The organism is Streptomyces vilmorinianum (assembly GCF_005517195.1).
Taxonomy (GTDB): domain Bacteria; phylum Actinomycetota; class Actinomycetes; order Streptomycetales; family Streptomycetaceae; genus Streptomyces; species Streptomyces vilmorinianum.
This window is the reverse complement of sequence record NZ_CP040244.1, coordinates 2,371,247-2,595,182: the sequence shown is the minus strand read 5'-3', so window position 1 is coordinate 2,595,182 and position 223,936 is coordinate 2,371,247. Positions and strand designations below refer to the sequence as shown.

The following is a 223,936-nucleotide window of genomic DNA, read 5'->3' as shown; positions in this document are numbered from 1 at the left end:
CGCGCAGCGAGACGACGACGCGTCGGACGGGTCCGGTGGGGTGCTCGCGGACGTAGCGGGCGGAGACGAGTACCTCGCGGCCGCCGGGCAGGAGCAGATTGCGCTCGGGCTGGCCCCGGCGGGTGGCGAGGCCGCCGTACGGGTCGGTGAGGGTCCACCAGCGCCGGCCCTTGAGGTCCTCCAGGGGCAGCGCCTGCTCCAGGGGGAGGCCGAGGGCCTGGGCGGGGGGCACGGAGGTGATGCGGCCGGCGGCGGCGTTGAAGCAGACGACGCGTCCCGCGGCGTCGGCGACGACGAGACCGTCGGGCAGCTCGTCGGGGTGGACGCCGAGGTGGTCCGGCGCCGGGGAGGCGGGTTCCCCCGACTCCTCCGGGGCGCCCGGCCCGGCACTCCGTGCGTGTGCGGGACTGTCCGTGCCGACCGTCATCCCCGTTCCCCACCCCTCCGTGTAGCGCAGTGGGCCCCCGAGCCCGCCACCCTACTAGGTGAACGTGGCGGCGTGGACCCCCTCAGGCGGAGGTTCGGGGGCGCTGGGCGCGCGCCGAGGCGTAGAGGCACACGGCGGCGGCGGTCGCGAGGTTGAGACTCTCGGCCTTGCCGTGGATGGGGACCCGTACGACCGCGTCGGCGAGCGCGCGGGTCTCCTCGGGCAGCCCCCAGGCCTCGTTGCCGAAGACCCAGGCGGTGGGCCCGCCCATGGTGCCGGCGTCCAGCTCGTCGTCCAGGTCGTCGTCACCGGCCCCGTCGGCGGCCAGGATCCGTACCCCGGCGCTCTTCAGACCGGCGACGGCCTTCTCGACCGGGACGCCCACGGCGACCGGGAGGTGGAAGAGGGAGCCGACGGAGGCGCGGACGGACTTGGGGTTGTACAGGTCGACGGAGGCGTCGGTGAGGACGACGGCGTCGGCCCCGGCGGCGTCGGCGCAGCGCAGGACGGTGCCGGCGTTCCCGGGGTCGCGTACGTGGGCGAGGACGGCGACCAGCTTCGGCTTGGCCGCGAGGATCTCCTCGAAGGGCGAGTCGAGGAAGCGGCAGACGCCGACGAGGCCCTGCGGTGTGACGGTCTGGGAGACCTCGGCGAGGACGGCGTCGGAGGCCAGATGGACGCGGGCTCCGGCGGCGCGGGCGGCGTCGACGATCCCGGCGTACCGCTCGGCGGCCTCGACGGTGCTGAAGAGCTCGACGAGGGTGGGCTCACCCGTGCTGCCGCGGTGCTCGACGGCTTCGCGGACGGCCTGCGGGCCCTCGGCGATGAAGAGGCGGTCCTTGCCCCGGAAGTTGCGCTTGGCGAGCCGCCTGGCGGCGACGACGCGCGGCGAACGCGGGGAGATCAGCTCGGGGGTACCCATGGGGTCGGTGGCTCTTTTCGGGGGTCCGGGCGGATGGGGTCCTGCGTGCTCCGAACGCGACCGGACCCGCAGGCCCGAAGGCCTGCGGGTCCGGTGCAGAAGATCTGCGGCCTGGAAGATCAGGCAGCGGCCTTCGGGGCGTTGACGTCGGCCGGGAGGGCCTTCTGCGCGACCTCGACCAGCGCGGCGAACGCGTTGGCGTCGTTGACGGCCAGCTCCGCGAGGATCTTGCGGTCCACCTCGATGTTGGCGGCCTTCAGACCCTGGATGAGGCGGTTGTACGTCATGCCGTTCAGGCGGGCAGCGGCGTTGATGCGCTGGATCCACAGCTGACGGAAGTCGCCCTTGCGCTTCTTGCGGTCGTTGTAGTTGTAGACCAGCGAGTGGGTGACCTGCTCCTTGGCCTTGCGGTACAGGCGCGAGCGCTGACCACGGTAGCCGGAAGCCTGCTCGAGAATCGCCCGGCGCTTCTTGTGGGCGTTGACTGCCCGCTTGACGCGTGCCACTTCTTAACTCCTTGTAGCGGGGTCGTGGGTGTCGTCACACGACCCGGAAATCGGATGGGTCCCGGTCTTGGCCGGAAGCCCTCGTCGCCGAGGGCCGGGGATCAGATCAGATGCCCAGCATCTTCTTGATCTTGGCCGAGTCGCCCGGGGCCATCTCGGCGTTGCCGGTGAGGCGACGCGTCAGCTTGGACGACTTGTGCTCGAGCAGGTGGCGCTTGCCGGCGCGCTCCCGCAGGATCTTGCCGGAGCCGGTGACCTTGAAGCGCTTCTTGGCACCGGAGTGCGTCTTGTTCTTCGGCATGGCGCCGTTCTCTCCTCGTCAGTGGCGCTCCCCCCGGTGCGGGCACCGGGCATCCGGGAGCGTCAGTTTCGTTTGGTGGTTCCGGGCGAGGCCCGGGGCTGCCTGGGTGGCAGCCCCTGGGATCACGCCTCGGGGTTCTCGGCCTCGGCAGGAGCCTGGGCCGAAGCCTCCTCGGCCGGAGCCTCGGCGGTCTCGTCGGACGAGACGCCCTGACGCTCCGCCTTGCGCGCGGCCTGGGCCTCGCGCGCCTCGGCCATGGCCTCGGTCTTCTTCTTGTGCGGGCCGAGAACCATGATCATGTTCCGGCCGTCCTGCTTCGGGTTGGACTCGATGAAGCCAAGCTCCTCGACGTCCGAAGCCAGCCGCTGCAGCAGCCGGAAGCCAAGCTCGGGGCGGGACTGCTCACGACCACGGAACATGATCGTGATCTTGACCTTGTCACCCTGCTTGAGGAACCGGACGACGTGACCCTTCTTGGTGTCGTAGTCGTGCGGGTCGATCTTCGGCCGGAGCTTCATCTCCTTGATGACCGTGTGCGCCTGGTTCTTGCGCGCCTCACGGGCCTTCATGGCCGACTCGTACTTGAACTTCCCGTAGTCCATGAGCTTGCACACGGGCGGACGGGCGTTCGCCGCCACCTCGACCAGGTCGAGGTCGTACTCCTGTGCAAGCTCCAGGGCCTTGGCAAGCGGAACAATCCCGACCTGCTCGCCGCTGGGACCGACAAGTCGCACCTCGGGAACGCGAATCCTGTCGTTGATGCGGGGCTCGGCGCTGATGGATCCTCCTCGGTAGCACCACGCGACCGCCTGGCGGACGGACACGTATGTCTGTTTCAGTAAGACCAACCGCGCCGGTACATGAAAAATGCCCCGGACGGGACACAGGCGGGGCTCCACGGAAATACCGGAGCACCGCCGCGGTCAACCGCGGGGCGCACATCGGGTGGCTCCATCGTCCGTACGGAACGATGGGCGCCACCTGACCGGTGACCCGCCGCCCGCGAGGGCGGCCAGGTGGGAGATCGGAGCCTCCACTTGTGGGCCGGGCACACACGTGTCCGGCCGGTCGTTACACAAGGTTAGCACCGACTGGCGGGCTTCGCTAACCGAAGGACCGCGCGCGAGGCGTGGGCGGTCCCGGCATATCGTGTGGGGCATGAGCGAGACGCCCCACAACGAGTCCCCCGACTTCGACGACATGACCCGTGACATCGCGGAGGTCCCCGCGGTCGAGGTCATCGTGACCGTCGCGGTGAACCTGATGAGCGCCGCCGCGGTGAAGCTCGGCCTCACCGAGGACGGCGAGAAGCACAAGGACCTCGACGAGGCGCGCAAGCTGGTCCACGCGCTGGCCGGCCTCCTCGACGCCGGCGCGACGGAGATCAGCTCCTTCCACGCGGCGCCGCTGCGGGACGGCCTGAAGTCCCTGCAGCTGGCCTTCCGCGAGGCGTCGATCGTCCCGGACGAGCCGGGCCAGGGGCCGGGCGAGAAGTACACGGGACCGGTGTACGGCTAGGACCCCAGCGCCCCGTCGGGGGTACGGGGGTCCTCCCCGACTACTCCTTCACGTAGAAGGGCTCGCCCGGAGGCGTGGCCGTGGCCGGCAGGAGTGCCAGGTCGAGGCCGCGCACCAGGCGGGCCCTCAGTGTTTCGTCGGCGGCCAGGGACGTCGCCACGCGCTGCGCCGCCTCCACGGGAGCCGCGTCAGGCGCCAGGACGAGCGCGAGGGTGCCGTCGGCGCTGCCGGGGCCGAGGTGGGCCCGCAGGACCGCGGGCTCGGCCGCGACCGCGGTCCGTACGGCCTCCCGTACCGCCGGGTCCTCCAGCGGGTCCGCGCTGGTGCGGCCCTCCGCGAGGGCCAGCAGCGCCGGGCCGGTCAGCTGGTACGGCACCGGGCCGGCCAGGTCGAGGACGACCGTGTCCGCCTTCTCGTGCGCGGCGGCCTGCAGCGCCTGGTGCAGGGGGACGGCGACGGGCCGGGCCGCCGGGTCCCAGAGCGCGAGCGAGGCGATCGAGGTGAACGCCGGCAGGGCGCGCCGGTCGCCCGCGGTGAGCGTGGGCACGGCCATGTCGCTGGTCTTCTCGCGGCGCAGCCCGGTCTCGGGGTCCTCCTCGACCTCGCCGAGGACGGCGACCACGGGGACCAGCAACCGCGCGTCCCGCAGGGCCTCGAGGACCGGGCCGTGCGCGGTTCTGTCCTCCGCCCAGGCCGCGAGGGCCGCGGCGAGCCGCGGGTCGGCGGTGCCGTCGTCGTCGGAGAAACCGGGGTCAGGGATGTTCTTGAGCGCCACGCACCGAGCCTAACCGCGCCCACGGGCTCGTCTACCGGCGGGTGGCCGCCTCCCCGCAGCCGGTCGCACCCGTCGTCAGCGGGAGCGACACCGCGGGGATCGGGCTCGTGGAGTGGAGCGCGCGGCGCGCGGCGGTCAGCGTGGTGGGCGCGGTCCTGGGGCGCGGCTGCCGCGCCAGAGGACGACCGCGGCGGCCAGCAGTACGGCGCCGAGGCCGCCCGCGGCGGGGGCCAGGAGACCGATCGGCTTGCTGTCGTCCGGAGCGGGCCGCGGTCCGGCGCCGAAGTAGCGGCCGCCGTAGCCGGCGGCGGCGGTCCTGGGTTCGGCTCCCTTGATCCGGGCGCCTGCCTTGATGGCGGCGGCCGGGTCGACGGTGCCGTACCCCTTGTCGTCGCTGCGGCCGTTCTTGGGCCGGTTGCGGGCGGTGTCGATGAGGAGCTGCTTGACCTGGGCGGGGGTCAGGTCGGGGTGCGCGGCGCGGACGAGGGCGACGGCGCCGGAGACGAAGGCGGCGGCGGCGCTGGTGCCCCAGCCCTCGTAGTAGCGGCGGTCCGGGTTGGCCATGACGATGTCGACGCCGGGGGCGCTGACGGTGGCGTACCAGCGGCTGGTGGAGAAGGAGGCGCGGGTGCCGAAGCGGTCGACGGCGGTGACGGCGACGACGCCGGGGTAGGCGGCGGGGTACGAGATGTGGTCGCCCTTCTCGCCGCCGTTGCCGGCCGAGGCGACGACGGAGACGCCCTTGGAGAGGGCGTACTGGACGGCGGCGTCCTCCCCCGCGTCGGGGTGGGCGGACTTGGAGTCGTCGCCGAGGGAGAGGTTGATGACGTCGGCGCCCTGGTCGGTGGCCCAGCGGATGCCTTCGGCGAGGGCGGTGCCGCGGGTCTTGCGGGCCTTGTCGCGGGACTTGTCGGTGCCTTCGAGGATGACCCGGACGGGCAGGATCTTCGCCTCCGGGGCGATGCCGAGGACTCCGTCCTCGCGGCCGAAGCCGTGGCCGTGTCCGGCGATGATGCCGGCCATGGCGGTGCCGTGAACGGCCCAGGAGCTCTCACCGCGCTCGGCGCCGAAGCCGACGAGGTCCCTGCCGGGGAGGACGGAGCCGACGAGGTCGGGGTGGTCGTCGTCGACGCCGGTGTCGAGGACGGCGACGGTGATGCCCTCGCCCTCGGTGGTGCGCCAGGCCTGGGTGGTGTGCAGGGCTTCGAGGCCCCACTGGCGGGCGCGGATGGTGTCGGCGTACGCGGGCGTGGTGGTGGCGGGGAGGACGGCGAAGGCGGCTGCGAGGAGAGCCACGGCGCCGGTACGAGTGCGGGTACGGGTACGGCGGGTCACTCGGGGTCCTTCGCTGCCTCGGTGACGGTTGCGCGCAGTCCGCGTTCGATGCGGTCGGCGACGCCCTTGGCCTCGTGGCCGAGGCCGGCCTGGGCGGGGGCGCTGGTCTGTCCGGCGGCCATGGCCTGCTCGGCGGGCTCGGGCCGGGTGACGGGGCGGCCGTCGGCGAAGCCGGAGACGGAGGTGAGGACGACGGGGAGGTCGGTGAGGGCCCGCGTCCACCAGCTGGCGCGCTGGGCGGCTCCGAAGCGGGCGGCCACGGTGCCGGGGGCGGAGAGCGCCGGGGGCGCGTCGGCGCCGATCGCGGCGGAGGACCGCACGGCGAGCTCGCGCGTCGCGGTGGGATCGGCCTGGGTGAAGACGAGCCCGACCGTGATCACGCTGGTGGCGGTGGCGTCGGTGTAGGTGGCCCGCAGGACGCGCTCGCAGCCGAGAGGTTGCAGGGCCGTGAGCAGGCTCTTGGGCAGGACGGTCGCCGAGCAGGGTGCGTCGGGCGCGACCACGACCCGCGTCCAGGTGCGGTCGGCGGCGCCGGGGCCCGTGCCCGGGCCCGCGAGGGTGCGGGGGAAGAGGGTGTCGACGGGGACGCTGTGCCAGAGGGTCCTGGCCTCGGCGTACCCCTCGGGCTCCGTGGGCCCGCCCGCGTCGGTGGCCGCGAGCACGGCTCCGGCGACGGCACCGCCGACGAGACCGAGGCCCAGGACGAGGCAGACTCCGGCCGCCACGACCCGGCCGACGCGGCGCTCACGGATGGGCCGCAGACGGGTGGTGGTCTCGACGAGGGTCTCGGGCGGTGCGGTGGAGGTCCGGTGGGCGTAGGCACCGTAGGTCCCGTACGACTGCTCGGGCCGCGGCGGGGCGAGCGGCGCCGGCGGGGCGGGGGGTGCGGAGGGCACGGGCGGTGCGGACGGCACGGGCGGTGCGGACGGCACAGGCGGCAGCGGCCGGGCCGGCCGGGACGCGGGGATGGGCGGAACCGGACGGGCGGGAGCGGGGGCGTCACCGCGGGCGGGCCGGAGGCGGGTGGTCCGCTCGACGGCGGGCTCGCTGTCCTGGACGGGCCGCAGCCGGGCGGTCGTCTCGACGGCGGGAACCTCGGCCGCCGCACCGGCCGCACCGGCCGTGCCGGCGGGAGCTGCCGTGCCGGCGGGCGTCTCCGTGTCGGCCGCCGGCGGGAGCAGGTCGCTGATGCGGGAGGTGGGCCGGGAGGCCGGGCGGTGCGCGTCAGTGCTCATACGCGTCCCCCTGGTCGTCCCGTTGTGCTGTCTGCCCCGGCAATGCCCGCCACTCTACGGGCTGTTCCCCACAGCATGGGAACTCAGGGGCTACCCACCCGTAAACCCGTCTGGCAAGCTCGGGCCATGACTCCCCGTGCCGCCGACCGGGCCCGGTACGACCGGGCCACCGCCCATCTCGACGCACCTGTCGCCCTCGTCGATCTGGAGGCGTTCGACGCCAACGCCGACGATCTCGTACGCCGGGCCGGCGGCAAGCCGATCAGGGTGGCGAGCAAGTCCGTGCGGTGCCGCGCGCTTCTGGAGCGGGTTCTCGCGCGCGAGGGGTTCGCGGGGATCATGTCGTTCACGCTCGACGAGTCGCTGTGGCTGGCCCGGGCCGGGTTCGAGGACGTGCTGCTCGCCTACCCGTCCGCCGACCGCTCGGCGTTCGGCGAGCTGGCCAACGACCCCAAGCTCGCCGCCGCGGTGACGGTGATGGTCGACGACCCGGCGCAGCTGGACCTCGTCGACGGGGCCCGCGCGGGCGGGGCGGAGGAGATCCGGGTCTGTCTGGAGCTGGACACCTCGCTGCGGCTGCTCGGCGGCCGGGTGCGGATCGGCGCGCTGCGCTCTCCGCTGCGCGAGCCCGCCCAGCTCGCCGAGCTGGCCCGCTCGATCGCCCGCCGGCCCGGCTTCCGGCTCGTCGGGATCATGGCGTACGAGGGGCATGTCGCCGGGGTCGGGGACGCGGTCGACGGGCGGCCTCTGCGGTCCCGGGCGATCCGGCTCATGCAGTCGGCCGCCCGCAAGGAGCTCGCGGCCCGGCGCGCGGCCGTGGTCCGCGCGGTACGAGCGGTGGCCCCGGACCTGGAGTTCGTCAACGGCGGCGGTACGGGCAGTGTGCAGCACACCGCGGCCGAGGACGCGGTCACCGAGATCGCCGCCGGTTCGGGGCTCTACGTGCCGCGGCTCTTCGACAACTACACGTCCTTCACCGGACGCCCCGCGGCCCTCTTCGCCCAGCCCGTCGTGCGCCGCCCGGGCGTCGGGGTGGTGACCGTGCTCGGCGGCGGCTACCCCGCCTCAGGCGCCGCCGGCCCGGACCGGCTGCCCGTCCCGTACCTGCCGGAGGGGCTGCGCTACGACCCGCAGGAGGGTCCGGGCGAGGTGCAGACGCCGCTGCTCGGCTCCGCCGCCGACGATCTCCTCATCGGGGACAAGGTGTGGTTCCGGCACGCGAAGGCGGGCGAGCTGTGCGAGCGGTTCGACAGCCTTCAGCTGGTGGAGGGCGACCGGATCACGGCGACCGTTCCGACGTACCGGGGCGAGGGCCGCACGTTCCTGTGACCGGAACGACGGCGATGGGGGTCAGGCCCCGGGGGTGAGCGAGCTGCCCACTCCCCCGTTCGTCTCGCTGCCGATGGGGAGGATCCCCCGGGTGATCTCGTCCATCTCGGCGAGCGGCGGTCCGTCCGGTCCCGCGTCGAAGGCGAAGCGCACGATGACCGGGGACTCGCTGCCCGTCGGGGAGGGGAAGACGAGCGACTGGACGTAGCCGCCGGGGCCCTTGCCGGTGGTGACCTGCCAGCGGACCAGGTAGCCCGTGCGGCCGGCGACGGCGGCCGCACGGGAGGCGATCACCTTGTGGGAGGTGATGCCGCCGTACAGACGGTTGTCGAGGTAGTCCTCCTCGTAGGCGGCTTCGGCGGCCCGGGCGATGTCCTCCTTGGCGAGCGCCTCGGGGGTGGTGGCGTCCGTGCCCGATGCCGTACGGGAGGTGATCGTGCCGTGCCGGCAGTCGCGGTGGGTCGCGCCGGGGCACCGATAGGTGCCGGTGGTCGTGACGGTCGGCCACTCGCCCGCGTGGAACTCCGGCCTCTCCCAGCCCTCGATGATGGGCAGGGTGATGCCGTTGAGCTGGTCGACGACCTTCGTGGGGTCCTCGGCGGGCGCGCTGCTGGTGGTGGCGGACGGCGAGGTCGGCGCCGCGGTGGCGCTCGTCGTCCCGGCCGGACCCGCCGTGCCGCGCTCCTCGTCCTCGTCGTCGCCGAGGACGACCACGGCCGCGACGACCGCCGCGGCGGCGACGGTCACCGCGATGCCCGCGAGGGCGAGGGCCCGGCCCCGCCCGGGGCGTACCGGAGGAGCCGCCTGCAGGACCGTCGCGGGCACCGTCGCCTGACGGGTGTGCGCGGTCCAGGTCGTTCCGTCCCACCAGCGTTCGACGGTGGGCGTGGCGGGGTCCGGGTACCAACCGGGAGGGGTCGTCATGCTCATCCCGCAAGCCTAGAGGGCGGGTTCAGGAGCCGAACACGGAGTCCTGCTGGTCGGGGACGACGCTGCCGTCGGCGCGCCGGACGGGCTGCGCCGTGCCGTCGCTGCCGGTGTATCCGGTGGTGGAGCACGGATAGGGGCTCGTCCTCCGCTTCTTCGGCTCGATGAACATCGGGTTCACGATCCATCGGCCGTCGCTGTTGTCGTAGGCCCGGCACATGAGTTCGTTCTTGTTGCGGTTGAGGACGAGCCGCAGGCCGGTCGCGTCGCGCAGGAAGGAGATGTCGGTGTCGGAGTCGCCGGCCGCGAAGACCTGGCGCCGGGCGGCCGGCTGGACCTGCTCGGCGGCGGGGCCGAGGACGCCGAGGATCTCCTGGTTGATCCAGCAGCGCTTGCCGTCGATGTACGTGATCATCGCGTCCTCGCCGTCGCGGACGGAGCCGCAGCCCTTCAACCGGGCGGTGAGCCGGCCGTGTTCGGTGGTGGTACGGATGCCTATCGCGTGCGAGGGCTTGATACCGACGCCCTCGGCCCACACGTCGACGACCGGCTCGGGCGAGGCGGAGACGATCCAGACGTCGAAGCCCGTCTTCTGGAGGGTACGGACGAGCTCGCGCTGCTGGTCGTAGTAGCGGACCCAGCCGGTGACCTCGCCGGTGCCGACCCGCTGGGTGGCGCCGACGGGGGCGGCGAGGTTCTCGGTGCGGGCGGCGGCCGCGAAGGACTCGACCTGACGGGTCGTCCAGCCGCGCAGGAGCTGGGCGAGCCAGGCGTACTGGGGTTCCATGCGGCGGTGGTCGAAGCCCGCGAACGCCTCGCCGCCCGTGGTCGTGGCGCCTTCCGCGTACACGGAGAGGATCTCGTCGGCGCAGCGGCCGTCGGTGGCCGTGGGCAGGGTGCGGACGCCGGTGGGGCAGGCGTTCCTCAGGGCGTCGGCGGCCTCGGGGGTCAGATAGCGGCTGGTGGTGGTCCAGTCGTCGTTCTCGGGCGGGCGTACGCGGTTGTTGCGCAGGAGCCAGAACAGGGTGGCGTCGCCGACGTCGTTCTTGATGACGGTGTTGTCCCAGTCGAAGACGGCGACGGGCTTGGCACCGCCCTTGGCCGCGCAGTGGGTGTCGATCAGCTCCTGGAGTCTCGCGCGGTTGTCGCCGTACCAGCCTTCGGAGAGCGTCAGCGTGGGGCACTTCTCGGGCTTCGCCTGGGCGGGCGGGGCGGTGAGGAGGCCGGTGGCTGCGGCGAGCGCGGCGACCGCGGCCGACCAGCGGATCGTGGGGTTCATGGGCACACTCCTGTCCGGGGTTGTCTGGTTCTGGATGCACGACAGCCGGGCGCCTTGCGACGCCCGGCTGCCGGGTGGGGGGTGGGGTGAGGCTCTAGAGCGGGGTCACGTACGCGCCCGAGATGCCGCCGTCGACGAGGAAGTCGGTGGCGTTGACGAAGGAGGAGTCGTCGCTGGCTAGGAAGGCGACGGCGGCGGCGATCTCCTCGGCCTCGGCGAACCGGCCGACGGGGATGTGCACCAGCCGGCGCGCGGCGCGCTCCGGGTCCTTGGCGAACAGCTCCTGCAGGAGCGGGGTGTTGACCGGCCCGGGGCACAGGGCGTTGACGCGGATGCCCTCGCGGGCGAACTGGACGCCCAGCTCGCGGGACATGGCGAGCACGCCGCCCTTGGAGGCGGTGTACGAGATCTGGCTGGTGGCCGCGCCCATGATGGCGACGAAGGAGGCGGTGTTGATGATCGAGCCGCGGCCCTGCTGCCGCATGTAGGGCAGGGCGGCCTTGCAGCACAGGTAGACGGAGGTGAGGTTGACGTCCTGGACGCGCTTCCAGGCCTCCAGGCCGGTGGTGAGGATGGAGTCGTCGTCGGGCGGGGAGATGCCCGCGTTGTTGAAGGCGATGTCGACGGAGCCGTAGGTGTCGAAGGCGACCTTGAAGAGGTTCTCGACCTCCTCGGGGTCGGTGACGTCGACCTTCACGAAGGTGCCGCCGACCGCCTCCGCGGCGGCCTTGCCCGCGGTCTCGTCGATGTCGCCGCAGACGACGTTGGCGCCCTCGGAGGCGAGGCGGCGGGCGGTGGCGAGGCCGATGCCGCTGCCGGCCCCGGTGATGACGGCGGTACGGCCGACCAGACGGCGGCAGACGATCTCTTCGGTGCTCATGCGGTTCAGGCCTCCGTGCTTTCCGTGCTGATGAAGACGTTCTTGGTCTCGGTGAAGGCGGTCAGGGCGTCGGGTCCGAGCTCCCGGCCGAGGCCGGACTGCTGGTAGCCGCCGAAGGGGGTCCAGTAGCGGACGCTGGAGTGGGAGTTGACGGAGAGGTTTCCGGCCCGGACGGCGCGCGAGACGCGCAGGGCGCGGCCCACGTCCCGGGTCCAGATCGAGCCGGACAGTCCGTACTCGGTGGCGTTGGCGAGGCGGATGGCGTCGGCCTCGTCCTCGAAGGGCAGGACGACGGCGACCGGTCCGAAGACCTCCTCGACGGCGCAGGGCGCGTCCTCGGCGACGCCGGTGAGGACGGTCGGCGGGAACCAGAAGCCGGGGCCCTCGGGGGCCTTGCCGCGGATGCCGGGGAGGGAGTCGGGGACGTACGCCCGTACGCGTTCCAGCTGGGCCTTCGAGATCAGCGGGCCCATCTGGGTCTTCTCGTCGGCCGGGTCGCCGACGACGATCTCCTCGACGGCGGGGGTGAGCAGCTCCAGGAAGCGGTCGTGGACGCCGCGCTGGACGAGGATGCGGGTACGGGCGCAGCAGTCCTGGCCGCTGTTGTCGAGGAAGGACATCGGGGCCGCGGCCGCGGCCGCCTCGATGTCGGCGTCGGCGAAGACGATGTTGGGGCTCTTGCCGCCGAGCTCCAGGGTCACGCGTTTCACCTGGTCGGCGCACTTCGCCATGATGCTCTTGCCCACCCGCGTGGAGCCGGTGAAGACGATCTTGGCGATGCCGGGGTGCTCGACGAGCGCGTTGCCCGCCACGGCTCCCTCGCCGGGCAGGACCTGGAAGAGGCCTTCGGGGAGACCGGCCTCCAGGGCGAGCTCGGCGAGGCGCAGCGCGGTGAGCGGGGTGGTCTCGGCGGGCTTGAGGATCACCGCGTTGCCGGCGGCGAGGGCCGGGGCGGTGGCCCAGGCGGCGATCGGCATGGGGAAGTTCCAGGGCGCGATCACGCCGACGACCCCGAGGGGTTCGAGGATCGTGATGTCGAGGCCGCCGGCGACGGGGATCTGGCGGCCGCTGAGCCGCTCCACTCCCCCGGCCGCGTAGTCGAGCAGATCGCGGACGTTGCCCGCCTCCCAGCGGGCGTTGCCGAGGGTGTGGCCGGCCTCGCGGACTTCGAGGAGGGCGAGTTCCTCGGTGTGTGCGTCGACGACGGCGGCGAAGCGGCGGAGCAGCCGGGCCCGGTCGGCGGGGGCGGCGGCGGCCCAGTCCCGCTGGGCGGCCGTGGCCCGTACGACGGCCGCGTCGACGTCCGCGGGCGTGGCGGCGGGGACGGTGGCGACGAGTTCCTCGGTCGCCGGATTGAGTACCTGGAGCAACTCTTTCCTCACATGCGTTCGAAGGAGCGGCGCAGCTCCCAGTCGGTCACCGCGGCGTCGTACGCGTCGAGTTCGACGCGGGCCATGTTGCGGTAGTGCGCGACGACCTCGTCGCCGAAGGCGGCCTTGGCGATCGGGCTGGTCTCCCAGAGCTCGGCGGCCTCGCGCAGGGTGGTGGGGACGTGGGCGTAGTCGCCGGTGTAGGCGTTCCCGTCGCAGGCCTCGGGCAGTTCGAGCCGCTGCTCGATGCCGTAGAGGCCGGCGGCGACGAGGCCCGCGACCGCGAGGTGGGGGTTGACGTCTCCGCCGGGGAGGCGGTTCTCGAAGCGCATCGAGCGGCCGTGGCCGACGACGCGCAGCGAACACGTGCGGTTGTCGACGCCCCAGGCGACGGCGGTGGGGGCGAAGGAGCCGGGCTGGAAGCGCTTGTAGGAGTTGATGTTGGGCGCGTAGAGGAGGGAGAAGTCGCGCAGGGCGGCGAGCTGGCCGGCCAGGAAGTGCCGCATGATGTCCGACATGCCGCCGGGTCCGTCACCGGCCATGACGTTGCGCCCGTCGGCGTCCTGGAGGGAGAGGTGGATGTGGCAGGAGTTGCCCTCGCGCTCGTTGTACTTCGCCATGAAGGTGAGCGAGACGCCCTCCTGGGCGGCGATCTCCTTGGCGCCCGTCTTGTAGACGGCGTGCTGGTCGCAGGTGACGAGCGCCTCGTCGTACTTGAAGGCGATCTCGTGCTGGCCCGGGTTGCACTCGCCCTTGGCGGACTCGACGATCAGTCCGGCGCCGGCCATCTCGTTGCGGATGCGGCGCAGAAGGGGTTCGATACGGCCGGTGCCGAGGACCGAGTAGTCGATGTTGTACTGGTTGACGGGGGTCAGGCCCCGGTAGTTCGCGTCCCAGGCCTGCTCGTAGGTGTCCTTGAAGACGATGAACTCGAGCTCCGTGCCGACGTGGGCGGTGTAGCCGTGCTCGGCGAGCCGTTCCAGCTGGCGGCGGAGGATCTGGCGGGGTGCGGCGACGACGGGCGAGCCGTCGCTCCAGGCGAGGTCGGCGATGAGCATCGCCGTACCCTCGTTCCAGGGGACGCGGCGCAGGGTGGCGAGGTCGGGGTGCATGGCGAAGTCGCCGTAGCCGCGGTCCCAGGAGGACATGGCGTATCCGTCGACCGTGTTCATCTCGGTGTCGACGGCCAGGAGATAGTTGCAGCCCTCGGTGCCGTGGTCGAGGACCTCGTCGAGGAAGAACGGTGCGGCGAACCGCTTGCCCTGGAGCCGTCCCTGCATGTCGGGGAAGGCCAGGACGACAGTGTCGATCTCACCGCTCGCGACGAGGGCGCGCAGCTCCTCGACGGAGAGCGGGGCTTTGCGGTCTGCCACGGGATTACTCCTCCTTCGGCCTGCCGGGAGCCATAAGGTATTGCCGAAGACCATTGCTTGGGAAGGGGAAACCGCGACGTGGCGAAGATCGGTGGGGAGATCGGCGGCGAGATCGGCGGCGAGATCGGCGGCGCGGCGCCCGTGACGGCGGGCGCGACGGCCGGCGCCGCGGCGGGCGCGCCGGACCGGCTGACGCCCGTCCTGAGGCCGGTGCGGGCGGGCAACGGCTTCGAGGAGGCCCTGGAGCAGATCCTCCAGATCGTGCGGCTCGGCCTGGTCCCCGGCGGGGAACGGCTGCCGGCGGAGCGCGAGCTGGCCGAGCGGATGGGCATCAGCCGGGTCACCCTGCGCGAGGTCCTGAAGGTCCTGCAGGAGCAGGGGCTGGTGGAGAGCCGGCGCGGGCGCTACGGCGGAACGTTCGTGCTGAGCCGGCCGCAGACGGCCGACGAGGACGAGCTGCGCCGCCGGATCGCCTCCGTCGACGTCGAGGACACCCTGCGCTTCCGCGAGGTCCTGGAGGTCGGGGCGGCCGGGCTCTGCGCGGCGCACGGGCTGACGGAGGAGGGCGAGGCGCGGCTGCGCGCGGCGCTCGCGGCCACGCACGACGCCCCGCTGACGGACTACCGGCGCCAGGACACGCTGCTCCACCTCACGCTGGCGGAGCTCTCGGGCTCGCCGACGCTCACGGCGCAGTACGCAGCGGTCCGGGCGACGGTCAACGACCTCCTGGACTGCATCCCGCTGCTCGTGCGCAACCTGGAGCACTCCCAGCACCAGCACACCGCCCTGGTCGAGGCGGTCCTCGACGGGGACGCGGACGCGGCGCGCGAGGTCATGCGCGAACACTGCGGGGGCACGGCGGCGCTGCTGCGCGGCTTCCTGACGTGAGGGCAGTGCGGGAGCCCCCGGCGAGTGAGCCGAAGGGGGGCGCGGGCGTCGAAAGGGAGACGCGCGCAGGGAGCGAGGCACGAGCGACCGAGCACGTCGACCGTCGACGCACGCACAGAGCGCCCCGGAGGTGACCGAGCCCAGAAAAAGGGGCCGAGTGAGCCGAAGGGGGGCGCGGGCGTCGAAAGGGAGACGCGCGCAGGGAGCGAGGCACGAGCGACCGAGCACGTCGACCGTCGACGCACGCACAGAGCGCCCCGGAGGTGAACCGAGCCCCAGAACCAGAAAGGGGGCCGCGTAACCCGAAAGTAACGCACGGGGGTTGCGTTCGAGCCGACCCGGCGCAAAGGTATGGTCCCATTCCATTGGGCCCGACGCGGGAGCTGACGCTGCCATGACGCTCGAAGACACCACCGGGGACAAGACAGCACCGGACGACTACCTCCAACGCCGGACCCTGCGCCGCGGCAGCGCCGGCTGGCTTCTGCTCACCGGACTCGGCGTCGCCTACGTCGTCTCCGGCGACTTCTCCGGCTGGAACATCGGCCTGTCCAAGGGCGGATTCGGCGGACTCGCCATCGCCACCGTGCTGATGGGCGCGATGTACGCCTGTCTCGTCTTCGCGCTCGCCGAGCTCTCCGCCATCCTGCCCACGGCGGGCGGCGGTTACGGCTTCGCGCGCCGGGCGCTCGGCACCTGGGGCGGCTTCCTCACCGGCACCGCGATCCTCATCGAGTACATCCTCGCCCCCGCCGCGATCTCCATCTTCATCGGCGACTACGTCGAGTCGCTCGGCCTGTTCGGCCTGGAATCGGGCTGGCCGGTCTATCTCGCCTGTTTCGTGATCTTCATCGGGATCCATCTGTGGGGTGTGGGCGAGGCGCTGCGCTTCAGCCTGGTCGTCACGGCGATCGCCGTCGCCGCGCTGGTCATCTTCGCGCTGGGCGCGCTGAGCGACTTCCACGTCGACGGCCTGAACGACATCCCGGTCGACACCGAGGCGTTCGGCTCCGGCTCCTGGCTGCCGTTCGGGCTGCTCGGGATCTGGGCGGCGTTCCCCTTCGGCATGTGGTTCTTCCTCGGGGTCGAGGGGGTGCCGCTGGCGGCGGAGGAGGCCAAGGACCCGGTGCGCTCGATGCCGAGGGCGCTCTCCCTGTCCATGGGCATCCTGGTGCTGCTCGCCGTGGTGACCTTCGTCGCCGCCACGGGGGCGCGCGGCTCGGCCGCCGTCCAGGAGGCGGGCAACCCGCTGGTCGTGGCCCTGCAGGGCGACGGGGATCCGACGGCGCTTAGCCGGTTCGTGAACTACGCGGGCCTCGCGGGCCTGGTGGCCTCCTTCTTCTCGCTCATCTACGCCGGTTCGCGCCAGCTCTTCGCCCTGTCCCGGGCCGGCTACCTGCCGCGGTTCCTCTCCCTGACCAGCCGCCGCAAGTCGCCGTACCTCGGGCTGCTCATCCCGGGCGCGATCGGCTTCGCGCTGGCCGCGGGGACCGGGAACGGCGCGCGGATGCTGAACATCGCGGTGTTCGGGGCGACCATCTCGTACGCCCTGATGGCGCTCTCGCACATCGTGCTGCGCCGCCGTGAGCCGGAGCTGCCGCGGCCGTACCGCACGCCCGGCGGCGTCGTGACCTCGTCCGTCGCGTTCGTGCTCGCGCTGTCGGCGCTCGTGGCGACGTTCCTGGTGGACCAGGACGCGGCGTTCATCGCGCTGGTGGTCTATGTGATCGCCCTCGCCTACTTCGCGTTCTACAGTCGGCACCGTCTGGTGGCCAAGGCGCCGGAGGAGGAGTTCGCGGCGCTCGCGGCGGCCGAGGCCGAGCTCGAACGCGACTGACCACCACTCTCTTCGGCTTCAAGGAGGAGTCCCGTGTCCAAGCCGCTCATCGGCGTCACGACGTACCTGGACCAGGCGCGCTGGGGGGTGTGGGACATGCCCGCGGCCTTGCTGCCCGCGCGGTACCCACGCCTGATCCAGGCGAGCGGCGGCCTCGCGGCGATGCTCCCGCCGGACGACCCGTCGGCCGCGGCGGGGGTGGTGTCGCGGCTCGACGGCCTGGTGATCGCGGGCGGGGCGGATGTGGAGCCCGTACGGTACGGGGCCGCGCCCGATCCCCGTACCGGCCCGCCGGCCCGGGCCAGGGACGCGTGGGAGCTGTCCCTGATCGAGGCGGCGCTGGCGGCCGGTACGCCGGTGCTCGGCATCTGCCGGGGCATGCAGCTGCTGAACGTGGCGCTTGGCGGAACGCTGGTCCAGCACCTGGACGGCCATACGGAGGCGCCCGGCGTGATGGGCCGCCACCCGGTGAAGCCGGTCCCGGGCACGCGGTACGCCTCCCTGGTCCCGGAGGCGACCTCGGTGCCGACCTACCACCACCAGTCCGTGGACCGCCTGGGCGACGGCCTGACCGCCTCGGCCCACGCGGAGGACGGCACGATCGAGGCCGTCGAACTCCCCGCCCCGGCCTGGGCGCTGGGCGTCCAGTGGCACCCGGAGATGGGCGAGGACCTGCGGGTGATGCGGGGCCTGGTCGCGGCGGCGGTCTGACGCCTCAGCCCGTCGGGTGGGCCCTCGTCAGGGAGAGGAGGTCGCGGGCCGGGCCCGTGGGGCGGTGCCCCGTGGGCCAGACCGCGCGGAGGTCGCGGCGGAGGAGGACGCCCTCGACCGGGATCTCGACCAGGCGGCGGGAGGCCAGTTCCTCCGCGATCGCGAGCTCGCTCAGGACGGCGGGGCCGGCGGCGCTGACCGCGGCGGCCTTGACGGCCGTGGTGGAGGCGAGTTCGAGGAGCGGCCGGGCGAGGCCGCCGTGGGCGGAGAGCGCGGAGTCGAGGACCTGGCGGGTGCCCGAGCCGCGTTCGCGCAGGATCAGCGGGGTCGCGGCCAGCTCGGCGGGGTCCAGCGGCCTGCGGCGGCGGACCCACGGGTGGGACGGCGCGGCGACCACGACGAGCCGGTCGTGCGCGACGACCACCCCGTCCAGGCCGTCCGGCACGGCGAGCCCCTCCACGAAGCCCACGTCCGCCTCGTCCGCGAGGAGGCGTTCCGCGACCACCGCCGAGTTCCCCGCCATCAGGGACACGGCCGTGTCCGGCCGCTCCGCGCGCAGCGCGATCAGCCAGCCCGGCAGCAGATACTCGGCGATCGTCATCGACGCGGCCACCCGCAGCCGCGAGTCCCGGCGCCCCCGCAGCGCCTGTGCTCCCGCGTCGAAGGCCTCCGCCGCCTCCACGATCCGCCGCGCCCAGTCCGTCACAAGGGCACCCGCGTCGGTGAGCCGCGAGCCGCGCGGCGAACGGTCCACCAGGGCCACCCCGAGCTGCCGCTCCATCGAGCGGATCCGGCTGCTCGCGGCGGGCTGCGTGATCCCCACCTCGCGGGCGGCCCGCCCCAGGCTCCCGTGGCGGGCGACGGCGAGCAGCAGTTCGAGCGCGCCGAGGTCGGGCACCCGGTGGGACAGAGGGGACGGCGCACTGCTCTCACTGCTCATAAAGTCAGCTTATGGCGTCATAGCGCCAAGATCCCTGGTCGGGGCGACGGATCGGCGCGACCGTGTGCGCATGGCAACCCTCGCACCTTCCCATCCGGCCCCCCTCGCCACCACCCCCGGCGTACGGGCGGCCGCGGTCCGTCACCTCGGCCCCAACTGGTACGCCTCGGTGATGGGCACCGCCATCGTCGCCAACGCGGGAGCCACCCTCCCCGGCACCCTCGCCGTGGACGTCCCGGGTCTCCGTACCGCCTGCACCGCGGTCTGGGCGCTCTCCTTCGTGATGCTGGCGGCGCTGCTCACCGCCAGGACCCTGCACTGGGTGCACCACCGCGACCGGGCCCGCGCCCATCTCCTCGACCCGGCCGTCGCCCCCTTCTACGGTTGCCTGGCGATGGCGCTGCTCGCCGTCGGCGGCGGCACGGTGATCGTCGGCAAGGACTGGATCGGGCTCCCGGCGGCCATAGCCGTCGACACCGTCCTGTTCACCGCCGGAACGGTCATCGGTCTGGCCGCCGCCGTGGCGATCCCGTACCTCATGGTGGTCCACCACAAGATCGAGGGAGCGTCCCCGGTGTGGCTGCTGCCCGTCGTCGCCCCCATGGTCTCCGCCGCGCTCGGGCCGCTGCTTCTCCCCCACCTGCCCGCGGGCCAGGCCCAGCAGACGCTGCTGATCGCCTGCTACGCGATGTTCGGCGTCAGCCTGCTCGCCACCCTCGTGATGCTGCCGCTGGTCTTCGGACGGCTCGTCACCGGCGGCCCGCTGCCCCTCGCGCTCACCCCGGCCCTCTTCCTGGTCCTCGGCCCGCTGGGCCAGTCGACCACCGCCGCGAACAAGTTCGCCGACGCGGCCCCGGGCCTGCTGCCCGCCCCGTACGCGCACGGCTTCACCGCCTTCGCCGTCCTGTACGGCGTGCCGGTCATGGGCTTCGCCCTGCTGTGGCTGGCGCTCGCCGGAGCGATGGTGCTGCGGGCGCGGCGGCACGGCATGGGCTTCGCGATGACCTGGTGGGCCTTCACCTTCCCGGTCGGGACGTGCGTGACCGGCGCGGAGGGGCTCGCCCAGCACACCGGCCTCGCCGCCTTCCGCTGGCTGGCGATCCTGCTGTACGTGTTCCTCGTCGCGGCCTGGCTGGTGGCCGGGTTCCACACGCTGCGCGGGCTGCTCAGCGGCGCGCTGCTCGCGGGGCCCGGGCCGGTACCTGCGGCGCCTCTGCCGGCCGAGGCCCGCTGACGAGTGCGACGGCGATCCCGGGGAAGCGCCTCGGGGTCGCCGTCGCGCGTGACGTCGTCGCGCGGGGCCTCGCTCAGGTGTCGTCGACCTCGATGTGCTCGGCGACGGCGACGACGAGGAGGCGGGTGCCGGGCTCGGTGGCGCGCCACCGGTGCCGTACGCCTCCGGAGAGGTAGAGCGTGTCGCCGCGCTCGAGCCGGTAGGCCCGGCCCTCGGCCTCGACCTCGGCGGCGCCGTCGGCGACGAACAGCAACTCGTCGTTGCGGTGCTGGAATTCACGGCCCGCGTCCCGCTCGCCGGTGAACTCCAGTGCGTGCAGCTGGTGTCGACCGCGGACCAGGGACCGTACGCCGACGGGCAGGTCGTGCGGCCGTTCGGCGGAGCGTACGACGTCGACGGTGCGGGCGGCCTCCGCCGCGGCCAGCAGCTCGCCGGCCGTGGTCTCCAGGGCCCCGGCGACCAGCTGCAGGGACCGCGTGCTGGGGCGGGCCCGCTCGTTCTCGATCTGACTGAGGAAGGGCACGGACAGGCCGCTGCGCGCGGCGACGACGGCCAGGGTGAGCTTGAGCGCTCTGCGGCGGCGCTTGACGGCCGCGCCCACGCGTGGGGATTCCTTGTCGTCCATGTCGGCTCCCTCCCTCGTGCCTCGGTGCCTGCGTACTGGTCGGTTACCTGAACCTTACGCAGCTTTGGGGCAGGGTTTCGCGTCGTGGCGAAAAGGGGCGGCCACCGAACACACTCGGCGACCGCCCCTTTCCGGACAGGAGTCGATATCCCCCGACGACGAAGATCTGGCATCACGGAGAAGGGTCGCGGTGTCAGTGGGGTACGGCATGATCGAGGTGTGACGCGACGCCTGATGCTCCTCGACACCGCCTCTCTCTACTTCCGCGCGTACTTCGGTGTGCCGGACTCGGTCCGCGCCCCCGACGGCACGCCGGTCAACGCCGTGCGCGGGCTGCTCGACTTCATCACCCGGCTCGTCCAGGACCACCACCCCGACGACCTGGTGGCCTGCATGGACGCCGACTGGCGCCCGCAGTGGCGGGTGGACCTGATCCCCTCGTACAAGGCGCACCGGGTCGCCGTGGTGACCGAGACCGGTCCGGACGAGGAGGAGATCCCCGACACGCTCGCCCCGCAGGTGCCGGTGATCGAGGAGGTCCTGGACGCCCTCGGCATCGCCCGGGTGGGGGTCGCGGGCTACGAGGCGGACGACGTCATCGGGACGCTGGCCGGGCAGGCGAAGGGTCCGGTGGACATCGTCACCGGTGACCGGGACCTCTTCCAGCTGGTGGACGACGAGCGCGCCGTGCGGGTGCTGTACCCGAGGAAGGGCGTCGGCGACTGCGATCTGGTCGACGGCGAGCTGATCCGTACGAAGTACGGGGTACGGGCGGATCAGTACGCCGACTTCGCGGCGCTGCGCGGCGACGCCAGCGACGGGCTGCCCGGGGTCAAGGGCATCGGCGAGAAGACCGCCGCGCAGCTGATCACGGAGTACGGCGACCTGGCGGGTGTCCGCGCGGCCGCCGTGGACCGTACGTCGAAGCTGACCCCGGCCAAGCGGCGCGGCATCGTGGAGGCGGCGGCGTACCTGGACGTGGCCCCGAAGGTCGTCCGGGTCGCCGGGGACGTACCCCTGCCGGACTTCGACCCGGCCCTGCCGAGCGGGCCGCGGGAACCGGAGGCGCTGGCGCGGCTGGTGGCGCGGTGGGGTCTGGGCGGGGCCGTCGGAAGGCTGCTGCCCGTCCTGGAGCGCTGAGGCGTTCTGGGCCGACGGGCGCCCGGGATGCTAGCTTAGGCAAACCTAAGTTCGCAGAGTCAGGGAGACGGTCGTGGCAGAGCAGCCGGCGCGCAAGGGACCGAAGGCCCACGAGGCGCGGGTGGTCCGCACGGAGCGGATCACTCCGCACATGGTGCGGGTCGTGCTGGGCGGGGACGGCCTCGGCGCGTTCGAGCTGGGTGAGTACACCGACCACTACGTGAAGCTGCTGTTCGCGCCGGAGGGCGTGAGCTACCCGGAGCCGTTCGACATGGACCGGATCCGCGAGGAGTTCCCGCGCGAGCAGTGGCCCACGAACCGGACGTACACGGTACGGAGCTGGGACCCGGTCCACCGCGAGCTGACCGTCGACTTCGTGGTCCACGGCGACGAGGGCCTGGCGGGGCCGTGGGCGGCGCGGGCCCAGGCGGGCGACGTGATGCGCCTGCTCGGGCCGGGCGGCGGTTACGCGCCGGACACGGCGGCGGACTGGCACCTGCTGGTGGGCGACGAGAGCGCGCTTCCGGCGATCGCGGTGGCCCTGGAGCGGCTGCCGGAGGGCTCGGTGGTGCACGCGTTCCTGGAGGTCGCGGACGCGGCTGAGGAGCAGAAGTTCGCGACGGCCGCGGGGGTCGAGGTGACCTGGCTCCACCGGGGCGGGCGCCCGACGGGCCAGGCCCTGCTGGAGGCGGTCCGCGCCCTGGAGTTCCCGGCGGGCGACGTCCACGCCTTCGTCCACGGCGAGGCGGGTTTCGTGAAGGAGCTCCGGCGCCACCTGCGTCTGGAGCGTGAGGTGCCGCGCGAGCGCCTGTCGATCTCGGGCTACTGGCGTCAGGGCAAGTCGGACGAGGCCTGGCGCGCGATCAAGCGCGAGTGGAACGACCAGGTGGAGCGCGAGCAGGAGAGCTGAGCCGCCTCCCGCGCACGCGGTGCGCCGACGGGCGGGACGGCTCCGTGCCGCTCCCGCCCGTCGGCGTACGCCTCGCCTTGCCTGCCTTGCCTTTCGCCTTGCCTTGGGCCTTGCTTACGTCGCCCGGCGCGGCACGTCGAAGCTGGTGAACGCGCTCTTCTTCGGCAGGCGGTAGACCTCCCGACCCGTGATGGCGTTGAGGATCGTGGCGTTGCGCACGGCTCCGATGTCCAGGTTCGGTGCGGAGACGCCGTGGGAGTGGATCTCGGCGTTGGCCACGAAGACACGGCCGGTGACGCCCTCGGCGAGCTCGACGGAGTGGTCGAGCCGCACGCGGGGACGGCCGCGGCCGTCCCGCAGGAGCAGCCCGTCGACCGGTTCGAGGAACGCGGGGGTGCGGTTGCGGTATCCGGTCGCGGCGACGACGAGGTCCGTGGTGTGCTCGAAGCGCTCACCGGTGTCGCGGTGCCGGCAGCTCAGTACCGTCTGCCCCGCCGCGTCGACGGCGGCGGATTCGACGGTGATGCCGAACCGCAGCTCCACGTCGGCCAGTCCGTGTTCCAGCTGGCGTCGGTAGAGCAGTTCGTGGACGGCTTCGAGGGTGTCCGTGGAGATGCCCTTGTAGAACTGCCACTGCTCGCCGACGAGCCGGTCCCGCACGTCCTGCGGCAGGGAGTGGAAGTACTGCATGTACGCCGGAGTGGTCAGCTCCAGGTTCATCTTGGTGTAGTCGAGCGGAGCGAACGACAGGGTCCGGGTCAGCCAGCTCACCGCGGGACCGCCCTCGAGGTTGCGGCCGAGCAGATCCACCACGACCTCGGCGCCCGACTGACCGGATCCGACGACCGTGACCTTCCCGGCGGCCGCCACGTCGGACGCCCGGTACAGATAGTCGGAGGTGTGCACCAGGCCGGCCTCGGGCAGCTCCGCGAGCGCGTCCGGGACGTACGGCGCGGTGCCGATGCCGAGGACGAGGTTGCGGGCACGCATCCGCAGCCGGGTGCCGTCGCCGCGTACGGCGTCCACGGTGAAGCGTTCGGCGGCGGCGTCCCAGCGGACCTCCTCGGCGCGGTGCGAGAAGCGGACGGCGGGCAGTCGCGCCGCCGTCCAGCGCAGATAGTCCTCGTACTCGCGGCGGGAGGGGAAGAAGTTCTCCCGCACCGTGAAGGTGTACAGCCGGTCCATGTCGTGGAGGTAGGCGAGGAACGACAGGGGGTGGCTGGGCGCGACGAGGGTGACGAGGTCGGCGAGGAAGTTCACCTGCATCGAGGCGTCGCCGAACATCATGCCGCGGTGCCAGGTCAGTTCGGGCTGCTCCTCGAGGACCACCAGGTCGAGGTCGTCCACGGTCGAGGCCAGGGCGGCCAGGCCCAGGTTGAACGGGCCGCAGCCGATGGCCACCACGTCGTGCTCGCTGACGAGATCGGTCATCGGGGCAGGTCCTCCTCCGCGCGCGGGTGGACGAGCAGGGCGGCGGTCTTGTCGGGGAAGACGACCTGCCCGGCGGGGCGGAAGCCCGCGGCCTCGAAGGCCCGCAGCGACGGCCCGTTCTCCACGTCCGGTTCGGCGACGACCCGGGTGCACGCGGGGTCGGCGGCGAGCAGGCCCTCGGCGAGGGCGCGCAGCAGGGAGCGGCCGAGGCCCTTGCCGGTGCGGTCCGCCTCGCCGATGGCGATGTGGACGCCCAGGTCGTGCGGGAGGTGGGCGTAGTGTCCGGCGAGCCGGTCGCGGGTCACCCGGTACACCTCGATGTACGCCAGGGGCCGGCCGTCCAGGTCGATCAGTACGGGCAGGATCGCGTCCCCCGCGAGGTGCCCGGCGATCTCCTCGTACCAGCGCTCGCGCGGCCACGCCTGGTGCCAGAAGGCGTCGATGTGCGGCGACTGCATCCAGCCGTGGACGAGGTCGAGGTCGACCCCCTCGGCCCGCGCCACCCGGGCCGTCCAGGGCGCGTGCAGTAACGGGAGCGGCGGGCCCGAGACGGTCGGTGCGGCCGGCTGTGCCGAGGTCATGCGGAGGCCTCCTGGAGGGGGTTGGGGGCGTCGAGGTAGACGGACTGGGCGTCCAGCGGGGCGAGGACCTCGTCGATGCCGTGCAGCCGGGTGAGCAGGTTGCCCTTGCAGGGCAGGGTGTCGGCCTCCAGCCAGCGGCGCGCCAGCCGGTCGCCGTCCGGTCCCGCTTCGGCGAGGGCGGGCAGCGCGGCCCGCAGCCGGTCGGCGAGGACGGCGAGCAGGTCGTGCTCGTCGGCGAGTCCGTCGACGGCGAGGCAGCCGACGACCGAGAGGGCCTGGTTGCGCAGCAGGTAGTACGACAGCCGGTCGTCCACGAGGGCGTCGTCGACGACCGCGAGCGTGGAGGAGTCGGCGCCGAGGCGGCCCAGCAGTCCGGGCAGGTGGGAAGTGGCCAGGTAGTAGCCCTGGTTGTCGCGGAACGTGCTGCCGGTCACCCGGCCCGCCGCGTCCAGCCGGACGAGCGTGTTCTGCTGGTGGGCCTCCAGGCCGATGCCGGTCGCGGCGTACAGATGCAGCATGGGCACCAGCACGTGGTCGGTGTAGTCGGCCGTCCACTGCTCGGCGGCGCCGGGGCCGAGTGCGCCGACCAGGTCGCCGAGGGCGCTGCGGCCGAGGCCGGGCCGGGGTGCGACCAGGCCGACCAGGCAGCGCAGATCGGCGATACCGTCCGGCATCTCGCGTACGGCGACATCGAGCCCGGTCACGTCCGGGCCCTGCGGGCGTCCGGGTTCGTCCACCGCGATCCAGGCCGGGTCGCGGGTGACGGCGAATCCGGGGTGGGCCAGGAAGGTGCTGTCGGCGTACCCGGCGTCGAGGAGCCGGTTGATCTCCAGGCCGCGGCGCAGCTCGGTGCGGGTGGACTCGCGGCGGGAGTTGGTCAGCCGCAGCCCGAGGGAGAGCTTCAGCATCACGTCGGCGTCCGGCCGGTAGACCGTGCGCACACTGGAGGTCGGCCACCACTCGGGGCCCAGCTCGCCCAGCGGCTTCAGGGCGCCGGAGGCGATCAGGGCCTTGATCCGGGGGCGGTGCAGCAGGTCCCGGGCCTGCCAGGGGTGGGCGGGCACCAGCACCCGGCCGTCGTCGAGGCGGCGTTCGGCCAGGTCGGCGAGGAGCGCGACCGTGTCGCGGCCCGCCAGGGACGGGGCGCCGGCCACCGCGTCGTGCGAGACGACCGACTTGTCGGCGGCGAACCAGTGCAGCCGGAACGAGCCGCGCAGCTCGGGCGAGAACGCGGCGGCGTCGTGGTCGGAGATGCCGTCGCGGCTCTTGGGCGCGGGATGGTTCAAGTGGCCGAGCAGCAGCGCCTGTTCGGCGTCGAGGAAGCCGTCCACCGCGGGCGGCGGCTGCGGATGCTCACGCCGGTCGGAGATGAACGAGGCGACCCTGCGCACGGATTCGGCCGTACGTTCCACCAGGTCGGCGATCTCGCCGGCCGGGACGCCGCCGGGGCGGGAGCCGCCGCGTACCGCCGCCTCGGTGGACAGCAGCGCGACGGCCGTGACGGGGTCGGCGCTCGGGCCGAGCGGGCCGCCCGGGCCCTCCAGACGGGCGGGGGCGAAACGGTGCCAGCCGGTGGGTGAGCAGTGGGTCACCTCGGTGACGAGGGCGAGACCGGCGGTGGGCAGCTCGACCCGCAGCGGGCCGGGCGTGACCGGTGTGCCGGTCTCGCGGAGCCAGCACCGCAACAGCGCCTCGATGTGGGCGTGTTCGGCGGCGCCCCGGGCGTCCAGCGCGTGCAGCGGGTCGGTCGCGGCGCCTTCGGGAGTGCCCGCGGGCGTGCCCTCGCGGGTGGCTTCGGGGCTGCGTACGGGGGTGTGTACGGGGGTCGAAGCCGCGGTGGTGGTGCTCATGCGGCGTCCTCCTCGATGAGTCGTTCACAGGTGCGGCCGGCGTGGAGCACGGTGTCCACGAGGCCGTCGATGTCGTCGGTGGTGGCGGTGGGGTTGAGCAAGGTGAACTTCAGGCACACGCGCCGGGGTGAGCCGGGGCCCGCGGTCGCCGCCTCCGTACGGCCGATGAGCGCGTCACCGGACTCCAGCAGCGACCGGCGCAGGGCGCCGTTGAGCGCGTCGGCGTCCGTCGTGCCCGATCCCCGGTAGCGGAACACCACGGTGGTCAGCTCGGCGGGGGCGACCAGCTCGAGCTCGGGCTCGGCGAGGATGCGCCCTTCGGCGTACCGGGCGAGGTCGTGGCAGGTGTCGACCATGCGCCCCACTCCGGTGCGGCCGTAGGCCAGGAGGGTGGCGGCGGCCTTCACCGCGTCGGGGCGGCGGGTGGTCTGGAGGCTGCGCCCGAGCAGTCCGTCGTATCCGGCCTCGGAGTCGTCGGTGGGGTTGAGGTAGGCGACCTCGCGGTCGAGTGCCGTGAAGGCGGTGGTGTCGGAGACCAGGAGCACGCTCGTGGCGGCCGGCTGCCAGCCGATCTTGTGCAGGTCGAGGGTGATCGAGTCGGCCAGCTCCAGCCCCGCCAGATGGCCGGCCAGCCGCGGGGAGAACAGCGCGCCGAATCCGTACGCGGCGTCGACGTGCAGCCACATGCCGTGCCCCGCGGTGATCTCGGCGAGCTGCGGGAGCGGGTCGACGGAGCCGAAGTCCGTGGTGCCTGCGGTGGCGACGACCGCGATCGGGGTCCGGTCAGGGCCGAGTCCCGCCAGTGCGGCGGCCAGCGCCTCCGGCCGCATCCGCCGCCGCTCGTCGGTCGGTACGGGAACCACGGCGGCCTCCCCCAGGCCCAGGGCGGCGCACGCCCGGTGGGTGGAGAAGTGGGCGAGTTCGGAGCAGAAGACCACCGGTCCCGGCAGCGCCCCGACCCCGTGCTCGCGGACGTCGATGCCGCGTCGCAGCGCGGCGGCGTCACGGGCGAGCAGCAGGCCCATCAGGTTGGAGAGGGAGCCGCCAGGGGTGAGGACGCCGTCGGCGCGCTCGCCGAGCCCGGCCAGGTGGATCAGTACGCCGATGAGCCAGCGTTCCACGGCGATGGCGGAGGGGCCGGAGTCGTAGGTGTCCAGTGAGGCGTTGCCGGCGCTCGCCAGGGTGTCCGCGGCGACCGCGACGGCCAGCGGCGGCGGTTGCAGATGGGCGGCGGCCCTGGGGTGGGACAGGTCGATGCCGTGCTCGACCAGCACGGTGACGAGCAGTTGGAGCGCGGCCTTGGTGCCGAGCCCCTCGGCGGGGAGCTCGGCCGGGCCGAGGGCCGCGGCGGCCGCGGCGAGCACCTCGGCCGGGGTGCCGGCCGGCAGGGGTCCGGCGGGGCGGCGGGCGGTCGACGCCGTGTCGATCGCCTCGGCGAGGGTGGCGAGGACCTCGGCGAGCCCGGCGTGGGATCCGGCGAGCACGGAGGGCGGGAAGGGGGACGGAAGAGGCGGTGCCTGGGTCAGCGGGGTCACGCCCTGTCTCCTCAGTGCTCGGCCAGCGGGTTGGGGTGCGTGCCGTTCGGGTACAGCGCGTGGCGCAGGGCGCGGTCGGTGTACCGGGTGACCACGATCCGGTCGCGGTTCAGGCCGTACCGGGGGATCTCGGGGGTCAGCAGGTCGTACTCCGCGAACCGCTCGGACAGCTCGGGGAAGCGCTTCTGGAAGTCCAGGATGGTCTGCCGGACCAGGCGCCAGAACGTTTCCTCGGGTACGCCAAGCTGGTCGGCGCAGAGCGGCGCGAGGTAGCGGAAGTGGCCGACGAAGACCTGGTCCATCACGTGCTGGCGGATGATCGAGGGGTGTTTGCGGGGCAGGACGTGGTCGTGTCCGTCCGGCTCCGCGCCGCGCTCGGGCACGTCGGTGAAGGAGACGCACACGTCGTCGACGAAGTCCTTCAGGTACAGGCGGGTCGGCACGTCGTGCTCGTCGTACCCGATGAGCGTGTTCTGGCCGTGCGGGTTGAAGGTGACGCCGTACCGGTACAGCACGTGCAGGATCGGCACGAGCAGGGTGTCGAAGAGGCGGCGCAGCCAGTCCTGCGGGTCGAGGCCGGAGGCGCGGACGAGTTCGGCGACGAACGCGTCACCGGCGCTGTCGACGTGCAGCAGGGAGGCGAAGGTGCGGACCCGCTCGTCGGGGTCCTTGCGCGCCGAAACCGACTCGCGCCAGATGCAGCCCAGCGTCTCCAGGTGCTGGTAGGGCGCGTCGTCGAGCGTGGACAGGTAGGGGTGGCGCACGGTCACCGAGGCGACCTCGCCGAGGAACACGGTCCGGCACTCCCCGGTCAGGAACGCGTCGCGCTCCACGAGGCCGCGCAGCCACTGGGTGACGACGGGCGCGCCCATGGTGCAGTGCGGCGGAATACCGCGCCAGACAAGGGTGTTGAGGATCTTCAGCGGCAGCTTGACGTCGTACCGCTCGGGCGTGGAGGCGTTGGCCATCGTACGGATGGACTGGCCGGGCAGGTACACGTCCGGGCTCTCGCCCAGCGGGATGATGCGCCGCTGCGCCACGTCCGCCGCGTGCAGGATCTGCACGGCGTGGTCCCACTGCCAGGGGTGCACGGGCATCCAGACATAGCCCTGCGGGTCGACCCCGGCCTCCTGGAGGACCGCGGTGAAGCGGGCCCGGGTCTCCTCGTCCAACTCCCTCGCGAGCACGTCGACTTCGGACAGTTCCGAGGTTCCGCGGAACTCGGCGAGGCCGCGGTGGACGGCCACCCACTGGAGCGTCAGGGGCTGGGCGGACTCCGGGGCGTACTGCCGCACGTCGGTCGACGAGAAGCCGATCCGGCCCTTGTTGGCGACCAGGAGGTTGTGCCCGGTCATGCGGCACTCCAGCTCGGTGTGCCCGAGTGCGCGCATCTCGGCCACGGCCTCGCCGCCGCGTGTGAGGCGTGCGGCGTCGACGGCCAGCGTGGCGGAGAGTTCGGTGAAGTACGTGGCGATGGTCGAGGGATCGCTGCCGATCGTCGACGCCGCTTCCATGAGGAACTGCTGGGCGTCCCAGGCGGGTTGGGCGAGGGTGTTGCCGAGCATGCTGGTGGCGGTGCGCGTGATCGAGTCCGGGTCGACGCGCAGCCAGCCGAACGCGCCGGGCGCCGCGCTGAACGCGTACGTCGTACCGCTGTCGAGGTCGACCCGGTAGCCGCCGTCGCCGGTCTCGACCGCCTTGAGCATGTCCTCGAAGCACCACTCGCCTATCGCTTTGGCGAGAAGCCGACGGTTGGCTTCGCGCCAGGCCGAGGGGGTCACGTCCGGGAGGGCGGGCACGGGATGGCTGGGAGGAATGGGCATCAGGCGGCTCCGATGAATGTCTGGATCGTTGCGCTCGCACATCTGGACGCACAAGCGGGCCCTAGATTAGGTTAGCCTTACCTAATGAACAAGGCCAACTTTCGGCCACACAGCCCGAGTTGACGAGGGTGGCCGTCCCTTCGACGCGAGGTGGAGGTGATCAGCGATGTCTTCCCCACGATGGACCTTCGCTCTGGTCAGCGCCGGTGGCGTGATGATGACCCTGGACGTGACCGTGGTGAACGTCGCACTCTCCGACATCGCCCGGGACCTGGACAGCGGACTCGGCAAGGTCCAGTGGACCGTGTCCGCGTACTCGCTGGCCTTCGGGGCGCTGCTGCTCACCGCGGGCGCGCTCTCCGACCGTCTGGGACGCAGGACCGTGTTCACCGCCGGAATGGCGCTCTTCACCCTCGCTTCGGCCGGATGCGGGCTGGCGCCGGACGCCGCCACACTCATCGCCGCCCGCGCGGCCCAGGGACTCGGCGGCGCCATGGTCTTCGCGCCCACGCTCGCCCTGATGGCCGCCGCGTACGAGGGCGTGCGCCGCCAGGCCGCGATAGCGGCGTTCGCGGCCATCGCCTCGGCCGCCGGCGCGCTCGGCCCGGTCGTCGGCGGCGTGTTCGTCCAGGCGCTCGGGTGGCGGTGGATCTTCCTGGTCAACGTGCCGATCGGGGTTCTGGTCGTGGTCGGCGCCCTGGCCCGTATGCCCGAGTCGGCGGCCCCGCGCGACGGGCGGCGCCGGCGTGTCGATCCGCTGGGTGCTGCGCTCGGTGTCGGGGCCCTCCTGGCGCTGCACTACCCCCTGGTCACCGGTCCCGAGGCGGGATGGACCGCGCCGGACGTGCTGGGCTCGGCGGTTGCCGGCGTCCTGCTCGCCGTCGCCCTGGTGGCCAGTCAGCGCCGCGGCGACGGTCTGATCGACCTGACACTGCTGCGGATCCGCTCGTTCGGCGGCGCCGCGATGCTGGGGTTCCTCGCCCGGATGTCCAGTCTGGGGGTGCTCGCCTTCGTCACGCTGTGGCTGCAGAGCACCCGTGGGTACTCGCCGCTCGAAGTCGGGCTGCGTCTGCTGCCGTTGACGGGCAGTCTGTTGCTGGCCGGCTTGTTCGTCGCCCGGCTGCAGCGGGCCTTCTCCGCCGATGTGCTGGTCGCCGGCGGCTTCGCGGCGCAGGGGCTCGGAATGGCCGGTCTGGCCGGTGCGGCTGCCGGTGAGGACGGAGTGAGCCAGGCTCTGACGGTCGCGGGTCTCGTCCTGATCGGCGTCGGAGGGGCCGTCATCTTTCCCCCGCTGATGGGCGTGGCGGTGAGTGCGGTGCCCGCCGACCGGGCCGGGATGGCGTCCGGGCTGACCAACGCCTGTTACCCGCTCGGCACCGCCACCGGCGTCGCGGTCTTCGGCGCCCTGTTCTCCGCCCGCCTGGGCAGCGCTCTGAGCGGCGGGGCCGACCTGGGTGCCGGCCCGGGTGCCGCGACGCCCCTGCGGGCCGCTGTCGAGACCGGACGGTTCGAGCTCGTCGACCCCGCGCTCCAGCCCCTCGCCCGGTCCGCCTTCTCCGGCGCCTTCACCGCGGTCTGCCTGGCCTCCGCCCTCGTCTGCCTGCTCGGCGTGTTCACCGCACGCACGCTCAGGACCGATGCGGAGGCGGAGGCGGAGGCGGAGGCGGACGCGGGGGCCGGCGACGGAGCCGCCGCGAAGCGGCCCCGTTCCCGTACCGCTCAGACGTCCTGAGTCCGGTCAGACGTCCTGCGTCCGGCGCAGCAGCCACACCAGATACGGCGCTCCCACCAGGGCGGTCACGATGCCCACGGGGATCTCGGTCGGGGCGAGCAGCCAGCGGCCGATGGCGTCCGAGGACACGACCAGGACCGCTCCCAGCACCGCGGCCATCGGCACCATGCGCGCGATGCTGTTGCCGACGATACGCCGGGCCAGGTGCGGGGCGACCAGCCCGACGAAGCCGACCGCGCCGACCGCCGCCGCCGTACCCGCAGCGAGCACCGCGCCCGCACCGAGGACGAGCAGCCGGGCGCGGCCCAGTTCGAGACCGAGGGCGCGCGGCAGCTCCTCGCCGAGGGAGAGGAGGTTCACCGGCCGGGCGGCGATCACCAGCACCACCGCCACCAGGGCGGGCAGGGCGAGCCAGCCCAGGGCGGAGAAGTCCCGGGCGTACGTGCTTCCGGCCAGCCAGCCGAGGGCCGACGAGATGTTCATCTGCGCCCCGACCACCATGATGTTGACCAGCGCCATCGCGGTGGCGGCGGCGCCGAGACCGACGAGGACCACCCGTGTCGGATCCAGCCCGGTCCGGCCTCCCTTCCCGCCCCCTCGCGCCACGAGGACGACGAGGGCGAGCATCAGGACGCCGCCGATTCCGGCCGCCGCGGGCAGTGCCACGAGCGGTGCCGAGGGGATGACGAGGATGACCGCGACCGCGCCGAGGGACGCCCCGCCGGTGACACCGACGAGCCCCGGTTCGGCCAGGGGGTTGCGTACCACCGCCTGGACCGCCGCCCCGGCGACCGCCAGGCAGGCCCCCGCGAGCGCGGCGACGAGGATACGGGGCAGCCGGTAGTCCACCACGGCTTCGGTGATCTGCTCGGCGGAGCCGAACAGCGCAGCGCCGAGCTGGCTCCAGCTGATCTCGACGTCGCCGACGCGCAGCGAGATCGCGATCGCGACGACGAGGGCAGCCAGTCCGCCGCCGAGCGCGACGGCGTAGGCGGGAGCGCGGCGCCCGTCGGAGACCACGACCGCCGCACCCGTGTCGGCGTCGCCGGTGCTCACCCGGCGGGCCAGCGCCATGAAGACCGGGCCTCCGATCAACGCCGTGACCACGCCGACCGGGATCTCGGCGGGCTGCGTGGCGGAGGGCTTCACGATCAGCTGCGCCGCCGCGTCCGCGCCGAGCACCAGCGCGGAGGCCAGCAGCGCCGCCGTCGGAATGAGCCATGCGTGCGTCCTGATGCCCAACTGCCGTACGACGACCGGGGCGATCAGGCCGACGAAGCCGATCGGGCCGGCGAGCGAGACGGCCGCGGCGGACAGCAGCACCGCGACGAGGAAGGCGGCGGGGCGGACGCGTTCGACGCGTACGCCCATGGCCTCGGCGGTCTCGTCCCCGAGCGCCAGGAGGTCCAGCGGGCGCGCCAGGAACGGGGCCACGGCCGCGCCGACGGCGACGACCGCGCCGAGCGTGAGCGGCCGGTCGAGGCCGGACTGCATGAGTGTGCCGTTGCCCCAGAAGAACAGGCCCCGGGTCGCCTGCACATCGAGCATCTGCAGGAACTCGGCCCCGGCCGTGCCGGCCAGCGCGACGGTCGCCCCGGCGAGCAGCACCCGTCCGGGCGTCATCACACCGCCGCTGCTGAGCGCATAGACCACGGCGACCGCGAGCAGTCCGCCGAGGAACGCCGCTCCACCGGCCGGAATCGGGCCGAGGCTCACGCCGGTGAAGGCGACGAGCACCACGGCGAAGTACGCGCCCGCGTTCACCCCGAGCGTGTCGGGGGCCGCCAGGGGGTTACGGGTCGCTCCCTGCACGAGGACCCCGGAGACCCCGAGCGCGATGCCGACGACGAGTCCGGTAAGGGTGCGCGGCAGGCGGCTGCCGAGCAGGACGTCCTCGGTGCGCGCGTCACCGTGGCCGAGGAGCAGGTCCACGATGTCGGCGATGCCCACGCCGGACGCGCCGAGGCCGAGATGGACCACGGCGACCAGGCAGAGGACGAGGGACAGGGCGCCGCCCACGAGCACAGCTCGTGGGCGGCGGCCGAGCGGACGGGCCGGTGCGGCCGTCAGTCCTTCCGACGCCATCAGACCTTCAGGGCCTTGCCGGTCTCGTCGAGGATGTGCTGCGCGGACAGCGGGCCGCCGAACAGCCAGGTGCCCGGGTCGAGCGGAAGGGCCTTGTCGTTCTTGACGAAGTCGAGGCCCTTCCACACCGCGTTGCCGGCGAGATCGCCGGTGAACGGGTTGTCCTTCTCGGCGGCGACGTAGAGGAAGGTCGCGTCCTTGTCGACCCCGGTGAGGCCCTCGACGCCGACCGTCGTCATCCCCCACGCGTCGGCCTGGCCCTTCCAGCCGTTCTTCAGGCCGGCGAGGTTCAGCACCTGCGGAGCGATCGCGTCATCGGTGAGCATGCGGATCGAGGCGGTGCCGTTGGCCGTGAAGCCCTGCGCGAGCGCGTACTTCAGCCCGCCCTTGCCCGCCTTGTCCAGCCGGCCCTTGAGGTCGGCGGCCTTGGTGTCGATCTGCTGGTTGACCTCGGCGGCCTTGCTCTCCTTGCCGACCGCCTTCGCCAGTTCGGTGAAGTTCTTCTTCATCGTCTGGAGCTGGGGCTTGGTGGTGTACGTGAACGACAGCACCGGCGCGATGGCCTGGAGCTGCTTGAGGTTGGCCTTCGAACGGTCGTTGTCGATCACGATGAGGTCCGGCTGCAGCGCCCTGATCTTCTCCAGGCTCGGCTCGTTGCGGTCACCCACATCGGTCACCTTGTCCGGCATGCCGGCGCCCTTCGCGGTGATCCAGGTGCCGTAGCCCTTGTTGTCGGCGTTGCCCGCCGGGGTGACGCCGAGAGCGATCAGCTCCTCGGCGTACGTCCATTCCAGCGTCACCACCTTCGCCGCGGGCTTGTCCAGGGTGACCTGGCCCTGCGCGGTCTCGACGGTGATCTTTCCGGTCGTGGGCTTGTCTCCACCCGTCTTGCCGTCCGTGGTCTCACCGACCGTCCCGGACCCGCAGCCGGCGACGGTCAGGACGAGGGCGATCGCGGTACCGCCCGTCGCGAGGGCGCGCAGCATTTTCTGCATGGTGGAATCTCTCCTTGTGTACGGGTGTTGCGGCGAACCGCCCTGGGAACGAACGGAGTTCAGGACGCGGCGGAAGGCTGGGACGCGGACTCGGGCGCGGCCCCGGGCGCGGCCCCGGGCGCGGACTCGGGCGCGGCCCCGGGCGCGGACTCGGGCGCGGCCCCGGGCGCGGACTCGGGCGCGGTCCCGGGCGCGGTCTCGGGCGCGGCCCCGGCCGACGGCTCGGAGCGCTGGGGGAAGCAGGCGAGGTATCCGGTAGCCGGATCGCGGACGACGTTCACGCGCAGGCCGAAGGCACGGTCGATGACCTCCGGGGTCAGCACCTCGTCCGGGGCACCGGTGGCGACGATCCCGCCGTCGGCGACGACCACGACGTCATCGGCGTAGGCCGCCGCCTGCATCAGGTCGTGCAGCACCACACCACAGGCGATGCCGTGCTCACGGGCCAGCCGCCGGACCACGTCGAGCACCTCGAACTGGTGGCGCATGTCGAGGTAGGTGGTGGGCTCGTCGAGCAGCAGGACGCCTGCCCGCTGCGCCAGCACCATGGCCAGCCAGGCCCGTTGACGCTCACCACCGGACAGTTCGTCGAGCCGGCGCTCGACGAGAGGGGCCGCGTCGGTGACATCGAGTGCCCAGTCGACGGCTTCCGTGTCCTCGCTCGTGTGGCGGGCGAGGGCTCCGCGATGGGCGTACCGGCCGTGGCGTACGAGCTCACGAACCGTCACCCCGGCAGGCGCCTGGGAGGTCTGCGGAAGGAAGGCCAGACGCTGGGACAGCGTGCGCCGGGCGAAGGATCCGAGCGGTGCGCCGTCGATGCGGACGTCACCGCCGAGCGGGGGCAGAAGGCCGGCCACCGTACGCAACAGGGTGGATTTACCACATCCGTTGGGGCCGACGAGGACGGTGATCGCACCGGCCCGTAAGGACAGGTCCACCTGCTTCAGCACCGGACGTCCGCCGTGCCCGACGTCCAGGTCCTTCGCCACCAGACGGGCGTCGCCCATGGGCACACCTTTCCTTCCCCACCACCGAACCGACGGCGTCACCCTACAATTTAGGTAAGGCACACCTAAGAGGTTCTACCTCATTCCTCCGGCTTGTGACCATGTCGAGATCTCCCGCACGCCCTCGCGCCCCCTGGCGCGCACTCAACCCTCTTGCGGGGAACCACACTTGGAGATAGTGGAGTCACGCCTCCGAGCCGTACATGCGGCGTGAGGCGTCCACATGCGCCATCCTCCGCAGCGCCCCGAACACCGCGTCGCCGAGCACGGTCCCCACGACCACGCTCTCCACCAGGCCCTCCCGCTCCACATTGCGCGCGACGTACTCCAGGTCCGCCCGCGCCACCTGCTCCGCCGCCCCCGCGTACGCGTCGAGCACCTCCATGAACGTCCCGTGCCCCACCGCGTCCAGCGCCGCGAGGGCGACGGCCAGCGCCTCCGCCGCCGGGTTCCCCTGATACGTCTGCCAGCCGCGCCGCTCGATGAGCTCCGCCACCACCTCCCGGGCCGCGACGATCCCGTCCCCCGGCTCCTCGGTGTACCGCGGCACCACCCGCTTCGCCGCCGCGCCGAGCATCTCGTGCACCGGCCGGTCCGGGTCGTCGACCGCCGCGAGCACCTCGCGGATCCCCGCGACCGAGAGTCCGCCGACATCGAGCAGCGCCCGGATCAGACGGAGGCGCCGTTCGTGCGTCTCGTCGTACGAGGCCTGGTTCGGGCTCGTCAACTGCCCGGCCGGCAGCAGCCCTTCCCGTACGTAGAACTTGATCGTCGGTACCGAGACGCCGGTCCTGCGACTCAACTCTCCGATGCGCACTGTGCGTTCACCTTTCCGATCCTGCTTCGGCCTTGCCGACCGCCCCTCCATCATAGATAGTGGAGCTATCAGATAGCGGTAAGCGCCACTATCCATAAGTCACGGGGGTCACCCATGTCCACATCCCTTCCGCGGATACGCGAACTCCACCGGCCCTTGGTCTGGTTCTCCGCCTCCATGGCGTTACTCGCCCTGGTCTCGGCCGCCGGCCTGGTCCTCGACGACCGGATCCTGGTCGGCGTGCCGATCTGGGCCAAGCCGTTCAAGTTCGCGATCTCGTTCCTGGCGTACACGCTCACCCTGGCCTGGATGCTCACCCTGCTCCCGCGCGCCCGCCGCGCCGGCTGGTGGGCCGGCACCGTGCTCGCGGTGTCCAGCGCCATCGAGATGGTGCTCATCACCACCCAGGTAGTCCGCGGCAAGCAGAGTCACTTCAACAACGAGACCGCCTTCGACGCGGCCCTGTTCGCGGCCATGGGCATCACCGTCGTCGTCCTCTGGCTCGCCGCCCTGGTCATCGCGGTCCTGCTGCTGCGCGCCAGGATCCTCGACCGCGCGACTGCCTGGGCGGTACGCCTCAGCTCCCTGATCGCCCTCGCCGGCGCGGCCGTGGGCTTCCGGATGGTCCAGCCCACCCCCGAACAGCTCGCCTCCGGGGACGACCCGAGCATCGTGGGCGCCCACAGTGTCGGCGTCCCCGACGGCGGCCCCTCGATGCCCGTCACCGGCTGGGCCACCACGGGCGGCGATCTGCGGATCGCCCACTTCTTCGGCATGCACGCCCTGCAGGTGATCCCGCTGCTTCTGCTCCTCCTGGTCGCCCTCGCCCCACGGTTCGCCCGGCTCGCCGACGAGCGGGTGCGCCTGCGCCTCACCTTCGTCGTCTCGGGCACGTACACCGCGGTCTTCGCCCTCCTCACCTGGCAGGCACTGCGCGGTCAGGCCCTGCTGGACCCTGACGCCACGACCCTCGTCGCCGCGGGCGCCATCGCCCTGCTCGCCGCGGCGACCGGCTGGGCCGCCCTGCGCACCCCCCGCTCCCCCTCCCGTACCGAATCCCCCCTCCCCGACCAGGAGTTCACGGCATGACCGGCTTCCTCTTCGAACTCAGCTTCCTCCTGGCCGCCCCCGTCTGGCTGCTCATGATCTTCGCCCCCGCCTGGCGGGGCACCGAACGGCTCGCGGCCTCACCACTGACCGTCGTCCCGATCCTGGCGGTCTATCTCGCCATGGCCCTCCCGGTCTTCCCCGAGCTCTGGACGGCGGTGAGCAGTCCGGACCTCGACACCTTCCGCGACCTCACGGCCCTCGCCAACGGGGCGGGAGCGATCTGGGCCCAGGTCATCGCCTGGGACCTCCTGATCGGCCAGTGGATGTACCGGGAGTCCCGCGAACTGGGCCTCTCCCCCCTGCTGATGGGCCCCCTGCTGGTCCTGACGATCCTGCTCTCCCCCTTCGGTCTGCTGCTGTTCCTTGCCCTGCGGGCGGTACGGACCGCACGGGCGGCACGGAAGGCGACCCCGGTGCCCCTAGGTTGACCGGATGCGATCGATCGACCGTGCCGGCGGAGCCGTCGTCGGCTCCGCCGTGGGTGACGCGCTGGGCGCTCCCTTCGAGTTCGGACTTCCGGGTGCCTACCGGGAGCGCTTCCCCGACGGCACCGGCGAGATGTGCGGCGGCGGCTGGGACCCGGGCGAGGCCACCGACGCCATCGCCCTGACCGCTCGCTGACCGCCCCCTCACACCGCGGGTGCTGAGCCGTCCTCCCCGGCGCCTCTGGCCCTGACCGTGGCGAGGACCTCCCGGTCCGGCTGGAGGGTCAGGCTCGGCACCGGGCGTATCTCGCCGGGGTCGAGGTCGAGGCGGAACCGGCGGGCGAGGACCGCGAGGACCAGGACGGCCTCGACCATGGCGAACCGGGTCCCGAGGCAGACGCGCGGGCCGCCGCCGAAGGGGAACCAGGCGTACTCGGGTATCTCCTCGGCGGGCTCGCCCTCCACCGCGCCCCAGCGCTCGGGGCGGAACTCCTCCGGGTCGGTGTACCAGCGGCCGTCGCGGTGGGTGGCCCACTGGCTGCTCCACACGCGCGTGCCGGGCGCTATCGGCATGCCCCCGAGCGTCGCCCCCTCCTTAGCGATGCCGGTGAGGAGCCAGATGGTCGGGTACAGACGCAGGGTCTCCTTCACCACCGCCTGGGTGTAGGTCAGCCGGGCGTAGTCGTCGAAGCCGGGTTCGTGGTCGCCCAGGACCCGGTCGAGCTCCTCCGTGAGGGTCTCTCGCACCCGAGGGTTGTGGGAGAGGAGGTGCCAGGCCCACACCAGGGTGGAGCTCGTGGTCTCGTGTCCGCCGATGTAGAGCGTGACGGTCTCGTCACGGATCTCCCGGTCGGAGAGGCGGGCCCGGGTCTCGTCCTGGGCCGCGAGGAGCCGGCTGAGCAGATCGGGCCGTTCGGTGTCGCCGTCGCGGTGGCGGGCGACGACCCGGGAGACCTCGGCGTCGATGACGGCGGTGGCGCGCTTGATGCGTGCCCGTCCCGGTGTGGGCACCCAGTCGGGCAGCAGGGCACCGATGCCGCTGAACTCGGCCCCTATCTCCTTCTGCGCGACGTCCATGGCACGGCCGATGGCTTCGGCGTCGGCGGCGGTGTCGACGCCGAAGATCGTGCGGACGGCGATGAGCTGCGTGAGGGCGGCCATCTCCTTCTTGATGTCGACGCGCTGTCCGTCGCTCCACCGGTCGGCGAGGGCGATGGCGCACTCGGCCATGGTGGCGGCGTAGGACCGTACCTGCTTGGGCCGGACGGACGGCTGGACGAGCGAGCGCTTGCGGCGCCAGTCGGCGCCCTTGGCGACGACGACTCCGTCGCCGAGCAGCGTGCGGAAGGCGATGCCCAGATCGGGCTGGTCGAAGGTGCGCTCGACTTCGGTGAGGAGTTCTCCGATGGTCTCCGGGTGCGCGATGAAGAGCGCGTCGCCCCGGCCGAACCGCCAGCTGACGAAGTCCCCCCGTGCGCGCAGCCGCTCGAAGAAGGCGAGCGGGTCCTTGCCGAACTCCGGCAGGTTTCCGAGCAGCGGTACGCCCCGTGGCCCTGGCACTATCTTCTGTCCGCCGGCCGTCTCCTCGACGGCGGCCGGACCGGCTTGCGTGGTCACGTGCGTCCCCTCCCAGCGGTGGTGCCCGGTGTGTGAGTCCATGGAATCGGAGAGGTCCGACACTCCGCCACCCCTGTGGACAACGCCCTGTGGACAACGCCCCGTGAGCAAACGGCCGATGGCGGGAACACCAAGGGCCCGTGGCGTCAACCACGGGCCCCGCAGGCGCAATCGGCAGGATCGGGCGGCGGTCAGCCCACCGAGCTGTAGGCGACGACGCCCCGCAGCAGCGCGTCCACCGCCTTCCGCGCGTTCTTGGCGACGGTGCTGTTCTCCTTGGGCGCTGCGGCCGCGATCTGTCCGAGGACGTCGATGACCTGCTTGCACCACCGGACGAAGTCGCCGGCGGGCATCTCCGCCTCCCGCAGGACCTCGTCCAGCCCCTTGTCGGAGGCCCACTGGTAGGCGGCCCAGGCGAAGCCGAGGTCGGGCTCGCGCTGTCCGACCCCTTCCGCCTGGTTGATCCTGAACTCTTCCTCCAGAGCGTCGAGCCGCCCCCAGATCCGCACCATCTCGCCGAGCGCGGCCTTGGCGTTCCCGGTCGGGAGCTTCGGCGCGACCGCGTCGTCGGACTGCCGCGCCTCGTAGACCAACGCCGAGACACAGGCGGCCAGTTCGGCCGGCGTCAGACCCTCCCAGACACGGTCGCGCAGGCATTCGCTGGCCAGCAGGTCGAGCTCGCCGTAGAGCCGGGCGAGCCGCTTGCCGTTCTCGGTGACGTCGTCCTCACGCAGATAGTCGAGCTCGGTGAGGAGCGCCACGATCCGGTCGAAGGTACGGGCGATGGTGTTGGTGCGGCCTTCGATGCGCCGCTCCAACTGCCGGGTGTCGCGCTGCAGTCGGTGGTAGCGCTCGGCCCAGCGGGCGTGGTCCTCGCGCTCGTCGCAGCCGTGGCAGGGGTGGGCGCGCAGCTCGGTGCGCAGCCGGTTGATCTCACGGTCGTCGGCGGCGGCCGAGCGCTCCTTGCGGTGCCGCTCGGGGTTGAGGTGCCCGGCCTTGGTGCGCAGCGCGGAGGCGAGATCCCGACGGGACTGCGGGGAGCGCGGGTTGAAGGACTTGGGGATCCTCATGCGCTCCATCGCCTCCACCGGGATCGGGAAGTCGATCGAGGCGAGCCGCTTGACCTGTCGCTCGGCGGTGAGCACGAGCGGGCGGGGCCCGTCGTGGTACTCGAGGCCGCGGTGGCCGTTGGTCCGCCCGCCGGGGATCCCGGGGTCGAGGACGAGGGCGAGCCCGGCGAACTTGCCCGTGGGGACGTGGATGACGTCACCGGGCTTGAGCTTCTCCAGCGAGGCGGCGGCCTGGGCGCGGCGCTGCGCGGCGCCCTGCTTGGCCAGTTCGGTCTCGCGGTCCTTGAGGTCGCGGCGCAGCCGCGCGTACTCCTCGAAGTCGCCGAGGTGGCAGGTCATGCCCTCCCGGTAGCCGGCGAGGCCCTCCTCGTTCTTCTGCACCTGGCGGGAGATGCCGACGACGGAGCGGTCCGCCTGGAACTGCGCGAAGGAGGTCTCGAGCAGCTCGCGGGAGCGGTGGCGTCCGAACTGGTCGACGAGGTTGACGGCCATGTTGTACGACGGCTTGAAGCTGGAGCGCAGCGGGTACGTGCGGGTGCCCGCGAGTCCGGCGAGGTGGCCGGGGTCGAGGCCGCGCTGCCACAGGACGACGGCGTGCCCCTCGACGTCGATGCCACGCCGGCCGGCACGTCCGGTGAGCTGGGTGTACTCGCCCGGGGTGATGTCGGCGTGCTGTTCGCCGTTCCACTTGACGAGCTTCTCCAGGATCACCGACCGGGCGGGCATGTTGATGCCCAGCGCGAGGGTCTCGGTCGCGAAGACGGCCTTGACGAGGCCGCGGACGAAGAGCTCCTCGACGACCTCCTTGAAGGTGGGGAGCATGCCGGCGTGGTGGGCGGCGATGCCGCGCTCCAGGCCTTCCAGCCACTCGTAGTACCCGAGGACGTGGAGGTCCTCGGACGGGATGGAGGCGGTGCGCTCCTCGACGATCTCGCGGACCCGCTGGCGGGCGGCGTCGTCGTTGAGCCGCAGCCCGGCGTACAGGCACTGCTGCACGGCGGCCTCGCAGCCGGCCCGGCTGAAGATGAAGGTGATCGCGGGCAGCAGCCCCTCGGCGTCGAGACGCTCGATGACCTCGGGCCGCCCCGGCGTCCAGATACGGGAGCGCTGACGGCGCTCGCGCTCGCGGTCGGCCTCGCGGATCATCTTGCCGCGGCGGCGCTCGCGCGGGTTGTACGTACGGGAGTTCTCCGTGCGGGCCAGGCGCAGCAGGTCGGGGTTGACCTCGCGGCGGGAGGCGCCGCGGCCGCCGTGGTCGGTCTCCTCCTCGAAGAGGTCGTACATCCGGCGGCCGGCGAGGACGTGCTGCCAGAGCGGCACGGGGCGGCTCTCGGAGACGATCACCTCGGTGTCGCCGCGGACGGTGTCGAGCCAGTCGCCGAACTCCTCGGCGTTGGAGACGGTCGCGGAGAGTGAGACGAGGGTCACGGACTCGGGGAGGTGGATGATCACTTCCTCCCAGACGGCGCCGCGGAAGCGGTCCGAGAGGTAGTGCACCTCGTCCATGACGACGTAGCCGAGGCCACTGAGCGCCTGGGACCCCGCGTACAGCATGTTGCGGAGGACCTCGGTGGTCATGACGATGATCGGGGCGTCGCCGTTGACACTGTTGTCGCCGGTGAGGAGTCCGACCTTGCCCGGTCCGTACCGCTTGACGAGGTCGGCGTACTTCTGGTTCGACAGCGCCTTGATGGGTGTCGTGTAGAAGCACTTGCGCCCTTGGAGCAGGGCCAGGTGGACGGCGAATTCGCCGACGATGGTCTTGCCGGAGCCCGTGGGCGCGGCGACGAGCACGCCTTTGCCCGACTCGAGAGCCTGGCATGCCTCGATCTGGAAGGGGTCCAGACCGAACTCGTACATCTCGCGGAAGGGGGCCAGCGCCGTGGCCTGCTCGGCGTTCCGGGCCCGGGCAGCTGCGTACGCTTCGGCTGGTGTGAGGTCCTCTGTCATCTTGTTGTCGAGCCTACCCGCCACCTCTGACAGTGACGCGATCTTTAACGACGGACGGAATTTCCTACCGGGCCGGGGGTGCCAGGACCCGCAGCGCCGCCGGTACGCAGTCGGCGGTCAGCGGCAGCGGTCCGAGCGGCTCGCCGTCGGCGTAGCCGGTGATGCCGGGCGCGTCGAGGGTGAGGGAGCGGACGCGGTGGACGGTGACCGCGGGGTGGTCGAGGTGGGTGCCGCGGTAGACGCGGGGGAAGACCTTGATCAGCGTCGTACGGCTGCAGTCGCCGACGACGGTGACGTCGAAGAGCCCGTCGTCCATGCGCGCGCCGGCGCAGATGCGCATGCCGCCGCCGTACGAGGTGCCGTTGCCGACGGCCACGAGCGTGGCATCGACCTGCCGTACGGTGCCGTCATCGAAGGTGAGGCGGTACGGCACCGGCCGGAACGCGGCGAGCTCGGCGATCATGGCGAGGTCGTACTTGAAGCGGCCTGCGGGCAGCCGCATGCGGTTGCCGCGGTCGTTGACGCGCGAGTCGAAGCCGGAGGCGAGGACCGTGCCGAACCAGCGGTCGCCGACCCTGCCGAGGTCGACGTCGCGCCCGCCCCCGCCCTTGAGCAGCTCGGCGGCGAGCCGCCCGGCGGCCGCGGGGTCGCGTACGGGCAGGCCGAGGGTGCGGGCGAAGTCGTTTCCGGTGCCGACGGCGACCACGCCCAGGGGAATACGGGTGCCGGCCAGGACCTGGAGCGCTAGGGAGACCATGCCGTCACCGCCGACGGCGACGAGCGCGCCGGTCCCGCCCGCGACGGCCTCGCGGGCGCGCCGCAGGGCGTCGTCCGCGTCGGCGCCGAGCACCGTACGGACGGAGAATCCGGCGTCCCGGAGCGCGCGAGCGGCCGGCTGCGCGGCGTGCGCGCCCCGGCCGCGTCCCGCGGTGGGATTCACGAAGAGGGTGATCTCGCTGGTCATGGGTGTCCCCCCGGACGGAGTCTGGGGGGAGGACCCTACAAGATCAGGTGATGTCGTCGTAACTGCCGGGCCGGAGCGACCTGCCGCCGTCGGCCTCGCCGCCGGCCTGCTCGGGCAGGGCGCGGGTGGCACTGACGGGTTCGACGGCCCCGACGGCCTCGGGGGTGAGGTCGAGGCTGGAGGCCTCGTCGTCGTCGAGTTCGGCGTCCGGGTTGTTGCGGGCCCGGCGCCGGTCGTTGAGGAGCGAGAAGCCGACGGCCGCGAAGTACAGGACGGTGATCGGTCCCGCGAGGGCGATCATCCCGACGGGGTCGGTGGTGGGGGTGATGACGGCGCCGAAGACGAAGACGCCCATGATCACGCCCCGCCACCAGCCGGCCATGCGGCGGCCGGTGAGAACGCCGGTGAGGTTCAGCATCACGAGGACGAGCGGGAGCTCGAAGGCGAGACCGAAGACGAGCACCATGCGCAGGGTGAAGTCGAGGACGTCACCCAGGGACAGGATGTTCGCGGAACCACCGGGCGTGAGGCTGATGAGCACCTTCACGCTGATGGGAAGGATGAGGTACGCGAGGTAGGCGCCGGCGGAGAACAGCGGGACCGCGGCGCCGACGAAGGCGTACGTGTACTTCTTCTCGCTCTTGTGCAGGCCGGGCGCGATGAAGGCCCAGAGCTGGTACAGCCAGATCGGGCTCGCGACGACGAGGCCGGTCACGAGGCTGACCTGGATCGTCGTGCTGAACGGGGCGATCAGCGTGTTGAAGGAGACGATCGCGCAGTTTCCACCGTCGCTGGTGACGCCCGGCCCGCACTTGGGCACGGACTTCGTCAGGAACTGCATCAGCTCCTCGCTGTACACGAGGGCCACGACGGTGACCGCGGCGATGGCCAGCAGGCCCTTCGCCATACGGTTGCGAAGCTCACGCAGGTGCTCCACGAGGGGCATCCGGCCCTCGGGATCCTTCTCCTGCTTGCGGGCAGACTTGAGCAACCCACGTCCTCATCTCATGCGGCAGGCCGCCGCTCGGTGCGACGGCCGCGGCGGACCGGGTCAGCGCTTGGTGGTGTCCGAGGGCTCGGTCACGGGACGCGAGCTGGTCACGTCGCCGGGCGCGGCCTGGATCGTGCGCGGGGCGGCCTGGTCCGGGGTGCCGGGGGTCGGCGGGTCGGCGGGGGCGCTCTGCTGGTCGTCCGACTTCATCGCCTTGGCCTCGCTCTTGAGGATGCGGGCCGACTTGCCCAGCGAACGGGCCATGTCCGGGAGCTTCTTGGCGCCGAACAGCAGGATGATGACGACGAGGATGAGAATGATCTCGGTGGGGCCGAGCCTACCCATAGCTGTTTACCTTCTTCACCGAGGCGACATGGTGTGCGTGCCCGGCGGGTCGGACATGCGTCCGGCCACCGCGCTGTCTGCGATCGTAACCCGCAGGAGTAAACGCGGGGCAATGCCTGTGCATACTCGCGATTGCGGCCCACGCGCCCTTCTCAGGGCTGTCCTGTGCAGCGTACGGCACGAGTTTGTGAACCGTACGGCACGGGCTCAGCGCAGCGCCTCACCAGTTCGCGCCAGATCTTCGGCGGCCCTTTCGAGGTCTTCGGCGGCTCGGTTGATGCGCTCCGCGGTACGGGCCACTTGGCGGCCGAGCCGCCGGGCCTCCAGGAAGACCTTGATACCGAGGATGCCGAGGACGGCGATGCCGAGGAAGCCGAGAGCGATGGCGAGCATGGGCCAGAACATGTGCCGAGCCTAGACGTTGCGGGGTTGCCCGGAGGCCGGACGGGTACCGGGAGGCCTGACGGGTGCCGGACGGGGTGCCGGACGGGGTGCCGGACGGGGTGCCGGACGGGGTGTCAGACGGTGGAGTGCAGGCGCAGGGTGCGCACGCCTCCGCCGGCGAGGAGTTCGATGATGCGCTCGCCGGCGGGCTTGCGGACGGCGCTGCCGCACTCGGGGCAGGTGAAGGAGTAGAAGGTGGTACGGCGGCTGGCGCCGATCGCGAGGCGCAGTGCGCCCGCCGAGAGTTCGAAACGGGCGCGGCAGTCGGGGCAGGCGGCCTTGAAGAAGACCGGTGCGATCGTCGCCGTCATTCCGTGCATCACGGACATTTCCCTCATCCCTCTCGGTTCCCGCGCTCTCGCGATTCCGTCAGCTCCACAGGCAACAGCGTCGACTCCCCGGGGAATGTCACATTCCCCTTGAGTCTCCCGTGCGTCACTCGTGGCCGTCGTAGGCGGCGAGGGCGGCGGTCGCCGCCTCCCTGGCGCTGTCCGCGAGGTCCTGCGGGGAGACGATCCGACCGTCGCTGCCGAGCCGCAGCGCGAGGCGGCGCAGGGAGGCCGGGGCGGGGGTCCGCAGCGTGATGCGCAGCCCCCCGTCGGGCAGCTCGTCGGCCCGGTCGTGCGGGTAGTACTCGGCGACCCAGCGGCCGCCGGGACCGACCTCGACGACGACCTCCGGGTCATCGGCCGAGGGCTGGACGAGCCCCTCGGACAGGTCCCGCAGCTCGATCTCCGGCGGCGCGGACTGCTCGTCCAGGATCCGGATCTCGGCGACCCGGTCGAGCCGGAAGGTGCGGCGCGCCTCGGAGAGCCGGCACCACGCCTCCATGTAGGTGTGGCCGACGGCGAACAGCCGGATCGGATCCACCTCGCGCTCGGTCAGCTCGTCGCGGGCGGGCGAGTAGTACCGCACCCACAGCCGTCGGCGCTCCGAGATCGCCCGGTCCACGTCGGCGAAGACACCGCCCTCGGACTCGAAGGTGACCGAGAGCCGCGAGCTGGCCCCGGCCACCTCACCGGCCGCGGTCTCCAGCTTGGCGGTGGCCCGCAGCAGCGCTTCCCGGTCGCTCTCGCGCAGGCCGGGCAGCGTGGCCACGGCCCGGGCGGCGACCAACAGGGCCGTCGCCTCGTCGGCGGCGAGCCGCAGCGGCGCGGCGACGTCATCGGGGTTGTGCCACCAGATCCGGTCGCCGTCGGTGTCGATGTCGAGCAGATCGCCGCCGCGGAAGCTCGTCCCGCACATGGGCAGCACATCGAGGTCGGAGATCAGCTCGTCCTCGGTGATCCCGAAGGCGCGGGCGACGTCGGCGACATGCGCGCCGGGCCGTTCCCTGAGGTAGGTGACGAGGGAGAGCATCCGCCTCGTCTGGTCGATCGCGTTCGCAGCCATGCCGTACGTCTCCCCTTCAGCCCTTGGCCACGGCGCGCAGCCGGTCCACCACATCGGCCCGCAGATCCGCGGGCTCCAGTACGACGACATCGGGACCGAACTCCACGAGCCAGGCGTCCAGGCCGTGCCCGTACGGGATCTCCAGCTCGTCCCAGCCGTCCGTCCCCTCGCGTACGGACTGGGCGCGGGACCGCAGCGGGTAGCCGCAGCCGGCGCGCAGCCGGATACGGGCGGAGCGGGTGGCCGTCTCGCCCGCCCAGCTCTCGACGGTCTCGCGGACGGTGACGACGTCGGGCACGGGCGCGGTGAAGGCGCCGGCCCGGGAGCGGACCTTGCCGGTGATACGGGAGAGCCGGAAGACGCGTTCGGCGCCGCGGTCGCGGTCCCAGCCCGCCAGGTACCAGTGGCCGCGCCAGCACTCCAGGGTCCACGGCTCGACCTGGCGCGTCTCGGGGCGGGCCGCCGTCGCCTTGCGGTAGTCGAAGACGACCGGGCGCCGGTCGCGGCAGGCCAGCATCAGCGGCTCGAAGGCGGTCTCGTGGACCGGGATGCGCGGTTCGAGGGCGCTGTGCTGGGCGTCGTAGGAGTCCTCGGCCTCCGGCATGCCGGCGGCGCGGAGCTTCTGCAGGGCGCCACTGGCCGCGCCGGCGAGCCGGGCCTGCTGCCAGACCTTCGCGGCGAGGCCGAGCGCCGCGGCCTCCTCGGCGTCGAGAGTGATCGGCGGGAGGCGGTTGGAGTCGCGCCGGGCGAGATAGCCGGTCTCGCCCTCCAGGTTCTCGACGGTCTCGATGACCAGGCCGAGCTCGCGCAGATCGTCCTTGTCCCGCTCGAACATCCGGTTGAAGGAGTCGTCGGTGCCGGCTTCCATGTAGGCCTCGATGGACCCACGCAGCTCACGCTTGCTCAGGGGCCTGCGCGTCCCGAGCAGGCAGAGGGCCAGATTCATCAGCCGCTCGGCCTTGGCAATCGCCATCGACGCCCTGCACCTCTTCTGCCGGATTGACTTCTCGGACAACCGACCGTACCGCCCCGGGGTGTCGTGGCAAAAGCCGAGGGCCCACGCCGGGAACGGCATGGGCCCTCGTTCGAGCGGATCCGGTCAGCGCTTGCTGACGCCGACCAGGTCGCAGACGAAGATCAGGGTCTCGCCCGGGGCGATGGCGCTGCCGGCGCCGCGGTCGCCGTACGCGAGGTGCGCGGGGATGACCAGCTGGCGGCGGCCGCCGACCTTCATGCCCTGCACGCCCTTGTCCCAGCCCTGGATGACCTGGCCGACACCGAGCTGGAAGTCCAGCGGGTTGCCACGGTTCCAGGAGGCGTCGAACTCTTCGCCGGTGGAGAAGGCCACACCCACGTAGTGGACCTTGACGAAGTCGCCGGCACCGGCCACCTCGCCGTCGCCCTCCCAGATGTCCTTGATCTCCAGGTCGGCCGGCGGCTCGCCGCCCGGGAAGTCGACCTCGGGCTTCTCGATGCTCACTGCAGTGTGCTCCTCAAACGGATGAACCGCGCAAACGATGAACTGCGCGACCGGGACAGTCTTACATCTTCGCCAGGATGTCGACGGCGAACACCAGCGTGGAGTTCTTCGGGATGCCCTGCTGCTCCTGGTCCCCGAACGCCTCCGACGGCGGGGCCACGATCAGGACGCGGCTGCCCACCTTCTTGCCGGTGAGGCCGTCCTTGAGGCCCTTCAGCGTCAGCTGCGCGAGCGGGAAGTTCGCGGTCTTGCCCGTCGCGTACGTCGAGTCGAAGACCTTGCCGTCCTTCCACAGCGCCGCGACATAGTTCACGACGACCGTGTCGGTGCCCTTGACGACCTCGCTCTTGGACTCGAGGACGTAGTTCGAGACGAGCTTCGTCGGCGGGTCGACCTTCGGGACGGTCAGCGAGGGGGCCTTGCCGTCGGTGTTCGTACCGACCTTCGGCAGGTCCTTGTTCTCCTGGGCGACCTCGGTGCCCTCGGCGGACTTCGGGATCGTGGTGGACTTCAGGATGTCCACCACGAAGACGAGGGTGGCGTTGGGCTTGATGTCGCCCTGCCCCTGGTCACCGTAACCGAGCTCCGGCGGGATGCCGATCTCGATACGGCTGCCGACCTTCTGGCCCTCCAGGCCCTGGTCCCAGCCCTTGATGACCTGGCCGGCGCCCAGGGTCAGATCGAACGGCTGCCCCCGGTCGAAGCTGTTGTCGAAGGGTGTGGTCGAGTCCCAGGTCTGGCCCAGGTAGTTGACCTGAAGCGCGTCGCCCTTCTTCGTGACCGCCCCGTCGCCCGCGCTGATCACATTGACCTTGAGCTCCTTGGGCGGGTCGCCCTCTCCCTTCGAGAGGGTGGGCTTCTCCCCGAACTTCTCACCCGCGGTGATGGCGGGCAGCCCGTTCTTCATCGAGGCGGTATCGGAGCCCTGGTCTTCGCTGCCGCAGGCCGCTGTCGAGAGCAGCAGCAGCGGGACGACCAGTAGGCCGGCAAGTCGGCGCACGTGTTCCTCAGATCTCAGACGGCACAGTAGTTGCCCGACACTCTAGGGGACCCTCCGGGCACACCGAGGGCCCCGCACGTCAAACGTACGGGGCCCGGTGCTTCGTACAGCGTCGTCCTACATTCCCGCGATCAGCTTTTCCACCCGGTCGTCGACCGACCGAAAGGGGTCCTTGCACAACACGGTGCGCTGTGCCTGGTCGTTGAGCTTGAGGTGGACCCAGTCGACGGTGAAGTCCCGCCGCTGCTCCTGCGCACGGCGGATGAAGTCGCCGCGCAGGCGCGCCCGCGTGGTCTGCGGGGGCACGGACTTCCCCTCGAAGATCTTCAGGTCGTTGCAGATCCGGGCGGCCTGCCCCTTCCGCTCCAGGAGGTAGTAGAGCCCACGGCGCCGGTGGATGTCGTGGTACGCGAGGTCTATCTGGGCGACCCGCGGATGCGACATGGTCATGTTGTTCTTCGCCCGGTACCGCTCGATGAGCTTGTACTTCATGACCCAGTCGATCTCGGTGCCGATGCGGTCGAGGTCCTCGGCCTCGATGGCGTCCAGCGTGCGGCCCCACAGCTCCAGGACCTGGGCGACCGTGCCGGTACGGATGCCCCGGCGGTCGACGAAGTCCGCGGCCTTCTCGTAGTACTCGCGCTGCACCTCCAGGGCGGAGGCCTCCCGGCCGCTGGCGAGCCGGACCTTGCGCTGGCCGGTGATGTCGTGGCTGACCTCGCGGATCGCCCGGATCGGGTTCTCCAGGGTCAGGTCGCGCATCACGGTGCCCGCCTCGATCATGCGCAGCACGAGGTCGGTGGCGCCGACCTTGAGCAGCATGGTCGTCTCGGACATGTTCGAGTCGCCCACGATGACGTGCAGGCGGCGGTAGCGCTCGGCGTCCGCGTGCGGCTCGTCGCGGGTGTTGATGATCGGCCGGGAGCGGGTCGTGGCGGAACTGACGCCCTCCCAGATGTGCTCGGCCCGCTGGGAGACGCAGTAGACCGCGCCGCGCGGGGTCTGCAGCACCTTTCCGGCGCCGCAGATGAGCTGTCGGGTGACGAGGAACGGAATGAGGATGTCCGCGAGCCGGGAGAACTCTCCGTGGCGGGCGACGAGATAGTTCTCGTGGCAACCGTAGGAGTTTCCCGCCGAGTCGGTGTTGTTCTTGAAGAGATAGACGTCGCCGGCGATTCCCTCCTCGTGCAGGCGGCGTTCGGCGTCGACGAGCAGGCCTTCGAGAATGCGCTCGCCTGCCTTGTCGTGCGTGACCAGTTCGGTCACGTTGTCGCATTCGGGAGTTGCATATTCCGGATGCGAACCCACGTCAAGGTACAGGCGGGCACCGTTCCGCAGGAAGACATTGCTGCTGCGGCCCCATGACACGACACGGCGGAAGAGGTAGCGCGCCACTTCGTCAGGAGACAGTCGGCGCTGTCCCCTGAACGTGCACGTGACGCCGTACTCGTTCTCCAGCCCGAAAATGCGGCGGTCCATGTCTGAACATTACGCCTGATGGCCTGAGCTGAAACCGGGTTCGACGGCCCCGTTTCGATCATTTTCCGATGTGTGCGCGTTCTTTTCGGTGTGGCCGGCTCCGCCGGTGGCCGCGCTGACGGCGTGTCGCACGCCGCGGCCGGGAGCCGCGAGGACCCGGCCGGTGGCCAGAAGGACCAGGAGGGCGACGAAGCCCCCGGCTCCGGCGACCGCGAAGCCCGCCGTGGTTCCGGCGAGTTCGACGGCCGGGCCCGCGACGGCCGAGCCGAGCGCGGCCCCTACACCGAAGGTGGTGACGAGCCACGAGAAGGCCTCCGTGACGGTCCCGACGGGCGCGTGCCGGTCGACCACGATGAAGCCGCAGGCGAGGGCGGGGGCCAGGAAGACGCCCGAGAGCGCGGCGAGGGCCGTCATCGGCACGACACCGGGCGTGAGCATGAGCGGCAGATACCCGAGGGCGAGCAGGCCGATGATGATCCGCAGCCGCCGCTCGGGGGCACCCACCCACCGGCGGGCGCCGTAGAGGACGCCGCCGATGAGGGCGCCCAGGCCGAGAGCGGCCATCAGCCACCCGTACGCCGCCTCGTTGCCCTGGTCGTCGGCGTAGGAGAGGCCGGCGACGGTGATCGAACCGAGCGCGATGCCGACGAAGAAGAACGAGCCGAGCAGGGCCAGGAGGCCGGGCGAGCGCAGGGCGCCGAGCCAGTGGGCCTCGCGGGGAGCCGAGCGCCACGCGCGCGAGGGCTCGGACAGGACGACGGAGAGCGCACCGAGGACGCCGAGGAGGTTGATGACGAGGAGGGCCGCCGCCGGGGACCAGAGGGCGACCAGGAGGGTCACCAGCAACGGTCCGACGGTGAACATGACTTCCTGGGCGACGGCGTCCATGGCGTAGGCCCGGTGGACCCGGTCCTCACGGCCCAGCACGCTCGGCCACAGGGCGCGCAGTCCGCCTTCGAGGGGCGGGGTGAAGAGCCCGGCGACGACGACCGCCGCATAGGCGAGGACGAGGGGGCTGATTCCGGCCACGGCCAGGACGATCATGCCGAGGGCGGAGACGAGCGCGGCGGGCAACTGGACGCGCGGCTGGCCCTTCAGGTCGACGGCCCGGCCCAGCAGGGGCTGGCCGACGGCGGTGGCGATGCCGTACGCGGCGGTGAGCCCGCCCGCCAGGCTGTAGCTGCCGCCCTCGGAGCGGGTGAAGAGCACCACGGCGATGGGCCCGGTGCCGTTGGGGAGCCGGCCGATCAGGGTGCCGGTGAGCAGTCGCAGGGCGTGCGGCGCCCTGAGGATGTCGAGATAGCCGCCGCTCTCCTTGGCCTCGGTGGCCATGTCCGTCTCCTCTCCCCCGGCACCCACCCCCCCGAGGTTTTACGTATAACGTCGTGGGTCATACGTACCATGGCGGCATCCCACGGGTCCACCCGCGGGCAGCGACCACCCTCGCGGAGGCACGAGTGCAGACCCCGGAAACCCCCAGCGCCCCACGGCCCACCAGCCGGGACGTCGCCAGGGCCGCCGGAGTGTCCCAGGCCACCGTCTCCCTCGTCCTGGGCGACAAGTGGCGGGGCCGCGTCTCCGAGCGCACGGCACACGCCGTACGCGAGGCCGCGAGCGAGCTCGGATATCGGCCGAATCTCGCCGCCCGCAACCTGCGTCTCGGCCGCACCAGGACCGCGCTCCTCGTCGTCCCCGCCCTCACCAACGAGTTCTTCGCCCGCGTCTACACCGGCGCCGCCACCGTCGCCGCCCGCCACGGCTTCGGGGTCGTCCTCTACCCCTCCCCCGAAGGCGTCGGCCCCGCCAAGGACCCCTTCGCCTCCGCCCGGGCCGCACTCGACGGAGTCATCGCCTCCTCCATGGCCGCCGACGCGCTCAAGGCCTTCCGCGGCACCGACCTCCCCCTGGTCATGCTGGACAGCGACCCTTCCGACACCGGCGCCGCCGCCCACGTCAACCTCGACATCGCCGACGGCATGCGCCAGGTCACCGGACACCTCCTGTCCCTCGGCCACCGCCGCTTCGTCCACCTCGCCTCGGCCGTTCCGTCCTGGACCTTCGACGTACGTGCCGCCGCCCTCGCCGACGCCCTGCGTGACGCCTCCGTACGGACCGTCCGCGCCCCCCTGGAGGTGAACGGGGCCCGCGCCGCCGCCGAGCGCGCCCTCACCGGCCCCGGTCCGCGCCCCACGGCCCTCATCTGCGACGACGACGTCATCGCCGCCGGCGCCTGCAAAGCGGTGCGCCGCCTCGGCCTGCGCGTCCCCGAGGACGTCTCCGTCACCGGCTTCGACGACCTGGCCCTGGCGACCGCTCTCGAACCGGAGCTCACCACCGTCCGCCTCCCCGCCGAGCGCATCGGTGAACGCGGCATGGCCGCCCTCCTCGCCGTCCTGGCGGGCGACGCACCCGAACCGGGCGACCTCCCGGTCACCCTGATGCCCCGCGGCTCCTCCGGCCCCCCGGCGGCCTGAGCACGACGAAGCCCCGGCCCGCAGAAGCGGACCGGGGCCCATCGAGCGCGCGAGGGGGAGGGACTTACTCCTCCGAGTCCTCCGGAATCTCGTCCGACGGCTCGTCCGTCCTGGCGATCGCCGCGTTGTCCGCCTCCAGGAGGCGCACCAGCTGGCGCCCGACGATCCGCTTGAACTTGCGCTGCTGCGGACGCGTACGGTCCAGGACCGCCACCTCCAGCCGCTCCGCGGGGATCTCCCGCTCGCTGCCGTTGGTGTCCCGCGACAGCGCCTGTACGGCGAGCTTCAGCGCCTCGGCCAGCGACATCCCGTCGCGGTGCCGCTGGTCGAGGAAGCTGCTGATCTGCTCAGCGTTGCCGCCGACCGCGACCGAGCCGTGCTCGTCCACGATCGATCCGTCGTGCGGCAGCCGGTAGATCTGGTCGCCCTCGGGCTCCGTACCGACCTCGGCGACGACGAGCTCCACCTCGTACGGCTTCTCCCCCGCGCTGGAGAAGATCGTGCCCAGCGTCTGCGCGTACACGTTCGCCAGGCCCCGGGCCGTCACGTCGTCCCGGTCGTAGGTGTAACCCCGCAGGTCGGCGTAGCGCACGCCGCCGATGCGGAGGTTCTCGTACTCGTTGTACTTGCCGGCCGCGGCGAAGCCGATCCGGTCGTAGATCTCGCTGAACTTGTGCAGCGCACGGGACGGGTTCTCGCCGACGAACACGATGCCGTCGGTGTACTGAAGGACGACCAGACTGCGGCCGCGGGCGATGCCCTTACGGGCGTACTCCGCCCGGTCCGCCATGGCCTGCTGGGGTGAGACATAGAACGGAGTCGACACCGGCTACCCGTCCCTTTCTTCTGGGCTTCTCATGACGACGAGTGATCAAAGCAGGGCCGCGCGCGGACCGTCGGGCTGCTCAAGGCGCCGGTCGGTGACCGAGCGGGCGAGCGCCGAGGACTCCTCCTCGGTGAGCCTGCGGAAGCCCTCGTCGGTGATGACAGTGACGATCGGATAGATGTGCCGGTACAGGTCCGGGCCACCGGTCGCCGAGTCGTCGTCGGCGGCGTCGTACAGCGCCTGCACGACCAGCGTGGTCGCCTGCTCCTCCGTCAGGTCGGGGCGGTACAGCTTCTTCATGGACCCGCGGGCGAAGATCGAGCCGGAGCCAGTGGCGGCGAAGCCCTGCTCCTCGGAGCGGCCACCGGTCACGTCGTAGGAGAAGATCCGGCCCTTCTCCTTGCCCTCGTCCCAGCCGGCGAAGAGCGGCACCACGGCGAGGCCCTGCATGGCCATGCCGAGGTTGCCCCGGATCATGGTGGACAGGCGGTTCGCCTTGCCCTCCAGGGAGAGGGTCGTCCCCTCCACCTTCTCGAAGTGCTCCAGCTCCAGCTGGAACAGCTTGACCATCTCCACGGCGAGACCGGCGGTGCCGGCGATGCCCACGGCCGAGAACTCGTCGGCCGGGAACACCTTCTCGATGTCGCGCTGCGCGATCATGTTCCCCATGGTCGCCCGCCGGTCACCGGCGAGCACGACACCGCCGGGGAACGTGGCGGCCACGATCGTGGTGCCGTGCGGCGCCTCGAGGACGCCTTCGGGCAGCTTCCGGTTGCCCGGGAGCAGCTGCGGCGAGTGATCGGACAGGAAGTCCAGGAACGAGGACGAGCCCGGCGTCAGGAAGGCAGCTGGTAGACGCCCGGTGCTACGAGTGTTGGCTTCCACGCGTGTCCCTCCAAAAAGATGAGATGGCCCGACGCAGACTGTCGGGATCGTCTCCCAACTTGCCGATGGCCGAATTGCAGTTGAAGCACAGTACGCCACGGACCCTACCCGTCTCGTGACGGTGATCCACCTGAACTGCGGGGGCAGTCGGCCGTACCGGCGCTCGACACATCGCTGATGACCGGACGGCACGGGCACGCTCGCCCGCACCGTCCGGCAACCGCCTCGGTCACCCCACCCCCACCTTCGATCCGAAGGTCAGATGGCTTTACTGGCCGCCCTTTTGCACGAAGGAGCGCACGAAGTCCTCGGCGTTCTCCTCCAGGACGTCGTCGATCTCGTCGAGGACGGAGTCCACGTCGTCGCTCAGCTTCTCCTGGCGTTCCTTGAGGTCGGAGCTCGCCTCCGCGGTCGTCTCCTCGACCTCCTCCGTGGAACGCGTCGCCTTCTGCTGTCCGCCGCCGGTGTCCTTGGTCGCCATATCCCTCACCCCGCTCGAATCGGCCCGCTCGGTTGGGTCTCTCAAGATCAGACCCTACAAGCAGGGTCTGACATCGGCCCCGCAGTTTCGTACAACGTCCGGGCACTAGTCCCATGATTCCCAGCAGCCGGTCATTTCAGCCGCGCCTCAGCCGCCGGACAGTACGCGGACCAGTTCCTCCGCCGTCCTGCACCGGTCCAGAAGCTCCTTCACGTGGTTCCTGGTACCCCGCAGGGGTTCCAGGGTCGGTACCCGCTGCAGGGAGTCGCGGCCCGGAAGGTCGAAGATCACCGAGTCCCAGGAGGCGGCCGCCACGTCGTCGGCGTACTGCTCCAGGCAGCGGCCCCGGAAATAGGCCCTGGTGTCCTCCGGAGGCTTCGTCTCGGCCTTCTCCACCTCGGTCTCGTCCAGGAGGCGCTTCATGCGCCCCCGGGCCACCAGACGGTTGTACAGGCCCTTCTCGGGGCGTACGTCGGCGTACTGCAGGTCCACGAGGTGCAGACGCGCCGCGTCCCAGTCCAGCCCGTCCCGGCGCCGGTAGCCCTCCATGACCTCCCGCTTGGCGATCCAGTCCAGCTCACCGGCCAGGCTCATGGGGTCGTTCTCGAGCCGGTTGAGCGTGTCCTCCCAGCGGATCAGGACGTCCTTGGTCTGCTCGTCGGCGTCGACACCGAAGCGCTCCTCGACATACTTCCTGGCCAGCTCGAAGTACTCCATCTGGAGCTGGACCGCGGTGAGTGTGCGGCCGCTGCGCAGCGTGACCAGATGCTGGAGCGTGGGGTCGTGGGAGACCTGGTGCAGGGTGCGCACCGGCTGCTCCACGGCGAGGTCCACGTTGATGAAGGAGTCCTCGATCATGGACAGGACCAGGGCGGTGGTGCCCAGCTTGAGGTAGGTGGAGATCTCCGAGAGGTTCGCGTCGCCGATGATCACGTGCAGCCGGCGGTACTTCTCGGCGTCCGCGTGGGGCTCGTCGCGGGTGTTGATGATGGGGCGCTTCAGCGTGGTCTCCAGGCCGACCTCGACCTCGAAGTAATCGGCGCGCTGGCTGATCTGGAAACCGTGCTCGCGGCCGTCCTGGCCGATGCCGACGCGGCCGGCGCCCGTGACGACCTGCCGCGAGACGAAGAAGGGCGTCAGGTGGCGCACGATGTCCGAGAAGGCGGTCTCCCGCTTCATCAGGTAGTTCTCGTGCGTGCCGTAGGAGGCGCCCTTGTTGTCGGTGTTGTTCTTGTAGAGGTGGATCGGCTGGGCGCCGGGGAGCTGCGCCGCCCGTTCGGCGGCCTCCGCCATGATCCGCTCGCCGGCCTTGTCCCAGAGGACGGCGTCACGGGGGTTGGTGACCTCGGGGGCGCTGTACTCCGGGTGGGCGTGGTCCACGTAGAGCCGGGCGCCGTTGGTGAGGATCACATTGGCCAGGCCGATGTCCTCGTCGGTGAGCTGGCTGGAGTCGGCGGCCTCGCGGGCGAGGTCGAAGCCTCGCGCGTCCCGCAGCGGGTTCTCCTCCTCGAAGTCCCAGCGGGCGCGGCGCGCCCGGTGCATCGCCGCCGCGTAGGCGTTGACGATCTGGGACGAGGTGAGCATGGCATTGGCGTTCGGGTGGCCCGGAACGGAGATCCCGTACTCCGTTTCGATGCCCATTACTCGCCGTACGGTCATGCGGCCCTCCTTGCCCGGCGGCGCTCCCCTTCGGGTGCGGCGCAACAAGTACCGACGAGCCTAGAGCGACTCCGCGCCGGTGGGGAGATCGTTTGCGGTTTTGCTGGGGTGTTTCTGCTGGCGTGGAATGCGACGGCTGCGGATGCCCGTTTTCCGGACATCCGCAGCCGGTCCGCGTTTTTACAGGTACTGACCGGTGTTGGCCACCGTGTCGATGGAGCGTCCGGTGTCCGCGCCCTGCTTTCCGGTGACGAGGGTGCGGATGAAGACGATCCGCTCGCCCTTCTTTCCGGAGATCCGGGCCCAGTCGTCGGGGTTGGTGGTGTTGGGCAGGTCCTCGTTCTCCTTGAACTCGTCCACGCAGGCCTGGAGGAGGTGGGAGACGCGGATGCCCTTCTGGTTGTGGTCGAGGAAGGCCTTGATAGCCATCTTCTTGGCCCGGTCGACGATGTTCTGGATCATCGCTCCGGAGTTGAAGTCCTTGAAGTAGAGGACTTCCTTGTCGCCATTGGCGTAGGTGACCTCGAGGAAGCGGTTCTCCTCGGATTCCGCGTACATCTGCTCGACCACGGACTGGATCATTCCGTGGGCGGCGGCCTCCTTGGAGCCGTGGTGCTCGGAGAGGTCGTCGGCGTGCAGCGGCAGCGAAGCCGTGAGGTACTTCGCGAAGATGTCCTTCGCGGCCTCGGCGTCCGGGCGCTCGATCTTGATCTTGACGTCGAGCCGGCCGGGCCGCAGGATCGCGGGGTCGATCATGTCCTCGCGGTTGGAGGCGCCGATGACGATGACGTTCTCCAGGCCCTCCACACCGTCGATCTCGGCGAGCAGCTGGGGGACGATCGTGTTCTCGACGTCCGAGCTGACTCCGGATCCGCGGGTGCGGAAGAGGGATTCCATCTCGTCGAAGAAGACGATGACGGGGGTGCCCTCGCTCGCCTTCTCGCGGGCACGCTGGAAGACGAGGCGGATGTGCCGCTCGGTCTCACCGACGTACTTGTTGAGGAGCTCGGGGCCCTTGATGTTCAGGAAGTAGGACTTCCCGGCGGGCTGGCCGGTCACCTCGGCGACCTTCTTGGCAAGGGAGTTGGCGACGGCCTTCGCGATCAGCGTCTTGCCGCAGCCGGGCGGACCGTAGAGCAGGATGCCCTTCGGCGGCCGCAGTTCGTGCTCCTTGAAGAGGTCCGGGTAGAGGTACGGGAGCTCGACCGCGTCGCGGATCATCTCGATCTGGCCGCCCAGACCGCCGATCTTGTCGTAGTCGACGTCCGGGACCTCTTCGAGAACGAGTTCCTCGACCTCGCTCTTGGGGATCACCTCGTAGACGTAGCCGGACCTGGGTTCGAGCAGGAGGGCGTCGCCGGGACGGATGGTGATGTCCAGGAGCGGCTCGGCGAGCCTGACCACCCGTTCCTCGTCGGTGTGCCCGATGACCAGGGCGCGCTCGCCGTCCTCGAGGATCTCCTTGAGGGTGACGATGTCCCCGGCACGCTCGAATTCCATGGCCTCGACCACGTTGAGCGCTTCGTTGAGCATGACTTCCTGGCCGCGCCGGAGCTCGTCGAGCTCGACGCTGGGGCTCACGTTCACCCGGAGCTTGCGGCCACCGGTGAAGATGTCGCAGGTGCCGTCCTCGTTGGCCTCCAGGAAGACTCCGAAGCCGGCCGGCGGCTGTGCGAGCCGGTCGACCTCCTCCTTGAGGGCCACGATCTGGTCGCGGGCCTCACGGAGTGTGTTGGCGAGTCGCTCGTTCTGCGCGGACACGCCGGCCAGGTTTGTCTGCAGCTCGACGATCCGCTCTTCGAGAATCCTCGTATGACGCGGAGAGTCGGCGAGCTTGCGGCGCAGGACGGCGATTTCCTGCTCGAGATAGGCAACCTGGCCGGCGGGGTCTTCAGACCCCCGCCCCGGCCGGATGCCGCGGTTGATGTCGTCGTCGTGGGCTGCCACGGTCCTCACCTCCTCCAAGGGGAGCTGGACGCTTCCTGACCCTACCTGCGTGGGTGGTGATTGAAACCCCTAGATCAAAAAGACTCTGGGGTGTGTCCGATCTTCACCCTTGCGCTTCCCCTCACGCCAGGGGAATACCCACCCATCAACATCGGAAAGCGGCCGGTTGTATCGTCGTGTGTGGTCAACACCCGTCAGGCTTGGCCGGACTTAGAAGAACGATCTCTTTCGAAGCTCAGGAACGGCAGGAGACATGACCGTGCAGCACGAGGTCCCGACGACGGGCGCCGGCGAGGCGCTGGAGGTCTGGATCGACCAGGACCTCTGCACCGGGGACGGGATCTGCGCGCAGTACGCTCCCGAGGTCTTCGAGCTGGACATCGACGGGCTCGCGTATGTGAAGAGCGCGCAGGACGAGCTGCTGCAGGAGGCCGGGGCGACGACGCCGGTGCCGCTGCCGCTGCTGCAGGACGTGGTGGACTCCGCGAAGGAGTGCCCGGGCGACTGCATCCACGTGCGCCGGGTTTCGGACAGGGTCGAGGTCTACGGTCCCGACGCGGAGTGAGGGATCACACACTGCGCGCATCGGTCTGGGCGGTGCGGACGAAGGTGCCGCCCGTCCAGCGCCAGCTGACGCGTTCCTTCTCGTCGGGGCAGCAACTGGGGACGTCCGGGGACGAGTAGCCGAGCAGGGTGGCGGTCACCGCTCCGTCGCGTACGACGAGGTCGGTGACGTTCTTCTGCTCGGAGGGCTCGACGAGGGTGGCGACGACTCGGGCGCCGGGGCTTTCCTTGCCGTGGGTGAGGACGTAGAGCCCGTGCGGGGGCGTTCCCGACCCGGCTTCGCAGTGTACGACTGCGACGGTCTCGGGGTTTCCGTCGCCGTCGAGGTCACCGGCGGCCCGCCGCGCGATCGCGGTGGGCGCTCCCCCGCACTCCAGGGGGTAGGCGGCCGTCGTGGCGTCAGGTGCGGGCGGCAGGGCGCTCGTCCGGCTGCCCGCGGCCGCGGTGGTCGCGGTGGCGGGGTCGGGCTGGAGGAGGCCTGCGGCGGCGACGACGGCGGCCATCGCGGTCGCGGTGGCCAGCCAGTGCACCGGCCGGGCGTGGGTGTGCGCGAGGTCCGGGACGGCGGGGTGCTGCACGCGGGATGTCTCCTGTGACGTGGTGCGGAAGGAGTTGCGGGCATCGTGCCACACGTCACAGGCGGGTGGAACAGGCGGGGTGGGAGCTGTCCGCAAAGATGCCGAACGTGAAGGTGCCGCCGTCGAGTTCTCCGCCCTGGGGCGGGAACTCGACGGCGGCACGCGTTCGTTGTCGGGGCGTCAGCCCTGGTGGCGCCTGGAGGCGTCAGCCCTTGTTGGGGCCTTCGTAGTCCTCGCCGTACGCGCCCTTGGCGGGGCGCCGGCGGCGCATCGGGGGCTCGACGCCGTCCGCGAGGCGGCGGGCGGTGACGAGGAAGCCGGTGTGGCCGATCATCCGGTGGTCCGGGCGGACGGCCAGGCCTTCCACGTGCCAGTTGCGGATCATGGATTCCCACGGCTGCGGTTCGGCGTAGCAGCCGAACTCGCGGATGGACTCCACGGTGCGCGCGAGCTGGGTGGTGGTCGCCACGTAGCAGCAGAGGATGCCGCCGGGGACGAGCGCCTTGGAGACGGCCTCCAGGCACTCCCAGGGGGCGAGCATGTCCAGGATGACGCGGTCGACGTCGGTGTCGGACAGGTTGTCCTGGAGGTCGCCGACGGTGAGCTGCCAGGCGGGGTGCGGGCCGCCGAAGTAGCGCTCCACGTTGCCCTTGGCGATCTCGGCGAAGTCCTCGCGGCGCTCGTAGGAGTGCAGCATGCCGCTGTCGCCGATGGCGCGGAGCAGGAAGCTGCTGAGCGACCCCGAGCCCACCCCTGCCTCGACGACGCGGGCGCCGGGGAAGATGTCGGCGAAGGCCAGGATCTGCCCCGCGTCCTTGGGGTAGACCACGGCGGCGCCGCGGGGCATGGACAGGACGTAGTCGGGGAGCAGGGGGCGCAGCGCGAGGTAGGCGACGTTTCCCGTGGTACGGACAACACTGCCCTCGGGAGCACCGATCAGCTCGTCGTGGGGGAAGGAACCCTTGTGGGTGTGGAAATTCTTCCCGGCCTCGAGCGTGAACGTGTAGTGGCGTCCCTTGGGGTCGGTGAGCTGGACCTGGTCCCCGACCTTGAAGGGCCCGCGACGGCGGGCGGCACCGGTCGGTTCGGACATGTGACCAGAGTACCGGGGTTACGAGGAGGGTCTTGCCATGGCCCGGACGAAGGCGCGTTCCACGTCGGCGGTGGAGAGGACTCCGTAGATCTCGCCGGTCTCCTCGACGACCAGGTATTCGGTGGCGGGGCTGGCGCGCAGGTGGTCGAGGAGAGGCTGGCCGGTGAGTTCGGCCGGGACCCGCATGCCGTCGGTGAGGTCCTGGGCGAGGGCGCTGACGGCGACCCAGGGACGGCGGTGCTGGGGGACGCCTGCGATGGCGGTCTCGCGGACGAGGCCCGTGGGGTCGCCGATGCCGTCGACGACGACGAGGGCGCGGGCTCCGGCCTCGTTGGCGCGGCGCAGGGCCTCGGAGAGCGGGGTGGTCGGCTCGACGGGGATGGCGCGCCGGGTGAGGGTGCGGGCGCGCAGCTCGGGGAGGTGTTCGCGGAGCCGGGCCATGCGCAGGCTGTTGCCGGCGCCGGTCCAGATGATCGCGGCGAGGATGGCGGCGAGCAGGGCGTCGGTGACGGTGTCCATGCCGCTGATGTCGTCGGTGGAGTTGCCCAGGAGCCCGGTGCGGGTGAGGAGGGGCAGGCCGATGAGGACGGCGACGGCGAGCGCGCGGCCGACCCAGGCGGCGGCGACGGTGCCGCTCATGGGCTTGCCGGTGATCTTCCAGACGACGGCCCTGAGCATGCGGCCGCCGTCGAGCGGGAGGCCGGGCAGCAGGTTGAAGACCGCGACGATCAGATTGGAGATCATCAGGCCGGCGAGGAGGACACCGGGGACGGTGCCGGGTTCGACGGCGTACAGCGTGAGGTAGAAGAGGCCGGCGAGGACGAGCGAGAACAGCGGGCCGACGAAGGCGAGGACGAACTCGCGGCCGGGGGTCTCGGTCTCCTTCTCGATCTCGGAGACGCCGCCGAAGAACTGGAGCTGGATGCGGCGCACCGGGAGTTTGTAGCGGAGCGCGACGACCGTGTGCGCGAGTTCGTGGACCAGGACGGAGGCGTAGAAGGCGATGGCGAAGAAGAGGGAGACCAGGTAGCGGGCGGCGCCGAGGTCGGGCAGGACGCGCTGGATCTGGTCGCCGAAGACCCAGGTGATCAGTGCGGCGACGAGGAACCAGCTGGGGGCGACGTAGACGGGCACGCCGAAGGGGCGGCCCATGAGGATGCCTCCGCCGGGTTCCTCGGCCCGCCGGGCTTTGCCGGTGCCGGGGTCGGTGGGGCCTCCGGTGGGGTTCGGTGCCGCGGGCCTGGGTTCCGCTTCGCCGGACTGCGGCCGATGCTTCTCGCCGCGCTCGTCGTCCTGGTTCACGGGTTCCTTTCGTCGCCGAGTCGTCGCCGAGCTGCAGGGTGTGCGTCCGGGCGGCACTGCGTCACGCTTCGATCATGCAGTGCGACGGGGTCTGTCGTCGATGGTATTCCGCTCGCTGTCAGTGGCGGGCCGTAGGGTCTGTGTCATGAGTACGAGCGAGCAGCCGCCCGTGGAGGCCCGGACGCCCACGTCGTTGTCGCCTTCGCGGGCGAGCGACTTCATGCAGTGTCCCCTGCTGTACCGGTTCCGGGTGATCGACAGGCTGCCGGAGAAGCCGAGCGAGGCGGCGACGCGGGGCACGCTGGTGCACGCGGTCCTCGAGCGGCTCTTCGACGATCCGGCGCTGGAGCGGACGGCGCCCCGGGCGAAGGCCATGATTCCGGGGCAGTGGGACCGCCTCCTGGAGTCGCGGCCGGAGCTGGGCGAGCTGTTCGCGGAGGACGCCGAGGGCGAGCGTCTCTCGCGCTGGCTGACCGAGGCGGAGCAGCTGGTCGAGCGGTGGTTCACGCTGGAGGATCCGACGCGTCTGGAGCCGGCCGAGCGTGAGCTGTTCGTGGAGACGGAGCTGGAGTCGGGGCTGCGGCTGCGCGGTGTGATCGACCGGATCGACGTGGCGCCGACGGGCGAGGTGCGGATCGTCGACTACAAGACGGGCAAGGCGCCGCGGCCGGAGTACAGCGAGGGCGCGCTGTTCCAGATGAAGTTCTACGCGCTGGTGATCTGGCGGCTGAAGCGGGTCGTGCCGCGCCGGCTCCAGCTGGTCTACCTGGGCAGCGGCGATGTGCTGACGTACGACCCGGTGGAGACGGATCTGCTGCGGGTGGAGCGCAAGCTGCTGGCGCTGTGGGAGGCGATCCGGCTGGCGACGGAGACGGGCGAGTGGCGGCCGCGTCCGACGAAGCTGTGCGGCTGGTGCGACCACCGGGCGGTCTGCCCGGAGTTCGGGGGGACTCCCCCGGTGTATCCGCTGGAGATCCGGAGGGAGATCGGTCGGGAGGCCGAGCGGGGGAACGAGCTGGGGATCGAGCGGGAGATCGTTTCCGCGCGCCCGCCGGAGTCGGGCGAATCGGGGCAGGGCAGAATGGGCCCGTTCGAGCCCGCGCCCTGAAGGAGTTCCTGTGGCCATCCGCGTTCTACTGGTCGATGACCAGCCGCTGCTGCGCACCGGTTTCCGGATGATTCTGGAGGCGGAGCAGGACATCGCGGTCGTCGGTGAGGCCGGGGACGGTCTTCAGGCTCTGGACCAGGTGCGGGCGTTGCAGCCCGATGTGGTGCTGATGGACATCCGGATGCCCCGCATGGACGGCGTGGAGGCGACGCGGCAGATCACGGGCCCGGGCCGGGACGGTCCGGCGAAGGTGCTCGTGCTGACGACGTTCGATCTGGACGAGTACGTGGTGGAGGCGCTGCGGGCGGGGGCGAGCGGCTTCCTGCTGAAGGACGCGCCGGCCAATGAGCTCGTGCAGGCGATCCGGGTGGTCGCGGCGGGCGAGGCGATGCTGGCGCCGTCGATCACGCGCCGTCTCCTGGACAAGTATTCGGCGCATCTGCCGTCCGGTGACGAGCAGGTTCCGGACACGCTGAACACGCTGACCGAGCGTGAGGTCGAGGTGCTGAAGCTGGTGGCGCGCGGGCTGTCCAACGCGGAGATCGCGGCGGACCTGTTCGTCAGCGAGACGACGGTGAAGACGCATGTGGGCCATGTGCTGACGAAGCTGGGGCTGCGTGACCGGGTGCAGGCGGCGGTGTACGCGTACGAGAGCGGTCTGGTCCGCCCGGGCGCCCAGTAGGCGGCGCGTTCGCGGATACGGGAAAGGGGCCCGGCACGCACCACGCGTGCCGGGCCCCTTGCCGTACGGACGGTCCCGCTGTGTCCGGTCAGCCCTTCTCGATCTCCCAGAAGCGGAAGACGGTCGAGGCGTCCAGGGTCCACTCGAGGCCGGTGATGTTGCCGCGGGCGACGGCGTACTGCTTGCCCTGCCACAGCGGGAGGATCGGCAGCTCCTCGGCGACGAGGTCCTGGAGCTTGCCGAAGTCCTGGCCGGTGGCGGCACGGTCGGCGGAGGCGGCGGTCCTGGGCAGGAGGCTGCCGGTGATGGTGTTGTTCTCGTAGTTGTTGGCGAGGACGTTGCCCTCGCCGAAGAACGGGGCGGTGAAGTTGTCGGCGTCGGGGTAGTCGGGGATCCAGCCCCGGACGTACACGCCGTACTTGCCGTCCTCGATGTCCTTCATGTACTGCTCGGCCTCGACGGACTTCACGTCCACGTCGAACAGGCCGCTGGCGTTGAGCTGCTCGGCGATCGCCTTGAGGTCCTGGTCCGTGGTGGGGCCGAAGCGGCTGGGGGTGGACCAGAGGGTGAGCTTGACCTTGCCGGTGATGCCGGCCGAGCGGAGCGCCTTCTTGGCCTTGGCCTTGTCGGGGCTGCCGTAGGTGTCGAAGAAGGCGGTGTTGTGACCCGCGATGCCGGCCGGGACGATCGAGTACAGCGGGGTGGCCGTGGCCTTGTGGACGTTCTGGACGAGGGCCTCGCGGTCGACGAGGTGGGCGATGGCCTCGCGGACGCCGAGCTTGCCGACGACCGGGTCCTTGACGTTGAAGACGAGGTGCTGGACCTGGGCGCTGGTGCCCTGGACGACCTCGAACTCGGTCTCGCCGGTGGTGGCGGAGGCTTCGAGGGCGGCGACGTCGTCCGCGGCGAGGCCTCGGTAGGCGACGTCGATGTCGCCCGCGGCGAGGGCCTTGGAGAGGGCCGCGCGGTCACCGCCGTAGAGCTTGAGGGTCACGCCGCTGTTCTTCGCCTTGGCGGCGCCCTGGTAGCCGCCGTTGACGGAGAAGACGGCCTCGGTGTCGCTGAGGGACTCCAGCGTGTACGGGCCGGAGCCGACCGCCTTGCCGTCGGTGCGCAGCGCGTCCTCGGCGTACTCGCGGTGGTCCACGATGGAGCCGGCGCCGGAGGCGATCTTGCTGGGGAAGGTGGCGTCGGCGGTCTTGAGCCGGAAGACGACGGTGAGGTCGTCGGGGGTCTCGATGGAGTCGATCGTGGACAGCAGCGGCGCCGGGCCGTTCGGGTCGTCGATCTTGATCGCGCGGTCGAAGGAGAACTTGACGTCCTTCGAGGTCAGCGGGTTGCCGTTGGAGAACTTCAGGCCCTCGCGCAGGGTGCAGCGGTAGACCCTGCTGCCCCCTTCGAAGTCGCACTTCTCGGCGGCTTCCGGCTCGGGCTCGGTGGTGCCCTTGGGGAAGCTGAGCAGGGACTGGAAGACGTTGTTGAACAGCAGCCAGGAGCCGGGGTCGTAGCCGGCGGCGGGGTCGGTGGCCAGGACCTCGTCGGACATGCCGACGCGGATGTTGTCCCCGGAGTTCGCGGCGCCTCCGCCAAGCTCCGCGCCACAGCCGCTGAGCAGGGCGGCGGACAGTCCCGCGGCGAGGGGGGCCGTCAGCCACTTGTTGTGCTTCACAGAACGTGCCTCTTGATCTCTTGCCAGGCCTGCCGCGCGCGAGTGCGCGGCCGGTGTAACGAAGGGGTCAGGCGCTGCCCGAAGGTCAGACGGTGTCGCGGCCGAGCTCCCACAGGAGCAGGTCCGACGAGGTGTTGAGGGCCCATTCGACGCCGGTCAGGTCGTCGCGTGCGGCGACGTACTGCTTGCCCTGCCACAGGGGCAGGACCGGCACGTCCTTGGCGACGATCTTCTGGATCTGTCCGAAGACGGGGCTCACGGCGGTGCGGTCGGCCGAGCGGCGCGAGCGCGGGATCAGCTCGTCGCGTACGACCTTGTTGATGTACGGGGTGTTGAGGAAGTTCTCCGCGTCCAGGAAGGGAGCGACGTAGTTGTCGGGGTCCGGGAAATCGGGGAACCAGGCGAGGCCGTAGACGGCGTAGTCGCCGCGCTTCTGGGCGGGGCGGTACGAGGACCACTTGGTGCCCTGGACGGTGATGTCGAAGAGGCCGGTGGCGTTGAGCTGGTCGCGCAGCGCCTCGAACTCGGTCTTCATGTCCGGGCCGTAGTGGTCGGTGGTGTAGTGCAGGGTCAGCTTCACCGGAGCGGTGATGCCGGCCTCGCGCAGGATCTTCCCGGCCTTGGCGGTGCTGGGCTCTCCGTACGTGTCGAGGAAGGCCGTGGAGTGGCCGGTGACGCTGGAGGGGATGAGCGAGTACAGCGGCTTGGCGGCGGGGCCGTAGACCTTGCTGACGAGAGCGCCGCGGTCGACGACGGCGGCCATGGCCTGCCGGACGGCCTTGTCCCTCACGGAGGGGGCGGCGGTGTTGAAGCCCAGGTAGCGGATCTCGAGGCCGGGGACCTCGGTGAGGTCGATGCCCTCGGTGGGGTTGTCGGTGAGCTTCTTGACCTGCTGGAGCGACATGGAGCGGGTCATCATGTCGATCGTGCGGTCTTCGAGGGCCTTGCCCATGGCGTCCGCGTCGGCGAAGGTGCGGAGCTCGACCTTGTCGTTGCGCAGGGTGACGGTGCCCTTGTAGTTCGGGTTCCGGGTGAAGACGGCCTTGACGACGGTCTCGCCCTCGCGCTCGGCCTTCATCGTGTACGGGCCGGAGCCGTCCACCTCGAAGCCCTCGCGGAGCTGCTTGTCGCTGTACTTGTCCTTGCTGAGGATGCCGGCGACCGGGGTGGAGATCTTGTACGGGAAGGTCGCGTCGGGCGTCTTCAGGTGGAAGACGATCTCGCGCTCGCCCTTGGTCTCGACGGTGTCGATGTTGGCGAGGAGGGCGGCCGGTCCGTTGTCGGACTGGATGGTGAGCACCCGCGCGACGGAGAACTTGACGTCCTCGACGGTCAGCGGGGTGCCGTCGGCGAAGGTGAGGCCTTCGCGGAGGGTGCAGCGGTAGCTCTCACTGAGCCGGTCGCTGAAGCCGCAGCTCTCGGCGGCCTCGGGGACGGGCTCGCCGCCGCCGCGGGGCACGTGCATCAGGGTCTGGACGGTCTGCCGGAGGATGTTCCAGGCGCCGGTGTCGTAGGCGAAGGCCGGGTCGAGGGGCGCGGGGGCGTCGCTGGTGGCGAGGAACTGGTCCGTGGTGCCGACGACGATGGCTCTGTTCTCGTCCGAGCCGCCGCAGGCGACGAGCAGCGGGGCGAGCAGGCCGGCCACGGCCGGCAGTGCCAAGGTCTTGCGGTTCATCCTGGACGTTCTCCTCATCCGGCCTGGGATACAGCGGCGTACGACACTCCACCGCTGCCGCCCGGTCAGGGCGGGCGATCGGGCCGGGATGGTGTGCGATCGGTCCTGTGTTCGCGGCGACTTGGGTGGGGCGCCGGTGCACATGGATGGTGCGGCGAAGTACTCGCGAAAGATTAGTGGGCAACGCCGTAATGCCGGACCTCGGGCGGCTTGATGCGTATGCGCATGGTGAGCATGAATGCGGTGGGTTCGATAGTCATGCGCGGGAATGATTCGTCAGGGAAGGAGCGAATACGGACACACGGGGAGGGCGCAACCACCGCGATCCGGACATCGGATGCACTACGGCCACCCGCCGGTCGAAACGCTGAGTGACCAAGGTCACGTGTGTCACGACTCGACGGATGGCCGATTCATTTCCTGGCGGCGGTTACGGAAAATGCACGGTCGAGTGCCCTGCGTCTCCGCCGCCGCATTCGGGATCGGAAATCCCGGGAAGGCTCAGAAAAAGCTCAGACGATCATGGTGAAGTGATCAGCGTCCGCAGGAACGGAACGTCCACGTCCTCCAGGGAGCGGACCACGACGCGGCCCGCGGAGGGCGCGATCGGTGCGACGGACGGCACGGCGACCACGCGGCAGCCCGCCGCCTCCGCGGCCGCGACGCCCGTCGCCGTGTCCTCGATGACGGCGCACAGCGCCGGCTCGGCACCGACCCCGGTCGCGGCGGTCAGATAGGGCTCGGGGTGGGGCTTGGAGCACATCACCTCGTCGCCGGCGACGGTGAGGCTGAAGCGGTCGCGGCCCAGCGAGGCGAGGACCCGGTCGATGATGCGGCGGTGCGAGGCGGAGACCAGGGCGGTCGGGATGTTGTGGCGGTACAGCTCGGCGAGGAGCCGCTCGGCGCCCGGCATCAGCGGTACGCCCCGGTCGATGCGCTGCTCGAACTTCTCGTTGAGCAGGACGGTGAGCTCGGCGAGGGTGATGTCGGCGCCGGTGGCCTCGATCAGGTAGCCCGCGCTGCGGGTCATGGGGCCGCCGACGACGACGTCGCGCCAGGACTCGTCCAGCCGGTGCCCGAGGCCGGCGAAGACCTCCACCTCGGCGTCCCACCAGAACCCCTCGGTGTCGACGAGGGTGCCGTCCATGTCGAGGAAGACCGCCTGCAGGGCGGAGCTACCGCTCGTGCGGAACAAGGACGCGGGGACCGTACTGGTCATCCGGCACACCTCCATGGAGGGACGAGAAGGCCGGCCTCCCTCCCCGGTACGGGTAGGGCGGCCGGCCTGCACTGGACCGACAAGTGTACGTCTCGCTCAGCGAAGGTGCGGGGATTTACCCCGCCGCGATCACCGCGCGTTGAAGTACTTCGCCTCAGGGTGATGGATGACGATCGCGTCGGTGGACTGCTCCGGGTGGAGCTGGAACTCCTCCGAGAGGTGGACGCCGATCCGCTCGGGCCGCAGCAGCTCGGCGATCTTCGCCCGGTCCTCCAGGTCGGGGCAGGCCCCGTAGCCCAGGGAGAACCGCGCGCCGCGGTACTTCAGCGCGAACATGTCCTCGACGTCGGCCGGGTCCTCGCCCGCGAAGCCGAGCTCGGCGCGGACGCGGGCGTGCCAGTACTCGGCGAGGGCCTCGGCCAGCTGGACGGACAGTCCGTGCAGCTCCAGGTAGTCGCGGTAGGAGTCGGACTCGAAGAGCTTGGCGGTGGCCTCGCCGATCCGCGAGCCGACGGTGACGACCTGGAGGCCGACGACATCGGTCTCGCCGGACTCCTCCGGGCGGAAGAAGTCCGCGAGGCAGAGGCGGCGGCCGCGGCGCTGGCGGGGGAAGGTGAAGCGGGTGCGCTCGTTGCCGGCCTCGTCCAGGATGATCAGGTCGTCGCCCTTGGAGACGCAGGGGAAGTAGCCGTGGACGACGGCCGCCTCCAGGAGGTTCTCGGTGTGGAGGCGCTCCAGCCAGCCGCGCAGCCGGGGACGGCCCTCGCTCTCCACCAGTTCCTCGTACGACGGTCCGTCACCGGCCCGGTTCTGCTTGAGGCCCCACTGGCCCTTGAACAGGGCGCCCTCGTCGAGCCAGGAGGCGTACTCCTTGAGCTGGATGCCCTTGACGACGCGGGTGCCCCAGAACGGCGGGGTCGGCACCGGGTTGTCGGTGGCGACGTCCGAACGGCCGCCTTCCGCGGGCTCGTTGACCTCGAGGGCCGTGGCGCGCTGGGCGACCCGGCGCTGCTTGAGCTCGGGGAGCGCGGCTCCGGGGACGCCGCGCTTGACGGCGATCAGGGCGTCCATCAGCCGCAGGCCCTCGAACGCGTCGCGGGCGTAGCGCACTTCGCCCTGGTAGATCTCGTGGAGGTCCTGCTCGACGTAGGCGCGGGTGAGGGCGGCGCCGCCCAGGATGACCGGGAAGTCGGCCGCGAGGCCGCGCTGGTTCAGCTCCTCCAGGTTCTCCTTCATGATCACCGTGGACTTGACCAGCAGGCCGGACATGCCGATGACGTCGGCGCGGTGCTCCTCGGCGGCGTCCAGGATGGCGGAGACGGGCTGCTTGATGCCCAGGTTCACCACGTTGTAGCCGTTGTTGGAGAGGATGATGTCGACGAGGTTCTTCCCGATGTCGTGGACGTCGCCGCGGACGGTGGCGAGGACGATGGTGCCCTTGCCCTCGGCGCCCTCGACCTTCTCCATGTGCGGTTCGAGGTAGGCGACGGCGGTCTTCATGACCTCCGCGGACTGGAGCACGAACGGCAGCTGCATCTGGCCGGAGCCGAACAGCTCGCCGACGACCTTCATGCCGTCGAGCAGCGTCTCGTTGACGATGTCGAGGGCGGGACGGGTCTGCAGGGCCTCGTCGAGGTCGCCCTCCAGGCCGTTCTTCTCGCCGTCGATGATGCGGCGCTTGAGGCGCTCCTCCAGCGGCAGGGCGAGGAGCTCCTCGGCCTTGCCGGCCTTCATCGACTTCGTGGTGGCGCCCTCGAAGAGCGCCATCAGCTTCTGGAGCGGGTCGTAGCCCTCGGAGCGCCGGTCGTAGATCAGGTCGAGGGCGGTGGTGACCTGCTCCTCGTCGAAGCGGGCGATCGGCAGGATCTTCGAGGCGTGCACGATCGCCGAGTCGAGACCCGCCTTCACGCACTCGTCGAGGAAGACCGAGTTGAGCAGGATGCGGGCGGCCGGGTTGAGGCCGAAGGAGATGTTGGACAGGCCCAGGGTCGTCTGGACGTCCGGGTGGCGGCGCTTGAGCTCGCGGATCGCCTCGATCGTGGCGATGCCGTCCTTGCGGGACTCCTCCTGCCCGGTGCAGATCGTGAAGGTGAGGGTGTCGATGAGGATGTCGGACTCGTGGATGCCCCAGTTGCCGGTCAGGTCGGCGATGATCCGCTCGGCGATGGCGACCTTGTTCTCGACGGTGCGGGCCTGGCCCTCCTCGTCGATGGTGAGCGCGATGAGCGCGGCGCCGTGCTCCTGGGCGAGCCGGGTGACCTTGGCGAAGCGGGAGTCGGGTCCGTCGCCGTCCTCGTAGTTGACGGAGTTGATGACGGCGCGGCCGCCGAGCTTCTCCAGGCCGGCCCTGATGACGTCGACCTCGGTGGAGTCGAGGACGATCGGCAGGGTGGAGGCGGTGGCGAAGCGGCCGGCGAGCTCCTCCATGTCGGCGACGCCGTCGCGGCCGACGTAGTCGACGCAGAGGTCGAGCATGTGCGCGCCCTCGCGGATCTGGTCGCGGGCCATCTCGACGCAGTCGTCCCAGCGGCCTTCGAGCATGGCCTCGCGGAACTTCTTGGAGCCGTTGGCGTTGGTCCGCTCGCCGATCGCCATGTACGAGGTGTCCTGGCGGAACGGGACCGTCTGGTAGAGCGAGGCGGCGCCGGGCTCGGGGCGCGGGTCGCGGACGGTCGGGGTGAGGTCGCGGACGCGCTCGACGACCTGGCGCAGGTGCTCAGGGGTCGTACCGCAGCAGCCGCCGATCAGGGAGAGTCCGTACTCGCGGACGAAGGTCTCCTGGGCGTCGGCGAGCTCGGCTGGGCTCAGCGGGTAGTGCGCGCCGTTCTTGCCGAGGACGGGCAGTCCGGCGTTGGGCATGCAGGACAGCGGGATACGGGAGTGGCGCGCGAGGTAGCGCAGGTGCTCGCTCATCTCGGCGGGGCCGGTGGCGCAGTTCAGGCCGATCATGTCGATGCCGAGCGGCTCCAGCGCGGTGAGCGCGGCGCCGATCTCGGAGCCGAGCAGCATGGTGCCGGTGGTCTCGACGGTGACGGAGCAGATCAGCGGCACGTCGACGCCGAGGGCGTCGAGGGCGCGGCGGGCGCCGATGACGGACGCCTTGGTCTGCAGCAGGTCCTGGGTGGTCTCCACGAGCAGCGCGTCGGCGCCACCGGCGAGCATGCCCTCGGCGTTCTGCTGGTAGGCGTCGCGCAGGGTGGTGTAGGCGGCGTGGCCGAGGGTGGGCAGCTTGGTGCCCGGGCCCATGGAGCCGAGGACCCAGCGCTGCTGTCCGGTGGAGGCGGTGAACTCGTCGGCGACCTCGCGGGCGATCCGGGCGCCGGACTCGGAGAGCTCGTACACGCGCTCCGGGATGTCGTACTCGCCGAGCGCGGCGAAGTTCGCTCCGAAGGTGTTGGTCTCGACGCAGTCGACGCCGGCGGCGAAGTACTCCTGGTGCACCGAGCGGACGATGTCGGGCCGGGTCACGTTCAGGATCTCGTTGCAGCCTTCGAGGTTCTGGAAGTCCTCGAGGGTGGGGTCCTGTGCCTGGAGCATGGTGCCCATGGCTCCGTCAGCCACCACCACTCGGCTCGCGAGTGCCTCGCGGAGTGTTGCGGCGCGGGTCCGGCTGTCGGCGGAAGGGGTAGGCGACGAGGCCATGGATGAGCTCCCTGGGATGCGACGGCTGTCGGCTTTGCACCCTCGGAGGAGGGCGCACGGGGCCAGAGTAACCGTGCGCGCGCCGGGGTGGACATGGCGTCCCACGGGCCGGACGGCATCCTGTGTCCGGGGACTCCCGGTCACACCCGTTCGTGAACGACACTGTCAAGGTACAGAGCGGTCGGCATCGACCGATAGTGTTCAGCATTGTCGAACAGCATGATCCACGGGATCCTGTCCGTAGGATCCACGGGACCGCCGGGATCATGACAGGGAGAAAGGCCGGGCGATGGCGAAGAACATCCAGTCGCTTGAACGAGCGGCGGCGATGCTGCGACTGCTCGCGGGCGGCGAGCGCCGGCTCGGTCTGTCCGACATCGCCTCCTCGCTCGGCCTGGCCAAGGGCACGGCGCACGGCATCCTGCGGACCCTGCAGGCCGAGGGCTTCGTGGAGCAGGAGACGGCCTCGGGCCGCTATCAGCTGGGCGCGGAGCTGCTGCGCCTGGGCAACAGCTATCTGGACGTGCACGAGCTGCGGGCGCGGGCGCTGGTGTGGACGGACGACCTGGCGCGCTCCAGCGGCGAGAGCGTCCATCTGGGCGTCCTGCACCAGCAGGGCGTGCTGATCGTGCACCACGTCTTCCGGCCGGACGACAGCCGCCAGGTCCTGGAGGTCGGGGCGATGCAGCCGCTGCACTCCACGGCCCTGGGCAAGGTGCTCTCCGCCTACGACCCGGTGGCCCACAGCGAGGGTCTCGAGGTTCCGCGCGAGAGCTTCACGCCCCGTACGGTCACGGACCTCGCGGAGTTCGAGGGCCTGCTCGACATGACCCGCGCGCGAGGCTGGGCCGCGGACGTGGAGGAGACCTGGGAGGGCGTGGCCTCGGTGGCCGCCCCGATCCACGACCGGCGCCGGATGCCGGTGGGCGCGGTGGCGATCACGGGCGCGGTGGAGCGGGTCTGCCACGAGGGCGAGCTGCGCTCGGAGCTGGTGGCGGCGGTACGGGACTGCGCCCGCGCCGTCTCCCGTGATCTGGGCGCGGGGCGCTTCTAGCGGCGCGGCCGGGACCCGGTCCCACCCCTCGACGCATCGGCCCGGTCGCCCTCAGGCGGCCGGGCCGAGGTGTGTCCGCGGGCGCGCGCGGAACGCGTCGGTAACGATCGGGTCATGCGGAAGGCAATCGGCCACAGAACCCTTGACGTGCTGTTAAGCGGAGGGCAAAACTTCCGTTCATCGGTCGGCATTGTCGAACACCTACCGGCAATACACGCTAGAGTGTGGCACTGCCAAGGGCCGGCTACGCACCCATACGAGGGCGCGGACCACCGGAGGGACCCGGGGTTCGCCTTCCCCTGGACGAAGGACAAAGGAGTCGCGGGTGTCCAGCTCCGACATCTTCATCGGCGAGATCATTGGTACCGCCGTACTCATTCTGCTCGGCGGCGGCGTCGTCGCCGCCGTGGTGCTCAAGCGCTCGAAGGCGCAGAACGCCGGATGGCTCGCCATCACCTTCGGGTGGGGCTTCGCGGTCATGACTGCCGTGTACATGACCGGTACCCTCTCCGGCGCCCATCTGAACCCGGCCGTGACCGTCGGCATCGCGATCAAGGACGGGGACTGGTCCAACGCCCCGGTCTACTTCGCGGGCCAGATCCTCGGCGCCATGCTCGGCGCGTTCCTGGTCTGGATCGCGTACTACGGACAGTTCCGGGCCCACCTCACGGACCCGGAGATCCTCGCCGCACCGCCGCACGAGGAGGGCATGGTCACCGAGGTGGCCGCTCCCAAGGCCGGCCCGGTGCTCGGCGTCTTCTCCACCGGCCCCGAGATCCGGAACGTCTGGCAGAACCTGGCCACCGAGATCATCGGCACCGTCGTGCTGGTCCTCGCGGTGCTGACGCAGGGCCTCAACGACAGCGGCAAGGGCCTCGGCGTACTCGGCGCTCTGATCACCGCCTTCGTCGTCGTCTCCATCGGCCTCTCGCTCGGCGGCCCCACCGGCTACGCCATCAACCCGGCCCGTGACCTCGGTCCGCGCATCGTGCACGCCCTGCTGCCGCTGCCGAACAAGGGCGGCTCCGACTGGAGCTACGCCTGGATCCCCGTCGCCGGTCCGCTGATCGGTGGCGCCCTCGCAGCGGGTATCTACAACATCGCGTTCGCCTGAGCCGTCCTTCTTCCAGACATCCCTTGGAGTAACCGTGACCGACGCACACACCGCCGGCTCTTCCTCCCACGGCAGCGGCCCGTTCATCGCCGCGATCGACCAGGGCACCACCTCCTCCCGCTGCATCGTCTTCGACACCGACGGCCGGATCGTCTCCGTCGACCAGAAGGAGCACGAGCAGATCTTCCCGAAGCCGGGCTGGGTCGAGCACGACGCCGCCGAGATCTGGACCAACGTCCAGGAGGTCGTCGCCGGCGCCATCGCCAAGGCCGGCATCACCTCGGCCGACGTCAAGGCCATCGGCATCACCAACCAGCGCGAGACCACGCTGCTCTGGGACAAGAACACCGGTGAGCCCGTCCACAACGCCCTCGTCTGGCAGGACACCCGCACCGACGCGCTGTGCAAGGAGCTCGGCCGCAACGTCGGCCAGGACCGCTTCCGCCGCGAGACCGGTCTGCCCCTCGCCTCGTACTTCTCCGGCCCGAAGGTCCGCTGGCTGCTCGACAACGTCGAGGGCCTGCGCGAGCGCGCCGAGCGCGGCGACATCCTCTTCGGCACCATGGACTCCTGGGTCATCTGGAACCTCACGGGCGGCGTCGACGGCGGTCACCACGTCACCGACGTCACCAACGCCTCGCGCACCATGCTGATGAACCTGCACACCATGGGCTGGGACGAGAAGATCCTCCAGTCCATGGAGATCCCGGCCGCCGTGCTGCCGGAGATCCGTTCCTCCGCCGAGGTGTACGGCACCGTCAAGGGCGGCGTCCTGGACGGCGTCCCGGTCGCCTCCGCGCTCGGCGACCAGCAGGCCGCCCTGTTCGGCCAGACCTGCTTCGCCGAGGGCGAGGCGAAGTCCACGTACGGCACCGGCACCTTCATGCTGATGAACACCGGTGACAAGATCATCAACTCCTACAGCGGCCTGCTGACCACGGTCGGCTACCAGATCGGCGACCAGAAGCCGGTCTACGCCCTGGAGGGCTCGATCGCCGTCACCGGTTCGCTGGTGCAGTGGATGCGCGACCAGATGGGCCTGATCAAGTCCGCCGCCGAGATCGAGACCCTCGCGTCCTCGGTCGAGGACAACGGCGGCGCCTACTTCGTGCCGGCCTTCTCCGGTCTGTTCGCCCCGTACTGGCGCTCCGACGCCCGCGGTGTGATCGCCGGCCTCACCCGGTACGTCACCAAGGCGCACATCGCCCGCGCCGTCCTGGAGGCCACCGCCTGGCAGACCCGCGAGATCACCGACGCCATGACCAAGGACTCCGGCGTCGAGCTGACCGCGCTCAAGGTCGACGGCGGCATGACCTCCAACAACCTGCTGATGCAGACGCTCTCGGACTTCCTGGACGCGCCGGTCGTGCGTCCGATGGTCGCCGAGACCACCTGCCTCGGCGCCGCCTACGCCGCCGGTCTGGCCGTCGGCTTCTGGCCGGACACCGACGCCCTGCGTGCCAACTGGCGCCGGGCGGCGGAATGGACCCCTCGCATGGACGCCGACAAGCGTGACAGCGAGTACAAGAGCTGGCTGAAGGCCGTTGAACGCTCCATGGGCTGGCTCGAAGACGGAACCGACGAGGAGTAGATCGACATGACCACCCTGCAGAGCGTCCCTGCCCTGGGGACGCGCCCGGCCGCTGGTTCCCTGCCGAGCCGCGCCGAGACCCGGGAGCAGCTTTCCAAGGCGACGTACGACCTCCTGGTGATCGGCGGCGGCATCCTGGGCATCTCCACCGCCTGGCACGCCGCGCAGTCGGGCCTGCGGGTGGCCCTGGTGGACGCCGGCGACTTCGCCGGCGCCACCTCCTCCGCCTCCTCCAAGCTTCTCCACGGCGGTCTGCGCTACCTGCAGACCGGCGCGGTGAAGCTGGTGGCGGAGAACCACTTCGAGCGGCGTGCGGTCTCCCGCCAGGTGGCACCGCACCTCGCCAACCCCCTCACCTTCTACCTGCCCGTCTACAAGGGCGGCCCGCACGGCGCGGCCAAGCTCGGCGCCGGTGTCTTCGCGTACTCCGCCCTGTCCGCCTTCGGTGACGGGGTCGGGCACCTGCTCAGCCCCTCGAAGGCCGCGCAGGACGTGCCGGAGCTGCGCACGGACAACCTCAAGGCCGTGGCCGTGTACGGCGACGACCAGATGAACGACGCCCGGATGGCGCTGATGACGGTCCGCGCCGCCGTCGACGCCGGTGCCGTCGTCCTCAACCACGCCGAGGTCACCGGGCTGCGCTTCACCCGCGGCCGGGTCACGGGCGCGGAGCTCAAGGACCGCACCAGCGGCGAGGAGTTCGGCGTCACGGCCCGTCTCGTCCTGAACGCGACGGGACCGTGGGTCGATCACCTGCGCAGGATGGAGGACCCGAACGCGGCCCCCTCCATCCGCCTGTCCAAGGGCGCGCACCTGGTCCTGAAGCGGACCTCGCCGTGGAAGGCCGCGCTGGCGACACCGATCGACAAGTACCGCATCACCTTCGCCCTCCCCTGGGAGGACATGCTGCTGCTCGGTACCACCGACGAGGAGTACGAGGGCGACCCCGGCCAGGTCGAGGTCACCGAGAAGGACACCGCCCAGATCCTGGACGAGGCCGCCTTCTCGATCCGCGACCAGCAGTTGTCGCGCGATCTGATCACGTACGCCTTCGCGGGCCTGCGGGTGCTGCCGGGCGGTCCCGGCGACACCTCCAAGGCCAAGCGCGAGACGGTCGTCACCGAGGGCCGCGGCGGCATGCTGTCGGTGGCCGGCGGCAAGTGGACGACCTTCCGCCACATCGGCCGTACGGTCATGAAGAAGCTGGAGTCCCTGCCGGGCCACCCCCTGGGCGAGGACTACGAGCCGGTCTCGGCGCTCCCGAAGCGGCTGCCGCTGCCCGGTATCGCCAACCCGAACGCGGTCGCCCACCGGCTCCTCGTCGACGGTCCGGCCCCCGGCCCGCGGATGGCCGCCGACACCGCCAAGCACCTGGCGACGCACTACGGTTCGCTCTCCTTCGACATCGCGCGGATGGCGAACGAGAACCCGGAGCTCGGCGAGCGTATCCACCCCGACGCGCCCGAGATCTGGGCGCAGGTCGCCTACGCCCGTGACCACGAGTGGGCCCAGACGGCGGACGACGTGCTGCGCCGCCGTACGACGCTGACGATCCGCGGTCTGGCGACGGACGAGGTCCGCGCCAAGGTCGAGGACATGCTCGGCAAGTAGTGCCCGACCTTGTAAGGGGCGGTCTCTCTCGTGAGACCGCCCCTTACTCGCGGGATGCCAAGGGGAGTTCCTGGGTAGTCGATCAAGGCCGAGAAGGGTTTCGGGCGTGTCCGAGGGCTGCGGACGGGCCGCCGGAAAGCCTTAAGGTTGGTCCGTACGACAGGAACTTCGAAAAGGAGGCACTGGGTGATCGAGCTCGAGGGGGTACCCGAGCTGATCGACCCGGTCATGGTGGCCGCGTTCGAGGGCTGGAACGACGCCGGCGACGCCGCCTCCACCGCGGTCGCCCATCTGGACCGGGAATGGAAGGGCGAGGTCTTCGCGGCGCTCGACGCCGAGGACTACTACGACTTCCAGGTCAACCGGCCCACGGTGTGGCTGGACAACGGTGTCCGGAAGATCACCTGGCCGACGACCAGGCTCTCCGTGGTCCGGGTCGGCGGCGACAAGCCGCGCGACCTGGTGCTCGTGCGTGGGATCGAGCCGTCGATGCGCTGGCGCTCGTTCTGCAACGAGATCCTGGGCTTCGCCCATGAGCTGGGTGTGGAGATGGTGGTGATCCTGGGCGCGCTGCTCGGCGACACCCCGCACACCCGGCCCGTCCCGGTCAGCGGGGTCACCTCCGACCCGGATCTGGCGCGGACGATGGATCTGGAGGAGACCCGCTACGAAGGCCCCACGGGCATCGTCGGCATCCTCCAGGAGGCGTGCACGCACGCGGGCGTGCCCGCGGTGAGCCTGTGGGCCGCGGTGCCGCACTACGTGTCGCAGCCGCCGAACCCCAAGGCGACGCTGGCGCTGCTCAACCGCCTGGAGGATCTGATCGATCTGCGCATCCCGCTGGGCGAACTGCCCGAGGACGCGCGGGCCTGGCAGCTGGGCGTGGACCAACTCGCCTCCGAGGACAGCGAGGTGGCGGAGTACGTCCAGACGCTGGAGGAGGCGCGGGACACGGCGGAGCTGCCGGAGGCCTCGGGCGAGGCGATCGCCCGGGAGTTCGAGCGGTATCTGCGGCGGCGGGAGCCGGGACCGGGCCCCGGGGTGGCGACGGAGGGCGGTGACGCGTCCTATCTGCGCGAGACGTCCGGCCCCTCCGGCGGACGTACGCGGCCACCGAAGCCGGATCAGCCGGGTCCGGAAGCGGCGCCGGAGGGTTCCGAGCCGGACTCGCCGGATGCACCGGACGCACCGGATGCACCGGACGAGGGCGACGCCGGCGACAGCGAGTAGAACGTACGGAAGGGGGCCGCGCCGATCCCGGCGTGGCCCCCTTCCGCGTCCTCACACCCGCGGGACCGACACCACGTCGTACTCCGTGTCCGGCGCCGGCTCCACGTCGAAGCGGGCGTTCGGCAGATAGATCCGCTCACCCCAGGCGGCCGCGGTGGTCGGGATGCGGAACGAGTCGTCCGTGATCCGGGCGACGGCGGTGCCCCGGGTCCCGGCGTCGTTCAGCCGGATCACGTCGATCTGGTTGAGCGCCTGCTGGACGACGTACAGCGTGCGCCCGAGGAGCAGCAGCCCGTCCCCGCGGGGGATCTTCAGACCGCCGAGGTCGACGGCGCGGGCGACCGCGGTGCCCGGGTCGACCCGCATCAGGGTGCCGCCGTCGAGGAAGGTGTTCACCACGAGGAGCGCGCGGCCGTCGGGGGTGCGCTCGATGCCGTTGGCGGTGAAGTCGGGTCCCTGGGCCCAGTCGCCGCCCAGCGGCACGGTCACGGGGACGCCGGCCGGAGCGCCGGAGCGGTCCAGGGCGAGCCGGTAGAGCTGCGGCCGGTACGAGTCGGTGAACCAGGCGGCCTCCGGGGTCAGGATGACGTCGTTGACCATCGAATTCTCGGCGCCGAGTCCGGTGAAGTTCTTCTGGAGCGCGCCCGAGCGGGCGTCGGCGACCCGGATGGCCCGGCCCCAGCCGCCGGCGAGGAAGAGACGCCGCTCGGCGCGGTCGATCTTCAGGCCGACGGTGGGGTTGTCGGTGCCGGGTCCCGTGGAGATGATCCGGCCCTGCCCGGTGGCCAGACTCGCCTTGTACACATCGCCGTTGGCGAGCGAGCCGAAGTAGGCGCAGGGGCTGTGGCCGATGGTGATGCCCTCCGGCCGGAAGCCGGCGGGCAGGAGGAAGCGGGTGGGCCACCGTCCCCCGGGGGCGGCCGCGTGTGCCGCTCCGCCGAGCGGGGCGACGAGAGCCGCCGCGCCGGCTGCGGCGGCGGCTCCCAGGAGACTTCTGCGTGCGAAGGAACGGTGCAACTGAGCGTCCTTTCGTACCACGTGTCGACAAGACCCTCACACCTCATCACAACGCACGCTTCCGACCCGGCGGTTGGCCGGATCACGCCCCTTCACGCCCTTCACGTCCCTCGCGTGACGCGCCCGTCAGGCACAGTCGAAGCGCGCCGCCGCCCAGTCCCCGTGGTCACCGCTCTTGGAGCCGTTGGTGTCGGTGATCCGCAGGTGGACATGGCGGGCGCCGCTGACATCGACGTCGACGGGCACGGTCGCCGAGGCCCCGGTCAGCCGGGGCGAGGTCCACAGCACCGTGCCGTCCGCCTCGACGGAGAAGGCCACGTCCCCGTAGCCGTCGATCTCGTCGTCGATGCCGACCTCGGCGGTGAAGGCGGTGCAGCGGCCGCCGAGATAGACCTCGATGTCGGAGTCGGCGTGGGCCCCGATGCCCTTCTCGTAGGTCTTTCCGGCCAGGGTGAGCGTGCGGCCGTCGTTCGCGCCCGACTCGCCGTTGGAGCGGTCGCGTTCGGGCGGGCCCCAGCCGTTGGTGGCTTTCAGCCAGACCAGATCGCTCGCCCAGACGCCGGTGGACGGCGGCTCGGGCATCACGCCGACGGCGAAGCGCTGGACGGCGGTACGGTCCTGGCCCGCCGAGCGGTGGCGGGCGGTCGCGGTGAGCGTGGCCTCGCCCGGCCTGGCGTCCTTCGCCGGGGTGACGGAGACCTCGACCCGCCGCGTGGTACCCGCCGGGATGCGCTCGATCGGCGCGGCCGGGGTGACCTGCCAGCCCTCGGGGGCCGCCAGGGAGACCTCGACTCCGGTGGCGTCCCTGGTGCCCGCCGTGACGTCGACGGCGACGGTGCCGGGCGCGCCGGCGCCCAGCTCCTGGCCCGCCGGGGTGGTGAGGGTGGCGGCGGCACCCGGTACGGCTCCGCCGACGGCGCTGGTGTCCTTCAGTTCGAGGACGAATCCGCGGTCGGTGCGCTGTGCGGTCGTCTTGACCTTCACCACTCCCCCGCGGTCGTCGCGGTCGTACCACCAGCCCTGCCCCGCGGCCTCGTAGGCGGCCCGGGAGGTGAGCCGGGGCAGCGCGCGGCCGCCGAGCGTCACCGCGCTCGGCGCGTCGCCGGTGTGGACGGTGAACTGGTAGGGCCGGGCGGTGGACTTGCCGGCGAAGGCGCCCTTGCTCGCGCCGATCCGTACCGTCACGTCGCCCGCGCCGCGCTGGGGAGCGAGGACCTCGGCGCGCTGGGTGGCGTACTGGCCGGTGCGGTGGGCGCGGGTGACGCCGTCGTCCTCGTACAGCTCGAAGGCCGAGGCGCCCTGCGGGTAGATGTCCCAGGCGAGCGGGGAGTCGGGCGTGCGGTCGGTGTAGGAGCGGATGCCGCCGGGCCACATGGGGACGGTGGCCCCGGCCCGTACGAACAGGGGCAGGGTGTCGAGCGGGGCGCTGTAGTCGTCGACGGTGACCGGGCCCTGGTAGGTGCGCCCGCTCCAGTAGTCGATCCAGGTGCCCTGGGGGAGGTAGATGCCGTCGCGTTCGACGGCGTCCTGGTACACGGGGGCGACGAGGAAGTCCTCACCGCTCAGGAACTCGTACTTCGCCGCCTCGCTCGCGGCCTTCGGGTCGTCGGGGTACTCCAGGACGAGCGGCCGGGCGAGGCCCACGCCGGTCCGGGTGGCGCGGTGGGCGTGCGAGTAGATGTAGGGCAGCAGCGACTCGTGGAGCTTGAGGGAGGCGCGGTTGATGGAGGTGTACGGCTCGCCGTAGCGGAAGGGCTGCTTGTCGTTGGCGGCCCAGCCGTCCATGGTCATGGTGACCGGCAGGAATGTCTTCCACTGCAGGTCGCGGGTGTACGTCTTGGCGCTGCCGCCGAAGATGCCGTCGACGTCGCCGGTGGTGTAGGCGAGGCCGGACATGGAGGCGCCGGCGTAGGTGGGGATCTGCCAGCGGATGTACTCCCAGGTGCCGGACTGGTCGCCGGACCACTGGACGCCGCAGCGCTGGGCGCCGGACCAGCTCTCGGGCGCCCAGGTGAAGCCGCGGGCGTCGCTGTGGGCCTCGATGCCGGCGTGGGCGTCCTTGCAGCCGTCGAGGGCGAACTTGTAGCCCGCGCCGACCCAGGCGACGTCGAGCTTGGCGACCCGCTGGCCCGCCTTGACCTGGTCGGCGAGCTTGTCGAGGCCGTCCTCGGTCCACAGCCCCAGCTGCATCCCGCGCTGCTGCAGGCCGGTGGCGGCCTCGGCGAGGTTCTCGTAGCCGCAGCCGTAGCCGTCGTTGACGAGCATCCAGCCGTTGGGCATGTCGTTCTGGACGTAGCCGTTGGCGACCTTCAGGGCGTCCAGGGTGTGGCGCTCGCCGCGGTTGGCGTTGTGGAGGTAGCAGTCGGCGTCGCCGATCTCCAGGCCGTAGACGGGCGGCAGGAAGGGCTTGCCGGTGAGGCTCGTGTACTGGCCGATGACGTCCTTGAGGGCGTCGGAGCCGGACCCCGCGAAGCAGTAGGCGTCGAAGCGCTGTTCGCGGGCGCTGGTGGTGACGGGCTCGCCGAAGACGTAGGTGTTCGGGGCGTAGGTGTTGCGGTAGACGCCGTAGCCGGCGGAGGAGAGGTAGAACGGGACGGAGTTGGGGTGGCCGCCGTCGTTCCAGTTGTAGTCGACGCCGACCTCGACGGTCTTGCCCCGGTGCGAGGTGTTGCCGCGTCCGTTCTGCATGCCCGCGCCGTAGAACTGCTCGTCGGCGCCCCGGGCCAGGGTCTGGGTGGTGCGGTCCTGGTTCCACGTCAGGCCCGTGGTCTCGGACCACAGCGGGGTGCCGTCGGCGCGGTACGCGGCGAAGCGCAGCGGCGACTTGTAGGCGCGCAAGGTGACCTCGGCGGAGCTGAGTTCGTAGCGGTCGCCGCGGTCGTACCACTGGGTGGCGGGCGGCGGGCCCTGGGGCAGGACGATGTCCTGTCCGGTGGGGTCGGTGAACTTCCCGTCGGGGGCGAGTTCGATACGGAAGGTCTCGTCGGTGACGAAACTGACGCGGGCCTGGGCCTGACCGGCGGTCAGCCGGTAGCCGGAGCCCTCGGCGGCGAAGCCGGTGACGTCCCCGACGGTGGTCGGTGACGGTTCGGCGGACTGGGCGCTGCCCGGTCCCGCGAACACCGCGAGGAGCCCGAGCGCGACGCCTGCGAATGCAGCCTTCATGCGCGATGTTGATTGCATGGAGCGTATTTAGCGCATAAACAAGCACGGGGCCAGGACAAAACGGAACCGCCCTCGGACTTCGGCCGGAAGTCCAAGGGCGGCTGTGTGAAAGGGAGTTGAGCGGGACGCCGGCTAGAGAGCGACACCCAGAAGTGCGTCGACGGCACGGGAGGCGAGACCGGGCGCGGACTCGTCCGTACCCCCCTCGGCGTTCTGCCGAGCGGCCCAGCGGTCGACGGCGGCGAGCGCGGCCGGTGCGTCGAGGTCGTCGGCGAGCGCCTCGCGGATCTCCTCGACGAGCCCGTCCGCGGACGGGCCGTCGGGGCGGGAGACGGCGGCGCGCCAGCGACCCAGGCGCTCCACGGCGTCCTGGAGGACCTGGTCGGTCCACTCCCAGTCGGCGCGGTAGTGGTGCGAGAGGAGCGCGAGGCGGATCGCGGCCGGGTCGACGCCCTGGCGGCGCAGCGCGGAGACGAAGACCAGGTTGCCCTTGGACTTGGACATCTTCTCGCCGTGCAGGGCGACCATGCCGGCGTGGACGTACGCCTTGGCCATGGGGAACTCGCCGGTCAGGGCCTGGGCGTGGGAGGCGCCCATCTCGTGGTGCGGGAAGATCAGGTCGGAGCCGCCGCCCTGGACGTCGAAGCCCATGCCCAGGTGGTCGAGCGCGATGGCGACGCACTCGATGTGCCAGCCGGGGCGGCCGGGCCCGAGGCTGGCGCCGTCCCAGCTGGGCTCGCCCTCACGGGCGGCCATCCACAGCATCGGGTCGAGCGGGTTCTTCTTGCCCGGGCGGTCCGGGTCGCCGCCGCGCTCGGCGGAAAGGTGGCGCATGAGCGCGGTGTCGTAGTTCGACACGTTCCCGAAGTGCGGGTCGGCCTCGACGGAGAAGTAGATGTCGCCGTCCAGCTCGTAGGCCGCGCCGGAGTCCCGCAGCCGCTCGACGAGCGGCACGATGCCGGGTATGGCCTCGACCGCGCCGATGTAGTGCTGCGGCGGCAGCATCCGCAGGGCGGTCATGTCCTCGCGGAAGAGGGCGGTCTCGCGCTCGGCGAGGCCGACCCAGTCGATGCCGTCGCGGATCGCCCGTTCGAGGAGCGGATCGTCGACGTCGGTCACGTTCTGGACGTAGTGGACCTGCCGCTTGGTGTCGAGCCACACGCGCTGAACGAGGTCGAACGCGTTGTAGGTCGCCGCGTGACCCATGTGGGTCGCGTCGTACGGCGTGATGCCGCAGACGTAGATACGGGCGACGGGGCCGGGGGCGAGGGTCACTCGTCCGCCGGTCGCGGTGTCGTGGATCCGGAGGTCGCGGCCCTTGCCGGGCAGGGCGGGGACCTCAGAAGCGGGCCAGGCATGCATGACCTGAGCGTAACCGGACACCTGTTCCGGATACGAACCGGATGCGGGATCTTGGCCGATCAGGCGGTCTTGCAGCTCGCACCCGTTCATGCATACCCCCTGGGGGTGGGGGTCGGCGGACCAGGGTTGGCCGGATCCGAACGGTCAGACCGGTGGCCAGGGGATCGCAGGCCACTGCCCCGAGGGCTCCGGGTGCCGGCCGGTCGTGCGGAGCGTGGTGACCCGGCCGCGCAGGGCGTCCACCTCGGCCGCGGTGAGCAACTGGGCCAGCCGGGTGGCGAGCGGGGTGCCGGGGGCCAGGGCGCCGTCGAGCCGTTCGAGGACCTCGGCGGCCTCGGCGGGCAGCTTCTCGCCCGCCCAGCCCCACAGGAGGGTGCGCAGCTTGTCGTCCACGTGGAAGGTCACGCCGTGGTCGATGCCGTAGAGGTGGCCGCCCGGTGCGGGCAGCAGGTGCCCGCCCTTGCGGTCGCCGTTGTTGATGACGGCGTCCAGGACGGCCATACGGCGCAGTGCGGGGCTGTCGGCGTGCACGAGGAGCGCGGTGCGGTCCTCGCCGACCTGGGCGGGGCCGACGGCCTTCCACCCTTCCCCCGCCTCCTCGTCCTCGGTGAGCGCGAGCAGGCTCGCCCCGGGGTCGGCATCGATCCAGAGCTGGACCATGCCCTCGCCGTACGGCCCCTCGCGCAGCACGGTGGGCGGTACGAGCCCCCAGCCCGTGGCCTCGGAGAGCTCGTAGGCGGCGACCTCGCGCTGGGCGAGGGTGCCGTCGGGGAAGTCCCACAGCGGGCGCTCGCCCGCGACCGGCTTGTAGACGCAGGCGGCCTCCTCGCCGTCGTGGGCGACGGAGCACAGGAGCACCGCGTTGGACGCCTCGCGGACCTGGCCGCGGACGGTCAGCTCCCCCCGGGTGAGCAGGTCGACGACCGCCCGGCTGTCGGGACCGCTCATGCTCCGCGCCGGTATCCGTTCTGGCGCGGGCACACGTGCCCCTCGGGGTCGAGCGGCAGGCTGCACAGCGGGCACGGGGGACGGCCGGCGTTGACGACGTCGAGAGCGCGCTTGGCGAAGGCCCTGGCCTGGGCGCCGGTGAGGCGGACCCGCAGCATCGGCGGCCCGTTCTCCTCGTCCTGGAGGAGCCGTTCCTCGGCCGCGGCGAGGTCCTCCTCGGACTCGGCGTCGAGTTCGACGAGCGCCTGGGCCTCGACGATCATGCGCTGTTCCTCACCGTCCCAGGCGAGGGCCATGGTGCCGACGCGGAACTCCTCCTCGACCGGGACGTCGAGCGGGGCGGTGTCCGTGATGTCGGCGGGGGCGACGGCCGGGACGGGGGCGTTGCCGCCGGTGCGGCGCACGACCTCGTCGAGGAGTTCGTCGATCCGCTCGGCGAGCGCGGCGACCTGGGTCTTCTCCAGGGCCACGCTGGTGACCCGGCCCGCCGCGGACGCCTGCAGGAAGAACGTACGGCGGCCAGGCAGCCCGACCGTGCCGGCCACGAAACGCTCCGGTGGGTCGTAGAGGAACACCTGACGGGACACGTCCCTGACTCCCTTGAGTCTCGACAGTGGTGAAGGCCCGCGCTACAGCGGCCCGTCCACCCTACTGCGCGGATGGATCACGGTGCGCCCGCGCCGCCGCCGACCTCCGCGGCCCCGCTGCCCGTTCCGCTGCCCGTTCCGGTGCCCGTCCCGCCGGCGTCACCGGTCTCCCGGGGAGCGAGGGCGGCGAAGTCGCCCGTGTCGCCGAGGCGTACGAGGAAGGGGCGCAGCCGCGTGTAGCGGATGACGGTGACGGAGCAGGGGTCGACGTGGATGCGCTGGAAGAGGTCGAGGTGCATGCCGAGGGCGTCGGCGACGATCGACTTGATGACATCGCCGTGCGAGCACATCGCGTAGACGGCGTCCTCACCGTGTTCGGCCTCGATCCGCGCGTTCCAGTCCCGTACGGCGTCCACCGCCCGTGTCTGCATCGCGCGCATCGACTCGCCGCCGGGGAAGGCCGCGGCGGAGGCGTGGGCCTGGACGATCTCCATCAGGGGCTCGTCGCTCAGCTCGGCGAGCTTGCGCCCGGACCAGTCGCCGTAGTCGCACTCGCTGATCCGCTCGTCCGTGTGGAGCGGCAGCCCGGGGCGGGCGTCGAGGAGGGGCCGCAGGGTCTCGCGGCAGCGCTGCAGCGGGCTGGTGACGACGGCGGCGAGCGGCACCCCGGCCAGGCGCCCGGGCAGGGCGGCCGCCTGCGCGGCGCCCCGCTCGTCGAGGGCGACCCCGGGCATCCGTCCGGCGAGGACCCCTGAGGTGTTGGCGGTCGAGCGTCCGTGACGGACGAGGATCAGCGTGGCCATGGCGGCAAGGGTAAGCGGGAGCACGCGCGCGTGGGGCGGTCCCGGCGGGCCGGTTCGCCCACGGGTGCAAGGTCGGGGCGCGCGGGGAAGAATACGGCGCGTGATCGTGGACTGCGCCCTCTACAAGAACGGCGTTCGTGCCGACGGCCCCGCCGACCTGTCCGACGCGCTGGACGAGGCGAGGGCGAGCGGCGACGCCTTCCTGTGGTTGGGGCTCTACGAGCCGACCGAAGCGGAGTTCGACCATGTCTCGGCCGAGTTCGCGCTGCACCCGCTGGCCGTCGAGGACGCCCTGAAGGCCCATCAGCGGCCGAAACTGGAGGTCTACGACGACTCGCTCTTCGTCGTCCTCAAGCCGGTGACGTACGAGCCGGAGAGCGACCGGGTCTCCTCGGGCGACGTGATGGTCTTCATGGGCGATTCGTTCGTGGTGACGGTCCGGCACGGCGAGGGCGCGCCGCTCACGGCGGTGCGGCGCCGGCTGGAGGCGGAGCCGGAGGTGCTGCGGCACGGTCCGACAGCCGTCCTGTACGCGATCAGCGACGAGGTCGTGGACCACTACATCGACGTGGCGGGCGAGCTCCAGGTCGACCTGGAGGAGCTGGAGGCCGATGTGTTCGCCCCGGCGGGCGGCAACCCGGCGAACACCGCGGCGCGGATCTACACCGCCAAGCGCCAGGTACTGGAGTTCCGCCGGGCGAGCAGCCCTCTGGGCACGCCGATGGAGAAGCTCGCCGCCGGGACCGTGCCGTTCGTGAGCACCGCGGCGAAGCCGTTCTTCCGGGACGTCAGCGACCATCTGATCCGCGCCACCGAGCAGGTGGAGGGGCTCGACCGGCTGCTCTCGGACGTGCTGTCGGCGCATCTGGCGCAGATGGGGGTGCGCCAGAACGACGACATGCGCAAGATCTCGGCGTGGGCGGCCATGGCCGCGGTCCCCACGATGGTCGCGGGGATCTACGGCATGAACTTCGACCACATGCCGGAGCTGCACTGGGTGTGGTCGTATCCGGCGGTGATCCTGATGATGGTGGGGTTCGAGTTCGGTCTGTACCGGCTGTTCAAGCGGCGCGGCTGGATGTAGCCGGGGGACGCGACCCGGTCAGAACGCGGGGGCCGGGGTCGCGGGTCCGCCCAGCGCGTTGCGCCGCTCGGGCATCTTGAGGTCGACCATCCTGCGCCAGCCGGCCGCCCGTTCGTACGCGTACATGCCGTGGATGCCGGCGGCGAGCACGGCCGCCTTCGGCTTGGGCCAGCCGAGGATGCGGCCCATGTGGCTCATCACGGCGAGGCTGACGTCGCGGTAGACCCGGATCTCGGCCAGGGCGGACTCGCGCAGGGTGCGCTGGATGAGCCGGCCGTGTCCGGCGTACGCGAGGCGCAGCAGCTCCTCGTGGCAGTAGGCAAGGTGGTTGTCCTCGTCGTCGCAGATCATCCGGATGGCCTTGCCCAGCTCGGGGTGGTCCCCGAAGTGCTTCACGAGCATCTCCATCTGGCTCGCGGCGCGCTCCTCGGTGACCCTGCTGTGGGCGAGGTAGACGATGATGTCCCGCTCGCTGAGGGGTTCGTCGCGGCGGAGCTTGTCGTGGGCGAGGCCGATGCCTCGCTGTTCGAGGAGCATCGTGTAGTCGGTGTCGGGCGGCACCGGTACGGGCTGCAGGCCGCGCTTCTTCATCAACGCGTTGAAGATCCGGCCGTGCTTGTCCTCGTCGGCGCCGTGCCGGGTGATCTTGGGGGCCAGCTCCCGCATCCCGGGCGCGACGAGGGCCGCGATCCGGGCGTTCTCCCAGCCTCCCTGGGCCTCGCCGCTGGCGGCGATGGAACAGAAGAGCTGGAAGGACTCGTCGTTGTCGATGATTTCCTGGAACAGGCTCTTGGCCGTGAGCATTGCGCCACCTCCATGCGGGCGTCCGCACGCCGCACGTCCGCAGAGAACGAGTCAAATGCGCTCGCGGCGGGTGGGCAACAGGAGGGGGCGGGCGATTCGGCCGAAAGAAGGAGCGCCCGAGTCGTAACCGGGCGCCGTCTGGCGCGTTGTGCTGCATGACGGCCGTGGCGGGGAAGACCCCCCGAGCCCCCACCACGGCCGCAGAACTCAGCCGAGACCGGCCCGCTCCAGGGCCTCCGTGCCCGCCCGCAGCGCCGCCACCCGCTCGTCGAGGGTGAAGCCGGCCGGGGCGAGGGTCAGGGTCGTGACACCGGCCTCGGCGTAGGCCTTCATCCGGTCGGCGATCCGGTCGACGGAGCCGAGCAGGGTGGTCTGGTCGATCAGCTGCCGCGGTACGGCGGCCGCGGCGCCCGTCTTGTCGCCGGACAGGTACTTGTCCTGGATCTCGGCGGCCTGCTTCTCGTACCCCATGCGCTGGGCGAGCTGGTTGTAGAAGTTCTGCTTGCGGCTGCCCATGCCGCCGACGTACAGGGCGGTGTACGGGCGGAAGATGTCGGCGAGGGCGTCGATGTCGTCGCCGAGGGCGATCGGGAGGGTGGGGTGGACGTCGAAGCCCTCCATGGTCAGCCCGGCCTTCTCGCGGCCCGCGCGCAGCGGCCGCAGCGCGGTCTCCTCCAGGTGCTCGGCGGAGGGGAAGATCAGCAGCGCGCCGTCGGCGATCTCGCCGGTCTGCTCCAGGTTCTTCGGTCCGATCGCGGCGATGTAGAGCGGGATGTGCTCGCGCTGCGGGTGGACGGTGAGCTTGATGGGCTTGCCCGGGCCGCCCGGCAGCGGGAGGGTCCAGTGCTGCCCCTCGTACGTGAGGCGCTCACGGGACATGGCCTTGCGGACGATCTCGACGTACTCGCGGGTGCGGGCGAGCGGCTTGTCGAACTTGACGCCGTACCAGCCCTCGGAGACCTGCGGGCCCGACACGCCGAGTCCCAGGCGGAACCGGCCGCCGGAGAGCGAGTCGAGGGTGGCGGCTGTCATCGCGGTCATGGCGGGCTGGCGCGCCGGGATCTGCATGATCGCGGAGCCGACGTCGATCCGCTCGGTCTTGGCGGCCACCCAGGCGAGCACCGTGGGCGCGTCGGAGCCGTAGGCCTCGGCGGCCCAGCAGACGTCGTAGCCGAGGCGGTCCGCCTCCTGGGCGACGGCGAGATTGTCGCCGTCCATGCCGGCGCCCCAGTAGCCGAGGTTGATGCCGAGCCGCATATCCGCACCCTCTTTACTGATCAGTAACGTCCCTTGGGCCGGACTCTAGCGCGCGGGTGCCGGATCCGTCAGGGGGAGGTTGTCCACAGGCTCTCTCCGCGTGGGGTCTTGGCCAGTAATCTCGCGCCCATGGAGCAGAGGCATCTCGGCCGTACCGGCCTGCGCGTGTCCCGGATCGGGCTCGGCACCCTCACCTGGGGCCGGGACACCGACGAGCATGACGCCGCCGACCAGTTGAAGGCGTTCTGGGAAGCGGGCGGCACGCTGGTCGACACCGCGGACGTGTACGGCGGGGGCGAGGCCGAGTTCCTGCTCGGGCAACTCATGGAGCGGCTGGTGCCACGGCGTGAGCTGGTCGTCTCCACGAAGGCGGGCAGCGTGCCCGACCCCGACCGGCGGATGGACGGCTCGCGCGGCCATCTGCTGGCCGCGCTCGACGCCTCACTGGCCCGCCTCGGCACCGACCACGTGGATCTGTGGCAGCTGCACGCATTCGATCCCCACACCCCTCTCGAGGAGTCCCTCCAGGCCCTGGACATCGCCGTGAGCAGCGGGCGGGCCCGGTATGTGGGGGTGTCGAACTTCTGCGGGTGGCAGCTGGCGAAGGCCGGCACCTGGCAGCTCGGCGCGGTGGGCGCGGCGCGGACGCGGCTGGCGGCGACGCAGATGGAGTACTCGCTGCTGCAGCGGGGCGTCGAGCGGGAGGTGCTGCCCGCCGCGCTGGACCTGGGGATAGGACTGCTGCCGTCCTCGCCGCTGGGACGCGGGGTGCTGACGGGCAAGTACCGGCACGGCACCCCGACGGACTCACGGGGCGGCTCGGAGACCATGGCGCCGTTCGTGGAGCCGTATCTGGACGAGGCCGCGAGCCGGATCGTGGACGCGGTCGCGACGGCGGCGGACGGGCTGGCGGCGACGCCGCTCCAGGTGGCGCTCGCGTGGGTCCGCGACCGGCCGGGGGTGACCGCGCCGATCGTCGGCGCGCGCAACGCGCAGCAGCTCACGGCCGCTTTGTCAGTGGAGAGCCTTAGTCTTCCTGACGAGATCTGCCGGGCGCTCGACGATGTGTCGGCGCCCGTGCACCGCTATCCGGATCAGGACTGGAGCACCCTGTGACCGAGCGAGACCCCTCGCGGGACGAGCCCGCCGAGGCCGTCGACGGCACCGCCGCCACCCCGGGGCCCACGCAGGCCCCGCCGGCGGACGGAGACGGGTCGTCGACGGGCGTGGGCGACCCGGACGCGGGGCTCGGTTCGGAGGCTGCCGGGCCGTCGCCCGACAGCGAGGACGCCGAGTCCCGGCCCGGCGCGGCCGAAGACGACTCCGCCGGTGCCGGCGGCGATACGGCGGCGGACGGGAGCGCCGAGGCCGCCGAGGCCGCCGCGCTCTCCGAGGCACAGGCGGAGCTGGCCGCGCAGCGGGAGTTGCGGGCCAGGATCGAACAGCGCAAGGCCGAGAAGGAAGGGCCGGTCGAGGCGGGCGCCAAGCTCAGCGGCACGGCGGCCGATCTGCTCGCGGCGGTACGGGCCGTGGAGAGCGGTACGACGTCGGGCAGCGCGTTCTTCGAGGCGCCGGAGCCCGCGCCCCGGCGGCCCGAGCCCACGGCCGCGGCTTCGTCTGCGGCTGGGGCTGGGGCTGGGGCTGGGGCTGGGGCTGGGGCTGGGGCTGCGCAGATCGCGACGGCGCCGGCCACGACGGTGCGGCCCGCGGTCAAGGGGCCGTCGGCCGCCCCCGAGACGCTGGCCGCCGTGCGGGAGGTCCTCGCGCGCGGTGGGGCGCCCGAGTCGCTGACCAGGCAGGTCGCCACGGTGCTCGGCGAGGGCGCCGCCGAGGCGCTCCGCGAGGACCCCTGGCGCCTGCTTTCGGTGCCCGGGGTCCAGCCGGAGCACGCGGACGGCTTCGCCCGGGCCCTGCTCGGTGCCGAGTGCGGCCCCGGCGATCCGCGCCGGGCCGTCGCCCTGGTGGCCTGGCTGCTGGAGCGGGCCGCGCTGAAGGGGCACACGGCCCTGGAGGACACGGACGTGCGGGCCGGACTCGCCAAGCTGTCGGTGCCGGACCCGGACGAGGCCGTCCGGGAGGCGGTCTCCGAGGGCGCGGTGCTGGTGTTCCAGGAGGAGGAGCCCGGGGACGAGGGCGTGGAGGAGCCCGAGGAGGGGGTCGAGGGCGAGGGCGGGGAGACTGCCGTCCCGGAGGGCCCCGGCGTTCCCGTCCTGCTCGGCCTCGACCGGTACGCCCTCGCGGAGGAGAGCCTGGCCGACGGCCTCGCCCGGCTGGTCAAGACCGTCACCCCGGAGACCTGGGAGGGCCCGGAGCTGGTCCGCGCGGCGGGGGCGAACGGCCTGGTCCTGCACACCGGCGGCGAGGCCGCCCGCAGCGAGCCGGTCGCGCTCGCCGCGGCCGCCCGGGAGCGTGGCCTGCGGGTCGCGCTGGCGGTGCACAGCGAGAACGGGGTGCGTCGCCTCGGCGCGCCCGCGCTCACGGTCGCGGCCCTGCTGTCCGGCGCGGCCGGACCGGGCCGCGACGAGGAGGGCGCCCTCGCCTTGGACGTGCTGGTCGTCCTCGACGCGCCGCAGCTGGACGTCGAGAGCGCCGCGATGCTCGTGGAGTCCCTGCCCGACGGCTGCCGTCTGGTGCTCAGCGGCGACCCCGGTGTCCTCGGGTCCGCGGGCGCGGGCCGGGTGTTCGCGGACGTGCTGGCGGCCCGGGTGTGCCCGCAGATCGCCTCCCGCGTTCCCGACCCCGGTCCGATCGGCGAGCTGGTCTCGGGCATCGGCATCGGCGAGCTGAACCAGGTGGACGCCCCCGGCAAGGAGGTCGTGATCGTCCCCGTCCGGGACGCGGGCGAGGCCGTGCACCGCACGGTCCAGCTGGTCGCCGACTCCGTTCCGCGGGCGATCGGCGTGCCGGCCGAGCAGACGCAGGTGATCACGGTCGGCCACGGCGGCTCGGCGGGCACCCGCGCGCTGAACGCGGCGCTGAAGCAGCGCCTCAACCCCGGCCCCGGCCGCTTCGGCGGTTTCGACCCGGGTGACCGGGTGGCGTATGTGCCGGCCCCGGGGCGGACGGTGACCGGGACGGTCGTCTCCGCCGACGCGGAGGGCCTGTGGCTGGAGTGCGCGGGCGAGAAGCTCGTCGTACCGAAGGAGCGGGTGGAGTCGGCGCTGCGGCACGGCTGGGCGCTCACCGCGCACCAGGCGGCCGGGATGCGCTGGCCCGCCGCGGTCGTGGTGCTGCCGGGCGACGCGGCCCAGGGCCTGAGCCGGGCCTGGGTGTACACGGCCTTCGGCCGGGGCGAGCGTCATCTGTCGGTCGTCCACGGCGTGGACCAGGCGCTGCCGCGTGCGGTGGCCGAAGGCGCGTCCCAGGACCGTACGACCCGGCTGCGACCGCTCCTGGAGACCCTCCTGGCGGCCTCGGAGGACTGAGCCCCCGCGCCAGTGGCGGTACGACGGAGGGCGGGGCACACGTACGGTGCCCCGCCCTCCACCGTACGTAAGGATCAGGCGTCCTGGTCCTGCACGTCGTCGTCCAGTTCGTCGTCGAAGACCGCGCTGACGTCGAAGCGGCAGACGATCCGCTCGGGATCCGCCTGCTCGAAGGGAGCGGCCAGCCACTCCCCCGGCTCCGGCAGCTCCTCGGCGGCCGAGACCCAGAGGGTGGAGTCGCCCTCCTCCAGACCGAACTCCTTGTGCCGTGAGGCGATTTCGTCCGGTTCGTACTCGCCGAAGAGGACGCCGAGCGCCGCGTGGGTGCTGGCACCGACGACCGGGGTCGTCTCCGAGGGCTCCTCGTCGCTGTCCAGATCGGCGATGCGCTGGGCCTGGGCGAGCAGGCGCTGCGGCTCCACCACGGCGTAGTCGCGACGGATCAGCACGCTCAGCGCGTGCGGCTCCTCGGGTCCGGCGTAGGGCGGCAGGGAGTCGTCGGCGCCGGGGATCTCGAAGGGCGTGACCTCGTCGTACCGGTCGTAGAGCCGCTCGTCGTACGCCTCCGCCGCCGCGGCGAGGGCGTTGAAGGCTTCGTAGACGGCCGGGTCGTCGTCCCCCGAGCGGCGCTCGACCGCCTCGAGGTGACGGTCCAGTGCGGCTTTGACCGCCTCGGCGGCGGCACGTACCTCGGCAGCGGTGGGCTGCGCAGCATCAGACATGGGACGCACGCTATCCGTACCGGGCCTCTGCCCGCACAATAGATGCGATGCCGGAATACGAATTTGTCGACGTGTACGTGCCGCGCGGTGTCTCCCGCAAGGAGGCGACGCGGCTTCTGACCGACCATGCCGAGTACGGGCACTGGGAGTTGGACCGCCTGACCTTGCGCCGGGACGGCAGCCGCAGGGTGCGGCTGCGCCGGCGCATCATCCGTCAGGTCCGCGCCACCTGGTGACATGACAAGGGGCCCCGCCGAGCGGGGCCCCTGCGCGTTGCGCTGCCGTCCTTAGGCGGAGCGGCGGGCGCGGCGGTAGAGCACGGAGCCGGCGAGGAGCAGGCCCGCGCCGACCGGGACGACCACGCCGAGCGGTCCGGCGCCGGTCTCCGCGAGCTCCTCGGTCGCCTCGGGCTGCGTGATCGTGTGCGTACCGGGCGTGTTCGGACCGGCGGACGTGCCGGGGCCGCCGGGCTCACCGGGCTCGCCGGAGTCACCCGGGTTGCCCGGGGTCCCCGGAGTGCCGGGCGTGCCCGGGTTACCAGGAGTGCCGGGCGTGCCCGGGTTTCCGGGGTTACCGGGGTTGCCCGGGTTTCCGGGGTTGCCCGGCTCGCCCGGGTGGCCCGGCGTGGTCGGCTCGATGCCGTTGCCGCACTCGTTGCCCGACGCCGAGTTGCCGACACCGATGACGTTGACGCTGTTCCCGCACGCGTTGACCGGGACGTCGACCGGCACCTGCACGTTGTTGCCGGAACCGACGCCCGGCGAGTTGCCGGCGCCGCCCTCGGCCGACGAACCGCCGCCACCCGACGGCGAGACGTTGGCGCACGTGTTTCCGAACGCGGGGTTGAGCACCCCGATGACACTGATGGTGTTTCCGCACGCGTTGACCGGCACATGGACCGGGACCTGGACGGAATTGCCGGACGCGACGCCCGGGGAATTCGAGGCCGTACCGTTCGCACCCGAATCGGCGTGCGCGTAGCCGCCACCGAGGGCGGCGAATACGCCGCCCGCGGCCGCGACGGTGATGAGGCCCTTGCGCGTGACCTGTCGCATAGCTCGTTTCCTGCCTTCTCGGCTTCTGCCTTCTAGGCTTCAAGAAGAGGGCCACCGGGCGCCTTGCCCGGGGCGGAAATGCCCGCCGGCCCCGGAGTGCATGGCACGCACTCCGAGGCCGGCCCGGCTCAGACCCTCACGGGTCGAGGCACAACGTCAGGCGTTGACGCAGGTGTTGCCGAAGGTGGGGTTCAGCAGCCCGATCACGGAGACCGTGTTGCCGCACACGTTCACGGGGACGTGAACCGGCACCTGAACGACGTTGCCCGAGAGCACACCCGGGGAGTGCAGAGCGGCACCCTGGGCACCCGCGTCGGCAACGGCCATGCCCGCACCCGCGAGAACGAGACCGCCGGTGGCAGCCGCAGCAGCGACGACCTTCTTGATCATTATTCCTCCTTGTTGGCAATGCGGCCCCAGCCGCGGACCGCATGACCTGTAACGAGGGGGAGGTAATGGGGCTACGAGCCTATGAGCGCATTCACTCTTTCCGGTCACATGCGTACGTGCGGGCGATTACCGGAACGGGCGGACTCAGGCGGACTCAGGAAGCGTCGATGAACCGGTCGAGGACGCGGACGCCGAACTTCAGGCCGTCCACCGGCACCCGCTCGTCCACGCCGTGGAACATCCCGGCGAAGTCCAGCTCCGGCGGCAGCTGGAGCGGCGCGAAGCCGAAGCAGCGGATGCCGAGGTCGTCGAAGGACTTGGCGTCGGTGCCGCCCGAGAGCATGTACGGCACGGCCCGGGCGATCGGGTCCTCCGCCCTGAGGGCCAGCTGCATCGCGTCGACGAGGTCGCCGTCGAAGCTGGTCTCCAGGGCCTTGTCCCCGTGCACGTCCTCGCGCCTGACCCGCGGACCGAGGATCCGGTCGAGGTCGGCCAGGAACTCCTCCTCGTAACCGGGCAGGAACCGTCCGTCGACATGGGCCGTGGCCTGCCCCGGGATGACGTTGACCTTGTACCCGGCGCCGAGCATGGTCGGGGCGGCGGAGTTGCGCAGCGTGGCGCCGATCATCTTGGCGATGCCGCCGAGCTTGGCGAGCGTGGCCTCCATGTCCTCCGGGTCGAGGGGGGTGCCCAGCGCGTCCGAGAGCTCGTCCAGGAAGGACCGTACGGTCTTGGTCATCCGCACGGGCCACGTGTGGCGGCCCAGGCGCCCCACGGCCTCGCAGAGCTCGGTGATGGCGTTGTCGTTGTTGGTCATCGAGCCGTGGCCGGCCGTGCCCTCGACGGTCAGCCGCATCCAGTGCATGCCCTTCTGGGCCGTCTCGACGAGGTAGAGCCGCAGGTTCTCGTTGACGGTGAAGGAGAAGCCGCCGACCTCGCCGATCGCCTCCGTGACCCCGTCGAAGAGACCCCGGTGCTTGTCGACCAGGTGCCGGGCCCCGTAGGTGCCGCCCGCCTCCTCGTCGGCGAGGAACGCGAGGACGATGTCGCGCGGGGGCTTGCGGCCGCTGCGCATCCGGTCCCGTACGACCGCGAGGGTCATCGCGTCCATGTCCTTCATGTCGACCGCGCCCCGGCCCCAGACACAGCCGTCGGCGACCTCGCCGGAGAAGGGGTGGTGGGTCCAGTCCTCGGCATTGGCCGGCACGACGTCGGTGTGGCCGTGGATGAGCAGGGCCGGCCGGGAGGGGTCCTCGCCCTCGATACGGGCGACGGTGGAGGCCCGCCCCTTGTGCGACTCGATGATCTTCGGCTCGAGCCCGACCTCCGCGAGCTTCTCGGCGACGTACTCCGCCGCCGCTCGCTCGCCCGGGCCGGAGTGGTCTCCGTAGTTGCTGGTGTCGATGCGGATGAGGTCGCGACAGAGGTCGACGACCTCATTCTCGGCATTCTCGCCGTTGACACCCCGGGCCGTGTTCGACTCGCTCACGCTGCTTCCTCCCACTACGTGCCCCACGTGCTTGCTGGTGGTCGCCCCCATCCTCCCGCGCCCGCCCCCGGGACCCAAGGGCGGCCACCGGCCGACATGCGGCTGTCACACGGTTCCGCCCGGACCGGGGGTGGTGATCGACCACCCCGAATGTTTGCTATGGTTTTCCACGTCGGAACGGCCCAGCGGCCGGAAAGACAGACACCTTGTCCGGGTGGCGGAATGGCAGACGCGCTAGCTTGAGGTGCTAGTGCCCTTTATCGGGCGTGGGGGTTCAAGTCCCCCCTCGGACACCAGCGAAAGGCCCCACAGCGATGTGGGGTCTTTCTGCGCTCCCGGGCGCCCCCGGTCTCCCCCGGATCTCCCTTTCAGCACCCCTCGGATCCCGCTAGCCTGCCCTCGCATGCGCACGGCGACACAGGGGGAATGCCACCATGCCCATCAGACCGCAGTACCGACGGGTGTCGGCCCTGCAGCGGAAGTTCTTCAACCGGGAGGGCCTGCTCTCGGCCTATGACGAGGAGCTGCGCGCCGTCGGCGAGGGCGGTCCCCGGATCCTGAACGTGGTCGGCGTCGGTGGTATCGGCAAGTCGAGGCTGCTCCAGGAGTTACGCAACCGTACGCCCGACAGCTGCCGGACCGCCCACCTCGATCTGCAGCTGCCGACCATGCGCCAGCAGGAGGACGCGCTCGCCGTGCTCCGCATGGAACTCGGGGCTCAGGGTGTGCAGTTCGACCGGTTCGACATCGCCTACGCGGTGCTGTGGCAGCGGGTGCACCCACAGCTGCAGCTGAACCCGAAGAACACCCCCTTCGCCGAGGAGAGCGACATCCTCTCCAAGATCCTCGACGACGCGATGGGCCTGCCCGTCTTCGGTACGGCGGCAGGGCTCGTACGGCTGACCGGGCGCGCGATCAAGAACCGGCAGCGCCGCCAGCGGATCGAGTCCGATCCCACGCTCCTGGAGCTCGACAGCCTGAGCAACGCCGAGCTGGGGCACGCCGTCACGTATCTCTTCACCGAGGAACTGCGGGCCTCGGCGACGGAGCGGCCGTACGTCGTGTACGTCGACGCCTACGAGGCGCTGGTGCCCACGCCGCTGCCCGGTGGCCGCAGCTACGGTTCCGACGCCTGGCTGCGCGACCTGCTGGGTCAGCTCCACGGTGGCCTCACGGTGCTCGCCAGCCGCGAGGCGCTGCGCTGGGCGGCGTACGACCCGGAATGGGAGTCGGTGATCCGCCGGGCGGACGTCGACGGGCTGCCCATGGCGGCCCGGCTGGACCTGCTGGCGCAGGCCGGGATCACGGAGATTCCACGGCAGCGGTCGATCGCCGAGGCCAGTGAGGGTCTCCCCTTCTATCTGCACCTCGCGGTCGACACCCATCTGCAGAACCCGGCCCGGCCGGAGCACGCGGCGACCTCGGAGGAGATCGTCCAGCGCTTCCTCCAGCACGTCTCCCCTGACGAGGTGCGGATCCTCGAGCTGCTCAGTGTGGCCCGGACCTTCGACTTCGGTGTGCTCCAGGCCATCGGGCGGGCCTTCGACCTGCCCGCCAACGTCCTGGTCTGGGAGTCGCTCACGGCCTACTCGTTCGCCTATCCGCTGCCCGAGGGCTGGTACCGGCTGCACCAGCTCATGATCAGGGCGCTGCAGCGCCACCTCTCGCCCACGGTTCAGCGGCATGTCCACGGCACGCTGCGGGACCACTGGGAGAGCCTGGCCGACCGGATGGAGAACGGGACGCGACGCACCTCCGGCATGGCCCGTCTCTCGCCCCTGCGCGAGGCGGTCTACCACGGGCTGCACGCCGCGGACATCACGCCGGAGCAGATCCAGCGGCACGCCGACCGGGCCGTCGCGCTGAACGGCAGACAGGCCGTCGACGGCATCGTGAAGGACCTGCGTGATCACCTCGCGGGCTCGGCCGGGAGCCCGGACGGGGGCCCGGACGGGGACGGGCGCGGGGAGGCTCTCGCCGGCCTGCGCGACGCGGCGGACTGCCTCGACGCGGAATCGAAGCTGGAGCTCGGCGACACGGCCGGTGCGATCGGCCTCGTCCCCCGCCTGGACCGCCCCGTGCGCGCCCTCGTCTCCGCGCGGCTCGCCCTGGCCGGTGCGAACGCCCGGCGCATCGCCGGGGAGAGCGGCCTGGCGGCGTCGATCTTCGAGCGCGTCTGGGCGGAGCACGAGGGCGCGGCCCGGCCGGCGGCCGGGTACTGCGTCGCCGACATCCGCATGTGGCAGGGAGATTTCCGGGGCGCGTTCGCGCTGGCCGAGGAGGTGCACGGGATCTGTTCGCCCGGGGACAGGGTGATCCGGGGCGACCTGAAGCGGCTGATGCACCTCGGGCACCGGTTCCTGATGGACTTCGACAGCTCGGCGCGGCTGCTGGCCGAGGCGGAGTCCGAGTACCGGGCGGCGAACGCGATCGTCGGCCTCGCCAACGTCCGGACCAACTGGGCCGAGCTGTACGCCTTCACGGATCCGGCGGCCGCCGTCGACGCGGCCTCGGCCGCCCTGGAGGTCCAGCGTGACCTCGGCGCCCAGCACGAGATCGGCAAGGCGTACACGGCCATGGCGATGGCCCAGACCCGGCTGGGCCAGTACGAGAGGGCCGCGTCCTCGTTCCTCAACGCCAACACCGCCCTCGACCGGGCGGGCTACCGCTCGGGCCGGGCGCGGGCGGACATGTTCCGGGCGTTTCTGCTGCTGCGGGAGGGAGACCGGAGGGCGGCGGGCGAGCTGCTCCTGCACGCCGCCCGGGAGTTCGAGGCGTGCGAGGTCTACCCCTCGCTGATCCTGGCGATTCACCGTGTCGCCGAGCGGCTCGACCTGGGCGACCCGGAGCTGACGGCCGTGGCGGAGCGGGCGCGCCCCGCCGTACGGCCGCTCGGCTCGCTGGACGAGCTGCGGCGGCGTACGGACTCCGTCCTGTCGAGGTTCCTCGAGGTGACCGCGTGAACTGGCTGGAACTCTACGAACGGGCACGGGAGTCGGACGAGTCCGCGGCCGGCTACTACAACCGCAATGTGGGGGTGTGGACCGCCGAGGGGAAGGTCAACGTCCGCATTCCTCTCGCGGCCGCGGACACCATGGACGTACGCGTATGGCGTGAGGAGGAGGTGCTGGCCTGCATCCGGCCGTACGTCGGACAGGCCCCGGAGCTGCGGTACGTCTCTCCGGATCCCCGCTTCCAGGTCCACCACTTCATCGAGGGGCGGGTGCTCGACAGTTTCTCGCCCCGGGGCAGCGCTGTCCCCGCGCACGTGATCGGGGATGTGGTGGGCGTGATGGACCAGCTGGTCCGCATCCCCCTCGAGAAGGCTCCGGCGCTGCCCGCCGACTGGCCGGCCTCCGGCGACTGCGGCGGCTTCGGCCGACGGCTGGCCGCGTTGACGCAGCAGGTGTACGACACCCACCGGGACGAGTACGCCGCCGTCTTCGAGGACTTCGGCATCCCGGCGGAGCCGCTCGCCGTCGTCGAGCCGTGGTGGGACGGGCTCACCTCGCGGCCTTTCGCGGTCCTGCACTCCGACCTCCACCGCAAGAACATGATCGTCTCCGGCGGGCTGACCTGGTTCCTCGACTGGGAGCTGGCGCTGTGGGGCGATCCGCTGTACGAGATCGGCATCCACTTCCACAAGATGGACTATCCGGACGGGCAGCGGGACGAGGTCCTCCGGCAGTGGCGGGCCCGTCTGCCGGCGTCGTCCACGGCGGGGCCGGCGGCGGACCTCGACCTGTATCTCGCGCATGAGCGCATCAAGTCCGCGATCGTCGACACGGTCCGCTACTCGAAGCAGCTCGTCGGCGCCGACCGGGCACTGCGCGACTTCCTCACGGGCCGCCTCGCGCGCAAGCTCAATGTCGCCCGGGCCGTGTGGGGCGCTCCCCCGGAGATGACGCGGGAACGGGTCGATCGGACGCTGGCGCCGTGGGTAGAGAGACAGCCATGGACGCCCTAGCTCTCTACGAAGAGGCACGCGCGAGCACGAGCGCGCTGGCCGGGTTCTACAACCGCAACGTCCGGGTGGAGGCGGACTCGGGGCCGGTACTGGTGCGGACCCCCGGGCCCGGTACCGAGGAGCCCATGGATCTCACGCTCTGGCCGGAGTCCGCCGTGCTCGAGGCGATCCGCCCGTACGTCTCCCAGGCGCCGCGGCTGATCCACGCCGGCACGGACCCCGGTTTCCAGATCCACGAGTTCGTCGAGGGCCGCAGGGTCGACGAGCTCGCGCCGGACGGCAAGCCGCTGCCGGACGCGGTCATCGACGGTGTCGAGCGGCTCTTCGGCGAGATGCTCGGCGTCCCGTTCTCCGCCCTCCCGGCGGTGCCGGCGGACTGGCCCGGTGACGGCGACACGAAGGGATTCGCCCTGCGGCTCCTGGCCTTCGTCGGGGAGGTACGCGGGCGGGCGGACGCGGAGCTGGACTCGCTGTACGAGGCGCTGGGCGTCCCGGCGGACCCGTGTGGTCTCCTGGCCGAGCGGGCGGTGCGGGATCTGTCCGAGCGGCCGTTTCGCCTGCTGCACGCCGACATCCACCGCAAGAACATGATCCTCACCGACCGGGCCGGGGTGGCCTTCCTGGACTGGGAGCTCGCCCTCTGGGGCGACCCGGTGTACGACCTGGCCGATCATCTGCACAAGACGGCGTACACGGTGGCGGACCGGCACCGGGTCCTGGCGGGCTGGGAGCGGGCGGCTCCCGCCGTGTGCCGTACGGGCTGGCGGGCGGATCTCGAGTTCTATCTCGCCTATGAGGCGATGAAGTCCGCGGTGGTGGACACGGTCCGCTGGGGCCGCCGGATCGCCCTGGCGCCGACGGCCCGTGAGCGCCGGGCTCTGGCGGAGGAGCTCCGGGCGAAGCTGGTCGTGGCGAGCCCGCACTGGGACGGTGGCCCGCCGCCCGCCGTACCGGAGATCGAGGAGGCCGCGGCGCTCGTTACCGTGGAGCGGTGAGACGGAGAACGAAGACGCCTGGTGCGCCCCTGCCGCAGCGGGAGGGGATCGATCCGGTGCGGGTGCGGTTGCCGGAGGATCCCGCGGGGGTCTGGGGGACCGTGCGGGAGCATCTTGTGGCGCGGTTCGGGGGCGCGATCGGGGATGGGCGGGTCGAGGAGATGGTGCGGGACGGCCGGTTCGTGGGGGTGGACGGGGCCGTCGGTGAGGACGAGCCGTACCGGGCCGGGATGCATCTGTGGTTCCACCGGGACTTTCCGCCGGAGGAGCGGGTGCCCTTCGAGATCGGGATCGTGTACCGGGACGAGCGGATCGTGGTCGTCGACAAGCCGCACTTCCTCGCCACGATGCCGCGCGGGCGGCATGTGACCGAGACGGCGCTGGCCCGGCTGCGCCGGGAGCTGGGGCTGGCGGAGCTGCAGCCCGCGCACCGGCTCGACCGGCTGACGGCCGGGCTTGTGCTGTTCGTCGTGCGGGCCGGGGACCGGGGCGCGTACCAGACGCTGTTCCGGGACCGGCTGGTCGGCAAGGAGTACGAGGCGGTGGCGGCGTACGACCCGGCGGTCGCGCTGCCGGTGACGGTGCGCAGCCGGATCGTGAAGGAGCGCGGGGTGATGGCCGCCCGGGAGGAGCCGGGCGAGCCGAACAGTGAGAGCCGGATCGAGCTGGTCGAGCGGCGCGGCGGGCTCGGGCGGTACCGGCTGCTTCCGGCGACCGGGCGGACCCATCAGCTGCGCGTGCACATGAACGCCCTCGGGCTGCCGATCCTGCACGATCCGGTCTATCCCGTGGTGCGCGAGGACGGGCCGGAGGACTTCGCGCGTCCGCTGCAACTGCTCGCGCGGACGCTGGAGTTCACCGACCCGGTCTCGGGCTCGGAGCTGCGTTTCGAGAGCCGGCTGCGGCTCAGTGGCCTCGGCTGAGCCACTCCTCCAGGTGCGGGGCCTCGGCGCCGATGGTGGTGGTGTCGCCGTGGCCGGTGCGGACGACCGTCTCGGGCGGGAGGGTGAGCAGTCGGTCGCGGATCGAGCCGACGATGGTGGGGAAGTCGGAGAAGGAGCGGCCCGTCGCGCCGGGGCCGCCCTGGAAGAGGGTGTCGCCGGTGAAGACGGTGCCGAGGTCGGGGGCGTACAGGCAGACCGCGCCGGGTGCGTGACCGGGGGTGTGCAGGACCTTGAGGTCCGTCCCCGCGATGGTCAGGGTCTGGCCGTCGGCGAGTTCGCCGTCGGGGCTGTGGTCGGGGTGCGTCAGCTTCCACAGGGGCTGGTCGTCGGGGTGGAGCAGGATCCGGGCGCCGGTGGCGGCGGCGAGGGCCGGGGCCGCGTCGACGTGGTCGTTGTGCGCGTGGGTGCAGACGATCGCGCGCAGCGTACGGCCGTCGAGCGCGGCGAGGATGGCGGTGGCGTCGTGGGCGGCGTCGATGACGATCGCCTCCGTGTCGTCGCCGACGATCCACACGTTGTTGTCGACGTCCCAGGTGCCGCCGTCGAGGGTGAAGGTGCCGGAGGTGACGAGGTGGTCGATGCGGGCGGTCATCAGAGGACCACCACCGAGCGCAGGACGTCGCCCTCGTGCATGCGGGCGAAGGCCTTCTCGACGTCGCCGAGTCCGATGGTCTCGGTGACGAACGCGCCGAGGTCGATGCGGCCCCGCTGGTGCAGGTCAATGAGCATCGGGAAGTCACGGGAGGGCAGACAGTCACCGTACCAGGAGGACTTGAGCGCGCCACCGCGGCCGAAGACGTCGAGGAGCGGGAGTTCGAGCTTCATCTCGGGGGTGGGGACGCCGACGAGGACGACGGTGCCGGCCAGGTCGCGCGCGTAGAACGCCTGCTCGTACGTCTCGGGGCGGCCGACGGCCTCGATGACGACGTCGGCGCCGAAGCCTCCGGTGAGCTCGCGGATCGCCTCGACGGGGTCGGTGGAGCGGGAGTTGACGGTGTGGGTGGCGCCCATGGAGCGGGCGGTCTCCAGCTTGCGGTCGTCGATGTCGACGGCGATGATCCGTGCCGCGCCGGCGAGGCGGGAGCCGACGACGGCCGCGTCGCCGACGCCGCCGCAGCCGATGACGGCGACGGTGTCGCCGCGGCCGACGTCGCCGGTGTTGATCGCGGCGCCGATGCCGGCCATGACGCCGCAGCCGAGGAGTCCGGCGACCTCGGGGGCGACGGACGGGTCGACCTTGGTGCACTGGCCGGCGGCGACGAGGGTCTTCTCGGCGAAGGCGCCGATGCCGAGGGCCGGGGAGAGTTCCTGGCCGGTGGAGGCCAGCGTCATCTTCTGCCGCGCGTTGTGGGTGTCGAAGCAGTACCAGGGGCGGCCGCGCAGGCAGGCCCGGCAGGTGCCGCACACCGCACGCCAGTTGAGGATCACGAAGTCGCCGGGGGTCACGTCGGTGACGCCCGCGCCGACCGACTCGACGACGCCGGCCGCCTCGTGGCCGAGGAGGAAGGGGAAGTCGTCGTTGATGCCGCCCTGCTTGTAGTGGAGGTCGGTGTGGCAGACCCCGCACGCCTGGATCTTCACGACCGCTTCGCCGGGTCCGGGATCGGGGACGACGATCGTCTCGACCCGTACGGGCTCGTTCCTTCCGGGGGCGATGACCCCCTGGACGTGTTGCGGCATGGCAGACACCCCTTCTTTGTAAGGCTCTTGGGTACCACTATCTCCTGACAACGGGCGAGACCCCCGCAGGTCGCGCCTGCGGGGGTCTCGTCGTCCGACGGTACGGAGGGGGTGTCAGCCCTTGTGCGCGGCCGCGGTCGCGCGGACCCGGCCCCGGACCAGGAACCAGCCGCCGACCAGGAGGGCCGCGATGAGCGGGAGGCAGTTCACGGTGGTGCGGCTGATGCCGCCGTCCATCCACATCAGGACCAGGACCGAGCCGAGGAAGACCAGCGTGACGATCTGGGTGTACGGGGCCCAGGGCAGCCGGTAGCCGGGGCGGGTGACCCGGCCGTCCTTGGAGCGGTTCACGAACAGCAGCGAGCAGACCATGATCATGGCCCAGGTGCCGATGATGCCGATGGAGGCGAAGTTCAGCACGAGCTCGAAGGCCTCGCCGGGCATCAGGTAGTTCAGGCCGACACCGAGGACACCGAAGGCGGCGGTGAGCAGGATGCCGCCGTAGGGCACGCCGCCCTTGTTCATGACGCCGGTGAACTTGGGCGCGGAGCCCGACAGCGACATGGAGCGCAGGATCCGGCCGGTCGAGTAGAGACCCGAGTTCAGGCTGGAGAGCGCGGCGGTGAGGACGACCAGGTTCATCACGCCGGCGGCGCCGGGGATGCCCAGCTTGTCGAAGACCGTGACGAAGGGGCTCTGGTCGCCGGAGTACGCGGTGTACGGGAGCAGCAGCGCGAGCAGGACGACGGAACCGACGTAGAAGAGGCCCACGCGCCACATGATCGAGTTGATCGCCTTCGGCATGATCTTCTCGGGGTTCTCGGTCTCGCCGGCGGCGACGCCGCACAGCTCGACGGAGGCGTAGGCGAAGACGACGCCCTGGATCAGCAGCAGCATCGGCATGACACCGCTGGGGAAGATGCCGCCGTTGTCGGTGATGGTGGACAGGCCCGGGGTGTGGCCGCCGATGTCGTGCGAGGTCACGACCAGGAAGATGCCGATCAGCATGAAGGCGACGAGCGCGCCGACCTTGATGATCGCGAACCAGAACTCCATCTCGCCGAAGTACTTCACCGAGATGAGGTTGGCGGCGAGGACGACCGCGAGGGCGATCAGGGCGAGGATCCACTGCGGGACGTCGCTGAACATGGCCCAGAAGTGGGCGTAGGTCGCGGCCGCGGTGATGTCGGCGATGGCGGTGGTCGACCAGTTGAGGAAGTAGAGCCAGCCGGCCGTGTACGCGCCCTTCTCGCCCATGAACTCACGCGCGTAGGAGACGAACGCGCCGGAGGAGGGGCGGTAGAGGACCAGCTCACCCAGGGCCCGCACCACGAAGAAGGCGAAGACGCCGCAGACCGCGTACGCGATGAAGAGGGACGGTCCTGCGTTGGCCATGCGGCCACCGGCGCCGAGGAAGAGGCCGGTCCCGATCGCGCCGCCGATGGCGATCATGTTGATGTGCCGGGACTTGAGGTCCTTGCGGTATCCGGCGTCACCGGCGTCGACGTGGGGGGACGCCGTCGCCGTGGAGGCCGGCGGCGCGGCGGACAGCGTGTCGGCCGCAGCGATGCGGTCACTCATGGAGTTGTTCGCCTTCGTGAGGGGGAGGGTTGTGCGGTACCCGGCCGCGCGGAGGGGGTCTCCTCCCGCTCTCGGCCAGCGGACATCCTCACCGCAAGACGAGGTTGCGGGCAGTGGCCAATGTCACTGCTCGCCCAGATTTGAGCTACTTCAGAGGTTCCGGAGCGAGAGGCGCCGCCGCTACGGGGCGAGGACGTCCAGCTCCTTGAGCGCGCCGACCGCGATCTGGCGGGTGAGCTCCTCGGCGCGGGCGGCGTCCCTCTCCCGTACCGCCTCGGCGACCTGGACGTGGAGGGTGACGGCGGCCGGGTCGGGATCCTCGAACATCACCTGGTGGTGCGTGCGGCCCGTGAGCACCTCGGCGACCACGTCGCCGAGCCGGGCGAACATCTCGTTGCCGGAGGCGTTGAGGACGACCCGGTGGAAGGCGATGTCGTGGACGAGGTACGCCTCCAGCTGCCGTCCGCGGGAGGTGGCGACCATGCCGAGCGCCTGCTCGGTCAGCTCGCGGCACTGCTCGGGGGTGGCGTGGACGGCGGCGAGTCCGGCCGCGACGGGTTCGACCGCGGAGCGCAGCACGGTGAGCGAGCGCAGCTGACGGGGGCGGTCGGCGCCGGCCAGGCGCCAGCGGATGACCTGGGGGTCGTACACGTTCCACTGCGCCGTCGGCAGGACGATCACACCGACGCGGCGTCGCGACTCGACCAGGTGCATGGATTCCAGGACGCGGACGACCTCGCGGACAACCGTCCGGGAGACATCGAAGCGCTGGGCGAGCTCGTCGGTGCGCAGCACACTGCCGGGCGGGTACTCCCCCGCGGTGATCGCGAGACCCAGGGTGGCGAGGACGTGCGGATGAAGCCCCTGGGCCGGTGTCGTCATGGGGGTCAGCCTACGCGCGCACCAAGATCGGGAACAAAAAGTATGACTTTAATGTCACAGGGTCTTGAATACGTCGTACCCAATGGGTTTCATGAGCGCGACGGAATCGCGAGATCGATGTCGAAGAAGACAGCGAGGCACCACCCATGAGCACCACCTCCCCGACGGCCCATCAGGTCGTCGTCGTGATGGGCGTCGCCGGCACCGGCAAGACGACCATCGGTCCGCTGGTCGCGGACGCGCTCGGCGTCCCCTATGCCGAGGGCGACGACTTCCACCCGGCGGCGAACGTCGCCAAGATGTCGGCCGGCATCCCGCTGGACGACGCGGACCGTGGCCCCTGGCTCGACGCGATCGGGCGGTGGGCGCACGACAGGGCCGGGCTCGGCGGTGTGGTGAGCAGCTCCGCCCTGAAGCGGATCTACCGGGACCGGCTGCGGGCGGCCGCACCGGGCGTGGTCTTCCTTCATCTGACCGGCGACCGCGAGCTGATCGAGAGGCGGATGACCGAGCGCAGGGGTCACTTCATGCCGACGGCGCTGCTCGACTCGCAGTTCGCCACCCTGCAGCCGCTGCAGGAGGACGAGGCCGGTGTCGCCGTCGACGTCTCCGGCTCGCCCGAGGAGATCGCCGCCAGGGCCGTCGCCGCGCTGCGCCGGTTCGCCGGCTGACCCCCGTACCTGCGTACCCCTCCGTACTTCCGTAGGTCCGTACGTCACTTCCGTAGGTCCGTACGTCCGTACCTCCGTTCCTTTTCTCCCCACCCCCGTCCCCTGAGGAACCACCGTGACCAGTCTCAGCGTCGAGATGCTGGCAGCGGACGCCGTCGAGCCCATCACCTCGGCCGGCAACGTCCAGCTCGGCATCGCCGTGCTCGCGGGCATCGCCGTCATCGTCCTGCTCATCACCAAGTTCAAACTGCACGCCTTCCTGGCCCTGACGATCGGGTCGCTGGCCCTGGGCGCGTTCGCCGGGGCCCCGCTCGCGGCGACCATGGACTCCTTCACCGTGGGCCTCGGCAAGACCGTCGCCGGTGTGGGCGTGCTGATCGCGCTCGGCGCGATCCTGGGCAAGCTGCTCGCCGACTCCGGCGGCGCGGACCAGATCGTCGACACGATCCTCGCCAAGGCGAGCGGCCGGGCGATGCCCTGGGCGATGGTGCTGATCGCCTCCGTCATCGGACTGCCGCTCTTCTTCGAGGTCGGCATCGTGCTGCTGATCCCGGTGGTCCTGCTGGTCGCCAAGCGCGGCAACTACTCGCTGATGCGGATCGGCGTCCCCGCCCTGGCCGGTCTGTCGGTGATGCACGGTCTGATCCCGCCGCACCCCGGCCCGCTGGTCGCCATCGACGCGCTGGGCGCCAACCTCGGCGTCACGCTCGCGCTCGGCGTCCTGGTCGCCATCCCGACCGTGATCATCGCCGGTCCGCTCTTCTCCCGGTACGCCGCCCGCTGGGTGGACATCCCGGCCCCGGAGAACATGATTCCGGCGCGTCCGTCGGAGGACCTGGAGAAGCGCCCCGGCTTCGCCGCGACCGTGGCCACCGTGCTGCTGCCCGTCGTCCTGATGCTGGTCAAGGCACTGGTCGACATCGTCGTGGACGACAAGGAGAACGGCCTCCAGAAGGTCACCGACGTCATCGGCTCGCCGCTGATCGCGCTGCTCGCGGCCGTCGTCGTCGGCCTGTTCACGCTCGGCCGCGCGGCCGGCTTCACCAAGCAGCGGCTCTCCTCGACCGTCGAGAAGTCCCTCGCCCCGATCGCGGGCGTGCTGCTGATCGTCGGTGCGGGCGGCGGCTTCAAGCAGACCCTGATCGACGTGGGCGTCGGCCAGATGATCCTGGACTTCTCCGAGAACTGGTCGATACCGGCCCTGCTGCTCGGCTGGCTCATCGCGGTGGCGATCCGGCTCGCGACGGGCTCGGCGACGGTGGCGACGATCTCGGCTGCCGGCCTGGTGGCCCCGCTCGCCGAGGGCATGGGCACGAGCGAGACGGCGCTTCTGGTGCTTGCGATCGGCGCCGGTTCGCTCTTCTTCAGTCATGTGAACGACGCCGGCTTCTGGATGGTCAAGGAGTACTTCGGGATGAGCGTCGGCCAGACGATCAAGACCTGGTCGGTGATGGAGACGATCATCTCGGTCGTCGGCATCGTCTTCGTCCTGCTGCTGTCCCTGGTGTTGTGACCGGGCAGCCGAATCCCGCGGCGAGGGCCGGTCATGGCTGACAGACTGTCGGCCATGACCGGCCCTCACGCGCTCAAGCCCTTTCTGCTCGCCTTCCCCGGACCCCTGCGGGACCAGCTCGTCGCCGCCGTGCTCTCGGGCGAGAAGGTCTCGACGACCGGCCTGTACGCCGAATGGGAGGCGGAGAAGGAGGAGTTGCCCGAGGTGGGCGAGCGCTCCGCGCTGATCGACTCCGACGGGCGCGCGGTCGCGGTCGTGGAGGTGACGGAGGTACGCGTCCTGCCGCTCGGCCGGATCGACCTCCAGCACGCGCTCGACGAGGGCGAGGGGTACACGTCGGTGGCGCAGTGGCGGGCCGCTCATGAGCGCTTCTGGCACTCCGAGGAGATGCGCGAGGCGCTGGGCGACCCGGACTTCACGGTCGACGACTCGACGGTGGTGGTGGCGGAGCGCTTCCGGGTGGTGGAACTGCTTCAGGCTCCTTGAGGTGCGGGCGGGGCCTGGCCACCCGCTACGACCGCACGCCGAGCCACTGCTCGGCGCCGTACTCCTCGAACCGCTCCACTTCGGTGAACCCCAACTTCGCCGCGAGGCGCATCGCGCGGGCGTTGGCGGTCCGGGTGCGGAGCACCACCGGCTCGTCGGGGAGTACGTCGGCGAACCAGTCGAGTGCCGCTGCGCACGCCTCGGCGGCGTAACCGCGTCCCCACGCTTCCGGCAGGAACATGTAACCGAGCTCGGCCTGCGCGGCGTCCGGACGGACGTGGCCCGGACGCCCCGCCTCGCGCCGATCGAGCGTGACCGTGCCGATCATCGCTCCGTCGAGATCGATCACGAAAAGGCCAGGGCGCCGCCCGGGCACCTCGGGCATCGCGCGGGCGAGCTCGTCGCGCGGGCGAGGGCCACCGATGTAGGTGCCCACCTCGGGCGATGCGAACAGCTCGACGAACGCCGCACGGTCTCGGGCCTCGGACTCGCGGAGCACGAGCCGTTCGGTCCTTATGGGGGCAGGTGGCCAGGCGACGGGTCCAAGTCCAGGCATGGCGGGCAACCTATCGCACGCCCGTGGGAGTGATCCGAGTGATCGAGTGATCCGAAAGAGCCCGAAAGAGTCCGAAAGAGAAGGCCTACCCCACCGCCTACCCCACCGCCTTCGCCGCCGCCCGGCCCGCCGCGCGGCCCGAGAAGATGCAGCCGCCGAGGAAGGTGCCCTCCAGGGAGCGGTAGCCGTGGACGCCTCCGCCGCCGAACCCGGCCGCCTCACCCGCCGCGTACACCCCCTCCAGGACCTGTCCGCCCTCGGTCAGGACGCGGGAGGACAGGTCCGTCTCCAGACCGCCGAGCGACTTCCGGGTGAGGATGTTCAGGCGTACGGCGATCAGCGGACCGGCCTTGGGGTCCAGGATCCGGTGCGGGGACGCCGTACGGATCAGCTTGTCGCCCAGGTACTTGCGGGCGCCCCGGATCGCCGTGACCTGAAGGTCCTTGGTGAAGGGGTTGGCGATCTCCCGGTCGCGCGCGGTGATCTCGCGGCGCAGCTCCGCCTCGTCGATGAGCGGCTCGTCGGTGAGCGCGTTCATGCCGCGGACGAGGGCGGCGAGGTCCTTCTCCACGACGAAGTCGACGCCGTGGTCCATGAACGCCTTCACCGGGCCCGGCACGTCCGCCCGCGCCCGGCTGATGACGTCACGGATCGACTTGCCGGTGAGATCGGGGTTCTGCTCGGACCCCGAGAGCGCGAACTCCTTGCCGATGATGCGCTGGTCGAGCACGAACCAGGTGTGGTCGTGGCCGGTGCGCATGATGTGTTCGAGCGTGCCGAGGGTGTCGAAGCCGGGGAAGAGCGGGACGGGCAGCCGGCGGCCGCGCGCGTCCAGCCAGAGCGAGGACGGTCCTGGCAGGATGCGGATGCCGTGCTTCGCCCAGATCGGGTTCCAGTTCTCGATGCCCTCGGTGTAGTGCCACATCCGGTCGCGGTTGATGTGGTGCGCCCCGGCCTCCTCGGCGATGCCGAGCATCAGCCCGTCGACATGGGCGGGCACGCCGGAGAGCATCTTGGCGGGCGGGGTGCCGAGCCGGTCCGGCCACTGCTTGCGTACGAGGTCGTGGTTGCCGCCGATGCCGCCCGAGGTGACGATCACCGCCTGGGCCCGGAGTTCGAAGGCGCCGGTGGCCTCCCGGCTGCTCGCGGTGCCGCGCTCGGCGGTGGAGGGCTCCAGGATCTCGCCGCTGACGGTGTCCACGGCTCCGGCGGTACGGCCGAGGCCGGTCACCCGGTGGCGGAAGCGGAGCTGGACCCGGCCGGCGGCGACGCCCTCGCGGACCCGGCGCTCGAAGGGCGCGACGATGCCGGGGCCGGTGCCCCAGGTGATGTGGAAGCGGGGCACCGAGTTGCCGTGCCCGTTCGCGTCGTAACCGCCGCGCTCGGCCCAGCCCACCACCGGGAAGAAGCGCACCCCGCGCGCGTGCAGCCAGGACCGCTTCTCGCCCGCCGCGAAGTCGACGTACGCCTCCGCCCACCGGCGCGGCCACTGGTCCTCGGCCCGGTCGAAGCCGGCGGTGCCGAACCAGTCCTGGAGCGCGAGCTCATGGCTGTCCTTGATCCGCATGCGGCGCTGCTCGGGCGAGTCCACGAGGAAGAGGCCGCCGAAGGACCAGTGGGCCTGGCCGCCGATCGACTGCTCGGGTTCCTGGTCGAGCAGGATGACGCTGCGCCCGGCGTCCACGAGTTCGGCGGTGGCCACGAGCCCGGCGAGGCCGGCTCCGATCACGATCACATCAGCGTCGTACGACATGGACCGAATCTTGGATACACGAATGTATCGAGTCAACCGTCCGGACCCGAGCAGATCCCTCCCGTTTTCTAATGCCGGGCATTAACGTGGCGCTCATGGCGAGGACATCGGGGCCCGAGACCCGGGAGAAGCTGATCCGCGCGGCGGAGGAGATCTTCGCCGCCCAGGGCGTCCACGGCGCCCAGCTGCGCGACATCGTCGCCCTGGCCGGCCAGGCCAACCCCTCGGCCGTGCAGTACCACTTCGGCTCGCGCGGCGGGCTCCTCGACGCGGTGATGGCCGGCCGCCAGGCCCGTACGGAGAAGGTCCTCGACCCGCTCCTCGCGGCCGCCGCACCCGAGGCCGACCCAGAGACCGACCCCGAGACCGACCCCGAGACCGACCCCGACGAGCTGCGCGCGCTGATCGGCGCTCTGGTCACCGCCGAGGCGAGCGAGCTGCGCACCGAGCGCGGCCGGCGCTGTCTGCGGATCTCCGCCCAGCTCAGCCACGAGAGCGGTGTGCGCACCCGCACCCCCCATCCCACGCTCGACGGCACCGTGTACTGGCGCCTGATCGAGCGGGTCGAGGCCTGTCTGACCGGCCTGCCGGAACCCATGCGCCTGGAGCGGCTGGATCTGGCGCTCACGGTCGTCGGCGCGGCCCTGGCCGACCGGGCTCGGCAGTACCTCGACGGAACCGAGCCGCTCACAAGTCAGCCGCTCTTCCTCGCCGACCTCGTCGAGACCACCACCGCCCTGCTGCGGGCCCCGCTGCCCACGACCCGAAGGGACCTTTCATGAACGACCTGACCGGCAAGACCGTCCTGATCACCGGAGGCGCCCGCGGCCTGGGCGCGGAGGCCGCACGCCAGGCCGTCGCCGCCGGCGCGAACGTCGTGGTCACGGACGTCCTGGACGACGAGGGCAAGGCGACGGCGGCCGGACTCGGTGAGCGGGCGCGCTTCCTCCACCACGACGTGACCTCCGAGGAGGAGTGGGCCGCGGCCGTCGCGTACGCGGTCGCCGAGTTCGGCGCCCTGCACGGTCTGGTGAACAACGCGGGGACAGCCACCGGCGCCTTTCTGGAGACCGAGTCCGTCGAGCGCTTCCGCAAGGTGCTCGACACCAACCTGACCGGCGTCTTCATCGGCATGAAGGCCGCGATCCCGGCGATGAGGGAGGCGGGCGGCGGCTCGATCGTCAACATCTCCTCGGCCGCCGGGCTGATGGGCCTGGCGCTGACCGCGGGCTACGGCGCCTCGAAGTGGGGCGTGCGCGGCCTGACGAAGATCGGCGCGGTGGAGCTGGGCACGGCGAGGATCCGCGTCAACTCGGTCCACCCGGGGATGACGTACACCCCGATGACCGCGGCCGTCGGCATCGAGCGCGGTGAGGGCAGGTACCCGAACACCCCGATGGGGCGGGTCGGCGAGGCGCCCGAGATCGCGGGCGCGGTCGTCTTCCTGCTGTCGGACGCGGCCTCGTACGTGACGGGCGCGGAGCTGGCCGTGGACGGCGGCTGGACCACCGGTCCGACGGTGAAGTACGTCATGGGTCAGTGATTTCATGGCGGAATGACGAACCCCGCCGAAGAGATCCTGGACGTCGTCGACGAGGACGACAACGTCGTCGGACAGGCCCCGCGCGCCGAGGTGTACGCGCGCGGCCTGATCCATCGCTGCGCGTTCATCCAGGTACGGGACGCCCAGGACCGGATCTTCGTGCACCGGCGCACGCCCGGGAAGCTGGTCTACCCGTCGATGTACGACATGTTCGTGGGCGGGGTCGTCGGCGCGGGCGAGTCGTACGACGACGCGGCGCTGCGCGAGGCCGAGGAGGAGCTGGGGGTCTCCGGTCTGCCGCGCCCCGAGCCGCTCTTCACGTTCCTGTACGACTCCGGAGGCGTCGCCGGGAAGTGGTGGTCGGCCGTCTACCGGGTGCGCTGCGAGCTGCCGGTGAACCCGCAGGCGGAGGAGGTCGCGTGGCACGCCTTCCTGCCCGAGGCGGAGGTGGTCGCGCGACTGGCCCCCGGGGAGTGGACGTGGGTGCCGGACGGCCTGGACGCGTACGAGCGGCTGCGGGCGCGCCGGGCCGGGTGAGGGAGCGGCGGTTAAGGTGCCCGGGTGAGTAGCTTCGTACAGAGTCTGCGGCTGTGGTTCGCGCCGCAGCGGATCCGGGACGAGGGTGAGACTCCGGACTACCGGTTCTCGCTCGCCAACGAGCGCACCTTCCTCGCCTGGATCCGGACGGCGCTCGCGCTCGTCGGCGGCGGTTTCGCGGTCGACCAGTTCCTGCCGGATCTGCGCTGGGGGGTACGGGTCGGGTTCGCGCTCGCGCTGCTCGGCGCGGGCGTGCTGTGCGCGCTGCGGGCGGTGAATCACTGGGTGCGGTGCGAGCGGGCGATGCGGCGCGGGGAGGACCTGCCGGTGTCGCGGTTCCCGACCGTGCTGAGTCTCGCGGTCGCCGTGGTGGCGCTGGCGATGGTCCTGGTCATCCTCTTCGACTGGACCGGGCGGTGACGCAGGCGGTGATGCCGGCCCGGGATCCGGGACTGCAGCCGGAGCGGACGCGGCTCGCGTGGCGCCGTACGACGCTGACGTGCACGATCGTGGCGGTGCTTGCCGCGAAGTCGGCGATCCGGGACGAGGTCACGGCGGCGGGGCTCGCGGGGGCGGCGCTGACGGCGCTGGTCTGGGTCGGCTTCCTCGCCGTCGCCCACCGCCGGATCCACGCCCTGGACGCGGCGCGTCCGGGGCCGCTCTCGCGCCGGGGCGCGCTGTTCGCGGCGGCGTGCACGGTCGCGCTGGCGGCGCTGGCCGTCGCGGTGGTGCTCTGAGGATCACTCCGGCCACTCCACGGTGACGACGACCTTGCCGTTCAGGCCGCCCTCGGCGTTGGCGCGCTGGGCGTCGGCGGCCTGCTCCAGCGGGAAGGTCCGCGCGACCCGTACCGACAGGACCCCGTCCTCGGCCAGGCCGGCGAGTGCGGCGAGGTCCTGGGAGTCGGGGCGGACCCAGAAGTAGCGGCCGCCGAGGCTGATGACCTCGCCGTCGGCGACCGAGGCCAGGCGGCCCTCCGGGGCCAGGACGTCCGCGGTCATCTTGAGGAACGGGCCGCCGATGGTGTCGAAGGCGGCGTCCACGCCCTCCGGGGCCAGGGCGCGGATCTGTGCGGCGAAGGTGTGCTCGTCGTAGACCACCGGCTCGGCGCCCAGCTCCTTGATCCGGTCCTGGCCCGGCTCGCGCGCCGCGCCGATGACGCGGCAGCCGTGGTGGCGGGCGATCTGGACGGCCATGGAGCCGACCCCGCCGGCCGCCGCGTGCACCAGGACCGTCTCGCCGGAGCGGACCGCGAGCGCCTGATGGAGCACCTGGTAGGCGGTGAGACCGGCCAGCGGAAGGGCCGCGGACTCCTCGAAGCCCATGGTGCGCGGCTTGCGGGCGAGGGTACGGACCGGGGCGGCGACGTACTCGGCGAAGGTGCCGCGGGAGAGGAAGTCCTCGCGGACGTAGCCCATGACCTCGTCGCCGACGGTGAACTCGGTGACGGAGATGCCGGGCTGGACGACGACCCCGGAGACGTCCCAGCCGGGGATGACCGGGAAGACGGCGTCCATCATCCCGTCGAGGTAGCCGGCCTGGGCCTTCCGGTCGACGGGGTTCACGGCGGCCGCGCGTACCTTGATCAGGACGTCGTCGGGGCCGACCTTGGGGTCGGGCCGCTCGCCGTACTCGAGCACTTCGGGTCCGCCGTACCGGCTGTAGCTGATCGCCTTCATACCCCGAACGATCAGGGCGGGTCCCGCGCCCCGCAAGCCGGATTCCCCCGGGCGGTGCCGCGGGGCCGCGCCGCGCGCGTGGGCTGCGCGCCGAAGCCCGGATGAAACAAGGACGAGATAGACATTTCGGACTAGCCTGAGGTGGTCACTCCCCCTCACAGAGGCGATGTCATGACCGTTCTCCACCACGAGCACCCCACCCCCCACGCGCACACCCACGGCCCGTCGTGCGGGCACACCGCCGTCGCCCACCGGGACCATGTCGACTACGCCCACGACGGTCACCTGCACCGTCAGCACGGCGGACACTGGGACGAGTGCGAGCCCACGTCCCACGTCCAGCACACCCACCCCGACCACACGCACGGGCCGGACTGCGGCCACACCGCCGTCACGCACGGCGACCACATCGACTACGTACACGACGGGCACCGGCACGCGGCGCACGGCAACCACTGGGACGACCACTGATCCCACGATCGCCGAGTTTCCCCCGACCGGGCCCAACTGGCAGGCTGCCACCTGCCGGTTGGGCTCTTGTCGTTCACGTCCGGGGGAACCTTGTCCGTCACCGATCCGTACGTCGTCGCGCTCGCACCGGGCGCGCACGCCTTCGTCCAGCCCGACGGCGGCTGGTGTCTGAACAACGCCGGGTTCGTGGGCGACGCCCGCGAGACCCTGCTCGTGGACACGGCCGCCACCGAGCGCCGGGCCCGGCTGCTGCGCGAGGCGGTCCTGGCCGAGGGGCTTCCGCTGCCCCGGACGATCGTCTCCACGCACCATCACGGCGACCACACCTACGGCAACGGGGTGTTCCTGCCCGGCGCGCGGATCGTCGGCCACGCCAACTGCCGTACCGAGCAGCTCGCGGCCGGGCGCCAGCTCCATCTGCTGTGGCCGCGGACCGACTTCGGCGACATCGAGGTGACGCCGCCCTCGCTCACGTACAGCGAGAGTCTGACGCTGTACGTGGGTGAGCTGGAGGTGCGCGTGCTGCACCCGGGGCCCGCGCACACCACCGGCGACTCGATCGTCCATCTCCCGCAGCAGGGCGTCGTGTTCACCGGGGACCTGGTCTTCCACGGCGGGACGCCGTTCCTTCCGATGGGCTCGCTGTCGGGTTCGCTGCGCGCGCTCGAGCTGCTGCGCTCGCTGGACGCCCCGACGGTGGTGCCCGGCCACGGCCCCGTCACCGACCCGTCGGCGTACGACGCTACGGAGCGCTATCTGCGCTGGGTCGCCGCACTGGCCCGCGAGGGTCGCGCGAAGGGCGCGACCCCGCTGGAGACGGCCCGCCGGGCCGACCTCGGTGAGTTCGGGGCCTGGCGGGAGAGCGAGCGCCTGGTGGCGAACCTGCACCGCGCGTACGCGGAGCTGGACGGCCTTCCGGAGGGCTCGCCGCTGGATCCGGCGGCGGTGTTCGGCGACATGGCGGCGATGAACGGGGGCGTGCCGGTGGCGTGCCACGCGTAGCCTGCGGAGCTCCGTGGGCGCCGGCCCAAGGGGCGAAGGCGCCCGCACGGCCCCTACCCGCGCCTACGCATCGCCGCCGCGTCGTCGCGGTCCCGCATCGTGCCGTCGTCGTCGAGCCAGCGGCGGTGGAGGGTCGCGAGGGCCTCGGGGTCCAGGTCGACGCCGAGACCCGGGGCGTCGGAGACCGCGAGCCGGCCGTCCTCGAAGACGGGGCGGGTGGTGACGACGTCCTCGGTCTGCCAGGGGTAGTGGGTGTCGCAGGCGTGGTCGAGGTCGGGCAGCGTCGCGGCCACCTGGGTCATGGCGGCGAGGCTGATGCCCAGGTGGGTGTTGGAGTGCATGGAGAGCCCTACGCCGTACGTGCGGCAGAGCGCGGCCAGTTCGCGGGTGCGGTGCAGGCCGCCCCAGTAGTGGTGGTCGCAGAGCACGATCCGTACCGCGTCCCGGGCGAAGGCCTCCGGTACCTCCTCGAAGGTCGTCACGCACATGTTGGTCGCGAGGGGCACGTCCGTACGGGCGGCGATCTCGGCCATCGCATGCGTGCCGGTCGCCGGGTCCTCCAGATACTCCAGGACGTCCTTCAGCTCCCGCGCCACCTCCAGGGAGGTCTCCACGGACCAGGCGCCGTTGGGGTCGAGCCGCAGCGGGCGTCCGGGGAACTTCTCGGCCAGGGCGCGGATCGCGGCGATCTCCTGCTCGGGCGGGAAGACACCGCCCTTGAGCTTGAAGGAGCGGAAGCCGTACATCCGGTCGAAGCGTCGGGCCTGGTCGACGATCCCGGCCGGGTCGAGCGCCTCCCCCCACGTGTCCGTCCCGGCGAACTTGTAGAAGAGATACGCGCTGTACTCGACGGAGTCGCGGACCTTGCCGCCGAGCAGGGCGTGGACGGGCAGGCCGAGGGTCTTGCCGAGCGCGTCCAGGCAGGCGACCTCGAAGGCCGAGACGACGGAGAGGCGGAGCTTGTCGGCGGTCTGCACCCCGCGCAGTCCGCCGGCGTCGACCCGCTCGTCCACCGCCCGTGAGTCGCCGCACACCCGCGCGGCGAGCGAGAACAGGCCGTTCACGTCCGTGACCGAGCGCCCGGGCAGCGCCGCGGCCAGCGGGCGTGCGAGGTCCAGATACCTTCCGTCGCCGTAGGTCTCCCCGAGGCCGGCGATCCCGCCTCGCGTGACCACTTCGACCACGAGCCGGGGGGTGAGGGGCTGATGCACGCCCTGAGTGTTGAGCAGAGGAGGGTCGGAGATCAGGATCGGGGTCAGCCGGACTTCCTCGACGAGCAGCTCTGGATTCATATGTGAACCATATTCACACAGACAATCCACGACCAGACCGACGGCACGGCTTTCCCTCCCGAACCCTGGACGACATACCGACTGGTCGGTCATCATGAACGCCGACCAGCCACCCTCTGGAGGTACGCACGATGAGTTCAGCACCGCCGCCCGGTCTCGACCCCGGGCAGTTGCGCGGATTCCTCGACCGGGAACGGCCGGGACTCCTGCGCGGCCCGCTCACCGCCCGGCTGATCGAGGGCGGCCGGTCCAACCTCACGTACGTCGTCACGGACGGCACCGTCCAGTGGGTGGTCCGCAGGCCGCCGCTCGGCCACGTCCTGGCCACGGCACACGACATGAAGCGCGAGCACCGCGTGATCAGCGCCCTGCACGGGACCGCCGTGCCCGTCCCGGAGCCCGTCCTGCTGTGCGAGGACGACACCGTGCTCGGCGCGCCGTTCTACGTCATGGAGTTCGTCGCCGGAACCCCGTACCGCTCGGCCGAACAGCTCGCCCCGCTCGGCCCCGAGCGCACCCGCGAGGCCGTCCTCGGCCTGGTCGACACCCTCGTCGACCTGCACGCCGTGGACCCCGCCGCGGTGGGTCTGGGCGACTTCGGGCGCCCCGAGGGCTTCCTCGACCGCCAGCTGCGCCGCTGGGGCAAGCAGCTCGCAGCCTCCCGGGGCCGCGATCTCGCGGGCATCGACGAGCTGCACGCCGCCCTCGGCCGCGCGCTCCCGGCCTCCCCCGCCCCCACGGTCGTGCACGGCGACTACCGCCTGGACAACGTCCTGATCGGCGAGGACGACCGCATCAAGGCCGTCCTCGACTGGGAGATGTCCACCCTCGGCGACCCGCTGACCGACCTCGGCCTGCTCGCGATGTACAGCGCGCGGCTCGACGTCCCGCACTCCCCCGTCAGCACGACCGCCACGGCCGCCGGGCACCCCACGCCCGCCGAGCTGATCGAGCGCTACGCCGCCCGCTCGGGCCGCGACACCTCCGCGATCTCCTGGTACACGGCCTTCGCCTGGTTCAAGCTCGCCGTGATCCTGGAGGGCATCCACTACCGCTACACCCTCGGCCAGACCGTCGGCGCCGGCTTCGACCGCATCGGCGAACTCGTCCCCGTCTTCATCGAGCACGGCCTCACCACCCTCCAGGAAGGCTGAACCGCCATGGACTTCGCATTCGACGCGCGCACCGAGGAGCTGCGGGCGAAACTCCTCGCCTTCATGGACGAGCACGTGTACCCCGCCGAGCAGATCGCCCACGAGCAGCGGGCGCTGCTCGCCTCGCCGTGGGACACGCCGCGGATCGTCGAGGACCTGAAGGCCGAGGCCAGGCGCCAGGGGCTGTGGAACCTCTTCCTGCCGGACGAGGAGTACGGGGCGGGGCTCACCAACCTGCAGTACGCGCCGCTCGCCGAGATCACCGGCCGCAGCCCCCAGCTGGCGCCCACGGCCCTCAACTGCGCGGCCCCCGACACCGGGAACATGGAGGTGCTCGCCCAGTTCGGCGACGAGGCGCAGAAGAAGCAGTGGCTGGAGCCGCTGCTCGCCGGGGAGATCCGCTCGGCGTTCGCGATGACCGAGCCCGAGGTGGCCTCCTCGGACGCGACGAACATCGAGACGCGGATCGCGCGCGACGGCGACGAGTACGTCGTCAGCGGCCGCAAGTGGTACATCTCCGGGGCGATGAGCCCCGACTGCAAGATCTTCATCGTCATGGGCAAGACCGACCCGCACGGCGCGGACATCCGCCGCCAGCAGTCGATGATCCTCGTCCCGCGCGACACCCCCGGTGTCGAGGTGCGGCGCGCGATGCAGGTGTACGGCTACGAGGACCACGACCACGGCGGTCACGCCGAGGTCGTCTTCCACGACGCCCGCGTTCCGGCCTCGAACCTGATCGGCGAGGAGGGCGGCGGCTTCGCCATCGCCCAGGCCCGGCTCGGCCCCGGCCGGATCCACCACTGCATGCGGCTGATCGGCATGGCCGAGCGGGCCATCGAGCTGATGTGCCGCCGGGCCGTGTCCCGTACCGCCTTCGGCAAGCCGATCGCCCAGCAGGGCGTGGTCCAGAACTGGATCGCGGACGCCCGGGTGACCGTCGAACAGCTGCGGCTGCTCGTCCTCAAGACCGCCTGGCTGATGGACACCGCCGGCAACCGGGGCGCGCACACGGAGATCCAGGCCATCAAGATCGCCACCCCGCGCGCGGTGGTCGACATCCTCGACAAGGCGGTCCAGGTGCACGGCGCGGGCGGGGTCTCGCAGGACTTCCCGCTGGCCGAGCTCTGGGCCGCGGCGCGGACGCTGAAGCTGGCGGACGGCCCGGACGAGGTGCACCAGCGCTCGCTGGCGCGGCGGGAGCTGAAGAAGTACCTGTAGGCGCTAAGGACGCAGGGCCCGCAGCAGCAGGTCGGCGAGCTGGTCGGCGACCTGCTGCGGGGTGAGGGGCCCGTCCGGGCGGTACCACGTGGACAGGTGGTGGACCGACCCGAAGTGGTAGTCCACGACCAGGTCGGCCGGGGTCGCCGTGGAGAAGACCCCGGCCTCCTGGCCCTCCTCGATCAGGGCCCGGAACCGCTCGTGGTAGCGCCGCCGCTCGGCCCGTACCTGCTTGTTCTTCTCCGGGCTGAGGTGGTGCATGGAGCGGAAGAAGATCGAGGCGTCGTCGAGGTTCTCGATCGTCGTCACGACGACGTCGGCGGCGGCGTCGCGCAGCCTCTGCTCCACCGGGGCGTCGGCGTCCGCGAAGGCGTCGAGCCGCTCCTGCTGGAGCCGCAGCACCCGGGAGTAGACCTCCTGGAGGAGGTCCTCCTTGGAGCCGAAGTAGTGGTAGAGCGCGCCCTTGGTGACACCCGCCGCCTCCACGATCTCCTGGACGGAGGTGCGGTCGTAGCCCCGCTCCGCGAAGAGCCGGGTGGCAGCGGCCAGCAGCCTCTGGGGGACGGGGGTACCGCTCCCGTCCGTCGTCCTGGCCATGCGCCGCCGCCTTTCACTCGTGATCGTCCGTGATCGTCATCGCTTGGGGGAACGCAGTTCCCGCCTCAGGATCTTCCCACTTGTCGTCTTGGGCAGCTCCGCCAGGATCTCGACCTCGCGCGGGTACTTGTACGCGGCGAGCCGCTGCTCGCAGTACGCGGAGAGGTCGGCGGGCTCCACGGCGGCGCCCGGGCGCAGGCTCACATAGGCCTTCACCGTCTCGCCCCGGTAGGCGTCGGGGATCCCGACGACGGCCGCCTCGCGCACGGCGGGGTGGGTGTAGAGGACGTCCTCGACCTCGCGCGGCCAGACCTTGAAGCCGGAGGCGTTGATCATGTCCTTCTTGCGGTCGACGACGTAGAGCCAGCCGTCCGCGTCCATGAAGCCGATGTCACCGGTCCGCAGCTCCCCGTCGGGGAAGGTCTGCTCGGTGGCCTCGGGGAGCCGCCAGTATCCGGGGACGACCTGGGGTCCGCGTACCGCGATCTCGCCCTGCTCGCCGAAGGGCACCTCGGTGCCGGTCTCGTCGAGGATGCGGACGACGGTGTCGGGCCCGGGCACGCCGACCGAGAGGGTGCCGGAGGCGGGGTCCACCGGGGCCTCCTTCTCGGGCGGTACCGCTGCGCAGGGGGCCGTGCACTCGGTGAGGCCGTAGCCGTTGCGGATGTACGGACCGAAGCCGGCGCGGAACTTCTCCACCAGTGCGGGCGGGACCGGGGCGCCGCCCGAGGAGATGATCCGGAACGAGGAGAAGTGGTCGGGGGTGGCGTCCGGGTGCGCGGCGAGCGCCATGAAGGCGGTGGAGGGGCCGACCGTGTAGGCGGGGCGGTGCTCCAGGAAGGCGTCGAGGACCACTCCGGCGTCGAAGCGGTAGGCGAGGACGAGGGTGCCGGCGTTGGCGAAGCAGGCGGCGAGCTCGCAGACCAGGCCGGTGATGTGGAAGAGCGGGGCGAGCACGAAGTAGCCGACTCCCTCGGGGACGGGGTGCCCGGTGCGCTGGCGTTCGGCGTTGTAGGTGATGCCCCGGTGGAGGTTGAGGGCGCCCTTGGGGGTGCCGCTGGTGCCGGAGGTGTAGCTGATCAGGGCCACGTCGTCGCCCGTGAGCTCGCGGTCCGTGGGGGCGGGGTGTGCGGCGCGGGCGACGGTCAGCAGGTCGTCGGCGTCGGTGGGCACGCGCTCGAAGCCGAGGACGCGCGGGTCGTCGCGGGTCTGGAGGTCGCGTTCGCAGGCGGTGAGCGCGATCCGTACGGAGGAGTCGGCGGCGCTCTCCCCCAGATACGCTGCCCAGGCCCGGTCGGAGCAGATCAGGGCGGTGGCGCCGGAGTCGCGCAGGGCGTGTCCGACCTCGCCCGCCTTGTACATGGGGTTGAGCGGGACGACGGTCGCGCCCGCCTTCCAGGCGCCGAGCAGGGCGAGCACGAAGTGCGGGCTGTTCTGGAGCATGATCGCGACGCGGTCGCCCCGCGCGAGGCCACGGGCGGCGAGGTGCCCGGCGACCGAGTCGGAGAGCGCGTCGGTCTCGCGGTAGGTCAGGCGGCCGTCGAAGTAGACGAGGGCCGGGCGCTCGGGTCCGCGGCCCGCGGCCGCGCGGAAGGCGTGCAGCGCGGTGGGCGGCGGGGCTATGGGCGTCCGCTGGGTGTCGGTGAGCTGGGCGAGCCACGGCTTGGCCGCGTAGACCGACTCCGTCGCGCGGGTCGGGTCCGTCGAGTCGGTCGCGTCGGTCGCGTCGGTCGAGTCGGTCGCGTCGGTCGAGTCGGTCGACGTCATCGGCCCTCCCCCTCCCACTTCCGCTGGATGTGGTTCATGTTGCCGATCCACCGCTCGGGATCGGTCGCCCGGGCCCGGTAGTAGTCGGCGACCTCGGGGTGCGGCAGGACCAGGAAGCGGTCGGCCTCGATGGCCTCGAAGAGGGAGTCGGCGACGTCCTCGGGCTCGATGGCCGTGGGGGTGAGGACGAGTTCGCCGGCCGATCCGGCGGCGGTCAGCATGTCCGTACGGACGCCCTGCGGGCAGATGGCGTGGACCTTGACCCCTCGGTGGCGGTAGGTGAGGGAGAGCCATTCGGCGAAGGCGTACGCGCCGTGCTTGGAGACGCTGTACGGCGCGGCGCCGACCATGGTGAGCAGGCCTGCGGCGGAGACGGTGGAGACGAAGCGGCCGCTGCCGCGCTCCAGCCAGTCGGGGAGCAGCGCGCGGGCCGCGCGGACATGGGCCATGACGTTGACGTCCCAGGCGGCCGCCCAGACGGCCTCGTCGGCGAAGGCGTCGCCGGGCGAGGCGAGTCCGGCGTTGGCGCACCACACGTCCACGGTGCCGCCGAGGGCCTCGCGGGCCCCCTCGACGATCGCGGAGGCGTCGCCGACGACGGCGGTGGCGCCGATCTCGTCGGCGACGGCCTTGGTGCGGCCCGGGTCGAGGTCGTTGACGACGACCCGGGCGCCCTCGGCGGCGAACCGGCGGGCCAGTGCGGCTCCGATCCCGCCGCCCGCTCCCGTGACGACCACTCCAGCGCCTTGCACCGTACTCATCGAGACCCGCCTCTCCGTTGCGACCGTACCGGCAGACTAACCAGTCGGTATGTGACAGGGGAAGACCTCTGGCGCACGCCTCGTTCCCTGGGACCGTCAGGAGCGCTAGCGTGCGTGCCCATGTCAGGGAAGGCGATCAGGGAGGTTTCCGCATGAGCCTGTCCGGACTGTCCAGGCGCGGCCTGCTCGCCGCCGGCGGCGCGATGGGCCTGGGGGCCGCGGCGGCTCCCCTGGCCGTCGCGCACGACGGCGGCCGCCGCGTCCGTACCGGCTTCGAGCGGCTCTGCGCCGACGGCTACGCGGCGCTCGCCGGGGAGCGGGTCGGCATCGTCACCAACCCGACCGGGATCACCTCCGACGTCCGCCACGTCGTCGACGTCATGCACGCCGACGAACGGGTGGATCTGACGGCCGTCTTCGGCCCCGAGCACGGCTTCCGGGGGACGGCGCAGGCGGGCGGCTCCGAGGGGCGCTACGACGACCCCGCGACCGGACTCCCCGTCTACGACACGTACCTCAAGAGCGGACAGCCGCTCGCGGACGTCTTCACCGCGTCGGGGGTGGACACGGTCGTCTTCGACATCCAGGACGTGGGCGCGCGCTTCTACACGTACATCTGGACGCTCTACGACTGCATGGCGGCGGCCTCGCTCGCCGGGAAGCGGTTCGTGGTCCTGGACCGGCCGAACCCGGTGACCGGGCGGGCGGCGCTCGGCCCCGTCCTCGACCGGGCCTTCGCCACCTTCGTGGGCCGCGAACCGATCGCGCAGGCGCACGGCCTGACGGTGGCGGAGCTGGCCCGGCTGTTCAACGGGGAGTTCCTGGCGCGGCCGGTGGAGCTCGAGACGGTGACGATGTCGGGCTGGAAGCGTGCGGAGTTCTTCGACGCGACCGGGCTGCCCTGGGTCCCGCCGAGCCCCAACATGCCCACGCCCGACACCGCGCTCGTCTACTCCGGCACCTGTCTCTTCGAGGGCACCAACCTCTCCGAGGGACGCGGCACCACCCGCCCCTTCGAGTTGCTCGGCGCTGAAGGTGTCGACCGGCGGTGGGCGGAGGCCGCGAATGCCCTGGAGCTGCCCGGGGTGCGGTTCCGGGAGGCATACTTCGCCCCGACCTTCTCCAAGTTCCAGGGGAAGACGGTCGGCGGGGTGCAGGTGCAGGTCCACGACCGGGCGGCCTTCGATCCCGTACGCGCCGGTGTCGGGCTGCTGATCAGCGCCAAGCGGTCGTGGAGCGGCTTCGCCTGGCGACCGGACCACTGGATCGACAAGCTGACGGGCTCGACGCGCGTGCGGACCCTCGTCGACGCGGGCGCGGACACGGACGAGGTGGTGGGCGCCTGGGGCGATGACCTGGCCGCTTTCCGTGCCGTACGCCAGGAGTATCTGCTTTACCACTGAGGTGGGAAAATGGGGCGAAAGTCCCCCTCCCCGGGGGACCGCTCCCGCGGGAGGCCATCATGGTGGCGACGCAGAGTGCTGGGGATACCCCTCGGGGTGCCCTCTGGCCCGGGATCGCCGGAATCGGATCGGCGGCGTTCCTCGTCACGGGACTGATGCTGGAGTTCCAGGTCCCCGACGTCTCGGGCAAGGACGGTGTACTGAAGGCCGTCACGCACTACGCCCAGCAGAGCAATCAGGATCTGGCCGAGGCTTCGGCGTGGGTGACGCTGGTGGGCGGAATGCTCTTCCTGTGGTTCCTGGTGGCGCTCGCGCGCCTGGCCGGGAACCGCTCTCATCTGATCCTGGTCGGCGGCACGGTGTTCGCCGTCTTCATCATGGTCTCGGCCCTGGCCGCGAACATGTACGCCATCACGGCGAGCCGTTCGGACGCCTTCCTGGTGATCCCTCAGACGGCGATGATCTCGATCCTGCTGCTCGATGTGGCCTACGGGGCGCTGCTCGGGGCCATGCTGGGCGCCGCGGTGCTGCTCTTCGCGCTGTGGCGGGTGGCGCTGACGACCGGTGAGCTGCCGGCGTGGCTGGGCTGGGTGGGGTTCGTCGTGGCGGTGGCCACCCTGGGCGGGCCGTTCACGGCCTGGGTGACGCCCGTGGCATTCGCACTGTGGATCCTGCTCACCAGTGTGCTGCTGATCCTCAAGTCGCGTTCGGGTCACGTGGATTCGGCGACGTAGACCCGGGGGTTGTCCCCCCGATGGGGAAGGGTGTTGGCAGGCTGGTCGCAGGGGGCGGTGCGTCGACACCCTTGATCCATGAACACGTCGATACGTCATCGGTTACCGCTGGTGGGGGCCGTCATCGCGCTCTGCCTCGGCGCCCTCGCCCCCACCGCTCTCGCCCACGTCGCTCCCGCCCCCGCCGCACACGCGGAGGCACCACCGGCGGACCCCGCCCGTGAACTCGCCCGCACCGCCCATCCCTTGGACGATCTGCGGCCCCTGGGCCGGATGATCGGCTCGGCCAAGGTCGTCGGGATCGGGGAGGCGACCCACAGCTCGGCCGAGTTCTTCGAGAGCAAGCACCGGATCTTCGAGTATCTGGTGGAGAAGAAGGGCTTCACCTCCTTCGCCCTGGAGGCCAACTGGTCCACCGGGCTGCTGATCGACGACTACGTACGGTTCGGCAAGGGCGACCCGCGGGAGATCCTGCGGGACGAGTTCCAGAACGCGTACCGCTTCTGGAACACCGAGGAGTACCTCGACCTGATCACCTGGATGCGGGAGCACAACCTGCGCCACCCCGGCCACCAGGTGCGGTTCATGGGCAACGACCTGGGCTACGCCGGGCCGAACCTCTTCGACACGGTCACGGGCCATGTGGCCCGCACCTACCCGCGGCTGCTGCCGCGCCTCCAGGAGCTGTACCGGGACTCGCGGCCGGTCGGCGAGGTCGACGCCTGGATGAACGCGTACCTGCTCAAGCCGCGCGAGGAACGCCTGCGGATGGCGTCGGACGTGAACCGGGCCCTCGCGCTCCTGGAGCGGCAGAAGCCGGCCCGGGACCGCGAGGAGCATGCCTGGATGCTCCAGCACGCCCGGGCCATCGCCCAGGTCGGCACGGAGTTCGCGTACGACATGACGGGTGAGGGGATCGACGACGCGATGCTCTACCGTGACCGGATCATGGCCGAGAACACCGTGTGGTGGCAGCGGCAGACCGGCGACCGGATGGTGCTGGCCGCGCACAACGGCCACGTCGGCTACGAGACGACGATGCCGGACAAGTACCCGCGCCTCCAGGGTGCCTTCCTGCGCGACGCGCTCGGCCGGGACTACGTGAGCATGGGGGCGTCCTTCGGGCGGGGCTCGTTCAACGCCCACGACGCCGGGACACAGGGCGAGCCGATCCGGAACTTCACGGTCGGCTACCCGGCCGCGGACAGCAGCGCCGAAACGCTCGACCGGGTGTCGCCGCGCCCCTTCTACCTGGACCTGCGCCGTACGACACCGGCCGCCCGGACCTGGCTGGACGTGCACCGGCCGGCCTGGCTGATCGGTACCGCGTACCCGTGGGAGGGCAACCAGGCGCCGGTCCGGCTCGCCACGTCGTACGACCTCCTCGTCCACTTCCCCGAGATCTCCGCGGCGCGTCTGCGCTGAAAACCTGGCCGTCCCTCCGTGCGCGCAGGATGCTGTCGCGGGAAGAGCTTCCCCGACGCGGAGGGACGGGCAGACCATGGCCGGGATGAGTGTGGAGCCGTACCGGGAGATCACCTTCGACAAGGACGGGGACGGGGCCGCCGGTCAGGGCGAGAGGCTCGCGGGGCTGGCCGCCGACGGGGTCACGGATCTGGTGATGTTCGCCCATGGGTGGAACAACTCCCGGTCCGTGGCCACCCGTCTGTACGACAGGTTCTTCGCCCCGTTCCCGGGGCTCGTGCGGCCGGATGTGCGGGTGGGGTACGTAGGGGTGGTCTGGCCCTCGATGATGTTCTCGGACGAGCCGATCCCCGACTTCGAGTCCGTGGCGGCCGTGCACCCGGGCAAGGAGGCGGTGGTGGGACGGCTGGCCGTGCTGCTCAAGGAGCAGCCGGAGGACGAGGACGCCTTCGCCGAATTCGGCGAGCTGCTACGTGAGTTGACGGACACGAACGGCTCCCGGGCCTTCGCGGCGGGGCCGGACGCGCCGGAGGTGCCGGACTTCCTGCTCGGCGACCCGGTGGCGGTCTGCGCGATGTTCGCCGACGCGCTGGAGGAGGCGGCGGGTCCGGGAGGCGTGCCCACGCCGCGGGAGGCGTTCGGGGGCCGGCTGAAGCGGTACTGGAAGGGCGCGAAAGAGGCCCTGCGCCAGGCCACGTACTACACGATGAAACGCCGGTCCGGCACGGTCGGCGAGCGCGGTCTCGGCCCGCTGCTCGGGGAACTCGCCCGCTCCGCCCCCGCGCTGCGGATCCATCTCGTCGGCCACAGCATGGGCGCCCGCCTCGTCGCCCACGCCCTGCGCGGCCTGCCCACCGGCGCCCGGAACGTGGCCTCGCTGACGCTCCTCCAAGGGGCGTTCTCGCACTATTCGTTCGCGGCCAGCCTGCCGCACGAACCGGGCAGGGGCGGCGCGCTGCGCGACATGCAGCAGCGGGTCGACGGCCCCGTGGTCGCCTGCTACTCGCGCCACGACACGGCACTCGGCGTGATCTACCCCCTGGCCTCCCGCCTGGCCCGCGACGCCGACTCGCTGCTCGGCAGCGACAAGCGCTGGATGGCGATCGGCCACGACGGCATCCAGGCGGTCCCGGGCACGACCACTCTGACCCTGGCGGCGTCCTTGCGGAACGGGACCCCGGCATCGGGGTGCGTGAGCATCGACGCGGCGGCGGTGGTCGGGGAGCACAGTGACATCTGCCACGAGGAACTGGCCCGGGTGGTGACCTCGGCGGGGCGGATCGGGCGCCGGTAGATCAAGGGTGGCCGTGCCGGGGACCGCCGCGATCTGGTCGAACCGTGCCGGCGGCAGTGCCGGCGGGGGTGCCGGATCGTCCGCGAGTCCCCGTCGTACGTCGTGCGACAGCTGTCCCTCGCGCGCCTCTGATGGACGCCATCGAATTTTCGATGGAACACGACGGGCCGGTCGTTCGTCCATTCCATAACGTCCTTGACGCCGAAGTACCAGCGACGGAGGTGCGGAGCGATGGCGGGTTTCCGGAGTCTTGCGAGACAGGTGCGTGATCCGGGGTGCGACACGGCGCTGCGGAGGTATTCGCTGCGTAAGTGCCTGGAGCGGTTCGCCCCCTACGGGCACCGTGCGACCTGGGATCACCTGTGCCGCAGGCACAGGTTCGGGCCCGAGGACCGGGAGCTCGATCCTCTGCGGCTGGTGGCCGCGCTGGAGGAGCTGGAGGAGGCGCGGGCGGTGTGGCTCGCGTACGAGAAGGAGTTCGCGGCGCGGCGGCGGCGCGAGAAGCACGACGGGCTGCGGCGGCCCGGCGCGCTGGACGACTGGCATCGGCGGACCTGGGGCGGCAACGGGGTGGCGCGGTGCGACGATCCGGCGGTGCATCCGTCGGAGCCGCTGGCCGAGGTGCTGCGCCGGCTGATCGCCGCGCTGGAGTCGGGGCCCGGGGAGCACTGCCCGGTGTGCGCGGGGAGCCGGATCGAGTGGCGGCCCGACCTGGACGACGAGCCGTGGTTCGGTCCCGTGTGCGGGGACTGCGGGGTGGTCGTCCCCCGGGCGGTACTGACGGCGGGGGCGCTGGCACGGGCGCGGGGAGAGGCCCTTCCGCGGCTGGCCTCGGTGGCCTGAGACACACGTGAGACACGGGTGACACGCGTGACACGGGGGATGGCGTTGATCCAGGCCTGCCTGAACGGGTCCCGCGGGCCCGGAGACTCCGCGGCCGTGCCCATGTCGCCGGGCGCCATGGCCGAGGCGGCGGCGCGAGCGGTCGCGGCCGGGGCGTCGGAGGTGCACGTGCACCCCAAGACGCCGTGCGGGGACGACACGCTCTCGCCCCGGGTGCTCGCCGAGACCCTGGCGGCGATCCGGACGGTCGTCGACGTCCCGGTGGGCGTGACGACCGGCGCCTGGGCCGAGCCCGATCCGGTACGCAGGGTGGAGCGTGTCCGCTCCTGGACGGTGCTCCCCGACCACGCCTCCGTGAACTGGCACGAGCCGGGCGCCGAGGAGCTGGCCGCGGCGCTCCTGGACCGGGGCGTGGGCGTGGAGGCGGGCCTCTGGTCGGGCACGGACGGCCCGGACCGGTTTCTCCGCTCGCCGCTCGCGCCCCGGGGGCTGCGGGTCCTGGCGGAGGTGACGGACCCGGACCCGGCGACCGCCGAGGAGACCGCACAGGCCCTGCTCGCCGCCCTCGGCTCGGCCCACGGCCTCCCCGTCCTCCTCCACGGCGAGGAAGGCGGCACCTGGCCGGTCCTGCGGCTGGCCCGCCGCCTGGGCCTGGCGACCCGGATCGGCCTGGAGGACACGCTGCTCCTGCCGGACGGCAGCCCGGCCCGGGACACCGCTCAGCTGGTCTCGGCGACCATCTCGGAGTAGGCGATCCACCGCTCCTCGGGCGGCAGGGCGAGGAGCGCGACCTTGCGGGCGAGGAGCGGGTGCCCGGCGAGGCGGGACGGGGCCTGCTCGACGAGCCAGGCCTGGAGTTCGGCGACGGGTCCGCGCGCGTCGGGGGCCGCGGCCCAGGGGGCGATCAGCGAGGCGTCGTCCGACAGCAGGTCGTCGATCCACGACTCGGCCCGCGCGGCGAGGTGCCGGTCCTCGACCCCGCCCGGGCGCCGGCTCGCCCAGTGGTCGAGGAGCGGTGTCACCGATCCGTACATGTCGGAACAGAGCTCGAAGACGGCCTGCACACCGTACGGCGGATCGGGCACGCGCAGCGTCTCCCGCCACCAGACGTCGAGGAATCCCCGTACGGCGTCGGCCTGTTCGCGCGGCCACTCCTGCCAGGCCGTCCGGCCGAGCCCGGTCGGCAGGTACCCCATCCCGTCGAAGCGGCCGTCGGCCACGTACGCGAGGAACGGCGGCAGGAGCCGTCGCAGCACCGCCGGGTGGTCCACGAAGTGGGACGGGACCTCGTGGAACGCGATCCGCACGAATGCGTCGGAGAGCGGTGCGCGGGGGACGGCGAGGAGCGCGAGTTCTTCGTCGCCGTAGCAGTACAGGCAACCGTCACCGGGTTTCGCCGTCATGCCTCCGAAGACGGTCTCCACGCGGCGCAGCGCCTCGGCAAGGTCGGGTGAGATCACGGGACTTGTCCTGACGGGACTCCGCACGGATCGGCGTCCGGCGAAGAGCGCGACGCTACCAGGCCCTAATCCGCTGGCCCACCCGAATTCGGTTCCGGCACAGTGTCCGGCGATGAGAACGACAGCCGAGTCACCCGAGTCACCCGAGTCACCCGAGTCACCGGAGAACTGACATGTCGACGCTGCGCGTCACCGCCGAACTGCTCACCGTCCACGCCCATCCCAACGCCGACGCGCTCGAACTGGCCCAGGTGGGCCTCTACCGTGCCGTCGTCGCCAAGGGCGCGTACCGCAGTGGTGATGCCGCGATCTACATCCCGGAGCAGGCCGTGCTCCCCCTCGCGCTCGTCGACGAGCTGGGGCTGACCGGGCGGCTCGCCGGGAAGTCCTCGGACCGGGTCAAGGCGGTGCGCCTGCGGGGTGAGTTGTCGCAGGGGATCGTGTGCCGGCCGAAGGCGCTGGCGGATGTCGATCTGGCCGCGGCGGCCACCGAGGGGACCGACTTCGCCGAGTTCCTGGGGATCGGCAAGTGGGTGCCGCCGATCCCGCCGACGATGAGCGGGGACGTGGAGTCCGCGCCCGATCTGCTGCCGTGGGTCGACATCGAGAACCTGCAGCGGTATCCGGACGTCTTCGAGCCCGGTGAGCCGGTGGTCCTGACGGAGAAGCTGCACGGTTCGGCCTGTCTGACGACGTATTTCGCTCAGGACGGTCGGGTCCAGGTCTCCTCCAAGGGGTTCGGCGCGAAGGGTCTGGCTCTCCAGGAGGACCCGCGCAATCTGTACTGGCGGGCCGTGCGCGGCCATGACGTCCCGGCGGTCGCGGCGCGGCTCGCCGAGCGGCTCGGCGCGCGTCGGGTCGGGCTGTTCGGCGAGGTGTACGGGGCCGGTGTGCAGGACCTCGGCTACGGCGCGAACGCCCGGAGCGAGGGCGTCGGTTACGCGGTCTTCGACGTGTCGGCCGAGATCGACGGCCAGGTGCGGTGGCTGGACCCGGCCGAGGTCCTGGAGGCCGGCGAGCTGCCGCTCGTACCGCGGCTGTACTCGGGGCCGTACGACCTGGGGAAGGTGCTGGAGCTGGCGAGCGGACGGGAGACCGTGTCCGGGCGCGAGCTGCACCTGCGGGAGGGGGTCGTGATCCGGCCGGTGAAGGAGCGGTACAGCCCGGTCGTCGGCGGACGTGCGATCGCCAAGGCGGTCAGCCCGGCCTATCTGACCCGCAAGGGCGGCACCGAGTACGAGTGACCGCCGCACACAGACCGAGGGGCCCGTCCACGGGGGTGGCGGGCCCCTCTCCGTTGCGGCCTCTACGGACCTACGCCTTCTTGCTCTCCGGCAGCAGCCGCGAGCCCGCCATCCGCTCGCCGACGACGTCGTCGGGGTTGGACAGCACGCAGTTCTGCAGCGACAGACATCCGCAGCCGATGCAGTCGGTCAGATGGTCCCGCAGCCGTCCGAGCTGCTTGATCCGCTCGTCCAGCTCCGTGCGCCACGCCGCCGAGAGCCGCGCCCAGTCCTCGTTGGTGGGGGTGCGCTCCTCGGGAAGTTCGGCGAGGGCGGTACGGATGGTCGCCAGCGGGATGCCGACGCGCTGCGCGGCCCGGATGAAGGCGACGCGGCGCAGGATGTCCCTGCCGTATCGGCGCTGGTTGCCGCTGGTGCGGCGGCTGCTGATCAGGCCCTTGGACTCGTAGAAGTGCAGGGCGGACACCGCGGCGCCGCTTCGCGCGGACAGTTGGCCGACGGTGAGTTCATGGATCTTCTCTGGAATCTGCGGCACTCCTCGAACCCTACTGTCCGTTGACAGCGGGCTCCCCACCCCACATGCTGAGCAAGCGCTTAGACAGGTGCTCACAGGTACGAGAAGGGACGAGGAAACATGGCCGAGCCGAGGATCTTCACCTCCGCCGAGGAGCTGCGCGCCGGAGTCGGTGAGCAGCTGGGTCACAGCGACTGGCTGGAGATCGAGCAGAAGCGGATCGACCTGTTCGCCGAGGCGACCGGTGACCACCAGTGGATCCATGTGGACCCGGAGCGGGCGGCGACCGGGCCGTTCGGGAAGACCATCGCGCACGGCTATCTGACGCTGTCGCTGCTGCCGACGCTGGTCCCGCAGATCATGCGCGTCGAGGGCATGAGGATGGGCCTCAACTACGGCACCAACAAGGTGCGTTTCCCGGCGCCCGTGCCGGTCGGCTCGCGGCTGCGCGCGAGCGCCGTCCTGACCGAGGTGACGGAGGCCGGCGGCGGTGTGCAGGTGACGGCGACCGTGACGGTGGAGCGCGAGGGCGGCGACAAGCCTGTCTGCGTCGCCGAGTCGGTCTCCCGCTACTTCTTCTGAGCGCCGACCATCCGCAGCACGAGGTCGGCGTAGAGCGCGCCGACCTCGTCCGGGGTCCGGCGGCCCTGCGTGTTGAACCAGCGCGAGACGTCGATGCAGAGGGAGAGCACGGCCACCGTGGTGCCCGGGACGTCCGGTACGTCGAACTCCCCGGCCGCCACGCCCTCGTTGATGATCCGGCGCACGGCGGCGTCGCTCTCGCGGCGCAGCGCCACGATCTCGGTGCGGTGCTCGGGGCCGAGGGCGTCGAGCTCGTACTGGACGACGCGCGCGGTGGTGTGCCGCTCGGCGTGCCAGCGCACGAAGGAGCGGACGGCGTCGGCGAGCCGCTCACCCGCCGTACCCTCGCCGTCGGCGGCGGCCCGGAGGATCTCCAGGGCCTTGTCGTGACCGATGCGGCTGATCCGGTGGAGCAGCTCTTCCTTGGTCTTGTAGTGGATGTAGAGCGCGGCCGGGCTCATCCCCGCCCGGCCCGCGATGTCCCGGGTCGTGGTGGCGTGGTACCCGCGCTCGGCGAACGCCTCGACGGCGGCGACCAGCAGCCGCCGCGCCGCCTCGGGCGTGACCTCGCCCCACGGCATGTCCTCGCCGCCGGGCGTCTCCTCCGCCACGCTCATCGTTCGCCCCTCACTCCAGCCGTCAGGACCAACACCATACAACGAAGCTGAGCAAGCGCTTAGAGATGCGGGCGTCCGGGGGCCTCGGGCCTCGGGGCTCAGAACGCCGATACGCCGGTCAGCGCCCGCCCGATGATCAGCTTCTGGATCTGACTGGTGCCCTCGTACAGCGTCATCACGCGGGCGTCGCGCAGCAGCTTGCCGACCGGGTACTCGTCGATGTAGCCGTAGCCGCCGTAGACCTGCAGGGCGTTGTTCGCGGCGCGCACCGCGGCCTCGGAGGCGTACAGCTTGGCCTTCGACGCGGCGGTGGCGAATTCCTGGCCCCGGTCGATCAGATCGGCGACCCGCCAGGTCAGCAGCCGGGCCGCGTCCACGTCGACGGCGATGTCGCTGATGAGCTCCTGCACCAGCTGGTACGAGGCGATGGGCTTGCCGAACTGCTCGCGCTCCCCCGCGTAGCGCACGGCCGCGTCGAGGGCCGCCTGCGCGATCCCGACGCAGCCGGCGGCGACCGACATCCGGCCCTTGGCCAGGGCGGACATGGCGATGGAGAAGCCCTTGCCCTCGGGGCCCAGCATCGCCGAGGCGGGGACGCGGACGTCCTGCAGGACCAGTTCGGCCGTCGCCTGGCCGCGCAGGCCGAGCTTGCCGTGGATGGTGCGGCGGGTGAGGCCGGGGGTGTCGGTGGGGACGAGGAACGCGGAGACGCCCCTGTGGCCGGGGGTGTCGTTGGTGCGGGCGAAGAGCAGCACGACATCGGCCCAGGTGCCGTTGGTGATGAACATCTTCGAGCCGTTGACGACGTACGTGTCCCCGTCGCGGACGGCCCTGGTGGCGAGGTTGCCGGCGTCCGAACCGGTGCCGGGCTCCGTCAGCCCGAAGCAGCCGATGGCCTCGCCCGCGGCGAGCCGGGGCAGCCAGGCGCGCTTGTGCTCCTCGCTCCCCCAGGACGCGACGGTCTTGGCGACGAGGCCGAGCGAGACGGAGACGATGCCGCGCACGGAGGAGTCGCCGCGCCCGAGCTCCTCGGTCACCAGACAGTAGGCGAGGTGGTCGCCGCCCGAGCCGCCGTACTCCTCCGGGATCGTGAGGCCGAGGAAGCCGACGGAGCCGAGCTTCTTCACGATCGACCGGTCGACGCTCTCGCCGCGGTCCCACTCGACGGCGTACGGGGTGACCTCGCGCGCGACGAAGTCCTCGGCGAGCTGCCGTACGGCTTCCTGTTCCTCGCTGAGCTCCAGGTTCACTGCGACACCGACCTTCGGACGACGACCTTCGGAGGCTTTAAATTAGCACTGCTAGTTTCCAGTGCGCAGGCCTACTATGTGCGCCATGGCCCGACCGCGCAAGCCCCTCCTCAGCAGAGACCGGATCGTCGAGACGGCGAGCGCGCTCGTGGACGCGGAGGGCCTCGCCGCGGTCTCGACGCGGCGGCTCGCGGCCGAGCTCGGGGTGAGCGGCCCGTCCCTCTACAACCACTTCCGCACGAAGGACGAGATCCTCGACGCCGTCGCGGACGCGGTCAGCGCGAAGATCGATCTGTCGATGTTCGCGGAGGACGACGAGCGCGACTGGCGCACGGCCCTGCACGACTGGGCAGCCTCCTATCGCGCCGCCCTCGCCGACCACCCGAACATCGTCCCGGTCCTCGCCCAGGGCCCCGGCCGCCGCCCGGCCGGTCTGCGCGTGGCCGACGCGGTCTTCGGCGCGATGGTCCGCGCCGGCTGGCCCCCGGCCCAGGCGACGTACATCGGCGCGCTGATGCGGTACTTCGTCACGGGCTCGGCGCTGGGTTCGTTCGCGCGCGGCTTCGTCGACGACGAGACGGCCTACGACCCGGCCGACTACCCCCACCTCGGCCAGGCGCACCTCCTGGCCGAGCACCGGAAGAAGGTCGACGAGGGCGCGTTCGACACGGGGCTGCGGGCGCTGCTCGACGGCTTGGCGCTGCAGTACGAGGCAGGGGTACGGGGGCAGTGGGCGGCGCGGAGTTCCTCGTGACCGGGCCGTCGCGGCACCGCGAGCGGCAGCAGGACGTTTCGGCCGCCGCCGAACGGTGACTGCGGCACCCTGGTCCCATGGCACCCAGAGACCTCGCCGCCCTCGCCGCCCTGTTCGCCGACGAGACCCGCGCCGCCTTCCTGCTCGCCCTGCTCGACGGGCGGGCGTGGACCGCCGGGGAGCTCGCCCGGCACGCGCGCGTGGCGCCGTCCACCGCCAGTGAGCACCTCGGGAAGCTCGTCGCCGGAGGGGTGCTCGCGGAGGAGCGACAGGGCAGGCACCGTTACGTGCGCCTCGCCGATCCGGGGATCGCGCATCTGGTCGAGGACCTGGCGGCCCGCGCCGAGCCCGCCGTCAAGGAGCCGCCGCGGACGCTGCGGGCCGCGAGCTCGGGGCAGGCGATGGCACGGGGCCGTACCTGCTACGACCATCTCGCCGGACGGCTCGGGATCGCGATCACCGAGGCGATGACCGTCCGCGGACTGCTCCGGCAGGACACGGGGTTCGCGCTGACCGACCGGGGTGTCGAGTGGTTCGGGGAGCGGGGCATCGCCCTGGAGGCCAGGGGGCGGCGGCCCGTCGCCCGGGGCTGTCTCGACTGGACCGAGCGCAAGCCGCATCTCGCGGGGATCGCGGGCGCTGCGCTGTGCCGCCACGCTCTGGACAGCGGCTGGTGCGTACGGATCGGGTCCGAACGCGCCGTGAAGGTGACCCCCGACGGGGAGCGGGCGCTGCAAGAGGCGCTGGGCATCGAGCCGGCGATATTGCGGTGAGCGCCGAACGGTCAAGGACCTACGGTCGCCCCATGACCACCTCTCGCGCCACCTCACGCCTGGCGCTCGCCGCCGCCGGTGTCACCGTCGTCCTGTGGGCCTCCGCCTTCGTCTCGATCCGCAGCGCCGGGGCCGCCTACTCCCCCGGGGCGCTCGCCCTCGGGCGGCTGCTCGCCGGGTCTCTCGTCCTCGGGGCCGTCCTGCTGATACGGCGCGAGGGGCTGCCGCACCGGGCGGCGTGGCCGGGGATCGCGGTCTCCGGGCTGCTGTGGTTCGGCGCGTACATGGTGGTGCTCAACTGGGGCGAGCAGGAGGTCGACGCGGGCACGGCCGCGATGGTCGTGAACATCGGGCCCATCCTGATCGCGCTGCTCGGTGCCCGCTTCCTGGGCGAGAAGCTGCCGCCCCGGCTGCTCGCGGGCATGGCGGTGTCCTTCGCCGGTGCCGTCGCCGTCGGGCTGTCGATGTCCGGCGAGGGCCACGCCTCGGTCCTGGGCGTCGTGCTCTGCCTGCTGGCGGCGGTCGCGTACGCCGGTGGTGTCGTCGCGCAGAAGCCCGCCCTTGCCCACGGCAGCGCCCTTCAGGTGACGACCTTCGGGTGTCTGGTCGGTACGGTCGCGTGTCTGCCCTTCGCCGGGCAGCTGGTCGACGAGGCGAGCCGGGCGCCACTCTCCGCGACCCTGAACATGGTCTACCTCGGGGTGTTCCCGACCGCCCTCGCCTTCACGACCTGGGCCTACGCCCTGGCCCGTACGACCGCGGGCCGGATGGGCGCGACGACGTACGCCGTGCCGGCGATCGTGGTCGTCATGGCGTGGATGCTCCTCGGTGAGCTGCCGGGGCCGCTGACCCTCGCGGGCGGGGCGCTCTGCCTGGCGGGCGTGACGGTCTCGCGCTCCCGCCCGCGGACGCGGCCGACCCCCGAAGCGGTGGAGACCGTCTGACCGTCACCGACGGCCTGCCCTCGGCGGCGAGGCGCCGGGCGGGAGCGATGCGCTCCCGCCCGGCACCGCCGTCGGCCACGAGCCGCTACGGGAAGACGACGAGAGCGCGGCCGCCCTTGCCGGCGAGCATGTTGTCGAAGGCGCCCGGGATGCCGTCCAGGGTGATCCGTTCGGTGACCAGTGCGCCCAGGTCGAGGCGGCCGGCCCGGATGTGCTCGGCGAGGACGGGCAGGTCCTGGGCCGGGTCGGAGTTGCCGTAGACGCAGCCGGACAGCGTGCGGCCCCAGTGGAAGAGCTCCAGGGCGTTGAAGGTGACCTGCTGGTCCTTGCCGCCGATGCCGACGACCGTGGTGCGGCCGCCGCGCCGGGTGGAGTCCCAGGCGGTACGGATGGTGGCGGCGCGGCCGACGCACTCGACGGACACGTCGGCGCCCTGGCCGCCGGTCAGCCTCCGGATCTCCTTGGCGGTGGTGTCGGAGGCGACGACGTACTCGGTCGCCCCGGCGGCCCGTGCCAGGGCCTCCTTCTCGGGCGAGACGTCGACCGCGACGATCGGCCCGGCGCCCGCGATGCGGGCGGCCTGGAGCGTGGCCAGACCCACGCCCCCGACGCCGAAGACGGCGACGGACTCGCCCTGCCGTACCCGGGCCGAGTGGTGGATCGCGCCCCAGCCGGTGAGCACCGCGCAGCCGAGCAGGGCGGCGTCCGTGAGCGGGACCCCGTCCGGGACGGGCAGGACGCAGCCCGCGGCGACGACGGTCTCCTCGGCGAAGGCGGCCACGTTGAGGCCGGGGTGGAGTTCCGTGCCGCCCTCGGTGGTGGCGTGTATGTTCGCGGCCCCGGTCAGCGCGTCGGCGCAGAGCCAGACCTCGCCGAGCGAGCAGGGATGGCAGGAGCCGCAGGACGGCGCCCAGTTGAGGACGACGCCGTCGCCAGGCGCGACGTGTGTGACGCCCTCGCCGACGGAGACGACCGTGCCGGCGCCCTCGTGGCCGAGGACGGCCGGGACGGGCACCCGCATGGTCCCGTTGGAGAGGGACAGGTCGGAGTGGCAGACCCCGGCGGCGGCGAGGCGGACCCGGACCTGTCCGGGTCCCGGCTCGGGGAGGACGATGCCGGTGATCTCCAGGGGAGAGCCGACGGCGGGCAGAACTGCGGCGCGGACCACGCTCATTGCTCCTCTTGCTCCTCTTGCTCCTCGTACGCCTCGGCCGGTCAGAACTGGAGGGACTTGGTCTGGAGGTACTCGGCGAGGCCGTGCGCGCCGAGTTCGCGGCCCACACCCGACTGCTTGTAACCGCCGAACGGGGCCAGCGGGTTGAAACGGCCGCCGTTGATGTCGACCTGGCCGGTGTCCATACGGCGGGCGAAGGCGACGGCCGCCTCCGGTTCGCCCCAGACGGCGCCGGCGAGCCCGTACACGGTCCCGTTGGCGATGGCGAGGGCGTCGGCCTCGTCCTCGTACCGGATGATCGAGACGACCGGGCCGAAGATCTCCTCCTGGGCGATGGTCATCTGCGGGGTGACGTCGGCGAAGACGGTCGGCGAGACGTAGTAGCCGGTCTTCCACGGGGCTTCGGGGCCGCCCGCGACGATACGGGCGCCCTCGGCCACGCCCTTCTCGATGTAGCCGCGCACGCGCTGCTGCTGCTTGGCGTTGACGAGGGGGCCGACGCGCTCGCCGGGAACGTACTTGGCGACGGCCTCGACGGCGAGGGCCACCGCCTCGTCGTACTGGTCGGTGTGGACGAGCATCCGGGTCCAGGCGCTGCACGTCTGGCCGGAGTTGGACATGACGTTGGCGATGCCGACGGCGACGGCCTTGCCGAGGTCGGCGCTCGGCAGGATGACGTTGGCGGACTTGCCGCCCAGCTCCAGGGCGACCCGCTTGACGGCGCCTCCGGCGAGGGCGCCGATCCGCTTGCCGACGGCGGTGGAGCCGGTGAAGGAGACCAGGTCCACGTCCGCGTGCTCGGCGAGCGCCTGGCCGACGACCGGGCCGAGGCCGGTGACGAGGTTGAAGACCCCGGCGGGGAGGTCCGCCGCGTGCACGGCCTCGGCGAAGAGCTGGGCGGTCAGCGGGGTGTCCTCGGCGGGCTTGAGGACGACGGTGCAGCCGGCGGCGAGCGCGGGGGCGACCTTGGCGACGATCTGGTGGAGCGGGTAGTTCCACGGGGTGATCGCGCCGACGACGCCGACGGGCTCGGCGCAGACGGTGGAGTTGCCGACCTTCTCCTCGAAGGAGTGGGTGGCGGCGAGCTCCGCGTACGATCCGGCGACGGCGATCGGCAGGCCGGTGTGGACGGCGGCGGCGAACTGGGGCGGGGCGCCGAGCTCGGCGGTGACCGTGGCGGCGATCTCCTCGGCGCGGGCCGCGAGCGCGTCGCGCAGCGCGGCGATCCGGGCGGCCCGCTCGGCGGGCGGGGTGGCGGCCCATGCGGGGAACGCGGCGCGGGCGGCGCGCACGGCGGCGTCGACGTCCTCGGCGGTGCCGGCCGGGACCTGGCCGATGACCTGCTCGTCGGCCGGGTTGATGACCGGGATGGTGTCGGAGGAGGCGGCGGGGCGCCACTCCCCGCCGATGTACATCGCGTCGTGGCTCTTCATCCGCTGCTCCTTCGGTCCTTCGGTCTCTCGTCACCGGCCGGTTCGTCGTCCGGGACCCAAACTAGCGCTGTTAGTTTTTGGGCGCCAGAGCCGCCGCCTCCCGATCCTGCAGCCCGGCGCGCACCCCTGTCGACGGGCGTTCCGGACAGCGCTCGCGCCGCGTATGCCGACGTACCGACACGCCGACGACCCCTCGGCCGCGTCGGGGAGGCGGCCGAGGGGTTCGACAGGGCGGCGGGCGCGTCAGATCTCGCGGTCGACGTCCGTGAGGTGGGCGAAGACGACGACGTTCGACGCGTACCCCTTCTTGGGGTCGAACGATCCGCCGCAGGTGAGCAGTCTCAGCTCCGGGCGTCCCGTGGAGCCGTACACCTCACCGTCGGGGAACTCCGCCTTCGTGTAGGTGCGGACCTTGTCGACCGTGAAGACGGCGACCCGGCCGTCGGCGCGGGCGACCCGGACGGTGTTGCCAGGGGCGAGCGAGTTGAGGTTGAGGAAGATGGCGGGCCCGGTACGGGTGTCGCGGTGGCCGACGACGATGGCCGTTCCGCGTTCGCCTGGGGCGGGGCCGCCCTCGTACCAGCCGACGATCCGGGGGTTGTCGACCGGCGGTGTGCCGAGCTGTCCGGACCCGTCGAGCCTCAGGTCCATCACCGGGGCCTCGATGGTGATCGCCGGGACTGCGATCCTGGTGGCGCGCGAGCGGGCCAGAGGCTCGGGCGGCGGCTTCGGCTTGGGCGGGGGCGTGGGCTTCGCCTTCGCCTTCGCCGGAGCCTCGGGCCTGGGCTGCGTCTTCGGCTTCTGGTCGGGGTGCTGCCCGGGTACGGCAGGGGCGGCGGCACCCGAGGCCGTGGCCGGGCCGGCGGCGACCGGTGGACCCGACGGTTCCCCGTCCTGGGCCCACCAGATGCCGCCGACGACCAGCGACAGGGTCACCACCACCGTCCGGGTGAGCCGGAGGAGGCGCCGCTGCCTGCGCGTGAAACGGGACCTACGCGGCGCCATCGGTGCGGCGGCGCGACCGACGGATGAGGATCAGGCCGGCCGTGCCCGCGAGGCCGGCGGCGAGGGCCGATCCGACGCCGAAGGCGGAGGAGTCGGTGCCCGTGGTGTCGGCACTGCCGCCACCACCCGCGCCGACCGGACCGTGCGGGGGCTTGTGGTGCGGAGGCTTGTGGTGCGGGGGCTTCGTGGAGCCGTTTCCGCCGTTGCCGTTCTCGCACTCGACCTTGAAGACCTTGCTCTTCTTGGCGCCCTGCTGGCCCATGAAGGTCCACTCGACCTTGTACATGCCGTCGGGGAGCGTCATGTCCGTGGTGTAGCCGTCACCCGAGGGGTCGAGGGTGATGTCGCCCTCCCGCACGAAGGGGCCGCTCCCCGGCTGGTTGAAGATCTCCCAGTGGACCTGCTGGAGACCGTCGAAGTTGAAGGCCGCGATGTGGAACTCGCAGACCTTGGGGTGGTTGCTCTGATCGGGCTCGACAGTGCCCTTCCTGTGGATCTTGATGTCGCCGTTGTCGCCGGGAGCCGCGAACGCTGCGGGGGCGCCGGCCAGGGCCACGCCACTCAGGGCGAGGGTCGCGACGGCGGTGGACAGCAGGGGACGGACAGCCAGAGCGGTCATGCGGGGGTTCCTCCAGTCGTGAAGACGTCGGACGGATAAACCGATAATCTGACTTTCCGTCACCGCATCACCACCGAGGGTGTCGCAACGCCGCACGGAATCCCGATGTCCCCCGGACGGCCCCAAGCCCCGGTCACGCGGCGTGACCGGGGCTTGGGGAGTTCGCGTGGGGAGTCCGCGTCAGGGTCCGCGTCAGGGTCCGCGTCAGATGATCCCGAAGAGCATTCCGGCCGCGAGAACCACCAGCGACGTCAGCGCCGCCCACTTGACCGTGAACCTGGTGTGGTCGCCGAACTCGACCTTCGCCATGCCGACGAGGACGTACACGGCCGGGACCAGCGGGCTCGACATGTGCAGGGCCTGGCCGACGAGCGAGGCGCGGGCGATCTCCAGAGGGGACACGCCATGGGCCGCGCCCGCCTCCGCCAGGACCGGCAGGACGCCGAAGTAGAAGCCGTCGTTCGACATGAAGTACGTGAGCGGGAGGCTGAGCAGACCGGTGACCAGCGCCATGTGCGGGCCCATGCCCTCGGGGATCGCTCCCACGAGCCAGTCGGCCATGTGCTTGACCATGCCGGTGCCGGTGAGGACACCGGTGAAGACGGCGGCGGCGAAGACCATGCCGGCGACGTTCAGGACGTTGTCCGCGTGGGCGGCGATCCGGGCCTTCTGGTCGGCCATCTTCGGGTAGTTGACGGTGAGCGCGAGCGCGGCGCCCAGCAGGAAGAGCACCGGGATCGGCAGCAGTTCGAGGATCATCGCGGCGAGCAGGGCGACGGTGAGACCGGCGTTGAACCAGTAGAGGCGGGGGCGCAGGGTCGGACGGTTCGGGTCGAGACCCTGGAAGCCCTCGCCCTCCGCGGGCTGCCCGGGCGCGTCGCCGGAGCCGCCGGACGCCTTCGGGGTGTCCGAACCGCCACCGGCCTTCACCAGGACGGTCTCGGTCTCCGGCTCCAGGATCTCGTCCAGGGAGAGGTAGCCGACGCGCTTGCGCTCGCGGAGGCCCAGGACGTACGCGAGGACGAAGACGAAGAGCAGGCCCACGCCGAGCGCCGGGATCATCGGGACGAAGATGTCGGCCGCGTCCAGCTTGAGCGCGGTCGCGGCGCGGGCGGTGGGGCCGCCCCAGGGCAGGGTGTTCATGACACCGTTGGCGGTGGCGGCGACACCGGTCATGACGACCAGGCTCATCCCGAGCCGCTTGTAGAGCGGGTACATCGCCGAGACGGTGATCATGAAGGTGGTGGAGCCGTCGCCGTCGAGCGAGACGATCGCGGCGAGCACCGCCGTACCGACGACCACCCGCAGAGGGTCGGCCTTGCAGAAGCGCAGGATGCCCCGGACGATCGGGTCGAAGAGGCCGACGTCGATCATCACGCCGAAGTAGACGATCGCGAACATCAGCATCGCCGCGGTGGGCGCGAGCTTGCCCACCCCTTCGAGGACGTAGTCGCCCAGCTGGGCGCCCTGTCCGACGAACACGCAGAACAGCGCCGGAATCAGCACGAGCGCCGCGATCGGCGACATCTTCCTCATCATGATCAGGACCAGGAAGGTCGCGATCATGACGAAGCCGAGGACGGTCAGCATGGAGGACACCTCACGTTCACCCTTGAACTGCCGCCGGAGCGGCGGTGGCGATGACGTTAAGCGCCCTGTTCAGCCGTTAACAAGATGTTGACGCGTGAGCAATACGAGCAAAAGACCCAGGTCAGAGCAGGGGTCACGGCAGGGGTGCCACGTCCACGGGGAAGCCGTTGAGCACGGCGGTGCCGGACAGCGGGTCCAGCCGCGTGCCGTCGAGGAGCTGGTTGACGTTGACGCCGGGGCGGGCCGCGGCGACCGCGAGGCGGGTGCCGGGACGGTCGTGGCCCCAGCCGTGCGGCAGGCTCACCACCCCGTTCCGTACGGCGTCGGTGATCTCCACCTCGACCTCCAGCTCGCCGCCCTCCGCCGCGATCCGGGCGGGCTTGCCGTCGGCGAGGCCGAGACGGTCGGCGTCGTCCGGGTGGACCTGGAGCGTGCATCGGTTCGAACCGCTGTTGAGGGACGGCGCGTTGTGCAGCCAGCTGTTGTTGGACCGCAGGTGGCGGCGGCCGACGAGCACAAGTGCGGCCGGGTCCGCGGACAGCGCGGCGCGCAGCCGGGGCAGATCGGCGGCGATCGGCGCGGGCAGCAGTTCGACGCGGCCGCTGCGGGTCTTGAGGAGCTGGGGGATGCGGGGCTTCAGCGGGCCGAGGTCGATGCCGTGGGGTGCCTGGCGGAGGTCTTCGAGGATGAGGTCGTACGGGCCGAGGCGCAGCATCATGTCGAGGCGCCGCTCGGCTCCTGTGCGGCCGGCGAGGAGGCGGGCCTGCTCCTTCGGATCGCCCCCGAAGAGGGGCGAGTGCTCCTGGGTGACGGCCTTGGCGAGCGTGGTGCTGATGGCGAGGTCGTCCACGGCCGAGGGCGGGGCGCCGTGCATCCCGGAGACGGCGAGGATCAGCCGGGCGTGGATCTCGCACTCGTCCATGCGTCCCTCTTCCAGAGGGACGGCGGCCGGGCTGAAGCGGGCCTGGTTGCGGACGGCGAAGCCGTTGAAGGCGAAGTCGAAGTGGGCGCTCTGGGAGGGCGGCGGCGGGGGCAGGACGACGTCGGCGTGGCGGGTGGTCTCGTTGAGGTACGGGTCGACGGCGACCATGAAGTCCAGTGCGTCCAGGGCGGCGTCGAGGCGCCTCCCGTCGGGCGCGGACAGGACGGGGTTGGCGGCGACGGTGATCACGGAACGGATGCGGCCCTCGCCCTCGGTCTCGATCTCCTCGGCGAGGGCGGCCATCGGGAACTCGCCCTTGGCCTCGGGGTGGCCGGAGACGCGGCTGCTCCAGCGGCCGAGCGCGAAGCCCTTCCCGGGTCCGGCCGGGCGGGGCGCGGGGGCGGTGGCGGAGAGCGGGAAGAGCGCGCCGCCGGGGCGGTCGAGGTTGCCGGTGAGGACGTTGAGGACGTCGACGAGCCAGTTGGCGAGGGTGCCGTACGCGACGGTGGAGCTGCCCATCCGGCCGTAGACGGCGGCGGAGGGGGCGGCGGCGAGTTCGCGGGCGACGGTACGGATGGTGGCGGCGTTCAGGTCACAGGAGGCGGCGACGGCCTCGGGCGTGAACTCCCGTACGGCTTCCCGTACTTCCTCCACGCCCTCGACGTGCTCGGCGAGGGTGCCGAGGTCGGTGAGGTCCTCCTCGAAGAGGGTGTGGACGAGCGCGGCGAGGAGGAGGGCGTCGGTGCCGGGGCGGATGGCGACATGGCGGTCGGCGAGCCTGGCCGTACGGGTGCGGCGCGGGTCGATGACGGTGAGGGTGCCGCCCCGCTTGCGGAGCGCCTTGAGCTTGCCGGGGAAGTCGGGGGCGGTGCAGAGACTTCCGTTGGAGTCCAGGGGGTTGGCGCCGAGGATCAGCAGATGCGCGGTGCGGTCCAGGTCGGGCACGGGGATGGCGAAGGGGTCACCGAAGAGCAGCCCGCTGGAGACGTGCTTGGGCATCTGGTCGAGCGTGGAGGCGGTGAACAGGTTCCGCGTGCCCAGGGCACCGATCAGCAGGGGCGGGTAGAGGGCGCCGGCCATGGTGTGGACGTTGGGGTTGCCGAGGACGATACCCACCGCGTTCGGCCCGTACTCCTCGACCAGTGGCCGGATCCGGGCGGCGATGGTGTCGAACGCCTCCTCCCAGGTGGCCTCCTGGAGGGCTCCGTCCTTGCGGACCAGAGGTCCGGTGAGCCGGTCGGGGTCGGCGTCGACCTCGCCGAAGGAGGCCCCCTTGGGGCAGATGAAGCCCTGGCTGAAGACATCGTCGCGGTCCCCGCGGGCTCCGGTGACCCGGGTGCCCTCGATGGTCAGGGTGAGCCCGCAGGTGGCTTCGCAGAGCGGGCAGATGCGCAGGGCGGTGGACATGGCGGACTCCCTGGGGCGGCGACGGTGGCACGCGGGCAACAGCGAGCATACCGACCGGTAGGCACGCTGGGGAGGGTCATGTCAGCGAGGGTGCCAGGTAGGCGTAGAGGATCTCGCGGGTCTCCGCGATGAGCGCGGGGTCCCCGGACGGATCCGTGCGGAAGGCGAGCCGGAGCAGCGCGTCGGCGGTTTCGACGCCGACCAGCACCTTGCGGCGCAGGGCGTCGTCGGCGACGCGGCCGAGATGGGTGGCGAGGAGCTCGCAGAGGCGGTCGGCGACGAGGTGGTTGGCGTAGACACCGGAGCCGTCACCGGATCCGCCACCGGACTCTTCGCCGAACCCTGTGCGGGACTTCGCGCCGGACTTCGCGCCGGACGACTCGCCCGTGGCGGGCGCGGGGACGCCGAAGTCGACGAGCGCGAAGCCGGGGACGGTGCGCTTCATGGCGATGTACTCGTCCAGGACGCTGTCGATCGTGCCGTACGCGTCGACCTGCCCGGCCGCGGCGAGGCGGGCGGCGATCCGCTCGGCGTAGCGGTCGAGGTTGCGGTGGGCGAGGGCGTCGGCCATGGCGCGCTTGTTGCCGAAGAAGCGGTAGACGGAGCCGATGGGCACGCCCGCGCGGACGGCGACGGCGCGGGTGCTCAGCTGCTCGTAGCCGGCTTCCTCGAGGAGTTCGGCGCAGGCGTCGAGGATCCGGGCGAGGCGCTCGGCGCTGCGCTGCTGGACGGGGGTGCGGCGGAGGGGACGGCGGGGCGAGGGAGGCTGGGGCACGGGGTCCATGATGCCGCTCCGTTCCTGGTCCGGGTCAGGCGATGAGCAGGCCGATGCCGCCGAGGGTGTACGCGATCATCAGCGCGAACAGCGGGAGTTGGCCGGCCACGGCCCGAGCCGGCGGGAAGAGGCGCACGGAGCGGTCGTGCGCGGCGACGACGCCGAGGACGTGGCCGGTGACGATCGCGGCGACCTGGAGGGTGGCGAGGCCGCCGGGGGCCAGGGGCGGGGCGGGCGCGAGGGCGTTGTCAGTGCCCGCTGCCATCATGACGGTACGTGGTCCTTCGGTGACGAAGAGTGTGAAGTAGTGGGCGACGGCGTAGCCGAGGGCGATCGGAAGGAGGGAGTGCGCGAAGGACGTGAGGGGGTGGGTGAGGGCGCGGGACATGAGGCGCAGGGTGCCTGCGCACAGGCCGTAGAGGGCGGCGACGAGGGCGACGGCGGCGAGCAGTCCGAGGGTCGCGGTGAGGGTCGGGCCGAGAGGGGAGGTCTGGAGGGTGGTGATCCAGCGCGGGTTGTCGGAGACGCCGTCGTACGCGGTGGAGCCGAGCAGGACGCAGACGGTGGCGAGGAGACCGGGGGTCTGCGGGGTGGAGTCGAGGCCGTTGAAGGGCGAGCGCAGGACGAGGCGGCCGTCGGCGCGGCGGCCGAGCGGGGAGAGCCGGGCGAGGAGGGAGGAGTAGACCTCGAAGGGGTCGGCGTGGGCGAACCAGCGGTCGCCGTGGCGGGCGGCGCCCAGGAGTTGGACGGCCGTGTGGACGGCGAGGAACGACAGGAGGGTGGTGGTGGACGCGGGGTCGGGGGCGGCGAGTTCGAGCCAGGCGAAGAGGAGGAGCCCCGCGGCCGCGGGCCGGATGCCGAGGCCTGCGGGCAGCGGCCGGGGGTCGCGGGGAGCGGGAAGGAGGGCGTGGAGGGTGCGCAGGGGGTTGAGGAGGCGCCAGACGGGGCCGAGGAGGAGGGAGGCGGGGACGATCCCGACCCAGAGCAGGACGTAGACGGCTCCGGGCGCGGGGTTGCGGTCGGGGTCGTCGGGCCCGAGGAGGAGGTGGAGCAGGACGGTGACGGCGGCGGCGGCGCCGGTCAGCCGCAGGGCGGTGCGGGTGGCCGGGGCGTCGGCGAGGCGCTGGACGGCCGCGGGCAGGGGGCGGCCGGCCCGGTCGCCGCGGAAGCGGGAGGAGGACCAGAGGAGGCCCAGGGCGAGGAAGGAGACGAAGAGCGCGGCGAACGCGCCCGCGTAGGCGTAGAAGGGCGAGAGCGGGAGGTCGTGCTGGGAGCCGACGCCGTGGGCGAGGAGGTGCGCGGGAGCGGTCACCGGACGACGAGTTGGGTCAGCACGAGTCCGGACTCGTGGGTCTCGACCTCGAAGAGTCCGGTGCGGTCGGCGGTGAGGGTGAGGGAGGCGGGTCTGCCGGGGAGGAGGGGGAGTTCGCGGTCGTAGCCGTGGACGTGGAGGGTGTCGGCGCGGTCGCTGGTGACCCGGAGGGTGAGGCGCTCGCCCTTCTTCACCTCGACGCGGGAGGGGGGTGGTTGTACGGAGGTTCCGGTGACGGTGATCTCGACGGTCCGGCCGGGCTCGGGGCTGGGCGCGGCCGGGGTGGAGGCTGTCGTGGGCGTGCCGGGGGCGGCGGGGGTGGTGGGCGTCAGGGCGGCGGTCGCCTCGACCGGCCGGCCCGCGACCGCCCAGGCGGTGTGGTCGTCCGCGTGGAGGCGGACGGTCACGGTGCGGGCGCCGGGCGGGACGTGGTGCCAGGGGCCGTAGGCCCGCGCGGTCTCCTTGCCGTCGACGAGGAGCCGGGCGTACCCCCGGCCCGGGATCGCCGCGCCGCCGACGCTCTCCGGGGTGAAGCGGAACCTCTCCACGGCGAGGTGGATGTTCCAGCCGCCTTCGGTGTCGGGCCGCGCCTCGACCCGTACGGCGGGCGCGCCCTCGGCCGGCACCTCCCGCAGCCGGTGCCCGGCCTCGTCCTTCGCCGCGAGCAGGGTGCCACTGGCGCCGGTGGCCTCCTGGTGGCTGGTGCCCGGCTTGTGATGGGTGGTGGGCCGCCCGCCGCAGCCGGCGGCGCTCAGGGCGACGGCGAGGACGACCCCGGCGAGGGCCGCCGCCCTGGTGAGTCGCACCCTCACGACGCCGCCATGTCGTTCGCCTCGCGCGCGGGCGTGGCCTCGGCGGTCGGGTGTCCGGGAGCGCGGCGGCCCGCCGCGACCACCGCCCACAGGACCCACACCACCGCGAGGAGACCGCGCAGCCAGGCGGGGCTCAGGGGGATCCAGGGGATCATCAGGACCGCCTTGTCGAAGGCGTCGAGGAGGGTGAGGGCGCCGAGGGCGAGGGTGGTCCAGGCGAAGGCGGGGCGGGTGGGGCGGAGGGCCAGGCCCAGGGCCGTCCACCAGGCACCGATCAGGAGCAGCGCCAGGGCGGGAACGGGGCCGGAGGCCAGGCCCAGGGTGGAGCCGGCCACGTCCAGGGCCAGGCCGGCGAGGCCCACGAGGGTCGCGGCGCCCGCGAGCCGGCTGCCGCGGAGCCTGCGCCACCACAGGGCGCCGCCCACGAGGGCGAGGACGACCGCGAACGCCAGCGCGAGCTGGGTCTCGACGCGCTGGATCCCCCGCGCCCCGTACCAGTCGCACCCGGCCGGCAGCCGCCGCGCCTGGACGCTGTAGTCGGCGCAGACCAGCAGATGGGCGAGCTTGGCCGGCTCGCCGACGAGCCGGTCGGTGTCCCCGGAGACCTCGCCCCGGCGGGTCCCGCACGTGGGCAGGGCGCCCGGGGTCGAGGGCCCGGCGTCGGCCTGCCAGCAGTTGCCGCCGCCCTGGCCGTCCCACCACACGTCCGTACGGTTGGGTCGGGAAGCGCCCGCCTTGTCGACGCCCAGGTGGTTGCCGGCGTAGCGGTTGTGGTGGGAGGTGTCGGTCTGCTTGCCCCAGGCCGACTCGCCCCGGATGAAGGCGGGGACGGCGCTGAGGAAGAAGGCCGCGCGCTGGTGTCCGTACACCCAGTTGTCCTCGTAGAGGTTCCAGTTGCCGCCCGCGGTGATGATGCCGGTGCCGGGCGGCATGGAGATCTGCGGGCAGACGACGCCCTGCTCGTAGCCCCGCTCGACGGGCGGCTTGGCGCAGGTGCCGTCGGCGACGTACCGGTAGTAGTTCTCGTTGTTGTCGTGGATGAGGTTCCGCTCGAGGCGGGCGTGGTTCTGCGGGAGTCCGGGGTGGCCGGGGAAGGCGGAGTCCATGGAGGCGCCGCCCATGTTGTGGTCGAACTCGTTGTCGTGGACCCACACCGAGTCCCCGGCCGTGCCGGAGTAGCCGACCATGTTGTGGTGGCTGCGGCAGCCGGTGATCTCGATGGAGTAGCGCGGGACGTCGTAGCCGCGACCGTCGTTGATGTCGGAGGCCGAGCCGGGGTAGATGCCGGAGTCCCCGTTGCCGTACGACTCGCAGTTCTTGTAGAGGCCGTGGTCGGAGGCGAAGGTGAGGAAGCCGTACTCGTCGTTCCACCGGGTCAGCACGTTGTCGATGACGAAGCCGTCGGCCGCGAGGACGTACAGCGAGTTGAAGGTGGTGCGCTGGGCGGTGAAGTTGCGGAAGTAGATCCCGTCGGACCCGTCGGCCCGGATCGCGTTGAGCTTGGTGTACTTGGCGTCGAAGACGACGTCGAGGCGTGAGGCGCCGGTGCCCTCGATCTGGAGGTTCTTCTTGCCGAGGATCGCGACCATGTTCTGGTTGTGCGGGCACTGCTTCTGCTGCTCGTACGACAGGATCTGGTAGCCGAGCCCCGACATCGGCGCCTTCAGGGACGCGCAGGCGCCGGTCGGCGCGGGCAGCGAGGGCTCCTCCTCGTACAGGCCGGGCAGCACGGCGATGGTCATCCCCGGCCGGTCGACGGCGTCGACGGCCTGTTGGAGATGGCGGAATCCCGAGCGCGCGCAGCGCTCGAAGAGCGCCAGGTTCCGGGCCTTCACCTCGGCCGGGAAGCCGGCGACTCGGCGGGTGAAATCGGCCCGGTCGGTCTTGCAGACCAGGAGATCGGGCTTCCCGGTGCGCAGCGCCGGCACGCTGCCGGAGCCGTCGGGGAAGGTGACGGGCCGTTCCTCGTGGGCCTGGGCCCCGGGGGCGGTGACAAGGGCGGCGGCGAGCGCCGCGAGAACGACCGAGAGCGCGACAAGGAGCCTGCGGGTCCACGACATGCGCGTGAGAGTAGAGCAATGTTCATCTTTTGGAACCCCCCGTGCACGCATCTCGTCGAATCGAGACCCGTTGACGCGAGCGGTCGCGGAATCCTACGGTCATCCATAGGATTCCCTTGCGGGCTCAGGACAGGAGCGGGCGATGACCACGGAACAGGCCACGGAACTGGCGCGGAAGACAGCCGAGGCGCTGACGTACAGCACCGGATTCGGCAATGAGCACAGCTCGGAGGCGGTCCCCGGCGCGCTGCCGCACGGTCGCAACTCGCCGCAGCGCGCCCCGCTCGGCCTGTACGCCGAGCAGCTGAGCGGCAGCGCGTTCACCGAGCCGCGCGCCCACAACCGCCGCTCGTGGCTGTACCGGATCCGCCCCTCGGCGGCCCACCCGCCGTTCACCCGGATCGACAACGGCGCCATGCGGTCCGCACCGTTCACCGAGACGGTTCCCGACCCGAACCGGCTGCGCTGGAACCCGCTGCCCGACCCGGCTCCGGGCACGGACTGGCTCGCCGGCATGTGGACGCTCGGCGGCAACGGTGACACCGCCCAGCGCACCGGCATGGCCGTGCACCTCTACCACGCCAACGCCTCCATGGACCGGGTCTTCAGCGACGCCGACGGCGAGCTGCTGATCGTCCCCGAGCGCGGCGGCCTGCTGCTCCGTACCGAGCTGGGCCTGCTCGCCGCCCGCCCCGGCGAGGTCGCGCTGATCCCCCGCGGGGTCCGCTTCCGCGTCGAACTGCTCGACGAGAGCGCCCGCGGGTACGTCTGCGAGAACTACGGGGCGCCCTTCCAGCTCCCCGACCTCGGCCCGATCGGCGCCAACGGACTGGCCAACGCCCGTGACTTCCGCGCGCCCGTCGCCGCCTACGAGGACGTCGAGGGCCCGGTCGAGGTCGTCAACAAGTACTGCGGCAACCTCTGGTCCGCGACCTACGGCCACTCCCCGCTCGACGTGGTCGCCTGGCACGGCAACCACACCCCGTACGTCTACGACCTGCACCGTTTCAATGTCATCGGGACGATCTCGTACGACCACCCGGACCCGTCGATCTTCACGGTGCTCACCTCGCCGACCGACACCCCCGGTCTCGCGAGCGTCGACTTCGTGGTCTTCGCCCCGCGCTGGCTGGTCGGCGAGGACACGTTCCGGCCGCCGTACTTCCACCGCAACGTGATGAGCGAGTACATGGGCCTCATCGAGGGCGCGTACGACGCGAAGACCGCTGGAGAAGGGGGCTTCGTCCCGGGCGGCGGCTCGCTGCACAACATGATGTCCGCGCACGGCCCGGACCGCGAGACGTTCGACAAGGCCAGCGCCGCCGAGCTCAGGCCGCAGAAGATCGACGACGGTCTCGCCTTCATGTTCGAGACCCGCTGGCCGGTCACGGCCACCGGCCAGGCCGCGAACGCCGACCATCTGCAGAGTGGCTACGACGACGTATGGCAGGGTCTTGAGCGCCACTTCCGGCCGTAAACGCGTCCGGTCGTAGATCTCGTAGTCGTCGTACGGAGAACGCCGTGACCGCCTTCGCTCCCGACTCGCTGATCCTGAACCGCAAGCTTCCGCTCTGGTATCAGGTCTCGCAGTCGTTGCGCGCCTCCATACTGGGCCGCACGCCCGACGCCTCGCTGCGGCTGCCCACCGAGGAGCAGCTCGCCGCGCACTACGGCGTGAGCGTGCTGACCATGCGCCAGGCCCTCAAGGAGCTGGAGGAGGAGGGCCTGATCAGCAGGCACCGGCGGCGCGGCACGTTCATCGAGCCGGGCGCCCGGCGCTCCACCCCGCGCCGGCTGCTCGGCTCGATCGACGCGATCGTGGCCCAGCAGTCCGGCGAGCGGACCACCGTGCTCGGCCACGGCGTCGAGCCGGTGCCGGGCGAGCTCGCCGAGTTCTTCCCCGATGTGACGGAGGTCGTCGCGTACAGGCGGCTGCGGCGCGACGGGGAGAGCGGCGAGCCCACGAACTGGGCGCAGAACGCGGTACGTCCGGAGATCGCGGCCGGTCTCGACCCGGCCGACCTGGAGCGCTGGCCGATGACGAAGGTGCTGCGGGACGTGATGGGGGTCCGGATCAGCCGCATCACGGACACCGTCGAGGCCCGGCTCGCGGACCCCGAGACGGCGGCGCTGCTCCAGGTCCCGCTGCTCTCGCCGATCCTGCACTACACGGGCGTCACCTACGACGAGGACGGGCGTGTGGTGGACGTGGCCCGGATCCGCTACCGGGGCGACCGTTTCTCCTTCACGGTGACGGTGGAGGCGCACTGAGTGGCGTGTCTAGCATGCGGGGCGTGACCGAAGACGTACAGACGGACGAGGCGCCCCTCCTCGACGAGCTGATGCCGTGGTCCGTCGCGCCGATGCGGCTCGGCCGGTCCTGGATCGTGGCGCCCGACGTCCGCACGCTGCGCGAGCGCTGGAACCGGCTGGTCGCGGCGGACGCGGCCGAGCGCGAGGCGCTGTTCCGGCCGAGCCGGGCACGGACGCCGTCGAGTTCCGTGGCCGCGCTGCCCGGGCAGCGCACCGGCACCGTCCGCCTCGCCCGTGAGACAGGGCCGTGCCCGGAGCCGGTCAGGCTCGCGCACGGCCCGTTCGACGAGCAGTGGCTGCTGCCCGACCACCGGCTCATCGACATCGCCCGCCCGGAGCTGTGGCGCGTCGCCGACGAGCGACAGCTCTTCGCCGTCGAGCAGGGGTACGTGCCGGGTGCCGCCGATCCCACAGGTCCCACCGGTCCGGCGCTCCTGGTGACCGCCGCGCTGCCCGACGGCCGCTCCCCCGCGGGCCGCCCCGGCCGGATCCGTCCGCTCTTCCGCCGCCCCGGCGGCGAGGAGCCGAACCTCGCTCCCGGCCTGCTGCCGCTGCTGGGCGAACGGTACGGAGGCCGGGTCGCCCCGGAGGACGTACTGGCCTGGGCCCTGGCGGCCGGCCGCCCCTCCCCCGCCGGCTGCCGCGTCCCGCTCCCCGCGGACCCCGCCGTCTGGGCCGCGGGGGTGGAGCTGGGCCGGCGGCTGACGGAGATCCAGCTGCGGGGCGCCCGCGGTGGCGAGCGGCCGCGGTTGCCCGGTGGCCGGCGCCCCTATGTCCGCGCGGCGATCCCGGCCCGCCCCGCGTCGCTCTCGTACGAGCCCGGGGAGGAGACCCTGAGCCTCGGCGAGGGCAGGATCTCCCCCGTACCCGCGGAGGCGTGGGAGTTCCACGTCGGGGGCGTACGGATGCTCGAGCAGTGGTTCGCGCACCGGACCGCGCCAGCCGAGCCCGGCAGTCTGGAGGCGATCGGGCCCGCGGTCTGGCCGCAGGAGTGGACCTCCGAACTCCTGGAGCTGATCACGGTCCTGGCTCTCCTCGGCCGGCTCGCGCCGCGGCGCGCGGCGCTCGCGGCGGGCCCGCTGCTGACGCCGGGGGCGCTGCGCGAGGCCGGGGTGCTGCCCGTACCGGACGCGGCCCGCCGCCCCGCCTCCGTACTGGACCATCAGGAGGAGGGCCCGGAGGGCCAGTTCGCGCTGCTCTAGGACGGCCCCCGCCCCGGGGCGAAGGAGTCGAGCACCCTCCCCAACGTCCGGTCGAAGATCTCTTCGGGGGCGAGGTGTTCGACTCCGGCCGCACCGAACACCGCGGCGAGCCTGGGGTAGTCGCCGCCCGCGAGTCGCCCCATCAGATAGGCCGCGCGCACGGCCTGCTCCTGCTCCTCGGACCAGGGCAGTCCGCGGGCGCGCTCGGCGAGGGCGAGTTCGTTGGCGACGATCGTCATCACGGTGCCGTTGACCGTCGCGATCAGCTCCATCTTGGTGCCGCCCGGCAGGTCGAGGCCGTCGAGGCAGGCCAGACACCCTTCCAGGAAGCGCAGGGCGTTGGGTCCGAAGGCGTACCCGGTCGTCATCAGCCTGATCACCCAGGGGTGGCGGTGCAAGATGCCCCGGGCCTGGCGGGCCACGGTGAGCATGTCCGCGCGCCAGTCGCCGCTCGGAGGCTCGGGGAGCTCGTACTCGCCGCTGATGGCGTCGACCATCAGCTCGTACAGGTCCTCCTTGCGCGGCACGTAGTTGTAGAGCGACATCGTGCCGCAGCCGATGTCGGCGGCGATCCGGCGCATGGAGACCGCGTCGAGGCCGTCGGCGTCGGCGATGCGCACCGCGGCGGCCACGATGTCCGCCCTGCTGTACGCCGGTTTCGGGCCACGGCCCGCGCGCTCGGGGCGCGCCCAGATCACTTCCGGTTCGGCCGCTCGGCCCGTCATTGATCATCACCTCCCCACCATCCTAGTTACGTACAGCGTACGTAGTGGGGTATGGTCGGGCCATGACTACTACGTACGCTGTACTTAGTGAAGGTCTGCAGAAGCGGTACGGGGAGGTCCACGCCCTGCGCGGGCTCGATCTGGCCGTCCCCGAGGGCACCGTGTGCGGCGTTCTGGGGCCCAACGGCGCGGGCAAGACCACCGCCGTCCGGGTCCTCACCACGCTGGTCGCCCCGGACGCGGGCAGCGCGACGATCGCCGGTCACGACGTCGTACGCGACCCGGCGGGGGTACGGAGGCGGATCGCGGTCACCGGGCAGTACGCCTCGGTGGACGGGGATCTCACCGGCGCCGAGAATCTGCGGCTCTTCGCCAGGCTGCTGCGCGCCCCGCGTGCCCGCGCCGACGAGCTCCTGGAGCAGTTCGGCCTCACGGAGGCGGCCGGGCGGCCCGCGCGGACCTATTCGGGCGGCATGCGCCGCCGGCTCGATCTGGCCGCGAGCCTGCTCGTGCCGCCGCGGGTCCTCTTCCTCGACGAGCCGACGACCGGGCTCGACCCGCACAGCCGGAACGAAATCTGGGACGCCGTACGGGGGTTGGCGTCCCAGGGCACGACCGTGCTGCTGACCACGCAGTATCTGGAGGAGGCCGACCAGCTCGCCGACGACATCGTGCTGATCGACGAGGGTCGGGCCGCACACCGCGGCACTCCGGCCGAGCTCAAGGCGCTGATCGGCAGTCGGGCGGAGGTGGTCGTCGCCGACCCTTCGCTGCTCGACGCCGCCGCGGCCGTGCTCGACCAGCTCACCGGCTCCGCGCCCACGCTGGACGCCGAGCGGCGCACGGTCGGCGCGGTGACCACGGACACCACGCTCACCCTCCCCCGGATCGTCCGCGAGATCGACGCGGCCGGGGTCCACATCGTCGACGCGTCCCTGCGTCCGCCCACCCTCGACGAGGTGTTCCTGCGCCTCACGGACCGGAAGGAGCTCGCGGCATGAGCGCGCTCGTGCACGACGGGACCGCTGTGCTCGGGCGGCACCTCCAGCGGATTCGGCACGCCCCGGCGATCGTCGTGATGACGCAGACGATGCCGATCGTCTTCCTGCTCTTCTTCGGATACGTCTTCGGCAGCGCGCTCGCCATGCCCGGCGCCGCGTACCGGGCCTATCTGGTGCCAGGTCTGCTGGTGGCGACGGCGGCGGGCGGGCTGATGACGGGGATGTTCCAGGCGGCCCAGGACTCGCACCGGGGCGTGATGGACCGCTTCCGGACCATGCCGGTGAGCAGGGCGGCCGTGCCGCTGGGGCAGGCGCTCGCGGACCTGGTGACCAGCGCGGTCGGCCTGATCCCGATGATCCTGGTCGGGCTCGCCATGGGCTGGCGGATCGAGGGCACATGGCTGGAAGCGCTCGGCGCGTTCGGGCTGCTGCTGCTCTTCCGCTTCGCGACGACCTGGGTGGGCATCCTGCTGGGTCTCGCCTCGCAGAGCGAGGAGGCGGCCGGCCAGCTGGGCAGCGCCACGTTCATGCTGCCGCTGCTCTCCAACGCGTACATCCCGACCGAGAACATGGCTCCCTGGCTGCGGACGGTCGCCGAGTGGAACCCGATCTCGGCGGTCACGACAGCGGTACGGGAGCTCTTCGGCAACGCGGCCGTCCCGGCGGACGCGGCCTGGCCGGTGGCGCATCCGGTGGCCGGCGCGCTGCTCTGGTCGCTGGCGCTGATCGCTCTCTGCGCGCCGCTCGCGGTGCGGCGCTACGCCCGCGGGTGACGAGGGCGACGGTGACAAGGGCCCTGCCCACGGGGTAGGGAGGGCGTCATGAGCACTCAGCCACTCCCCCTGGAGGGGATCACGGTCGTCGCGGTCGAACAGGCCGTCGCCGCCCCCTTCGCCACGCGCCAGCTCGCCGATCTGGGCGCCCGCGTCGTCAAGATCGAGCGGCCGGACGGCGGGGACTTCGCCCGGGGCTACGACACGGCGGCGCGGGGCCTGGCCTCGCACTTCGTGTGGTGCAACCGCGGCAAGGAGTCGGTGGCCGTCGACCTGAAGGACGTACGGGGGCTCGACCTGGTCCGCCGGCTCGTGGCCGGCGCCGACGTCTTCGTACAGAACCTGGCGCAGGGCGCGGCGGCCCGGCTCGGCCTGGACGCGGCCACGCTCTGCGCCGCGCATCCGCGGCTGATCGCGGTCGACATCTCGGGATACGGGCCGGGCGGGCCGTACGCGCACAAGCGGGCCTACGACATGCTCGTGCAGTGCGAGGCGGGTCTGGTGTCGGTGACCGGGACCGAGGAGCAGCCGGTCAAGTCGGGGATTCCGGCGGCCGACATCGCGGCGGGGATGTACGCGTACTCGGGCGTCCTCGCCGCGCTGGTGCGGCGCGGGACGACCGGGCGGGGCGGGCCGGTGGAGGTGTCCCTGCTCGACTCGCTCGCCGAATGGATGGGGCATCCGCTGCACCACGTGATGCATGGGGGCACGGCCCCGGCGCGCACGGGCCTGGCCCACGCCGTCATCGCGCCGTACGACGCCTATCCGACGGCCGACGGGAGCCTGGTGCTGCTGTCCGTCCAGAACGACCGCGAGTGGCGCCGGCTCGCCGAACTGGTCCTGGAGCGAACGGATCTGACGGACGATCCGGCCTTTGCCACGAACACGGCCCGGGTGGCCGGACGCGCGAAGACGGACGCGGTGGTCGCCGAGGCGCTGGCCCCGCTGACGGCGACGGAGGCGCTGGCGCGGCTGGACGCGGCGGGGGTCGCGTGCGCCCGTCTGAACACGGTCGCGGACCTGGCGGAGCATCCGCAGCTGACGGCGCGCGACCGGTGGCGGGAGGTGGGGTCGCCGGTGGGGTCGCTGCGGAGCCTGCTGCCTCCGGTCACGTTCCCGGACGGACCCGAACCCCGGATGGGCCGCATCCCGGCGTTGGGGGAGGACACGGATGCGGTACTGGGCGAGCTCGGGGTGCGGCCGGCGGAGCTGGAGGCGCTACGGGTGGACGGTGTCGTGGCGTGACAGCCTCGGGGCGGGCGGGGTGGGCACGCGCCGTCGTTCGGGGTGGCCCATCCGTTCCGCCTGGGGGCACCCCCGGACGGAGTCTGGGGGAAGAACGGATGCCCACTACCCCGAAGGAAGGCCGGCTAGCCGCGGCTGCCGAAGAGGGAGCGGCGCAGGCGGCGCAGGGGAGCGAAGAGCGAGACGCGCGCGCTCTTGCTGCCACGGCTGTGCGTGACGTCACGCGTCGTCAGTTCGCGCATCAGAAGCGTCGCTTCGGCCGCCTCGCGCTGGGGCACGACGGGGCCGCCGAGCACCGCGAGATGGCGGTCCAGCCGCGAACTGGTCGCACTGCTCCCGCATGTGATGGCAGGCACTCGCGGCCTGCTGCGCATTGCTATCTGTTCCATGTCACTCCCCACCCTAACGAGGGCACCCGGCCCGGGCAGGTTAACCCTATCGCCCCGCTGTGACACCCGTGTATCCCGACGGCAGGATTCACCGCACTCGTACGGGGGTTGACGACTACTGTCCGAATCCATCTGATTCCAGGGTGAGTTGGACAGGTCTCGAACACCTGCCGAACCGTCACGAACCATCCTGCACACAAGGGCGTCAGCCGCAGTCGTCTGACGGTGTGTGATCTCCACCACCAAGATCACCCGCGACGCGCGGCACGGTGTTCGAAGTGCCCGGGGTGGGGGCAGAAATGTTCCACAATGCTCCACCGGGGGCCTACGACGGACGGGGACACGCCATGACCGTGATCGCGGGGCGGTACCGACTCCTCGACGTCCTGGGCCAGGGCGGGATGGGCACCGTCTGGCGCGCCAGGGACGAGGTTCTGGGCCGCGAGGTCGCCGTCAAGGAGGTCCGCGCCCCGGCCGGGCTGGCCGCGGCCGACAGAGGCCGGCTCTACGCGCGCCTTGAGCGGGAGGCCTGGGCGGCCGCCCGGATCTCGCACCGCAACGTGGTGACGGTCTACGACGTGGCCACCGAGGACGGCCGCCCCTGGATCGTGATGGAGCTGATCCCCGGGCTGACGCTCTCCGAGGTCCTGGACGCGGAGGGCCCGATGCCCCCGAAGCGCGCCGCGCTCATCGGCGCCGAGGTCCTGGCCGCGCTGCGCGCCGCGCACGAGGCCGGTGTGCTGCACCGGGACGTGAAGCCGGGCAACGTACTGCTCGCCAACGACGGGCGCGTGGTCCTGACCGACTTCGGCATCGCGGCGGTGGAGGGGACGTCCCCTCTCACGATGACGGGCGAGCTGATCGGCTCGCCCGAATTCCTGGCGCCGGAGCGGGCGTTGGGCCGTACGCCGGGCCCGGCGTCGGACCTGTGGTCGCTCGGCGTGCTCCTCTACGCGGCGGTGGAGGGCAACTCGCCGTTCCGTCAGGACACTCCGCTGAGCACGCTGCGGGCCGTGGTGGACGAGGAGCTTCCGCCGCCCCGCAGAGCGGGTGCGCTCGCCCCTGTGATCGAGGGGCTGCTGCGCAAGGAGCCGCAGGAGCGTATGTCGGCCGCCGCGGCGGAGCGGCAGTTGAGGCTCGTGGGGGCGGGCGGGGCGCCTCGGTCGGGGCCCGTGCACGCGGAGCCGTACCGACCGGAGGGACCGAGCGCGACCGGCGGACCGACTCCGCCGATGCCCCTTCCCGGCGGCCCGCTCGGGCAGGACCGACAGGGCCCCCAGGACCGAGCGGAGCAGCCGGACCGGGAGGACCGGTCCGGGCGTGCCAGAACCGTGCTCGCCGCCGGGATCGTCCTCCTGCTGCTGGCCGTGGGCGGTCTGACGTACGCGCTGCTGCGGGACGAGAAGCCGGGCGACGGTACGGGTACGGGTGGCGAGGCCACCAGCACAGCGCCGACGACCGCGCCCCCGACGAGCGCCTCGCCGAGCAGCTCCCCCGCCACGGCCACCCCCACGAAGACTCCGACGGCCACCCGCACGACTCCCCCGGCGCCGACCGTCCTGGTGTACGTCCGGGCGGTGCGCGGGAGTTACAGCGGGGCCTGTCCGCCGCCGGAGTCCGCCGCTCCGGCCTTCGCCGCCACGCTCACCGTGGGGCGTACGCCCGCGTCGGTGGAGTACCGCTGGGTCACGGAGAGCGGCGAGACCTCGGCGCCGGACTGGCGGACGCTGGAGTTCCCGGCCGGCGGCCCGCAGGAGAAGCGGGTCGAGCACACGGAACTGGAGCACCCGGCGGACGGCACACGCCGCGACCGGATCAGGATGGAGGTGCGCGCCCCTGTCGAGGCGCGCTCGAACTGGGTCGGGTTCTCGGTGACCTGTGAGCAGGCGACCCCGACGGACGGGGTCACCTCCCCGACTGGGTCCGTTACGCCACAGCCCTGAAGCTGGGCAGATAGCCGCCGGACTGTCCGGCGGCGGTGGGGTGGTACGACTCGCCGATGTTGAGCCAGTTGACGCTGTGCAGCCAGGACGAGCCGGAGCAGATCTCGTGTCCGGTGAAGGCGGGGACGACGCTGGCGAAGGTGTAGCCGTGGTCGGCCGCGCGCTTGGCGGTGGCCGCGTTGAGGTGGTCGGCCCCGTCGTTGATGGCGCGGCGCTCGTTCTCGCTCAGTCCGGCGATGCAGCTGCCGCCGAGCTTGTAGAAGCGGGGGTAGCCGAGGACGACGACCCGGGCGTTCGGAGCCTTGGCCCTGATGGCCGAATACACCGCGTCGAGCTTGCCGGGCAGCGTGCTGTCGACGTAGGCCTTGGCCTGATTCACTCGGTTGATGCAGGTGGCTTCCGACTGAAGGACGCAGGTGGTCATGACGTCCGCGAAGCCGGCGTCATTGCCTCCGACGGTGAGGGAGACCAGGTCGGTGGCGGTGGAGAGGGGTCCGAGCTGACTGCTCGTGACATCACCCGTTCGGGCGCCCGAGCAGGCGGTGAAGGCGAACGACGAGGGTGAGTTCGCGTTCTTCCAGAGGACGGGGAAGGCCTTGGTGGAGCGCTTGCAGTCGCCGCTGGCGCTGTCGTAACTCCCGGCGCCGACGCCGGAGGAGTACGAGTCACCGAGCGCCACGTAGTCGAGCGCTGCGGTTTCGGCGGCCTGCGCGGCTCCCGCCCCGGTGAGGGCGAGGACGGCACCGAGCAGGAGTGAGGACGAGAATGCCGCGAATCGGGACAGTTTCATGGAACCTCCCTGTAGCAGGATCTCTGCGTTACTAGGTAGTAGCAGCGGACCCCGCACCCTGGAAGTGTTCATGCCAAGAAGATTTGGCGAGAACCTCTCGACACCCCGTCAAGAACCGTCGATATCCGGCCAGCTGATGGATCATGCGAGCCCCCGGATCCCCGAATTCGCCGGCGCGGCGCGGTCGAACGCGACCGCAATGTAATTCGCACGACAATGCACAGAAGTTCCATCCGACCCCAACGGCAACACCAGGCAAGCGGATTATGAAAATCCGATCGGGACGGTTCCGTATCTGACCGTCGAAGGTTCGCCAATTACCAGAAAGGGGAGCCGCCGATCCAGGACTTGCCATACAGTCGCATTCATCAATACCGTCGTACATCTCACCCGCATCGGTCCATCATGCAAAGCGGCTCAGGGGAGGGCTCTAGCGTCGCGATGGTCCCGGAGCGGGGCGCGGTAGGGGGGTGCTGTGCTCGGCGTTCGCATGCTCGCATGCGTGCCGCCGAGTCGCGTGCCGCGCGGCTTGAGATGCCAACTCACCCATGTCGTACGGAGATCACTGCCGTGCGAGCGGGGTGAGAACCCCCCTTTCGAACCGGACAGACCACCGGACAGCCCGGGGGCGGGCGGTCCACCGGACGAGAGGGAAACACCAGTCATGAGCTCATTCCTGCGCCCGGCCGTCACCGGCCCGGAAACCGCGGACCAGAATCGAATAGCAGCTCAATACAAGGCGATCACCTCCCATTTGGCGATCACGCCACCGGTGAGTGTGGTCATCCCCGCGATGAACGAGGCGGAAAATCTTCCGTACGTCTTCAAGTCGCTTCCGGACTGGATCCATGAAGTCGTTCTCGTCGACGGAAACTCCACCGACGACACCGTCCGTGTGGCCCGTGAACTCCGGCCCGACGTCAAGGTCGTCAAGCAGGTCGGCAAGGGCAAGGGCGACGCGCTCATCAGCGGATTCGCCGCCTGCACCGGCGACATCATCGTGATGGTCGACGCGGACGGCTCCGCCGACGGCCAGGAGATCGTCTCGTACGTGTCCGCGCTGGTCGGCGGCGCCGACTTCGCCAAGGGCTCCCGCTTCGCCAACGGCGGCGGCACGGACGACATGACGCCGATCCGCCGGCTCGGAAACCGGGCGCTGTGCGCCCTGGTCAACCGCAAGTTCGGCGCCCGCTACACCGACCTCTGCTACGGCTACAACGCCTTCTGGCGCCACTGCCTCGACAAGATCACCCTGGACTGCACCGGCTTCGAGATCGAGACCCTGATCAACATCCGGGTCGTCAAGGCCGGCCTGAAGGTCCAGGAGGTGCCCAGCCACGAGTACCTGCGCATCCACGGCGTCAGCAACCTCAACGCCGTGCGCGACGGCATCCGGGTGCTCAAGGTCATCCTCAAGGAGAGGGGCGTCAGACGTGCGGCGCGCCGCAGGCCGACCGCCTTCTCGGTGAACGTCCCCCGGGGAGAGGTGTCTTGAGCGACCGTCGGTTCTCCGTCGTGATCTGCGTCTACACGGAGGAGCGCTGGGAGGACATCCTCGCGGCGGTCGACTCCGTACGGGCCCAGACGCATCCGGCGCTGGAGATCCTGCTCGTGGTCGACCACAACGAGCGGCTTCTGACCCGGCTGGCCGAGGAGTTCGCGGACGACGCGGCCGTACGTGAGGAGGTGGTGCGGGTGCTCGCCAACGCGGGCCCCCGCGGCCTCTCCTCCGGCCGCAACACCGGAATCGCCGCGGCCCGCGGAGGGTTCGTCGCCTTCCTCGACGACGACGCCGTCGCCGAGCGGGACTGGCTGCGGTACCTCGCCGCGGGCTACGACGACCCGTACGTGATGGCCGTCGGCGGCCGGACCCTGCCCGCCTGGGCGTCGGGCCGGCGGCCGGACTGGTTCCCCACGGAGTTCGACTGGGTCGTCGGCTGTACGTACCGCGGCCTGCCGCCGGGGCTGGTCCGGGTACGCAACGTGCTGGGCGGCAACGCCTCCTTCCGGCGTACGGCCTTCGACGCCGCGGGCGGCTTCGCCACCGGCATCGGCCGGGACGGCGACAAACGGCCGCTCGGCTGCGAGGAGACGGAGCTGTGCATCCGCCTCTCGCAGGCCCTGCCCGAGGCGGTCCTGCTGATCGACGACCGGGCCGTCATCCACCACAAGGTCCCGGCCGCCCGCGAGCGCTTCGGCTACTTCCGCACCCGGACGTACGCCGAAGGGCTCTCCAAGGCGCTCGTCTCGAAGAGCGTCGGCGCCGGGAAGGGGCTGGAGGCCGAACGGCGGTACACCACCCGGGTGTTGCCGGCCGGAGTCGTGCGCGGGCTGCGCGACGCCGTGCTCGGACGGCCCGGCGGCGCGGGGCGGGCCGGCGCGATCGTGGCGGGCGTGGCGATGGCCGCCGGCGGGTACGTCCGCGGGGCGCTGCGGGCCAGGGGCGGCGGGGCGACGTTCTCTTCGGGCCCGATCCCGTCGTGGTCGGACTCCGCGACGAAACCCGGCGTTCCGGAGGTGGCCGCGTGAACGATCCCGTACCGATCCTGATGTACCACGCGGTGGATCACGAGCCCGCTCCGGCCACGCGCCGGCTGTCCGTCTCGCCCGAGGCGTTCGCCGAGCAGATGGCGGTGGTGGCCGACCGCGGCCTCACCCCGCTCACCACGGCCGAACTGGCCGGGGCCTGGCGCACGGGCCGGCCCCTGCCGCCGCACCCTGTCCTGATCACCTTCGACGACGGCTACGAGGGGGTGCACCGGCACGCGCTGCCGGTGCTCGCCAAGCACGGCTTCTCCTCGACCCTGTTCGTGTCCACCGGCTGGCTGCGGGGCACGTACGACGAGGGCGGCGCCCTGGACACCATGCTCGACTGGGACCAGGTGCGCGAACTGTCCGCCGCCGGTACCGAGATCGGCGGACACACCCACACCCATCCTCAGCTCGACCAGGTGGACGACCGGCGGCTCTGGTACGAGACCTTGCGCTGCAAGGAGATCCTCCGCGAGGAACTGGGCCGGGCGCCGGTGTCCTTCGCGTACCCGTACGGGTACTCCAGCCGGCGCGTCCGGCGGACGGTCCGGGCGGCCGGGTACGCCCAGGCGCTCGCGGTCGGCAACGCGACGGCCCGTCGCCGCCAGGGACCGTACGCCCTGGAGCGGCTGACCGTACGGCGGTCCACCGGGATCGAGGAGTTCGAACGGCTCGTCGAGGGACGGGCGATCGGGCGTACGTTCGCGTCGGACCGGGCGCTGACCAAGGGATACGCGGTGGTGCGCCGGACGCGGGCGGCCCTGCGGGCGGCCGGGCGGTACGCGTCCTGAACCGGCGGGTCGCGGCGGGCGCCACCGCCGCGACCCGTGGGATCGTCCCGTTCAAAACACTGTGCACTCAATGCCCGATTGCCGGATCATGGTCGCCATGTCAGCCACGCCATCCGAGCCATCGGAACCACAGTCGGCGCTGCCGATGCGGCTCACCGTCGACGACAGCGACTCGCCGGCCGACGTCGTCGACGCGCTGTTCCTCGGCCGCTTCGCGAACGGCGAGCAGCCGCACTCCCACAGCACGACCCTGGACCGGGTGAAGCCCGCGGCGACCCTGCTGCCCGCCGGGGCGAAGGTGCTGCGCGCGGCGAAGGACGACGACCGCAGCGCCGTACTCGCCGAGGGCGAGGGGTGGACGCTGCTCATCTCCCGCTGGAACCGGGGCGCGGACGTCACCGTCACCGCGACCGGGGCGGAGCTGGCCGAGCGGATCCTCAAGGAGGCGACGGACGGGGCGAAGGACGAGCCCGAGCCGCAGCCCGAGAACGTGACGATGGGCTTCTGGTACGTGTCGCCGCGGCGCGGGCCGCACCGGACGACCCGGCAGATCAGCGCCGGGACGTGGGAGGAGATCCGGCCCAACTACACGGCGCCGGTCGCCGAGGCGATGGACCGGCTGATGAAGGTCACCCCGGACGACATCGCGGGGCGGCTGCTGCTGCTCCACGGTCCGCCGGGGACGGGCAAGACGTCCGCGCTGCGCACGCTCGCCCGGTCGTGGCGGGACTGGTGCCAGGTGGACTGCGTCCTGGACCCAGAGCGGCTCTTCAACGACGTCGGCTATCTGATGGACATCGCGATCGGCGAGGACGAGGGCACGGCGAAGGGGCGGTGGCGGCTGCTGCTCCTGGAGGACTGCGACGAGCTGATCCGCGGCGAGGCGAAGCACACGGCGGGCCAGGCGCTGTCGCGACTCCTGAACCTGACGGACGGGCTGCTCGGCCAGGGCCGCAACGTGCTCGTCGGCGTCACGACCAACGAGGACCTGGAGCGCCTCCACCCGGCGGTGGTCCGGCCGGGCCGGTGCCTGGCCCGGATCGAGGTGGGCGGGCTGACGCGGAACGAGGCGGTGGCGTGGCTGGGCACGGAGGAGGGGGTGAGCCATGACGGCGCGACGCTGGCGGAGTTGTATGCCTTGCGCCGCGGCACGCCGTCCCCTGGGCTCCCGGAGCCCAGGACCGCGGACGCGGGGCTGTACCTGTAGGGGCGGGGGGCCCGCGGCCCCGAAGCGGGCACCGCTCGTCGTGGGTTGTGCGACAGCCCCGCGCCGCGAAGCCGGCGCACCGCCCGGGCCAGGGGTGGGGGTGGGGGAAATCAGGCCCCGTACGCCGCCCGCAGCGCGTCGTCCACCGCTGCCCGGGCCGCTTCGTGGCTGAGGCCCAGCCGTCTCGCCTCGGACGCGAACGTCGCCGCCGCCGTCGCCGCCAGGCGCGCCGCCGCGTCACCCGCCGCCGCGACGAACGTGCCGTGGCGGCCCCGCGTCTCGATCACCCCGTCCGCCTCCAGGGACTTGTACGCCTTCGCGACCGTGTTCGCCGCGAGGCCCAGCTCCTCCGCCAGGCCCCGTACCGTCGGCAGCTTGTAGCCGACGGGCAGGGCCCCGGAGCGGGCGCTCTCGGAGATCTGGGCGCGCAGTTGTTCGTACGGGGCGGTCGAGGAATCCGTGTCCACGGTGATTCGCAATGTCACGGCCCCGATTCTGCCCCCGGCGCACCGGAAAATGGGAGGCGGCCGCGCCCCACCCCCACGTAGCGTGCGGCACCATGACTGTGATCGTCCGTGATGTACGGCCGGAGGACGCCGAGGGGTTCGCCCGTGTCCGGCGCGCCGCTCTCCCGTTCATGTTGGCGAACGCCGACCAGGTGGCCTTCGACTGGGCCCATGCCCATCCCGACGCGCACGAGCGTCCCCTGGTCGCCGAGGTCGACGGGGAGATCGTCGGTACCTCCCAGCTCCGTATCGCGCACGACGCGCCCGAGCCGCACGTCGGCTCGGTCAACGTCTACGTCCACCCGGAGAAGCAGGGTCTCGGTGCCGGCACACTCCTGGTGCGGGCCTCCGAGGAACACCTGGCCGAGTCCGGTGCGACCACGCTCTACAGCTGGGTCCTCGACGAGCCGGGTTTCCGCGCCTTCGCCGAGCGGCACGGCTACGCGCCCCGCCGCTCCGCGCACTTCCTCCGCCTCGACCTCACGACCGCCGAACTGCCACCGCTCCAGGAGCCGCCGGCCGGCGTCGAGCTGCGCTCGGCCGCCGAGTTCGCGGCCGATCCGCGCCCGCTGTTCGTGCTGGACGCGCTGACGACGGCCGACGAGCCGGGTGACGTCGGCGCCGAACTGACGGACTACGAGCACTGGCTGGCGACCACCTGGAACCACCCGCTGCTCGACCGCGAGCTGACCACCGTCGCCGTGGCCGACGGCCGGCCGGTCGCCTTCACCGCCGCCCAGACCGACGGCCGGGGCCGCTACAGCTCGGGGATGACCGGCACCGATCCGGCCTTCCGGGGGCGCGGGCTGGCCAAGCTCGCCAAGAACCACTCCCTGCACCGGGCCCGCGCGGCCGGCTGCACGGAGGCGTTCACGGGGAACGACGCCGGCAACGATCCGATGCTGGCGATCAACACGTGGTTCGGTTACGAGATCTGCGCGACGGAGGTACGTCATGTCCGCACGCTCGGTTGAGGTGGTCCTGGTGAAGGCGGGCCGGACGAAGATCCGTTACCCCGCCCAGGTCGTCGCCGACGACGGCACCCGGCTGACGGTCCGCGCCCCCTGGGCCGCCGAGGGGGTGCGGGACTTCGGCTTCGTACGGTTCGAGCCGGGTGACGTGCTCGTGGAGCACTACTGGCGCGACCGCTGGTACGCGGTGAAGGAGGTCCGCTCCGACGGCGGGGCGCTCAAGGGCTGGTACTGCGACATCACCCGGCCGGCCGCGGTCCACGGCGCCGAGGTCGTGGTCGAGGACCTGGACCTGGACCTGTGGGTGTCGGCGGACGGCAGCGAGGTGCTGCGGCTCGACGAGGACGAGTTCGAGGCGAGCGGTCTGGCCGCCTCCGACCCGGAGGCGGCCGAGTGCGCCGTCGTCGCCCTCGACGAGCTCGAGTGCCTCGGCCGCGACGGCCTCGTCGCGCTGCTCGGCTAGCGCAGCGTCACGTCCGAGTCCTCGGTGGCGAGGAAGCCGGGCAGGGGCAGGCCCATCGGGCCGGTGGGGATGAGCTGCATGAGCGTGGCCTTCACCCGGGCCTCGCCCGTCCGGTAGGCGGGCTCCTTCACCACGCCCGAGTTGGTCCAGGCGTGCTCCTGGCCGTCGCAGACGGCCTTGGTGCCGCCGATCCCGGCGGAGCGGTCCTCCTGGAGGAGCGTGCTGCTCACGAAGACCGGGCCGGCGCTGTCGTCCGCGCAGCGGTACGTGCCGGAGAGGGTGACCGTGCCGTCGGCGGCGACGGTTCCGTGCCCGTCGACGGAGAGGCCGTCGCCGGGCCCGGCGTGGGAGGCGTGGGCGGCGGTCGCGGCGGTCGCGGTGGCGGCGACCAGGAGGGTGCCGGCGGCGAGGGCGAGACGGAGGCGCATCAGGGATGTCCCTTCGGGGGTGGGGGGTGGTGTCGCCCGCCAGGGATATCGGATCAAGACGCCAGGTGTCCGAAACTCACCCTATCGGGGGCGAGTTGAGGCGCCTGCGGTAATGAATACGGTCGTACGGTCCGTCCAGCCGGCGCTCGACGACCTCGTAGCCGTACCGCTTCGTACAAGGCGGAACATCGGTTCGGTGGTCGTCGCGTGGGGATCCCCCCACGCCCGCAGAGGCGTGGGGGGGGAGGATGTCCTGGGTCATGCCGACACGTGACGACGGCGGTTGATCACCTTCTTCACCAGCGGCCAGGCGAGCAGGAGCACGATCACCGCGTACACGGTCACCGAGAAGGGCGTGTTGACCAGGCCCGTCAGCGAGCCGTCGCTGATCTGCAGGGCGCGGCGCAGCTGCTGCTCGGCGGCCGGGCCGAGGATGACGCCGATGACGGCGGGCAGGACGGGAAGTCCGTAGCGTCGCATGCCGAAGCCGATCAGACCGATGAGCAGCAGGATGACCAGGTCGAGCGCCTCGCCGCCCACCGCGTACGCGCCGACGGCGGCGAAGAAGAGGATGCCGGCGTAGAGGTACGGGCGCGGGATGCGCAGCAGCTTGGCCCAGACGGGCGCGAGCGGCAGGTTGAGCGCGAGCAGCAGGACCATGCCGACGAAGAGCGAGGCGATCAGGCCCCAGACCAGGTCGGGTTCGCGCTCGAAGAGCAGCGGTCCGGGCTGGATGCCGTACTGCTGGAAGGCGGCGAGCATGACGGCGGCGACGGCCGTCGTCGGCAGGCCGAGGGTCAGCATGGAGACGAGCGTGCCGGCCGCGGAGGCGGAGGCGGCGGACTCGGGTCCCGCGACGCCCTCGATGGCGCCCTTGCCGAACTGGTCCTTGTGCTTGGAGAGCCGCTTCTCGGTGACATACGACAGGAAGGTCGGGATCTCGGCGCCGCCGGCCGGTATCGCGCCGAACGGGAAGCCGATGACGGGGCCGCGCAGCCAGGACTTCCAGGTGCGCTTGACGTCGTCCTTGCCGAGCCACGGGCGGCCGACCGGGATGGCCTCCCCCGCCGTGCGGCGCAGATGGGCGGCGACCCAGAGGGCCTCGCCGATGGCGAAGAGGCCGACCGCGACGATGACGACGTCGATGCCGTCGGCGAGCTGGAGCGAGCCGAAGGTGAGGCGCTGCTGGCCGGTCATCTGGTCGAGGCCGACGAGGCCGAGGGTGAGGCCGATGAGGAGCGAGGCGAGGCCCCGGATGCGGGAGGAGCCGAGGACGGAGGTGACCGCGATGAAGGCGAGGACCATGATCGCGAAGTAGTCGGGGGCGCCGATGTCGACGGCGAGCGCGGCGACGGTCGGGGCGAGGGCGACGAGCAGGAGCGTGCCGACCATGCCGCCGGTGAAGTGGCCGATGGCGGCGGCCGCGAGCGCCTGTGCGCCGCGGCCGGCCTTGGCCATGGGGTTGCCCTCCATGGCGGCGACGACGGCCGCGCTCTCGCCGGGGGTGTTGAGCAGGATCGAGGTCGTGGAGCCGCCGAACATGGCTCCGTAGTAGATGCCGGCGAACATGATGAAGGCGCCGGTCGGTTCGAGTCCGTACGTCACGGGGAGCAGCAGGGCGACCGCCATGGCGGGGCCGATGCCGGGCAGGACGCCGATGGCGGTGCCGAGGAGCACGCCGATGGCGGCCCAGAGCAGGTTCATCGGGGTGAGGGCCGTACCGAATCCGTCGATCAGGGAGTTCAGTGAGTCCATGGGTCAGAGCACTCCCATCAGCGGGCCGCCGGGCAGCGGAACTCCGAGCAGGTTGTTGAAGACGACATAGGTGAAGAGGGAGAGTCCGGCGGCGATCAGCGGATCACGGTGGAGGTGGCGGCTGCCGAGGGCGTAGGCGGCGCCCCAGAAGAGCAGGGCTCCGGCGACGGGGAAGCCGACCGGTCCGATGACGACGGCGAAGGCGAGGAAGACTCCGGCCAGGAGCAGGACCGTGCGCCAGTCGCTGGGCTCGGAGAGGTCGATGTCCTCGCCGCCCTCGGCCTCGCCGCGGCCGCCGCGGAGCACGTCGACCGCGAGGAGGACGGCGATGACGAGCAGGCCGCTGCCGACGACGACCGGGACGGTCCGGGGGCCGATCGGGCCGCGCTGCGCGATGTCGACGGTCATGGTGAGGGCGTCGGTGAGGACGAGGACGCCGATGGCGAAGAGGAGGAGGCTGACGCCGAGCTCGGAGTGCTCGCGCAGCCAGGACTTCTTCGCCTGCGCCGTGGGGGTCGTGGGGGTCGTCGTGGTAGTCACAGCCCCAGCTCCTTCAGCACCGCGCCGACCCGCTTGTCCTGTTCGGTGAGGAAGTCGCCGAACATTTCGCCGGGCAGGAAGGCGTCGTTCCAGCCGTTCTTCTCGAGGGACTCGCGCCACTGCGGGGAGTCGTGCAGCTTCGTGGCCAGGCCGACGAGCTTGTCGCGCTCGGCGTCGCTGAGGCCGGGCGGGGCGACGAGCCCGCGCCAGTTGATGAACTCGGTGTCGAGTCCGGCCTCGCGCAGGGTGGGGGCGTCCAGGCCCGGGACCCGCTCGGCGCCGGTGACGGCGAGGAGCCGCAGCTCGCCGGAGTTGATCTGGTCGAGGTACTCGCTGACGCCCGAGACGCCGAAGGCGACCTTGTTGCCGAGGATGGAGGCGAGGAGCTCGCCGCCACCGTCGAAGGGGATGTAGTTGACGCTCTTCGGCGCGATGCCGGCGGCCTGGGCCATCAGCATCGGGGCGAGGTGGTCGGGTCCGCCGGGCGAGGAGCCACCGCCGACGGGCAGCTTGCCAGGGGCCTTCTTCCAGGCCGCGAGGAGGTCCTGGATGGTCTTGTACGGGGAGTTCTTGCCGACCACGACGATGTCCTGCTCCATGGTGAGCCGGGCGATCGGGGTGGTGTCGGCGAGGGTCCTGGGGGTCTTGTTGGTGTGGACGGCTCCGACGACGCCTAGGCCCATCGACATGGCGATCCGGCCGTTGCCGTGCTCACCGACGAGCCGGGTGAGGCCGACGGTGCCGCCGGCGCCGGGCAGGTTGAAGACCTCGATGTCGGTGGTGAGACCGGCGTCCTCGGCGTTCTTCGCGGCCGTGCGGGCGGTGATGTCGTATCCGCCGCCGGGCGTGTTGGGGACCATGAAACGCAGTCCGGGGATCTGGGTGCCGGTGTCGGAGCCGCTGCCGGTGGCGAGCAGGGGCGGCCCCACCAACACCAGCAGCGCGGCCCCGAACAGGGCGAGGGGGGTGCGCAGACGCACGTGTGCCGCCTCTCGATAGGGGATGTGAAGTGGCCCACATGTTGCCCGCGCGTTAAGAAGCTGTCTCTCTTCCGCAATCAACGGACGTTGTGGTCCTTCTGGTCGCGACCTAGCGTGGCGGCGTGACAAAGGTGCTGGTGGTGGACGACGACTTCATGGTCGCGAAGCTGCACAGCCGTTTTGTGTCGGCTGTGGAGGGTTTCTCCGTGGTCGGGGTGGCGCACAGCGGCGGCGAGGCCCTGAGCCTGGCCGAGCGGCTGCGCCCCGATCTGGTCCTGCTCGACATCTACCTGCCGGACATGGACGGGATCAGCGTGCTGCGCGAGCTGCGCGGGGCCGGTCTGGCCGTCGACGCCCTGTTCATCACGGCGGCGCGGGACGCGGGCATGATCCGCTCGGCGCTGCGCGCGGGGGCGCTGCACTATCTGATCAAGCCCTTCAACCAGGCCGCCCTGCAGGAGCAGCTGCGGCACGTGGCCTCGCTGCGCACCCGCCTGGACGAGCTGGACGAGGCGCGCCAGGAGGACGTGGACCAGATCTTCGGCGCCCGCCCCCGTGGCTCGCGCGAGCTTCCGAAGGGCCTGGCCGCGCACACGGCGGAGCTGGTGGACGGCATCCTGCGGGCGCACCCGGAGGGCCTGTCGGCGACGGAGTGCGCGGAGGCGGGGTCCTTGTCCCGGGTCAGCGCGCGGCGCTATCTGGAGTATTTCGCGGAGACGGGCCGCGCGGAGATCACGCTGCGGTACGGGGGCACGGGCCGCCCGGAGCGGCGCTACCGGCGGCTGGGGTGACGGCCGGGCCACCGGCCGGGCCGGGCCCCGTCCCGCCCGTCACTGTTCGGGGGCCAGGCCGAACCGGAGGTTCCGGGGCCGGGTCTCGTCCTCCCGGAGATCACCCGAGATCCGCTCCCGGGTCTCCTCGTCCACGTCCGGATCCACGGCGAGGGCGTTCAGGGCCGTACGGGCCGAGGACAGCGTGCGGACGTTGAGCAGGGCCAAGGTCGCCGGCTCCACGGCCATCCGCCGCCGGATGTAGAGCGCGGCCAGCTCCGGGAACCAGGGGTCGAGGGCGTCGATGTCGTCGGCGATGCCGCACCAGTACAGGGCAGGTTCGACGATGAATCCGGCGATCCGCCATGTCCAGCGGCTCTGCCGGAAGTCGGTGGTGTCCAGGCCGTCGGCGGCACAGGCGGCCTCGGCCTCGGCCAGCTGTCCGACGGTGAGGCGGGGCAGGTCCTTCACCTTCTCGCGCAGGATCTCGTGGCAGAACCAGTCGTCCGGCGGCTCTTCGTCGTCGGCGAAGAACTTGTACTTCTGGTAGTGGCGCGGCTCCGGTTCGTCCAGCCGGGCGGGCGGAAGCCCGGCCTCCAGGACGCCGCGCACCAGGGCCCACCGCTCCTCGGTCTCCTCGTCGGGCCAGTGGCCCCAACTGCTCGGGAGGGCGCGCAGGCCCTCCGGGAAGATCGGGGTGTCGTCGGTCATCCGGCCTCCTCGCCGGCGGCTCCGGAGCCCGTTCCTCAGGCACCTCTTACCTCCGCCTTAACGGCATCCTAAGGATCGCCGTCTCCCCCTCTCCACCGGCTTTTTCGCGGCTTCCGGCGGCTAGCTTGCAGGGCAACCCCACGCATCCCCCCTCTCGAAGGAGTTGCCCACCATGACCGTTCGCCGCACGGCCGCCGCCGTTCTCACTCTCGGCATCGCGCCGCTCGCGCTCGCCGGGCTGACCGCCGCTCCGGCCGTCGCGCACGGGTCGATGACGGACCCGGTCAGCCGGGTGTCGGCCTGTTACGCGGAGGGGCCGGAGAGCCCGAAGTCCGCGGCGTGCAAGGCGGCGGTGGCGGCGAGCGGGGCGCAGGCGTTCTACGACTGGAACGCGGTGAACATCGCCGACGCCGCCGGCAAGCACCGTGAGCTGATCCCGGACGGCAAGCTGTGCAGCGCCGGGAACGACAAGTACCGCGGGCTCGACCTGGCGCGCGGCGACTGGCCGGCCAGCTCGCTGAACTCCGGTGCGCACACCTTCCGTTACAAGGGGACCGCGCCGCACAAGGGTTCCTTCGAGCTGTACGTCACCAAGGACGGCTACGACCCCTCGAAGCCGCTGAAGTGGTCGGACCTGGAGGAGAAGCCGTTCGCGACGGTGACCGACCCTCGGATGGAGAACGGCGACTACGTCTTCGACGGGACGGTGCCGAACAAGTCCGGCCGCCACCTGATCTACTCGATCTGGCAGCGCTCCGATTCCCCCGAGGCGTTCTACACCTGCTCCGACGTCGTCTTCGGGAAGGACAGCGCCGGTACGGCTCCGACGGCGTCCGCGCCGACCGACGAGGAGATCGAGGACGGGGAGGACAAGTCCTCCGTCGAGCACGGCGGGCACGGTGACGACGAGGCCGGGACCGGGGCGAAGGCGACGACCGCGCCCGCGTCCTCGGAGCCGCCCTCGCAGGAGCCCAACGAGCCCAACGCGCCCGTCGCCGCCGGCTCCGGCTCGGGCGAGAACCTCGCCGAGACCGGGGGCGACGCCGCGACCCCGTACATCGCGGTCGGCGGCGCCGCCGTCCTGGCCCTCGGTGCCTCCCTGCTCTTCGCGACGGTCCGCCGCAGGTCGGCGCCGGCGGGCCGGCACACCCGCTGACCCGTATCCCCTGACGTCAGCCGATCACTGACAGGCAGGTGGTCGGGGTCGCGTGGGCCGGGTCGAGCGCGTTGGCCACCTCGTGGAACGTGACCCGGTCCACCGTCCCGATCGCCACGTGCTCCGACAGGTCCAGCGCGCACTTGTCCTGGATGAGGACGTTGGTGACGTTGTCCCCGGAGAGGAAGCCCGAGGTGTACGGGGTGACCACCTCGTCGTACTTGGTCGCGATGACCGTGTACGTGACACCCGGCACGGTGTCGCCGCCCTCGTTGAGCTTGGTGATGAACGGGGAGCCTGCCACCTGGTCGGCGAGGCCCGGGGTCTTCTCGGTGACGAACTTCTCGACGCCGGGGAAGTACGGGAGCAGCTTGGTGAGGCCGAGGAGGGTCGTGCCGTGGTTGTCGGGGGCGATCCCGACGAGCGCGTTGACCTTCTCGGCCCCGCCGAGGAACTTGAGGTAGTAGCGCGGCATCATGCCGCCCTGCGAGTGCCCGACGAGGTCGGCCTCGGCCGCCCCGGTGGCCGCGAGGACCCGGTCCACGTACGCGTCGAGCTGCTCGGCCGACTTGTCGACCGGGCCGAGGCCGTGGAAGAAGGGCACGTTCGGCAGCTGGCCGTAGTCGAGCGAGTAGACGCAGTACCCGCGGTTGACCAGGTACGGCGCGAGGCCCAGCCAGTTGTCCCAGGAGTTGCCGAAGGTTCCGTGGACCAGGACGACGGGGCGCGGGTGGGCGGCGGAGGGCTTGCAGGAGAAGTCGTTCCAGCCCCGGCTGGGGGCGGTGGTGGCCTGGGCCGAAGCCATGGGGGCGAGGGTGGCGGCGGCGGTCAGCAGCAGGACCGAGAGTGCTCTGAGGAAGTGTTTCCAGGGCAGCATCGTGCGATCTCCTTGCGGCTCAAGGGAAATCTGTGACGAACGACGGCAGTAAGCCCTGCGGCCCGGACCACAAGTGGGGATGCTCTGCTCATGCCAAGCTACGCACGGGTAGCCTCGACAGGGAAGTTACGCGTCGGTAAAAAGTGACTTCTCGTCAATAAGGAGTAGCGGCCGAGCGTCAGGCCGCCAGGGAGCCCGGCACGATCGCCCCCGGACCGAACCTCGCCCGCGCCCGGTCCGCCACCGCCTCGAGCCGCCGGGCCTTCTCATCAGCCGGATCGAAGGTCAGCTGATGCGCGGCCCCCTCCGCGGCCCCGAGCCCCTCCGCGCGCAGCGCGATCCCCCGCACCCGGGCCCGCTGCAGCCCGAACGAGTCGTGGATCGTGTACGCGAGGGCGGTGAGCGCCGCCGAGTGCGCGGTCGGCTCGGGCAGCGTGCGGGTACGGGTGGTGGTGGACCGGTCCGCGTACCGCACGGTCACCGTCAGGGAACGGCACACCTGCTTCTCCGACCGCATCCGGGCGCCCAGCTCCTCGGCGAGCGAGAGCAGCGCCCTGCGGTGGACCGACGGGTCCAGCTCGTCACGGGGGAAGGAGCGTTCGGCCGCCGTCGAGCGGGAGACCGCGTTCGGTACGACCGGGGTGCGGTCGACACCCCGCGCCCGCTCCCCCAGCTCGCGCCCGGCCTTCGCGCCGACGAGCCGCTGGAGCACGGCGAGCGGCGCGTCCGCGACCCGGCCGATGGAGTCGAGTCCGTACGCGCACAGGGTACGGGCGGTGGTGCGGCCCACCCCGTCGAGCGCGGCGACCGGGCGGTCCCGCAGGAAGGCGGCCGCATCCTCGACGACCAGGGTGGCGCCGGGGCGGGCCTCGCGGGCCGCCATCCGGGCCAGCATCGGGTTCGGGCCGGCCCCGATGACGCAGTCGACGCCGTACAGGGCGAGCGCCCTGACCCGTATCACCGAGGCCAGCTCCGTCGGGCTCCAGCCGAAGTAGCGCAGCGCGCCCCGGACGTCGGCGAGCAGGGTGTCGGGCGGTGCGGCCTCGACGACCGGGGTGAACTCGCCGAGCAGGCCGAGCAGTTGTGGGAGAAGCGCCTCCCACATGGGCTCGAGGCGGAACCGTATACAGAGGATCATCCCGCGCTCCCCGGACTCTGGTGCCACAGCTTCCGCGGCGGGGTCGCCGCGCCTTCGCCGGCCGGCTTCAGGTCCGCCCAGGGGTTCATCTCGTATCCGGTCTCCATCGTGATCCGGCGGCCGCTGTCGCCGTTCCCTGCCGGCGTCGGCGTGGGCTCCGCGAGCCGCTCCCCCACCGCCTCCAGGCCGCCGGCCGCCCGCAGTTCGACCAGTTCGGCGAGGTTCCAGGCCGCGGACCCGACCACGCTGAGGCTGCGCGGTCCGCGCCGCTGCACGACACCGCGCACGAGCAGCAGCCAGGAGTGGAAGACGGTGTGCGCGCAGGCCTCGTGGGAGTCGTCGAAGAAGGCGAGGTCGACCAGGCCCGTGCCGTCGTCGAGCGTGGTGAAGATGACCCGCCTGCCCGAGCGGATCGGCGGGGTCTGGGTGGCCGCCTTGGCGCCCGCGACCAGGACGGTCCGCCCGTGCGGGGCCTCGCGCAGCCGCTTGGCGGAGACCACGCCGAGTTCGCGCAGGAAGGCATGGTGGTCGCCCATGAGGTGGCGCGAGGCGTCCATGCCGAGGACGCCCAGTTCGGCGCTGAGCCGCTCCGACTCGTCGAGGTCGGGCAGGCCGATGGGGGCGGTCTTCCTGCCCTGGGCGAGCGGGAGTTGACCGCCGTAGGAGGCGGCGCCTCGCTGGGTGCGGTGGAGTTCGGTCAAGTGGAGCAGCAGATCACGGCGGTTGGCGCCGAAGTCGTCCAACGCGCCGACCTGTGCGAGCCGTTCGGCCACCGGTTTGCGCGGTCTGGCCCGCTCCCAGAAGTCGAGCAGCGAGGCGTACGGCTGTCCGGCCTCGATCCGCGCGCTCTCCGCCTCGCTGATGCCGTGGACGTCGGCGAGGGCGAGGCGCAGGCCCCACCGCTCCGGCGGTCCGGACACCAGTTCGATTCGATGAGCGGCCGCGGACCGGTTCACATCCAGCGGCAGCACCGGCACCCCGCGCCGCCGTGCGTCCGCGAGCAGCAGTCGCTTCGGGTACATGCCGGGGTCGTGGGTGAGCAGCCCCGCGTAGAAGGCCGCCGGATGGTGGGCCTTGAGCCAGGCCGACTGGTACGTCGGTACGGCGAAGGCCACCGCGTGCGCCTTGCAGAAGCCGTACGAGCCGAAGGCCTCCACGATCTCCCAGGTACGGGCGACGACCTCGGGGTCGTACCCGCGCCGCTCCGCCTGCTGGGCGAACCAGACCTTGATCCGGCCCTGCGACTCGGGGTCCGAGAGCCCGCGCCGCGCCTGATCGGCCTCGCCCCGGCCGCAGCCGGTCATGATCCGCACGATCTCGATGATCTGCTCGTGGAAGACGACGACGCCGTACGTCTCCTTCAGCGGCCCCTCCAGGTCCGGGTGCGGGTAGCGGACGGGGGCCCGGCCGTGCCGGGCCTCGATGAACGGGCGGACCATGTCGGCGGCGACCGGTCCCGGCCGGAAGAGCGAGATGTCGACGACGAGGTCGTGGAAGGTGGCGGGCTGGAGGCGGCCGACCAGGTCGCGCTGGCCCGGCGACTCGATCTGGAAGCAGCCGAGGGTCTCGGTGGACCGGATCAGCCGGTACGTCTCCGGGTCGCCGGGCGGGATCGCGTCGATGTCCGGGCGCTCCCCCGTGGCCCGCTCGACCTCGGCGACCGCGTGGGCCATGGCCGACTGCATCCGCACGCCGAGGACGTCGAGCTTGAGCAGCCCGAGGTCCTCCACGTCCTCCTTGTCGAACTGGGACATGGGGAATCCCTCGCCGCTGGTGGGCACGACGGGGGTACGGGTGAGCAGCGAGGCGTCCGAGAGGAGCACCCCGCACGGGTGCATGGCGATCCCGCGCGGCAGCTTGTCGAGGGCTTCGACGAGCTCCCAGAGCTTCCCGAACCTCTCCCGCTCCCCCGCGAGTTCGCGGAGTTCCGGCAGCTCGTCGAGAGCGGCCCGGGCGTCGCGGGCCCGGATGTGCGGGAACGCCTTGGCGATCCGGTCGATCTCGGCCGGGTCCATGGACAGGGCGGCGCCCACGTCCCGTACCGCGTGGCGGACCCGGTAGGTCTCGGGCATGGCGACGGTGGCGACCCGCTCGGTGCCGAAGCGGCCGATGATCGCGCGGTAGACCTCCAGGCGGCGGGCGGACTCCACGTCGATGTCGATGTCGGGGAGGGCGGTGCGGTTCTTGGACAGGAAGCGCTCCATGAGCAGCCCGTGCTCGACCGGGTCGGCGTGCGCGATGCCGAGGAGGTGGTTGACGAGGGAGCCGGCGCCGGAGCCGCGCGCGGCGACCCTGATCCCCATGCCCCTCACGTCGTCGACGACCTGAGCGACCGTCAGGAAGTAGGTGGCGAAACCGTGGTGGGCGATGATGTCGAGCTCGCGGTGCATCCGGTCCCAGTAGTCGCGGCGCCGTTCGTACCCGCGCAGCACCATGCCCGCGGCGGCCCGGGAGGCCAGCACGCGCTGGGCGGTGCGGTGCTCGGCACCGACGAGGGACGGCTCGGGGAAGTGGGCGGAGCCCATGCCGAGGTCGTCCTGGGGGTCGACCAGGCAGTCGGCGGCGACCGCCAGGGTCTGGTCGAGCAGCCGGTGCGCGGCGTCCCGGCGGAAGCCCGCGGCCTCGACGATCCGCTCGGCGGCGGCCAGCATGTCGCCCCCGCCCTTGAGCCAGGCCTCGCCGCTGTCGAGCTCCTTGCGGGGGTCGATGGGGACGAGACGGCGGGCGGAGTCGAGGACGTCGGCGACGGGGCCCTGGCCGGGGTCGGCGTAGCGGACGGCGTTGCTGAGGACCGGGCGGACGCCCTGCTCGGCGGCGAAGCCGACGGTACGGGCGGCGAGCCGGAGCGAGCCGGGGCCGGTTCCGGAGCGGCCGTGGTGGACGGCCTCCAGGCGCAGGGCGTCGCCGTACCGCTCGCGCCAGGGGACGAGAAGGCGGGCGGCCCGGTCGGGGCGGCCGGCGGCGAGGGCCCGGCCGACGTCGGAGGCGGGGCCGAGCAGTACGGTCAGACCGTCGCCGTGGTTGGCGTCCCAGAGCAGCAGGGGCTGCTCGCCCCCTGGCGCGTGGGCGGCGCTGATCATCCGGCAGAGCGCGGCCCAGCCCTCCCGGGAGCGGGCGAGGAAAACGGCGCGGGGCGCGGACTCGTCGAAGAAGGCGCCGCCCCGGACGGGGACGCGCCGGGCGGAGGTCCCGGCCTGCCGCACGGGCCATCCGCCGGCCCGGCCCCGGGACGCGGCCCCGCCCATGCCGGAACCGACGCCCGACCCCGTACCGGCCCGCCCGGAACCGGTCGAGACCCGCGCCGCACCGGAACCGGCGGCCGACCACCCGGCGGCCTCTCGGCCACCGGGGCGACCGGAGCCGTCCGTACCCGAACCGTCCGCGCCCGAACCGTCCGCGCCGGAACCGGACGCGGCACGGCCGTCCGCGGCGAAGCCGCCCGGACCACCCGGACCACCCCGACCACCCGGGCCGTACCCCTCCGGGCCGCCACCGGTCCGGCCGGTGCCGGCCCGCCCGAAGCCGTGCGCGCCGCGCCCGCCCGGCACCGGCCCCTCGACCGCGAGGTCCACGCCGAACAGGGGGCGCACCCCCGCCTCCGCGCAGGCCTTCGCGAAGCGGACCACGCCCGCGACGGTGTCCCGGTCGGTGAGGGCGAGGGCGTCCATGCCCCGCTCGGCGGCGCGCTCGGCCAGCCGCTCGGGGTGCGAGGCGCCGTAGCGCAGGGAGAAGCCCGATGCGGTGTGCAGATGCGTGAAGCCCGGCATGCGCACCTCCCGCATCGAATTCGTACGTACGTTCCCACCCCCTCCTCTTCACCCTAGCTCATTTCGAACGTGCGTACGATACGCTGCGCGCTCATCCATTCGGACCCATCCCACCTGCGCAAACACCCCCCGCCCCGGAGCGTGGGGGCATGAGTCTCGTCGATGAACTGAAGAGTGCCGTCACCCCCCGAGCCGCCCTGCTCGTCGTCGGCGTCTTCGCCCTCCAGCTGCTGTTCATCGCCTCGTACGTCGGGGCACTGCACAACCCCACGCCCAAGGACGTGCCCTTCGGCGTGGTCGCGCCCCAGCAGGTCTCCGCCCGGCTCGTCGGGCGGCTGGAGAGCCTTCCGGGCGACCCGCTCGACCCGCGGGCGGTCACGGACGACGCCCAGGCCCGGCAGCAGATCCTGAACCGGGACATCGACGGCGCCCTGGTGGTGAACCCCGCCGGGACCACCGACACCCTGCTCGTCGCCTCCGGCGGCGGCACGGTGCTCTCCTCCGCCCTGCAGTCGCTCTTCACCGAGATCGAGGGCGCCGATCAGCGCACGATCAGGACCGTCGACGTCGCCCCCGCCTCGCAGCAGGACTTCGACGGCCTCTCCGCCTTCTACCTGGTCGTCGGCTGGTGCGTCGGCGGCTACATCTGCGCCGCGATCCTCGCCATCAGCGCCGGTTCCCGGCCCGCGAACCGTGAACGCGCGATCATCCGGCTCGGGGTGCTCGCGCTCTACTCGATCCTCGGCGGCCTCGGCGGCGCGGTGATCGTCGGCCCGATCCTGGGCGCCCTGCCGGGCAGCGTCGCGGCCCTGTGGGGGCTGGGGGCGCTGGTCGTCTTCGCGGTCGGGGCGGCGACCCTGGCCCTGCAGTCGCTCTTCGGCATCGTGGGCATCGGCCTGGCGATCCTGCTGATCGTGGTCGCGGGCAACCCGAGCGCGGGCGGCGCCTTCCCGCTGCCGATGCTGCCACCGTTCTGGCACGCGATCGGCCCCGCCCTGCCCCCGGGCGCCGGCACCTGGGCGGCGCGCTCGATCGCGTACTTCAAGGGCAACGACCTCACCGGATCGCTCCTGGTCCTCTCCGCCTGGGCGCTCGTCGGCACCGTGATCACGCTGGTCATGTCCTCGCTGAAGCGCGGACCGGAGTCCGAGCCGGTCGCCGACGAGGTCGACGAGGTGGGCGCCCCCGCGTAGGCCCTCCGACCCGCGGCGGGCCGGAGGGCCGGCGGCCGTGGGCGGCTACCTCCCGTAGTACGCCCGGGTCATCAGCTCCTTCATCTCCTCGATCATCGGCATCCGCGGGTTGGCGGGCGCGCACTGGTCGGCGTAGGCGTTCATCGCCTGCTGGTGAAGGGCCTCCATGAACGCCGTCTCGTCGACGCCCTCCTCCTGGAAGGAGGCCGGGATGCCGCACTTCGTCCGCAGGTCCTCGACGGCGCGGGCGTACGACTCCACGCCCTCCTCGGGGGTCGCGGCCGGCAGGCCCAGCATCCTGGCGATCTCCTGGAAGCGCTCCGGGGCCCGGTAGACCTCGGCCTTCGGCCACGGGGTGGCCTTGCCGCTGACCTGGCCGTTATGCCGGATGACGTGCGGCAGGAGCAGGGCGTTGGTGCGGCCGTGGGCGACGTGGAAGGTGTTGCCCAGGGTGTGCGCCATGGCGTGTACCAGGCCGAGGAAGGCGTTGGCGAAGGCCATCCCCGCCACGGTCGAGGCGTTGTGCATCTTCTCCCGCGCCTCCGGGTCGGACGCCCCGTCCACCACGCACCGCTCCAGGTTCTCGAAGATGAGCTTGATCGCCTGGAGGCAGAGCCCGTCGGTGTAGTCGTTGGCGTAGACGGAGACGTACGCCTCGGTGGCGTGGGTCAGGGCGTCGAAGCCGGAGTCGGCCGTGACCGTCGCCGGGAGCCGCATCGGCAGGACGGGGTCGACGATGGCGACGTTCGGGGTGAGCGCGTAGTCGGCGAGCGGATACTTCCGGGCGGCCTCCGGGTCGGAGATGACGGCGAAGGGGGTGACCTCGCTGCCGGTGCCCGAGGTGGTCGGGACCGCCACCAGCTGTGCCTTCTCGCCGAGACCGGGGAACCGGTAGGCGCGCTTGCGGATGTCGAAGAACTTCTCCTTCGTGTCCGCGAACTCGACCTCCGGGTGCTCGTACATCAGCCACATGATCTTGGCCGCGTCCATCACCGAGCCGCCGCCGAGGGCGATGATCGTGTCGGGTGCGAAGTCCCGCATCATCGCGGCGCCGGTCCGGACGGTCCGCAGCTCGGGGTTGGGCTCGACGTCGTCAATGACCTGGAGCACCACCGCCGAGGGCCTGCTCCCCAGGATGCCGGTGACCTTCTGTACGAAGCCGAGCCGGCCCATCGTCCTGTCGGTGACGATCGTGACCCGCTTCAGTCCCTCCATCTCTCCGAGGTGGCGCAGCGAGTTGCGCTCGAAGTAGATCTTCGGAGGGACCTTGAACCACTGCATGTTGGTGTTGCGCCGTCCGATCCGCTTGATGTTGATCAGGTTGACCGCGGTGACGTTGTCGGACACCGAGTTGTGTCCGTACGAGCCGCAGCCCAGGGTCAGGGAGGGCAGGAAGGCGTTGTAGACGTCGCCGATGCCGCCGAACGTCGACGGGGCGTTGACGATGACGCGGATCGCCTTGACGCGCCTGCCGAACTCCTCGGCGAGCTCCTCGTCCTCGGTGTGGACGGCCGCGCTGTGCCCGAGTCCGTGGAACTCGACCATCCTCGCGGAGAGTTCGAGGCCCTGCTCGGTGGAGTCGGCCTTGAGCACGGCCAGGATCGGGGAGAGCTTCTCCCGGGTGAGCGGCTCGCCCTCGCCGACCTCGGCGCACTCGGCGAGCAGGATCGTGGTGCCCTCGGGCACGTCGAACCCGGCCTGTTCCGCGATCCATCGGGCGGGCTTGCCGACGACGGCGGCGTTCAGCTCGGCGCCGCCGCAGCCGGTGGTGTGGGCCGTGATGCCGAAGACGTACTCCTCCAGCTTGGTCTTCTCCGCGGCGGTGACGACATACGCGCCGAGCCGCTCGAACTCGGCGACGCCCTGCTCGTACACCTCCTTGTCGAGGATGACGGCCTGCTCGGAGGCGCAGATCATGCCGTTGTCGAAGGCCTTGGAGAGCACGATGTCGTGGACGGCCCGCTGGAGCTTTCCGCTCTTCGTCACATACGCGGGGACGTTTCCGGCGCCGACGCCGAGGGCGGGCTTGCCGCAGGAGTAGGCGGCCTTGACCATCGCGTTGCCGCCGGTGGCGAGGATGGTGGAGACGCCCTCGTGGTGCATCAGGAGGCCGGTCGCCTCCATGGAGGGCTCCTCGATCCACTGGACGCAGTCCGCGGGCGCTCCGGCGGCGACGGCGGCGTCGCGCACGATCCGGGCGGCCTCGGCGGAGCACCTCTGCGCGGAGGGGTGGAAGGCGAAGACGATCGGGTTACGGGTCTTCAGGGCGATCAGCGCCTTGAAGACCGTGGTCGAGGTGGGGTTGGTGACGGGGGTCATCGCGCAGACGACACCGACGGGCTCGGCGATCTCGGTGATGCCGTTCAGCTCGTCGCGGCGGATCACTCCGGCGGTCCTGAGGCCGGCCATCGCGTTCGTGACGTGCTCGCAGGCGAAGAGGTTCTTGACGGCCTTGTCCTCGAAGAGTCCGCGCCCGGTCTCCTCCACCGCCAGCCGCGCCAGCTCGCCGTGCGCGCTCAGTGCCGCGAGCGAGGCCTTCCTGACGATGTGGTCGACCTGCTCCTGGTCGAAGGTCTCGAACCGGTCGAGCGCCACGAGAGCCCTCCGGACCAGGCCGTCCACCGTCTCCTCGACCTCGGCCTCCACGGCCTCCACGGCCTCCACGGCCTCCATGGCGGACACCCCTTCGTCGGTCCCTCTGCTCTGATGCCTCCATTCGACTCCTCGCGCGGGCGGAGGAGGGGCCGAGAAGGGCCCGACCCACTGGGCCGGAAGTCCCTTTGTGAACGCTTTGGGGCGTAGCCGCTCGACCGCGTGGAGCGGCGGACCGCGTCAGGTCCCCCGGGTGCGCACCCGGGGGACCTGATGTCGTCTGGTCGTCGTGCTGCGACAGGCGCCGTCTCCGGCTAGTACACGCTGACCCCGTAGCGGCTCAGCGCCTCGGTGACCGGCTGGAAGAAGGTCGTACCGCCGGTGGAGCAGTTTCCGCTGCCGCCGGAGGTGAGGCCGATGGCGCGGCTGCCGGAGTAGAGCGGGCCGCCGGAGTCGCCCGGCTCGGCGCACACGTTGGTGCGGATCATGCCGTAGACGATGTCGCCGCCACCGTAGTTGACCGTGGCGTTGAGACCGGTGACCGAGCCGCTGTGGGTGCCCGTGGTGGAGCCGCGACGGGTCACGGACATGCCGACCGTGGCGTTGGCGGCACTGGTGATGTCGACGCTGCCGACCGAGCCGGGCTTACTGACGGAGCTGTTGGTGTACCGGACGATGCCGTAGTCGTTGGTCGGGAAGCTCGATCCCGCGGTGGAGCCGAGCACGGTCGTCCGGGAGGAGTTGGAGTACCAGGTGCCGGCGCCGTCGGTGCAGTGCCCGGCGGTCAGGAAGTAGTAGTTGCCCGCGCTGTCACGGACGTTGAAGCCGAGGGAGCAGCGCCAGCTGGTCGCGTAGATGGCGTCGCCGCCGGAGATCAGCTTGTTGAACTTTCCGGGGGTGCGCTCGATGCGTATCGCCCCGGCGTTGGCGCCGGCCTGGCGCTTGATCTTGGCTATCTCCGCCTGCGACACGGTGGAGTCGGCGGTGACGACCAGGGTGTTGGTGGCCTGGTCGACGTGCCAGGCGGTGCCTGCCACATCGGCGGTCAGCACGGCGTCGCCCGCGGCGGAGAGCTGCGTCGCGCTGAAGGTCTGGTTGGTGTCGGCGTTGGCCGTGGGGACGGCGAGCGCCGCCGCGGCGACGAGGCCGGTGGTGACAGCGAGGAGACGGATCCGTCTCGTGGCACCGCTGCGGGGGGATGTGGGGGTGGTGCGCTTGATCCTCACTTTTCGTTCCTCCAAGGGGGAATCGGGGGCCCGTCGTGGGGTGGCGGACCCGTGAGGCGCGGCCGGGGGCCGGCGCTGTGGGGGAGTCTCGGGCCGCCCGGGGCCGCGCCGCAAGGGCCTGTTTTCGGCCGTTCGACGCTCAACTACCCGGGCGGCTCAAGGGAGATGAGAGGCGATCAGTAGATGCTGACCCGGTACTTGGCGAGGGCCTCGGGCACCGGCTGGTAGAAGGTCGTACCGCCGACGGAGCAGTTTCCGCTGCCGCCGGAGGTGAGGCCGAGGGCCTTGGTGCCGTCGTAGAGCGCGCCGCCGGAGTCGCCGGGCTCGGCGCAGACATTGGTCTGGATCATGCCGCGCACGGTGCCGCCGCCGGAGTAGTGGACGGTGGCGTTGAGGCCGGTGACGGTGCCGCTGCGGGTGCCGGTGGTGGAGCCGGAGCGCTTGACGGATTCGCCGACGTACGCGTCGGCTGCGGTGAAGCCGCCGGTGTGGGCGAGCGAGGCGTTGTCGTAACGGACCAGCGCGTAGTCGTTGCCGGGGAAGCTGGACCCGACGGTGGGGCCGATCAGCGTGGACTGGGCCGAGTTGGCGTACCAGGTCCTGACGACGTCGCCGCAGTGGCCGGCGGTCAGGAAGTAGTAGGCGCCCGCGCTGTCACGGACGTTGAAGCCGAGCGAGCAGCGGTAGCCGCTGCCGTAGATCGCGTCTCCCGGGCCGAGCAGTGGCGCGAAGACGCCGGGGGTGCGCTCGACGGTCAGCGCGTCCGCGTCGGCGCCCGCGGTCTTGCGGATCTTGGCGATGTCGGCGTCGGAGACGGTGGAGTCCGCGGTGACGACGACCCGGCCGGCGGCCCGGTCGACGTACCAGGCCGTGCCGCCGACGTCGGCCTTGAGGACGGCGGCGTCGGCGCGGGCGAGCTGGGCGGCTCCGGCGGGCGCGGGCACGGGGGCCGCGTGTGCGCCGGGAAGTGCGAGGGCGGTGACGGCCGCCAGGCCCGCCGCGACGGCGAGCATTCGGGTGCGCTTGATCCTCACTGGTCTCCTCACGTGTCTCCTTATGGGAAAGCGGAGGGGCCCGTGGATGCGGGCCCGTGAGGCGCCGTCAGGATGATGTGTCCCTGACATGCACCGCCTGAGATAGTGGCCCTCCGGAACCGGACACACAAGACCGCACACCGAAGGGGCGCCCGCGGCCTTTCGGTCGCGGGCGCCCCTCGTACGGCACCGGGAGGAGGACGCCCAGGTCAGCCCTCGGCCGGCCGCCGCTCCCCCGCGGGCACCGCCGTGTCGAGAGTGTTCCCCGGCGGCGGGAACGGGCAGATGAAGTGGTCCACGAAGGCGCACGGCGGCAGCAGCGCACGGTTGAAGTCGACCGTCACCGAGCCGTCCGCCGCCGGCGCGGGGGGCCGCAGGAAGCGGAAGCGGTAGCTGTCACGGCCGCTGGTGGCGTCCGCGAAGACCGCCCAGAGCGTGCCGTCGTCCTCCACCGCGACCTGGAGGGTGTGCTCGGCGCCGTGGAGCTCGAAGGAGAGCTCGCCGGCGAGCCCGAGCCCGCGCTCCTTCCCGTCGGCGTTCTCCACCCGGACGTGACGGGTCTCCTCGTAGGACCGGAAGGTGCCGGGCACAACCCAGCGCTCGTCGTACGGCGTGGCCTCGATGCCCCGGAAGGTGCGGCGCGCCTCGGACTCGGGGTCGAAGTCCCGTACCGCCCAGAGCCCTTCGCGGCGCAGCACGACGAGCCGCCGCCCGGCCGACTCGACCCGGGACTCGTGGATCGGGGCGTGGTCCGCGGTGAGCCGGACACTGCCGATCAGAGGCGTGCCGTCGACGGTGATCCCGTCCTCGGCACCCGCCGTCAGAACCACCTCGTCGCCGGCGTCCCGCCACTGCCCGGGAACGGCCGGAATCCGGCCTTCCGGGTAGTCGGAGAGCCAGTACGTGCCGGTGAGGGAGAGCGGGCCGTACGACGAGGAGACCGCGGCCGTGCGTTGCTCGTGCCAGTGCTGCCAGTCCTGCTGTGCGCTCTGCTGGGGATCCGTGCTCATGGTGTTCCACCTTTCCACACGGACCTTGGAAGCCCGGGGCGCGAGCGCGGCGTCGCGCCGGAGTCACTCCGTACGGAAGACCGACGGCCCGTCAGCAGTCGCACCCGCAGTCACAGTCGCCGCAGCAGCCCCCGTCCCCTTCTCCGCCGCCGCACCCGCTGCAGCAGTTGCTGCAGCAGTCACAGCAGTCGCAGCAACTGCCCACGTCGTTGCAGAGCCCTTCGCGGCGCTCCCGGCTCCATGGATCCTCGTGTCCGCAGCACAGCTGGCACGTGCAGGCCAAGCCCAGCCAGACCGCGCAGCCGGCGATCAGGCCACGGCGCCGGTTGGGCGGCTCGGGCGGCAGCGGGCCTCCCGGACCGCCGGGGCCGCCCGGCCCCGGGGCGTACGGGTTGCCCGGTACGGGACCGGGGGCGTACGGCCCCGGCTGGTACGGCCCCGGCTGGTGTGCGGCCTGCCGTCCGGCCGCGCCGTGCGCGCAGCTCGTCGTGCCGAACGCGCGGTCCACCGAGTTGCGCAGCTCGTGCGCGAGCAGCACGTGCGCCAGCCTGCCGTTCTCGAACTCCACGTCTCGCAGCGCCAGCCGGATCCCGTGCAGCGCGTCGTCCGCGAGCCGGCGCGCCTCCTCCGGCGAGGTCCCCGTCGCGGTGAGCGGGTTCCACGCGCCCGCCGCGGCGTCGGCCTCCCGGTCCTCCACGGCGTCCAGCAGATGCGCGAGCCGCCCGAAGAGCCGGCCGGCCTCGGCCAGCGGCTCCACGTTGCCCGGCCGCCCGGCCAGAACCGCGGTGTGGGCGAAGGCCGCCGCCGTCGCCGTCTCGGTGGGCTCGGTCACGGTCAGGAGAGGCGTGCCGGGGCCGGCGAGCTCCTCGATCCCGGTCTGCCGGTCCACCGCGTCCACCAGGACGGCGGTGTCGAAGCCGAGCTCGCGCCCGGTGCGCGCGCCCGCCCGGTCCCAGGACCTGGCGACCCGGCGGGCCGCCGCGGCGACCGGCCTGCGGGCCAACAGCCCGTCCCGGTCGGCGACGTGGTCGCGTATCTTCGCCGAGGCGAGCACCAGCGACACCGCCGCGGCGAGGCGCGCGCCCTCCCCCTGAGCGACCGGCGCGCTCTTCATCTGGCGCAGCGGACAGGGGCCCGCGGTCCGTCGCCCGCCCGCCACGGTCCCGGTCTGAGCCTCCGTCAGAACCGAGACGATCAGGCCGTCGTAGTTGGTGACCACCCGGGCGAGCTGGCCGTGGTCGGCCCGAAGTGCCAGACACAGGCCGCAGAGATGGGCCATCCACTCGGTCCTGAGGCCGTCGGTGAGCCGGTGCGTGCAGGGCCTGACGATTCCGAACAAAGAGACTCCCCCGTGAGTCGCGCGCGCGTGCGGCAGCGATTGCGGCAGGCATCGTACCGGGCCCGTCCGCCGCCCAGCCGTTCACCCGTACGCTCCGACCGTCACCCTTCCGGCCCGACTTTCATATTTTGAGTTGCACACTCCCCCGGACCTTCCGTCAGGCCCCGCATACCGCAAGATTCCTGACGAACAGCCAGAAAACAGGCCTCACGTTCTGCACCAGTACCGTCACGAAACCCGCGCGCGCCGACTATCCACTTGGCGCGCGATCCGCATCATGGACGACGATAGGGATTGCGGAACCACAAGTGACCGCGCTGAAAGGAGGCGTCCATGGGATCGGTGCGCAAGGCAAGTGCCTGGCTGGGACTCGTCGAGGACAACGACGAGCGTTACTACGACGACGAGTACGCCGAGGGTGCCGAGAGCGGCGACGCCTGGGTGACGGACCCGCGGGTCCGGGTGGCGTCCGACACGGCGCAGGAGCAGGGCCGCCGGATCGCGACGGTCTCCCCGGACGGCTTCCGGGACGCCCGGGGCATCGGCGAGCTCTTCCGGGACGGCGTCCCGGTCATCGTGAACCTCACGGCCATGGAGCCCTCCGACGCCAAGCGTGTGGTGGACTTCGCCGCCGGTCTCGCCTTCGGTCTGCGCGGATCGATCGAGCGGGTGGCGACCCGGGTCTTCCTGCTGACCCCCGCCGACACGCAGATCATCAGCGGGGAGCCCGCGGGCCGTTCGCAGGACGGTTTCTTCAACCAGAGCTGAGCAAGGCCGGCTCACCGCCCGACCGGGTCTACCGGAAGGCGTCCAGACCGGTGAGCGCCTTGCCCAGCACCAGCTGGTGCATCTCGACCGTCCCCTCGTAGGTGAGGACCGACTCGAGATTGGTGGCGTGCCGCATCACCGGGTACTCCAGCGAGATTCCGTTGGCACCGAGGATGGTGCGCGAGGTGCGGCAGATCTCGATCGCCTCCCGCACGTTGTTGAGCTTGCCGAAACTGACCTGCTCGGGCCGGAGCGTTCCGGCGTCGAGCCGCCGCCCGAGGTGGTGGGCGAGCAGGATCCCCTTGTGCAGCTCCACCGCCATGTCGGCGAGCTTGCCCTGGGTGAGCTGGAAGCCGCCGATCGGCTTGCCGAACTGCTCCCGGGTCTTCGCGTACGCGAGCGCCGCCTCGAACGAGGAGCGCGCGGCGCCCATCGCGCCCCAGACGATCCCGTAGCGCGCGTGGGAAAGACAGCTGAGCGGGCCCTTCAGGCCCCTGACCTCCGGCAGGACGGCGTCGGCCGGCAGCCGTACGTCGTCCATGACGAGCTCGCTGGTGACGCTGGCCCGCAGCGACCACTTGTGCCTGATCTCGGGGGCGGAGAAGCCCGGGACGTCCGTCGGCACCAGGAAGCCGCGCACCCCGTCGTCCGTCTGCGCCCAGACCACCGCGACACCGGCCACCGAGCCGTTGGTGATCCACATCTTGCGGCCGTTGAGGACCCAGTCGGCGCCGTCCCTCTTCGCGTACGTCCGCATGCCGGCCGGGTCGGAGCCGTGGTCGGGCTCGGTCAGGCCGAAGCAGCCGATGATCTCGCCCGCGGCCATGCCGGGCAGCCAGCGCTGCTTCTGCTCCTCGGAGCCGAACCTCCACATCGCGTACATGGCGAGCGAGCCCTGGACGGAGACGAGGGAGCGGATGCCCGAGTCCGCGGCCTCCAGCTCCAGGCAGGCGAGCCCGTACTGGACGGCGCTCGCGCCCGCGCAGCCGTATCCGGTGAGGGACATGCCGAGGGCGCCGAGCGAGCCGAGCTCCCGGGCCAGCTCGCGGATCCCGGGCAGCTCGCCGTTCTCGTACCACTCCGCGATGTGCGGCAGGACGTGGTCGGCGGCCCAGGTCCTGACGGTGTCACGGACGGCGAGGTCCTCGGGCGTGAGGAGGTCGTCGATGCCGAGGGGGTCGCCGGGGTCGAAGGGCGGGAGCTTCAGGGGTGCGGACATGCGGACCTCCGCGCTGGTGATCGGGAACCGGCGCCGACGTTACGGCTCAGTGTGCCGCGCGTCCAGAACCGGCCGGCTCGACCGGCTCGCGGGTGGCGGGCACCCGCACGGCCTCGCCGGACCGGGCGGGCCCGAAGCGCTCGGCGGCCTCGACGGACTCGGCGGACTCGGCGGACTCGGCCAGGTCCTCCGGATCCACCAGGCACTCCATCACCCGGGGCAGCCGCACCGCCATCAGCGCGCCGAGGAGCAGCAGGCCGGCGCTGACGAAGAGGGTGACGTGCAGGCCGTGCACGAAGGAGTGCCGGGCCGCGTGGTACAGCGCCGAGCCGGCCGCTCCGCCGAGCTGGTCGGCCACCTGGTACGCCTCGCCGAGCGAGTTCGCGGCGGCCCGGCTCGCGGCGTCCGGGACACCGGGGACCGCGGAGAGGCCGGGGGCGTACGCGGCGTTCATCACGCTGCCGAGCAGCGCGATGCCCATGCCGGCGCCGAGCTGGTACGAGGTCTCGCCGATGGCCGCCGCGCCGCCCGCGCTCTCCGGCGGGGCCTCGCTGAGCATCGACTCGTAGGCGGAGAAGAGGGTGGTCTGCAGCCCGAAGCCGAGCAGCACGAAGCCGAAGGTGAGCAGGAGCGGCCGGTCGTGCTGGCCCATGAGGACGAGCAGCAGCACGGCGGCGGCGGTGAGCACGAAGCCCCAGCCGACCATCCGGCGCGGGCCGATCCGGCGCAGCGTGTACGAGCCGGTGGCACCGGCGGCCATGGCCGCGAAGGTGAGCGGCAGCAGCCGGAGCCCGGTCTCCAGCGGGCTGAGCCCGAGGACGAGCTGGAGGTACTGGACCGCGATCAGCTCCAGGCCGACCAGGGCCAGCATGGCGAGCACGATGCAGCCGACGGAGGTGGTGAAGGCGGCCCGCGAGAACAGCCGCATGTCGATCAGGGGGTGCGCCCGTCGCTTCTGCCGCCGCACGAAGAGGATCAGCAGCGCCGCGCCGAGGAGCAGGGGCCCGCAGGTGGGGGCCGCGAGCAGGTTCTCGCCGGCGCCGACCCGCTTCACGCCGAGGACCACGCCGAGCACGCCGGCCGCGGCCATCAGCGCGCCGAGGACGTCCCAGGGGCCGTCGCCGCGGCCCTTGGACTCGGGGAGCAGCCAGCGGCCGAGCGGCAGGATCAGCGCCATCAGCGGGATGTTGATCAGGAAGACCGAGCCCCACCAGTAGTGCTCGACCAGGAAGCCGCCGAGCACCGGGCCGGTGGCCGCGCCCACCGCGGCGACCGCCGTCCAGATGCCGATGGCGGTGGCCCGCTCGCGCCGGTCGGGGAAGACCGCCCGGAGGATCGAGAGGGTGGCCGGCATGATCATCGCGCCACCGACGCCGAGCAGGGCGCGGGCCCCGATCAGGACCTCGGGGACGGTGGCGAGGGCGGCGACCGCGGAGGCGACGCCGAACAGCGCGTAACCGAGGAGGAGCACCCGCCGCCGTCCGACCCGGTCACCGAGCGTGCCGAAGAGGATCAGCAGCGAGGCACAGATCAGCGGGTAGGCGTCGACGATCCACAGCAGCGCGGTGGAGCTGGGTCGCAGGTCCTCGGTGAGCGAGGGGACGGCGACATGGAGCACGGTGGCGTCCAGGGCGACCAGCAGGAGGCTGACGCACAGGACGACGAGGACGACCCAGCGGTTGGATCCGCCGGCGGCGGCGCGGAGCCGTGCTCCGGCCGTGATCGTCCGCTGCATGTACGTACCTCCCGTTGAATCCCTCGCGCTCGGTGGGCGCCGGCCGGGGCTCGGGTCCTCGGGGCGGCCCGGCATCGACGGGCGAGTGAGCCGTCAGCGTACGCGAGTTCCCGCCCCGAGCGCGTGGTGCAGCTCTCACCCCGACGGGCCGCCGGGTGTGGCGTACGCCACTCCACCCGCACCGCGCGTCGCATGGAATTCCATACGCACAACCGTTTGAAGCATTTCCCCGGAGCTCAAACAGACTTCCGGAAGGTCGCCCGACGGCAATAGGGCGCAAGGTCATCGGATTCTCAGACAGACGCCAGGAATAAACACCGGGTTGAGACCCACTCCACATCACATCGTCATCACGAAGACACCGGATCGACCAAGGTCGCTACTCACTCCCTGTAACGTCGATTGGGTGCGTACCGACATCTTTGCCCGGCTGGACCGGGAGCCGGAACCGCCGAAGATAGAGGTCCCGGGGATGACCCGCACGCGTCTCGCCCTCTTCGGCGGGACGCTGGCGTTCTATCTCGCCATCGTCGTGGCCGTGCTGCTCTCGACCTGGCTGGTGACCCTCGACTGGAAGATCATGCTCTTCCGGCCCTATCAGCAGTGGCCGGAGCTGCACGCCTTCCTCGACTACTACGTCGTCCTCGGCCAGCGCGGTCCGACGGCCGTGATGGTGGCGGCCTGGCTGGGCTGGCGCTCCTGGCGCCAGCACACCCTGCGGCCGCTGCTGTCACTCGGCGCCGCGCTGCTCCTGCTCAATGTCACGGTCGGCTCGGTCAAGCTCGGACTCGGCCGTCTCGGTCCCCACTACGCGACGCAGATCGGCTCGGCCGAGCTCTTCGCGGGCGGCGATATATTCCCGTCAGGACACACCGCCAACGCGGTCGTGACCTGGGGCATCCTGGCCTATCTGGCGACCACGCCGAGGGCCCGGCGCTATCTGTCGGCCCTCTCGGCCGTGGTCGCGCTCGGCGTCGGCCTCACCACCGTCTACCTCGGTACGCACTGGCTGAGCGATGTGCTGCTCGGCTGGGCCGCGGGGCTCCTGATCCTGCTCGCGCTGCCCTGGTGCGAGCCGGTGATCGCCCGCGTGGAGGCCGTGATCCTCAGCCTGCGCGACCGGCTGCGCGAGCAGCTCCGGGCCCGCCGCCGGCTGGTGCCCTCGCTGCCCGTCGCGACCGGTGGGCCGCGCCCGGCGCTGTTCCCGCCGCATCCGGCGGGTGTCGAGGAGCCGGTCCGGGAGACCGTGGGAGCCAGGGGAGGGCGTGCCACCGCCGTGCGCGGCGAGGGCCGGATCGCCTCACCGCTCGCCTCGCCGCGGCCGCACACCGCGCACGCGGGGCACGCCCCGCACTCGGTGCGTACGCCGGTGACGCCTGCCGGCAGCCGTCGCCCGCCGCACTCGCGGCCCCTCACGGGCGGCTGAGCACCCCCGCCACGACCGCATGACGAAGGGCCCCGGCGTCCGAGGACAAGGACGCCGGGGCCCTTCGTACGCTCCGGCCCGCCGGCTCCTAGCCGAGCCAGCAGCGGGTGACGGTGCCGCCCGTCACCTCGAAGTTGATGCGCCCCTCCAGGTACTCCATCGTGATGATCGAGCCGGGTGGCAGGGACCGTACGACGCTCCAGCCGCGGTCCCGGGCGAGCTGTTCGGCGCGGCCCGCGGCGAGCCCCACATAGGACTCCGGGGCGGCGTCGTCGGGCGGTACGGAAGAGCTCGGCTTCGGTGTCATGGGCTTCACGTTAGGCGGCACCGGACGGTGACGGAAGCGCTGAGCGGCGAGATCTCCCAGCAAGCGCATGTACCCCACCGGTCACGCTTGTGTCACAGGTTCTCGACATATGTTTGACACGAACACCGTCACCCGTAAGGGCAGTTTCCGGCCGGTTCTTCAGCAATTCCCGGCCCTCACCGGCAGTTCTCACCACAGCCTCCGGAATTCCGTTCCGAGCCCTGGCCAGGGGAATTGAAGGGGCGGGACAGGGCCGACCGGTATTCACGATTCCTCCGCACGACGTGCACACGTTCGGCCGACCGGGCGAGCCCGCCGATCCGCCTCCCGTGTCCCGACGCCCCGGGCGCGCATCATGTCCGGACGATCGGACCACCGGAGGCATCGATGGGCACCGACACCGCGCACGCGGCCGTCGAATCAGCACCGGAACGGCATGGGCGGGTCCTGATCGACTGGATCACCACCACCGACCACAAGAAGATCGGGCACCTCTACCTGGTCACGTCGTTCCTCTTCTTCCTGGTCGCCGGGCTCATGGCGATGCTGATGCGGGCCGAGCTGGCCCGTCCCGGGCTGCAGCTGATCGACAACCAGCAGTTCAACCAGGCGTTCACGCTGCACGGCACGATCATGCTGCTGCTCTTCGCGACGCCGACCTTCGCCGGCTTCGCCAACGAGCTGGTGCCGCTCCAGATCGGCTCCCCCGACGTCGCCTTCCCGCGGCTGAACATGTTCTCGTACTGGCTGTTCCTCTTCGGCGGCCTGATGGTGCTCGCATCCCTTGCCGTGCCGAGCGGGCCCGCCGCCTTCGGCTGGACCGCCTACGCCCCGCTCAACAGCCTGGAACGCATGCCCGGCGTCGGCGCCGACCTGTGGATCATGGGACTCGCGCTCTCCGGCTTCGGCACGATCCTCGCCTCGGTGAACTTCCTGGCGACGATCATCGCGATGCGGGCGCCGGGCATGACGATGTTCCGCTTGCCGATCTTCACCTGGAACATCCTGTTCACCACGGTCCTGGTCCTGATGGCGTTCCCGGTCCTGGCCGCGGCGCTGCTCGTCCTGGAGGCGGACCGGCGGCTCGGCGCCGTGATCTTCGAGCCCGAGAACGGCGGGGCGCTGCTGTGGCAGCACCTCTTCTGGTTCTTCGGCCACCCCGAGGTCTACATCATCGCCCTGCCGTTCTTCGGCATCATCACCGAGATCATCCCGGTCTTCTCCCGCAAGCCCATCTTCGGCTACACGACCCTGGTCGCCGCCACCATGGCGATCACCGGACTCTCGATGGTGGTGTGGGCGCACCACATGTTCGTCACGGGCGCGGTGCTGCTGCCGTTCTTCTCCATGCTGTCGTTCCTCATCGCCGTGCCGACCGGCGTGAAGTTCTTCAACTGGACCGGCACGATGCTCAAGGGCTCGCTCTCCTTCGAGACCCCCATGCTGTGGGCGGTCGGCTTCCTGGTGTCCTTCCTGCTCGGCGGACTGACCGGGGTCATCCTGGCCTCGCCGCCCATGGACTTCCATGTCAACGACTCGTACTTCGTCGTCGCCCACTTCCACTACACGGTCTTCGGCACGGTCGTCTTCGCGATGTTCGCCGGCTTCTACTTCTGGTGGCCCAAGTTCACCGGCAAGCTGCTCGACGAACGCCTCGGAAAGATCCACTTCTGGACGCTGTTCGTGGGCTTCCACATCACGTTCCTGGTGCAGCACTGGCTCGGCGCGGAGGGCATGCCCCGCCGGTACTCCGACTATCTCTCCGCCGACGGCTTCACCACGCTGAACACGATCTCCTCCATCGGCTCGTTCCTGCTCGGCGCCTCCACGCTGCCGTTCCTGTACAACGTCTGGCGCACCGCCAGATACGGGACGAAGGTCGAGGTGGACGACCCGTGGGGGTACGGCCGCTCGCTGGAGTGGGCCACGTCCTGCCCGCCGCCCCGGCACAACTTCGAGGCCGTCCCGAAGATCCGCTCCGAGTCCCCCGCCTTCGATCTGCACCACCCGGAGTTCGCGGCCTACGAGCGGATGCGGCTCACCGCGCCGAGCGGTCCACGGCGCGGGAAAGCCGGTCCCTGAGCGAGCGGATCCATTCGTCGAGCTCGCTCGGGGCGACGACCTCGAACTCGAAGCCCGGCATCAGCACATGGATGACGAGGACCTCCAGACTGGCCGCGCCCGCGCGCAGCAGGCAGGCGCTGTCACCGTCCGCCTCCAGGACGCCGTCCATCGGTCCGACGGACCGGGCGGCATCGGCGAGCGGACATGGAGCCGGATCGTCGCCTCGGACGCGTAGGCCGCCATCGAGACGCCTTTCGAGACAACGGCCAGATCCTCGGCGGGCGGTCCGCGGGGCGGGAAGCGGGGGCCGTGGGGCGGTCCCGGGTCGATCCGGTCGACCCGGAACGTACGCCGGCCCGAACGGTCCACGTCCCAGGCGACCAGGTACCAGCGGCGCTCCGTGCACACCAGCCGATGCGGCTCGACGGTGAGCGAAGCGAGATGGGGGTCCCCCCGGCCGGAGGCTGGGGGAGGGTCGTGGCGCCGCCGTGGTCGCGGTACTCGAAGCGGAGCCGCTCGCTGTCCCGGCAGGCATTCGCGAGCTCGGTCAGGACGGCGGGGTCGACCCGCGCCTGCGGGGCGCGCGGCATCGGCACGGTGAAGGCGTTGAGGGTGCTCACCCGGCGCCGCAGCCTGGCCGGCAGCACCTGCTCCAGCTTGGCCAGGGCGCGTACGGAGGTCTCGCCGATGCCCTCGATGCCCTGGCCGGCGGCCGTGCGCAGCCCGACCGCGACGGCGACCGCCTCCTCGTCGTCAAGCAGCAGCGGCGGCAGCTCGGCACCGGCGCCGAGCTGGTACCCGCCGCCGGTGCCGGGGCTGGCGTTGACGGGATAGCCGAGCTCACGCAGCCGGTCGACGTCCCGCCGCACGGTCCGCGGCGTGCCCCCCAGCCTCCCCCAGCCTCCGGCCGGGGGACCCCCATCTCGCTTCGCTCACCGGACCACTCGCGATGGGCCTGCAGCAGCGAGAGCAGGCGCAGCAGTCGTGCGGAGGTCTCCGACATGGGGCCGAGTCTGCCAGCCGTCGAGGACAGCTACGGTCCTCGACCGCCTCCTGAACGGAGTGCTCAGCGGAACCGGCGGACGAGGACTCCGATGCGGCGCTTCAGTTCGTACACCGCGTCGACGAGGGTGCCGACCGCTCGGTGCAGGGTGCCGCGGACGCGGCCGTGGGTGCGCCCGCTCGTGCCCCGGGCGACGAGCTCGCTCCAGATCTCCTCGTGGCGGGCGGCGATCGGGACCGGGTCGAAGCGTTCGGAGGCCGAGAGCGCGGCGCGCGCGGTCTTGGCGCGCAGCTCGTCGTCCTCGACGAGTTCGAGCAGGGCGCGGGCGACCGCGGACGCGTCGTCGACCGGCACGAGACGGCCGTCGACGCCGTCCTCGATGATCTCGCGGGGGCCGTGCGGGCAGTCGGTGGAGACGACCGGCAGCCCGCACCGCATCGCCTCGACGATGGTCATGCCGAAGGACTCGCGCCGCGAGGTGACGGCGGCGATCGAGCCCTTCGCCCACTCCGGCTCCATCGGGTTGGCCGTGCCCATCAGGAAGACGTTCTCGCCGAGACCGAGCCTCTCGATCTGCCGGGCGAGCGACTGCCTCAGGTTGCCGAAGGCGTCGCCCTCACCGTAGATCCGCAGCTTCCAGTCCGGGCGGGCCGCGGCCACCTCGGCGAAGGCGTCGACCAGCACGTCGTACCGCTTGACCGGGGTCAGCCGCCCGGCCGCGACGACGATCTTCGAGGCGGGGTCGGCGGGCGGGACGCTCGGCGCGGGCACGCTGTTGGGCACCGCGTCGATCCGCACGCCGGGCAGCCTCAGCCTCGTCCGGTACGAACGGGCGTCGGCCTCGGTGACGGTGGTGACGGCGTCCAGGAGGGCGTACTGGTGGGCGATCTCGCGGCGCAGCCGGTAGGTGTGGCCGTCCAGGATCAGGTGCTCCTGGCCGACCAGGACCGGCCCGCGCCGGGTCTGCTTGGCGAGGTGGACGTTGAGCCCGGGACGGGTGGCGACCACCACGTCGGCGGTGACGCTCGCGAGATGCTCGCCGATGCGGGCGTCGGTGAGCGCGCTGTACTGCTTCCACCGGCCGTCGCCCCGCGGGAAGACCCGGGCCGGCCGGGAGATGTCGGGGTGCTCGCCGTCGTAGCCGGGGCTGTCCTTCCGCAGATCGACGAGATGACGCAGGGTCACACCGGTGGGAATGTCCAGGATCGGCTCGTCACGGTGCCGGAAGACGGAGACGATCTCGACCTCGTGACGCTCCGCCAGTACCTGGGCCAGGGTGAACGTCGTCCGGATGGTTCCGCCGATGTGGTAGGCGTTGTGGAGCAGAAAGGAGATGCGCATCGGGCTGCCGGTTCCCCCCGGTGAAGTGGTCGGACGGTGGTGACTGTACTGCCCTGCGCGTTCCGGTTTCACGGTCGGTAGCCGAGCTGGGGGACGGTGGCGCAGTTCGTGGTCATGTCTCCCTGGGTGACCCAGCCCTTGCCGTCCTGCCAACGGGCCACGGACAGACAGGTGTGACGGGTCTTCGGCGGCTCGGCGAGCTTCTCGAAGCGGACGGGCAGCAGCAGACCGCGGGCGGTGTACGGCTCCGGCCTGTTGACGTACTCCTCGACGCAGGCGCGGGTGAGCCGGTCCCCGCAGGACCGCGCCGCGTCCGTGAACCACATGGCGGCCGCCCAGCCCTCCAGCTGCCACTGGGACAGCGGCCGGTCCCCCATCGCCGTCCGGAACTCACGTACCGCCGGGTGCCCGGTGTCCTCGTAGTTGCGGCTGGAGCCCGTCACGAAGAGCGCGTCGCGGCAGGCGGGGGACTTCGCGTAGTCGCGCGGGACGTCCGATGACCAGTTCTGCACGTTCGTCACCTTGGCCGTGACCTCGACCCCCAGCGCCTCCATCGCCTCGCAGAGCTGCGCGTTGCCGTGCGTGTCCATGGCGTCGAAGACGAGGTCGGCGCCCTGGGCCCGCAGATCGGCCGCGACGGCGCGGAAGTTGGGCAGGACGAAGTCGACCTGCTCCTCGACGACCCGGTATCCCTCGGCCCGCAGGCCCTCGGAGATCAGCCGGGCGTACGAGGTCGACGCGGCCTGGTTGTAGGCGACGACCGCGGCGGTACGGGCGCCCAGCTCGCGCTTGAACCAGCGGTAGACCTCGGTCCCGCCGTACAGGACCCCGTTCCAGCCGGGCGAGGCGCCGGTGCGCGGGGCGGAGCTGCCGTAGATCCCGTACAGGTGCGGATAGGTCTCGTACGCCGGGGTGAGCGGCTGGCCGCCGATGTCGGGGACGCCGGCCTTGGCAACCAGCGGGGCGCCGGCGTAGTCGAGCGCGGTGGTGGCGACCAGGGCGAACACCTTCCGCTCGTCGAGCAGCCGGTGCACGCACTCGTTGTTGCCGACGCCGCTGCCACCGTCGTCGCAGGTGACGACCTCGACCCGGCGTCCGTTCAGTCCGCCGCGCGCGTTGAGGGCGTCGAACCAGGCGCGGGCGCCGTCGCGCGGGCCGGTGAAGGCGTCGCCGCCGACGGGGCTGGTGGCGCTGGTGATGACGCCGATACGGAGCGGCTCACCGCCGGAGGGGTGAGTAGCGGTGGGCCGCGTCTCGAACGCCCGCTCGGGCAGCCGGCTGCCGCATGCCGTGCTGAGGGCGAGCAGCGCGGTGAGGAGGAGCGCCGCTGCCGCCTCAGCAGCCCGGAACGGTCGCACCGCTGAGCTGCACCAGGCCGCAGAGGGTCTTCACGGACACCTTCCAGGTGTCGTCCTGGAGGACGGAGGTGCCCTTGGAGTCGGGCAGGGCGGGTGCGCCACTGACGAGCAGGTCGTACGTCACGTCGGCGCCGGTCGCCGAGGTGAACGCGATGCCGGTGACCTTCACCGAGGTCGTGGCGGCGTTCGGGTTGCTTCCGAGGGCGGCGAGGACGGGCTGCATCTGCTCGCCGTTCTCCAGGAGCTTCACCTTGTCGGCCGTCGGCGTCTTCGGGTCGAAGAAGGCGGTCCAGTTCTTGGTGATCTCGGCCTTGGCCGCTGCCGGGTCGGCGGGCTCTGCCGCCGTCGTCGGCGCGGGCGGTACCACGGGGGTCGTCTCGCTCGGCGTGCCGCCGTTGTCGTCCCCGCAGCCGACGAGTGCCGGGCCGAGGAAGAGAGCCGTCGCGGCCGCCAGGGCCGCGAGACGCGAGCGTCCACCGATTCGTCTGAGAACCATCTGGCTCACCACCGGATGTCCGTACAGACCGGGCGGCCTGATGATTCCAGGGTGTGCCGGTTCCGGGCATAGTGCAAGAAAGAGGCGAGGGAGGCCCCGTGCCGACATCCCGGGTACTGCTGTGGGGCGGCCTCGCGGCGGCCGCCGCGGGTGCGGTGCTCTGCGTGCTGGGCTGGTACGGGATCTCGGGCGAGCGCTTCGCGGAGCGACAGCTGCCGTATCTCGCCTCGTGCACGGTGCCGGGGGCGGCACTGATCGTGGCGGGTGCGGTGCTCGTCGGGGCGGCGGTCCGGGCCCCGACGCCCGAGCGCCCACCGCCGTCCGACGCACCGGCGGACGCGCCCCCGCCCTCCTCGGAGGAGCCCCCGGTCCGGGTCCCCGGCGGGACGCTGGCCCACCGTCCGGACTGCCCGCTGGTGGCGGGGAAGGCCGAGGCCGTGCCGGTGGGGGACGCGGAGCTCGACCCCTGTCCGGTGTGTGAGCCGTGGCCTCGCTGACGTACGACCTCACGCTCGCCGGTCTCGCCGTCGGCAGCGCCGCCGCGCTCACCGGCATCGGACTGATCGTCACGTACCGCGCGACGGGCGTGCTCAATCTGGCGCACGGCGCGATCGCCATGGTCTGCGCCTATGTGCTGCGGCAGTTGGTGGTGGAGTGGGGCTGGCCGCTGGGGCCGGCCGCTCTGATGACCCTGCTGGTCGTCGCCCCCGGCATCGGACTCGTCCTCGACCGGGCCGTGTTCCGGCCGCTGGCGCTCCTCGGCTCCAACCCGGCGCAGACCCTGGTGGCCTCCATCGGGGTCTTCGTCCTGCTCGTGGGCGGCGCGGCGCTGGTGTGGGGCACCGGGGCGCGGGCGGACGCCCCGGTGCTGCTCGGCGACGACCCGTGGACCCAGCTCACGGCGGTGGTGCTGCTGGCCCTGCTGGTCGGGGCGGTGACGCGGTGGACCCGCTTCGGCCGGGAGCTGCGGGCGGTGGTCGACAACCGGCCGCTGGCGATGCTGGGCGGGATCGACGCGGACCGGGTGTCGGCGGTGGGCTGGGCGTTCGGCGCGTTCACGGCGGGCCTGACGGGGGTGCTGCTCGCCCCGTACGTACGGCTCGACCCGTACGGGATGCCGCTGCTGGTCGTCGAGGTGATCGCGGTCGCGGTGGTGGCCCGGATGCGGAGCCTGCCGGTCGCGATCGTGACGGCCCTCGCGCTGGGGGTGGCGCAGGCGCAGCTGACCCGGTTCCACCCGGAGGGCTTCGCGGGGCCCTTGATGCAGGCGGTCGGGGCGAACCTGTTCGTCGTGGCGCTGCTGGTGGCGGCGCTGGTCCTGCCGGGGGTCGGGGGGCGGGGGCAGGACGCGCTGCCGCCGCCGACGGCTTCGGCGGGCCGGGTCCCGGGGGGCGTGTGGGTGACGGCCGGGATCCTCTTCCTGCTCCCCTTCGGGTTCGCGGGCACCGACCTGCACACCGCGGTGCAGGTGCCGGCGCTGGCGATCGTGCTGCTGTCCCTGGTGGTGGTGACGGGGCGCGGCGGGCAGATCGCGCTGGGGCAGGCGGCGTACGCGGGTCTCGGCGCCCTGTTCACGGCGCTCCTCGCGGCCGGCGGCCTGCCGGAGCTGGTGGCGCTGGGGGTCGCGGTGCTGCTGGTGGCCCCGCTGGGCCTGGTCACGGGGTGGCCGGCGATCCGCCGGCACGGCCTCGCGCTGGCGCTCGCGACGCTGGCGGTGGGCGTGGCGGTGAGCCGGTTCGTCTTCGCGCAGCCGTACGCGACGGCCGGCCTGGACCTCGGACGCCCGGCGGGCTTCGCGGACGACCGCCGTTACTACGCCCTGGAGCTCGTGGTCCTGGCCGGCTGCCTGCTCCTGGTCGCGGCCCTGCGCCGGGGCCGTACGGGCAGGGCGCTCGCCGCGCTGCGCGACCACGAGGCGGGCGCGGAGGCGGCCGGGGTACGGGTGAGCCTGCTCAAGCTCCTGGCCTTCGTCCTGGGCGCGGCCCTGGCCGCCCTGGGCGGCGGCCTCCTGGGCATGGGCCTGCGCGCCTTCGACCCGGAGGCCTACGACCCGGTGCGCGGCCTGCTCTGGTTCGCCGCGATCATCGTCCTGGGCGCCGACAGTCTCCTCTCCCCCCTGGCCGCCGCGGCCCTCCTGGTCGCCCTCGACGCGGGCACCAGGGGCGGCGTGGCGGCGGCGGCGGTGGGCATCCTGGCGGCATTGGTGGGCCGGGTGCCCCCGCTGACGTCCTGGCTCCCGGAGCGAAGGCCGTCGGCTTCGGCCGTGACCGCGAAGGAGCCACCCCCTGGTCGCCGGGCACGGGCGGCCGCCCGGCCGCCGGGGGCCGACCGGACGCGCCCCGCGGTCGCCGACGGCGGGCGACCACCCACAGGTGGACCCGCACCTCTGTCACTCAGCGGTACGGGTGGTGCGGGTGGGAACTCCAGCCCGGCCGGAGGCCGGGCGCACCCCCGGCCCGCACCGGCCCCCCGCCTCCGCGCCCACGACCTCACCCTCGTCTACCCCGGCGGCCTCACCGCCCTCTCCCACGTCTCCCTCGCCCTCACCCCCGGCCGCGTCACCGCCCTCGTCGGCCCCAACGGCGCCGGCAAGAGCACCCTCTTCGACTGCCTCGCCGGCACCCTGCGCCCCACCCACGGCCGCGTCACCCTCGACGACGCCGACATCACCGCCCGCCCCGCCCACGCCCGCACCCGGCTCGGCATCGCCCGCTCCTTCCAGCAGCTCGCCGTGTTCCCCTCCCTCACCGTCGAGGACAACGTCCGCCTCGGCACCGAACAGGGCCACGCCCACGCCCCCAGCCCCGCCGCCACCGAACAGGCCCTCCGCCTCCTCGGCCTCGCCGGAGCCGTCCGCCACCGGCCCGCCGCCGGCCTGCCCACCGGGACCCTGCGCCGGGTCGAGCTGGCCCGCGCGCTCGCCGGGGGCCCGCACACCCTCCTCCTGGACGAGCCCGCCGCCGGTCTGGACGCCGCGGAGACCGACGCCCTCGCCCGGGTCCTCGCCGCGCTCGCCGCCGACGGCCTGACCGTCCTCGTCGTCGAGCACGACCCGGACCTCGTCGCCGGCATCGCCCACACCGTGCACACCATGGAGGGAGGCCGGATCGTGTCATGAGCGTCGAGATCGCCCTGCGCGCCGCCCGCGTCCGCTACGGCCCCCTGGAGGCCCTGCACGGCATCGACCTGCCCGTGCCGCCCGCGACCGTCACCGTCCTCGTCGGCCGCAACGGCTCCGGCCGTACGACCGCCCTGCGCGCGCTCGCCGGGACGGTCCCCCTCGCCGCCGGCCGGGTCCTGTGGCGCGGCGCGGACGTGACCCGCCTCCACGCCCACGACCGGGCGCGGCGCGGCCTGTGCTTCGTACCGGATCTGCGGGCCGTGTACGCCACGCTCACCGTCGCCGAGAACCTGGACCTGGCCCCCGGGGACCGCGCGCGGGCACTGGAGGCGTACCCCGAGCTCGAACCGCTCCTCGCCCACCCCGCGGGGATCCTCTCCGGTGGAGAGCGCCGGATGCTCGCGCTCTCCCGGGCCCTGCTGACGCCCGCGCGCGTGGTCCTGGTGGACGAGCCGTCCCTCGGCATGTCCCCGGCGGTCTCCTCGCGTACCTACCGCCTGCTCGCCGAACTCGCCCGGCCGGGCGGCGCCGCCGTCGTCCTCGCCGAGCAGCGGCCCCCGCCCGGTCTGCCGCCCGGCACGCTGCTGCACGAGCTGCGCCGCGGCTCCCTCGCGTTCAGCGGGGAGGCCGCCGAGTTCAGCGCAGGACGGTGAGCGGGGCGATCCTCAGCATCGTCCCGGTCAGGAGCCGGTTCGGGTCGGCCCCGATCAGGCTCCGGTTCGCCTCGTACAGCGCCGGCCAGCCGCCCACGATCCCGAAGCGCCGGGCGACCGAGCTGAGCGTGTCGCCCGGCTGGACCGTGTGGACCCGCCCGCTCAGCCCGTACCGCTTCGAGCAGACCGGCCAGGCCCCCCACCCCTGGGTGCGCAGCACCTCCTCCGCGATGGTGATCTGCTGCGGGCGGGTGGCCAGGTCGGCCCGCCGGGCGTAGCGCAGTCCGCCGTGTTCGACCCACGTCGGCTGCCAGAACTGAAGCCCGCCGTAGTAGCCGTTGCCGGTGTTGACGTGCCAGCGGCCGCTGCTCTCGCACTCGGCGACACAGCCCCACGGCCACTGGTCGACGGCGCAGGCGTACGCGGGGGCCGCGGGCACCTGCTGTGTCCGCGGCTGCGCCTGCGCCTGCGCCCGCGACGGCGCTTGCGCTTGCGACGGCGCGGGAAGCAGGGCCATCAGCGCCGCGGCGGAGGCGCCGACTGTCCACAATCTGATCTTCGACATCGCGGCAGGCTAGGCACCCCACGGCCGCCCCGTGCCCGTGCCGCGCGGAAGGAGCCTCATCACCCACCCGGTCGGAGTCACACAAGTTGCCGGACCCGAACGCGTGACCCCGGCCGAGCCTCTCCCGTTGAACTCGTCATGAGACGAGCCGGGATCCGCCCGGCGTCGCACGTACCGAGTCCAGGGAGCCCCCCGTGCCGCGCATGCTCGACGTCAGCGAGGACGTACGCGCCGAGATCGGCGACGAAGAAGCCGACCGGCTGCTCGCCGGCGACAATGCCCCGGGCAGCTACGACTGCACCTCCTGCCGCACGCCGGGCGACTCCGAGCAGGAGCGTACGAGCACGGTGCTGTTCGTCGGCGAGGAGACCGCCGTCCTGGCGTTCGCCCACGCCAGCTGCATTCCGTCCCAGGTCGTCAAGGTCGCCGAGGAACAGCTCCAGGGCGCCGTCCGCTCCATCGCCGCGACGGACGCGGCGGACACGCTGAGCGCGGCCCACCCCGAGCAGGCCGTCCTGGGTGTCACCAGCGGGCTCGTCCTGATCGCGGGCGAGCTGCACCCGGCGCTCGTCGTCGAGCCGACCGCCCCGGTCGCCCGCCCCGGTTCGGACGGCCTGAGCGACGAGTTCCTGCCGCTCCTGATCGAGCAGGGCTTCCAGCCGGTCGCCGACGTGAACCAGCGGCCGGCCACGCTGCCCGGCTGGTCCGTGCTCGTCGCGATGGGCCAGCTGCACTCCGTGCTCCAGCCGGGTACGGGCGGCACCGGCCAGGCCGCCTGGTGGCAGGCCCACCAGCCGCTCCAGGTCACCGAGGGATGGCGCGCTGCGGCCAACAAGTCCCACACGGTGCTGGTCTTCGCCGCTCCGGTCGGCTCGATCGGTCAGCAGCCGCGCGAGGACCTGCTGCGTGACGCCCTGGAGAAGGCGGCGGCCAACGGGCGTCTGGTGGCTGCGGCGATGCCGCTGGCCGGTACGTGAGGCAAGAGGGGCACTCCGTCGGCTCGGGTCCCTTGGGACCGGCGGGCCTCTCCGGCGTTCCGACGATTCCCCGCCCACGGCGGGCGCCTCTTTCGGAGAGCCGCCCGCATCCGACGGACGACGAGGTCGTTGGCACGTACGTGCACACATACGACCCACTCCGCCAGCCGTATCCGAGCCAGATCCCTTCCATGCGCCCGGCGCAGGACGTCACGGCCGGCCAGTCGGCGACGCCGATCTACGACGCTCTGTACTCGGAGTACCGCCGGTCGTTCCGCGCGCTGCCGGGCGACCGCAGCGGCGAGGAGGACCTGGGCTTCCGGGCCTTCGGTACGCCGGTGAGCACGGGGCTCTACGGGCAGGGACTCGGCCACGGGTACGGGCACGGAAGCCGCTACACGGCGCAGCCTGCGGCGTGGTCGGCGCAGCACTCCCCCACCCCGGCGGCACTGCCACCGGGGCCGCGCAGGGGGCTGTAGGAGAGGCGTGAACGGCTGAGGGCCGGGGCACATCGCCCCGGCCCTCAGCCGTGTCCTGGACTGCTCCGGATTCCTCCGGATCCGGATTCCTCCGGACCAGCTCCGGACTACTTCTTGCGGCCGCGCTTCTCGCGGACCCGGACCGAGATGTGGATCGGGGTGCCCTCGAAGCCGAACTCCTCGCGCAGCCGGCGCTCGACGAAGCGGCGGTAGCCGGCCTCCAGGAAGCCGGAGGCGAAGAGGACGAACCGGGGCGGCTTGGTGCCCGCCTGCGTGCCGAAGAGGATGCGGGGCTGCTTGCCGCCGCGGATCGGGTGCGGGTGGGCCGCGACCAGCTCACCGAGGAAGGCGTTCAGGCGGCCGGTGGGGACGCGGGTCTCCCAGCCGGCGAGCGCGGTCTCGATCGCCGGGACGAGCCGGTCCATGTGGCGGCCGGTCTTGGCGGAGACGTTGACCCGGGGCGCCCAGGCGACCTGCTGCATCTCGGTCTCGATCTCGCGCTCCAGGTAGTAGCGCCGCTCCTCGTCGAGCTCGTCCCACTTGTTGTACGCGATGACGAGCGCGCGGCCCGACTCGACCGCCATGGTGATGATGCGCTGGTCCTGGACCGAGATGTTGTCGGTGGTGTCGATCAGGACGACGGCGACCTCGGCCTTCTCGACCGCGGCGGCGGTGCGCAGGGAGGCGTAGTAGTCCGCGCCCTCCTGGAGGTGGACCTTCTTGCGGATACCGGCGGTGTCCACGAACTTCCAGGTCTTGCCGCCGAGCTCGATCAGCTCGTCGACCGGGTCGCGCGTGGTGCCGGCCAGCTCGTTGACGACCACGCGGTCCTCGTTGGCGACCTTGTTCAGGAGCGAGGACTTGCCGACGTTCGGGCGGCCGATGAGGGCGATGCGGCGGGGGCCGCCGATCGCGCTGCCGAAGGTCTGGGCCGGGGCCTCGGGCAGGGCCTCCAGGACGGCGTCGAGCATGTCGCCCGTACCGCGGCCGTGCAGCGAGGAGACGGGGTACGGCTCGCCGAGGCCCAGCGACCACAGGGCGGTGGCGTCGGCCTCGCCGGACGGGCCGTCGACCTTGTTGGCGCAGAGGACGACGGGCTTGCCGGCGCGGCGCAGCAGCTTGACGACGGCCTCGTCGGTGTCGGTGGCGCCGACGGTGGCGTCCACGACGAAGACACAGGCGTCGGCGGCCTCGATGGCGTACTCGGCCTGGGCGGCGACGGAGGCGTCGATGCCGAGGACGTCCTGCTCCCAGCCGCCGGTGTCGACGACCTTGAAGCGGCGGCCCGCCCACTCGGCCTCGTACGTGACACGGTCGCGGGTGACGCCGGGCTTGTCCTCGACGACGGCCTCACGGCGGCCGATGATCCGGTTCACCAGGGTCGACTTGCCGACATTGGGGCGGCCGACGACGGCGAGGACGGGGAGCGGGCCGTGCCCGGCCTCCTCGATCGCGCCCTCGACCTCCTCGATGTCGAAGCCCTCTTCCGCGGCGAGCTCCATGAACTCCGCGTACTCGGCGTCGCCAAGTGCCCCGTGGTCGTGCTGGTCGTTCATGAAGTCCGTTCCTTGATCATTCGTGGTCGGTGGGTGCGAACCCACTACTCAGAGTCTCACTCAGCGCCCGGTGAGGCGCCTGGCGTTTTTCAGGTGGGCGGTGAGCCGCTCCTGAATCCGTACGGTGGCCTCGTCCAGCGCCTTGCGGGTGCGGCGCCCGCTGCCGTCGCCGGCCTCGAAGGCGTCGCCGAAGACGACGTCGACGCGGCTGCGCAGCGGGGGCAGCGCCTTGATCAACCGTCCGGGGCGGTCGGAACTTCCCAGGACCGCGACCGGGACGATCGGCGCCCCGCTGCGTACGGCGAAGTACGCGAGCCCGGCGCGCAGGGAGGCGAAGTCGCCCTCGCCGCGGGTGCCCTCGGGGAAGATCCCGAGGACGCCGCCGTGCTCCAGGACCGCGAGGGCGTTGCCTATCGCGGCCCGGTCCGTGCTGTCCCGGTCCACCTTGAGCTGCCCGATGCCCTCCAGGAAGGGCCCGAGGGGCCCGACGAACGCTTCCTTCTTGATCAGGAAGTGCACCGGGCGGGGGGCCGTGCCCATGAGCATGGGGCCGTCGATGTTGTGCGCGTGGTTGACGGCGAGGATGACGGGTCCGGAGGCCGGCACCCGCCAGGCACCGAGGACGCGCGGCTTCCACAGGCCGTACATCAGCCCGATGCCGATGCCACGCCCGACGGCGGCGCCCTTCTCGGAGGGCTGGGTCACTTGGCGGCCGCCCTCTTCTCTGTGCTTTCGGTCGCGCTCCGCCTCGACTCCGCTGCGGCCGAGTGCCCCTCGCTCGTTCCTCACTCGGGACCCTCAACCTGCGCTGTGTCTCGGCTGCGCAGCTCCTCCACCAGGGTCACGACGCACTCGATGACCTGGTCCAGAGTCAGGTCCGTGGTGTCGACCTCGACGGCGTCGTCGGCCTTGGCGAGCGGGGAGGTCTTACGGCTGGAGTCCGCCGCGTCCCGCTTGATCAGGGCCTGCTGGGTGGCCGCCACGTCGACGCCCTTGAGCTCGCCGGAGCGGCGGGCGGCACGGGCCTCGGGGGAGGCGGTGAGGAAGATCTTGAGGTCGGCGTCGGGCAGGACGGTGGTGCCGATGTCCCGGCCCTCGACGACGATGCCGCCGTCGGTGTTCTTGGCGATGGACCGCTGCAGCTCGGTGATCCGGGCCCGCACCTCGGGGACGGCGCTGACGGCGCTGACCTTGGAGGTGACCTCTTCGGTACGGATCGGGCCGGCGGCGTCGGCCCCGTCGACGGTGATCGTCGGACGGGCCGGGTCGGTGCCGGAGACGATGACGGGCTTGGCGGCGGCGTTGGCGACGGCCTCGGCGTCGCTGACGTCGACGCCGTTGCTGATCATCCACCAGGTGATCGCGCGGTACTGCGCGCCGGTGTCCAGGTAGCTCAGCCCCAGCTTGGCGGCAACCGCCTTCGAGGTGCTCGACTTGCCCGTGCCGGAGGGCCCGTCGATGGCGACGATCACGGTTTCCACGGTGGGGAACACCTTCCTGGGGTGAGCGGTGAGGCCTCGCGGACGTGCGCGGCCTACACAAGGTTACCGAGTCCCGGCCACCCATCTGGCCGAGCCGGGCTCACCCCGCCCTGAGCGCCCAGCCCCGCTCCCGCAGCGCGGCCCCCAGCACCGGCGCGGCCGACGGCTCCACCATCAGCTGGACCAGGCCCGCCTGCTGCCCCGTCGCGTGCTCGATGCGGACGTCCTCGATGTTGACCCCCGCGCGGCCGGCGTCCGCGAAGATACGGGCGAGCTCGCCCGGCTGGTCGCTGATGAGGACGGCGACGGTCTCGTACAGCGTCGGCGCGGCACCGTGCTTGCCCGGGACCCGCGCGCGGCCCGCGTTGCCGCGGCGCAGCACGTCCTCGACCCCGCTCGTGCCCTCCCGGCGCTTGTCGTCGTCGGTGGACTGGAGCGAGCGGAGCGCCCGGACCGTCTCGTCCAGGTCCGCCGCGACGCCCGCGAGGACGTCCGCGACAGGCCCGGGGTTCGCCGACAGGATCTCGACCCACATGCGCGGGTCGGAGGCCGCGATCCGGGTGACGTCACGGATGCCCTGCCCACAGAGCCGTACCGCCGTCTCGTCCGCCTCCTCCAGGCGCGCCGCGACCATCGACGAGACCAGCTGCGGGGTGTGCGAGACGAGCGCGACCGCCCGGTCGTGGGCGTCCGCGTCCATGACGACGGGGACGGCGCGGCAGAGCGCGACCAGCTCCAGGGCGAGGTTCAGGACCTCGGTGTCGGTGTCCCGGGTCGGGGTGAGCACCCACGGCCGCCCCTCGAAGAGGTCGGCGGTCGCCGCGAGCGGGCCCGAGCGCTCCTTCCCGGACATCGGGTGCGTGCCGATGTACGCGGTGAGGTCGAGCCCCAGCTCCTCCAGCTCCCGCTTCGGTCCGCCCTTGACGCTCGCCACGTCCAGGTAGCCGCGCGCGAGCCCGTCGCGCATCGCCGCGGCGAGCGTGGCGGCCACATGTGCCGGAGGTACGGCGACGATCGCGAGGTCGACGGGCCCCTCGGGCGCCTCGTCCGTGCCGGCGCCGAGCGCCGCGGCCGTACGCGCGCGGGCCGGGTCGTGGTCGCGGAGGTGGACGGCGATGCCCCGCCCGGCGAGCGCGAGCGCCGCCGAGGTGCCGATGAGGCCGGTTCCGATGACGAGCGCGGTTCTCACTGGGCGATGTCCTTGCGCAGGGCGGCCGCGGCACCGAGGTAGACGTGCGCGATCGCGGACTTGGGCAGTTCCGACTCGACGTGCGCGAGGAGCCGTACGACCCTCGGCATCGCACCCTCGATGTCCAGCTCCTGCGCGCAGATCAGGGGCACGTCGACGATCCCGATCCGGCGTGCCGCCGCTGCCGGGAAGTCGCTGTGCAGATCGGGCGTGGCCGTGAACCAGATGCTGATCAGGTCGTCGGCGGTGAGCCCGTTGCGCTCCAGGACGGCGGTGAGCAGTTCCTCGACCTGCTCGTGCATGTGTCCGGCCTCGTCCCGTTCCAGCTGGACGGCGCCTCGGACCGCTCGTACCGCCACGTGGTGCTCCTTCGAAGTGCGAGAGTGCTCCGTTCAGCCTAGTCAGCCGCCCGGACCCGCAGCGGCGGCGACCGCCCTCCGAGACGGACGGGGAGGGCGGTCGCGGCGCGCACGCGTGCGGGTTCGGTGCGACTGCCGTGGTCCTGTCCTTCGCCGGGGCGGAAACACGCCCAATGTCACCTGAACCGGGGCGTGCCGCCACTCGGGGTGTTCAGGTCCCCTGGGCGTAGGCGTGTTGCCCGGTCCGGCACCGCCCCCGGACCAAGCTGTACGGCATGACTTCAGATGCCACGCCCCGTCGTACCGTGCTGCTGGCCGGTGCGGGTTCGGTCACCGCCGCGCTGGCCACCGGCTGCGGCTCGGACGGCGACAAGGAGGGCGGTACGACCGCCGGCCCGACGACGCCCCTGCCCACGGGCCCGACGACCCCGGGTACGGCGCCCGCCGGGACATCGCTCGGCAGCACCTCCCAGATCCCGGTCGGGGGCGGCACCGTCTTCAAGGACGAGAAGGTGGTCGTCACCCAGCCCACGGACGGCGAGTTCAAGGCGTTCTCGGCGGTCTGCACCCACCAGGGCTGCACGGTGAACAAGGTCGCGAACGGCACCATCGACTGTCCCTGCCACGGCTCCAAGTACCGCATCGCGGACGGCTCGGTGGCCGCCGGACCGGCTCCGCGCCCCCTCCCGGCCGAGGAGATCACCGTGTCCGGGGACACCATCACCCTCGCGTAATCTGACCCGCATGACTCCAGCAGACCTGGTGCGCGACCACACGATCTATTCCTGCGTCATGGGGTCGCGTGCCTTCGGTCTGGACACCGAGGGGAGCGACACCGATCGCCGGGGCGTCTTCCTCGCCCCGACCCCGCTCTTCTGGCGCTTCGAGAAGCCGCCGGCGCATGTGGAGGGGCCGGAGGAGGAGCAGTTCAGCTGGGAGCTGGAGCGCTTCTGCGAGCTGGCCCTGCGCGCCAACCCCAACGTCCTGGAGTGTCTGCACTCCCCCGTCGTCGAGCACATCGACGACATGGGCCGCGAACTGGTCGCGCTGCGCGAGGCGTTCCTCTCCCGCCAGGCCCACCAGACCTTCGTCCGGTACGCCGGGGGCCAGCGCAGGAAGCTCGACGCCGACGTCCGCCAGTACGGGCAGCCGCGCTGGAAGCACGCCATGCACCTGCTGCGCCTGCTCATGAGCTGCCGCGACCTGCTGCGCACGGGCGAGCTGACCATCCATGTCGGCGACGACCGCGAGCGTCTGCTCGCGGTGAAGCGCGGCGAGGTCCCCTGGTCCGAGATCGAGTCCTGGATGACCCGCCTCACGGAGGAGGCGGACGCCGCGGCGACCACCTCCCCCCTCCCCTCGACCCCGGACCACGCCCGCGTCGAGGACTTCCTGATCCGCGCCCGCCGCGCGTCGGCCCTGCGCGCGCTCTAGACCGCGCTGCCCAGCCGAGTCCGCACGACGAAGTCGTGCAGGGCGCCGTGCGCCTCTGGGGCGTCCCCGAGCGCCGAGGCCGCCTGCGCCGCGTCCAGCACCCCGTGCAGCGCCTCCACGTCACGGCGGACCCGCTCGACATCCACCTCCGCGAGCCCGTGCTCGGCCGCCGCCTTCGCCGCGATCAGCCGCGGCACGTACGCGGGAGCCTCGGCCACCTGCCCCGCCAGCGTGGGCAGATGGGCCTGGACCTCGCCGGAGCGCATCAGATGGATGCCGGTGAGCAGTGCGCGGAAGGTGTAGAGCAGCGGCTTCAGCTCCTCGGTCTTCTCGAAGAGCCGCCACTGCGTCGCGGCGAACCCACGGTAGTGATGCGCGTGGTGGGTGGTGAGCACATGCGGCACCAGGGAGATCAGCTCGGCATGGGCCTCCGAGGTGTGTGCCACCAACGGGGACAGCAGCTGCTCCAGTACGTAGCCGTTGCGCCGCAGCATCAGCCGGACGAACTTCCGCAGGTCGTGCGTGACGAGGTCCATCTCCACCCCGTCCTGGTCCCACATCCGGGACCGGGTCTCCTCGGGCTCGTGCAGCCCGATCAGCCCGGCCACCGGCAGCAGGTGCACGCCGCGCAGGTCCACGTCCGAGTCGCGGGACGGGAATCCGTACAGATGCGCGCCGGAGACGGTCGCGAACAGCAGGGGGTCGGGCTGCTCCGCGACGACGGCGGAGAGGTCGACCTCGGGTATGAGGGCCACGGTCATGGATCAAGCGTCCCAGAGCGCCCCGAACGTCAACAGATCGCTGCGGTACTCGATCTGCTCCTCCCACTCCTTCGGCCACGCGTCGGCGCCCAGGTGGGCGCCCGCGAACGCGCCCGCCAGGCAGGCGATCGAGTCGGAGTCGCCGCGGGTGCAGGCGGCGCGGCGCAGGGCCGTGAGCGGCTCGTCGGGGAAGAGCAGGAAGCACAGGAGGCCGGTGGCCAGGGCCTCTTCCGCGATCCAGCCGTCGCCGGTGTACATGCACGGGTCCAGCTCGGGGTCGGCGGTCCGCTGGACGGCGTCCAGCTTCTCCAGGACGGCCAGGCACTCGTCCCAGCCGCGCTCGATGAAGTGCCGGGCCGAGGGGTCCTGGGAGCGGGTCCACAGGTCGCCGAGCCAGGTGTCGCGGTACACGGAGCGGTTCTCGTAGGCGTACGAGCGCAGGTGGCCCACCAGCCCCGTCGGGTCGACGCCCTGGGTGAGCAGGTACACCGCACGGGCCGTCAGGTCGGACGCGGCCAGCGCCGTCGGGTGGCCGTGGGTGAGCGCCGACTGCAGCTGGGCCGCGCCGGACCGCTGCTCCTCGCTCAGGCCGGGCACGAGCCCGAGGGGCGCGACGCGCATGTTGGCCCCGCAGCCCTTGGAGTGGATCTGGCTGGCGTCCTGCCACGCACGGTCGCTGTCGAGGAGCATGCACGCGCGCAGACACGTGTTCCCCGGCGCCCGGTTGTTCTCCGGGGAGTGGTACCAGTCGACGAACTCCTCCCGGACCGGCCGCGCGAGCCGCAGCGGGGCGAGCACGCCGCGGTCCATGGCGGTCCTGATGCCCCGCGCGAGGGCCAGCGTCATCTGCGTGTCGTCCGTGACGTACGCCTTGCCGCGCTTGACGGGCAGCTCCATCTCCCGCCACGGGCCGAACTTCGCCAGGATCGACGGCACGTCGTCGAACTCCGTCGGGAAGCCGAGGGCGTCTCCGAGCGCGAGCCCGACCAGCGCCCCGGTGGCGGCCTGCTTCGTCATGTGGATCGTCATGTGGATCGTCCTTCCGGTCGCAGAAGTGGCGGGTGGAGGGCCGTGGCCTCTCCCGCCCGGTAGAGAGCGGCCGGTTTCCCCCGTCCGCCGGTGAGGCGCGGCGGTCCTTCCACGGCCTGGACGAAGCCGGGCGTGGCGAGGACCTTGCGCCGGAAGTTGGGGCGGTCGAGCTCGACGCCCCAGACCGTCTCGTACACCTGCCGCAGCTCGCCGATCGTGAACTCGGGCGGGCAGAAGGCGGTGGCGAGACAGGTGTACTCGAGCTTGGCGCCGACCCGTTCGTGGGCGTCGGCGAGGATCCGGTCGTGGTCGAAGGCGAGAGGCCCGTACGACCCGTACGGCATCCACCGCGCCCGTACCGCGTCGCCACCACCGCGTGGCTCGGGCGGGTCGGGCACGAGCGCGGTGTACGCGACGGACACGACCCGCATCCTCGGGTCGCGGTCCGGCTCGCTGTAGGTCCGCAGCTGTTCGAGGTGGAGTCCGGCGACGGTGTCCTCCGACAGGCCGGTCTCCTCGGCGAGTTCGCGACGGGCCGCCTGCTCCGAGGACTCACGAGGCCGCACGAACCCTCCGGGCAGGGCCCAGGCGCCCGCGTACGGCTCCTGGCCGCGCTCGACGAGCAGGACGTGCAGGCGCTCCTCGCGGAGGGTGAAGACGGCGAGGTCGGCGGTGACGGCGAAGGGCTCGAAGGCGGAGGCGTCGTAGCCCTGGGGGGCTCGTGCGGCGCTGGTCATCGGCGGCCCTCCGGAGGGAGATCGGCGAGCAGCTCGTCCACGGCCGCGACGGCGGTGGCGAGCCGCTCCTCGTGCGGCCCGGTGAGGAGAACCATGGGGCGGCCCGTGTGGGTGAGCTGGGTGAGGAGGCGGGCCGTCATCCAGGCCCGCAGCTGCCCGGCGTCGTCGGCCCTGTCCCGGTCGAAGGGCACACCCCGGTGGTCGGTGAGAAGCCAGAGGTGCTGCCGGCTCCGGGCGGCGATCTCGCCGGTGGCGGGGCTCGCGGTGCCGAGGTACCGCTCGTGGCGTATGGCGGTGGCGAAGGCGTCGCCGTCGCAGAAGAGCACCGGCGAGCCGGCCCGTGCCGCCTCCTCCTCCAGCTCGGCCTGGCGCTGGGCGACGACCGGGAAGTCTTCCGAGCGGCGGCCGGCGCCGAGCGGTGCGGTGATGTCCGGTACGCACCGGGTGCGGGCCCAGACCCCGCCGCGGCGCCGGTAGTGGTCGGTCAGCGCCAGGGCCGTCGTGGTGGCACCGGTGGACTCGCCGCCCAGGACGACCACGCGGCGGGTGAGGGCCGCCCGTACCGGCGGCTCCAGGGCGTCCCAGTGGCCGGCGGGGTCCCTGCGGACGTCGGCGGAGGTGACGGGGGAGAGCCGGGGGCCCGGGTCGACGTGCACGGGCTGGGCTCCGAAGCGGCGGCCGAAGACGGCGTCGACCCGTTCGGTCACGGCGGCGCGCAGGACGTCGTCCGCACCGGCATCCGTACCGGCGTCCCTGTCGGCGTCCGTGCCGATGACCAGGACGTCGGGGTGGATCTCGCGCATCCACGCGACCCGGTCGGCGAGCGGCAGCGGGTCGTCGTCGCGCCCCAGGACGAGGACGGTGAGACGCTCGCAGCGGTCCAGGGCGGTGCGGACGAGATAGTGGTGGCCGGCGTGGGGCGGGCAGAAGCGGCCGAGAACCAGACCGTGTCCGTAGCGCTTCATGTCACCACCCCATGCCGTGCCGGGGGTGGACCTGGTCCACCCCCGTGGGTCCAGGTCCACCGAGCTCTTTAAGAGTCACTTTGACTATAAAGCGGGGGAGGGCTCGACCACAAGCGCGAAGAAGCCCGTGACCGCACGCGGTCACGGGCTTCTCTCTCGTACGAGAGGTTCCTGCGGGTTCCTACAGGCCGACTTCCTTCATCAGCATGCCGACCTCGGTGTTGGTCAGCCGGCGCAGCCAGCCGGACTTCTGGTCACCGAGACCGATCGGGCCGAACGCCGTACGGACGAGCTTCTCGACCGGGAAGCCCGCCTCGGCGAGCATGCGGCGGACGATGTGCTTGCGGCCCTCGTGGAGCTGCACCTCGACCAGGTAGTTCTTGCCGGTCTGCTCGACCACGCGGAAGTGGTCGGCGCGGGCGTAGCCGTCCTCCAGCTGGATGCCGTCCTTGAGCCGCTTGCCGACCTCGCGCGGCAGCGGGCCGGTGATGGCGGCCAGGTAGGTCTTCTTCACGCCGTACTTCGGGTGCGTGAGGCGGTGGGCCAGCTCACCGTGGTTGGTGAGGAGGATGATGCCCTCGGTCTCGGTGTCGAGCCGGCCGACGTGGAAGAGCCGGGTCTCGCGGTTGGTGACGTAGTCCCCGAGGCACTGGCGGCCGTCGGGGTCCTCCATGGTGGAGACGACACCGGCGGGCTTGTTCAGGGCGAAGAAGAGGTACGACTGGGTCGCGACGGTCAGGCCGTCGACCTTGATCTCGTCCTTCTCCGGGTCCACGCGCTTGCCCTGCTCGAGGACGATCTCGCCGTTGACCTCGACACGGGCCTGCTCGATCAGCTCCTCGCAGGCGCGTCGGGAGCCCATGCCGGCGCGGGCGAGCACCTTCTGCAGCCGCTCGCCCTCCTGCTCGGCGCCCGGGAAGGTCTTCGGGGTCTTGATCTCCGGCCTGTTCGCGTAGCGGTCCCGGTTGCGCTGCTCGATCGTGGCGTCGAGTTCGCGCGAGCGGGCCGGGGCCTGCCGCTGCCCGTGCGGGCCGCGACGCGGCTGGCTGCCGCCCTGGGGGGCCTTGGGGCCACCCTTGGCGCCACCGCGGGCCGCGGCGCCGCGGCCCTTCTTCGGGGCCTCGGAGGGGCCGCCGACGTCGTAGCGGCGCTCCTCGGGGCGCGGGTTGCGCGGCCGGTCGCCGCCCTGCCTGTCGTCACGGCCACCGCCGGCACCGCGGTAGTCACCGCGCCCGCCGCCACCGCCACCGGTGCCCCGGTAGCCGCCACCGCTGCCGCCGCGGCCGCCGCTGCTGCTGCCGCTGCCGCGACCGCCGCTGTTGCCACCACGGCTCCCGCCGTTGTTTCCGCTGCTGTTCCTGCCGCTGCTGCTTCGCATCAAATTTCCGTCGTCTTGTCGTCTGCGTCCTCACGATCCGGTGCGTCCGGATCGAACGACGGGACTCCTTCCAGCGTCTCCGCCTCGATCGCGTCCGCCTCGGGGAGGAAGGGCGCGAGCTCCGGGAGCTCGTCAAGGCCGCGCAGGCCCATCCGCTCCAGGAAGTAGTTCGTCGTCCTGTACAGGATCGCACCTGTTTCGGGTTCCGCGCCCGCCTCCTCCACGAGACCGCGCTGGAGGAGGGTGCGCATGACGCCGTCGCAGTTCACTCCGCGGACCGCGGAGACCCGGGAACGGCTGACCGGCTGGCGGTACGCGACGACCGCGAGGGTCTCCAGAGCCGCCTGGGTGAGCCGGGCCTGCTGCCCGTCCAGGACGAAGGCCTCGACGGCGGGGGCGTACTCCGCCCGGCTGTAGAAGCGCCAGCCGCCGGCGACCAGGCGCAGCTCGAAGCCGCGGCCCTGGAGGGTGTACTCGTCGGCGAGCTCGCGCAGGGCGTCGCCCACCTCGCGCGGGGTCCGCTCCAGGACCTTGGCGAGGTGGGCCTCGGTGGCGGGCTCGTCGACGACCATGAGGACGGCTTCGAGGGCCGGTTTGAGGTCGCTCACTCCGGAGCCTCCGTTTCTTGATCGAACTCGTCGGTGACGCGGGCGTCCTCGTCGCCGCCGGCCCAGGTGACGGTGAGGTCGCCGAGGGCGTCCTCCTGGTCGAGGACGACGGCCTTCTCGCGGTAGAGCTCCAGGAGGGCGAGGAAGCGGGCGACGACGGTGAGGGTGTCGCCGGCCCCTTCGGCGAGCTCCCGGAAGCTGACGGTCCCGCGCTCCTTGAGGAGGGCGACGACGAGCCGGGCCTGTTCACGGACGCTGACGAGGGGGGCGTGGATGTGGTCGACGTACACCTGGGGCTTGGCCTTGGGCTGCATGGCCTTGACGGCGAGCTTGGCGAAGCCCTCGGCGCCGATGGAGATGACGACCTCGGGGAGCAGCTCGGCGTGATGGGCTTCGAGCCCGACGGTCCTGGGGTGGCGCCGCCCCTCGGCTTCCCACCGCTCCTCGAAGATCGTGGCGATCTGTTTGTACGCGCGGTACTGCAGGAGCCGGGCGAAGAGGAGGTCCCGCGCTTCGAGGAGCGCGAGATCGGCCTCGTCCTCCACCTCGGCGGCGGGCAGCAGCCGGGCGGCCTTGAGGTCGAGCAGCGTGGCGGCGACGACGAGGAACTCGGTGGTCTGGTCGAGGTCCCAGTCGGGTCCCATGGCCCGGATGTGGGCCATGAACTCGTCGGTGACCTTGGAGAGGGCGACCTCGGTGACGTCGAGCTTGTGCTTCGAGATGAGCTGAAGCAGCAGATCGAACGGCCCCTCGAAGTTCGCCAGCCGCACGGTGAACCGCCCGTCCTCGACGCCGGCGTCCCCGGGCACGACCGCCTCGGCGCCGGGGCCGACGGGGGTCTCGGGGGCGTTCCGCGGCACGCGGGCGCGTCCGGCATCGGAGGCGGCGCCGGACGGGTGAGCGGCGACGCCTCCGTCCGCGAGGTGCTCGGCACTGGCAGCGCCCTCGGCCGAGACGGCAACGGTGTCGGACATGACCGTGTCACCGGACGGGTGGGCGGCGACGCCTCCGTCCGCCAGGGCGTGGCCGACGGGGACAACCTCGGCCGGGGCCTGCGCAGTCGCCCAGGCCGTGGCCGTACCACCCGCGGCGCCGAGCATCGCTGTCGCCTCCGGCTGCGCACCCGCCGACGGGGTGGAGCCGGACAGGTGGGCGGCGGCCCCGCCCTCGGGCGGGGCCTCGCCGTTCGTGGGCGGGTCGGACTCGGCGGCGGGCGCGCCGGTCTGCGGAGTCTCGAGGTCCGGCAGGTCCCCGGCCGAGCCGGACGGCGCCCGCGTGGCACGGTCGGTCGCCGTCGGCGCGGGCTCCGGCCCCTCCCCCGAGGCGGCCTCAGGCTCCCCGGGGCGCCCCGGGCGGGGTGTGCCCGGGCCGCGGCCCAGCGGGCGGCGGCGGGATGGGAGGGACGTTTCGTCGGAGGGCGGGGGCATCGGGGTCCAGGGAGGAGCAGGAGCGCGGCAGCCCGCAGGCTACCCTCAGCGGCCGCGCAGGCGGCGCACGAGGATGCTCGCGTCGCCGCGGGACTCCAGGTCCGCCAGGACCACCGCGACCGCCTCGCGGACGATCCGGCCGCGGTCCACCGCGAGACCGTGCTCGCCGCGGAGCACCAGCCGTGCGTGCTCCAGGTCCATCAGCTCCTCGGCGGAGACGTAGACCGTGATCTTCTCGTCGTGCCGCTCACGCCCGCTCGGCCGCCGGTTGGGCGACCTGCCGCGCCGGCGCGCCGCCGGAGCCGCCTGGGCGGGCGCGGGCGCGGGTGCCGGCGTGGGCTCCGGCGTCCGGGCCCGCGGTTCGGCGGTCTCCGACTGGGCCGCCGAGTGCTCGGCGGAGCCCTCCGCCGCGTCCGTGTCGCTCTCGCCCGCCGGAGCCGGGACCCGGGCCCGGGGCGAGGACGACTGCAGCGCCATCCCCCCGGTCGTACGGAACAGTTCGTCGGCGCCGGGCAGACTCACTCGGCGTGACACCGGGCGAGCACCTCCCTGGCGAGCTGGCGATAGGCGGCGGCACCCACCGAGTTCGACGCGTACGTCGTGATCGGCTCACCGGCGACCGTGGTCTCCGGGAAGCGGACGGTCCGGCCGATGACCGTGTGGTACACGTGGTCGTCGAAGGCCTCGACGACCCGCGCGAGCACCTCACGGCTGTGCACGGTCCGGGAGTCGTACATCGTGGCGAGGATTCCGTCGAGCTCCAGCTCGGGGTTGAGCCGCTCCTGGACCTTCTCGATCGTCTCGGTCAGCAGGGCCACACCGCGCAGCGCGAAGAACTCGCATTCCAGCGGCACGATGACCTTGTGAGCCGCCGTCAGCGCGTTGACGGTCAGCAGACCGAGCGAGGGCTGACAGTCGATCACGATGTAGTCGTAGTCGTTCATCAGCGGCTTCAGGGCGCGCTGCAGCGTGGACTCGCGCGCGACCTCGCTGACCAACTGCACCTCGGCGGCCGAGAGGTCGATATTGCTCGGCAGCAGGTCCATGTTGGGCACGGCGGTCTTGAGCAGCACCTCGTCCGCCGACATGCCCCGCTCCATGAGCAGGTTGTAGACGGTGAGGTCGAGCTCCATCGGGTTCACACCGAGACCGACCGACAGGGCTCCCTGCGGGTCGAAGTCGACGAGCAGCACCCGCCGTCCGTACTCCGCGAGTGCGGCACCCAGGTTGATGGTCGACGTGGTCTTGCCGACACCACCCTTCTGGTTGCACATCGCGATGATCTTCGCGGGTCCGTGATCGGTCAGCGGACCCGGGATCGGGAAGTACGGCAGGGGCCGTCCGGTGGGGCCGATCCGCTCGCGGCGCTGGCGGGCAGCGTCGGGTGCGAGGGTGGCCGCGTACTCCGGATCGGGCTCGTACTCGGCGTCGGGGTCGTAGAAGTGCCCCTCGGGCACCTCGTCGTAGGCGGCGAAGTGGGTGGACTCTCGGCCACTCTCGTTGCCGGCCGTGGCGTTCACGTGTAGGCCGTCCATCATCTTCATCGTGTGGGCTGTCGTCATGGGCTGATGCGTCGCGTTGGTCGCGAAGGTCCGGACAGCGACGGAGCCGACAGGGATTCCTGGCTGTCCGCCCCCGGGAGTAAATGTCGACTCATTCACAAGTCGTCTTACCTCCTTGGATGTGACCAGGAACATTTATCGATAGGTCAGCGTGGCACCATGCCGACGGTTGGCGACTCTATGGCGTGTCACCGGTCCGCAGCAACACAATCCGCCGGACCCGGCCCGATGTGTCGGCAACGGAACACCCCTCTGTCAAGGGTGCACAGCCACGCATCCGCACGTTTCAGGGGTGTGCGAAACGGTTAAAGGGTTACGTTCGAGGCGAGTTGAACAAGCCTCGTGAAGTGGCCGGATGCACATCCGGCCGGACCTTGGCGCACAAGGTCCGGCCGGATGTGTGAGGTTGACGGCGCGCGTTGACGCCCCGTCCAAGAGCGTCAGCCCAGGAGGCTGCTCAGCTCGACGTGCTCGAGGCCGTGCGCCTGAGCGACCTCCTTGTAAACCACCTTGCCGTCATGGGTGTTGAGGCCCAGGGCGAGCGCGGCGTCGCGGCGCAGCGCCTCGACCCAGCCGTTGTTCGCCAGCGACACGATGTAGGGCAGCGTGGCGTTGGTGAGGGCGTACGTGGAGGTGTTCGGCACCGCGCCCGGCATGTTGGCGACGCAGTAGAAGACCGAGTTGTGGACCTGGAAGGTCGGCTCGGCGTGGGTGGTCGGGTGCGAGTCCTCGAAGCAGCCGCCCTGGTCGATCGCAATGTCGACAAGGACACTTCCGGGCTTCATCTTGGCGACGAGCTCGTTGGTGACCAGCTTCGGGGCCTTGGCGCCCGGGATGAGGACGGCACCGATGACGAGGTCGGCCTCGACGACGGCCTTCTCCAGCTCGAAGGCGTTGGAGACGATCGTCTTCACCTTGGTGCCGAAGATCTTGTCGGCCTCACGGAGCTTGTTGATGTCACGGTCGAGCAGGGTGACGTGGAAGCCCATGCCGACGGCGATCTGGGTGGCGTTCCAGCCGGAGACGCCGCCGCCGATGACGACGCACTCGCCGGCGTGGGTGCCGGGGACGCCGCCGGGGAGCACGCCACGGCCGCCGACCGAGCGCATCAGGTGGTAGGCGCCGACCTGCGGGGCCAGGCGGCCCGCGACCTCGGACATCGGGGCGAGCAGCGGCAGGGCGCGGTTCGCGGTCTCGACGGTCTCGTAGGCGATGGCGGTGGTGCCGGACTCGAGCAGCGCGTCCGTGCACTCGCGGGAGGCGGCGAGGTGCAGGTACGTGAAGAGGGTCTGGTCCTTGCGGAGGCGGTGGTACTCCTCGGCGATGGGCTCCTTGACCTTCAGCAGCAGGTCGGCCGTGGCCCAGACCTCGTCCGCGGTGGGCAGGATCTGCGCACCCGCGGACACGTACTCCTCGTCCGTGATCGAGGAGCCCACACCGGCGTTCTGCTCGATGAAGACCTGGTGGCCGTTGCGGACGAGCTCATGGACACCCGCAGGGGTGATGGCCACGCGGAACTCGTTGTTCTTGACCTCGCGGGGGATGCCGACCTTCATCGTCGATCACGGTCCTTGAATCAGGGGATAACGGGGGTGCACTGCGATACATACCCGGATGCACCATGGCGCACCGGGACAGACCGCGGTCGAACGCGGCGCACCCAGTCTAATGAAGGAGTTCCCCGTGTCTAGCCTTGCAAAGCATTAATCTTCGACGGAAGCACTACGGATTTCGCAGGCGGAAGCCTCCCCTCCAAGGAGTCTTTCGGCCGCGGACCGATGCAGACGGGCCGCCGCGGGGTCGCCGAGCCGGTCGAGCGTGTCGGCCAGCCTGAGCTGCAGTGCCGCCTGGAGCCGTACGTCCTGGGCCCGCCGCGCCCACTCCACCGCCTCCTCGCAGGTCCGCAGGGACTCCTCGGGCCGTCCGGCGTACTCCTGGACCCGCGCCGCCTCGCTCAACGCCCGTGCGTAGCCGGGGAGATCGGCCAGCCGCCGGTAGCCGGCGGCCGCGGCGCGCCAGTACCGCAGCGCCTCGCCGTAGCGGCCCGCGTAGGTCTGCACCGCGCCGAGCCGTGCGTACAGCCGGGCCTGGTCGGCCCGCTCGTCCCGGGCGAGGCGCTGGGCGAGCGCGCGGCCGTACCAGTCGCCGGCCCGCTGCCAGTCCCCCAGCTCCTGGTAGGAGCCGCCTACGGATTCCATCGCCCGGCCGATCGCGTACGGGTCGTTCGCGGCCCGTCCGGCGTCGAGCGCGGTCCGGTAGCGGGCCAGGGCGTCCTGGGTGCGGCCGGTCCTGGCGTCGAGATCGGCGAGGTTCAGCAGGGCCGCGGCCCGCTCCCGGTGCAGGCCGCGGCGCTCGGCCACGTCCAGGACCAGCCGGTGCAGGCCGTACAGCTCGGGCGCCGCGGCCTCGGCGCCCCGGTGCGCGGTCTCCGCCCGGACCAGGGCGGCGACCAGGCGGCGGGCCAGGGTGTCGAGCTCGCCGTCGGCGACGGCGAGGCGGGCGGAGGCCAGCAGCACGGGCCGGCGGCTGTCCAGCCACTCGGCGGCGGCCGGCATGTTCGGGAAGCGCAGGGCGCGGGGCAGTCCGGCGAGCTTCTTGCGGGCGGAGGACCCCTCGGGCTCGGTGATCGCGCGGCAGGACTGGAGGAGCCGTACGGTCCGCTCCAGCATCCGGGCGCGGGCGAGCTGCACCTCGGCGGGCCGGTCGCGCTCCTCCAGCTGCGCGCGCAGGAGAGGGACGAGATGGCCGGGGACCTCGTACTGACCATCCTCGCCCTCGGTCACGAGCCCCAGCGCGACGAAGCCGGCGAGGGTGGTCGCGGCCGCCGAGACGGAGCAGCCGGCCAGGGCGGAGGCGGTGTGGGCGTCGGCCCGGCCGAGGGGGGCGAGGCAGAGGTATCGCAGTATCCGGGCGGCGGGCTGGGCCAGGGATTCGTGGACCAGCTCGAAGGCGCGGGAGAGCGGGTCGCCGGAGCGGGCGCGCAGCTGCTTGGCGAGGTCGGCGACGGAGGCCTTGGGGCGGGCGGCGAGCCAGCCGCCGGCCAGGACGACGGCGGCGGGCTGGCCGCCGCACTCCTCGACGAGGGTCTCGGCGGCCTGCGGGTCGACCGTCACGCGTACGGATCCGGTGAAGGCGGTGAGCAGCTCGATGGCCGACTTGGGGTCGAGTCCGCCGAGGGTGCAGGGGCGGACGTCGGCGATCCCGGTGAGCGGCCCCTTGGCCACGGCGACGACGAGGGCGGCGGGGTTGTCCGGGATCAGCGGATCGACCTGCTCGGCGTCGACGGCGTCGTCGAGCACGAGGACGGTACGGCGTACGGCGAGGGCCTCGCGGACCATCTCGGTCAGCTCGTCCTCGGCGGCGCCGGGGGGTTCCGCGACGCCCAGGTCCCGGAGCAGCGCCTGGGCGACCCGCGCGGTGGGGACCGGGTCACCGCCGGGCTCGGTCAGCCGGGCCCGGAACACCCCGTCGGGGTA

204 protein-coding genes, 1 tRNA gene and 2 pseudogenes (2 of these 207 cut by a window edge) are annotated in these 223,936 nt (G+C 71.9%); 79 read left to right on the top strand and 128 right to left on the bottom strand.

Annotation, left to right across the window (positions count from 1 at the left end):
- The 5 genes from FDM97_RS12105 to infC all read right to left on the bottom strand — a co-directional run.
- Positions 1-427: the 5' portion of a sensor histidine kinase gene (locus FDM97_RS12105; protein WP_137990415.1), read on the bottom strand. The gene continues 722 nt to the left of window position 1, outside the view; the window shows 427 of its 1,149 coding nt (coding positions 1-427); it begins with the start codon at positions 425-427; its stop codon lies beyond the left edge, outside the window.
- Between the two features lie 82 nt (positions 428-509).
- The gene (locus FDM97_RS12100; RefSeq protein ID WP_137990414.1) at positions 510-1,349 is read right to left on the bottom strand and encodes a TrmH family RNA methyltransferase; all 840 of its coding nucleotides are present in this window, start codon (positions 1,347-1,349) and stop codon (positions 510-512) included.
- Positions 1,350-1,468: 119 nt separating this feature from the next.
- Complete coding sequence (gene rplT, locus FDM97_RS12095; RefSeq protein WP_019884941.1) at positions 1,469-1,855, bottom strand: 50S ribosomal protein L20; 387 nt, start codon at positions 1,853-1,855, stop codon at positions 1,469-1,471.
- 106 nt (positions 1,856-1,961) lie between these two features.
- Positions 1,962-2,156 (bottom strand): 50S ribosomal protein L35, encoded by a 195-nt coding sequence (gene rpmI / locus FDM97_RS12090; protein WP_041128339.1) that lies wholly within the window; start codon positions 2,154-2,156, stop codon positions 1,962-1,964.
- Between the two features lie 122 nt (positions 2,157-2,278).
- Positions 2,279-2,980, bottom strand: coding sequence for a translation initiation factor IF-3 (gene infC / locus FDM97_RS12085; protein ID WP_137990413.1), 702 nt, complete (start codon positions 2,978-2,980; stop codon positions 2,279-2,281).
- Positions 2,981-3,314: 334 nt separating this feature from the next.
- Between infC and FDM97_RS12075 the strand changes: the two genes are divergently transcribed.
- Positions 3,315-3,674 (top strand): DUF1844 domain-containing protein, encoded by a 360-nt coding sequence (locus FDM97_RS12075; RefSeq protein WP_137990412.1) that lies wholly within the window; start codon positions 3,315-3,317, stop codon positions 3,672-3,674.
- 40 nt (positions 3,675-3,714) lie between these two features.
- Here the strand turns inward: FDM97_RS12075 and FDM97_RS12070 are convergent, their stop codons facing one another.
- The 3 genes from FDM97_RS12070 to FDM97_RS36365 all read right to left on the bottom strand — a co-directional run bounded on the left by FDM97_RS12070 (position 3,715) and on the right by FDM97_RS36365 (position 7,019).
- The gene (locus FDM97_RS12070) at positions 3,715-4,449 is read right to left on the bottom strand and encodes an SseB family protein (RefSeq protein WP_137990411.1); all 735 of its coding nucleotides are present in this window, start codon (positions 4,447-4,449) and stop codon (positions 3,715-3,717) included.
- Positions 4,450-4,584: 135 nt separating this feature from the next.
- Entirely contained in the window at positions 4,585-5,784 is a 1,200-nt protein-coding gene (gene mycP / locus FDM97_RS12065; protein ID WP_137990410.1) for a type VII secretion-associated serine protease mycosin, read from the bottom strand.
- The gene (locus FDM97_RS36365) at positions 5,781-7,019 is read right to left on the bottom strand and encodes a hypothetical protein (RefSeq protein WP_254705568.1); all 1,239 of its coding nucleotides are present in this window, start codon (positions 7,017-7,019) and stop codon (positions 5,781-5,783) included. The genes mycP and FDM97_RS36365 overlap by 4 nt, the downstream gene beginning before the upstream one ends.
- A gap of 126 nt (positions 7,020-7,145) precedes the next feature.
- Between FDM97_RS36365 and FDM97_RS12050 the strand changes: the two genes are divergently transcribed.
- Entirely contained in the window at positions 7,146-8,348 is a 1,203-nt protein-coding gene (locus FDM97_RS12050) for an amino acid deaminase/aldolase (protein WP_137990409.1), read from the top strand.
- Positions 8,349-8,369: 21 nt separating this feature from the next.
- Here FDM97_RS12050 and FDM97_RS12045 read toward each other — a convergent pair whose 3' ends face one another.
- The 5 genes from FDM97_RS12045 to FDM97_RS12025 form a co-directional block, all read right to left on the bottom strand.
- Positions 8,370-9,278: a DUF2510 domain-containing protein gene (locus tag FDM97_RS12045; protein ID WP_137990408.1), complete on the bottom strand. Its 909-nt coding sequence runs from the start codon at positions 9,276-9,278 to the stop codon at positions 8,370-8,372.
- 22 nt (positions 9,279-9,300) lie between these two features.
- A complete protein-coding gene (locus FDM97_RS12040) occupies positions 9,301-10,554 on the bottom strand; it encodes an HAD family hydrolase (protein WP_137990407.1) in 1,254 nt (417 codons plus the stop codon).
- A gap of 94 nt (positions 10,555-10,648) precedes the next feature.
- Complete coding sequence (locus FDM97_RS12035; RefSeq protein WP_137990406.1) at positions 10,649-11,434, bottom strand: 3-oxoacyl-ACP reductase; 786 nt, start codon at positions 11,432-11,434, stop codon at positions 10,649-10,651.
- A 5-nt stretch (positions 11,435-11,439) separates the two neighbouring features.
- Positions 11,440-12,804: an aldehyde dehydrogenase family protein gene (locus FDM97_RS12030; RefSeq protein ID WP_175439098.1), complete on the bottom strand. Its 1,365-nt coding sequence runs from the start codon at positions 12,802-12,804 to the stop codon at positions 11,440-11,442.
- Positions 12,805-12,812: 8 nt separating this feature from the next.
- A complete protein-coding gene (locus tag FDM97_RS12025) occupies positions 12,813-14,177 on the bottom strand; it encodes a glutamine synthetase family protein (RefSeq protein WP_137990404.1) in 1,365 nt (454 codons plus the stop codon).
- A 141-nt stretch (positions 14,178-14,318) separates the two neighbouring features.
- Between FDM97_RS12025 and FDM97_RS12020 the strand changes: the two genes are divergently transcribed.
- The 3 genes from FDM97_RS12020 (at position 14,319) to FDM97_RS12010 (ending at position 17,613) form a co-directional block, all read left to right on the top strand.
- A complete protein-coding gene (locus FDM97_RS12020; protein WP_137994783.1) occupies positions 14,319-15,065 on the top strand; it encodes a FadR/GntR family transcriptional regulator in 747 nt (248 codons plus the stop codon).
- 394 nt (positions 15,066-15,459) lie between these two features.
- Positions 15,460-16,902 carry an ethanolamine permease gene (gene eat, locus FDM97_RS12015; protein WP_137990403.1) on the top strand — a complete coding sequence of 481 codons (1,443 nt, stop codon included), beginning with the start codon at positions 15,460-15,462 and terminating at the stop codon, positions 16,900-16,902.
- 33 nt (positions 16,903-16,935) lie between these two features.
- Positions 16,936-17,613 (top strand): gamma-glutamyl-gamma-aminobutyrate hydrolase family protein, encoded by a 678-nt coding sequence (locus FDM97_RS12010; RefSeq protein WP_137990402.1) that lies wholly within the window; start codon positions 16,936-16,938, stop codon positions 17,611-17,613.
- A gap of 4 nt (positions 17,614-17,617) precedes the next feature.
- Here FDM97_RS12010 and FDM97_RS12005 read toward each other — a convergent pair whose 3' ends face one another.
- Positions 17,618-18,553 carry a LysR family transcriptional regulator gene (locus FDM97_RS12005; RefSeq protein WP_175439097.1) on the bottom strand — a complete coding sequence of 312 codons (936 nt, stop codon included), beginning with the start codon at positions 18,551-18,553 and terminating at the stop codon, positions 17,618-17,620.
- Between the two features lie 70 nt (positions 18,554-18,623).
- Here FDM97_RS12005 and FDM97_RS12000 point away from each other — a divergent pair, with 70 nt between their 5' ends.
- Positions 18,624-19,787, top strand: coding sequence for a TDT family transporter (locus tag FDM97_RS12000; protein ID WP_137990401.1), 1,164 nt, complete (start codon positions 18,624-18,626; stop codon positions 19,785-19,787).
- A 73-nt stretch (positions 19,788-19,860) separates the two neighbouring features.
- Here the strand turns inward: FDM97_RS12000 and FDM97_RS11995 are convergent, their stop codons facing one another.
- The gene (locus FDM97_RS11995; RefSeq protein ID WP_137990400.1) at positions 19,861-20,412 is read right to left on the bottom strand and encodes a helix-turn-helix domain-containing protein; all 552 of its coding nucleotides are present in this window, start codon (positions 20,410-20,412) and stop codon (positions 19,861-19,863) included.
- Between the two features lie 234 nt (positions 20,413-20,646).
- Here FDM97_RS11995 and FDM97_RS11990 point away from each other — a divergent pair, with 234 nt between their 5' ends.
- Both FDM97_RS11990 and FDM97_RS11985 read left to right on the top strand, forming a co-directional pair.
- A complete protein-coding gene (locus FDM97_RS11990) occupies positions 20,647-21,552 on the top strand; it encodes a 5'-3' exonuclease (RefSeq protein WP_137994781.1) in 906 nt (301 codons plus the stop codon).
- Positions 21,553-21,625: 73 nt separating this feature from the next.
- Entirely contained in the window at positions 21,626-22,462 is an 837-nt protein-coding gene (locus FDM97_RS11985; RefSeq protein WP_137990399.1) for a siderophore-interacting protein, read from the top strand.
- Between the two features lie 114 nt (positions 22,463-22,576).
- Here the strand turns inward: FDM97_RS11985 and FDM97_RS11980 are convergent, their stop codons facing one another.
- Genes FDM97_RS11980 through FDM97_RS11960 form a run of 5 tightly spaced genes read right to left on the bottom strand, consistent with a single transcriptional unit; the run spans position 22,577 to position 29,682 of the window.
- The gene (locus tag FDM97_RS11980; RefSeq protein WP_137990398.1) at positions 22,577-23,893 is read right to left on the bottom strand and encodes a lysine N(6)-hydroxylase/L-ornithine N(5)-oxygenase family protein; all 1,317 of its coding nucleotides are present in this window, start codon (positions 23,891-23,893) and stop codon (positions 22,577-22,579) included.
- Positions 23,890-24,474 (bottom strand): GNAT family N-acetyltransferase, encoded by a 585-nt coding sequence (locus FDM97_RS11975; protein ID WP_137990397.1) that lies wholly within the window; start codon positions 24,472-24,474, stop codon positions 23,890-23,892. Before FDM97_RS11975 ends, FDM97_RS11980 begins: the two co-directional genes overlap by 4 nt.
- Complete coding sequence (locus FDM97_RS11970; protein WP_137990396.1) at positions 24,471-26,324, bottom strand: IucA/IucC family protein; 1,854 nt, start codon at positions 26,322-26,324, stop codon at positions 24,471-24,473. Before FDM97_RS11970 ends, FDM97_RS11975 begins: the two co-directional genes overlap by 4 nt.
- Entirely contained in the window at positions 26,321-27,859 is a 1,539-nt protein-coding gene (locus FDM97_RS11965) for a pyridoxal phosphate-dependent decarboxylase family protein (protein ID WP_254705567.1), read from the bottom strand. Before FDM97_RS11965 ends, FDM97_RS11970 begins: the two co-directional genes overlap by 4 nt.
- 11 nt (positions 27,860-27,870) lie before the next feature.
- A complete protein-coding gene (locus FDM97_RS11960) occupies positions 27,871-29,682 on the bottom strand; it encodes an IucA/IucC family protein (RefSeq protein WP_137990395.1) in 1,812 nt (603 codons plus the stop codon).
- A 166-nt stretch (positions 29,683-29,848) separates the two neighbouring features.
- Here FDM97_RS11960 and FDM97_RS11955 point away from each other — a divergent pair, with 166 nt between their 5' ends.
- A complete protein-coding gene (locus FDM97_RS11955; RefSeq protein WP_137990394.1) occupies positions 29,849-31,414 on the top strand; it encodes an MFS transporter in 1,566 nt (521 codons plus the stop codon).
- Between the two features lie 6 nt (positions 31,415-31,420).
- On the opposite strand, the gene FDM97_RS11950 is transcribed toward FDM97_RS11955, so the two are convergent.
- From FDM97_RS11950 to FDM97_RS11935, 4 genes are all read right to left on the bottom strand, one after another.
- A complete protein-coding gene (locus FDM97_RS11950; RefSeq protein ID WP_137990393.1) occupies positions 31,421-33,499 on the bottom strand; it encodes an iron ABC transporter permease in 2,079 nt (692 codons plus the stop codon).
- A complete protein-coding gene (locus FDM97_RS11945) occupies positions 33,499-34,494 on the bottom strand; it encodes an ABC transporter substrate-binding protein (RefSeq protein ID WP_137990392.1) in 996 nt (331 codons plus the stop codon). The genes FDM97_RS11950 and FDM97_RS11945 overlap by 1 nt, the downstream gene beginning before the upstream one ends.
- A 59-nt stretch (positions 34,495-34,553) precedes the next feature.
- Positions 34,554-35,501, bottom strand: a complete 948-nt coding sequence (locus FDM97_RS11940; protein WP_137990391.1) for an ABC transporter ATP-binding protein — start codon at positions 35,499-35,501, stop codon at positions 34,554-34,556.
- 184 nt (positions 35,502-35,685) lie between these two features.
- On the bottom strand, positions 35,686-36,318 hold the full coding sequence (locus tag FDM97_RS11935; protein ID WP_137990390.1) for a MerR family transcriptional regulator: 633 nt from the start codon (positions 36,316-36,318) through the stop codon (positions 35,686-35,688).
- 177 nt (positions 36,319-36,495) lie between these two features.
- Here FDM97_RS11935 and FDM97_RS11930 point away from each other — a divergent pair, with 177 nt between their 5' ends.
- Genes FDM97_RS11930 through FDM97_RS11920 form a run of 3 tightly spaced genes read left to right on the top strand, consistent with a single transcriptional unit; the run spans position 36,496 to position 38,049 of the window.
- Positions 36,496-37,407: a hypothetical protein gene (locus tag FDM97_RS11930; RefSeq protein ID WP_175439392.1), complete on the top strand. Its 912-nt coding sequence runs from the start codon at positions 36,496-36,498 to the stop codon at positions 37,405-37,407.
- Positions 37,404-37,856 (top strand): ABA4-like family protein, encoded by a 453-nt coding sequence (locus FDM97_RS11925; protein ID WP_137990388.1) that lies wholly within the window; start codon positions 37,404-37,406, stop codon positions 37,854-37,856. Before FDM97_RS11930 ends, FDM97_RS11925 begins: the two co-directional genes overlap by 4 nt.
- Before the next feature lie 4 nt (positions 37,857-37,860).
- Positions 37,861-38,049: an ADP-ribosylglycohydrolase family protein gene (locus FDM97_RS11920; RefSeq protein ID WP_432816209.1), complete on the top strand. Its 189-nt coding sequence runs from the start codon at positions 37,861-37,863 to the stop codon at positions 38,047-38,049.
- An 8-nt stretch (positions 38,050-38,057) separates the two neighbouring features.
- On the opposite strand, the gene FDM97_RS11915 is transcribed toward FDM97_RS11920, so the two are convergent.
- From FDM97_RS11915 to FDM97_RS11855, 13 genes are all read right to left on the bottom strand, one after another.
- Positions 38,058-39,470 (bottom strand): cytochrome P450, encoded by a 1,413-nt coding sequence (locus tag FDM97_RS11915; protein WP_137990387.1) that lies wholly within the window; start codon positions 39,468-39,470, stop codon positions 38,058-38,060.
- A gap of 191 nt (positions 39,471-39,661) precedes the next feature.
- Positions 39,662-42,490: a DEAD/DEAH box helicase gene (locus FDM97_RS11910; protein ID WP_137990386.1), complete on the bottom strand. Its 2,829-nt coding sequence runs from the start codon at positions 42,488-42,490 to the stop codon at positions 39,662-39,664.
- A gap of 64 nt (positions 42,491-42,554) precedes the next feature.
- Complete coding sequence (locus FDM97_RS11905; protein ID WP_137990385.1) at positions 42,555-43,454, bottom strand: diacylglycerol kinase; 900 nt, start codon at positions 43,452-43,454, stop codon at positions 42,555-42,557.
- Between the two features lie 43 nt (positions 43,455-43,497).
- Complete coding sequence (gene tatC / locus FDM97_RS11900; RefSeq protein WP_175439391.1) at positions 43,498-44,400, bottom strand: twin-arginine translocase subunit TatC; 903 nt, start codon at positions 44,398-44,400, stop codon at positions 43,498-43,500.
- 105 nt (positions 44,401-44,505) lie between these two features.
- Positions 44,506-44,790 (bottom strand): Sec-independent protein translocase subunit TatA, encoded by a 285-nt coding sequence (tatA, locus tag FDM97_RS11895; RefSeq protein ID WP_137990383.1) that lies wholly within the window; start codon positions 44,788-44,790, stop codon positions 44,506-44,508.
- A gap of 207 nt (positions 44,791-44,997) precedes the next feature.
- The gene (locus FDM97_RS11890; protein ID WP_137990382.1) at positions 44,998-45,195 is read right to left on the bottom strand and encodes a hypothetical protein; all 198 of its coding nucleotides are present in this window, start codon (positions 45,193-45,195) and stop codon (positions 44,998-45,000) included.
- Between the two features lie 113 nt (positions 45,196-45,308).
- A complete protein-coding gene (locus FDM97_RS11885; RefSeq protein WP_137990381.1) occupies positions 45,309-45,572 on the bottom strand; it encodes a CpXC domain-containing protein in 264 nt (87 codons plus the stop codon).
- A gap of 97 nt (positions 45,573-45,669) precedes the next feature.
- Positions 45,670-46,626 carry a helix-turn-helix transcriptional regulator gene (locus FDM97_RS11880; protein WP_137990380.1) on the bottom strand — a complete coding sequence of 319 codons (957 nt, stop codon included), beginning with the start codon at positions 46,624-46,626 and terminating at the stop codon, positions 45,670-45,672.
- Positions 46,627-46,642: 16 nt separating this feature from the next.
- Positions 46,643-47,599, bottom strand: coding sequence for a helix-turn-helix transcriptional regulator (locus FDM97_RS11875; protein ID WP_137990379.1), 957 nt, complete (start codon positions 47,597-47,599; stop codon positions 46,643-46,645).
- 126 nt (positions 47,600-47,725) lie between these two features.
- On the bottom strand, positions 47,726-48,106 hold the full coding sequence (locus FDM97_RS11870; protein ID WP_137990378.1) for an FKBP-type peptidyl-prolyl cis-trans isomerase: 381 nt from the start codon (positions 48,104-48,106) through the stop codon (positions 47,726-47,728).
- 61 nt (positions 48,107-48,167) lie between these two features.
- Positions 48,168-49,106, bottom strand: coding sequence for an FKBP-type peptidyl-prolyl cis-trans isomerase (locus FDM97_RS11865; protein WP_137990377.1), 939 nt, complete (start codon positions 49,104-49,106; stop codon positions 48,168-48,170).
- Between the two features lie 117 nt (positions 49,107-49,223).
- The gene (gene pafA, locus FDM97_RS11860; protein ID WP_137990376.1) at positions 49,224-50,585 is read right to left on the bottom strand and encodes a Pup--protein ligase; all 1,362 of its coding nucleotides are present in this window, start codon (positions 50,583-50,585) and stop codon (positions 49,224-49,226) included.
- A 9-nt stretch (positions 50,586-50,594) separates the two neighbouring features.
- On the bottom strand, positions 50,595-51,917 hold the full coding sequence (locus tag FDM97_RS11855; RefSeq protein WP_137990375.1) for an MFS transporter: 1,323 nt from the start codon (positions 51,915-51,917) through the stop codon (positions 50,595-50,597).
- A gap of 125 nt (positions 51,918-52,042) precedes the next feature.
- Here FDM97_RS11855 and FDM97_RS11850 point away from each other — a divergent pair, with 125 nt between their 5' ends.
- Positions 52,043-53,059: a LacI family DNA-binding transcriptional regulator gene (locus FDM97_RS11850; RefSeq protein ID WP_137990374.1), complete on the top strand. Its 1,017-nt coding sequence runs from the start codon at positions 52,043-52,045 to the stop codon at positions 53,057-53,059.
- A gap of 64 nt (positions 53,060-53,123) precedes the next feature.
- Here the strand turns inward: FDM97_RS11850 and prcA are convergent, their stop codons facing one another.
- The 6 genes and pseudogenes from prcA to arc form a co-directional block, all read right to left on the bottom strand.
- The gene (prcA, locus tag FDM97_RS11845; RefSeq protein WP_137990373.1) at positions 53,124-53,885 is read right to left on the bottom strand and encodes a proteasome subunit alpha; all 762 of its coding nucleotides are present in this window, start codon (positions 53,883-53,885) and stop codon (positions 53,124-53,126) included.
- A 45-nt stretch (positions 53,886-53,930) separates the two neighbouring features.
- Positions 53,931-54,770: a proteasome subunit beta gene (prcB, locus tag FDM97_RS11840; RefSeq protein WP_137990372.1), complete on the bottom strand. Its 840-nt coding sequence runs from the start codon at positions 54,768-54,770 to the stop codon at positions 53,931-53,933.
- Positions 54,722-54,915: pseudogene (locus tag FDM97_RS11835) on the bottom strand (endonuclease VII domain-containing protein); the annotation flags it as partial. The pseudogene FDM97_RS11835 and the gene prcB, both read right to left, overlap by 49 nt.
- 123 nt (positions 54,916-55,038) lie before the next feature.
- Positions 55,039-55,251: a ubiquitin-like protein Pup gene (locus FDM97_RS11830; RefSeq protein WP_175439096.1), complete on the bottom strand. Its 213-nt coding sequence runs from the start codon at positions 55,249-55,251 to the stop codon at positions 55,039-55,041.
- Positions 55,252-55,398: 147 nt separating this feature from the next.
- Positions 55,399-56,910 (bottom strand): depupylase/deamidase Dop, encoded by a 1,512-nt coding sequence (gene dop / locus FDM97_RS11825; protein ID WP_137990371.1) that lies wholly within the window; start codon positions 56,908-56,910, stop codon positions 55,399-55,401.
- A 180-nt stretch (positions 56,911-57,090) separates the two neighbouring features.
- Positions 57,091-58,857 (bottom strand): proteasome ATPase, encoded by a 1,767-nt coding sequence (arc, locus tag FDM97_RS11820; RefSeq protein ID WP_137990370.1) that lies wholly within the window; start codon positions 58,855-58,857, stop codon positions 57,091-57,093.
- A gap of 253 nt (positions 58,858-59,110) precedes the next feature.
- On the opposite strand from arc, the gene FDM97_RS11810 reads away from it, so the two are divergent.
- Complete coding sequence (locus tag FDM97_RS11810) at positions 59,111-59,422, top strand: ferredoxin (protein ID WP_137990369.1); 312 nt, start codon at positions 59,111-59,113, stop codon at positions 59,420-59,422.
- Between the two features lie 4 nt (positions 59,423-59,426).
- Here the strand turns inward: FDM97_RS11810 and FDM97_RS11805 are convergent, their stop codons facing one another.
- The 3 genes from FDM97_RS11805 to FDM97_RS11795 all read right to left on the bottom strand — a co-directional run bounded on the left by FDM97_RS11805 (position 59,427) and on the right by FDM97_RS11795 (position 62,394).
- Complete coding sequence (locus FDM97_RS11805) at positions 59,427-59,999, bottom strand: hypothetical protein (protein WP_137990368.1); 573 nt, start codon at positions 59,997-59,999, stop codon at positions 59,427-59,429.
- 205 nt (positions 60,000-60,204) lie between these two features.
- Positions 60,205-61,092, bottom strand: a complete 888-nt coding sequence (locus FDM97_RS11800) for a tRNA (adenine-N1)-methyltransferase (RefSeq protein ID WP_019884997.1) — start codon at positions 61,090-61,092, stop codon at positions 60,205-60,207.
- An 18-nt stretch (positions 61,093-61,110) separates the two neighbouring features.
- Positions 61,111-62,394 (bottom strand): site-2 protease family protein, encoded by a 1,284-nt coding sequence (locus FDM97_RS11795; RefSeq protein WP_137990367.1) that lies wholly within the window; start codon positions 62,392-62,394, stop codon positions 61,111-61,113.
- 145 nt (positions 62,395-62,539) lie between these two features.
- On the opposite strand from FDM97_RS11795, the gene FDM97_RS11790 reads away from it, so the two are divergent.
- Positions 62,540-63,502 (top strand): RecB family exonuclease, encoded by a 963-nt coding sequence (locus tag FDM97_RS11790; RefSeq protein WP_254705566.1) that lies wholly within the window; start codon positions 62,540-62,542, stop codon positions 63,500-63,502.
- 10 nt (positions 63,503-63,512) lie between these two features.
- Positions 63,513-64,184, top strand: coding sequence for a response regulator (locus FDM97_RS11785; RefSeq protein WP_137990365.1), 672 nt, complete (start codon positions 63,513-63,515; stop codon positions 64,182-64,184).
- Between the two features lie 88 nt (positions 64,185-64,272).
- On the opposite strand, the gene FDM97_RS11780 is transcribed toward FDM97_RS11785, so the two are convergent.
- From FDM97_RS11780 to metH, 4 genes are all read right to left on the bottom strand, one after another.
- Positions 64,273-65,853 carry an ABC transporter substrate-binding protein gene (locus FDM97_RS11780; protein ID WP_137990364.1) on the bottom strand — a complete coding sequence of 527 codons (1,581 nt, stop codon included), beginning with the start codon at positions 65,851-65,853 and terminating at the stop codon, positions 64,273-64,275.
- Between the two features lie 85 nt (positions 65,854-65,938).
- Positions 65,939-67,528, bottom strand: coding sequence for an ABC transporter substrate-binding protein (locus FDM97_RS11775; RefSeq protein ID WP_137990363.1), 1,590 nt, complete (start codon positions 67,526-67,528; stop codon positions 65,939-65,941).
- Between the two features lie 520 nt (positions 67,529-68,048).
- The gene (locus tag FDM97_RS11770; RefSeq protein ID WP_137990362.1) at positions 68,049-68,747 is read right to left on the bottom strand and encodes an HAD family hydrolase; all 699 of its coding nucleotides are present in this window, start codon (positions 68,745-68,747) and stop codon (positions 68,049-68,051) included.
- A 129-nt stretch (positions 68,748-68,876) separates the two neighbouring features.
- A complete protein-coding gene (gene metH / locus FDM97_RS11765) occupies positions 68,877-72,389 on the bottom strand; it encodes a methionine synthase (RefSeq protein ID WP_137990361.1) in 3,513 nt (1,170 codons plus the stop codon).
- Between the two features lie 289 nt (positions 72,390-72,678).
- Here metH and FDM97_RS11760 point away from each other — a divergent pair, with 289 nt between their 5' ends.
- From FDM97_RS11760 to FDM97_RS11740, 5 genes are all read left to right on the top strand, one after another.
- Entirely contained in the window at positions 72,679-73,443 is a 765-nt protein-coding gene (locus FDM97_RS11760; RefSeq protein WP_137990360.1) for an IclR family transcriptional regulator, read from the top strand.
- A gap of 325 nt (positions 73,444-73,768) precedes the next feature.
- Positions 73,769-74,557, top strand: coding sequence for an MIP/aquaporin family protein (locus FDM97_RS11755; RefSeq protein ID WP_137990359.1), 789 nt, complete (start codon positions 73,769-73,771; stop codon positions 74,555-74,557).
- A 34-nt stretch (positions 74,558-74,591) separates the two neighbouring features.
- Complete coding sequence (gene glpK / locus FDM97_RS11750) at positions 74,592-76,148, top strand: glycerol kinase GlpK (protein WP_137990358.1); 1,557 nt, start codon at positions 74,592-74,594, stop codon at positions 76,146-76,148.
- 6 nt (positions 76,149-76,154) lie between these two features.
- On the top strand, positions 76,155-77,759 hold the full coding sequence (locus tag FDM97_RS11745) for a glycerol-3-phosphate dehydrogenase/oxidase (protein WP_137990357.1): 1,605 nt from the start codon (positions 76,155-76,157) through the stop codon (positions 77,757-77,759).
- Positions 77,760-77,945: 186 nt separating this feature from the next.
- Entirely contained in the window at positions 77,946-78,989 is a 1,044-nt protein-coding gene (locus tag FDM97_RS11740) for a PAC2 family protein (protein WP_137990356.1), read from the top strand.
- A gap of 51 nt (positions 78,990-79,040) precedes the next feature.
- Here FDM97_RS11740 and FDM97_RS11735 read toward each other — a convergent pair whose 3' ends face one another.
- From FDM97_RS11735 to FDM97_RS11710, 6 genes are all read right to left on the bottom strand, one after another.
- Positions 79,041-80,006 (bottom strand): SMP-30/gluconolactonase/LRE family protein, encoded by a 966-nt coding sequence (locus FDM97_RS11735; protein ID WP_137990355.1) that lies wholly within the window; start codon positions 80,004-80,006, stop codon positions 79,041-79,043.
- A gap of 126 nt (positions 80,007-80,132) precedes the next feature.
- Positions 80,133-83,189 (bottom strand): NPCBM/NEW2 domain-containing protein, encoded by a 3,057-nt coding sequence (locus FDM97_RS11730; RefSeq protein WP_137990354.1) that lies wholly within the window; start codon positions 83,187-83,189, stop codon positions 80,133-80,135.
- A gap of 114 nt (positions 83,190-83,303) precedes the next feature.
- Positions 83,304-84,533: a cysteine--1-D-myo-inosityl 2-amino-2-deoxy-alpha-D-glucopyranoside ligase gene (mshC, locus tag FDM97_RS11725; protein WP_137990353.1), complete on the bottom strand. Its 1,230-nt coding sequence runs from the start codon at positions 84,531-84,533 to the stop codon at positions 83,304-83,306.
- A 144-nt stretch (positions 84,534-84,677) separates the two neighbouring features.
- Positions 84,678-85,514, bottom strand: a complete 837-nt coding sequence (locus FDM97_RS11720) for an SCO1664 family protein (protein ID WP_432816208.1) — start codon at positions 85,512-85,514, stop codon at positions 84,678-84,680.
- Positions 85,478-86,068 carry a DUF3090 domain-containing protein gene (locus tag FDM97_RS11715; protein ID WP_137990351.1) on the bottom strand — a complete coding sequence of 197 codons (591 nt, stop codon included), beginning with the start codon at positions 86,066-86,068 and terminating at the stop codon, positions 85,478-85,480. The genes FDM97_RS11720 and FDM97_RS11715 overlap by 37 nt, the downstream gene beginning before the upstream one ends.
- Before the next feature lie 77 nt (positions 86,069-86,145).
- Positions 86,146-86,871 carry a histidine phosphatase family protein gene (locus tag FDM97_RS11710; protein WP_137990350.1) on the bottom strand — a complete coding sequence of 242 codons (726 nt, stop codon included), beginning with the start codon at positions 86,869-86,871 and terminating at the stop codon, positions 86,146-86,148.
- 91 nt (positions 86,872-86,962) lie between these two features.
- On the opposite strand from FDM97_RS11710, the gene corA reads away from it, so the two are divergent.
- Positions 86,963-87,955 (top strand): magnesium/cobalt transporter CorA, encoded by a 993-nt coding sequence (gene corA / locus FDM97_RS11705; RefSeq protein ID WP_137994778.1) that lies wholly within the window; start codon positions 86,963-86,965, stop codon positions 87,953-87,955.
- A gap of 18 nt (positions 87,956-87,973) precedes the next feature.
- Here corA and FDM97_RS11700 read toward each other — a convergent pair whose 3' ends face one another.
- Together FDM97_RS11700 and FDM97_RS11695 are read right to left on the bottom strand one after the other, a co-directional pair.
- Positions 87,974-88,759, bottom strand: coding sequence for a ferritin-like domain-containing protein (locus tag FDM97_RS11700; protein WP_137990349.1), 786 nt, complete (start codon positions 88,757-88,759; stop codon positions 87,974-87,976).
- Positions 88,760-88,966: 207 nt separating this feature from the next.
- On the bottom strand, positions 88,967-90,016 hold the full coding sequence (locus FDM97_RS11695) for an LLM class F420-dependent oxidoreductase (protein ID WP_137990348.1): 1,050 nt from the start codon (positions 90,014-90,016) through the stop codon (positions 88,967-88,969).
- 129 nt (positions 90,017-90,145) lie between these two features.
- Between FDM97_RS11695 and FDM97_RS11690 the strand changes: the two genes are divergently transcribed.
- Positions 90,146-91,132: an aldo/keto reductase gene (locus FDM97_RS11690; RefSeq protein WP_137990347.1), complete on the top strand. Its 987-nt coding sequence runs from the start codon at positions 90,146-90,148 to the stop codon at positions 91,130-91,132.
- Positions 91,117-93,441: a helix-hairpin-helix domain-containing protein gene (locus tag FDM97_RS11685; protein WP_432816283.1), complete on the top strand. Its 2,325-nt coding sequence runs from the start codon at positions 91,117-91,119 to the stop codon at positions 93,439-93,441. Before FDM97_RS11690 ends, FDM97_RS11685 begins: the two co-directional genes overlap by 16 nt.
- A gap of 74 nt (positions 93,442-93,515) precedes the next feature.
- On the opposite strand, the gene FDM97_RS11680 is transcribed toward FDM97_RS11685, so the two are convergent.
- Positions 93,516-94,163, bottom strand: coding sequence for a hypothetical protein (locus tag FDM97_RS11680; RefSeq protein ID WP_137990345.1), 648 nt, complete (start codon positions 94,161-94,163; stop codon positions 93,516-93,518).
- A 47-nt stretch (positions 94,164-94,210) separates the two neighbouring features.
- On the opposite strand from FDM97_RS11680, the gene FDM97_RS11675 reads away from it, so the two are divergent.
- Complete coding sequence (locus FDM97_RS11675) at positions 94,211-94,399, top strand: DUF5703 family protein (protein ID WP_137990344.1); 189 nt, start codon at positions 94,211-94,213, stop codon at positions 94,397-94,399.
- 51 nt (positions 94,400-94,450) lie between these two features.
- Here FDM97_RS11675 and FDM97_RS11670 read toward each other — a convergent pair whose 3' ends face one another.
- The 3 genes from FDM97_RS11670 to FDM97_RS11660 form a co-directional block, all read right to left on the bottom strand.
- Positions 94,451-95,218: a chaplin gene (locus FDM97_RS11670; RefSeq protein WP_137990343.1), complete on the bottom strand. Its 768-nt coding sequence runs from the start codon at positions 95,216-95,218 to the stop codon at positions 94,451-94,453.
- Positions 95,219-95,374: 156 nt separating this feature from the next.
- Positions 95,375-95,608: a chaplin ChpH gene (gene chpH, locus FDM97_RS11665; RefSeq protein ID WP_137990342.1), complete on the bottom strand. Its 234-nt coding sequence runs from the start codon at positions 95,606-95,608 to the stop codon at positions 95,375-95,377.
- 154 nt (positions 95,609-95,762) lie between these two features.
- Positions 95,763-97,097, bottom strand: a complete 1,335-nt coding sequence (locus FDM97_RS11660; RefSeq protein ID WP_137990341.1) for a M20/M25/M40 family metallo-hydrolase — start codon at positions 97,095-97,097, stop codon at positions 95,763-95,765.
- A gap of 208 nt (positions 97,098-97,305) precedes the next feature.
- Between FDM97_RS11660 and FDM97_RS11655 the strand changes: the two genes are divergently transcribed.
- The 5 genes from FDM97_RS11655 to FDM97_RS11635 all read left to right on the top strand — a co-directional run bounded on the left by FDM97_RS11655 (position 97,306) and on the right by FDM97_RS11635 (position 102,982).
- A tRNA-Leu gene (locus tag FDM97_RS11655) sits at positions 97,306-97,393 on the top strand.
- 138 nt (positions 97,394-97,531) lie between these two features.
- On the top strand, positions 97,532-100,060 hold the full coding sequence (locus FDM97_RS11650; protein WP_137990340.1) for a P-loop NTPase family protein: 2,529 nt from the start codon (positions 97,532-97,534) through the stop codon (positions 100,058-100,060).
- Entirely contained in the window at positions 100,057-101,064 is a 1,008-nt protein-coding gene (locus FDM97_RS11645; protein WP_175439095.1) for a phosphotransferase family protein, read from the top strand. The genes FDM97_RS11650 and FDM97_RS11645 overlap by 4 nt, the downstream gene beginning before the upstream one ends.
- On the top strand, positions 101,052-102,059 hold the full coding sequence (locus tag FDM97_RS11640) for a phosphotransferase family protein (RefSeq protein WP_175439094.1): 1,008 nt from the start codon (positions 101,052-101,054) through the stop codon (positions 102,057-102,059). The genes FDM97_RS11645 and FDM97_RS11640 overlap by 13 nt, the downstream gene beginning before the upstream one ends.
- Positions 102,056-102,982 (top strand): RluA family pseudouridine synthase, encoded by a 927-nt coding sequence (locus tag FDM97_RS11635; protein ID WP_137990337.1) that lies wholly within the window; start codon positions 102,056-102,058, stop codon positions 102,980-102,982. The genes FDM97_RS11640 and FDM97_RS11635 overlap by 4 nt, the downstream gene beginning before the upstream one ends.
- Here the strand turns inward: FDM97_RS11635 and FDM97_RS11630 are convergent.
- The 4 genes from FDM97_RS11630 to FDM97_RS11615 form a co-directional block, all read right to left on the bottom strand.
- Positions 102,966-103,595 (bottom strand): MBL fold metallo-hydrolase, encoded by a 630-nt coding sequence (locus FDM97_RS11630; RefSeq protein ID WP_137990336.1) that lies wholly within the window; start codon positions 103,593-103,595, stop codon positions 102,966-102,968. The two genes, FDM97_RS11635 and FDM97_RS11630, sit on opposite strands and share 17 nt — an antisense overlap.
- Positions 103,595-104,683, bottom strand: coding sequence for an S-(hydroxymethyl)mycothiol dehydrogenase (locus FDM97_RS11625; RefSeq protein ID WP_137990335.1), 1,089 nt, complete (start codon positions 104,681-104,683; stop codon positions 103,595-103,597). The genes FDM97_RS11630 and FDM97_RS11625 overlap by 1 nt, the downstream gene beginning before the upstream one ends.
- A 114-nt stretch (positions 104,684-104,797) precedes the next feature.
- Positions 104,798-106,264 carry an amino acid permease gene (locus FDM97_RS11620; RefSeq protein ID WP_137990334.1) on the bottom strand — a complete coding sequence of 489 codons (1,467 nt, stop codon included), beginning with the start codon at positions 106,262-106,264 and terminating at the stop codon, positions 104,798-104,800.
- 180 nt (positions 106,265-106,444) lie between these two features.
- Positions 106,445-107,146: a FadR/GntR family transcriptional regulator gene (locus tag FDM97_RS11615; RefSeq protein WP_137990333.1), complete on the bottom strand. Its 702-nt coding sequence runs from the start codon at positions 107,144-107,146 to the stop codon at positions 106,445-106,447.
- 146 nt (positions 107,147-107,292) lie between these two features.
- On the opposite strand from FDM97_RS11615, the gene FDM97_RS11610 reads away from it, so the two are divergent.
- The 3 genes from FDM97_RS11610 (at position 107,293) to FDM97_RS11600 (ending at position 109,816) form a co-directional block, all read left to right on the top strand.
- Positions 107,293-107,817 (top strand): gluconokinase, encoded by a 525-nt coding sequence (locus FDM97_RS11610; protein ID WP_137990332.1) that lies wholly within the window; start codon positions 107,293-107,295, stop codon positions 107,815-107,817.
- Between the two features lie 115 nt (positions 107,818-107,932).
- Complete coding sequence (locus FDM97_RS11605) at positions 107,933-109,330, top strand: GntP family permease (RefSeq protein ID WP_137990331.1); 1,398 nt, start codon at positions 107,933-107,935, stop codon at positions 109,328-109,330.
- A gap of 54 nt (positions 109,331-109,384) precedes the next feature.
- Positions 109,385-109,816, top strand: a complete 432-nt coding sequence (locus FDM97_RS11600; RefSeq protein WP_137990330.1) for an ASCH domain-containing protein — start codon at positions 109,385-109,387, stop codon at positions 109,814-109,816.
- Between the two features lie 25 nt (positions 109,817-109,841).
- On the opposite strand, the gene FDM97_RS11595 is transcribed toward FDM97_RS11600, so the two are convergent.
- Together FDM97_RS11595 and FDM97_RS11590 are read right to left on the bottom strand one after the other, a co-directional pair.
- The gene (locus tag FDM97_RS11595; RefSeq protein WP_137990329.1) at positions 109,842-110,372 is read right to left on the bottom strand and encodes a GNAT family N-acetyltransferase; all 531 of its coding nucleotides are present in this window, start codon (positions 110,370-110,372) and stop codon (positions 109,842-109,844) included.
- Between the two features lie 97 nt (positions 110,373-110,469).
- The gene (locus FDM97_RS11590) at positions 110,470-112,125 is read right to left on the bottom strand and encodes an FAD-binding dehydrogenase (RefSeq protein WP_137990328.1); all 1,656 of its coding nucleotides are present in this window, start codon (positions 112,123-112,125) and stop codon (positions 110,470-110,472) included.
- Between the two features lie 95 nt (positions 112,126-112,220).
- On the opposite strand from FDM97_RS11590, the gene FDM97_RS11585 reads away from it, so the two are divergent.
- From FDM97_RS11585 to FDM97_RS11565, 5 genes are read left to right on the top strand one after another with little or no spacing between them, the layout of a single operon-like run.
- Positions 112,221-112,907, top strand: a complete 687-nt coding sequence (locus FDM97_RS11585; protein WP_137990327.1) for a TetR/AcrR family transcriptional regulator — start codon at positions 112,221-112,223, stop codon at positions 112,905-112,907.
- Positions 112,904-113,668: a glucose 1-dehydrogenase gene (locus FDM97_RS11580; RefSeq protein ID WP_137990326.1), complete on the top strand. Its 765-nt coding sequence runs from the start codon at positions 112,904-112,906 to the stop codon at positions 113,666-113,668. Before FDM97_RS11585 ends, FDM97_RS11580 begins: the two co-directional genes overlap by 4 nt.
- 12 nt (positions 113,669-113,680) lie before the next feature.
- Entirely contained in the window at positions 113,681-114,205 is a 525-nt protein-coding gene (locus FDM97_RS11575; protein ID WP_137990325.1) for an NUDIX hydrolase, read from the top strand.
- Between the two features lie 24 nt (positions 114,206-114,229).
- On the top strand, positions 114,230-114,625 hold the full coding sequence (locus FDM97_RS11570; RefSeq protein WP_137990324.1) for a YidH family protein: 396 nt from the start codon (positions 114,230-114,232) through the stop codon (positions 114,623-114,625).
- A gap of 11 nt (positions 114,626-114,636) precedes the next feature.
- A complete protein-coding gene (locus FDM97_RS11565) occupies positions 114,637-114,942 on the top strand; it encodes a DUF202 domain-containing protein (protein ID WP_137994777.1) in 306 nt (101 codons plus the stop codon).
- Between the two features lie 3 nt (positions 114,943-114,945).
- On the opposite strand, the gene FDM97_RS11560 is transcribed toward FDM97_RS11565, so the two are convergent.
- Positions 114,946-115,884: an NADP-dependent oxidoreductase gene (locus FDM97_RS11560; protein WP_137990323.1), complete on the bottom strand. Its 939-nt coding sequence runs from the start codon at positions 115,882-115,884 to the stop codon at positions 114,946-114,948.
- A 171-nt stretch (positions 115,885-116,055) separates the two neighbouring features.
- Here FDM97_RS11560 and FDM97_RS11555 point away from each other — a divergent pair, with 171 nt between their 5' ends.
- The gene (locus tag FDM97_RS11555) at positions 116,056-116,355 is read left to right on the top strand and encodes a hypothetical protein (protein ID WP_137990322.1); all 300 of its coding nucleotides are present in this window, start codon (positions 116,056-116,058) and stop codon (positions 116,353-116,355) included.
- 90 nt (positions 116,356-116,445) lie between these two features.
- On the top strand, positions 116,446-117,357 hold the full coding sequence (locus FDM97_RS11550; RefSeq protein ID WP_137990321.1) for an MBL fold metallo-hydrolase: 912 nt from the start codon (positions 116,446-116,448) through the stop codon (positions 117,355-117,357).
- Positions 117,358-117,410: 53 nt separating this feature from the next.
- Here FDM97_RS11550 and FDM97_RS11545 read toward each other — a convergent pair whose 3' ends face one another.
- The gene (locus FDM97_RS11545; protein ID WP_137990320.1) at positions 117,411-118,649 is read right to left on the bottom strand and encodes a glucarate dehydratase family protein; all 1,239 of its coding nucleotides are present in this window, start codon (positions 118,647-118,649) and stop codon (positions 117,411-117,413) included.
- 131 nt (positions 118,650-118,780) lie between these two features.
- Between FDM97_RS11545 and FDM97_RS11540 the strand changes: the two genes are divergently transcribed.
- Together FDM97_RS11540 and FDM97_RS11535 are read left to right on the top strand one after the other, a co-directional pair.
- Positions 118,781-119,803: a phosphotransferase family protein gene (locus tag FDM97_RS11540; RefSeq protein ID WP_137990319.1), complete on the top strand. Its 1,023-nt coding sequence runs from the start codon at positions 118,781-118,783 to the stop codon at positions 119,801-119,803.
- A gap of 6 nt (positions 119,804-119,809) precedes the next feature.
- On the top strand, positions 119,810-121,024 hold the full coding sequence (locus FDM97_RS11535; protein ID WP_137990318.1) for an acyl-CoA dehydrogenase family protein: 1,215 nt from the start codon (positions 119,810-119,812) through the stop codon (positions 121,022-121,024).
- A gap of 3 nt (positions 121,025-121,027) precedes the next feature.
- Here the strand turns inward: FDM97_RS11535 and FDM97_RS11530 are convergent, their stop codons facing one another.
- Genes FDM97_RS11530 through FDM97_RS11520 form a run of 3 tightly spaced genes read right to left on the bottom strand, consistent with a single transcriptional unit; the run spans position 121,028 to position 124,149 of the window.
- Positions 121,028-121,621 carry a TetR/AcrR family transcriptional regulator gene (locus FDM97_RS11530; RefSeq protein WP_137990317.1) on the bottom strand — a complete coding sequence of 198 codons (594 nt, stop codon included), beginning with the start codon at positions 121,619-121,621 and terminating at the stop codon, positions 121,028-121,030.
- A 36-nt stretch (positions 121,622-121,657) separates the two neighbouring features.
- Entirely contained in the window at positions 121,658-123,388 is a 1,731-nt protein-coding gene (locus FDM97_RS11525; protein ID WP_137990316.1) for an AMP-binding protein, read from the bottom strand.
- Complete coding sequence (locus FDM97_RS11520; protein WP_137990315.1) at positions 123,385-124,149, bottom strand: SDR family oxidoreductase; 765 nt, start codon at positions 124,147-124,149, stop codon at positions 123,385-123,387. Before FDM97_RS11520 ends, FDM97_RS11525 begins: the two co-directional genes overlap by 4 nt.
- 152 nt (positions 124,150-124,301) lie before the next feature.
- Between FDM97_RS11520 and FDM97_RS11515 the strand changes: the two genes are divergently transcribed.
- The 6 genes from FDM97_RS11515 to FDM97_RS11490 all read left to right on the top strand — a co-directional run bounded on the left by FDM97_RS11515 (position 124,302) and on the right by FDM97_RS11490 (position 130,598).
- Entirely contained in the window at positions 124,302-125,552 is a 1,251-nt protein-coding gene (locus FDM97_RS11515) for an exo-beta-N-acetylmuramidase NamZ family protein (RefSeq protein ID WP_137990314.1), read from the top strand.
- 59 nt (positions 125,553-125,611) lie between these two features.
- The gene (locus tag FDM97_RS11510) at positions 125,612-126,286 is read left to right on the top strand and encodes a hypothetical protein (protein ID WP_137990313.1); all 675 of its coding nucleotides are present in this window, start codon (positions 125,612-125,614) and stop codon (positions 126,284-126,286) included.
- A 78-nt stretch (positions 126,287-126,364) separates the two neighbouring features.
- Positions 126,365-127,711 (top strand): erythromycin esterase family protein, encoded by a 1,347-nt coding sequence (locus tag FDM97_RS11505; RefSeq protein ID WP_137990312.1) that lies wholly within the window; start codon positions 126,365-126,367, stop codon positions 127,709-127,711.
- A 76-nt stretch (positions 127,712-127,787) separates the two neighbouring features.
- A complete protein-coding gene (locus tag FDM97_RS11500; protein WP_137990311.1) occupies positions 127,788-129,005 on the top strand; it encodes an alpha/beta hydrolase in 1,218 nt (405 codons plus the stop codon).
- Positions 129,006-129,236: 231 nt separating this feature from the next.
- Positions 129,237-129,848, top strand: a complete 612-nt coding sequence (locus FDM97_RS11495) for a hypothetical protein (protein WP_137990310.1) — start codon at positions 129,237-129,239, stop codon at positions 129,846-129,848.
- A gap of 45 nt (positions 129,849-129,893) precedes the next feature.
- On the top strand, positions 129,894-130,598 hold the full coding sequence (locus FDM97_RS11490) for a 3-keto-5-aminohexanoate cleavage protein (RefSeq protein ID WP_175439390.1): 705 nt from the start codon (positions 129,894-129,896) through the stop codon (positions 130,596-130,598).
- Here the strand turns inward: FDM97_RS11490 and FDM97_RS11485 are convergent.
- A complete protein-coding gene (locus FDM97_RS11485) occupies positions 130,568-131,308 on the bottom strand; it encodes a hypothetical protein (protein WP_137990309.1) in 741 nt (246 codons plus the stop codon). The genes FDM97_RS11490 and FDM97_RS11485 overlap by 31 nt on opposite strands.
- A gap of 173 nt (positions 131,309-131,481) precedes the next feature.
- On the opposite strand from FDM97_RS11485, the gene FDM97_RS11480 reads away from it, so the two are divergent.
- On the top strand, positions 131,482-132,552 hold the full coding sequence (locus tag FDM97_RS11480; RefSeq protein ID WP_137990308.1) for an RNA ligase (ATP): 1,071 nt from the start codon (positions 131,482-131,484) through the stop codon (positions 132,550-132,552).
- 70 nt (positions 132,553-132,622) lie between these two features.
- On the opposite strand, the gene soxR is transcribed toward FDM97_RS11480, so the two are convergent.
- Positions 132,623-133,087, bottom strand: coding sequence for a redox-sensitive transcriptional activator SoxR (gene soxR, locus FDM97_RS11475; protein ID WP_137990307.1), 465 nt, complete (start codon positions 133,085-133,087; stop codon positions 132,623-132,625).
- Positions 133,088-133,186: 99 nt separating this feature from the next.
- Here soxR and FDM97_RS11470 point away from each other — a divergent pair, with 99 nt between their 5' ends.
- On the top strand, positions 133,187-133,648 hold the full coding sequence (locus FDM97_RS11470) for a MaoC family dehydratase (protein WP_137990306.1): 462 nt from the start codon (positions 133,187-133,189) through the stop codon (positions 133,646-133,648).
- Here FDM97_RS11470 and FDM97_RS11465 read toward each other — a convergent pair.
- Both FDM97_RS11465 and FDM97_RS11460 read right to left on the bottom strand, forming a co-directional pair.
- Positions 133,636-134,265, bottom strand: coding sequence for a TetR/AcrR family transcriptional regulator (locus FDM97_RS11465; protein WP_137990305.1), 630 nt, complete (start codon positions 134,263-134,265; stop codon positions 133,636-133,638). The genes FDM97_RS11470 and FDM97_RS11465 overlap by 13 nt on opposite strands.
- Before the next feature lie 98 nt (positions 134,266-134,363).
- A complete protein-coding gene (locus FDM97_RS11460) occupies positions 134,364-135,515 on the bottom strand; it encodes an acyl-CoA dehydrogenase family protein (protein WP_137990304.1) in 1,152 nt (383 codons plus the stop codon).
- Positions 135,516-135,600: 85 nt separating this feature from the next.
- Between FDM97_RS11460 and FDM97_RS11455 the strand changes: the two genes are divergently transcribed.
- From FDM97_RS11455 to FDM97_RS11445, 3 genes are all read left to right on the top strand, one after another.
- On the top strand, positions 135,601-136,269 hold the full coding sequence (locus tag FDM97_RS11455; protein ID WP_137990303.1) for a TetR/AcrR family transcriptional regulator: 669 nt from the start codon (positions 135,601-135,603) through the stop codon (positions 136,267-136,269).
- A gap of 77 nt (positions 136,270-136,346) precedes the next feature.
- On the top strand, positions 136,347-137,042 hold the full coding sequence (locus tag FDM97_RS11450) for an ArsR/SmtB family transcription factor (protein WP_137990302.1): 696 nt from the start codon (positions 136,347-136,349) through the stop codon (positions 137,040-137,042).
- 32 nt (positions 137,043-137,074) lie between these two features.
- On the top strand, positions 137,075-137,986 hold the full coding sequence (locus FDM97_RS11445) for a DMT family transporter (RefSeq protein WP_137990301.1): 912 nt from the start codon (positions 137,075-137,077) through the stop codon (positions 137,984-137,986).
- A gap of 85 nt (positions 137,987-138,071) precedes the next feature.
- Here the strand turns inward: FDM97_RS11445 and FDM97_RS11440 are convergent, their stop codons facing one another.
- The 10 genes from FDM97_RS11440 to FDM97_RS11395 form a co-directional block, all read right to left on the bottom strand.
- Positions 138,072-139,154, bottom strand: coding sequence for a Zn-dependent alcohol dehydrogenase (locus FDM97_RS11440; protein WP_175439389.1), 1,083 nt, complete (start codon positions 139,152-139,154; stop codon positions 138,072-138,074).
- A gap of 47 nt (positions 139,155-139,201) precedes the next feature.
- A complete protein-coding gene (locus FDM97_RS11435; protein WP_137990299.1) occupies positions 139,202-140,593 on the bottom strand; it encodes an aldehyde dehydrogenase family protein in 1,392 nt (463 codons plus the stop codon).
- Between the two features lie 243 nt (positions 140,594-140,836).
- Positions 140,837-141,598, bottom strand: coding sequence for a class F sortase (locus tag FDM97_RS11430; RefSeq protein WP_137990298.1), 762 nt, complete (start codon positions 141,596-141,598; stop codon positions 140,837-140,839).
- A complete protein-coding gene (locus FDM97_RS11425; protein ID WP_137990297.1) occupies positions 141,585-142,217 on the bottom strand; it encodes a hypothetical protein in 633 nt (210 codons plus the stop codon). The genes FDM97_RS11430 and FDM97_RS11425 overlap by 14 nt, the downstream gene beginning before the upstream one ends.
- A 204-nt stretch (positions 142,218-142,421) precedes the next feature.
- Positions 142,422-143,807 carry a CitMHS family transporter gene (locus tag FDM97_RS11420; RefSeq protein WP_137990296.1) on the bottom strand — a complete coding sequence of 462 codons (1,386 nt, stop codon included), beginning with the start codon at positions 143,805-143,807 and terminating at the stop codon, positions 142,422-142,424.
- Positions 143,808-143,940: 133 nt separating this feature from the next.
- Positions 143,941-146,136: a molybdopterin-dependent oxidoreductase gene (locus FDM97_RS11415; RefSeq protein WP_137990295.1), complete on the bottom strand. Its 2,196-nt coding sequence runs from the start codon at positions 146,134-146,136 to the stop codon at positions 143,941-143,943.
- A gap of 76 nt (positions 146,137-146,212) precedes the next feature.
- Positions 146,213-146,920, bottom strand: coding sequence for a TetR/AcrR family transcriptional regulator (locus FDM97_RS11410; RefSeq protein ID WP_137990294.1), 708 nt, complete (start codon positions 146,918-146,920; stop codon positions 146,213-146,215).
- A 25-nt stretch (positions 146,921-146,945) separates the two neighbouring features.
- Positions 146,946-148,223: a hypothetical protein gene (locus FDM97_RS11405; RefSeq protein ID WP_137990293.1), complete on the bottom strand. Its 1,278-nt coding sequence runs from the start codon at positions 148,221-148,223 to the stop codon at positions 146,946-146,948.
- Positions 148,220-149,029 (bottom strand): cupredoxin domain-containing protein, encoded by an 810-nt coding sequence (locus FDM97_RS11400; RefSeq protein WP_137990292.1) that lies wholly within the window; start codon positions 149,027-149,029, stop codon positions 148,220-148,222. Before FDM97_RS11400 ends, FDM97_RS11405 begins: the two co-directional genes overlap by 4 nt.
- A 2-nt stretch (positions 149,030-149,031) precedes the next feature.
- A complete protein-coding gene (locus FDM97_RS11395) occupies positions 149,032-151,095 on the bottom strand; it encodes a right-handed parallel beta-helix repeat-containing protein (RefSeq protein WP_137990291.1) in 2,064 nt (687 codons plus the stop codon).
- 142 nt (positions 151,096-151,237) lie between these two features.
- Here FDM97_RS11395 and hmgA point away from each other — a divergent pair, with 142 nt between their 5' ends.
- Genes hmgA through FDM97_RS11380 form a run of 3 tightly spaced genes read left to right on the top strand, consistent with a single transcriptional unit; the run spans position 151,238 to position 154,610 of the window.
- Entirely contained in the window at positions 151,238-152,572 is a 1,335-nt protein-coding gene (gene hmgA, locus FDM97_RS11390) for a homogentisate 1,2-dioxygenase (protein ID WP_137990290.1), read from the top strand.
- A gap of 44 nt (positions 152,573-152,616) precedes the next feature.
- Positions 152,617-153,366: a GntR family transcriptional regulator gene (locus FDM97_RS11385; RefSeq protein WP_137990289.1), complete on the top strand. Its 750-nt coding sequence runs from the start codon at positions 152,617-152,619 to the stop codon at positions 153,364-153,366.
- A gap of 14 nt (positions 153,367-153,380) precedes the next feature.
- Entirely contained in the window at positions 153,381-154,610 is a 1,230-nt protein-coding gene (locus FDM97_RS11380; RefSeq protein WP_137994775.1) for a type ISP restriction/modification enzyme, read from the top strand.
- On the opposite strand, the gene FDM97_RS11375 is transcribed toward FDM97_RS11380, so the two are convergent.
- Positions 154,607-155,335 carry a TetR/AcrR family transcriptional regulator gene (locus FDM97_RS11375; RefSeq protein ID WP_137990288.1) on the bottom strand — a complete coding sequence of 243 codons (729 nt, stop codon included), beginning with the start codon at positions 155,333-155,335 and terminating at the stop codon, positions 154,607-154,609. The two genes, FDM97_RS11380 and FDM97_RS11375, sit on opposite strands and share 4 nt — an antisense overlap.
- A 62-nt stretch (positions 155,336-155,397) precedes the next feature.
- Here FDM97_RS11375 and FDM97_RS11370 point away from each other — a divergent pair, with 62 nt between their 5' ends.
- Genes FDM97_RS11370 through FDM97_RS11360 form a run of 3 tightly spaced genes read left to right on the top strand, consistent with a single transcriptional unit; the run spans position 155,398 to position 158,354 of the window.
- Positions 155,398-156,336, top strand: coding sequence for an ATP-binding cassette domain-containing protein (locus FDM97_RS11370; protein WP_137990287.1), 939 nt, complete (start codon positions 155,398-155,400; stop codon positions 156,334-156,336).
- Positions 156,333-157,109, top strand: a complete 777-nt coding sequence (locus tag FDM97_RS11365; RefSeq protein WP_137990286.1) for an ABC transporter permease — start codon at positions 156,333-156,335, stop codon at positions 157,107-157,109. The genes FDM97_RS11370 and FDM97_RS11365 overlap by 4 nt, the downstream gene beginning before the upstream one ends.
- A 48-nt stretch (positions 157,110-157,157) precedes the next feature.
- Positions 157,158-158,354, top strand: a complete 1,197-nt coding sequence (locus FDM97_RS11360) for a CaiB/BaiF CoA transferase family protein (RefSeq protein WP_137990285.1) — start codon at positions 157,158-157,160, stop codon at positions 158,352-158,354.
- A 125-nt stretch (positions 158,355-158,479) separates the two neighbouring features.
- On the opposite strand, the gene FDM97_RS11355 is transcribed toward FDM97_RS11360, so the two are convergent.
- Positions 158,480-158,743 (bottom strand): hypothetical protein, encoded by a 264-nt coding sequence (locus FDM97_RS11355; RefSeq protein ID WP_175439092.1) that lies wholly within the window; start codon positions 158,741-158,743, stop codon positions 158,480-158,482.
- A gap of 347 nt (positions 158,744-159,090) precedes the next feature.
- On the opposite strand from FDM97_RS11355, the gene FDM97_RS11350 reads away from it, so the two are divergent.
- A complete protein-coding gene (locus FDM97_RS11350) occupies positions 159,091-160,686 on the top strand; it encodes a serine/threonine-protein kinase (RefSeq protein ID WP_254705563.1) in 1,596 nt (531 codons plus the stop codon).
- On the opposite strand, the gene FDM97_RS11345 is transcribed toward FDM97_RS11350, so the two are convergent.
- Positions 160,670-161,476 (bottom strand): SGNH/GDSL hydrolase family protein, encoded by an 807-nt coding sequence (locus tag FDM97_RS11345; RefSeq protein WP_137990283.1) that lies wholly within the window; start codon positions 161,474-161,476, stop codon positions 160,670-160,672. The two genes, FDM97_RS11350 and FDM97_RS11345, sit on opposite strands and share 17 nt — an antisense overlap.
- Before the next feature lie 664 nt (positions 161,477-162,140).
- Between FDM97_RS11345 and FDM97_RS11340 the strand changes: the two genes are divergently transcribed.
- From FDM97_RS11340 to FDM97_RS11325, 4 genes are all read left to right on the top strand, one after another.
- Positions 162,141-162,971, top strand: a complete 831-nt coding sequence (locus tag FDM97_RS11340) for a glycosyltransferase family 2 protein (protein ID WP_137990282.1) — start codon at positions 162,141-162,143, stop codon at positions 162,969-162,971.
- On the top strand, positions 162,968-164,005 hold the full coding sequence (locus FDM97_RS11335; protein WP_137990281.1) for a glycosyltransferase family 2 protein: 1,038 nt from the start codon (positions 162,968-162,970) through the stop codon (positions 164,003-164,005). Before FDM97_RS11340 ends, FDM97_RS11335 begins: the two co-directional genes overlap by 4 nt.
- A 20-nt stretch (positions 164,006-164,025) precedes the next feature.
- Complete coding sequence (locus FDM97_RS11330; RefSeq protein WP_175439388.1) at positions 164,026-164,799, top strand: polysaccharide deacetylase family protein; 774 nt, start codon at positions 164,026-164,028, stop codon at positions 164,797-164,799.
- A gap of 88 nt (positions 164,800-164,887) precedes the next feature.
- Positions 164,888-166,006, top strand: a complete 1,119-nt coding sequence (locus tag FDM97_RS11325) for a DUF5925 domain-containing protein (protein WP_137994773.1) — start codon at positions 164,888-164,890, stop codon at positions 166,004-166,006.
- Positions 166,007-166,116: 110 nt separating this feature from the next.
- On the opposite strand, the gene FDM97_RS11320 is transcribed toward FDM97_RS11325, so the two are convergent.
- Positions 166,117-166,491, bottom strand: a complete 375-nt coding sequence (locus tag FDM97_RS11320; protein WP_137990279.1) for a GntR family transcriptional regulator — start codon at positions 166,489-166,491, stop codon at positions 166,117-166,119.
- Positions 166,492-166,565: 74 nt separating this feature from the next.
- Between FDM97_RS11320 and FDM97_RS11315 the strand changes: the two genes are divergently transcribed.
- Positions 166,566-167,486 carry a GNAT family N-acetyltransferase gene (locus FDM97_RS11315; protein WP_137990278.1) on the top strand — a complete coding sequence of 307 codons (921 nt, stop codon included), beginning with the start codon at positions 166,566-166,568 and terminating at the stop codon, positions 167,484-167,486.
- Positions 167,467-167,946 (top strand): ribonuclease FAU-1 family protein, encoded by a 480-nt coding sequence (locus FDM97_RS11310; protein ID WP_137990277.1) that lies wholly within the window; start codon positions 167,467-167,469, stop codon positions 167,944-167,946. Before FDM97_RS11315 ends, FDM97_RS11310 begins: the two co-directional genes overlap by 20 nt.
- Here the strand turns inward: FDM97_RS11310 and FDM97_RS35750 are convergent.
- The 4 genes from FDM97_RS35750 to FDM97_RS11290 all read right to left on the bottom strand — a co-directional run bounded on the left by FDM97_RS35750 (position 167,943) and on the right by FDM97_RS11290 (position 171,649).
- The gene (locus FDM97_RS35750; protein ID WP_175439090.1) at positions 167,943-168,374 is read right to left on the bottom strand and encodes a DUF6299 family protein; all 432 of its coding nucleotides are present in this window, start codon (positions 168,372-168,374) and stop codon (positions 167,943-167,945) included. The genes FDM97_RS11310 and FDM97_RS35750 overlap by 4 nt on opposite strands.
- Before the next feature lie 258 nt (positions 168,375-168,632).
- The gene (locus FDM97_RS11300; RefSeq protein ID WP_137990276.1) at positions 168,633-170,129 is read right to left on the bottom strand and encodes a tripartite tricarboxylate transporter permease; all 1,497 of its coding nucleotides are present in this window, start codon (positions 170,127-170,129) and stop codon (positions 168,633-168,635) included.
- A gap of 3 nt (positions 170,130-170,132) precedes the next feature.
- A complete protein-coding gene (locus tag FDM97_RS11295; protein ID WP_137990275.1) occupies positions 170,133-170,669 on the bottom strand; it encodes a tripartite tricarboxylate transporter TctB family protein in 537 nt (178 codons plus the stop codon).
- Positions 170,666-171,649 (bottom strand): Bug family tripartite tricarboxylate transporter substrate binding protein, encoded by a 984-nt coding sequence (locus FDM97_RS11290; RefSeq protein ID WP_137990274.1) that lies wholly within the window; start codon positions 171,647-171,649, stop codon positions 170,666-170,668. Before FDM97_RS11290 ends, FDM97_RS11295 begins: the two co-directional genes overlap by 4 nt.
- Positions 171,650-171,771: 122 nt before the next feature.
- Between FDM97_RS11290 and FDM97_RS11285 the strand changes: the two genes are divergently transcribed.
- Entirely contained in the window at positions 171,772-172,440 is a 669-nt protein-coding gene (locus FDM97_RS11285; protein ID WP_137990273.1) for a response regulator, read from the top strand.
- Positions 172,441-172,479: 39 nt separating this feature from the next.
- On the opposite strand, the gene FDM97_RS11280 is transcribed toward FDM97_RS11285, so the two are convergent.
- Positions 172,480-173,130, bottom strand: a complete 651-nt coding sequence (locus FDM97_RS11280) for a hypothetical protein (protein ID WP_137990272.1) — start codon at positions 173,128-173,130, stop codon at positions 172,480-172,482.
- 172 nt (positions 173,131-173,302) lie between these two features.
- Here FDM97_RS11280 and FDM97_RS11275 point away from each other — a divergent pair, with 172 nt between their 5' ends.
- Positions 173,303-174,286, top strand: a complete 984-nt coding sequence (locus tag FDM97_RS11275) for a lytic polysaccharide monooxygenase (protein WP_137990271.1) — start codon at positions 173,303-173,305, stop codon at positions 174,284-174,286.
- Between the two features lie 16 nt (positions 174,287-174,302).
- Here FDM97_RS11275 and FDM97_RS11270 read toward each other — a convergent pair whose 3' ends face one another.
- The 3 genes from FDM97_RS11270 to FDM97_RS11260 form a co-directional block, all read right to left on the bottom strand.
- Complete coding sequence (locus FDM97_RS11270; RefSeq protein WP_137990270.1) at positions 174,303-175,163, bottom strand: esterase/lipase family protein; 861 nt, start codon at positions 175,161-175,163, stop codon at positions 174,303-174,305.
- 178 nt (positions 175,164-175,341) lie between these two features.
- The gene (locus FDM97_RS11265; protein ID WP_137990269.1) at positions 175,342-176,301 is read right to left on the bottom strand and encodes a DNA polymerase Y family protein; all 960 of its coding nucleotides are present in this window, start codon (positions 176,299-176,301) and stop codon (positions 175,342-175,344) included.
- Positions 176,298-180,068 carry a DNA polymerase III subunit alpha gene (locus tag FDM97_RS11260; RefSeq protein ID WP_137990268.1) on the bottom strand — a complete coding sequence of 1,257 codons (3,771 nt, stop codon included), beginning with the start codon at positions 180,066-180,068 and terminating at the stop codon, positions 176,298-176,300. Before FDM97_RS11260 ends, FDM97_RS11265 begins: the two co-directional genes overlap by 4 nt.
- A 149-nt stretch (positions 180,069-180,217) precedes the next feature.
- Between FDM97_RS11260 and FDM97_RS11255 the strand changes: the two genes are divergently transcribed.
- Positions 180,218-181,261 (top strand): DUF3533 domain-containing protein, encoded by a 1,044-nt coding sequence (locus FDM97_RS11255; RefSeq protein ID WP_137990267.1) that lies wholly within the window; start codon positions 180,218-180,220, stop codon positions 181,259-181,261.
- A gap of 45 nt (positions 181,262-181,306) precedes the next feature.
- Here the strand turns inward: FDM97_RS11255 and adhE are convergent, their stop codons facing one another.
- The 5 genes from adhE to FDM97_RS11230 form a co-directional block, all read right to left on the bottom strand.
- Positions 181,307-183,934, bottom strand: coding sequence for a bifunctional acetaldehyde-CoA/alcohol dehydrogenase (gene adhE / locus FDM97_RS11250; protein WP_137990266.1), 2,628 nt, complete (start codon positions 183,932-183,934; stop codon positions 181,307-181,309).
- A 233-nt stretch (positions 183,935-184,167) separates the two neighbouring features.
- Entirely contained in the window at positions 184,168-185,079 is a 912-nt protein-coding gene (locus tag FDM97_RS11245; RefSeq protein ID WP_137990265.1) for a S1 family peptidase, read from the bottom strand.
- Positions 185,080-185,255: 176 nt separating this feature from the next.
- Positions 185,256-186,092 (bottom strand): S1 family peptidase, encoded by an 837-nt coding sequence (locus tag FDM97_RS11240; protein ID WP_254705913.1) that lies wholly within the window; start codon positions 186,090-186,092, stop codon positions 185,256-185,258.
- A 230-nt stretch (positions 186,093-186,322) separates the two neighbouring features.
- On the bottom strand, positions 186,323-187,123 hold the full coding sequence (locus FDM97_RS11235) for a DUF1684 domain-containing protein (RefSeq protein ID WP_137990263.1): 801 nt from the start codon (positions 187,121-187,123) through the stop codon (positions 186,323-186,325).
- 91 nt (positions 187,124-187,214) lie between these two features.
- Positions 187,215-188,462: a DUF5685 family protein gene (locus tag FDM97_RS11230; protein ID WP_137990262.1), complete on the bottom strand. Its 1,248-nt coding sequence runs from the start codon at positions 188,460-188,462 to the stop codon at positions 187,215-187,217.
- Between the two features lie 333 nt (positions 188,463-188,795).
- Here FDM97_RS11230 and FDM97_RS11225 point away from each other — a divergent pair, with 333 nt between their 5' ends.
- Positions 188,796-189,230: a cell division protein SepF gene (locus tag FDM97_RS11225; RefSeq protein WP_137990261.1), complete on the top strand. Its 435-nt coding sequence runs from the start codon at positions 188,796-188,798 to the stop codon at positions 189,228-189,230.
- Between the two features lie 28 nt (positions 189,231-189,258).
- On the opposite strand, the gene FDM97_RS11220 is transcribed toward FDM97_RS11225, so the two are convergent.
- Together FDM97_RS11220 and FDM97_RS11215 are read right to left on the bottom strand one after the other, a co-directional pair.
- Positions 189,259-190,449 carry an acyl-CoA dehydrogenase family protein gene (locus FDM97_RS11220; protein WP_137990260.1) on the bottom strand — a complete coding sequence of 397 codons (1,191 nt, stop codon included), beginning with the start codon at positions 190,447-190,449 and terminating at the stop codon, positions 189,259-189,261.
- A 46-nt stretch (positions 190,450-190,495) separates the two neighbouring features.
- Positions 190,496-192,184 (bottom strand): MFS transporter, encoded by a 1,689-nt coding sequence (locus tag FDM97_RS11215; protein ID WP_137990259.1) that lies wholly within the window; start codon positions 192,182-192,184, stop codon positions 190,496-190,498.
- 406 nt (positions 192,185-192,590) lie between these two features.
- Between FDM97_RS11215 and FDM97_RS11210 the strand changes: the two genes are divergently transcribed.
- Positions 192,591-193,610, top strand: coding sequence for a phosphatase PAP2 family protein (locus FDM97_RS11210; RefSeq protein ID WP_137990258.1), 1,020 nt, complete (start codon positions 192,591-192,593; stop codon positions 193,608-193,610).
- An 88-nt stretch (positions 193,611-193,698) separates the two neighbouring features.
- Here FDM97_RS11210 and FDM97_RS11205 read toward each other — a convergent pair whose 3' ends face one another.
- A complete protein-coding gene (locus tag FDM97_RS11205) occupies positions 193,699-193,917 on the bottom strand; it encodes a proteinase inhibitor I78 (protein WP_137990257.1) in 219 nt (72 codons plus the stop codon).
- A gap of 387 nt (positions 193,918-194,304) precedes the next feature.
- Here FDM97_RS11205 and ctaD point away from each other — a divergent pair, with 387 nt between their 5' ends.
- Positions 194,305-195,999 (top strand): aa3-type cytochrome oxidase subunit I, encoded by a 1,695-nt coding sequence (gene ctaD / locus FDM97_RS11200; protein ID WP_137990256.1) that lies wholly within the window; start codon positions 194,305-194,307, stop codon positions 195,997-195,999.
- On the opposite strand, the pseudogene FDM97_RS11195 reads toward ctaD, so the two are convergent.
- From FDM97_RS11195 to FDM97_RS11180, 4 genes and pseudogenes are all read right to left on the bottom strand, one after another.
- A pseudogene (locus FDM97_RS11195) lies at positions 195,965-196,984 on the bottom strand (helix-turn-helix transcriptional regulator); the annotation flags it as partial. The gene ctaD and the pseudogene FDM97_RS11195 overlap by 35 nt on opposite strands.
- 63 nt (positions 196,985-197,047) lie before the next feature.
- A complete protein-coding gene (locus tag FDM97_RS11190) occupies positions 197,048-198,325 on the bottom strand; it encodes a glycosyltransferase family 4 protein (protein WP_137990255.1) in 1,278 nt (425 codons plus the stop codon).
- A gap of 68 nt (positions 198,326-198,393) precedes the next feature.
- On the bottom strand, positions 198,394-199,683 hold the full coding sequence (locus FDM97_RS11185; RefSeq protein WP_137990254.1) for an ABC transporter substrate-binding protein: 1,290 nt from the start codon (positions 199,681-199,683) through the stop codon (positions 198,394-198,396).
- Positions 199,661-200,179: a hypothetical protein gene (locus FDM97_RS11180; RefSeq protein ID WP_254705562.1), complete on the bottom strand. Its 519-nt coding sequence runs from the start codon at positions 200,177-200,179 to the stop codon at positions 199,661-199,663. The genes FDM97_RS11185 and FDM97_RS11180 overlap by 23 nt, the downstream gene beginning before the upstream one ends.
- A 98-nt stretch (positions 200,180-200,277) precedes the next feature.
- On the opposite strand from FDM97_RS11180, the gene FDM97_RS11175 reads away from it, so the two are divergent.
- Genes FDM97_RS11175 through FDM97_RS11165 form a run of 3 tightly spaced genes read left to right on the top strand, consistent with a single transcriptional unit; the run spans position 200,278 to position 203,953 of the window.
- Positions 200,278-200,676, top strand: a complete 399-nt coding sequence (locus FDM97_RS11175) for a hypothetical protein (protein WP_137990253.1) — start codon at positions 200,278-200,280, stop codon at positions 200,674-200,676.
- A complete protein-coding gene (locus tag FDM97_RS11170; RefSeq protein ID WP_137990252.1) occupies positions 200,664-203,297 on the top strand; it encodes an ABC transporter permease subunit in 2,634 nt (877 codons plus the stop codon). The genes FDM97_RS11175 and FDM97_RS11170 overlap by 13 nt, the downstream gene beginning before the upstream one ends.
- A complete protein-coding gene (locus FDM97_RS11165) occupies positions 203,294-203,953 on the top strand; it encodes an ATP-binding cassette domain-containing protein (protein WP_137990251.1) in 660 nt (219 codons plus the stop codon). The genes FDM97_RS11170 and FDM97_RS11165 overlap by 4 nt, the downstream gene beginning before the upstream one ends.
- Here FDM97_RS11165 and FDM97_RS11160 read toward each other — a convergent pair.
- Entirely contained in the window at positions 203,937-204,518 is a 582-nt protein-coding gene (locus FDM97_RS11160; RefSeq protein ID WP_137990250.1) for a LysM peptidoglycan-binding domain-containing protein, read from the bottom strand. The two genes, FDM97_RS11165 and FDM97_RS11160, sit on opposite strands and share 17 nt — an antisense overlap.
- 194 nt (positions 204,519-204,712) lie before the next feature.
- Between FDM97_RS11160 and FDM97_RS11155 the strand changes: the two genes are divergently transcribed.
- Both FDM97_RS11155 and FDM97_RS11150 read left to right on the top strand, forming a co-directional pair.
- Positions 204,713-205,495: a hypothetical protein gene (locus FDM97_RS11155; RefSeq protein WP_137990249.1), complete on the top strand. Its 783-nt coding sequence runs from the start codon at positions 204,713-204,715 to the stop codon at positions 205,493-205,495.
- 191 nt (positions 205,496-205,686) lie between these two features.
- Positions 205,687-205,974 carry a hypothetical protein gene (locus tag FDM97_RS11150; protein WP_349775382.1) on the top strand — a complete coding sequence of 96 codons (288 nt, stop codon included), beginning with the start codon at positions 205,687-205,689 and terminating at the stop codon, positions 205,972-205,974.
- A gap of 107 nt (positions 205,975-206,081) precedes the next feature.
- Here the strand turns inward: FDM97_RS11150 and der are convergent, their stop codons facing one another.
- From der to aroH, 5 genes are all read right to left on the bottom strand, one after another.
- Entirely contained in the window at positions 206,082-207,530 is a 1,449-nt protein-coding gene (gene der, locus FDM97_RS11145) for a ribosome biogenesis GTPase Der (RefSeq protein ID WP_137990247.1), read from the bottom strand.
- 60 nt (positions 207,531-207,590) lie between these two features.
- Positions 207,591-208,178 (bottom strand): lysophospholipid acyltransferase family protein, encoded by a 588-nt coding sequence (locus FDM97_RS11140; protein WP_254705912.1) that lies wholly within the window; start codon positions 208,176-208,178, stop codon positions 207,591-207,593.
- Between the two features lie 137 nt (positions 208,179-208,315).
- Positions 208,316-209,023: a (d)CMP kinase gene (gene cmk, locus FDM97_RS11135; RefSeq protein WP_137990245.1), complete on the bottom strand. Its 708-nt coding sequence runs from the start codon at positions 209,021-209,023 to the stop codon at positions 208,316-208,318.
- 88 nt (positions 209,024-209,111) lie between these two features.
- Positions 209,112-210,200, bottom strand: a complete 1,089-nt coding sequence (locus FDM97_RS11130) for a prephenate dehydrogenase (RefSeq protein WP_137990244.1) — start codon at positions 210,198-210,200, stop codon at positions 209,112-209,114.
- On the bottom strand, positions 210,197-210,559 hold the full coding sequence (gene aroH / locus FDM97_RS11125) for a chorismate mutase (RefSeq protein ID WP_137990243.1): 363 nt from the start codon (positions 210,557-210,559) through the stop codon (positions 210,197-210,199). The genes FDM97_RS11130 and aroH overlap by 4 nt, the downstream gene beginning before the upstream one ends.
- A gap of 275 nt (positions 210,560-210,834) precedes the next feature.
- Here aroH and FDM97_RS11120 point away from each other — a divergent pair, with 275 nt between their 5' ends.
- The gene (locus FDM97_RS11120) at positions 210,835-211,293 is read left to right on the top strand and encodes a Rieske (2Fe-2S) protein (protein WP_137990242.1); all 459 of its coding nucleotides are present in this window, start codon (positions 210,835-210,837) and stop codon (positions 211,291-211,293) included.
- Positions 211,294-211,303: 10 nt separating this feature from the next.
- On the top strand, positions 211,304-211,993 hold the full coding sequence (locus FDM97_RS11115) for a nucleotidyltransferase domain-containing protein (RefSeq protein WP_137990241.1): 690 nt from the start codon (positions 211,304-211,306) through the stop codon (positions 211,991-211,993).
- Here FDM97_RS11115 and FDM97_RS11110 read toward each other — a convergent pair.
- The 11 genes from FDM97_RS11110 to FDM97_RS11060 form a co-directional block, all read right to left on the bottom strand.
- Positions 211,990-212,754 (bottom strand): nucleotidyltransferase domain-containing protein, encoded by a 765-nt coding sequence (locus FDM97_RS11110; RefSeq protein ID WP_137990240.1) that lies wholly within the window; start codon positions 212,752-212,754, stop codon positions 211,990-211,992. The genes FDM97_RS11115 and FDM97_RS11110 overlap by 4 nt on opposite strands.
- Before the next feature lie 3 nt (positions 212,755-212,757).
- Positions 212,758-213,783 (bottom strand): ADP-ribosylglycohydrolase family protein, encoded by a 1,026-nt coding sequence (locus tag FDM97_RS11105; RefSeq protein ID WP_137990239.1) that lies wholly within the window; start codon positions 213,781-213,783, stop codon positions 212,758-212,760.
- Positions 213,780-214,520, bottom strand: a complete 741-nt coding sequence (locus FDM97_RS11100) for an NUDIX domain-containing protein (protein WP_137990238.1) — start codon at positions 214,518-214,520, stop codon at positions 213,780-213,782. The genes FDM97_RS11105 and FDM97_RS11100 overlap by 4 nt, the downstream gene beginning before the upstream one ends.
- Positions 214,517-215,485 carry an AAA family ATPase gene (locus FDM97_RS11095; RefSeq protein ID WP_137990237.1) on the bottom strand — a complete coding sequence of 323 codons (969 nt, stop codon included), beginning with the start codon at positions 215,483-215,485 and terminating at the stop codon, positions 214,517-214,519. The genes FDM97_RS11100 and FDM97_RS11095 overlap by 4 nt, the downstream gene beginning before the upstream one ends.
- 181 nt (positions 215,486-215,666) lie before the next feature.
- Positions 215,667-216,863 carry a pseudouridine synthase gene (locus FDM97_RS11090; RefSeq protein WP_137990236.1) on the bottom strand — a complete coding sequence of 399 codons (1,197 nt, stop codon included), beginning with the start codon at positions 216,861-216,863 and terminating at the stop codon, positions 215,667-215,669.
- Positions 216,863-217,435, bottom strand: coding sequence for an SMC-Scp complex subunit ScpB (scpB, locus tag FDM97_RS11085; RefSeq protein ID WP_254705911.1), 573 nt, complete (start codon positions 217,433-217,435; stop codon positions 216,863-216,865). Before scpB ends, FDM97_RS11090 begins: the two co-directional genes overlap by 1 nt.
- 32 nt (positions 217,436-217,467) lie before the next feature.
- Complete coding sequence (locus FDM97_RS11080) at positions 217,468-218,898, bottom strand: segregation/condensation protein A (protein ID WP_137990234.1); 1,431 nt, start codon at positions 218,896-218,898, stop codon at positions 217,468-217,470.
- 45 nt (positions 218,899-218,943) lie between these two features.
- The gene (locus FDM97_RS11075) at positions 218,944-219,432 is read right to left on the bottom strand and encodes a hypothetical protein (RefSeq protein ID WP_137990233.1); all 489 of its coding nucleotides are present in this window, start codon (positions 219,430-219,432) and stop codon (positions 218,944-218,946) included.
- Entirely contained in the window at positions 219,417-220,460 is a 1,044-nt protein-coding gene (locus tag FDM97_RS11070) for a ParA family protein (RefSeq protein ID WP_229818740.1), read from the bottom strand. The genes FDM97_RS11075 and FDM97_RS11070 overlap by 16 nt, the downstream gene beginning before the upstream one ends.
- Before the next feature lie 440 nt (positions 220,461-220,900).
- Positions 220,901-222,016 carry an alanine dehydrogenase gene (gene ald / locus FDM97_RS11065; protein ID WP_137990231.1) on the bottom strand — a complete coding sequence of 372 codons (1,116 nt, stop codon included), beginning with the start codon at positions 222,014-222,016 and terminating at the stop codon, positions 220,901-220,903.
- Positions 222,017-222,163: 147 nt separating this feature from the next.
- Positions 222,164-223,936 carry the 3' portion of a tetratricopeptide repeat protein gene (locus tag FDM97_RS11060; protein ID WP_254705561.1) on the bottom strand. It continues 213 nt past the right edge of the window, so only the last 1,773 of its 1,986 coding nucleotides appear in the window; its start codon lies off the right edge, out of view; its stop codon occupies positions 222,164-222,166.

What these genes read in the sequence shown, in the direction of transcription:
- FDM97_RS11455 (WP_137990303.1), top strand. Translation starts at nt 135,601, where the DNA reads ATGGCCCGACCGCGCAAGCCCCTCCTCAGCAGAGACCGGATCGTCGAG.
- FDM97_RS11905 (WP_137990385.1), bottom strand. Translation starts at nt 43,454, where the DNA reads ATGACCAGCGAGATCACCCTCTTCGTGAATCCCACCGCGGGACGCGGC.
- FDM97_RS11520 (WP_137990315.1), bottom strand. Translation starts at nt 124,149, where the DNA reads ATGAGTACGGTGCAAGGCGCTGGAGTGGTCGTCACGGGAGCGGGCGGC.
- FDM97_RS11525 (WP_137990316.1), bottom strand. Translation starts at nt 123,388, where the DNA reads ATGACGTCGACCGACTCGACCGACGCGACCGACTCGACCGACGCGACC.
- FDM97_RS12075 (WP_137990412.1), top strand. Translation starts at nt 3,315, where the DNA reads ATGAGCGAGACGCCCCACAACGAGTCCCCCGACTTCGACGACATGACC.
- FDM97_RS11885 (WP_137990381.1), bottom strand. Translation starts at nt 45,572, where the DNA reads ATGAGGGAAATGTCCGTGATGCACGGAATGACGGCGACGATCGCACCG.
- FDM97_RS11255 (WP_137990267.1), top strand. Translation starts at nt 180,218, where the DNA reads ATGAGTCTCGTCGATGAACTGAAGAGTGCCGTCACCCCCCGAGCCGCC.
- FDM97_RS11140 (WP_254705912.1), bottom strand. Translation starts at nt 208,178, where the DNA reads ATGTACGGCCTGTGGAAGCCGCGCGTCCTCGGTGCCTGGCGGGTGCCG.
- FDM97_RS11680 (WP_137990345.1), bottom strand. Translation starts at nt 94,163, where the DNA reads ATGTCTGATGCTGCGCAGCCCACCGCTGCCGAGGTACGTGCCGCCGCC.
- FDM97_RS11610 (WP_137990332.1), top strand. Translation starts at nt 107,293, where the DNA reads ATGAGCACCACCTCCCCGACGGCCCATCAGGTCGTCGTCGTGATGGGC.
- FDM97_RS11240 (WP_254705913.1), bottom strand. Translation starts at nt 186,092, where the DNA reads ATGCTCGCCGTCGCGGCGGGCCTGGCGGCCGTCACCGCCCTCGCACTT.
- FDM97_RS11435 (WP_137990299.1), bottom strand. Translation starts at nt 140,593, where the DNA reads ATGAAGAGCCACGACGCGATGTACATCGGCGGGGAGTGGCGCCCCGCC.
- FDM97_RS11265 (WP_137990269.1), bottom strand. Translation starts at nt 176,301, where the DNA reads ATGATCCTCTGTATACGGTTCCGCCTCGAGCCCATGTGGGAGGCGCTT.
- FDM97_RS11730 (WP_137990354.1), bottom strand. Translation starts at nt 83,189, where the DNA reads ATGCAATCAACATCGCGCATGAAGGCTGCATTCGCAGGCGTCGCGCTC.
- FDM97_RS11545 (WP_137990320.1), bottom strand. Translation starts at nt 118,649, where the DNA reads ATGAATCCAGAGCTGCTCGTCGAGGAAGTCCGGCTGACCCCGATCCTG.
- FDM97_RS11370 (WP_137990287.1), top strand. Translation starts at nt 155,398, where the DNA reads ATGACTACTACGTACGCTGTACTTAGTGAAGGTCTGCAGAAGCGGTAC.
- FDM97_RS11595 (WP_137990329.1), bottom strand. Translation starts at nt 110,372, where the DNA reads ATGCCTGGACTTGGACCCGTCGCCTGGCCACCTGCCCCCATAAGGACC.
- FDM97_RS11630 (WP_137990336.1), bottom strand. Translation starts at nt 103,595, where the DNA reads ATGACCGCCCGCATCGACCACCTCGTCACCTCCGGCACCTTCACCCTC.
- FDM97_RS11395 (WP_137990291.1), bottom strand. Translation starts at nt 151,095, where the DNA reads ATGTCGTGGACCCGCAGGCTCCTTGTCGCGCTCTCGGTCGTTCTCGCG.
- FDM97_RS11650 (WP_137990340.1), top strand. Translation starts at nt 97,532, where the DNA reads ATGCCCATCAGACCGCAGTACCGACGGGTGTCGGCCCTGCAGCGGAAG.
- FDM97_RS11975 (WP_137990397.1), bottom strand. Translation starts at nt 24,474, where the DNA reads ATGACCTCGGCACAGCCGGCCGCACCGACCGTCTCGGGCCCGCCGCTC.
- FDM97_RS11480 (WP_137990308.1), top strand. Translation starts at nt 131,482, where the DNA reads ATGTCGACGCTGCGCGTCACCGCCGAACTGCTCACCGTCCACGCCCAT.
- FDM97_RS12035 (WP_137990406.1), bottom strand. Translation starts at nt 11,434, where the DNA reads ATGAGCACCGAAGAGATCGTCTGCCGCCGTCTGGTCGGCCGTACCGCC.
- FDM97_RS11340 (WP_137990282.1), top strand. Translation starts at nt 162,141, where the DNA reads ATGAGCTCATTCCTGCGCCCGGCCGTCACCGGCCCGGAAACCGCGGAC.
- FDM97_RS11960 (WP_137990395.1), bottom strand. Translation starts at nt 29,682, where the DNA reads ATGCCCATTCCTCCCAGCCATCCCGTGCCCGCCCTCCCGGACGTGACC.
- FDM97_RS11260 (WP_137990268.1), bottom strand. Translation starts at nt 180,068, where the DNA reads ATGCCGGGCTTCACGCATCTGCACACCGCATCGGGCTTCTCCCTGCGC.
- FDM97_RS11160 (WP_137990250.1), bottom strand. Translation starts at nt 204,518, where the DNA reads ATGTCGAAGATCAGATTGTGGACAGTCGGCGCCTCCGCCGCGGCGCTG.
- FDM97_RS11980 (WP_137990398.1), bottom strand. Translation starts at nt 23,893, where the DNA reads ATGACCGATCTCGTCAGCGAGCACGACGTGGTGGCCATCGGCTGCGGC.
- FDM97_RS11410 (WP_137990294.1), bottom strand. Translation starts at nt 146,920, where the DNA reads ATGGACCCCGTGCCCCAGCCTCCCTCGCCCCGCCGTCCCCTCCGCCGC.
- dop (WP_137990371.1), bottom strand. Translation starts at nt 56,910, where the DNA reads ATGACCGTACGGCGAGTAATGGGCATCGAAACGGAGTACGGGATCTCC.
- FDM97_RS11095 (WP_137990237.1), bottom strand. Translation starts at nt 215,485, where the DNA reads ATGAAGCGCTACGGACACGGTCTGGTTCTCGGCCGCTTCTGCCCGCCC.
- FDM97_RS11970 (WP_137990396.1), bottom strand. Translation starts at nt 26,324, where the DNA reads ATGAGCACCACCACCGCGGCTTCGACCCCCGTACACACCCCCGTACGC.
- FDM97_RS11115 (WP_137990241.1), top strand. Translation starts at nt 211,304, where the DNA reads ATGACTCCAGCAGACCTGGTGCGCGACCACACGATCTATTCCTGCGTC.
- FDM97_RS11995 (WP_137990400.1), bottom strand. Translation starts at nt 20,412, where the DNA reads ATGGACGACAAGGAATCCCCACGCGTGGGCGCGGCCGTCAAGCGCCGC.
- FDM97_RS11950 (WP_137990393.1), bottom strand. Translation starts at nt 33,499, where the DNA reads ATGGCGTCGGAAGGACTGACGGCCGCACCGGCCCGTCCGCTCGGCCGC.
- FDM97_RS11215 (WP_137990259.1), bottom strand. Translation starts at nt 192,184, where the DNA reads ATGCAGCGGACGATCACGGCCGGAGCACGGCTCCGCGCCGCCGCCGGC.
- FDM97_RS11360 (WP_137990285.1), top strand. Translation starts at nt 157,158, where the DNA reads ATGAGCACTCAGCCACTCCCCCTGGAGGGGATCACGGTCGTCGCGGTC.
- FDM97_RS11090 (WP_137990236.1), bottom strand. Translation starts at nt 216,863, where the DNA reads ATGCGAAGCAGCAGCGGCAGGAACAGCAGCGGAAACAACGGCGGGAGC.
- tatC (WP_175439391.1), bottom strand. Translation starts at nt 44,400, where the DNA reads ATGCCCCTCGTGGAGCACCTGCGTGAGCTTCGCAACCGTATGGCGAAG.
- rpmI (WP_041128339.1), bottom strand. Translation starts at nt 2,156, where the DNA reads ATGCCGAAGAACAAGACGCACTCCGGTGCCAAGAAGCGCTTCAAGGTC.
- FDM97_RS11110 (WP_137990240.1), bottom strand. Translation starts at nt 212,754, where the DNA reads ATGACCGTGGCCCTCATACCCGAGGTCGACCTCTCCGCCGTCGTCGCG.
- FDM97_RS11150 (WP_349775382.1), top strand. Translation starts at nt 205,687, where the DNA reads ATGCGCCCGGCGCAGGACGTCACGGCCGGCCAGTCGGCGACGCCGATC.
- pafA (WP_137990376.1), bottom strand. Translation starts at nt 50,585, where the DNA reads ATGGACCGCCGCATTTTCGGGCTGGAGAACGAGTACGGCGTCACGTGC.
- FDM97_RS11910 (WP_137990386.1), bottom strand. Translation starts at nt 42,490, where the DNA reads ATGACAGAGGACCTCACACCAGCCGAAGCGTACGCAGCTGCCCGGGCC.
- FDM97_RS11555 (WP_137990322.1), top strand. Translation starts at nt 116,056, where the DNA reads ATGACCGTTCTCCACCACGAGCACCCCACCCCCCACGCGCACACCCAC.
- FDM97_RS11930 (WP_175439392.1), top strand. Translation starts at nt 36,496, where the DNA reads ATGGCGTTACTCGCCCTGGTCTCGGCCGCCGGCCTGGTCCTCGACGAC.
- FDM97_RS11925 (WP_137990388.1), top strand. Translation starts at nt 37,404, where the DNA reads ATGACCGGCTTCCTCTTCGAACTCAGCTTCCTCCTGGCCGCCCCCGTC.
- ald (WP_137990231.1), bottom strand. Translation starts at nt 222,016, where the DNA reads ATGAAGGTCGGCATCCCCCGCGAGGTCAAGAACAACGAGTTCCGCGTG.
- FDM97_RS11710 (WP_137990350.1), bottom strand. Translation starts at nt 86,871, where the DNA reads ATGGCCACGCTGATCCTCGTCCGTCACGGACGCTCGACCGCCAACACC.
- FDM97_RS11375 (WP_137990288.1), bottom strand. Translation starts at nt 155,335, where the DNA reads ATGACGGGCCGAGCGGCCGAACCGGAAGTGATCTGGGCGCGCCCCGAG.
- FDM97_RS11275 (WP_137990271.1), top strand. Translation starts at nt 173,303, where the DNA reads ATGACCGTTCGCCGCACGGCCGCCGCCGTTCTCACTCTCGGCATCGCG.
- FDM97_RS11590 (WP_137990328.1), bottom strand. Translation starts at nt 112,125, where the DNA reads ATGTCGTACGACGCTGATGTGATCGTGATCGGAGCCGGCCTCGCCGGG.
- FDM97_RS11920 (WP_432816209.1), top strand. Translation starts at nt 37,861, where the DNA reads ATGCGATCGATCGACCGTGCCGGCGGAGCCGTCGTCGGCTCCGCCGTG.
- FDM97_RS12100 (WP_137990414.1), bottom strand. Translation starts at nt 1,349, where the DNA reads ATGGGTACCCCCGAGCTGATCTCCCCGCGTTCGCCGCGCGTCGTCGCC.
- FDM97_RS11100 (WP_137990238.1), bottom strand. Translation starts at nt 214,520, where the DNA reads ATGACCAGCGCCGCACGAGCCCCCCAGGGCTACGACGCCTCCGCCTTC.
- FDM97_RS11105 (WP_137990239.1), bottom strand. Translation starts at nt 213,783, where the DNA reads ATGACGATCCACATGACGAAGCAGGCCGCCACCGGGGCGCTGGTCGGG.
- FDM97_RS11775 (WP_137990363.1), bottom strand. Translation starts at nt 67,528, where the DNA reads ATGAACCGCAAGACCTTGGCACTGCCGGCCGTGGCCGGCCTGCTCGCC.
- FDM97_RS11500 (WP_137990311.1), top strand. Translation starts at nt 127,788, where the DNA reads ATGGCCGGGATGAGTGTGGAGCCGTACCGGGAGATCACCTTCGACAAG.
- FDM97_RS11940 (WP_137990391.1), bottom strand. Translation starts at nt 35,501, where the DNA reads ATGGGCGACGCCCGTCTGGTGGCGAAGGACCTGGACGTCGGGCACGGC.
- FDM97_RS11465 (WP_137990305.1), bottom strand. Translation starts at nt 134,265, where the DNA reads ATGAGCGTGGCGGAGGAGACGCCCGGCGGCGAGGACATGCCGTGGGGC.
- FDM97_RS11945 (WP_137990392.1), bottom strand. Translation starts at nt 34,494, where the DNA reads ATGCAGAAAATGCTGCGCGCCCTCGCGACGGGCGGTACCGCGATCGCC.
- FDM97_RS11225 (WP_137990261.1), top strand. Translation starts at nt 188,796, where the DNA reads ATGGGATCGGTGCGCAAGGCAAGTGCCTGGCTGGGACTCGTCGAGGAC.
- FDM97_RS12005 (WP_175439097.1), bottom strand. Translation starts at nt 18,553, where the DNA reads ATGAGCAGTGAGAGCAGTGCGCCGTCCCCTCTGTCCCACCGGGTGCCC.
- FDM97_RS11165 (WP_137990251.1), top strand. Translation starts at nt 203,294, where the DNA reads ATGAGCGTCGAGATCGCCCTGCGCGCCGCCCGCGTCCGCTACGGCCCC.
- FDM97_RS11515 (WP_137990314.1), top strand. Translation starts at nt 124,302, where the DNA reads ATGAGCCTGTCCGGACTGTCCAGGCGCGGCCTGCTCGCCGCCGGCGGC.
- FDM97_RS11280 (WP_137990272.1), bottom strand. Translation starts at nt 173,130, where the DNA reads ATGACCGACGACACCCCGATCTTCCCGGAGGGCCTGCGCGCCCTCCCG.
- FDM97_RS11070 (WP_229818740.1), bottom strand. Translation starts at nt 220,460, where the DNA reads ATGACGACAGCCCACACGATGAAGATGATGGACGGCCTACACGTGAAC.
- FDM97_RS11990 (WP_137994781.1), top strand. Translation starts at nt 20,647, where the DNA reads ATGCTCCTCGACACCGCCTCTCTCTACTTCCGCGCGTACTTCGGTGTG.
- FDM97_RS11700 (WP_137990349.1), bottom strand. Translation starts at nt 88,759, where the DNA reads ATGCTCACGGCCAAGAGCCTGTTCCAGGAAATCATCGACAACGACGAG.
- FDM97_RS11495 (WP_137990310.1), top strand. Translation starts at nt 129,237, where the DNA reads ATGGCGGGTTTCCGGAGTCTTGCGAGACAGGTGCGTGATCCGGGGTGC.
- FDM97_RS11430 (WP_137990298.1), bottom strand. Translation starts at nt 141,598, where the DNA reads ATGGCGCCGCGTAGGTCCCGTTTCACGCGCAGGCAGCGGCGCCTCCTC.
- eat (WP_137990403.1), top strand. Translation starts at nt 15,460, where the DNA reads ATGACGCTCGAAGACACCACCGGGGACAAGACAGCACCGGACGACTAC.
- FDM97_RS11675 (WP_137990344.1), top strand. Translation starts at nt 94,211, where the DNA reads ATGCCGGAATACGAATTTGTCGACGTGTACGTGCCGCGCGGTGTCTCC.
- FDM97_RS11505 (WP_137990312.1), top strand. Translation starts at nt 126,365, where the DNA reads ATGAACACGTCGATACGTCATCGGTTACCGCTGGTGGGGGCCGTCATC.
- FDM97_RS11355 (WP_175439092.1), bottom strand. Translation starts at nt 158,743, where the DNA reads ATGGAACAGATAGCAATGCGCAGCAGGCCGCGAGTGCCTGCCATCACA.
- FDM97_RS11540 (WP_137990319.1), top strand. Translation starts at nt 118,781, where the DNA reads ATGAGTTCAGCACCGCCGCCCGGTCTCGACCCCGGGCAGTTGCGCGGA.
- FDM97_RS11205 (WP_137990257.1), bottom strand. Translation starts at nt 193,917, where the DNA reads ATGACACCGAAGCCGAGCTCTTCCGTACCGCCCGACGACGCCGCCCCG.
- FDM97_RS11625 (WP_137990335.1), bottom strand. Translation starts at nt 104,683, where the DNA reads ATGCCGCAACACGTCCAGGGGGTCATCGCCCCCGGAAGGAACGAGCCC.
- FDM97_RS11350 (WP_254705563.1), top strand. Translation starts at nt 159,091, where the DNA reads ATGACCGTGATCGCGGGGCGGTACCGACTCCTCGACGTCCTGGGCCAG.
- FDM97_RS11800 (WP_019884997.1), bottom strand. Translation starts at nt 61,092, where the DNA reads ATGTCCGAACCGACCGGTGCCGCCCGCCGTCGCGGGCCCTTCAAGGTC.
- FDM97_RS11380 (WP_137994775.1), top strand. Translation starts at nt 153,381, where the DNA reads ATGCGGGGCGTGACCGAAGACGTACAGACGGACGAGGCGCCCCTCCTC.
- FDM97_RS11080 (WP_137990234.1), bottom strand. Translation starts at nt 218,898, where the DNA reads ATGCCCCCGCCCTCCGACGAAACGTCCCTCCCATCCCGCCGCCGCCCG.
- FDM97_RS11415 (WP_137990295.1), bottom strand. Translation starts at nt 146,136, where the DNA reads ATGTCCACCGCCCTGCGCATCTGCCCGCTCTGCGAAGCCACCTGCGGG.
- FDM97_RS11890 (WP_137990382.1), bottom strand. Translation starts at nt 45,195, where the DNA reads ATGTTCTGGCCCATGCTCGCCATCGCTCTCGGCTTCCTCGGCATCGCC.
- FDM97_RS36365 (WP_254705568.1), bottom strand. Translation starts at nt 7,019, where the DNA reads ATGAGCACTGACGCGCACCGCCCGGCCTCCCGGCCCACCTCCCGCATC.
- FDM97_RS11640 (WP_175439094.1), top strand. Translation starts at nt 101,052, where the DNA reads ATGGACGCCCTAGCTCTCTACGAAGAGGCACGCGCGAGCACGAGCGCG.
- FDM97_RS11235 (WP_137990263.1), bottom strand. Translation starts at nt 187,123, where the DNA reads ATGAGCACGGATCCCCAGCAGAGCGCACAGCAGGACTGGCAGCACTGG.
- FDM97_RS11810 (WP_137990369.1), top strand. Translation starts at nt 59,111, where the DNA reads ATGACCGTGCAGCACGAGGTCCCGACGACGGGCGCCGGCGAGGCGCTG.
- FDM97_RS11445 (WP_137990301.1), top strand. Translation starts at nt 137,075, where the DNA reads ATGACCACCTCTCGCGCCACCTCACGCCTGGCGCTCGCCGCCGCCGGT.
- FDM97_RS11535 (WP_137990318.1), top strand. Translation starts at nt 119,810, where the DNA reads ATGGACTTCGCATTCGACGCGCGCACCGAGGAGCTGCGGGCGAAACTC.
- adhE (WP_137990266.1), bottom strand. Translation starts at nt 183,934, where the DNA reads ATGGAGGCCGTGGAGGCCGTGGAGGCCGTGGAGGCCGAGGTCGAGGAG.
- metH (WP_137990361.1), bottom strand. Translation starts at nt 72,389, where the DNA reads ATGGCCTCGTCGCCTACCCCTTCCGCCGACAGCCGGACCCGCGCCGCA.
- FDM97_RS12045 (WP_137990408.1), bottom strand. Translation starts at nt 9,278, where the DNA reads ATGAGCATGACGACCCCTCCCGGTTGGTACCCGGACCCCGCCACGCCC.
- FDM97_RS11560 (WP_137990323.1), bottom strand. Translation starts at nt 115,884, where the DNA reads ATGAAGGCGATCAGCTACAGCCGGTACGGCGGACCCGAAGTGCTCGAG.
- FDM97_RS11510 (WP_137990313.1), top strand. Translation starts at nt 125,612, where the DNA reads ATGGTGGCGACGCAGAGTGCTGGGGATACCCCTCGGGGTGCCCTCTGG.
- FDM97_RS12040 (WP_137990407.1), bottom strand. Translation starts at nt 10,554, where the DNA reads ATGAACCCCACGATCCGCTGGTCGGCCGCGGTCGCCGCGCTCGCCGCA.
- FDM97_RS12000 (WP_137990401.1), top strand. Translation starts at nt 18,624, where the DNA reads ATGGCAACCCTCGCACCTTCCCATCCGGCCCCCCTCGCCACCACCCCC.
- FDM97_RS11190 (WP_137990255.1), bottom strand. Translation starts at nt 198,325, where the DNA reads ATGCGCATCTCCTTTCTGCTCCACAACGCCTACCACATCGGCGGAACC.
- FDM97_RS11220 (WP_137990260.1), bottom strand. Translation starts at nt 190,449, where the DNA reads ATGTCCGCACCCCTGAAGCTCCCGCCCTTCGACCCCGGCGACCCCCTC.
- FDM97_RS11880 (WP_137990380.1), bottom strand. Translation starts at nt 46,626, where the DNA reads ATGGCTGCGAACGCGATCGACCAGACGAGGCGGATGCTCTCCCTCGTC.
- FDM97_RS11875 (WP_137990379.1), bottom strand. Translation starts at nt 47,599, where the DNA reads ATGGCGATTGCCAAGGCCGAGCGGCTGATGAATCTGGCCCTCTGCCTG.
- FDM97_RS11575 (WP_137990325.1), top strand. Translation starts at nt 113,681, where the DNA reads ATGACGAACCCCGCCGAAGAGATCCTGGACGTCGTCGACGAGGACGAC.
- FDM97_RS11690 (WP_137990347.1), top strand. Translation starts at nt 90,146, where the DNA reads ATGGAGCAGAGGCATCTCGGCCGTACCGGCCTGCGCGTGTCCCGGATC.
- FDM97_RS11270 (WP_137990270.1), bottom strand. Translation starts at nt 175,163, where the DNA reads ATGCTGCCCTGGAAACACTTCCTCAGAGCACTCTCGGTCCTGCTGCTG.
- FDM97_RS11325 (WP_137994773.1), top strand. Translation starts at nt 164,888, where the DNA reads ATGGTCGCCATGTCAGCCACGCCATCCGAGCCATCGGAACCACAGTCG.
- FDM97_RS11955 (WP_137990394.1), top strand. Translation starts at nt 29,849, where the DNA reads ATGTCTTCCCCACGATGGACCTTCGCTCTGGTCAGCGCCGGTGGCGTG.
- FDM97_RS11365 (WP_137990286.1), top strand. Translation starts at nt 156,333, where the DNA reads ATGAGCGCGCTCGTGCACGACGGGACCGCTGTGCTCGGGCGGCACCTC.
- FDM97_RS11565 (WP_137994777.1), top strand. Translation starts at nt 114,637, where the DNA reads ATGCCGGCCCGGGATCCGGGACTGCAGCCGGAGCGGACGCGGCTCGCG.
- chpH (WP_137990342.1), bottom strand. Translation starts at nt 95,608, where the DNA reads ATGATCAAGAAGGTCGTCGCTGCTGCGGCTGCCACCGGCGGTCTCGTT.
- FDM97_RS11425 (WP_137990297.1), bottom strand. Translation starts at nt 142,217, where the DNA reads ATGACCGCTCTGGCTGTCCGTCCCCTGCTGTCCACCGCCGTCGCGACC.
- FDM97_RS11310 (WP_137990277.1), top strand. Translation starts at nt 167,467, where the DNA reads ATGTCCGCACGCTCGGTTGAGGTGGTCCTGGTGAAGGCGGGCCGGACG.
- FDM97_RS11300 (WP_137990276.1), bottom strand. Translation starts at nt 170,129, where the DNA reads ATGGACTCACTGAACTCCCTGATCGACGGATTCGGTACGGCCCTCACC.
- hmgA (WP_137990290.1), top strand. Translation starts at nt 151,238, where the DNA reads ATGACCACGGAACAGGCCACGGAACTGGCGCGGAAGACAGCCGAGGCG.
- FDM97_RS11470 (WP_137990306.1), top strand. Translation starts at nt 133,187, where the DNA reads ATGGCCGAGCCGAGGATCTTCACCTCCGCCGAGGAGCTGCGCGCCGGA.
- FDM97_RS11120 (WP_137990242.1), top strand. Translation starts at nt 210,835, where the DNA reads ATGACTTCAGATGCCACGCCCCGTCGTACCGTGCTGCTGGCCGGTGCG.
- FDM97_RS11830 (WP_175439096.1), bottom strand. Translation starts at nt 55,251, where the DNA reads ATGGCGACCAAGGACACCGGCGGCGGACAGCAGAAGGCGACGCGTTCC.
- FDM97_RS11790 (WP_254705566.1), top strand. Translation starts at nt 62,540, where the DNA reads ATGAGTACGAGCGAGCAGCCGCCCGTGGAGGCCCGGACGCCCACGTCG.
- mshC (WP_137990353.1), bottom strand. Translation starts at nt 84,533, where the DNA reads ATGCATGCCTGGCCCGCTTCTGAGGTCCCCGCCCTGCCCGGCAAGGGC.
- FDM97_RS11600 (WP_137990330.1), top strand. Translation starts at nt 109,385, where the DNA reads ATGACCGGCCCTCACGCGCTCAAGCCCTTTCTGCTCGCCTTCCCCGGA.
- FDM97_RS11420 (WP_137990296.1), bottom strand. Translation starts at nt 143,807, where the DNA reads ATGCTGACCGTCCTCGGCTTCGTCATGATCGCGACCTTCCTGGTCCTG.
- FDM97_RS12050 (WP_137990409.1), top strand. Translation starts at nt 7,146, where the DNA reads ATGACTCCCCGTGCCGCCGACCGGGCCCGGTACGACCGGGCCACCGCC.
- FDM97_RS11770 (WP_137990362.1), bottom strand. Translation starts at nt 68,747, where the DNA reads ATGACCAGTACGGTCCCCGCGTCCTTGTTCCGCACGAGCGGTAGCTCC.
- FDM97_RS11345 (WP_137990283.1), bottom strand. Translation starts at nt 161,476, where the DNA reads ATGAAACTGTCCCGATTCGCGGCATTCTCGTCCTCACTCCTGCTCGGT.
- FDM97_RS11855 (WP_137990375.1), bottom strand. Translation starts at nt 51,917, where the DNA reads ATGGCCACCGAGGCCAAGGAGAGCGGCGGCTATCTCGACATCCTCAGG.
- FDM97_RS11585 (WP_137990327.1), top strand. Translation starts at nt 112,221, where the DNA reads ATGGCGAGGACATCGGGGCCCGAGACCCGGGAGAAGCTGATCCGCGCG.
- FDM97_RS11180 (WP_254705562.1), bottom strand. Translation starts at nt 200,179, where the DNA reads ATGGTTCTCAGACGAATCGGTGGACGCTCGCGTCTCGCGGCCCTGGCG.
- FDM97_RS11745 (WP_137990357.1), top strand. Translation starts at nt 76,155, where the DNA reads ATGACCACCCTGCAGAGCGTCCCTGCCCTGGGGACGCGCCCGGCCGCT.
- FDM97_RS11670 (WP_137990343.1), bottom strand. Translation starts at nt 95,218, where the DNA reads ATGCGACAGGTCACGCGCAAGGGCCTCATCACCGTCGCGGCCGCGGGC.
- FDM97_RS11450 (WP_137990302.1), top strand. Translation starts at nt 136,347, where the DNA reads ATGGCACCCAGAGACCTCGCCGCCCTCGCCGCCCTGTTCGCCGACGAG.
- FDM97_RS11330 (WP_175439388.1), top strand. Translation starts at nt 164,026, where the DNA reads ATGTACCACGCGGTGGATCACGAGCCCGCTCCGGCCACGCGCCGGCTG.
- FDM97_RS11315 (WP_137990278.1), top strand. Translation starts at nt 166,566, where the DNA reads ATGACTGTGATCGTCCGTGATGTACGGCCGGAGGACGCCGAGGGGTTC.
- FDM97_RS11760 (WP_137990360.1), top strand. Translation starts at nt 72,679, where the DNA reads ATGGCGAAGAACATCCAGTCGCTTGAACGAGCGGCGGCGATGCTGCGA.
- scpB (WP_254705911.1), bottom strand. Translation starts at nt 217,435, where the DNA reads ATGGTCGTCGACGAGCCCGCCACCGAGGCCCACCTCGCCAAGGTCCTG.
- FDM97_RS11530 (WP_137990317.1), bottom strand. Translation starts at nt 121,621, where the DNA reads ATGGCCAGGACGACGGACGGGAGCGGTACCCCCGTCCCCCAGAGGCTG.
- der (WP_137990247.1), bottom strand. Translation starts at nt 207,530, where the DNA reads ATGAACGACCAGCACGACCACGGGGCACTTGGCGACGCCGAGTACGCG.
- FDM97_RS11615 (WP_137990333.1), bottom strand. Translation starts at nt 107,146, where the DNA reads ATGACGACACCGGCCCAGGGGCTTCATCCGCACGTCCTCGCCACCCTG.
- tatA (WP_137990383.1), bottom strand. Translation starts at nt 44,790, where the DNA reads ATGGGTAGGCTCGGCCCCACCGAGATCATTCTCATCCTCGTCGTCATC.
- ctaD (WP_137990256.1), top strand. Translation starts at nt 194,305, where the DNA reads ATGGGCACCGACACCGCGCACGCGGCCGTCGAATCAGCACCGGAACGG.
- FDM97_RS11580 (WP_137990326.1), top strand. Translation starts at nt 112,904, where the DNA reads ATGAACGACCTGACCGGCAAGACCGTCCTGATCACCGGAGGCGCCCGC.
- FDM97_RS11620 (WP_137990334.1), bottom strand. Translation starts at nt 106,264, where the DNA reads ATGAGTGACCGCATCGCTGCGGCCGACACGCTGTCCGCCGCGCCGCCG.
- FDM97_RS35750 (WP_175439090.1), bottom strand. Translation starts at nt 168,374, where the DNA reads ATGCGCCTCCGTCTCGCCCTCGCCGCCGGCACCCTCCTGGTCGCCGCC.
- FDM97_RS11695 (WP_137990348.1), bottom strand. Translation starts at nt 90,016, where the DNA reads ATGCGGCTCGGCATCAACCTCGGCTACTGGGGCGCCGGCATGGACGGC.